Here is a 224,582-nt window from a genome sequence, read left to right on the forward strand (position 1 = left end):
CGCTGCGCCAGACGGTCGAAGCCGCCTGGCACATTGCTCGCCACACCGCTGCCGACCCGGCCGCCGGCCTGCCCGATGCCGACCAGCTGGCCACCGAATTCCCCGACCTGGACCTGCATCGCGCCTGGACCGTTTCCACCGAGGAAGCGGCCGAACTGGCGCTGCGCGCCGAGCGCGCCGCCCGCGAGGTCGATTCGCGCATCACCAATACCGACGGCGCCACCGTCGGCACGTACGAAGGCCAGTTCGTGATGGGCAACACGCGCGGCTTTCTGGGCGGCTATCCGTATTCGCGCCACAGCCTGTCCGTGGCGCCCATCGCGGGTCGCGGCAACGGCATGCAGCGCGACTACTGGTATTCGTCCGAACGCGATCCGGCCAAGCTGGCCTCGCCCGAGGCCATCGGCCGCTATGCCGCCGAACGCACGCTGTCGCGCCTGTCGGCCCGCCGCGTGCGCACCGGCAAGTTCCCGGTATTGTTCGAGGCGCCGCTGGCGCTGGGCCTGGTCGGCGCGCTGACGCAGGCCGTCAACGGCGGGGCGCTGTACCGCAAGGCGAGCTTCCTGGTCGATTCGCTGGGCAAGCCGCTCTTTCCCAAGCACATCAACCTGGTCGAGGATCCGCACATCCGCGGCGCCATGGGCAGCTCGCCGTTCGACGACGAAGGCGTGCGCACGCGCCGCCGCAACGTGGTCTCGGCCGGCGTGCTGGAAGGCTATTTCCTGTCGTCCTACACCGCGCGCAAGCTGGGCATGACCACCACCGGCAACGCCGGCGGTTCGCACAACCTGGTCTTCAGCTCCACGCAGACCCAGCGCGGCGACGATTTCGAAGCCATGCTGAAAAAGCTGGGCACCGGCTTTCTCGTCACCGAGCTGATCGGGCAGGGCGTCAACTACGTGACGGGCGATTACTCGCGCGGCGCTTTCGGCTATTGGGTCGAAAACGGCCAGATCCAGCACGCGGTTCAGGAAGTCACCATCGCCGGCAACCTGGCCGACATGTTCCAGCAGATCGTCGCGGTGGGCGCCGACACGATCTCGCGCGGCACCAAGACCACCGGTTCCATCCTCATCGAACAGATGGCCATTGCCGGCACCTGATCGCGCCCGCCGGCGGCGCGCCGTGCGCCGCCGGCCCCTGTTTTGCGCGCTTTGCAATCCCTTGCCTTTCCGGGATTTCCTCTAGCCGTTCCTGTGTTCGCCAGCGTGTAATATCCGGCGGGTATTGCTCGAAGTCCCGGGTGTTGCTGTATAGGAGCAAAGTGATGCAACGACGTTCATTCCTGAAGCGCGCCAGTCTGGGCGCCGTCGCCGGCGCTGCCGTCAGCTCGCCCGCGTTCGCCCAGGACATGCCCTCGATCAGCTGGCGCCTGTCCTCGGGCTTTCCCAGCGCGCTGGACCTGCGCGTCGGCGCGGCCGAGAGCTTCTGCAAGTTCGTCGCCGAATCCACCGCGGGCAAGTTCAACATCCGCCACTTCCCGGACGGCGAAGTTGTTGCTGCCGCCGACCTGATGGAAGCGGTCTCCACCAAAAAGGTGGAATGCGGCCACGTGTCCTCGCGCCGCTACCATGCCAAGAATCCCGCGTTCAGCTTCGATGCGGCCGTGCCGTTCGGCCTGAACGCGCGCCAGATGAACGCCTGGATGAGCGAGGGCGAGGGCCTGCGCCTGACGCGCGAACTCTTCAAGCCCGAAAAGATCATCAACTTTCCCCTGGGCAATACCGGCGCCCAGATGGGCGGCTGGTATATCAAGGAAATCAAGCGCGAAGGCGACCTGAAAGACCTGAAGATGCGGGTGGACGGCCTGGCGGGGGAGGTGCTGTCCCGGCTTGGCGTGGCGCCCCAGCAGGTTGAGCTCGCCGCCCTGGCGCAGGCCTTTGAAAAAGAGGGGCTGCAGGCGGTGGCCGGGGCAGGCGCCTACGAGGACGCCAAGCTCGGATTGAATAAAGTAGCTAAGTATTACTACGCACCCGGCTGGTGGGCGGGCGGCGAACAGCTCTCGCTCTACATCAACGACGAAGCCTGGAATCAGTTGCCCAAACATTATCAATCGGTGGTGCAGTCCGCGGCGCTGGCCGCGCACACTGCCGCGACGGCGCGTTATGACGCGCTCAATCCGCAGGCGCTGGCTCAACTGACGGCCAACGGCGCGCAAGTGCGGGCTTTTCCCCGGTCCATCATGGACGCCGCGTTCGAGGCCTCGCAACAGGTCTACAAGGACTTAAGCGCCAAAGACCCCAGATTCAAGGCATTGCACGATAGTTACATGGGCTTTCGCGACAGCGAGATGCCGTGGTTTCGCCTGACCGAGGGCGCGTTCGGCCAGTATCTGGGCGTGGCGTTGTCGGGCAGGAGTTAGGAGGGAAGCCGGTGCCGAATGGCATTCGGCGAGTTTCAGGGTTTGTGCTAGTAACCACACGTTTTTTACAAAAAAATGGGCGGTTTTGAGGCTTTTGTTGAACGGCATTCGAGTTTCGGCCTGATACAAAGGAGTAATATCCCGGGTCTTGACGCGCATACATGCGGCCTTTAGGCGGCATCGACGTCAATCCGGCAGGATTACATCAGCCCGGATTACCAATATTCCGAGACAGACTTTAAGGTGGTAACAACCATGCAATCCAAGACCAAAAAGCTGCTGGCCGCGCTGATCGCCGCCGGTATCGTCCCGGCCGCCCACGCAGCCGACATCAAGCTGGGCGTGGCTGAAGCCCTGTCCGGCGGCGCCGCCCAGTACGGCGTGTCGATCCGCAACGGTTTCCAGCTCGCGGCTGACCAAATCAACGCGGCCGGTGGCATCAACGGCAACAAGATCGTGCTGGTGATCGAAGACGAGCAAGGCAAGAAAGAAGAAGCCATCAACGTCTTCAAGAAGCTGATCTTCAAGGACAACGTCCTGATGGTCTTCGGTCCCACCCTGTCGAACTCCGCCCAGGCCGCCGACCCGGTCGCCCAGGCCGCCAAGACGGTCGTCTTCGGCACCTCCAACACCGCCGACGGCATCACCTCCATCGGCAACTACGTGTTCCGCAACTCGGTCACCGAAGCCGACGTGCTGCCCGCCACCATCTCCACCGTCAAGGCCAAGACTGGCCTGAAGAACGTGGCGGTGCTCTACGGCAACGACGACGTCTTCACCAAGAGCGGCTACGACAACTTCAAGAAGGCCCTGGAAGACCAGAAGATCCCGGTCACGACGACCGAAACGTTCGCCAAGGGCGACGTGGACTTCAAGGCCCAGCTCACCAAGATCAAGGGCACCAACCCCGACGCCATCGTGCTGTCCGCACTGCTGGCCGAAGGCGCCCCGATCATGGTCCAGGCCCGCCAGCTCGGCCTGAACGTGCCCGTCATCGGCGGCAACGGCATGAACTCGGTCAAGATTTTCGACCTGGCCCCCGGCGGCGCGTCGAACAATCTGTGGATCGGCAGCCCGTGGTCGATCGAAAACAAGTCCCCCGAGAACACCAAGTTCATCGACGCCTACAAGGCCAAGTTCACGAATGCCCCCGACCAGTTCGCGGCGCAGTCGTATGACGCCATGTACATCGTCGCCCAGGCCCTGAAGAACACCAAGCTCACCGGCGAACTGCCCAAGGATCGCGCTGCCCTGCGCGACGCCCTGCCGTCCGTGACCTGGACCGGCGCCACCGGCCCGTTCAAGTTCCGCCAGGCCAATGATCGCGCCGGCAAGCCGGCCGGTTACGACGCCGACCAGGCGCCGATCGTCAGCGTGACCAAGGACGGCAAGTACGTCATCGAGAAGTAAGCAGTACGCATCCCCGCGCGGGGGGATGCGCCTTGCGGATGGCCTCCCGGCCGTCTGCAAGGCGCTTTTTATCGCAGGGCCTCACCAAGTAGAAGGCTTCCCCGGAAGCACACCAGACCTCGCTGTGGGCACGGCGAGGCGGCCCTATCAGATTTGGAAAGTCCCATCATGTTCGAACAACAATTCGTCAATGCCTTGTCGCTGGGCTGTGTGTATGCACTGTTCGCGCTGGGCTTCACGCTGATCTTCGGCGTGCTCGGGGTGATCAACCTGGCGCATGGCGCCGTCTTCATGGTTGGCGCCTACGCAGCATTGGTCGTGGTCGAGCAATTCAGCCTGCCCTTGTGGGCCGCGCTGATGGTTGCGTTCTTCGTCGCCGGCTTCACCGGGGTCATCATCGACTACCTGGTGCTCAAGCCGCTGCGCAAGCGCAACGCACCCCACCTGATTCCCATGATCGCCACCATCGGTGTCGGCATCATCCTGAACAACGGCGCCCAAAGCATCTTTGGCGCCAGCAATCTGCGCTTCCCGCACGGCACCGTGCCCGAGGAAGTCATCGAAGTCGCCGGCCTGCACCTGACCGTCATCGAACTGGGGATCATCTTCCTGTCGTTCGCGCTGATGGCCGTGCTGATGTTCGTGATGCGCCGCACGCAGTTCGGCCGCGCGCTGCGCGCCATCGCCGAATCGCCCAAGGCCGCCTGGCTGCTGGGCATCAACGTCGAAAAGCTGTTCATCACCACCTCGTTCGCCGCGGCCGCCCTGGGCGGCGTGGCCGGCGTGCTGATCGGCCTGTACTCGAACGCGCTGTTCCCGCTGATGGGCCAGCCGATGCTGCACAAGGGCATCGCGGTCATCATCCTGGGCGGCATGGGCGACATCCGCGGCGCCATGCTGGGCGGTCTCTTCCTGGGCTTCGCCGAGGTGCTGTCCGTCGCTTACATCGGCTCCACCATGCGCGACGCGGTGGCTTTCGGCCTGCTGTTCCTGATCCTGCTGGTCCGCCCGCAAGGTCTGTTCGGCAAAGTGGTTCAACGCAAGGCTTAAGGTATGAGCGGATTCGAAAATTTCTGGGCCATCTACGGCAACCTGGTGCTGACGCTTGGCACCAATGCACTCTTGGCCCTCTCCATCTGGCTGACGCTGGCCTGCGGCATGCTTGCCATGGCCAACGCCGCCTTCATGGGCATCGGGGCCTACACGGCCGCGCTGCTCACCATGAATTACGATGCGCCCTTCGCAGTGGCACTGGCGGGCGGCATGGCCGCCCCGGCGCTGGTCGCGGCCCTGATCGGCCTGCCGACGCTGCGGTTGTCGGGGGTCTATCTGGCGATGGCCACGCTGGGCTTCGGTGAAGTGGTCCGCGTGACCATCCTGAACACCGAGTCCATCACCGGCGGCGCGCTGGGCCTGAACGGCATTCCCCAGCTCACGCAGTGGTGGCATGTGCTGCTGGCCGTGATCATCGTGCTGTTCGTGCTGTGGCGCGTGCGGGCCTCCAAGATCGGCCGTTCCTTCGACGCCATTCGGGGCGACGAGACCGCCGCCGGCATGATGGGCATCGACGTGCGCGCCAACAAGATGCTGGCCTTCGTGGCTGGCGCGGTGATCGCCGGTCTGGCTGGCGCGCTGAATGCGCACCTGACGTTCTTCATCGGTCCCAACGAATACGGCTTCGACCGCGGCGTCGAAATCCTGACGATGGCGATCCTGGGCGGCATCGGCGGCCTGGCCGGCCCCGTGCTGGGCAGCTTCATCATTACGACGCTGCCCGAATTGCTGCGCGGATTTGCGGATCTGCGCCTGATCGCGAATGGAGTGATCCTGGTGGTGATTGTGTTGTTCCTGCCGCAAGGCATCTGGGATCCGGCGCGCTTCAAGCGCTGGATGCGTCAAAGCCGCCAGGGAGGAAAGCGCCATGCTTGAGCTCTCCTCCGTCTCCAAGAGCTTTGGCGGCCTGCATGTGCTGCATGACGTCAGCCTGTCGGTGCCCGAAGGCGCCATCTTCGGCCTGATCGGCCCGAACGGCGCCGGCAAGACCACGGTGTTCAACCTGATCACCGGACTGCTCCCGCCGAGCGGCGGCTCCATCACCTTCCAGGGCGAGAGCGTGCTGCGCAAGAAGCCGCACAGCATCACCCGCATGGGCATCGCCCGCACGTTCCAGAACATCCGTCTCTTCAAGGAGATGACGCTGCTGGAAAACGTCGTCGTGGGCGCCTACCGCCACATGAACTACGGTTTCCCCAGCCTGCTGCTGGGCCTGCCGGGTTACCGCGAACACGAGCAGCGCGCCCGCGAACGCGCGCACGAGCTGCTGACTTGGATGCGCCTGGACCACAAGGCCAACGATCTGGCCGACAACCTGTCCTACGGCGAGCAGCGCCGCCTGGAGCTGGCGCGCGCGCTGGCCACCGAGCCCAAGCTGCTGCTCCTGGACGAGCCCGTCGCCGGCATGAACACCGGCGAACGCGCCGAACTGATGCGCGAGATCCTGGCCATTCGCGACCGCGGCTACACCATCCTCATGATCGAGCACGACATGCGCTTCGTCATGGGCCTGTGCGAACGCATCGCGGTGCTGAACTTCGGCAAGATCATCGCGTGCGGCGGTCCCGAGGACATCCGCAACAACGAACAGGTCATCGAGGCCTACCTGGGCCGCGAAGACGACGAAGACACCGAACAAGCGGAGGCCGCCCGATGAGTCGCCGGGCCGCTCCCAAGACGAATACCGCAGCGCGACGCGCGGAGGCTACACAATGAGCGCCATGCTGGAAGTCCGCGGGCTCGAGGTCAACTACGGCCACATCGAAGCCGTGCGCGGCATCGACCTGGACCTGAACGCCAACGAAATCACCGCCCTGGTCGGCGCCAACGGCGCCGGCAAGTCGACGACGCTGCTTGCGCTCTCGGGCCTGTTGCCCAAGGCGCGCGGCCGCATCCTCTTCGAGGGCGAAGACGTCACCAACCTTGCGCCGAACCAGCTGGTCGCGCGCGGCATCGTGCAGGTGCCCGAAGGCCGGGCCATCCTGACCACCATGACGGTGCTGGAAAACCTGGAACTCGGCGCCTATCGCCGCGGCCTGAAGAACGTCGCGTCCGATCTGGAATACGTGTTCAACCTGTTTCCGCGCCTGAAAGAGCGGATCAGCGGCATGGCCGGCAACCTGTCCGGCGGCGAGCAGCAGATGCTGGCCATCGGCCGCGCCCTGATGGCCAAGCCGCGTCTGCTGCTGCTGGACGAGCCCTCGATGGGCTTGGCGCCGATCGTCGTGCAGGAAATCTTCCGGTCGCTGCGCGCCATCAACGCCGACGGCCTCACGCTGTTCCTCGTCGAACAGAACGTGCGCCAGGCGCTCAAGATTGCCCAGCAAGGCTACGTGCTTGAAAACGGCGCCATGGCGCTGACGGGCACCGGCCGCGAACTGCTCGGCCACCCGCGCGTCTTGGAAGCCTACCTGGGCGCCTGACGGGCAGGGGGGGGGGGGCGGCATGCGTCCCCTGATGAATTTTGCGGCGGCCGTCCTGGGATGGCCGCTGCGAATCGCCTGAATTCTGTCCGCTTGCCCATTTTTTGAGCAGCCGTGTTAGAATTTCAGGCTTTCCCTCATTTTGACCTTTGCACGGGCGGATTCATAACGCTTAGGCGGGGGGCGATAAGGGCTGGAATTTGTACCTTAAGGGCTGCAACCCGAAGGGCTGCAAATTTTGGCCTAGTCTGGGAAAGAACACTGGCTGGATGTTCCGGCCAGAGCAAATTTTTTATTCTTAGGAACCATCATGAAGACCTTTGTGGCCAAGCCGCATGAAGTCCAACGTGACTGGTTTGTGATCGACGCCAAGGGCAAAGTCCTCGGTCGTGTGGCCAGCGAAGTCGCACGTCGTCTGCGTGGCAAGCACAAACCTGAATTCACGCCTCACGTTGATACCGGTGACTACATCGTCATCATCAACGCGTCCGATATCGTTGTTACCGGCGCCAAGGCGAAAGACAAGAAGTACTTCCGCCACACGACGTACCCGGGCGGTATCCGTGAAACGAACTTCGAGAAAATGCAAGAGCGTTTTCCCGGCCGTGCCATTCAGAAGGCCGTCAAGGGCATGCTGCCCAAGGGTCCTCTGGGCTACGCCATGATCAAGAAGCTGAAGGTCTATGCCGGTGCCGAGCACCCGCACACCGCCCAGCAGCCCAAGACGCTGGATATCTAAGGAAACGCCATGATCGGTAACTGGAATTACGGAACCGGCCGTCGCAAAACTTCGGTGGCTCGCGTTTTCATCAAGAAGGGCACTGGCAAGATCGTCGTCAACGGCAAGCCCGTCGACGAGTTCTTCGCTCGTGAAACCGGCCGCATGGTCGTGCGCCAGCCGCTGGAACTGACCGGCCACCTGGAATCGTTTGACATCAAGGTCAACGTGCACGGCGGCGGCGAAACCGGCCAAGCCGGCGCCATCCGTCACGGCATCACGCGTGCCCTGATCGATTACGACGCCACGCTGAAGCCCTCGCTGTCGCAAGCTGGCTTCGTGACCCGCGATGCCCGTGAAGTCGAACGTAAGAAGGTCGGCTTCCGCAAGGCGCGTCGTCGCAAGCAGTTCAGCAAGCGTTAATGCCCTGCAAAAAGCCCGCTTCGGCGGGCTTTTTGTTTTTGGGCCGGCAATGCAATGTCATCGCCGGCCCCGCGCGCGGAACTCCGCGCCACGCGTTCGGTCGGAAAATGGTTTGCAGTGGCAATTCCAGCACGCCTGCCGCATTACCCGTATTCCCGAGCGATACAATCGTTATTCGTTCTCCGAAGAGCATTCATCATGGCCCAAGCATCGAACACTCGCATCAAGGTTGGTATCGTCGGCGGCACCGGATACACCGGTGTCGAACTGCTGCGCTTGCTGTCGCAGCATCCCAACGTGGAATTGACTGCCATCACGTCCCGCAAGGAAGACGGCCTGCCCGTCGCCGACATGTACCCGAACCTGCGCGGCCGTGTGAAGCTTGCATTCTCGGCCCCGGAAAAGGCTTCGCTGACTGACTGCGACGTCGTCTTCTTCGCCACGCCCCACGGCGTGGCCATGGCGCAGGCGCAAGAGCTCATCGCCGCCGGCACCCGCGTCATCGACCTGGCCGCCGATTTCCGCCTGCAGGACATCCCCACGTTCGAACGCTGGTACAAGATTCCCCACACCTGCCCGGACATCCTGGCCGAGTCGCAATACGGCCTGGTCGAACTGAACCGCGAAGCCATCTCCAAGGCGCGCGTCATCGGCAACCCCGGCTGCTATCCCACCACGGTGCTGCTGGGCCTGGCGCCGCTGCTTGAAGGCGGCAAGGCGCTGGTCGATACGCAAACGCTGATCGCCGACTGCAAGTCGGGTGTGTCCGGCGCCGGCCGCAAGGCAGAGGTGGGCTCGCTGTTCTCGGAAGCGTCCGACAACTTCAAGGCCTACGGCGTGGCCGGCCATCGCCACCACCCCGAAATCACCGCCCAGCTGGAAAAGCTGGCCGGCGGCAAGGTGGGCCTGACGTTCGTGCCGCATCTGGTGCCGATGATCCGCGGCATGTTCTCCACTATTTACGCCCGCATCCAACCCGAGGCGCGCGACACCGACTTCCAAGCCCTGTTCGAAGCGCGCTACGCCGATGAACCGTTCGTGGACGTCATGCCTGCCGGCAGCCATCCCGAAACGCGCTCGGTGCGCGGGTCCAACAACCTGCGCATCGCGCTCAGCCGCCCGGGCAACGGCGACCTGCTGATCGTCATGGTGGTGCAGGACAATCTGGTCAAGGGCGCCGCCGGTCAGGCCGTGCAGAACATGAACCTCATGTTCGGCATCCCCGAAACGATGGGCCTGGACCAGGTCGCCATCCTGCCGTAACGCCAAGGCGGCCCGTTTGTCGGGCCGCCAATATTGCTCTTTATGCCCGCAGATCCCGCCGCCCGTTCCCCATCGCGAAGTCACGGCGCAGTCGTGCGCCTGTGCGCGATGCTGCTGCTGGGCGTGCTGGTGGGCGGGATCGCCGGGTTCTTTCACGCGCGCCAGCTCTATCGTCCGCAGGACGCCGTGGTCATCAGCGTCCAGCAGGCCGAGGCGCAGGACGAGGCCATGCGTCAGCAGGCCACGCAACTGCGCTACATTCGCGGCCAGCTCGATAAGGCCGATGGCGAACTCGTCATCGAGCGATCGGCCCGCCAAGAACTCGAAACCCAGCTTCACGCCGCCCAAGCCGAACTCGGCCGCGTGCGTGACCAGCTTGCCTTCTATGAACAGCTGCTGCCGCCCGGCCCTGAGGGCTCCGTGGACATTCGCAGCATGCAGATCGACCGCGAGGGCGGCGGCCTGCGGTACAAGGTCCTGCTGATGCGCAGTGGCCGCAATGGCGGTACGCCCTTTGCGGGCGCGCTGCGATTTCAAGCCACCGGCGTGCTCAAGGGCGAAACCGTCACGGTGGACCTGGCGCCCATGCAGCTCAAGGCCGAGACCGGCCCCGTCACGGCCACCGGAGAAAACCTGACCGCCGCGTCGCTCGCCCTGCAGTTCGACCAGTATCAGCGCAGTCAGGGCATCCTGGCCGTGCCTGACGGATTTGTCCCCGAAAGCGTGACTGTCAGCGTCCTCGAGGGGGAAACCGTCCGCGCTTCGCGCAGTGTCAAGCTTGAACTTTGAGTCTGGTCAAGCCCTGCGCTATAGTGACACCATACGAGCGGCGACGCCGCTCACTGAATTTTGGCCGTACCGGCCAGGAGTGAACCATGAATGCAGTGACCGAAACCGTCGACCTTCAGGCCCCCCCGCCTGTTCCCCTGGTGTTCACCGACTCGGCTGCCGCCAAAGTGAAAGACCTGTTGGCCGAAGAAGGCAACCCCGAACTGAAGCTGCGCGTTTTCGTGCAGGGCGGCGGCTGTTCCGGCTTCCAGTACGGTTTTACGTTTGATGAAGTCGTCAACGAAGACGACACCGTGCTGGACAAGGCCGGCGTGCAACTGCTCGTCGATCCGATGAGCTTCCAGTATCTGGTCGGCGCCGAGATCGACTACAAGGAAGACCTGGAAGGCGCGCAGTTCGTCATCCGCAATCCCAACGCCAGCACCACCTGCGGCTGCGGCTCCTCGTTCTCGGTGTAATCACCCAGGCAGTGACCTGTCCTGCCATAGGTTGACACCTACGGCACGGTATCCGTAGCAGGCTACGGACTGAACACCCGGTGAACTTCATCGGGTGTTTTGCATTGTAGGGACAGGTGCGGACGCTCGGTGTTGTAGATTTCGACGGACTGCTTGACCATGAGCCGGGCTTGGGCCAGATCGGCGGGCTTGTGGAGCAATAGCTCTCCCTTCAGGATGCCGTTGACCCGCTCAGCCAAGGCATTCTGGTAGCAGTCGTAGCCGTCAGTCATCGAGCAACGGATGCCGTGCCGCGCGTGCAGGCGCTGGTAGTACGTTGAGCAGTACTGGATGCCTCGATCCGAGTGGTGCACCAGCGGTTGGCTCGAGCGCCGCGAGCGCAACGCCATCTCCAGTGCGCGGCGCACCCCTTCGGTCTGCAGATTCTCTGCCACGTGGTAGCCCACGATCTTGCGCGAGTAGGCGTCGGTCACCAAGCTCAAGTAGGTGCACCGCTGGGCGGTCGGCAGGTAGGTGATGTCGGCTACCCAGACCTGCTCCGGGCCCGTCGGCACCACTTGGCCTTCGCCTGCCTTGAGCAGGTTCGGGTGGCGTCGGAAGCGGTGATGGCTATCTGTGGTCTTGTGATACGCCCGGCGCGGCCGCACCAGCATCCGGGCGCTGCGCAGGATGTCGAACAGCGCATCGCGCCCGGCCTTGATCCCCGCCTCGCGTAGCGGCTGGCCCAGCATGTGATGCAGCTTGCGCGTACCCAACTTCGGTTGGCGTACCCGCAGCGCGGTGACCATGGATACCACTTGGTATGCCTGCTGCTGGCGCTCGTGCTCTTTATGCCTGCTCTTGTAATACGCCTGGCGGCTATGGCCCATGTAACGGCAAGCCCTTGCCACGCTCAACCCTTGGACGAGCTTTTGCGTGAGGACTTGCCCAAAGGCTTTTTTACGACACGCACCCCGTAATCCTTCTCCAGCACGTTGACCACCGCCTCGAACAACTGTGCCTTCTCGCGGGCCTCCTTGAGCTGCACCTCCAGCTCCTTGATCCGCTGCTCGGGTGTGACCTCCTTGCCCTGACGATCCATATCCACTCCTCTGACCGTCGGCAGGCTCCAGCCGCTCCAGCCCGGGCGGCCATGTTTGCGCAGCCACACCAGCACTGTCGACCGGCCTTGGATTCCATAGCGACGCTGCGCCTCTTTGTACGTCAGCTCGCCTTTTTCCACCTGCTCGACCACCGACAGTTTAAAAGCCAGACTGTAGTCCCGCTGGGTTCGCTTGATCCTTGATTCCAATTGACTCTCCTTTTTTCTCTCAAAAAGGTGTCAACCAATTCCAGGACGGGTCACAGGCAAGATAAAAAGCCCTTCGGTTCGCCGAAGGGCTTTTTGCATGGGCGCGTGATGGATCGCGCTCAGGCCGGATATAGCGCCCCAAGAATCCTCGCGCCGCGCGCGCCCGTCACGCTGGGCAGGCCGGCCGGCTTGCCGGTCATGAACGCGTGCGCCAGCCAGGCGAAAGCCAGAGCCTCCACCTGTTGCGCAGGCACGCCAAGGGCGTCGGTCGCGCGGACGGGGCGTTGCAGGCAATACGCCAGTTCCTGCATCAGGCCGGCGTTGTGGGCGCCGCCGCCGCAGACAAAGACTTCTTGCGTGCCCGCGGCCGCCCGGTCGATGGCGTCCGCCACGGTTCTGGCCGTCAGCCGCTGCAGCGTGGCCTGAACGTCCTCCGGCGCGGGCGCGGCGCCGTCGAATTCCGCCAGGCGGGCGTCGAGCCATTGCATGTTGAAAAGGTCGCGGCCCGTGGATTTGGGCGGCGGCAGGCCGAACCACGGCTCGCTGCCGATGAGTTGTTCAAGCAAGGGCGCCAGCACCTGTCCCGAGGCCGCCCAGCGGCCCCCGGCGTCGTAAGGGCGGCCCAGGTGCCTTTGGCACCAACCGTCCAGCAGCACGTTGGCCGGGCCGGTATCAAAGCCGCGCGCCGGCTGTCCGGGCACGAGCAGCGTCACGTTGGCGATGCCGCCCAGGTTCAGCACGGCGCGCCCGTGGCTGGCGCCGAAGATGGCGGCGTGAAACGGCGGCACCAGCGGTGCGCCCTGGCCGCCAGCGGCAATGTCGCGCGAACGGAAGTCGGCCACGACGGCAATGCCCGTCAGTTCCGCCAGCAGGGCGGGGGCGTTCAGTTGCAGGGTGTACCCAAGGTCCGGGCGGTGACGCACGGTCTGGCCGTGGGCGCCGATGGCGCTGACGTCGCTGGCAGCCACGCCGGCATCCGCAAGCAATGCGGACACGGCTTGGGCATAGACGCGCGCCAACGCATTGGCCGCGAGCGCCGCGCGGGCAAGTTCGTCGCCGCCCGATTCGTTCAGCGCCAGCAGCTCGCGCCGCAGATTCTCTGGCATGGGGAGGCTGGCGTTGGCCAGCACCTGAGGCGCCTGGCCGTCGTCCAGGCGGGTCAGCACGCCGTCGACGCCGTCGACGCTGGTGCCGGACATCAGGCCAATGTAGAGCGTGCGGCGGTCCTGCTGGATGGGCTGGGTGGCATTCACGGGCGCCTCCAAAGAAAAAGGCGGCTGGGGCTTGATGCCCCGCCGCCGCACCCGCTGCGCGCGGGCCTGTTTTTTCGGACCTGCCTTAGCGGCTGGCCACGTTGGTCAGCGCGTCGGGCAGCGTCTGCTGGAATTGCGTCAGCAATTGAATCTGCTGCTTGTAGGGGCCAACCGCCTGGTTGAACGCGCGGACTTCCGCGGGTTCGAGGGCGCGGGCCACGGGCAGGTCCACCGACAACGGATCGATGGGCTGGTTGTCGACGCGGAATTCGTAGTGCAGGTGCGGACCGGTGGCCCAGCCGGTGGAACCGACGTAGCCCAGCAGTTGGCCCTGCGACACCTTCGAGCCCTTGGTGACGCCTTCGGCGATGCGGCTCTGGTGCGCGTACAGGGTCGAGTACTTGCCGTGGTGCTTGACGATGACCACGTTGCCGTAGCCGTTCTGCCAGCCCGAGAATTCAACCGTGCCGTCCGCGGTGGCGTGGATCGGCGTGCCCGACGGCGCCGCGTAGTCCACGCCCTTGTGTCCCGTCCAGGTCTTGTGGATGGGGTGCATGCGCATGCCGAAGGTCGAGCTGATGCGGCTGAACTTCAGGGCGGTGCGCAGGAAGGCGCCGCGCAGGCTGGTGCCGTCGAAGTCGTAATAGGAGCCGGTCTTTTCATCGGGGCTGAACCAGACGGCGTTGTAGGTCTTGCCGCCGTTGATGAATTCCAGGGCCAGCACGCGGCCGGCGCCAGCGTAGCGGCCGTCGTGCGAGCGCACTTCGTAGACCACGCGGAATTGATCGCCCTGGCGCAGGTCGCGCAGGAAGTCGATCTTGGCGCTGAGGATGTCGGCCATCTGCATGGTGACCGAGTCGGGAATGCCGGCCGAGTCCGTGGCGCCGAAGAGCGAGGACTTGATGGTGCCGACCGCGACGCGGGTCTGGCGTTCCGTGCTTTCGGTGACTTCCTCGGCCTTGTAGCCGTCGCCGGACGGGGCCACGTGCAGCATGCGCGTCACGACCTGGCCGTCGGTCTCGTTGCCGGGCGTGTGGATGTAGCGCAGCCACACCAGATTGCCCGCTTCGTCCGTGGCGGCTTGCACCGAGCGGCCCGGGTACAGCTTGTAGATGCTGCGGGCGCTGGCGTCGTGGGTCAGGAACGACTGGAGATTGGGGGCGTCGAGTTCCAGGCGCTGCAGCACCGCCGACAGCGTGTCGCCCGGACGGATCCGGGTTTCGCTGATGTAGGGGGCGGCGCTGGGCGTGCTGACTTCGACTTGCTCGGCGGTCAGCGGCAGAATGCTCTGGATGACGCGCGAGGGGGGGAGTTCGGTGCGGTCGGGTTGCTGCACCATGCCGAGAGCGGCGGCGCCTGCGAACAGACCAATTGCGGTGACGAGAAGCGTGCGGCGGAAAAGTCCCGAGCGATGGGGCTTGGGCTCAACGGGCGCAAATACGGCAGCGACTTTGCGCTTGAGGCCACTCGCCAGTTCGTGGAGGCCACGATTCATCGTGAAAATACCCTCTCAGGTGGCTTGAACTCGCAGGGTGCGGTACACGAACGGCCCTCGCGCGCACCGTTTCCGGGGCAAGGGCTGGCGCGGGGGCGCATCTTGTGAACAAGGGATGTAGAGCGAACGCAACTGCGTACATATGGCAGTTGCGTATGATTAGGCCGGTATCCTAGCTGATTCGGCTAGAATTTACGATAGTTTTCGTCACTTTTTACACCTTTTTGTCGGCTGAAGCCGCATTGGCCCCCCTGTCATGTCACCCACCGAAGCCCCCATCACACCTGAAGTCGAAGCCGATCTGCGTATAGCCAAGCGCGGCTGCGATGAGCTGCTGGTCGAAGCCGAATTCGCCCGCAAGCTGGCCAAGAGCCGCGCCACCGGCGTGCCGCTGCGCATCAAGCTTGGCCTGGATCCGACCGCACCGGACATCCACCTGGGCCACACGGTGGTGCTGAACAAGATGCGCCAGCTCCAGGACCTGGGGCACAACGTCATCTTCCTGATCGGCGACTTCACCTCCACCATCGGCGACCCCAGCGGCCGCAACAGCACCCGCCCGCCGCTCACGCGCGAACAGATCGAGGCCAACGCCAAGACCTATTACGCGCAGGCCAGCCTGGTGCTGGATCCGGCCCGCACCGAGATCCGCTACAACTCCGAATGGTGCGACCCGCTCGGCGCCCGCGGCATGATCCAGCTCGCGTCGCGTTACACGGTGGCGCGCATGATGGAGCGCGAAGACTTCACCAAGCGCTTCAAGGGCGGTATCCCGATCTCGGTCCATGAATTCCTGTATCCGCTGATGCAGGGTTACGACTCGGTCGCGCTGAAGTCAGATCTGGAGCTGGGGGGCACCGATCAGAAGTTCAACCTGCTGGTCGGGCGCGAACTGCAAAAAGAGTATGGACAGGAGCCGCAGTGCATCCTGACGATGCCGCTGCTGGTCGGGACGGACGGCGTAGAGAAGATGTCCAAGTCCAAGGGCAACTACATCGGTATTTCGGAGTCGCCCGATTCCATGTTCGGCAAGCTGATGTCGATCTCCGACACGCTGATGTGGCGCTACTTCGAACTGCTGTCCTTCCGCTCGCTGGAGGAGATCGCGGCGCTCAAGCAAGAGATCGATGGCGGGCGCAATCCGCGCGATGCCAAGGTGATGCTGGCGCAGGAAATCATCGCGCGCTTTCATTCCGCCAAGGCCGCCGACGATGCGCTGGCCTCGTTCGAGGCGCGTTTCCGCGACGGCGCGATTCCCGACGACATGCCCGAGGTCAATATCGGCGGCGCGCCGGTGGGCATTCTGAAGCTGTTGCGCGAAGCGGGCCTGGTCGCCTCCGGGTCGGAAGCGCAGCGCAACGTCGAGCAGGGCGGGGTGCGCGTCAACGGCGATCGCGTGGAAGACAAATCGTTGCAATTGCCGGCCGGGACTTACGTCGTTCAGGTGGGCAAGCGAAAGTTCGCCCGTGTTAACTTGAACCCGTAATTGCGAAGTTTTGATACGCTCAGGGTACAGACAGGGGCAGAGCGCCTTTGCGGCATTTACAGGAGCACGACATGGAACTTTCGAGTTTGTCATTTTCCGATCACGAGTCGATTCCCGAGCGCTACGCATTCGGCAAGATCGATGCGCAATCGCACGTCGCGCTGGCAGATAACTTCAACCCGCAGTTTTCCTGGGACGACGTCCCCGCGGGCACACAGTCGTTTGCACTGATCTGCCACGATCCGGATGTGCCCTCGCGCCCAGACGACGTCAACCAGGAAGGCCGCGAAGTGCCCGCCGACCTGGCCCGCGTGGATTTCTTCCACTGGGTGCTGGTGGACCTGCCGGCCGACCTGCGCGAGATCGACGAAGGCGCGTTCTCCAACGGCATCACGCCGCGCGGCAAGGGGGGCCCGCTGGCGCCCATGGACGCGCGCCAGGGCATCAACTCCTACTCGTCGTGGTTCGCCAATGACCACGACATGAGCGGCGAGTACTTCGGCTACGACGGTCCGTGCCCGCCCTGGAACGATGCCCTGGTGCATCGCTACATCTTCACCCTGTATGCGTTGGACGTGCCCAGCCTGAACCTGCAGGGCTCGTTCACCGGCGAAGACGCGCTGCGGGCGATCCAGAAGCACGTGCTGGCCAAGGCATCGCTGACCGGGACCTATACGCTGAACCCCCGGCTCGCGCCCAAGCAAATCGGGGCCACGTCGGCCTGACGCTCAGCCAGATGTACGCAGGGCCGCCCAGTGCGGCCCTTTTTCATGGCGGCAAGGCCGCGGTGCGGCCGGCCGCACCCTTGGCCGTGGCGTGAACACCCTTGCATGAAACTTTCTCAAGTCGGCATGAGTGCCGTTTCCGGCCGCGTGGGCAAGCCGTGGTTTTCGCGCCCGTGCGCCGGAATTTGGCGCGGTTCCGGTGGTTTTAAGCGCAAATGATCCCGCGCGACGGGGTAAACTACTCAGCATTCTCCGGGTTTACCCGCCCGACGCCGTTTTCTTATCTGCCGTTTCTTTTCCATTACCGCCTCAGGAAACCCCCGTCATGTTTGACCGCAACCTCACCTTGTCCAAGGCTGACCCGGACGTTTGGGCCGCCATCCAGAAGGAAGACCAGCGCCAAGAGCAGCACATCGAGCTGATCGCTTCGGAGAACTACGCCAGCCCCGCCGTCATGGAAGCGCAGGGCACGCAGCTCACGAACAAGTACGCCGAAGGCTACCCGGGCAAGCGCTACTACGGTGGTTGCGAATACGTGGACGTGGTCGAACAGCTGGCCATCGACCGCCTGAAGCAGATCTTTGGCGCCGAAGCCGCCAACGTGCAGCCCAACTCGGGTTCGCAGGCAAACCAGGGCGTGTACATGGCGGTCCTCAAGCCGGGCGACACCGTGCTGGGCATGAGCCTGGCCGAAGGCGGCCACCTGACGCACGGCGCGTCGGTCAACGCCTCGGGCAAGCTGTACAACTTCATCTCCTATGGCCTGGACGAAAACGAAGTCCTGAACTACGACCAGGTCGAGCAACTGGCCAAGGAACACAAGCCCAAGCTGATCGTGGCTGGCGCGTCGGCCTACGCCCTGCACATCGATTTCGAACGCATGGCCCGCATCGCCCGTGAAAACGGCGCGCTGTTCATGGTCGACATCGCCCACTACGCCGGCCTGGTTGCTGGCGGCGCCTACCCCAACCCGGTCCCGCACGCCGACTTCGTCACCTCGACCACGCACAAGTCGCTGCGCGGCCCGCGCGGCGGCGTCATCATGATGAAGGCCGAGCACGAGAAGATCATCAACTCGGCGATTTTCCCCGGCATCCAGGGCGGTCCGCTGATGCATGTCATCGCCGGCAAGGCCGTGGCCTTCAAGGAAGCGCTGGAACCCGGGTTCAAGGACTACGCGCAGCAAGTCGTCAAGAACGCCAAGGTGCTGGCCGACACGCTGGTCAAGCGTGGCCTGCGTATCGTCTCGGGCCGTACCGAGAGCCACGTCATGCTGGTGGACCTGCGTTCCAAGGGCATCACGGGCAAGGAAGCCGAAGCGGTGCTGGGCCAGGCCCACATCACGGTCAACAAGAACGCCATCCCGAACGATCCGGAAAAGCCCTTCGTGACCAGCGGCATCCGCCTGGGCACGCCGGCCATGACGACCCGCGGCTTCACCGAAGCCGATGCCGAGCTGACGGCCAACCTGATCGCCGACGTGCTGGACAACCCGCGCGACGAAGCCAACATCGCCGCCGTGCGCGCCAAGGTCAATGAACTGACCTCGCGCCTGCCGGTTTACGGCAAGAAGTAAGCGGGCGACCCGGGCGCGGCCACGCCGCGAACGGGAATCGGGCAAAGGGACGGTCTCGCAAGACGCCGTCCCTTGTTCTTTTTGGGCATGCAGTCGGCGTCCTGCCTGCAATCGGCCAGGTGGCCGCGGCAGGGCAGTCGTCCGAATTGACGCTTTGCATCATGCACGTCGTTACAATATGCTCAATTATTGCCACCAGCGCCTTTAGGGATCACACATGCGGTGTCCATTTTGCGGCAATGCCGAAACGCAGGTTGTCGACAGCCGGGTCTCCGAAGAGGGCGACGCCATCCGCCGTCGCCGCCGCTGCCTGTCCTGTGACAAGCGGTTCACCACCTACGAACGGGTGGAGCTTGCCATGCCGTCGATCGTCAAGCGCAATGGCAGCCGCAGCGAATACGATCCCGTCAAGCTGCGCGCAAGCCTGAGCCTTGCGCTGCGCAAACGTCCCGTCAGCACGGAGGACGTGGATGCCGCCGTCGCCCGGATCGAAGAGCAATTGCTGGCCAGCGGCCAGCGTGAGGTGCCGTCCGAACATATCGGCGAGCTCGTCATGAACGAGCTGCGCAAGCTGGATAAGGTGGCCTACGTGCGTTTCGCCTCGGTCTACAAAAGCTTCGAGGACATCGGTGAATTCGTCGAAGCCATCCGCGAGATGCAGGGCCCGCTGCTGCCGGGCAAGTTGCGCAAGGACTAGCCAGGCGCCTCGCGCATCAGGCTGGGCGTCAGCGGCTGGAATTTGCGCCACACGCGGCGCATGTGCTGCGCCGATCCAAATCCCGACTTCTCCGCCACGCGTTCCAGGTCCAGCCGGGTGTCGCGCAGCAGGTCGCGAGCCAGCGCCACGCGGATCTGATACAGGTAATCCATCGGCGTGCACCCCGCGTGCTCGCGAAACAGGCGCGTCAGGTGCCGCGCACTGGTGTGCGCCTGGTCCGCCAGCGACTGGGCCGACCAGGGGGCGGCGGGATCGAGGATGACGGCATCCTGCACCCGGTGCACGCCCGGATGCATATGGCTGCGATGATCCAGCCACGGCGACAGGGCCGAGTCCGAGCCTGCGCGGCGCTGGTAGACAACCATGTCGCGCGCCGCCTCGCTGGCCACGCGCGGGCCGCAATGGCGCGCCACCATGTGCAGCGCCAGATCGATCCCGGCCGTGATGCCCGCGCTGCTGACGAGGTTTCCGTCCTCGACGAAGATGCGGTTGTCCAGCAGGCGCGCGGTGGGATCGAGGGCGGCAAGCTCGTCCAGGCAGGTGTGGTGGGTGGTGCATTCGCGCTGCCGCGTCAGGCCCGCCGCGGCTGCAAACAGCGCGCCCGCGCAGACCGTCATCAAGGTGAAGCCGTCGGCCGGATGCCGGGCGGCCAGCCACGCCACGATGGCGCGCGCGTCCTCATCGTCCAGGCGCGTGTGCTTGCCCACCACGCCCGAGACGATGACCAGCGCGTTTGCCGGCAGCACGGCTGGCAGGGGCTGCAAGCGCGCCAGGTGCAGGCCGGGAATGCCGCTTTCGATGTCGCGGGAGGGGCTGCAGAAATGCTGGGTGAATGTGCCCGGGCACAGCTTGTTGGCCACACGGAAGGCCTCCGCCGGACCGGCGAGGTCCAGGAGGACGATGCCGCGCGGCACCACGAAGTACACCGGAACCATCTGCGCCTCCCGCTTGCGCGTTACACGGCCAGCGCGTCGGCGGCGCGGACGATGCGGGCAAAACGGCCTTGCAGCACCAGCTCGGTCCGGTCGCGGATCTCGGCCGGCGTGTAGGTCCTGCCCGACGGGCTTTGCATCGCGAAGGTCAGCGTGGCGTCAGTCGGAAAGACCACCTTGAAGCCGGCATCGCTGGCATGGCGCGACGTGGTTTCGCAGCATTGTTCGGTGCGGATACCAGCCACGATGATGCCTTCGATGCCGTGCTTGAGCAGCCAGTCGTGCAGCGTGGCGCCGGTTTCATCCTTCGCGTAGAGCGACGAATGGACCGTCTTGTGGAACACCGCAGTCGGAGCAATGCGCAGTTCCTTCAACGTCTTGACGTGTCCGGAGGCGAGCGAAAAGGGGTTCGCGGGATCATCGGACGGGCTGGTGTGAAACACCTGCAGCACTGGAATGTCCTGGGCCTGGGCGCCATCGATCAGGGCCTGAAGCTGCGAAATGAACGCCGGATACTCCGATTCGTCCCAAAACGGACGTTGGCGGAAAGAGTCTTGTACGTCGATAACGATAAGTGCCTGTTTCATTTCCGGGCCTCCTGGCCATCGATTCAAGGGGTGCGGCTGTATTTTTACTCCGAACCGGCTCGGCGGCGAGCGCGATCCGAGACTACGTACGGCCCAAAACGGACATCCGCTTCTTGGCGCGGCGACACGGGGGCAAAGACGGGCGGGACGGCGCCGGCGGACATACAATCGCCGGCATGGACATTTCCCGCGACTCCGACGACCTCTTCTGGATGCGACGCGCGCTGACGCTGGCGCAGACCGTCATGACGACCACCGCGCCCAACCCCCGGGTCGGTTGCGTCATCGTGCGTGACGGCCGCGTGCTGGGCGAGGGCGCGACGCAGCCGCCAGGCGGCCCGCATGCCGAAATCTGCGCGCTGCGCGACGCGCAGTCGCGTGGCGAGTCGGTGGCAGGTTCCACGTTGTTCGTCACGCTGGAGCCCTGCAGCCATTTCGGCCGCACGCCGCCTTGCGTGGATGCGGTGCTGGCCGCTCGGCCGGCGCGCGTGGTGGTCGCGATGGGCGATCCGAATCCGCTGGTGAATGGGCAGGGGCTGGCGCGCCTGCGCGACGCCGGCATCGCGGTGACGACGGGCGTATGCCGCGAAGAGGCGCTGGCTGTGAACGCCGGCTTCATCTCGCGCATGAGCCGCGGCCTGCCGTGGGTGTGGATGAAGATGGCGGCGTCGCTGGACGGCCGCAGCGCGCTGCATAACGGCATGTCGCAATGGATCACCGGCCCCGAGGCGCGCGCCGACGGGCACCGCTGGCGCGCGCGCAGTTGTGTCGTCCTGACGGGCATGGGCACAGTGCTCAAGGACGATCCCCAATTGAACGTGCGCGACGTCCAGACGCCGCGCCAGCCGCGCAAGGCCGTCGTGGACGGCCGTTTCGAGATCCCCGAAGCCGCGCGGTTGTTCGACGGCGCGCAAGTCATCGTGTTCACCGCGCGCGAGGACGCCGCAAAGGCCGCGCGCCTGGCGGACAAGAACGCGCGTGTCGTGTGCTTGCCCGGGACGGAACCGGGCCGCGTCGATCTGCCCGCGATGATGCGCTGGATGGCTGCCGAGCAGTTCAACGAGGTTCACGTCGAGGCCGGCGCGGGACTGAGCGGCGCGCTGGTTTCCGCTGGCTGCGTTGACGAACTGCTGCTGTATCTGGCGCCGGTGCTGCTGGGCGACGCGGCGGGCATGGTGCGCCTGCCAATGCTGGAACATCTGGACGCCGCGAGGCGTTATGAATTCACCGATGCCGTGCGCGTGGGTGCGGATCTATGCGTTCGCGCGCGTGTCGCCGGCACGTGGCGCCAATTGATGGAAAGCGTGGCGCTGCCCGCGCTGTCGTAGAAAAACCGCTGCTAGCACTCCGAGGGTTCGGCTGCCAATCCGCGTAGAGCCGCGCGCTGCCTGCGTCTCGGCGGCGCGGGGCTGCCGATGCGACGTGCCGTATTGCATGACCGGCATCGGCATGCGCGGCGTCAATCGTGTTTCGCGTGATTACGCGCACGCGCAATTCGCACAAAATGAATTGCCACGAGACGGTCACAGGCTTAGCATAAGACGCATGACTTGGCGCTACACGCTCACGGACAACCCGCACAGCCGCCGCGCGCCCTCGTCACCACGGATTCCCGTGCCGCGAATCGGCGCAGTACAACACCGACCGGCACGACACTGAACGAAGACGCAAAGCGCCGTTCAGCACGTTCGCTGCGATCGCATGGCGGACGCTTCGGGTTTATCCCCGGCTCATAAGAATCCATTGGATATCGCTCATTCCGTCATTTCATTGCCGAGCATTTCATGTGCGGCTGCGTCGGGCACGCTATATGCGGCTCTATGCTGAAAACGACTGAGCGAACTTGCTCACCAACGTTGCAATCCCTGACGGAACTTGTATCCGAGGGGTGCAGCCTAAACAGAAAGGGTCCGATCGTGCTTATGGTTGATGTGTGGCGAAAGCAACATAACGACCTGCCGAAAACGCCGACAGCGAAGTTGTTTAGTAATTCGCAGGCGCTGATGCACAATGGGCATGTAGGGACGTATTGAATTTTTCGCGTGTTGTAGGAGGTTTCCGTGCAAAACATCGTCGAAGGCTTCAAGTCGCAGTATGCAAGAGAGCAGGAATCGGAGCTCTCGCTCGAGGAGTATCTGAACCTCGCCAAGCGCGATCCCATGGCCTACGCCAGCCCCGCTGAGCGCATGTTGGCCGCGATCGGCGAACCTGAGATCGTGGATACGCGCAACGACCCACGTCTTTCCCGTTTGTTTTCCAACCGGACCATCCGACGCTATCCGGCGTTCCAGGAGTTCTACGGCATGGAGGACGTGATCGGACAGATCGTTGCGTTCTTCAAGCACGCCGCGCAGGGACTGGAGGAGCGCAAGCAAATCCTCTATCTGCTCGGGCCGGTGGGCGGCGGCAAGTCGTCCATCGCGGAACGGCTCAAGGCGTTGATGGAAAGTTTTCCGATCTACGCCCTGAAGGGATCGCCGGTCAACGAATCGCCGCTCGGGTTGTTTCATCCCGAACGGTTCGGCGACATGCTCGAAAAGGAATACGGCATTCCGAAGCGCTACCTGACCGGCATCATGTCGCCGTGGGCAGTCAAGCGCCTGAAGGAATTCGACGGCGACATCTCGAAGTTCCGCGTCGTGCGCCTGAACCCTTCGGTGCTGCGCCAGATCGCCATCGCCAAGACCGAGCCGGGCGACGAGAACAACCAGGACATTTCGTCGCTGGTGGGCAAGGTGGATATCCGCAAGCTCGATCGCCATTCGCAGGACGACCCCGACGCCTACAGTTACTCGGGCGGGTTGTGCCTGGCGAACCAGGGGCTGCTCGAGTTCGTGGAAATGTTCAAGGCGCCGATCAAGATGCTGCATCCGCTGTTGACGGCCACCCAGGAAGGCAACTTCAAGGGCACGGAAGGCTTCTCGGCCATCCCGTTCAACGGCACGATCCTGGCGCACTCGAACGAATCCGAGTGGCAGACCTTCCGCAACAACAAGCACAACGAGGCGTTCCTTGACCGTATCTACATCGTCAAGGTGCCTTACTGCCTGCAGGTTTCCGAAGAGGTCCGCATCTACGAGAAGCTGCTGCATCACAGCTCGCTGTCCGAAGCGCCGTGCGCGCCCGGAACGCTGGACATGATGGCGCAGTTCTCGGTGCTGACGCGCCTGAAGGAGCCCGAGAATTCCAGCATCTATTCCAAGCTGCGGGTCTACGACGGCGAAAGCCTGAAGGATGTCGATCCCAAGGCCAAGGCGCTGCAGGAGTACAAGGACTACGCGGGCACCGACGAAGGCATGACCGGGGTCTCAACGCGTTTCGCGTACAAGATCCTGTCCAGTGTCTTCAATTACGACCAGACCGAAGTGGCCGCCAATCCGGTGCATCTGATGTACGTGCTGGAGCAACGCATCGGCCGCGAAGACTATCCCGACGAGATCCGCCGGCGCTACCTGGAGTTCATCAAGGGCTTCCTCGCGCCGCGCTACGCGGAGTTCATCGGCAAGGAGATCCAGACCGCCTACCTGGAGTCCTACTCCGAGTACGGCCAGAACATTTTCGACCGCTACGTGACGTTTGCCGACTGCTGGATCCAGGACGAGGAATTCCGCGATCCCGAAACCGGCGAAAGCTTCGACCGCAGCGCGCTGAACGATGAGCTGGAAAAGATCGAGAAGCCGGCGGGCATTGCCAATCCGAAGGATTTCCGCAACGAGATCGTGAACTTCGTGCTGCGGGCGCGCGCCAACAACAGCGGCCGCAATCCGAACTGGACCAGCTATGAAAAGCTGCGCGAAGTGATCGAGAAGAAGATGTTCTCGAACACGGAAGACCTGCTGCCGGTGATTTCGTTCAACGCCAAGGCCTCGGCCGAGGACAAGTCGAAACATCAGAGCTTCGTCGACCGGATGGTGGAGAAGGGCTACACGGAAAAGCAGGTCAGGCTGCTGTGCGAGTGGTATCTCCGTGTGAGGAAGTCTTCCTGAGCGAGGTGAATCATGAATTCACTGATCGATCGCCGTCTTAACGGTCGCAACAAGAGCGCCGTTAACCGGGAGCGCTTTCTTCGGCGTTACAAGGATCAGATCCGCAAGGCGGTGCACGGGATGATCCGTGACCGCTCGATCCAGGATATGGATCAAGGCGGTGAGATCAACCTGCCCGCCCGCGATATCTCCGAGCCGACGTTCCGGCACGGCGCGGGCGGCGATCGCGAGATGGTGCATCCGGGCAATCGCGAATTCGCCAAGGGCGACACCTTTGACCGGCCGCAGGGCGGGCAGGGCGAAGGCGGATCCGAGCCGGGTGAAGGCGAGTCGGTGGACCAGTTCACCTTCAGCCTGTCGCGCGCCGAATTCCTGAACCTCTTTTTCGAGGATCTGGAATTGCCGCACCTGGCGCGCAACCAGCTTGGCGAGGTCAGCCAGAAGAAGTGGCAGCGCGCCGGCTACACCACCACGGGCTCGCCCAGCACGCTCAGCATCAGCCGCACGCTGAAGTCGTCGCTGGCGCGGCGCGTGTCGCTCGGCGTGAAGGCGCGCGCCGACCTTGAAGACGCGGAAAAGGCGTTGGAAGAGGCCAAGGCGGCGGGCGCGCCAGCGGCGCGCGTGCGCGAACTGGAACAGGACGTCGAGGACTGCCGTGAGCGACTGGCTCGCGTGCCGTTCCTGGACGACCTGGACCTGCGCTATCGCAATCGCGTGTCGGTCGCCATCCCCATGGCGCGCGCCGTCATGTTCTGCCTGATGGACGTGTCCGGCTCCATGGACGAGGGCAAGAAAGACCTCGCCAAGCGCTTCTTCACGTTGCTCTACCTCTTCCTGTCGCGCAAGTACGAACACGTCGACCTGGTTTTCATCCGCCATACCGACAACGCCGAGGAAGTCGACGAACATACCTTCTTCTACGACCCGAAGAGCGGCGGCACGATCGTGCTGTCGGCGCTGGAGCTGATGCGCGAGATCCTGGAAAAGCGCTATCCGCCAGCCGCATGGAACGTCTATGCGGCGCAGGCCAGCGACGGCGACTCGTTTGGCGCCGACGCGGGCAAGAGCGCGCGATTCCTGGCCGAGCATCTGCTGCCCTCGACGCGCTACTTCGCCTACATAGAAATTCCCGATTCGCAAGAGGCTCGCAAGAGCAGCCTGTGGGCCGAGTACGAACAGAAACTGGAACCCCATTTCGTCATGCGGCGCATCTGCGACCGCGGCGAGATCTTTCCTGTGTTCCACGACCTGTTCAAGAAGGAGACCGCATGAACGCCAACATGGGTGCTCTCGCGGAGCCGGGGTCGGGCGGTGCCGCCGTGCCGATCTCGCAGGGTTCCGAATGGACGTTCGAACTGATCCAGACCTATGACGACGCGATCTCGCAGATCGCCCGCGAATACGGTCTGGACACCTATCCGAACCAGATCGAGGTCATCACCTCGGAACAGATGCTGGATGCCTACGCATCGGCGGGCTTGCCCATTGGCTATCCCCACTGGTCCTACGGCAAGGAATTCATCCGCAACGAGCAGTTCTATCGCCGCGGCATGCAAGGGCTGGCGTACGAAATCGTCATCAATTCCAACCCCTGCATCTCCTATTTAATGGAAGAGAATTCCATGCCGATGCAGGCGCTCGTGATTGCGCACGCCTGCTACGGGCACAATTCCTTCTTCAAGGGCAACTACCTGTTCCGACAATGGACGGACGCCGATGGCGTGCTGGACTACCTGGTCTTCGCGCGCAAGTACGTGATGGACTGCGAAGACCGCTACGGCATCGACGCCGTGGAGTCGCTGCTGGACTCCTGCCATGCGCTGTCGCACCACGGGGTGGACCGCTACAAGCGGCCCACGCCGGTCTCGTACAAGGAAGAGGCGACCCGCCAGGCCGAGCGCGAAGAACATGCGCGCCTGCAATACAACGACCTGTGGCGCACGCTGCCGCGGATCGAGGCGGACAAGGACACCCGCGTTGCGGCCACCGTGTTTCCGCCCGAGCCCGAGGAAAACCTGCTGTACTTCATCGAGAAGTATTCGCCCAAGCTGGCGCCGTGGCAGAAGGAACTGGTGCGCATCGTGCGCAAGGTCGCGCAGTATTTCTATCCGCAGACCCAGACCAAAGTCATGAACGAAGGCTGGGCCACGTTCTGGCACTACACCATCCTGAACCGCCTGCATGACAAGGGGTTGGTGAACGATGGCTTCATGATGGAGTTCCTGCAAAGCCACACTAACGTCGTCAGCCAGCGCGGCTTTGACGAGCGCGGCTATGGCGGCATCAACCCCTATGCGCTGGGCTTTGCGATGATGTCGGACATCCGCCGCATCTGCGAAGCGCCCACGCCCGAGGACCGCCGGTGGTTCCCGGACATTGCGGGCGGGGACTGGCTGAAGACGCTCGACTTCGCCATGCGCAACTTCAAGGACGAATCCTTCATCTCGCAGTACCTGTCCCCGCGGCTGATCCGCGAGTTCCGCTTCTTCGCCATCTCGGACCATCAGGCCAACCCCAAGCTGGAAGTGGCCGCGATCCACGACGACGAGGGCTACCGCGACATTCGCCGCCTGCTTGCCGCGCAGCACAACCGCGACAACCAGGTGCCCGACATCCAGGTCATCCGCTTCAACCGCGACACCGACCGCTCGCTGGTGCTGCGCCACCTGAAAAGCCGCGGCCGGCCGCTGGCGGGCGAAGATGCCGAACAGGTCATGAAGCACCTGGCCCGCCTGTGGGGATTCCGCGTCCGGCTGGAAGAGACCGAACCGGACGGCACGATCAGCTCCTACCGGGAGCAGGACCCGCCGGCGTCGAAGTAAAGCCGCTGGCAGGGGAAGGGACGCGCGTAGTGCGTCCCTTTTTGTTTGGCCGCTTGCTGTGTAGCCGCGCATTCTGCTAGAATCGCGGATTCGCATTTTCAGCAGCGCCTTTTAGCCGCACCAAAAGGCCCCTGAAGATGCAGTAGGACAGGTGGCCGAGCGGTTGAAGGCGCACGCCTGGAAAGCGTGTATACGTCAAAAGCGTATCGGGGGTTCGAATCCCCCTCTGTCCGCCAGGATTCATACCAGCATTGCCCAACAATGCCCGGAAACCCGCACCAGCCTTAGCTGTGCGGGTTTTTTATTGCCCGGGCTTGCCCAGCAAGCACCACTAAAAGCAACCCCATAAATCGGATACTTTCGCGGGTAGCGCGGCATCAACAGGACAAAAATCGAAAAAATGCCCGTTTTGCATCGGCGAGAGATATCACCGCGCTCGCCCAAACTGAGAGACACCGCAATCCGCGCCGCGAAAGAGCGGGACAAGCCCTACCAGATGGCCGATAGCGGCGACCTGCATATTCTCCACGTTCATAGGCGTTTTTCGCCAGCATGGCCGCGATACCGTCGCGGCCATGGTCACCAGCCGCAAAGCGAGGTTTCCGCCTGCTGCGAGTATCAGACCAGACTAAGGAACGCGTGTAATGGAAGCGCGCTCCACGAACGAGCAGCACGCATAAGGGGCGTGAGGAACATTAAGTTTGGGGCCGTAGACTGTGCGTGTTCCCTTTATCAACGGAAGAGAGGACATTCCGTGGTGGGATGAAGGCGGGCATTCCAAGTGTTCACGGCTTGGCAAGTTTGCGGCAGTTGCACTTTACGGCATAGATATGTATCTGGTATCTGCCGTTCCCGACTTGCGCTCGTTGATTTACACCAGCTACAGTGCTGTTAAAGGGTGTGACTTAATGTCACAGCATGAGAGTTGTGAGATGGAGGAACCGTTGTGACTATCGAATATCGCGCGTTCGCTGATCTTGACTTGGCAGACCCCTTTTTCCAATCGTTGAAAGAGGACTACGCCGAATTCCCTATGTGGTTTGAAAGAAAAGCTCGGCAGGGAGAGTCCGCCTACGTTTTTCATTCTGATGAAGGAGTCCTTGACGGTTTTCTTTACTTGAAGGTTGAAGAAGACGCCATTGAGGATGTGCGTCCCCCTTTGGCCCCCGCACTGCGACTAAAAGTGGGAACGTTTAAGATTAACGCTCACGGTACAAAACTGGGTGAGCGATTCTTGAAGAAGATATTCGATCACGCCATTCATAGAAGTGTGGAAGAGATTTACGTGACGGTGTTCGATCATCACGAGGGACTACTGAGGCTGTTCGGCACCTACGGTTTCGAACGCATTGCATCGAAGTTGTCTAGCAACGGAGTGGAAGGTGTGTACCTCCGCCGGATGCGATCCGCATACGAGAATCCACTTAAGAGCTATCCACTCGTAAATCTTGTGGGAACTTCCCCGCATTTGCTGGCCCTCCGTCCTGAATGGCATACCCGATTGCTGCCTGACTCGATGTTGCGTAATGAAGACGCCCGAATTGTGCAGGATGTATCGCACACAAATAGCATCCATAAGGTTTACCTTGGTGCAATGCCTGGCATGGCAACTCTTAGGGCGGGTGATCCTCTTGTCATCTACCGGACGACCGACAACATGGGGCCGGCGGAGTATCGCTCGGTCGCCACGTCCATTTGCGTAATGGAAGAGTACCGGAATATCAATTCCTTCAGATCCCTGGAGGAATTCCTGGCGTACTGCAATCCATACAGCGTGTTCACAGAGGAAGAACTAGTGAACTTTTGGAGACAACGGAGGTATCCCCATGTGCTGCGCTTCTCCTACAATATCGCACTGAACAAGCGCCCGACACGCCAACGGCTCGCCGATGAAGTCGGCTTGAATCGAGCCGCTCGGTGGAGCTTGATACCAATTGACCCAGAACATCTGCTCCACATCGCAAACCTTGGTGAAATTGATGAAAGTCTTGTTGTCCATTAAACCCGAGTACGCGAACAAAATATTGAGTGGTGAGAAGAGGTTCGAGTTTCGCAAGTCGGTCTTCAAAGATCCTACAGTCCGAACTGTGGTCATTTACGCGACAATGCCAGTTGGAAAGGTCGTCGGCGAGTTCGACGTGGAGGCGGTGATAAGTGCATGCCCGGACGTTCTTTGGCGTAAAACTAAGGCCTTCTCGGGCATCACGCGAAAGTTCTTTGATCAGTACTTTTCGGGCCGAGAAATGGCTTATGCAATAAAGGTCAAGAAGGTCAGGAAGTATAGTGTTCCTCTTGACCTGAACTCGATCCTTCCTCATAGTCATCCACCACAATCCTTCTGCTATTTGTATTGATATAGCCGTGGCATGGATTGCCGCAACATTAGAGATCGGGTGGTGTTTTTCTGCCCGAAATCGCGGCTAGGTGGCGCAGTACGTTGTCGCCGGCGCGTGCGATGCTGTTCGGGCTCGCGCTGGCGGCCGCGGTTGCGATCGCGGTGAGGTCGTCGGTCCTGGCCAGGCGCTGCAGTCGCTTTCCCTAACGACGTACGGTCTTAGGGGTACGGCAGAAGGCGCTATGGCGAGTATTTTTATTGCAGAATCCCCTCATTCGAGCGGCTTTTATTAGAATACGCAGATGACCCCTCTGTCCGCCACGAATACCGGCAAGGCCTCACCGGCCAGCCAATAAAAGCCCCGATTTCCCAGAAATCGGGGCTTTTTGCATTTCCGGGAATCGTTACGGTACGCTCCTGCCATGACTTTTGACTCGCCGATTCGATCATCCGCGCCTCGCCTGGATCTCTACAGCCTGCAGGTCTTTGTGGCCGTGGTCGAAGAGGGCAGTATTGCGGCGGCCGCCACGCGTGAGCACATTGCGCCTTCGGCGCTGAGCAAGCGGTTGTCGGAGCTGGAGCGCATCCTGGATGTGGCGCTGATCACGCGGCACGCGCGAGGGGTGGAAGCGACGGGCGCTGGCCATGCGTTGGCGCGGCATGCGCGGGCGCTGCTGCATCAGGCGCGCGGCCTGACGGACGAGATCCGGGACTTTTCGTCGGGCGTGCGCGGGCACGTGCGCATTGCGGCCAACCTGTCGTCGATCACGCAGTTTCTGCCGGAAGATCTGCAGCGCTTTCTGGCTCTGCATCCCGGCGTGCAGATCGATCTTGAGGAAAACGTCAGTTCGGCGGTGACGCGCGCGGTGCAGGAGAACGTGAGCGATATCGGCATCTATACCCAGACCGACGACGACAGCGGGCTGCAGAGTTTTCCGTACCGGCGCGATGTGATGACGCTGGTAGTCAACCGGTCTCATCCGCTTGCTGCGCGCGAGCGCGTGGCGTTTGCCGACACGTTGGAATACGACCATGTCGGCATGCACCGGGGCAGCGCCGCGAACTACCTGTTCACGCGCGAGGCGGCGGCCATCAATCGGACGGTGCGGCTGCGGTTCCAGGTCACCTCGTACGATGCGCTGGTGTCGATGGTGCGCCGGGAGCTGGGCATCGGCATCGTGCCCGTGGAGGCGCTATCCCTCTTCGATTGCGGCGATCTTAGGATTATCCCTTTGACGGACGCGTGGGCGCGGCGCCAGCTCAAATTGTGCGTGCGCAGCAATGAACCCCTGTCCGGCGCAGCCCGGCTGCTGATGGAACACCTGCTGCAAGAGGCCGCCGCCTCCGGCAACTGAGGCAGGTCTTTCCGGATTCGGGCCCGGATGTTGCGCAGCAAAATCCAGACGTCCAACGCACGCGCCGGCGCGCGCAGCCATCGCGAATGGCGATGCCCCGCTGAAGATTCGCGATTTGTGCCGTGGCGGATGACCTCGGAAGATGACTCATCAAGCCCATGGACCGCCCGCCGCGCGGGCGCGAGGAGACAGAAGTGAGCCTTCCAAGCCGAGTGCAGATCGTGGAGGTGGGACTGCGGGACGGACTGCAAAGCGAGCCCGAGTTCGTGCCCACCGACACCAAGGCTGCCATCCTGAATGAATTGATCGCCGCCGGCGTGCGCCACATCGAGGCAACGTCGTTCGTGTCGCCCCGTGCCGTGCCGCAGATGCGCGACGCCGCGGAACTGCTGGCGCTGGCGGACAAGCAGCCTGGCGTGGTGTTGAGCGCGCTGGCGCCGAACCCGCGCGGCGTTGAACGCGCGCTGGCATCGCGTGCCGATGAGGTCGTGGTGTTCCTGTCGGCCAGCGAAAGCCACAACAGAAAGAACCTGAACCGGTCCGTGGAGCAATCGCTGCGCGACATCGAGGACGTGGCGGCGCTGTTAAAGGGTCATCCCATGCGGCGCAAGGGCGCCATCGCGGTGGCCTTCGGTTGTCCATTCGAAGGCGATATCGATATCGCCACGTTAAAGACCATCGTGGCCGAGTTTGCCCGACTGAATTTCGACGCCGTCACGCTGGGCGACACAACGGGCATGGCGACGCCGCGGCTGGTGCGCAAGACAGTCGACGCGCTGCGCGCGGCGTTTCCAGCCATGGACTTTTCCCTGCACTTTCACAACACGCGCGGCCTTGGGCTGGTGAATGTGGTCGAGGGGCTGCACGCGGGCATCACGTCCTTTGAATCGTCGCTGGGCGGCTTGGGCGGCTGCCCGTTCGCGCCGGGGGCGACGGGAAATGTCTGCACCGAAGATACGGTCAATCTGCTGCATGAGATGGACATCGAGACAGGCATTGACCTGGCGGCGCTGATCCAGGCGTCGCGGCATCTTGAACAGGTGATGAAGCGCCCGTTGTCCGGCCAGGTGATGAAGGCCGGGCCGCGTCTTGCCTTGCACGATTACGACGGCGCCGTGGCCGCCGTCGGCTGATTTCCGCAACCCTGGATTCACAAGAACCCATGCCTTTATCCGGATTCCGCATTCTGGACCTGACCCGCATCATCTCGGGCCCGTTCTGCACCTCACTTCTCGCCGACATGGGCGCAGAGGTCATCAAGATCGAGACGCCTGGCGAAGGCGACCCGGTGCGTGCCCAGGGCGTGATACGCGATGGCCTGAGCTGGTACTTCGCCAACTACAACCGCAACAAGAAATCCGTCACGCTCGACTTGTACAGCGAGGAAGGCAAGGCCGTGTTGCGGCGCCTGATCGCCGAATGCGATGTGATCGTCGAGAACTACCGCCCGGGCGTCATGCAGAAGATGGGCCTGGGCGACGAAGCGCTCAAGGCGCTCAAGCCCGACATCATTCATTGCAGCATCAACGGCTTTGGCACGACGGGGCCTTATCGCGACCGGCCGGCCTTCGATTTCATCGCGCAGGCGATGAGCGGGTTCATGAGCCTGAATGGCGCGGAAAGCCAGCCGCCCATGCGCGCGGGCCCGCCCATCAGCGATCTGGTGGCCGGCATGAATGGCGCGCTGGGCATCGTGGCGGCGCTGCTGCGCCGCGAGCGCACCGGCCAGGGCGACAGCGTCAGCGTGAGCCTTTTGGGCAGCATGATCGGCCTCTTGAGCTTTCAGGCGTCGAACTATTTTGCCGACGGCCGGCTGCCGGCGCGCACGGGCAACGATCACGGCATCGCGTCGCCCTATGGGCTGTTCGAGACGGCCGACGGGCAGGTCGCCATCGCGCCCAGCAACGACGTCGTTTATCACAAGCTGCTGGACGCGCTGGAGTTGGCCGAGCTGCGCGCCGACCCGCGCTTTGCGACGAACGCCGATCGCATGCGCAACCGTGGCGCGATCACCGAGGCCATCCAGACGCGCACGCGTCAGCACACCAGCGCCCACTGGATCGAACGGCTGAACCGGTTCGGCGTGCCATGCGGTCAGGTGCTCAACCTGCAGGAAGTGTTCGAGGACCCCCAAGTGCAGGACCAGCGCATGGCCATCGACGTGCCGCATGGCGACCATGGCGACGTCCGGATGCTGGGTTTCCCGATCAAGTTTGCGCAGGCTGAAGCCCGTCCCGTGCAACCGGCGCCCGCGCTGGGCGCCGATACCCGCGATGTGCTGCTGCAGTTCGGTTTTGCGCAGGACGACATTATTGGATTGCAGGAACGCGGCGTCATCTGAACGCGCCGCGGCAGGACCACCAAGGCGACACCGCCTGCCTATAAAGCAATAACGACGGAGACACATCACATGCTACGCAACCTTCTGCTTTCAGCTTGCGTGCTGGGCGTCGCGGCAGGCGCCCACGCCCAGGAGTCCTACCCGAATCAGCCCATCCGCATCATCGTGCCGTTCACGCCGGGCGGGGGCACGGACTTCCTGTCCCGCACGGTGGCCGCCAAGCTGGGCGAGACTACCAAATGGAACGTGGTGGCCGAGAACCGGCCGGGCGCTGGCGGCACCATCGGCATCGGCGCGGCCGCGCGCGCCAAGCCGGACGGCTACGAGATCGTCATGGGGCAGGTCGACAACCTGGCGGTTGCGCCTTCCATCTACAGCAAGCTTTCATACGACCCGGTCAAGGACTTTGCGCCGATCGGCATCGTGGGCGAAGCGCCGCTGGTCATCGTGGCCGGAAAATCCAGCCCCTACCAGACCTTGCAGGCGCTGATCGAAGCGGCCCGCAAGGCGCCCGGCGCAGTCAACTACGGGTCGCCCGGCGCCGGCACCATCACGCACCTGGCTGCCGAACTGCTTCAGCAGCGGGCGGACATCAAGCTCGTGCATGTGCCGTACAAGGGGTCGGGGCCAGCCATGGCCGACCTGCTGGGCGGACAGGTGCCGGTGATCTTCACGTCGATCCCGTCGGCAGCGCCGCAGCTCAAGGCCGGCAGCGCCGTCGCGCTGGCCGTGACCTCGCCGCAGCGCAGCCCGGTTCTGCCCGACGTGCCGACGGTGGCGGAGCTGGGTTATCCGAACTTCGACGTGCGAGTCTGGTATGGCTTGCTGGCGCCGGCCAAGACGCCCAAGCCCATCATCCAGACGCTGAACACGGAACTGAACAAGGTGCTGGCGTTGCCGGCGATGCAGGAAGCCTTGGCCGCTCAGGGCGCGCAGGCCATGCCCACGACGCCGGAGCAGTTCGCCGCGACCATCAAGCAGGACTACCAGAAGTGGAAGCCTGTGATCGAAGGCGCGAAGGTGAAGCTGGATTAAGCACGATCGGCGACACGTCCAGCACATACATCTGGCGTTCGCCTTCGTGCACGGAGTCGATGCAGACCTGCGTGCCGTCGCGGCTCCAGCGCGGATGCAGGTCGCAGCGGTTTTCCTTGGACAGGTTCGGGTCGGCATAGAAGCTTCCCAGCGCATGCCGGCCGCCCGTTTCCATGTCGTACAGGAACAGGATGCGCTCGTGCGTGGCGCTGTCCGGATAGGTGTCGCTGAGCAGCCAGCGTGTGTCGACCGGTGAAAACGTCATGTGGCCGTTCTCGGTCAACACGCCGTCGCCCACGACCTGCACGTGGCCGTCCGGGGCGTCTTCATACAGGTGGTAGTGGATGCTGCCGGCATGCGGGCCCCAGACGATGATCGAGGTGTCGTCGCGCCACAGCGGGTGCGAGATCTGGTACTCGGACTTCTCGTAGTCGAAGGTGCCCACCGCGTTCGGGTCGAAGTCGTCGGCCAGTTGCGGCAGCGGGTGGTCGGAGCATTCCAGGAGGCGCATGTCGCTGCCGTCCGCGTTCATGGTGATGAGGCGATGCAGGAAGCACGTTTCATCCGCGACGCGTTCGGTCCAGCGGTGCAGGAACAGGATGCGCGTGGACGAGGGATTGACCTCGATGTGGCTGACCCAGTGGATGGCCCGGTCCATCGACTCGCGCGGATGGAAGTTGCGCAGGTCGGCATAGCTGACCAGCAGGCGGTGAGCGCCGGTCTCCAGGTCCATCGCACGAATGCCGTCATCGGCAGGCGCGAGGGCGACGGGGCCGGGGGCATATTCGCTGTAGCCGATCGTCTGGTGGGTGATGTAGAGCCGGCGGTAGTCCACGCACAGCGCATAGCGGCTGTTGGGCGCGGCCACGTAGATCGGCAGGGGCAGCACGCGGGTCTGGCCGGTGGCGATGTCGTGGATGGCGCTACGAAAGCCGGGATAGACGCCGCTGTCGTCGGCACTGCGGCAGTTGTAGATCAGCTGCGGGCTGGGGGCGCCGTCCAGCCATTGCAGCTGGCAGCCCATCTGCCAGTTCCATGCGGCGGTCTCGCCCACCGCGTGATAGCGGTCGCCGTCTTGCAGGTCGAAGTAACCGACTTCTGCGCGCAATTCGGGCGTCAGGACGGCATCGGCGAAGGCGGTGCGGTTGGCAAGCAGATAGCGCCCGTCGCGGTGCCAGACGGTCTTGTTGTAGTAACCGAAGAAATGGTGGTGCGGCGCGTCGTTCAGACGGCGGCAGGCGATGGGCGTGGCAAACATGCGATTCATGGGTTCAACCCGCGGTGATGTGTTCGGTTTCGATGACCTTGTTCCAGCGGGCGCGCTCGCGTTCGACGAAGTCGCGAGCCGCTGCGGGCGAGTTGCCGACGGGGGTCATGCCCAGGCGTTCCAGGCCGCTGCGAAACGCGGGATCGGCATAGATCCGCTTCAGGTCGGCGCTGATCTTCTCGATCAGCGCATCGGGCACGTCCTTGCTGGCGGCCAGCGTGGTCCATGACGTGACGGTCAGGCCCGGCAGGCCGGCTTCGGCGGCGGTCGGCACGTCGGGCAGAGCGGGCGAGCGGCTAGCGCCCGTGATCGCAAGCGCCTTGAGCTTGTTGGCCTGGATGTAGCCGATGGTGGTGGGCACGTTCTCGAATAACAACTGGATCTGGCCGCCCAGCAGGTCGTTGGTGGCCGCCGAACTGCCGCGATACGGGATGTGCACGATGGGGGCCTGCGCGGACATCTTGTAGAGCTCGCCGACCATGTGCACGGACGATCCGACACCTGCCGATCCGAAATGCAGGGTGTCGGGCTGTGCCTTGGCCAGCGCGGTGAGCTCGGCCAGGCTGTTGGCCTGCAACGCCGGATTGGCGACCACGACGTGGGGCATCTCCGCCACGATGGTGATCAGCTTCAGGTCCTTGGCAGGCTGGTAGTTCAGCGCCTTGTACACGCCATAGGTCGCGTGCAGGCCAATGGAGCCGAGCAGCAGCGTATAGCCGTCCGGCCCGGAATCCGCCACGAACTTGCCGCCGATGTGGCCGCCGGCGCCTGGACGGTTCTCCACGACCACCGATTGCCCATACAGCTTGCCCAGGTGTTCGGCCAGCAGGCGGCCCTGGATATCGGAACTGCCGCCCGCCGTGAAGGGCACGATGATGCGCACGGGGCGGTCGGGATAGTTGGCCTGGGCCTGCGCGGTGAGCGGCAAGGCGGCACTTGCGAGCGTCAGGCACAGGGCCTGCAGAAGGCGGCGGCGATTCATGGTCATTTCCCCAAATAGTGGATGCGTGGCGGGCACATCTGACGGCGCCCTGGAAAAGCCAGTGTAGGAGCCGCCTGGTATTTGAAAAAATTCTTTTTTGCACATAGGCTATGCAGAATTGCCATACTCTGTGACGCCATGAGCCGACCGCTGAATTTCCGTCAGATCGAAGCCTTCCATGCGGTGATGCTGGCGGGCACCACCACCGGCGCGGCCCAGATGCTGCGCACCACCCAACCTTCCGTCAGCCGGCTGCTGGCGCAGACCCAGCAGGCCACCGGGCTGCGCCTGTTCGACATGGAGCGCGGGCGGCTGCGGCCCACGCGCGAGGCGAAGGATCTCTTCGATACGGTGCAGCGTCATTTCGTGGGTTTGGAACGAATCGAGGATCGGGTCGCGGCCATGCGCCGCAGCGGCAGCGGCGTGCTGCGGCTGGCGTGCACGCCAGCGCTGGGCCTGGGCATGTTGCCCGGCGCGGTGGAGGAATTCGCGCAGCGCTATCCGGATGTCCACATCAACATGCAGACCGTCGGCAGCCAATACTTGCGCGAAGGGCTGCTGCATGGAACCTACGACGTGGTCGTGACCACCGCGCCGCTGGAGGGGACGCAACTCGATTTGCGCACCCTGCACGAAAGCGCCGCCGTGTGTGTGATGCGGCCGGATCACCCGCTGGCCGCGCAGGCGAGCGTCGGCATCATGGATCTGCATGCGCGGCGGCTGCTGGTGCTCAATGCGGACGACGACGTGTACCTGCAGCTTCGCGGTGCGATGCAGGAACACCGGGTTCAGCCTGCGTCCGAAATCGAAACCACCTATTCATCGACGATCTGCGCGCTGGCCGCGGCGGGCAGCGGACTGGGCATCGTCAATCCGTACATTGCCGGCGTGTTTGCCGGCCAGTTGGCCATCCGGCCGTTCACGCCGCGCCTGCCGGTGCGCGTCAGCATGGCCTACCCGACGCAGACGGCGCCCTCGCTGGTGACGGAAGCGTTCGTGGAGATTCTGGCGGGCCGGTGCAGGGATTTGCCCCAACCGTAATCAAAACCGCCGGCTGGATGCCGGCGGTGGTCGGGTGACGGCTGCGCGTCAGGGCTTGGGCGTGTCGTACGACGTATCCAGCACGTCGTCTTCCGGCGTGATGACGCCGGGCTCGCCGGGTTCTGCAATGGCGCGTCCGCGCCGCGGCATACCGGCCACGACCTTGCTTTCATCGGGCATGGGCAGGGTTTCGGTGCCCTTGCGCGGGTCGGTGTGAGGCTTTTGTTCGTCAGCGGCCTTGGACGCGGCGTTCGGATCGGGAGAGGTTTTCAACATGGCGATTGCTCCGACTGCGCGCATGCCAGGATGGCGATGCGCCTGGACATGGACCTATCTTAGAACCGCCGCCGCGGGCAGGCTGCGTTCTGGATGTCACGATTGCAAGGGGCTGTTGCAGGACAACGGCCCCCAAAGTTGCCACACTGCATCCTTATAATCCTCACCTTCCCGCCGCCTTGCGCGCGCCGACACCCACACTTTCTTTTCCTCGCCTGCCTTGACCGAATCCGTCGAACGCTCCGTTCATGCTGAACTCGTTGCCGTGCTGGTGGCCGTCACCAACGGCGAGCCGCGCGTGCTGACCACGGACGATGCGCGCGCGTTGCCGGCGGGACCGTTCGAGCTGTCGCATCGTTCGCTGCAGGCCGGTTTGCGAGACTGGGTGGAAGCGCAGACGCACCATCCGCTGGGCTATGTCGAGCAGCTTTATACGTTCGCGGACGGCGACCGCTCCGATGAGTCGGGCGGGCGCGTCATCTCGGTCAGCTATCTGGGCCTGACGCGCGAGGCGGGCGAAACGGGCGTTGCGCAGGTCGGATGGCAGGACTGGTATCGCTATTTTCCGTGGGAGGACCGGCGCGCCGGCACTCCCGCGCTGGTGGATGAGGTGATCGTGCCGCGCCTGTCGGCCTGGTGCGAAGACAGTGCGGACGCCTCGGTCCGCGCGCGCCGCCATCAACGCGCAGCCATTACGTTCGGCCTGGACGGCGCCGCGTGGAACGAAGACATGGTGCTGCAACGCTACGAACTGCTGTTCGAAGCCGGGCTGGTGCCCGAGGCGGCGCGGCGCACCGGGGGCCAGGCCGCAGCGCCGGGGCAGCCGATGCGTCACGACCACCGGCGCATCCTGGCCACTGGCATCGCGCGCTTGCGCGCCAAGATCAAGTACCGTCCGGTGGTGTTCGAACTGATGCCGGACGAATTCACGCTGTTGCAGTTGCAGATGGCGGTCGAGGCGCTGGCGGGGCGGGGTCTGCACAAGCAGAACTTTCGCCGCTTCATCGAGCAGCAGGACTTGGTGGAAGAGACCGGCGCGATGGCGACCGGGACGGCCGGACGGCCCGCCAAGCTTTTCCGGTTCCGCCGGGATGTCCTGCTGGAGCGGGCCATTGCAGGCAGCAAGCTGCCCGTCTCGCGTGTCGTTTGACGCTTGACAAGGCTTATACTCATATTTAGCATAAGTGTTGCGCAAATCTCGCGCGCCTTTTTTTACGCTACAAATACTCAAAATGAGCATTAAAGCCGCAGTGCCCGCCGCCGCTGATCGCCTGCCCGTTCCGCCCTTGCCGGACGTCATGCTGGAGCCGCTTGTGCGCGCGGCGCTGCTGGAAGACCTGGGCCGCGCTGGCGACCTGACCACCGACGCCATCGTGCCGGCCGACGCCACCGCCCAAACGCGGCTGGTGGCGCGGCAGGAGGGCGTGCTGGCGGGGCTGGATCTGGCCCGACTGGCGTTCCGGCTGATGGATCCCAGTCTTGCGTTCACGGTGTCTCACCGCGACGGCACTGATCTGGCGCCGGGGATGGAGATCGCACGCATTCAGGGCAATGCCCGCGCGATGCTCAGCGCGGAGCGGGTCGCGCTAAATTTCCTGTGCCACCTGAGCGGCGTTGCGACCGCCACGGCGTCGATTGCGCGCGCGATTGCGGGTTACGGCGCGCGCGTCACGTGCACGCGCAAGACCATGCCGGGACTGCGGGCGGTGCAGAAGTACGCCGTGCGCGTGGGGGGCGGCAGCAATCACCGTCACGGGCTGGACGATGCGGTGCTGATCAAGGACAACCACATCGCGCTGGCCGGCAGCGTGGCGACGGCCGTCGAGCGCGCACGCGCCGGCGTCGGCCACATGGTCAAGATCGAACTGGAGGTCGACACGCTGGAGCAGCTTGAGGTCGCGCTGGCGCTGGGCGTGGACGTGGTGCTGCTGGACAACATGAGCCTGGACGACCTGCGCCGCGCCGTCGCCATGGCGCGGGGCCGCGCCATCACCGAGGCCTCGGGCCGCATCACGCCCGACACCGCGGCGGCCGTGGCCGCCACCGGCGTGGACCAGATCGCCGTGGGCTGGCTGACGCACAGCGCCAAGGTGCTCGACATCGGTCTGGACGCCTGAACTTTTATCGGCCCGCAAAATGAAACGCCTGCTGCTTTCGTCGCTCTCGCTGCTGACCCTGACCCTGACTGCCTGCGGCAATCCGCCGTCGGGCGAAGCGCCGGCAGACGCATCGTATCCATCGCATCCGATCACGATCGTCGTGACGTTTCCGCCGGGCGGCGGCACCGACCTGCTTGCGCGCCGCCTCGGCGCCAGCCTGCAGGAGTCGCTGGGGCAGCCGGTCGTGGTGGAAAACCGGCCGGGCGCAAGCGGCAATATTGGCGCGCGCATCGTCGCCGAAGCGCCGCCCGACGGCTACACGCTGCTGATGGTGAATAGTTCGTTTGCGATCAACCCCGGTGTCTACCGCAACCTGGGCTTCTCGCCGAAGCGGGATTTTGCGGCGGTCATCAACGTGGCCTTCGTGCCGTCGGTGTTCGTCGTGCCGGCCGCCTCGCCCCTGCGCAACCTGGACGACGTGATCGCTGCCGCCGTGCCGGACAAGCCGCTGCCCTTTGCCACATGCGGCAACGGCACGCCGCAACATCTGGCGGGCGAGCTGCTCTCTCGCAAGACGGGCGCGGTGATGCAGCAGGTGCCGTACAAGGGCTGCGGCCCGGCGCTCACGGACGTGACGGCGGGTCAGGTGGGCCTGGGGGTGGTGACGGCATCCAGCGCCGCGCCGCTCATTGCGGCCGGCAAGCTGCGCGCGCTGGCCGTGACGTCGCCGGCGCGTTCGCCGTTGATGCCCACGGTGCCGACCGTGGCCGAGCAGGGCGTGTCCGGCTACGCGCTGGATCAGTGGCATGGCCTCTTGACCCCGACGGCCACGCCGCCCGCAGTGGTCGACAAGCTGAATGCCGCGGTGGCGAAGATCGTGCGGCGGCCGGACGTGCAGGCCGCGCTGCGCGAGCAGGGTTTCACGCCTGCCAGCAGCACGCCGGAAGAATTCCAGCGAATGATCGGCGCGGATATCGACCGCTACACGGCGCTGACCGAGGCGATCGGGCTACGGGCGGATTGAGCTGCAACGACGGCCGCGTTGCTCAGGCGGCCGCCTTGGCGTGCTGCTCCAACTGTTCCTTCAGGCCCGGTTCCAGCTTGAGCTGGCGCGCCAGTTCGTCCAGGTAGGCACGCTCCATGAAGCTTTCTTCGTCCACGACGAGCAGGCTGGCCAGATACATCTCGGCCGCCATTTCGGGCGTCTTGGCCGACTGGGCGATCACGCTGGGATCCAGGGGGCGCGACAGTTCGGCCTCCAGCCAGCGGCGGTCCTGGGCGTCGGACGACAGCTTGGCCAGTTCCGTTTCCAGCAGGGATTTTTCCTCGGGGCCGATGTGGCCGTCGGCCTTGGCCGCGCCGATCATGGCGGTGAGGACCGCATTGCTGTGCTGTTCGGCTTCCGGGGCGGGCAGGCGGTCCAGCGTCTGGGGCGGCGCGGTGGGGGCGCCGGCCTGCTTGCGCTGCCAGTCGCCGTAGGCGCGATAGGCCAGCGCGCCCAGCGCGGCCATGCCGCCGTACATGGCGACCTTGCCGCCGATCTTGCGGGCCTTCTTGCTGCCCATCAAGAGGCCGAGGGCGCCTGCCCCCAGGGCGCCGCCGCCAAGGCCCGAAAGCAGGGACGAGCCCTTGCCGCCGGTGGCGTTCTGCACGCGGTTCGTGGTGTCGGAAAGCAGCCCTTGTCCGGACTGCAACAGTTGATCGAGTAATTGCCGGGCGCTCATGCGGCCTCCTGTGAATCTGACGGTCAGGGATATCGGACCATGGCCGCGGCAGGAAGTTCAGCTTTCCGTCAGGCGGCTCATCCGGCCCCGCAAGGGTTCAGCAAGTGCTAAAACCGTCTTGAAGCCGGCCATTCGGCAGTCCCCGGCAATCCCAACCAGGAGAATCGACCCATGAGCATCCGCGTGCGCCAGAATGCGCCCCAGTCCCTGCAGTTCACCGCGACGGCCGAAGGCCACGACCTGCCGCTGGACATGCCCAAGCCGCAGGGGGAGGGACCGGATCCGCATGATTACTTCGATACGGCGCTGGGCGGCTGCAAGGCGATGACCCTGATGGTCTACGCGCAGCGCAAGGGGCTGCCGCTGGAATCGGTGGGGGTGGAAGTGGTGCGCGATGCCAGCGAGGAACGGCGCGGCATCTATCGGCTGACCGCCAAGCTGACGCTGCACGGCGAGCTGTCCGATGCGCAGATCGACGAATTGCTGGCGGTGGCCGAGAAGTGCCCGATCCACAAGCTGATGACGGCGGTGGACGTGCAGGTGTCCACGCTGATCGTGCGGCCGGACTGAGAAACGCCGGAGCAGGCGGCGTGACCGCCTGCGCAAGGCGGGGCGCCGCGCCCCGCACAGGGAAGTCTTACTCTTCCATGCCCGGGACGATGGTCGAGAAACCGCCGTCCACGTGGGTGATCTCGCCGGTCACGCCGGCAGCCAGGTCCGACAGCATGAAGGCCGCGACATTGCCGACGTCTTCGATGGTGATATTGCGGCGCAGCGGAGCCTGGTTTTCGACGAACTTCAGGATGGCCGAGAAGTCCTTGATGCCGCTGGCGGCCAGGGTCTTGATCGGGCCGGCGGAGATGCCGTTGGCGCGGATGCCGCGCGGGCCTAGCGCCGAGGCCAGGTACCGCACGCTGGCTTCGAGCGACGCTTTGGCCAGGCCCATCGTGTTGTAGTTCGGGACCACGCGCTCGGCGCCCAGGTAGGTCAGCGTCAGCACCGAGCCGTTGCGGCCTTCCATCAGGGGCAGGGCGGCCTTGGCCATGGCGGCGAAGCTGTAGGCCGAGATGTCGTGGGCGATGCGAAAGCCTTCGCGCGACAGCCCATCCAGGAAATTGCCGGCGATGGCTTCGCGCGGCGCAAAGCCGATCGAATGGACCAGGCCGTCCAGGCCGTCCCAGTGCTGGGCCAGTTCAGCAAAGGCGCCGTCGATCTGGCTGTCTTCGGCCACGTCGCAGGGCAGCACGATGTTGCTGTTGAATTCGGCGGCAAACTCGCTCACGCGGTCCTTGAAGCGGTCGCCGACGTAAGTGAACGCCAGTTCGGCGCCTTGCTGATGACAGGCGCGCGCGATGCCGTAGGCGATGGAACGATTAGAAAGCACCCCGGTGACCAGGATGCGTTTGCCGGCAAGAAAGCCCATAGATGTGTCCTTTGATTTTTTCCCTTCTGGAGACCGCCTATTTTAGGGAATTTGGCGGACCAGCGGGCGAGCGGCGCGGCCCCCGTGCCGGGGCGCCGCGCCGTGCGTGGCGGCTGTCAGCCGCGCGCGTTCGTGCCGGGCACGCGCAGCTGCGTGCCGATCTTCAGGGCGCTGCCCTTGATGTTGTTGAGCGCGCGCAGCGCGTCGACGGTGGTTCCGTACTGTTTGGCCAGCGAGAACAGGGTGTCGCCCTGGCGAACCTTGTGGCTGCGCACGTTCGGGCGGGCGCTGGAGACGCGCACGGCGGGCGCCTGCGCGGCGCGGCCACGCGGCGCGGCGGCCTTGTTGTCTTGCGGAGCCGAGTCCAGCGCGCCCACCGGGGGCGCCAGAGACGCGATCTGCACGCCGCCCGTGCCGGGGTCGCCCGGCACCAGCAGCGCCTGGCCGTTAGCGGCCTTCTGGCGGCGGCTGATGTCGTTGGTTTCGCGCAGGGTGGCTTCGGACACGCCAAACCGCTTGGCGATGGACGCGTAGGATTCGCCGCGGCGCGAGTGGTAGACCTTCCAGGCGGACAGGTCGCCCTTGTAATTGGTGAGGTTCGCGTTGAAGATCTCGACGCGGTCGGCCGGCAGCAGCAGGGTGGGGCCGTGGTCGCCGCGGATGACCGGGCGGTTGAACGAGGGGTTCAGGGCCTTGAACTCGTCCAGCGGCATTTCAGCCAGCTTGGCGGCGATTTCCAGGTCGATGTCGCTGTTCTTTTGCACCGTCACGAAGTACGGCGTGTTACCGACGGGCGGCAGCGCCACCGCATAGCGCTGCGGATCGGCAATGATGTTCTTGATGGCCTGCAGCTTGGGCACATAGTTGCGGGTCTCGTCCGGCATGTTCAGCGACAGGTAGTCGGTGTTCTGGCCGGCGGCCTCGTTCTTGGCCATGGCGCGCTGCACCGAGCCTTCGCCCCAGTTGTACGAGGCCAGGGCGAGGTACCAGTCGCCCTGCATTTCAAACAGCTTTTCCAGGTAGTCCAGCGCCGCGTTGGTCGAGGCGATGGGATCGCGGCGCTCGTCGCGCCACCAGTCCTGCTTCAGGTTGAAGTGCTGGCCCGTGGCCGGCACGAACTGCCACAGGCCCGAGGCCTGCGCGCGCGACAGCGCGGTCGGGTTGTACGCGCTTTCCACGAAGGGCAGCAGCGCCAGCTCGGTCGGCAGGCCGCGGCGGTTGATCTCGTCAACGATGAAGTACAGGTATTTGCCGGCGCGCTCGGCCATGCGCTGCACCGCCTCGGGGTGGGACGCGTAGTAGTCGGTCCACTGCTTGGAGAGGTCGGTGTTCAGGTTGGGGATGGCGAAACCGCGGCGGATGCGGTCCCACGCGTCAGCCGGCGGGTTGGTCAGGTCGATCGTGCGGGAGGTGTCCCGGGCGATGTATCGGCCTTGGGAATTGGTGGTGAGGTTCTTGCTATCGGGGGCTTTGGTTCCTGCGCAACCGGCGAGGACTGCCAGCATGAGCGGCAGAAGGAGTCGGGATAGATTCATCAGGTGGTCACTTGAAATCGTTCTTCCATTCACGAAGGGAGGCAAAGACCTCTACCGGCGTAGTCTGGCTGCGTCCGGCCCAACTTGCTGCGGCCTGGACGACGTCGGGCTGCTGTGTGCGCAAGAACGGATTGGTCGCGCGTTCCTGACCGATGGTCGAAGGAAGCGTGGGGTGTCCTTCCGCGCGTAATTGCTGGGCCCGCAGATGCCACGTTTGCAGGTCGCGGTTGGCCGGTTCGACGGCCAATGCCCAGCGAAGGTTCGCTAGAGTGTACTCGTGTGCGCAAAAAACTTTTGTATCTGGCGGTAAAGCGGAAAATTTTTCCAAGGAATCAAACATTTGCGCGGGCGTGCCCTCGAAAAGCCGGCCACAGCCCCCCGCAAAAAGCGTGTCGCCACAGAAGAGCGCGTGGTCGACGCCGGCCGCGCGGCCCGCGTACGCGATGTGGCCCGCCGTATGGCCCGGAACGTCCAGCACCGACAGGTCCAGATCCAGTTCCGGCAGCGTCACGCGGTCGCCTTCGGCCAGCCGGACATCGCAGCGCGGCAGCTTTTCGCGTGCCGGGCCATATACGGTGATGCCCTCGATGCGGGACAATTCCAGCACGCCTCCCACATGGTCGCCGTGGTGGTGCGTGAGTAGAATGGCGCGCAGCTTCAAGCCTTGCTGATCCAGAAACCGCAAGACGGGCCCGGCTTCGCCGGGGTCCACGACCGCCACCTGGCCGTCGCGGACGATCGCCCAGATGTAGTTGTCGGAAAAGGCTGGCAAAGGCAAGACCGCGGCGTTGCGATCGCGGCCGCCTGCGGGGGCGGTCAAGGCTTGCATGGAACTCGAAGGAAAAAACGTGGCAGAAGAAACTCCGCCGATTGTAGAACTGGCCGAATGGTTCCAGACGCCGCCGGGCCAGTACGTGCTGGCCTGGGAGCGCGCCCAGTTCGACGCGGCCGTCGCGGATGTCTTCGGATATTACGCCTGGCAGGTCGGCCTTGCCGACCTGAACCTGTTGGGGGCCAACCGGATGCCGTTCAAGGGCTACGTGGGCACCGAGACCCCGGCGCCGGAAAGCCTGCCGGGCTGGCAGTCGCGCGTGGTCGTCGCGCAGCCGGAGGCCCTGCCGTTCGAATCCCAGAGCGTGGACCTCCTGATCCTGCCGCACACCTTTGAACTCACGCCCGAACCCCACAACGTGCTGCGCGAGGTCGAGCGCGTTCTCGTTCCCGAGGGCCGCGTCGTCATTTCGGGGTTCAACCCCTGGAGCATGTGGGGTGCCCGCACCCGCATGCCGGGCATGGAGCCCTGGCTGCCGCAGCCGCCGTCGTCGCAGGTATCGCTGGCGCGGCTCAAGGACTGGTTCAAGCTGCTGTCGCTGGAGGTCGATGAAAGCCAGTTCGGTTGCTACGCGCCGGCCTGCCGCAGCGAAAAATGGCTTGAGCGCTGGAGCTTCCTGGAGTCGGCCGGCGCCCGCTGGTGGAGCCTGGGCGGCGCGGTGTACATGGTCTCGGCGGTCAAGCGCGTGACCGGCATGCGTATCATCGGGCCTGCCTGGAAGACCAAACCCAAGCGCGCCCGCGCGGCCTCGGTGGTGGTCAACCGACAGGCGGACGATGGCTTCGACCCCTCCTGAGCCGCCGGGCCCGCCTCACATTGCAAGCACAAGGACACGCACGCAGCACCATGCAGGACAACAAAACGAACGACCAGAAAGTGGAAATGTGGACCGACGGCGCCTGCAAGGGCAATCCGGGGCCCGGCGGCTGGGGCGTGCTGATGCGCGCCGGCACGCACGAAAAGACGCTGCACGGCGGCGAGCTCCAGACCACAAACAACCGGATGGAACTGCTGGCGGTCATCGAAGGCCTGCGCGCGCTCAAGCGCCCCTGCGTCGTCACGATCCACACCGACTCGCAATATGTCATGAAGGGCATGACCGAGTGGCTGGCCAACTGGAAACGGCGCGGCTGGATCACCGCCGAGAAAAAGCCCGTCAAGAACGCCGAACTCTGGCAGGCGCTGGATGAACAGGTGCAGCGCCACACGGTGTCCTGGCGCTGGGTTCGCGGGCACGCGGGCGACCCCGGCAACGAGCGCGCCGACCAGCTGGCCAACATGGGCGTGGACGTCGCGCGCCGCGCGTGAAAGCGCCTGGCCTGGCCCGCGGGCGGCGTCGGGCGGGCACCATCATAACGGGCACTCAACAAATCGGCCCTAAGGTGGCCCAGCGTCCCGCGCGGCATCCGGATATACCCTCGAATTCGCCGTCCAGGGCAGATTAGTTCTTTCATCGCGCTTCAGGATTGTTCCAGTATGTAAATCCGGGTGCTAAAGTGCCAACCCTTCCTCCAGTTCCTGCGGCGACGTCCGAGTGGGGCATGCCCGGTCCGCGCCGCAACACCGCCACTTTCGCGCATGAAAAAAGCTGTACTGCTGGCCGCCGTCGCGGCAGGGTTGGCCGCGGGGGCCGCGCTCGGCGTATTTGTGCCGCGCTGGCTGGCGCCGGCCGCAACCCCTGCCCAGGCTTCCGCCAAACCTCAATCCGCTTCCGCCGCGCCGGCCCGTGTCGCCGTGGCCGCCGTCCAGGAAGTGCCTTTTGCGCGCGGTCTGTCGGCCGTGGGCAGCCTGCGCTCCGATGAGTCCGTCGTCCTGCGCCCCGAAGTGGCCGGACGCATCCAAGCCATTGATTTCAAGGAAGGCCAGCCCGTCAAGCAGGGCCAGCTTCTCATCCGCCTGGACGACTCCGTGCCGCGCGCTGAATTGGCGCAGGCGCGCGCCAACCTGACGCTCGCGCAAAGCCATTACCGCCGCGCTGTCGAACTGCAGGGCAAGGGCTTCGTCAGCCAGCAGGCGCGCGACGAGTCGGCCAGCACGCTGAAGGTGCAGGAAGCCGCCGTGGCGCTGGCGCAGGCCCGCCTGGACAAGATGACCATTACCGCGCCCTTTGCCGGCATCGTCGGACTGCGCAGCGTGTCCGTGGGCGATTACGTCAACCAGGGACAGGACCTGGCGCCCCTTGAGGCCATCGATCCGCTCAAGGTGGATTTCCGCGTGCCCGAGATGTACCTGAGCAAGGTGCGCGTCGGACAGCAACTGACGATGCGACTGGATGCGCTGCCCGGCCAGGAGCGCCGCGGACTGGTCTACGCGGTCAGCCCGCTGGTCGACGCGGGCGGCCGGTCCATCCTGCTGCGCGCCACGGTTGCCAACCAGGACGGCGTGCTGCGCCCCGGCATGTTCGCCCGGGTGCAACTGCTCTTTAACGAGGACAAAGCGCTGGTCGCGCCCGAGGCCGCGCTATCGCCGTCGGGCGAAACGCAGTACGTTTACCGGGTCGAGAACGGCGTGGCGCATCGGCGCGAAGTGACCATCGGCGAACGCCGCGAGGGCCGCGTCGAGATCCTGACCGGCGTCGCCCTGAACGACATGCTGGTGGTCTCGGGCCTGCAGCGCGTGACGGATGGCGCGCGCGTGACCATCGTGGGCAACGGCCCATAGCCGGCCCTTCACCTTTTCAGCGATAGCGCCATGCGTATCTCGGAAACCTGTATCAAGCGCCCGGTGTTCGCGTCGGTCCTGTCGCTAATCATCGTGCTGATCGGCCTGATCTCGTATTCTCGCCTGACGGTGCGCGAGTACCCGAAGATCGACGAGCCGATCGTGTCGGTGGACACAACGTACAAGGGCGCCTCGCCGGAGGTGATCGAGTCGCAGGTGACCAAGCCGCTGGAAGACCAGCTGGCCGGCATCGAAGGGGTCAACGTGATGACCTCGCGCAGCCGCTCCGAGCGCAGCCTCATCAACATCAAGTTCAACCTCTCGCGCGACCCCGACGCGGCGGCGGCCGAAGTGCGCGACAAGGTCTCGCGCGCGCGGCGTTTCCTGCCCGACGAGATCGACGAGCCGATCATTGGCAAGGTCGAGGCCGATTCCCAGCCCATCATCTACATCGCCGTGGAGTCGGGATCGTTCTCGGCGATCCAGACTTCCGACTACATCAACCGCTACATCAAGACCCGCCTGTCGGTGCTGCCCGGCGCGGCCGAAGTGCGCGTCTTTGGCGAGCGCCTGCCGTCCATGCGCATCTACGTCGACCGCGACAAGCTGGCGGCGTACGGATTGACGGTGCAGGACGTGGAAGCCGCGCTGCGCAGCCAGAACGTGGAAATTCCGGCGGGCCGGATCGAGTCGCGGGCACGGGAATTCTCGGTGGTGTCGGCCACCGACCTGCAGACGCCCGCCCAGTTCGAGGACGTGATCGTCGCCAACGTGAAGGGCTATCCGGTGCGAATGCGCGACGTCGCCAAGGTCGAGATCGCGGCCGCCAACGACCGGATCCTGTCCCGCTTCAACGGCAAGCCGGCCATCAACATCGGCATCACGCGCCAATCCACCGCCAATCCCCTGGAGCTTTCCAAGGCCGCCCGCCAGGAGGTCGAGCGGCTGAACGAGACCCTGCCGGCCGGCATGAAGCTGAACATCGCGTACGACTCGTCGGTGTTCATCGAGCGCTCCATCGATTCCGTGTTCCACACCATCATCGAGGCCATCGTGCTGGTGGTGCTGGTGATCTTCTTCTTCCTGCGCAACCTGCGCGCCAGCATCATTCCCATCGTCACCATCCCGGTGTCGCTGGTGGGCGCCTGCGCGCTGATGTATCTGTTCGGCTTTTCGATCAACACGCTGACGCTGCTTGCCATGGTGCTGGCGATCGGGCTGGTGGTGGACGACGCCATCGTGGTCCTGGAGAACATCTACCGGCACATCGAGGACGGCATGCCGCGCAAGGAAGCCGCGCTGCGCGGCTCCAGGGAGATCGGCTTCGCGGTGGTCGCCATGACCATGACGCTGGTCACCGTGTATGCGCCGCTGGCGTTCGCCACCGGGCGCACCGGGCGGCTGTTCATCGAGTTCGCGCTGGCGCTGGCGGGCGCGGTGCTGGTGTCGGGCTTCGTGGCGCTGACCCTCACGCCCATGATGTGTTCGGTGCTGCTGCGCCACCAGACCCGCCACAACCGCTGGTACAACCTGATCGAAGGCTGGCTGAACGGCCTGAGCAACGGCTATCGCCGCATGCTGGGCGCCTCGCTGCGGCATCGCTGGATCGTCGTGGTGATCGGGTTGGCCGTGGCGGCAGGCAGCGGCGTGCTGTTCAAGGTGGTCAAGAGCGAACTGGCGCCGGTCGAGGACCGCGGCGTGGTCTTTGGCCTTGTCAGCTCGCCCGAAGGCGCCACGCTGAATTACACCCTGGACAGCATGCTGGGCATTGAAAAGTTCTATGCCGACATCCCGGAAGCCAGCGGCAGCCAGGTCACGGTGGGCTTTCCCACGGTCACGGACGGCACCGCGATCCTGCGCCTGAAGCCCTGGGAAGAACGCGAGCGCAAGCAGCAGGCCATCACCCAGCAGTTGCAGCCGCAGTTCGCCTCGCTGCCGGGCGTGCGCGCCTTCCCGACCAATCCGCCGTCGCTGGGCCAGTCGGCCCGATCCAAACCGGTGGAATTCATCATCATGAGCCAGGCCTCGTACCAGGAGCTGTCGCGGCTGACCGAGATCTTCCTGGCCGAGCTGCGCAAGTATCCGGGCCTGCTGAACCTGGACACCGACCTGCGCCTGAACACGCCGGAGCTGCGCGTTCGCGTGGACCGCGACAAGATGGCCGACGTGGGCGCCAACGTGGACGTGGTGGGCCGCACGCTCGAATCGATGCTGGGCGGCCGCCAGGTCACCCGCTACAAGGACGAAGGAGAGCAGTACGACGTGATCGTGCAGGTGACGCCGCGCGACCGCGCCAATCCCACCGACATCTCGGGCATCTATGTGCGGGCGCGCGACGGCAGCATGGTCCAGCTGGACAACCTGCTGGGCGTGCACGAAGGCGTGTCGCCGCAGTCGCTGAACCACTTCAACCGCCTGCGGGCAGTGAAGATAGACGCGGCGGTGGCGCCCGGCTATGCGCTGGGCGAGGTGCTGGACCACATGCATCAGGTGGCGCGAGAGGTCCTGCCCAACACGATCATCACGGACCTGGACGGCCAGTCGCGCGAATTCCGCGATTCGTCGGGCAGCATCTATCTGGTCTTCGCGATGGCGCTGGCCTTCATCTACCTGGTGCTCGCCGCGCAGTTCGAAAGCTGGCGCAACCCGTTCATCATCATGCTGTCGGTGCCGCTGTCCATGACGGGCGCCTTGCTTGCCCTGTGGCTGACGGGCGGCACGCTGTCCATCTACAGCCAGATCGGGCTCATCACGCTGGTCGGCCTGATCACCAAGCACGGCATCCTGATCGTGGAGTTCACGAACCAGCTGCGCGACGAGGGCAGGGAGCTGTTCGAGGCCGTGGTTGAAGCCAGCGTGCTGCGGCTGCGCCCCATTCTGATGACGACCGGCGCCATGGTGCTGGGCACCGTGCCCCTGGCGCTGTCCACGGGCGCGGGGGCCGAATCGCGCCAGCAGATCGGCTGGGTTCTGGTGGGCGGGCTGTTGCTGGGTACACTACTGACCTTGTTCGTCGTGCCGGTGGCCTACACGCTGATTGCCACCGCACGCAAGAAGCCAGGCACCGCCGGCAGCCAGGCGCATTCCGCGCCCACGCCGCCCGCCTCGCAGCCCCAAGCGTCGGAATAGTTATGCGCCAGATCATCTTTGACACGGAAACCACCGGATTGGACCCTGCACAGGGTCATCGCATCGTCGAAATCGGCTGCGTGGAAATCGTCAACCGCACGCCTACCGGCAACAACCTGCACATCTACCTGAACCCGGACCGCGACAGCGATCCCGAGGCGCTGGCGGTGCACGGGCTGACCACCGAGTTCCTGTCGGACAAGCCGCGCTTTGCCGAAGTCGCGGACGAATTCGTCAAGTTCATCCAGGGCGCCGAACTGATCGCGCACAACGCCGCGTTCGACGTGAAGTTCTTCAACGCCGAACTCGCAAAGATCGGCCACGGTCCCATCACCGAATTCTGCGAGACCGTCACCGACTCGCTGCTGCACGCCCGGTCGCTGTTCCCGGGCAAGCGCAATTCGCTGGATGCGCTGTGCGACCGCTTCGGTATCTCGAACGCGCACCGCACGCTGCACGGCGCATTGCTGGACTCGCAGCTTCTGGCTGAAGTCTGGCTGGCGATGACGCGTGGCCAGGATGCGCTGCTCATCGATGTGGACGATAGCGCCGGCGTCAGCGGCGGCGGCATGGTGCTTGCCCGGTTCGACGCCTCGGGTCTGCCGGTCATCACGGCCAGCGCCGAAGAACTTGCCGAACACGAGGCTTACCTTGCCGCACTGGACAAGAGCGTGGGTGGCGAGTGCGTGTGGCGCAAGGTCGATGCGCCCATCGCGGCAGCCGCATAAGAAGTTATCAAAGGCGACTTGCGCACGTTTAAAAATTCGTGCTATTATTTCGCCTCTTTCGGGGTGGTTAGCTCAGTGGTAGAGCACTGCCTTCACACGGCAGGGGTCACTGGTTCGAACCCAGTACTACCCACCAAAGACCTTCCAAGGCGCTCAAGCCTTTGAGGTGCCCCAAAAGACAATGGCCAGTTCGCAGCAGGTTTTTCGCAATGCCGGTCTTGTTCTTCGGGCAGCAAGCAAAAAGCCAACCTTCATCGGTTGGCTTTTTTGTTTTTGATTCATTACTCTTTCTCTGATCTGGCGCAACCCGGCGGTACTGCGGTTGCGCCAAGCCTGTTCCACGCCTGTCTATCATCAATAAATCGGCGATTGACTGCCAAGCAAACAGGAGAAGGCCATGAGTCCGCACACCAATACCATGCTCATCATCATTTGCACGGGCGTGGCGCTCATGTTGATCGGCTTCGGGTTTCGTGACCGCAATCTTGGCATGACCCTGATGGGCCTTGGCCTGGTCACCGCCATCGGCGCGATCATCTACAAGGCCTACATCACCTTTTCTTGACCCCGCCGCCGGCGGCTTCAGTTTTTTTGCGCCTGCTGCCGGGCCACGCGCGCAAGCAGCGTGTCCAGCTGGTTTGCAAACGCCTTGCGGTCGGACTGGCTGAAGGACGACGGGCCGCCCGTGTCCACGCCGCTGGCGCGCAGTTCCTCCATCATGTCCCGCAGCGCCAGCCGTTCGCGGATCGTCTCCGTCGAATAGCGTTCGCCGCGAGGATTGATCGCCATGGCGCCTTTCTCAAGCACCTGCGCGGCCAGCGGAATGTCGCCGGTGATGACGAGATCGCCCGTTTCCGCCCGCTCCACGATGTGCGCGTCAGCCACGTCAAAGCCGCGCGGCACCTGCACGGCACGGATCAGCGGCGATGGCGGGGTGTAGAGCGCCTGGTTGGCCACCAGCGTCAGCGGCATCTGCCAGCGCTGCGCGGCGCGAAAGAGGATGTCCTTGATGACGGCCGGACAGGCGTCCGCGTCGACCCAGATGTGCATCGCGCTTACGCGCCCAGCGCTTTCTCAAGCGCCTCGGCCACGAGGTCATTGGTCGACACGCCGCGTTCGGCGGCGGCGGCGCGCAGCTTGTCGGCCTGCGCTTGCGACAGTTTCAGGGGGAAGGGGACCAGGCCGGCGGCCTGATCCAGCTTGCGCTGTTCGCGGCGGTCGGGCATCTGGGAAGCGGCGCCGAAGCGGTCCGGCGTGGCCGATTGCTTGAGTTGGCCGGCCAGCTTCAGGGCCTGGTTCTTTTGGAGGTCGAATTTGTTCATCGGATTTCCTGATAGGGAGCGCCATCATAGACGCAACCCGGCTCAGCGCGGTTTGGCGTGCTCCAGTTGGGCGATGCCTTCCTCGGCGCCGTCGTGCAGCGGCACGCTCAGGCCAAGCCGGGCGGTGGCCGCAGACACCTGCGAGCCCTGTGCCGAACCGGCCGCCAGCAGGTCCTGCCCGGCCTGGTAGACGGCGCGCACCACGACAAGCGCTTCGTCGCGCGTGAGGTCGGTGGTGGTCAGCATCAGCGCCGCCACCCCCACCGTCGGAATGCGCTGTGTCTGATTGGGGTAGGTGCCGGCCGCGATGTCCAGCGGCATCAGCACGCTGTCCCCGGACGTGAGGGTCTTGATGGCGTCCGGGTCCAGCGGCAGCAGCTTGAGCTGCGCCGGAATCAGCGCATCGCGCAGCGGAGTGGCCGGCACGCCGATCACCTGGGCCGCGGCGTCGACCGTGCCAGCATGCAGGAGCGGCAGGGCGGCGACGAAAGGCGAGTCGGACACCTTGTAATCGCGGCCCGCCTGCAGGCCATGCGCCGCCAGCACGGTTTGCAGCGTCTCGCGCACGGCCGATCCTTCCGGCCCCAGCGCGATCGTCTTGCCCTTGAGATCCCGCACGCCGCGCAGCGCGGGGTCGTCACGCACGACGATATGGACCAGTTCCGGGTACAGGCTGCCCAGGGCACGCAGACCGGGGAAGGGGCCTTGCCCCGCGAAGGGACCCGCGCCTTCATAGGCCAGCCGCGCCGTGTCGGCCTGAGCCAGGCCGACGACGGCGTCGCCGCTGCGCAGGAGCGCAATGTTGTCGGCCCCGCCGCCGGTGATGAGTGGCGACACCCGGATCTGGCGTTTTCGGGCGACGTCGCTCAGGGCGCGCGCAAACGCCAGGTACTCGCCGCGGTCCGGGCCGCCAGCCAGTGGGTAACCCTGCTGCAGCCGGGACAGGCGGCCGTTGATGCGCGCCACCGAGCGTTCCAGCTCCTGCTGCACGACGTGCTGGGCCGTGCTGGAGGCGCTGTAGGTCACCGAATGCGTGATCTGGTCCAGCGTGTCCAGCAACTGGCGCGTGACCGGGGGCGGCGCGCCGGTGTCCAGCGACGGCGCTTCGGCCGCCTTGAAGCCGGCCGGCGTCACCAGCTTCCACGTGCCGCCTTCTTCGCGGTAGATGGCGCTGGCATGGGCGATGATGCGATCGCCGGCCTTGTTGCCGCCGGACTTCACGCCGCTGATGCTGCGCGGGCCCGCGCCCAGCAGCGTCACCAGCGACGCCGCGCCGGGCTGGTCCCATGCGCCCAGTGAAATGTCGCGGGTCAGTTCCAGGTCGACGTCGTAATACACGACGCGGCGGGTTTCGCCGGCCGGGGCGGTGCTGTCCGTGGCCGAGCCCATCCGTTTGAGATTGGCGATGCGAAACAGGTCCTTTCCATAGGTGGCTTCAAGGCTGCGAGTGACGTCGGCGCGCAAGGCGTCAGCATCGGGTGCGCGGCCGCAGGCGGCCAGCATCGCGCACAGCAACACCATCAAAATTTTCTTGAACATGGCTACATCCCTCCCACGAATGGCAAGGAGATCAGCGAGCTCAGGACGATCACGTTCAGGATGTCCACCAGGAAAGCCCCGGTGACGGGGACCACGATGAACGCTTCCGGCGCCGGGCCATGACGGCGCGTGAGGGCCTGCATGTTGGCGATGGCGGTGGCCGTGGCGCCCATCGCGAAGCCGCAGAAGGCGGCGGACATGATCGCCGCCTCGTAGTCACGCTTGAGCAGCCGGAACACCACCCAGGCGGCGTAGAGCGCGCACACCAGCGTCTGCACCGCCAGCATCAACGCCAGCGGGCCGGCCAGCCGCGCGACGCTGGACAGGTCCAGCGTCATCATCGTCATGCCCAGGAACAGCGACAGCGAGATCGTGCCGATGATCTCGGTGGCCCGGTCGTCCAACCGGATGCCGACCAGCGGACCCGCGTTGCGGATGAGCACGCCGGTGGCCAGGCACCACAGGAAGTTGGGCAGGCTGACGGGCGCGTCTTCCACCAGCGCCGCCAGGACGCCGCCGACCACCAGGCAGACGAACGCCGCGGTCATGGACAGGATGAACGTCCCGGCCGTCGGCGGCTGGTTATCTTCGTTCAGGTCGGCGGGCTGGTCGCCTTGAGCCGCGGTATGGTCAAGGCTGCCCGACACCTTGTGGCGGCGCATGATCCATTCCGCCACGGGTCCGCCCACGACGCCGCCCAGCACCAGGCCCAGCGTCGCTGCAGTCATGGCCAGCGGCATGACGTCCTGGATGTTGTTGAAGTCGGCAAAGCGTGTCGCGTAGGCCGCGCCGGTGCCGTGTCCGCCCACGAGCGTGATCGTGCCGCCCAGCAGTCCCATGAGCGGGTGCATGTCCAGCAGCCAGGCCATGCCCAGGCCGACGGCATTCTGCAAGACGAGAAAGGGGATCAGCGCCAGCAGGAAGGCAATGAGGCGGGGGCCGCCCCGGGCCAGCAGCTTCAGGTTGGCGGTGAGCCCGATGCAGCCAAAGAACAGGAGCAGCAGCGTGGGCTTGATGCTGGTTTCCAGTGAAACGGCGACGCCGCCCCAGGTGGACAGCAGGTAGGCCAGCACGGCGAACAGCAGCCCGCCCACGATGGGGTCCGGAATGCTGTAGCGCGCCAGGACGCCGATGCGCGTGGTCATGACGCGTCCGATGACGAGCACGAGGCAGCAGGCGAGAAGGGATTGGACGGGCGAAAGGGAGATCATATGAACCTTCGCGCCCCGCCGGGGCGCAGCAAGCCAGACTGTTCAAACCGATTTCAAGCCGTAATCAAACCGCGTTTTCAGACCGTTTTGCCGCCGCATCGTTTGCGGACTGCGGACCTATCTTACGTCCGGCAAAGCGTGGCTGTACACGTTTTGAAAGACGGCTCGATCAGGCGCGTGCGGGGGTTGAGGCCGGGAAGGGAAAGGCGCGCGACATGTAACTGGCGCCTGCGCCATAGCCGGCGAGTTTCTCGGCCAGGCCGGGAGGCTGCGGGGCAAGCGGCGCATACCCATGCCGCAGCCAGTAGCCGGCCGCCGACGCCAGGGACACCAGGCTGGCGCGCGTCAGGCCGTTGTCCACGGCGCGCGCGGCGGCGGCGCCCACCAGCGCCTGGCCCACGCCCAAGCCCTGCGCTGCTGGCACGACCGCGCAGTCATGCAGGAACCAGTGATCGGCCCGCGGCGGCAGCGCGGAAAGCGGCACATCCAGGGCGGGCGGCAGGCCCGCGTCCCACGGATAGGAAATCAGATAGCCCAACACTGCGGCGGAGTTGCTTGGCGCATCCGGCTGGGCAACCCAGCAATAGTGCGGCGCAAGCGCGAGGCGGTTCAGGAAAAAGCCGGCGCTCTCCAGCAGGAACTGCGGATAGGCGAGGGCCTGGGCCTGGAGGATGGCGTCCACATCGCTGGCCAGCATGGGACGGACTTGATATTGCATGACGTGTCTAAGCCTGAAAACTGCCCGCCATTGTAACGATCGGGGGCACGCCGGCATTTCATGAAAATTCGACGAGCCCCTGCGCATACTGCACCGCATCGTGCCCCGCATTCCGTCCAATCAAAGTCTCATGCACATCCAGTTCCGGTCCGACCCCCCAGCGCCGCAGGTGTTGGGTAAGCCTCTGCCCCTGCGTTCCGTGTGGCCGCCGCAGACGGCCGACGTGCCGTATGACACCCGTGTTACCTGCGTCATTCCGTGCCTGAACGAGTGCGAGAACCTGCGCGTGCTGCTGCCGCTCTTGCGCAACCGGCTGTCGGCCTTGTGCACGAGCTGGGAAATCATCGTGGCCGACGACGGCAGCACCGACGGCACCGAAGCGCTGATGTCGGAATGGACCGAGCACGAGGGCTTTCGCCATGTGCAGCTGTCGCGCAATTTTGGCAAGGAAGCCGCGCTGAGCGCGGGCCTGGAGGCCTCCACCGGCAACGTGGTGATCTGCCTGGACGCCGACCTGCAGCATCCGCCCGCGTTGATCGAGCTGATGCTCGCGCGCTGGTCTGCCGGCGCTGAAATGGTGTACGCCGTGCGGCGCGACCGCGCCGACGAATCCTGGCTCAAGCGCTCGGGCGCGCGCTGGTTCTATCAGTTGCTCAGCAATGCGCGCGGCGTGCAGGTGCCGGCGCACGCCGGCGACTTCCGGCTGATGGACCGCAGCGTGGTCGACGCGCTGATTGCGCTGCCCGAGCGCACCCGTTTCATGAAAGGTCTGTATGCCTGGGTCGGGTTCAAGGGCGAGGCCCTGCCGTACACGCCCGACGAGCGCATGCACGGCACCAGCACCTACAGCGGTCTGCGCCTGTTCCGTCTGGCGCTGGACGGATTGACTGCCTTTACGACTTGGCCGCTGCGCATGGTCAGCCTGGTGGGCGTGGCGTTTGCCGTCCTGGCGCTGGCCTATGCGGGATTCCTGGTGGTGGACTACCTGATGTCCGGCAACGCCGTATCCGGGTGGACGACCATCGTGACGGCAGTGCTGTTCTTTGCGGGCGTCAACCTGATCTCGCTGGGCGTCGTGGGCGAATATGTCGCCCGCATCTTCGACGAAGTGAAGGGCCGTCCGCTATTTGTCGTGCGACGCACCCGAGGCGGTCCCGCCGGCAAGGCGCAGGGCTGATGATGGCCAACCTTGAGAAGCCGGCGCGCTCCGAATGGACCCCGCCGGCAGGATGGCTGCTGCTGGCCGCGGGAATCTGGCTGGCCTGGTTGGCGTGGATGCGGCCGCTGACGCTGCCTGACGAAGGGCGTTACGCCGGCGTCGCCTGGGACATGCTGCGCAGCGGCTCGCACGCCGTCCCGCTGCTGGACGGCATGCCGTACTTTCACAAGCCGCCGCTGTATTACTGGCTGACCGAACTGTCGTTTTCCGTGTTCGGCGTGCATCCGTGGGCGGCGCGCTTGCCGTCGTGGCTGGCCGCGTGGAGCGCGGCCGCCGGGTTGTACGTATTCGTGCTCCGGCATCGCGACGCGGCGGCCGCCTCGTTGACGGTGCTGGTCCTTTGCACCGTGCCGTTCTTCTACGGCGGCGCGCAGTTTGCCAACCTGGACATGCTGGTCGCCGGTCTCATCACGCTGTGCGTGCTGGCTGCCGCGGAAACCGTGTTGCGCGTCGAGCGTGGCGAACGGTGGCGCGCGATGTCCGTGGCGGCTGGCGCGCTGGCCGCGCTGGCAGTCCTGGCCAAGGGGCTGATCGGCTTGGTGCTGCCCGGCGCCATCCTGTTGCTGTGGCTGGTCTGGGAGCGGCGCTGGCGCGGGCTTAGGGCGCTGGTCTGGCCGCCGGCGCTGCTGGTGTTCCTGGCGGTGGCGGCGCCGTGGTTCGTGCTGATGCAGGTGCGGTTTCCGGGCTTTTACGACTACTTCTTCGTCTACCAGCATTTCCAGCGCTTCGCGGCCGCCGGTTTCAACAATGCCCAGCCGTTCTGGTTCTACCTGCCCGTGCTGGCCGGATTGAGCCTGCCGTGGTCGCTATGGGGCGGCGGCATCCTGCGCCGCGCGTTCTGGACCGCGGGGCCGGCGCGCAGCCTGCGGCGCCTGGCCGCGGTGTGGTTCGCCGTGGTGGTGGTGTTCTTTTCGTTGCCGCATTCCAAGCTGATTGGCTATGTGCTGCCTGCGCTGGCGCCGCTCGCGTTTCTGCTGGCGGAGGTCATCCTGGCAGCGTGGCGCAGCGAAAACGGTTTGACGACGCCGCGGCTGGTGCGCATCAGCGCCGCGGTCGCCGCCGGGATCTGTGTCATCGCCGTGGGCATCGCCGCATTCAATGCGAAGGGCAGCGCCGCGCCGCTCGCCCAGGTCGTGCGGCAGGAAGCGCGGCCGGACGATACCTTCGTGTCGCTGCACGCCTATCCCTTCGACCTGGCGCTTTACGCGCGCGCCCCGCGACCCACCTGGGTCGTGGACGACTGGCTCAATCCCGAGGTGCCGGTGCGCGACAACTGGCGCAAGGAGCTGTACGACGCCGCGAAGTTCGATCCGGTCACCGGCAAACAGGTGCTGATCAGCGCCGAGCAGTTCAACGCCACGCTATGCGCGGCGCCGGACGGGGCGCGGTTCTGGGTGTGGGGCGGTCATGGCGATGGCGCCATCTACCTGCCGCTGCAAGGGCTGGCGCCCGTCGTGACGAGCGCCCGGCATGCGATGTGGCGCGTGGACGCGGGCGCGGCGCTCAGGCAGCGGGTTTGTGCCGGAACGCCCACAGCCGGCTAGCGATGAAGGTGCCGAACGCCAGGCCGATGAGGATCAGCGCCAGCAACGTGTCGTAAGGGACGTCGGTGGCGTGCAGCAACCAGGCATAGGCAGATTCGTTGATCGCAAAGCCGATCGCTGAAATAAAAAAGAAACGACGGGCCGCTACGGTCCAGGGTATGAGCGAATGTCGAAACGTGAGCCGGTAATGGCCGCTGAAGGACACCACGAAGGCGCTCAGCCAGCCGATCAGGTTGGCCGCCAGCGGCGGTGCGCCGAACGCTTCGACGCAGCCCACGGCAACGGCCCAATGCGTTGCGGCGGCAGCGCAGCCGACGGCGACGAAAAGACTGATCTGCCGGATGAGGGTGCGCATGGGGAATGTGTCGAAGAGCTGAATGGAGAGACGTTGATGAGCAAGCGCGTCGTGGTGTGCGGTGATGATTTTGGCATGAATGCGGACGTCGATGAGGGCATGATTGCGCTGGCCGGCATACGGCGGGTCAGCGCGGTCAGCTGCCTCTCGTTGGGCCCCACGTTCGCCGCCAATGCGCCCAGGCTGGCGGCGCAGGATGTGGACATCGGCCTGCATCTGAACTTCTCGGAAACGCTGGGCGCGGATGCCGAACCGCTGCCTTCGCTCGGCGCGTTGATCCTGAAGGCCTATGCGGGCCGGCTCGATGCCTCCTGGATCGATGCGCGGCTTGATGAACAGTTCGACGCTTTCGAAGCCGCGTTCGGCCGCGCGCCGGACTATGTCGACGGGCATCAGCACGTGCATCAATTGCCCGGCATCCGCAAGCGCGTCCTGGCGCGGCTCGCGCAGCGTTACGGGACGCAAAGGCCCTGGTTGCGCCAGACGGCGCCCGGCATGCAATGCGGCATTCCGCTGAAGGAATCGTTCAAGGCGCATGTGATCGGCGCGTTGGGCGCGTCGGCGCTGGCGCGCGAGGCCCGTTCAAGCGGCTTGCGGACCAACCGGCGCCTGTTGGGCGTGTATGCGTTCGACGGCGGTCAGCGCCGCTACGCGCAGCTCTTGCAGACCTGGCTGTTCAATGCGCGCGAGGGCGACCTCGTCATGTGCCATCCGGCGTTGGGATTTGCTAGAAGCAACGAGCAGGACAGCGCGATGGCGCGCCAGCGCCGTGCCGAATTCGACGTGCTGGCCAGCCCCAAGCTGGGTGACTGGCTGGACGCCAACGGCGTGCGCATCACGCGCCTGGCGTTGACACGCGCCGATCACGAATTGCCGGTAGTGGGGCGCGCTATCCCCGCGTGAGGCTTTCCAGCAGCCATGCGCCCGCCCGGCCCAGCGCGCGCCGGGTCGACCAGACCGCGTCGACGTGGATCCGGCGCGGCCATCCCGGCACCTTCAGTTCCACGAGCTGATCGCCGCCAAAACGCTGGATCATCCAGCGCGGCAGTTCGGTCCAGCCGAATCCCAGGCTGGCCATTTCCAGCAGCATCAGGTAGCCGGGCGCCGACCACGTCGCATGTGCGGGCGTGGCGTCCTTGTCATCCAGCTCGTACGTGCTCAGGCGCAGTTCGCGTTCGGTCTTCAGGTGGTCGGACGTGATCGACGGCAGGCTGGCCAGCGGATGCGAGCGTCCCACGCACAGGACGATTTCCGAGCCTTCGGCCAGGCACGCATGCGCCACGTCCGGCGGGTAGGTGTCCTGCGCGGCCATCAGTCCGAGGTGGGCTCGGCCTTGCTGCACCAGTGCCACCACGTCCTCGTATTCCGCGATCAGGCATTCGAAGCGCAGGGCCGGGTAGCGCTTGTCGATCTGGCTCAGCATGGTTTCGAACGTGCGCGACTGGAAGGTGTCGGACAGCACGACCGTAAGCCGGGGTTCCAGGCCTTCGGACAACTGGCTGGCGCTGCGGTTCAGCCGGTCGTTGGCGGCCAGCACCTGCATGGCCTGTCCCAGCAGCACCTTGCCCGCGGCGGTCAGCGCGGGCTGGCGCTGGCTGCGATCGAACAGCGTGACGTTCAGATCCACCTCCAGGTTGGCGATGGTTTCGCTGATCGTGGATTGGCTTTTGCCCAGCTTGCGGGCCGCGGCCGAGAAAGAGCCTTCGGCGGCTACCTGGGCGAAGGCGGCCAGGGATTCAAGGGAATGACGCATGGCGGTGACGGGTCGGAGTATCGGATTTTCCGATGGATATGATCTTTATCGTAACGGAATAGGCGTGGAAAATGCCGTCACTCCGAAGCAAACCGACCGCAGGTGGGTCATGACGCAAGCCAAGAAAACCCTCAAAGAAAGATTCCTCCACGCCTTCCTGTTCGAAATCATCGCCATCGGGCTGTGTGCCCCCGTGGCGGCCTGGGCCATGGGCAAATCCCTGTTTGAAATGGGCGTGCTGACCGCGGTGATCGCCTGGATCGCGCTGGTGTGGAACATGATCTACAACGCGGGCTTTGACCGCATCGAGAACCGTTTTGGCTGGACGCGCACTTTTCGGGTGCGCGTGGCGCATGCGTTCGGCTTTGAGTTCGGCCTGATCCTCATCGTGATCCCGCTGGCGGCCTGGTGGCTCAGCATCAGCCTGTGGGAGGCCTTCGTGCTGGATATCGCGCTGGTGCTGTTTTATCTGCCCTATGCCTTCTTCTACAACCTGGCCTACGACCGCGCGCGTCCCCGCGTGATCGCCTGGCTGTCGCGCCGCGGCGCTGCCGCCGCCGGGGCATAAAGGCTCAACCCTTCTTGCGCTGGTAGGCCTGGCGGGCGTCCTGCATGAAGGTCTTGACGGCGGTTTCGTACTGCGTGCCGCTGCGGAAGGCGCCCGAATGCGAGGCGCCTTCAATCTTGACCAGCCGCTTCAAGTCCGGCGCCACGTTGCGGGCGGCCGCAAAGAGCTCGTCGCTCATGGTGTGCGGCACCACGCGGTCCGCGGTGCCGTGCATGAACAGCATCGGCGTGTGCAGTTGGGCCAGCTTGTCCACCGAGGCAAACGGCTGCGTGACCAGCAGGCTGGCGCCGGGCACGTTGCCCCAGCGCAGGGTGGCCAGCATCGCGCCGATGCTGGTGAAGCTGGATTCCACGATCAGGCCGGCAAAGTCCGGCTGCTCGGGACGCGAGGCCAGGTCGATGGCGATTGCGCCGCCCAGGCTGTGCCCGTACACGAAGCGGCGCGCCGGATCGGGCTGCAGCCGCGCCAGTTCCTTCAGGCCCGCCATGGCGTCCTGCAGCGCGCTTTCCTCGGACGGCAGGCGTGGCGTGGAGGCGCCAAAGCCGCGATAGTCGATCGCCAGCATGGAATATCCCATCCGGCTCCAGCCGTCGATACGGAACGCGCTGCCGTTCAGGTTCCAGCGCGCGCCATGCAGATACAGGACGGTGGGGGCGCCCGGCTTGGGGCTTTCCAGATACCAGGCACGCACCTTGTCGCCGTTTTCCAGCGTCAGGTCGTACACCTGCGTCCCGGCGGCGGGGTCCCGCCACCACGATTGCGGCTCGGATTGCGGCGAAAAAATGGTCTGGCGTTGCCAGGAATCCAGTTGCGTGCAACCGACCACGCCGGCGGCGGTGAGCACGGCGGCGGCAAACAGTCGGCGGGCGGAGAAGCGGGGCAAGGCGGGCATGAAGGGTCTGACCCGGCAAGTCGGGTTGGGTTCCGGCATCAGCATACTCCGGCGCGGCCGGCCCGGCGCCGTCACGGGGTGCCGGGATGCACCTCGCGCGTCAACGCCAGCCAAGCCTGCGCGGCGTAGGACAGGTAGCCGCCGCGGCGCCACACCAGCACCATTTCCCAGTCCGTCCCCGTATCGCGCAAGGGCGCGCGCGCCACGCCTGCGTGCAGCGCCACGTCTGCCGTGATGCGCGGCAGGAAGGCGACGCCCAGCCCCGCGGCCACCAGCGCCACGATGAAATCGATCTGGCCGCTGCGCGCGGCGATGGCCGGCACGAAGCCCGCCCGCTGACACGCGTCGTGGATGATGCGATTCAAGGCAAAGCCGCTCTCGAACAGGATGAAGGGCGAGTCGCGCAGGTCGTGCAGCCCCACGGACGCCGCGTGCGCCTTCGGGTGGTCGGCGGGCATCAGGGCGACCAGCGGTTCACGTGCCACCGGCTGCCATTCGAAATGGTCGGGCACGGGCTTGAGCGACCCGGCCAGTTCGATTTCGCCGGCCATCACCATCTCTTCGAGGCGGCGGCTGCCATGTTCCACCAGACTGATCTCGATGCGGGGATAGCGGCTGCGAAAGCGCGCGAACATCGGCGCGAACAAAGAACTGCTGCCCAGCGGCGGCAGGCCCAGGCGCAGCACGCCGCGCTTCAAGCCCTTCAGATCGTCCAGCTCGGCCCGCAGGTCGTCGCGTTCGGCCAACATGGCGATGGCGCGCCGGTACACGATCTCGCCGGCCGCCGTCAGCCTTAACGGCTGCGCCTGCCGGTCCAGAAGCGGCATGCCCAGTTCATCTTCGAGTTGACGCACGGCCTTGCTGACCGTCGGTTGGGTGGCATGGACGACCTTCGCCGCCTGGGAAAAACCGCCTTGCCGGACGACTTCGACCAAGGCGCGCAGCGTACGCAGTTCCATGGCTATGCCTGATTGGAATAGAAGGGATTCATCGAATTCATTTTATCTATGCCTGCCGCAGGCGTACAACGGAACCTTGCCGCCGGATTTCGTCTCATGACCCGCTTTCGCCCTTCCATCCTTTTGCGCAGCGCGCTGCGCCGCAGCCGTCTGCTCCAGATCGCGTTGATCGTTCTTTTTTCCCTGGCGGGGCAGGCGGTGGCGCAGGCCTCGGGCCTGCCGGTGCCCGGCGGCGTCATCGGAATGGCGCTGGTGCTCCTGCTGCTGGCGACGCGCCGGCTGCGCGTGCGCAATGTGCAGCGCGGCGCAAGCTGGCTGCTGGGCGAAATGCTGCTCTTCTTCGTGCCGGCGGTCATGTCGCTGCTGGACCACCGTGAATTCCTGGGGCTGCTGGGCGTCAAGCTGCTGGCGGTCATCCTGCTGGGCACGGCGCTCGTCATGGCAGGCACGGCGCTGACCATCGATCTTTGCTACCGCTGGATGAACCGCCATGCGGCCTGAATTCAACCTGCTTTTCTGGCCAGCCGCGACGGTCGCCGCCTACGTCTGCGCGCGTCTGTTCTACCGCCGCTATGCCTACTGGTGGACGTCCACGCTGGTCGTAGCGCCCGCGCTCCTGCTGACGCTGGCCATCCTGCTGCATACCGGCTATCGCGAATACATGTCCGGCTCGCACTGGCTGATGGCCATGCTGGGCCCGGTCATCGTGGCGTTCGCCTTGCCGCTGTATCAGCAGCGCGCGCTGATCCGGCGCTACTGGCCGGTGCTGGCCGCCGGGGTGGCGGTGGGCAGCGGCATCGCGGGCGCCAGCGCATGGCTGCTGGGCAGCCTGCTGGACTTGCCGCCGGACCTGCGGCTCAGCCTGCTGCCGCGTTCGGTCGCCACGCCGTTTGCCGTGGCGGTGTCGTCCCACGTGGGCGGCGTGCCCGACCTGACGGCCGTTTTCGTCATCGTGACGGGCGTGTTTGGCGCGGCCATCGGCCAGCTCATGTGCCGGTGGCTGCCGCTGCGCTCGGCATTGGCGCGCGGCGCGTTATTCGGCATGGGGGCGCACGGGGCGGGCACGGCCAAGGCCCGCGAGTTGGCCGCCGAAGAGGGCGCAGTCGCGGGCCTGGTGATGGTGATGGCGGGCCTGTTCAACGTGCTGGTCACGCCGGCCGTGGTGGTGGGGCTGCTGGCCTGAACGGCGGGTCAGTGGAGCAGTTCCAGCGCGACGGGATATAGCGAGGCAACCAGCAGCAGGGCCATGCCCACATTGAAGGCGCGGATGGCGGCGGGCCGGTGCAGCACGCGGCGCAGGGCCGTGCCGAAGGTCACCCAGATGCCGATGCTGGGCAGGTTGACGACGCCGCACACCAGCGTCGCGATCACCAGGTTGGCGAAGAAGCCGTTCTGCGGCGTGTAGGTTGCCACCACCCCCACCGCCATCACCCAGGCCTTGGGATTGACCCACTGAAAGGCGGCGGCCTGCAGGAACGTGAACGGCTTGCCGCGCGCCTCGCCCTCGTCCAGCGGGCCGGAGTTGGCGATCTTCCACGCCAGGTACAGCAGATAGGCCGCGCCGGCGTACTTCAGGACGGTATAGAGGGCGGGCGTCTGCTGAAAGACCGAACCCAGGCCGACGCCCACCAGAAAGATCATCAGCGTGAAGCCCAGGTTCACGCCCAGCAGATGCGGCACGCTGCGCCGGAACCCGAAGTTCAGCCCCGACGATGCCAGCATGACGTTATTGGGGCCGGGCGTGATCGAGCTGACCAGCGCAAACAACGCCAGCGGGCCCAGCAGGGAAAGCGAGGCCAGCGGGACGTCGGCCCAATTGGCAGGAAGCAGGTTCATTTCGGGGTCCTCACGATGGCGCGGCGTCCGCCGGCAATAACGGCGATCACGGCGGCGGCAAACACGAACGTCGTCGCCTCCACGGTTTCGCCAAACAGCAAAGCAGCGGCCACGACGGTAAGGAAGGGTTGCAGCAATTGCACTTGTCCGACCCGGGCAATTCCGCCGGCGGCCAGGCCGCGGTACCAGGCGAAAAATCCCAGGAACATCGAGCCGAAGGCCAGGTAGGCGCAGGCAGCGATGACGTCCGAGCTGGGCCAGTGGGGCTGCTGCGCGGCCATCCAGCCGACCGGCAGGGCCACCACGGGTGCGCTGATGGCAAGCGCCCAACATATTGTGCGCCAACCGCCCAGCGTGCGCGAGGCGCGCGCGCCCTCGGCGTAGCCCATGCCGCCCAGCACCACGGCCACCAGCAGCCACAGGTAGCCGGCGGTCAGCGTGCCTTCGCCCTGGCGCAGCGCATAAGCGGTAACCAGCGCGGCGCCCGCGACGGCCCAGCCCCAGAAGGCGGCGGAAGGCCTTTCACCGCTGCGCAGCGCGGCAAAGGCGGCGGTGGACAGCGGCAGCAGGCCGTTGAAGACCGCGCCTTGCGACGAAGGCACCGTCTGCATCGCGATCGACGAGGCCAGCGGCCAGCCCACGACGATGCCCAGCGCCGCCAGGATCACGCCCGGCCATTCCGCGCGATTGGGCCGGCGGCTGCGGGTTAGCCACAGCAGGGCCACGGCGGGCAGCGCGGCGATGAGCGCGCGGCCCAGTCCCACCAGCAGCGGCGCCAGTTCGGCCACCGCCACGCGGGTCATGGGCAGCGTCAGCGAAAACACCAGCACGCCCAGGAAACCGTAGCCGTATCCCTCCCACAGGGATGACGAGGCGGCGGAAGCGGCCGAAGGCGACGGCAAGAGCGCGGGACGGGTCATGACAGCACCAAAAAGTCTCAATGGCCGCGCCTGCGGTTGCAGGCTTTCGGCATTGCTGTCACTCTACGCACAGCCATCAGTACAGTACCGGTACACAATGGCGTGTCACTTTAATCACTGGCCTGGTCAAATCTCCATGACAGTTGCTCCGTCCTCTCCTTCCATGCCCTGGCAGCCCGTGCGCCAGGCCGATGCCACCCTGGTGGCGCAACTGGCCGATGGCCTGGCCCGCCGCATCGACGAGCAAGGCTTGCGGCCCGGCACGCGCCTGCCGTCCATCCGCAAGATGGCCGAACAGTCGGGCGTCAGCCGCTTCACCGTGGTCGAGGCCTACGACCGCCTCGTGGCCCGCGGGCTGGTGCAATCGCGCCGGGGCGCGGGGTTTTTCGTGAAGGCGCGCAGCGGCCCGCTGACGGCGGTGGCCGCCGCCGCACCCAACACGCTCGCGCCGCCCGCGCGGGTGGATATCGCCTGGCTGTTGCGCAGCATGTTCCGGGAATCCAACGCGCCGGGCATGCCGGGCGGGGCGGGCCTCCTGCCGGCCGACTGGCTGGATCCCGACATGGTGGCTGGCGCCGTGCGCGCGGTGGGCCGTTCAGTGCGCGCCAACCTCGTCAGCTACGGCAGCCCCCAGGGTTTTGCGCCCCTGCGCCAGCAGATCGCCGCGGTGCTGCAGAACGAGGGCGTGCCGGCCCATCCCGAGCTCAACCTGCTCACGACCAACGGCGTCACCCACGGGCTGGATCTCATCGCGCGCCATCTGGTCAAGCCGGGCGATACCGTCCTGGTCGAGGACCCGGCCTGGTTCGTGATCTTCGGCCGCCTTGCCGCCTTTGGCGCCCGCCTGATCGGCGTGCCGCGCGGCCCCGACGGCCCGGACCTCGACCTGCTTGAGCAACTGGCCGCGCAGCACAAGCCCAAGCTTTTCATCATCAACGGATCGGTTCACAACCCCACCGGCCACACGCTGTCCGCCGGCGCCGCCTATGGCATCCTGCGCATCGCCGAACGCCACGATTTCATGGTCGTCGAAGACGACACCTACGGCGAGCTGCATCCCGGCGGCGCCATCAAGCTCGCGGCCCTGGATCGGCTGAACCGCGTCATCTTCGTGGGGGGATACTCCAAGATGCTGGCGGCCAGCCTGCGCGTGGGCTATGTGGCGGCCAATGCCGAACTGCTGCAGAAGCTGGCCGACCTGAAGATGCTGGCGGGTCTGACTTCACCCGAACTGGGCGAGCGCGTCGTGCACCGCGTCCTCATGGAAGGGCAGTACCGGCGCCATATCGAACGCGTGCGACAGCGGGTCGACGACGCGCGCCAGCGCTGCATGAAGGGCTTGCTGAAACTGGGCCTGACCATCCCGCACGAGGCGCACGCTGGCATGTTCGTCTGGGCCGATTGCGGCCGGGATTCCGAGGTGCTGGCGCGCGAGGCCGCAGACCGCGGCATGCTGCTCGCGCCGGGGACGCTGTTCTCGCCGACGCAGGCGCCGTCGACCATGCTGCGCTTTTCGGTTTCGATTGCCGACCACCGGGGCATCTGGGCCGAACTGGAAAAACTGTTCGCGCAAAACGGGTCCTACAATCAATAATTCCGAGCCAGATCGCCCAGTCACCGAAGGAACCGTCATGTCCGCACCCATCAAGCCCCTTACCCAGAACTTTGCCGTCGCCCCGCAACTGGGCCCCGACGACATGGCCGACGTGGCCGCCGCCGGGTACAAGAGCGTCATCATCAACCGCCCCGATTTTGAAGGCGGTCCGGACCAGCCCACCGCCGCCGACGTGTCGCGCGCCGCGCAGCAAGCCGGCCTGCAGATCGAATATCAGCCCGTCGTGGGCAGCGCCATGACGGCCGCCGACGTCGCCCGCTTTGCGGAACTGCTGCGCACCCTGCCGGGCCCGGTCCTGGCATACTGCCGCACCGGCACCCGCTGCACCAACCTGTTCGCGGCTGCCCAGCAGTTGGGATAAACCCCGCCTTGACCCTCGTCAAGGCCGCCGGTTCGGCTGATGTCGGCCCGGCGGCTTTCCGGTAGCATAAAGATTCCTCCAACACAGGAGCAGGCAAGATGTTCAAGAAGATCCTGATTCCCACCGACGGTTCCCCGCTCTCGGCGCAAGCCGCCAACGCCGGTATCTGCTTCGCGCGCGAAGTCGGCGCCGAAGTCGTCGCCCTCTACGTGACGCAGCCCTTCGCGGCCACCATCGGTTTTGACGGCATGGCCGCGGCCTACGCCATCACCGACGAAGACTACGAAAAGGCCTCCGCCGAGCAAGCCGACAAGTACCTCAAGCAGATCAGCGACCGTGCCGATACCGCTGGCGTCAAGGTCGAAGCGCGCGCCGTGTCCAACTTCAACGTGGCTGACGGCATCGTTCAGGCCGCCACCGACGCCGGCTGCGATCTGATCTTCATCGGCAGCCACGGCCGCAGCGGCCTGTCGCGCCTGCTGCTGGGCAGCGTTACCGCCAAGGTGCTCTCGCTGGCCACCACTGCCGTGCTGGTCTATCGCGTCAAGGAAGACAAGAAGTAATTGCGCGCCAACTTGGTGCGCATAGCGCGCCACCGCATGCGCCAAGGCCCCTCTGTCAGAGGGGCTTTTTCATGCCTGGCGCATACGCTTATACGTTGGTATGGCGGGGCCAAACTCATGGACCCGCCAAACTCGTGTCAGCGGGCCGATTCAGGCTTGTATCTTGCCGCACGGCGCGTAATATTTACGCATCTTCATCCAACCGTAGGAAGAGGCCATGACCCGCAAGACGCGCATCGAGCTTTATCGCAATATCGGCATCAGCGCCCATATTGACGCAGGCAAAACGACGACCACCGAGCGCATCCTCTTCTACACCGGCATCACCCACAAGATCGGCGAGGTCCATGACGGCGCGGCGGTGATGGACTGGATGGAGCAGGAGCAGGAACGCGGCATCACCATCACGTCGGCCGCCACCACCGCCTTCTGGAAGGGCATGGCGGGCAACTATCCCGAGCACCGCATCAACATCATCGACACGCCGGGCCACGTCGACTTCACCATCGAGGTCGAACGCTCCATGCGCGTGCTGGACGGCGCCGTCATGGTCTATGACGCCGTGGGCGGCGTGCAGCCGCAGTCCGAGACCGTCTGGCGCCAGGCCAACAAATACAAGGTGCCGCGGCTGGCCTTCGTCAACAAGATGGATCGCGTCGGCGCAGACTTCCTGCGCGTGCAGCGCCAGATCGCCGAGCGCCTGAAGGGCGATGCCGTGCCCATCCAGTTGCCGGTGGGCGCCGAAGACCACTTCGAGGGCGTGATCGATTTGGTCAAGATGAAGGCCATCATCTGGGACGACGCCAGCCAGGGCGTGAAGTTCCAGTACGTGGACATCCCCGCGGCGATGCAGGACCAGGCGCAGGAATGGCACGAGAAGATGGTCGAAAAGGCCGCCGAAGCCAACGAAACCCTGCTCGAAAAATACCTGTCCGGCGAACCGCTGACCGAAGCGGAAATCAAGGAAGGCCTGCGCGCCCGCACGATCGCCAACGAGATCGTGCCGATGCTGTGCGGCAGCGCCTTCAAGAACAAGGGCGTGCAGGCGATGCTGGATGCGGTCATCGACTACATGCCCTCGCCGGTGGATGTGCCCGCCATCAAGGGCCATGACCAGCGCGACCATGAAATCGAGCGTCATCCGACCGACAACGAGCCGTTCTCCGCGCTTGCCTTCAAGATCATGACCGATCCCTTCGTCGGGCAGCTCGTGTTCTTCCGCGTGTATTCGGGCGTGGTGAAGTCGGGCGACTCGGTCTACAACCCCATCAAGGAAAAGAAAGAGCGCCTGGGCCGCATCCTGCAGATGCACGCCAACGAACGGCGCGAGATCACCGAAGTCTATGCGGGCGACATCGCCGCGGCGGTCGGCATCAAGGACGTCACCACCGGCGACACGCTGACCGATCCGTCGCACATCATCATCCTCGAACGCATGGTGTTCCCCGAACCCGTCATTTCGCAGGCCGTGGAACCCAAGACCAAGGCCGACCAGGAAAAGATGGGCATCGCGCTGGGCCGCCTGGCGCAGGAAGATCCGTCGTTCCGCGTGCGCACCGACGAGGAATCCGGGCAGACCATCATTTCCGGCATGGGCGAGCTGCACCTGGAAATCCTGGTCGATCGCATGAAGCGCGAATTCAACGTGGAAGCCACGGTGGGCAAGCCGCAGGTGGCGTACCGCGAAACCATCCGCAAGACCTGCAACGAGGTCGAAGGCAAGTTCGTCAAGCAGTCGGGGGGCCGCGGCCAGTACGGCCACGTCGTGCTCAAGCTCGAGCCGCAAGAGGCGGGCAAGGGCTACGAGTTCGTCGACGCGATCAAGGGCGGCGTGGTGCCGCGCGAGTTCATCCCGGCGGTCGACAAGGGCATTCGCGAGGCCCTTAACGCCGGCGTGCTGGCCGGGTATCCGGTTGTGGACGTGAAGGTGACGCTGTTCTTCGGGTCGTACCACGACGTCGACTCGAACGAAAACGCGTTCAAGATGGCCGGCTCGATGGCGTTCAAGGAAGGCATGCGGCGCGCCGATCCCGTGCTGCTGGAACCCATGATGCAGGTCGAGGTCGAGACGCCCGAAGACTTCACCGGCAACGTCATGGGCGATCTGTCGTCGCGGCGCGGCATGGTGCAGGGCATGGAAGACATCGCGGGCGGCGGCGGCAAGGTCGTGCGCGCCGAGGTGCCCCTGGCCGAGATGTTTGGCTACTCCACGTCGCTGCGCTCGCTGACACAGGGCCGCGCGACGTACACGATGGAGTTCAAGCACTACGCCGAAGCGCCCCGCCAGGTGGCGCAGGAAGTCATGGCGGCCCAAGGCGCGGGCCGCTGACCGTCATGCCGTGACCTCAGGCGGCGGCTGCGGCCGCCTGAGGGCGCAGCCGCGACGAGGCCAGCTTCACGCCCAGCAGGATCATGGCAAAGCCGTAGGCATGAAAGAGCTGCGGCGCCTCGCCCAGCAGTGGCCAGGCCAGCAGCGCTGCGTAGACCGGCACCAGGAACATCGACAGGCCCGCGGTTGCGGGCCCGGCCACGCTGATGAGCCGGCCATAGACGTAATAGGCGCCCAGGCTCGGCACCACCGCCAGGAACAGCAGCACCGCCGCCAGGCGCGGATCCGTCCACGCAGGCGCCATGCCGGCTGCCGCTTCAATGCCGGCAAAGGGCGTCAACGCCAGCGCGCCGCCCAGCATCATCGTCGCGAGCCGCGCGCTGTCGGGCACCACGGGCAGGGTCAGGCGCTTTTGCAGCACCGTGTAAAACGCCCAGCCGGTGGCGGCCAGCAACACCCACAAGTCTCCTTGTCCGAACGCCAGCCGCGCCAGCGCGTGGGCGTCGCCGCGCGTCAGCACCACCAGCACGCCGGCCAACGCCAGCGCCAGGCCGGCCGCGCGGGGCGCTGACAGCGGCTTGCGCCAGATCACCGCTTCCAGCAGCGTCACCAGCAGCGGGCTGCACGAAAAGATCAGCGCAATGTTGGTGGCGCTGGTGGTCTGTGCACCGATGTACTGCGGCGCCACCGCCACGCCCATGCCCAGCACGGCCAGCGGCAACAGCGCCGGCAGGCCGCGCCACAAGGCCTGGCGATGGGCGCGCAAGGCGGGGGCGGCAAACGGCAACAGGATCAGCAGCGCAATCAGCCAGCGGCCGAAGGCGAGAAAGACGGGGGGAAGGTTGGCGTCGTGCGCCCAGCGGGCCGCAACCATGTTTGAGGCGAAGAGCGCGGGGGCGACGAAAAGCATGACGGCGCCGGATAGGCCGAGACCGGATTTCGCGGGTGCTGCTGCGTGGGGCATGATTTCCAGCCGCGCGGATCGGCGCGCGGGCTTGCTGCGTGAAAACTGCCGGCGCACCTGCCGGGTTGTGCCGCAGCGTGAGCGCCGAATCGGGACGCGCGGGATAGGTGCGCGCCTTGAGGAAAGTCTACGGCGTCATGCGCAAAATAGGTTTCTTGATTCACGCCGGTTTGCGACGCTTTGAAGAATCTAATTTCTGTAAAATCCGCTGCGATAGGGATTCTTCCTTCAATAGTCCGTCAACCATGCCCACATTGCCCAAACTCGATGACACCGACCGCAAGATCCTGCGCGCCCTGCGCGCGGATGGCCGGCTGACGAACCTGAAGCTGGCCGAAACGGTCGGCCTGTCGCCCACGCCCTGCTGGAACCGCGTCAAGGCGCTCGAAGAGGCGGGGGTAATCGAAGGTTATGCGGCCTTGCTGAACCAGAAGGCGCTGGGGCTGCCGGACACGGTAATGATCGAAGTCACGCTTGAGCACCACGACGACGACACGCTGGCGCGCTTTGGCGAGGAAATCAGCCGCCTGCCCGAAGTGGTCGAGGCGTTTCTGGTCACGGGCGAATACGACTACCTGATCAAGGTTGCCGTGGCGGGCACGGAAGGCTACGAGGAATTCCTGCGCAAGCGCCTGTACAAGCTGCGCGGCGTGCGGCACAGCCGTTCCACGTTTGTGCTGCGGCGCCTGAAGCACACGCCGTCGGTCGAGCCCTGACCGCGCGGATCAACCGCCGATGAATTCCTGGATGGCGCCATTGAAGGCGCGGGGGTTGCCCAGGTTCATGCCGTGCGAAGAGCCCACGATGTCGATGCGGCGGGATTGCGGCAGCCATTGCGCCAGCGCATCGAGCACCGCGGGATAGGGCGCCGGGCTCAGTGCGCCGCCGATCAGCAGCACCGGCATCGTCACGCCGCCGATCTGCTCGGGCGTCAGGGTATCCGGCCGTTCGTCCACCTGACCGAAGAGCGTGCCCACGTTGTCCCGCACCATCTCCTTGAACCACGGCACCATGCGCTGCCAGGTGTTGGGGCCGGTCACCGTGTCCACGAACAGCGCCAACCCTTCCTCGATGTCGCCTTGCCGGATCAGCGTCAGGGCGCGTTGGCGAAAGCCCCCACGTTCGTCGACGCACCCGGGCAACTGCAGGCCAGGATCCGCCAGCGTAAGACTGCGCAGCGATTGCGGCTGACGCAGGGCGGCTTCCAGGGCGACACGCCCGCCGCGAGAGTGGCCCACCAGATGGGCCGGGCCGCCTGCCACCGTGTCGATGAATTCCAGCACGTCGCTGGCGTGCTGCTCGACCGAAAAGCCGCCGCCCTCGCCGTCCCAGGTCTCGGGCCAATAGCGGCGCAGGCACACGGCCAGCACCCGGAACGAACGCCCCAGCGGCGCCATCTGCGACTTCCAGTAGCGGCTGTCGGACAGGGAGCCGTGTACCAGCACCAGCGGCGTGCCGCTGCCGTACTCGGTGTAGGACATGGCATAACCGCCGATGGGCGCGGTCTGCAAAGGCAAAACGGGTTCGGAACGCATGGGGATCGGGACGTGTAGCCAGGTCCGCATTCTAGCCCGGCATCGGCGCACGGCCGCCGGGCCGGACGCTGATACACTCGTCTGCGCCCCGCCGGCGCCGTCCGCGCGCGGGCCAGTTTTCTTGAACGGAGTTTTCAACGATGTCGCCAGAATCCATCGCCGCCTTGCCGGAATCCGCTCAGCGCGTTGCGCGTCTGCTCGTGGAATTGGGGCATGACAAACCCGTGGTGGTGCTGCCCCAGACGGGCAAGACCTCGGCCGAGGCGGCCGCGGGGCTGGGCTGCGAAGTCGCCCAGATCGCCAAGTCCATCATCTTCCGCCGCGCCACCGACAACGCGCCGGTGCTCGTCATCGCCAGCGGCGCCAACCGTGTGGACGAAGCCAAGGTCGCGGCGCAGGTCGGCGAACTGGCCAAGGCCGATGCGCGCTTCGTGCGCGACATGACAGGTTATGCCATCGGCGGCGTCTGCCCCATCGGCCACGCCGTCAAGCCGGTCATGCTGCTGGACGCGGACCTCTTCAAGTACGAAAGCCTGTGGGCCGCCGCCGGCCATCCGCATACCGTGTTCAACCTGACGCCGGCCCAGCTGGCGGACATGACGGGCGCGCCCGTCGCGGACGTGGCGCAGCGCGCCTGAGCTTGCCCGTGCCGGGCTGCGCGGTTCAGCCCGGGTGCGCCTGCAACCCGTCGATCAGCACCTGCCGGCGGCCTTTCGAGCACGCCTCCACGCGCGCCTGCACGCCATAGACGGCAGCCAGCGCGTCGGGCGTGATGACGTCGGCCGGGCTGCCTGCGGCGTGCAGCCGCCCTTCATGGATCATCACGGCCTGGTCCGCATGCTGAAGCGCCACGTTCAGGTCGTGCAGCACGATGAGGCTGATCAGGCCATGCTCGCGCGTTTCCTGCTGCAGCAGGCGCATGACGTGGAATTGGTAGTTCAGATCCAGGGCCGATAGCGGCTCGTCCAGCAGCAGCACGCGCGGGTGGCGGATCAGCGCCTGCGCCAGCCCCACCAATTGCTTTTGTCCGCCAGACAGCGCGTCCAGATAGTGAAGGGCCAGATGCGCGATGCCCAACCGCGCCAGCAGCTGGTCGATGGCTTGGAGGTCCACGGGGCGCGCCGCCGCGCCGCTGGCGCGGGCCGCGACCAGCACGGACTCGAATACGCGCAGGTGTACGGCTGCGGGCAGGCTTTGAGGCAGGTACACGACGTGGCGGGCACGCTCGGCGTGGTCAAGGCGCGTAAGATCCAGCCCGTCGAGCGCCGCGCCGCCCGCGCGGGGCCGCACCAAGCCGGCCAGCGCCTTGAGCAACGTGGACTTGCCGCTGCCGTTCGGGCCCAGCAACGCCGTCACTTCGCCCGCGGCAAGCGCGGGGATCGTCAGGTCGTGCAGCACGTCTTCGCGCCCGTAACCGGCCGAAAGCGCCTGGACCGCCAGGCCGGCGGGGTGTGGAGCGGGAGCGGGCCTTGTCATGGCAATTGCCTGCGCAGCACGACGGAAACGAAAAAGGGAATGCCCACCAGCGCGGTCACGATGCCCACGGGCACCACCACGCCCGGCATGAGATTCTTGGATGCGATCGACGCCAGCGACAGAATCACCGCGCCCACCAGGGCGCTGCCCGGCAGATAGAAGCGGTGGTCTTCGCCGAAGAGCCGGCGCGCGATGTGCGGCGCCACGAGTCCGATGAACCCGATCGTCCCGACAAAGGCGACCGCCAGCGCGGACAGCAGGCTCACGCGCGCCAACGCCGCAACGCGCACGCGGCGCACATCCACGCCAAAGCTGGCGGCGCGGTCCTCGCCCAGCCGCAGCGCGGTCAGCTTCCAGGATTGCCGCATGGCCAGCGGCAAGGCCACCGCGAACGCCAGCGCCAGCACGCCCACGGTCGTCCAGCTGGAACGCGCCAGGCTGCCCATCGTCCAGAACACCAGGTTCTGCAAGGCTTCGGCGCTGGCGGTGAATTGCACTAGCGACACCAGCGCATTGAAGGTGAACACCATCGCGATGCCGAACAGCACGACGCCCGATGTATTCATGCCGCCCCAGCGGCCCACGGCATCCAGCAGCAGCGCCGCCAGCAGGGCAAATAGAAAGGCGTTGGCGGCAATCAGCCAGCCGGCGGGAACGCCCGGCAGACCGAACTGGAGCACGATCGCCAGCGAGGCGCCAAAGGCCGCCGCCGACGACACGCCCAGGGTGAACGGGCTGGCGAGAGGATTGTTCAGGATGGTCTGCATCTCGGCGCCCGCCAGGCCGAGCGCCATGCCCACCAGCGCGGCCATCAGGGCCGACGGCAGGCGGATGTCCCAGACGATCACGCGATAGGTCGGATCAGCATCGGCGGGCGCGGCAAGCGTCTGCCAGAGCGCGCGCCAGGGCAGGCCGGACGGGCCCACGGTGAAGTCGATCAGCAGCGCAAACAGAATCGCCGCCAGCAGCAGGGCAATCAGCCCCGCCCGGCGGCGAAGAATCTGGCGGTAAGCGCCTGCCGCGCTGGCGGCGTGCGGCATTACTGCAGCAATTGCAGCCGGCTCTTGGCCGTGGTGGCGGCCGGCGTGGTGGGGTAGTCGCGCACGATGCGTTGCAAGGTGGCCTTGGCGCCCGCGCGGTTGTTCAGTTCGATCTGGCTGCCCGCGATGATCAGCAGGGCATCCGGCGCGCGGGCGTTGTCCGGCGACTTTTGCACCATGGCGTTCAACTGCTCGATGGTGCCCTTGAAGTCCTTGAGCGCATAGCGGCTGCTGCCCTGATAGAACTGGGCGCTGGGCGCGAGCTGGCTGTTGGGGTAGAGCGCGGTGAAGGCGGCCAGCGATTCGGCGGCTTCCTTGTATTGGCCCTTGCGGAACAGGTCCATCGCGCCGTCATAGGCGGTCTGTTCCTGGGGATCGCCGGCAGAGGCGCCCGGGGGATTTGCGCTACCTGGCGCGCCGCCGCCGGGCTTGGCGCTCGGTTGCTGGCGCGACACCAGCTCGAGCTGATCGCGCAGCTGGGCAATTTCCTGCTGCAGGGATTGAATCTGGTCGGCCAATTGCAGCTTGGCGCGCTGGCTTTGCTCGTTCTGCTGCTGCACCTGCTGGCGCAAATCCAGGATGGCCTTGCGGGCTTCATCGTCGGAAAAAGCGTGAGCGGGGGCCGTGAGGGCGGCTAGCGCCAGGCCAGTGGCCACAATCAGGGGACGCAGGGACAGAACTTGATCGCGCATGAATATTCCCGGGGATAAAAACAAACGTCGGGACGGCCGGCTGGCCGTCCCGACGCGAGGTAGGGCTCCAGACTAAGCGAAAAGCTTAACGCAGATAATTGATATCGGCGCGGCGGTTTTCGGCAAAGTCGGCTTCAGTCGTACCCGTCGAGCGCGGCTTTTCCTTGCCGAAGCTGATGGTTTCGATCTGGTTGTCGCTGACGCCCAGCAGGGTCATCATGCGACGCACGGCGTCGGCACGACGCTGGCCGAGGGCCAGGTTGTACTCAGCACCGCCGCGTTCGTCGGTGTTGCCTTCGATCTTGATCTTTTGCTGTTGGTGCGAGGCCAGGTACTTGGCATGGGTTTCGACCAGGCCACGGTATTGGTCCGACACGGTGTAGCTGTCGAAATCAAAGTACACCGAGCGCTGTTGCGCCAGGATGCTTTGGGGGTTGAAAGGATCAAGGATTTGGCCAGAGGCCGAAGATCCTTGGCCAGCGCCTCCACCCTGACCCGCTTTATCGTCGAGAGGGACGGAGCTGCAAGCTGCCAGGGCGGCAGCCAGAGCGGCGATGGTTAGGCTTTTGGCAATGCGCGACTTCATGATAGTTCCTTTGCAAAGAGAGTCACACGTGTTATCGGGTAAATGGGCCCCAAGTCGGTTCACGTATTTCCCCGTTCAGTACCGAAAGCGTCTGTCGTACGCGTCCATCGCTCGAGACACCTGCAAGCACGCTACGGCCATTCTGGATGGCTGCGTAGAGCACTTGCATGCCGTTTGGCGCAAAGCTGGGCGACTGATCGTCACGACCATCAGTCAGCAAGGCTTCGGCGCCAGTGGACAGGTTCAAGGATGCGATTCGAAACGCGCCGTCTCGTCTTGCAACGTACAGCAGCGTCGATCCGTCGGGGGAAATTCGGGGTGATATGTTGTAACCACCATTAAACGTGAGACGGCGGGCTTCGCCGCCTGTCGAGCCGGTCTGATAGATTTGCGGCCCGCCGCTGCGGTCACTCGTAAAGATAATGGAAGCACCGTCAGGCGTAAAGCTCGGCTCGGTGTCAATCCCGGGAGAACGCGTAACTCGGGTCGGATTCGAGCCATCGGCCGCATTAACGACGTAAATTTGCGACAAACCGTCACGCGTCAGAGCGACCGCGAGCTTGCTGCCGTCAGGCGACCAACCGGGGGCGCTGTTGTTGCCCTTGAAGTTGGCGACCGGTGCACGCGCGCTGGTGGCCAGGGTGTGCACATAGACGACGGGCTTGCCGGACTCGAAGCTCACGTAAGCAAGCTTGCTGCCATCGGGCGACCAGGACGGCGAAATGATCGGCTCGCGCGAGCGCAGAGCGACCTGGGGATTCTGGCCGTCGGCGTCAGCCACCTGCAGTTCGTAGGTGGAACCCTTCTTCAGCACGTACGCGATACGCGTCGAGAACACGCCGCGAACGCCGGTGATCTTTTCGTAGATGCGATCGGCGATCTGGTGGGCCACGCGGCGCAGTTCCTGCTCGGTGCCCGAGAAGGCCACGCCGTCCAGCTGCGACTTCTTGACCGTGTCGGCCAGGCGGTAGCGCACGTCGTAGCGGCCATCGGCGCCCCGCGTGATGCTGCCGTAGGCGATGAAGTCCGCACCCTTGCCGCGCCAGTCGTCGTGGGCGATCGGGGAATCCACGTTCAGGCCGGAGCCCGCGGCGTTGATCAGGCGGAACTGGCCGGTGCGGGTCAGGTCGGCGCGAATGACTTCGGCCAGTGCTCGGCCGTGGGTGTCATCGACCGCGAAGTCGGCGATGGCCACGGGGTATTGCGTGGCGCCGGTGCCGGAGATGTCGACACGCAGCTGCGCGTGGGCGGGCTTCATGGCCATCAGGCAGGCAAGCGCCACCATCAGCAATCCGATTCCATACGCTCTCCAGAGCGCGAGAGTGGGTACTCGTCGACTATAAGCGGGAGTCATGTTCGTCAATCTCCTGTCAGTCATACATTCTGTAGACAACGTCAATAATGGGTTCGTAGCGGCCCGTCGAGGGCTTCGGGAACGGGTTGCAACGGCGGATGCCGGTTTCGACCGCACGGTCGAAGCCCGGGTTGCCAGAAGAACTGGTCAACGTGACGCCATTCACCTTCCCGTCAGAACCTAACTGTACCCGGTATTGCGCGGTCGGATTTCCCGAGCCGCTGCGGGGCGGAGGCGGATACGCCACCCCGGGCTGCACGCAGGCCCGGACCTTGGCGCCATAGCCGCTGTCGCGTCCGCCGCCCGCCTGGTTGCGGTCGGCGGTGCCGCCCGGAATGCCGGCGGCGCCCAGGGCGTCGTTGCGGAACGCGTCCTTCAACGCCTTGTCGGCGGCGGCCTTCTTGGCAGCGGCGGCCTTCTCGGCGGCAGCCTTTTCCGCAGCCGCCTTCTCGGCCGCAGCCTTCTCGGCAGCGGCTTTCTCGGCGGCAGCCTTTTCAGCTGCTGCCTTCTTGGCGGCTTCTTCCTTGGCCTTCTTCTCGGCGGCGGCCTTTTCGGCGGCGGCCTTCTCGGCAGCCGCCTTTTCAGCAGCAGCCTTTTCGGCGGCAGCCTTCTCCGCCGCGGCCTTCTGGGCGGCAGCCTTCTCGGCGGCGGCCTTTTCAGCGGCGGCCTTCTCGGCGGCCTGGCGTTCCTGCTCCAGGCGCTTCTTTTCCTTCAGCTCCGCCTGCTTACGCTCTTCTTCCAGGCGCGCCTTTTCCTTGGCGGCCTCGGCGGCTTCGCGGGCCTTCTCTTCCTGCTCGCGCTTTTTCTTCGCCTCCTGGATGGCGATCTCGGGATCGACTTCCTCGGTCTTGGCCTGGACTTGCGGTTGGGGCTCTGGCGGCGGCGGAGGAGGCGGGGGCGGAGGCGGCGGCTCCGGCGTCTTTTCAGGCTCCGGCTCGGGCTGCGGCTTGGGTTGGGGTTTGGGCGGTTCGGGCTGCGGCGTGGGCGGCGGCGAGACGGGCGAATTGCCGTCTGCCCAGAGTTCCACCTGGACGGGGCCAGGGTTCTCGGTATGCCAGTTCACGCCAAAGATCAGGGCAACCAGCAGCAGCAGGTGCACCGCCACAGCCAGAATCAGCGAATTCCGGTTGTCGTTGTTGGGCGGGGTGGCCGGCGGGCCGCTGCGGTGTCGAATTATGGGTGGCGTCATGTGCGGTGCATGCCGGCCGGGCCGGCGGATGGCGGCGCGTTAGCGTTTCTTGGCGGGTGCGGGCTGTTGGGCGCCTGCGGCGGACTGGTCCACCAGCAGACCCAGGCGGGTAATGCCGTTGGTGCGCAGCTCGTCCATGACCTTCACAACCGTCTCGTAGGGCACCTTGCCGTCGGCGGCGATGACCACCGGCGTTTCCGCGGTAATGCGCGAACGCACTTGCGCCACCAGTTCGGTGCGCGCGATGTCCTGCATGGTGGCGCCGGCTTCGCGCATGCGCAGCGCGATCTTGCCGTCTTCCGAAATCTGGACTTCCAGCGGCTTGACGGGCACGTCGGAGGCGGCGCCCACCGACGGCAGTTGGATCAGCCCGGGCGTAATGAGGGGCGCGGTCACCATGAAGATGACCAGCAGCACCAGCATCACGTCGATGTACGGCACCACGTTGATGTCGGCCTTCATGCGGCGGCCGGACCTGCCGCGCGAGCTTACCGAGGGCATTAGCGCACCTGCCGTTGCAGAATGTTCAGGAATTCATCGACGAAGCTGTCAAAGCGGATCGAGATGCGGTCGATGTCATTCGTGAAACGGTTGTAGGCAACCACGGCAGGAATGGCGGCGAACAGGCCGATGGCGGTGGCGATCAGCGCCTCGGCAATGCCGGGAGCCACCGAGGCCAGCGTGGCCTGCTGCATGTTCGACAGGCCGATGAAGGCGTGCATGATGCCCCAGACCGTGCCCAGGAGACCGATGTACGGGGACACCGAACCGGCGGAGGCCAGGAAGTTCAGGTGCGATTCCAGCGCGTCCATTTCGCGCTGGTAGGCAGCGCGCATGGCGCGGCGCGGGCCGTCCAGCACTGCCGTGGCGTCGCCGCTGGCATTGCCGCGGCGGGCCTTCAGGAATTCGGTCATGCCGGCATCGAAGATGCGGGCGAGGGCGCCTTGCTCGTCGCGGCGCGAGGCCACGGCCTGCTGCAGCATCGACAGGTCGCCGCCCGACCAGAAGTCGTCTTCGAAGCGGCGCGTCTGGTCATGGGCCCGCTTGATGGCCATGCGCTTGGCGAAGATGTAGGTCCAGGACATGATCGAGATGCCCAACAGCATCAGCATGATCAGCTGGACCGGCACGCTGGCGTGCGAAATCAGCGAAAGCAACGACATGTCGTTGGTGACTTGCATGGTTATTCCTGAATGAATTCCAGTTTTGCGCGAATGTCGGCCGGCAATTTTGCCGGCCGCATGTGAACGGCATCGACGCAACAGACTTGGATGTTGCCTTCGGCAAGCAGTTCCCCGTTGCGCTCCGCGCGCTGCGCGAAGTGTATCGAAGCGCGGCCCAGTTTGGTGACTCGGCTGCGTATGGTAAGCAAATCGTCCAGTCTGGCCGGTTTGCGGTAGGACATGTCCAGGGCGCGGACAACGAACAGCCGTTGCTCGCTGGCAGCCAACCCGGATTGGTTGACGCCCAGATCGCGCAGCCATTCGGTGCGGGCCCGCTCCAGGAATTTCAAGTAGTTAGCGTAGAAAACCACCCCGCCGGCATCCGTGTCTTCGTAGTAGACGCGGACTTGCAGGGTGGATTCGGCGGACTTCTGATCGGTCACGATACTCAGGAAATGATGGTGCGGGTCGGGACGCGGTAAGTCCGTAGCAGCTACAGGGTTAAAGCGTGTCGAGCTTCGTCAGCACCGCTTCCAGCGCGGACTCTACCGGAATCTTGGCCGCTTCGGTTTCCCGACGGGCCTGCAATTCCACCACACCGTCGTTCAGGCCGCGTTCTCCAACTGTTACACGCAGCGGCGCACCGATCAGTTCCCACTCGGCAAACATGACGCCGGGGCGGGCATCGCGGTCGTCCAGCATGACGTCCACGCCGCGCGCGAGCAAGGATTCATAGAGCTTTTGCGCGGTGTCACGCACCGTTTCACTTTTGCCCCAGCCCACGGGGCAGATGACCACTTCGAAGGGGGCGAGCGCGCGGGGCCAGATGATGCCGCGGGCGTCATGGTTCTGCTCGATGGCGGCGCCCACGATGCGGGTCACGCCGATGCCGTAGCAGCCCATTTCCAGGACGGCCGGCTTGCCGGTTTCGTCCAGGAAGGTGGCCTTCAGGGCTTCGGAGTACTTCTTGCCCAGATAGAAGACATGGCCCACTTCGATGCCGCGCTGGATCGACAGCGTGCCCTTGCCATCCGGCGAGGGGTCGCCCGCCACGACGTTGCGCAGGTCGGCCACCAGTTTCGGCTCGGGCAGATCGCGGCCCCAGTTCACGCCCTGGATGTGGAAGTCTTCGCGGTTGGCGCCGCAGACGAAATCGGCCATGTTGGCGACGGTGCGGTCGGCAATCACGTGGACCGGCTTGGCCGTCTTGACCGGGCCCAGGTAGCCGGGCTTGCAGCCGAAGTACTCGACGATTTCGGCTTCGGTGGCGAACCGGAAGCCTGCCAGGCCCGGCAGCTTGCCCGCCTTGATCTCGTTCAGTTCGTGGTCGCCGCGCAGGAGCAGCAGCCAGATGTCGACCTTGCCTTTTTCGCCATCGGTGGCCAGAACGATCGACTTGATCGTGCGCTCTAGGGGAATGCCCAGCAGCTTGGCCACGTCCTCGCACTTGGCCGCGCCGGGCGTGGCGACGTCCGCCATCGCCTGGGCGGCGGCGGCACGGGTGGCATACAGGCTGGGCGCTTCCGCCAGTTCGATGTTGGCCGCGTAGTCCGATTCCGCGTTGTAGACCAGCAGGTCTTCGCCTGTGTCTGCGATCACCTGGAATTCATGGCTGCGCGTGCCGCCGATGGAGCCCGTGTCGGCCGCCACCGCGCGGAACTCCAGGCCCAGGCGGCCAAAGATGCGCATGTAGGCGGCAAACATGGTGTCGTAGCTGCGCTGGGCGCCGGCTTCGTCGCGGTCGAAGGAGTAGGCGTCCTTCATCGTGAATTCGCGGCCGCGCATCAGGCCGAAGCGCGGACGGCGCTCGTCCCGGAACTTGGTCTGAATGTGATAGAAGTTCAGCGGCAGCTGGCGGTAGCTGTGGATTTCATTGCGGGCGATGTCCGTGATGACTTCCTCGGACGTCGGCTGCAGCACGAAATCGCGCTGGTGGCGGTCCTTGATGCGCAGCAGTTCCGCGCCGTATTGCTCCCAGCGGCCGGATTCCTGCCAGAGCTCGGCCGGCTGCACCACGGGCATCAGCAACTCGATGGCGCCCGCCGCGTTCATTTCTTCGCGGATGATCGCCTCGACCTTGCGGATGACCTTCAGGCCCAGCGGCATGTAGGTGTAGATGCCGCCCGCGAGCTTGCGGATCATCCCGGCGCGGGTCATCAGCTGGTGGCTGGCAACTTCCGCTTCGGAAGGGGCTTCTTTGAGGGTGTTGATGTGGTAGTTGGATGCGCGCATGTTTAAAGGTGGCAGCAGATACGTATAATCGACCGTAATTGTATTGAATTCGGTGGGGGTGGCCCATGCTTGACCGCGAAGGCTACCGCCCCAATGTCGGCATCATTCTCGTCAACACTAGAAACGAGGTCTTTTGGGGCAAGCGTATCAGGGAACATGCATGGCAGTTCCCTCAGGGCGGCATCAAGTATGGCGAAAGCCCGGTGCAGGCCATGTATCGCGAACTCCATGAAGAGGTGGGCCTGAAGCCCGAGCATGTCCGTATTTTGGGGCGTACACGCGATTGGTTACGTTATAACGTGCCCGATCACTTTGTCCGGCGTGAGTGGCGCGGCCACTATAAAGGACAAAAACAGATTTGGTTCTTGTTGCGCCTGGTGGGACGTGACAGTGATGTGTGCTTGCGCGCGACGCAGCATCCGGAATTCGACGCCTGGCGCTGGAGCCAGTACTGGGTTCCGCTGGATGCCGTCATCGAGTTCAAGCGAGACGTCTATACCCAGGCGTTGAACGAGTTGTCGGCTATCCTCTTTCGGCGCCATCACGAAACCCGCTACCTGCGCCAGCGTGTGCATGGTCAGCGGGCAGCAGAGAATTTGCCCGAAGGAACGGACGGTCATGCGCATATTGTTGGTTGAAGACGAACGGGACATGGCGTCCTGGCTGATGCGCGCGCTCGCCCAAAGCGGGTTCGTACCCGATCACGCGGCGGATGCGCGCACGGCCGAAGCCTTCATGGCGGGCACGGAATACGATGCCATCGTCATGGACTTGCGCCTGCCCGACAAGCATGGGCTCGTCGTCCTGCGCGAAATGCGCAACCGCGACGACCGCACCCCCGTCCTCCTGCTGACCGCGCAAGGCGCGCTGCAGGATCGCGTCCGCGGCCTGAATCTGGGCGCGGACGACTTCCTGACCAAGCCCTTCGCACTGGAAGAACTGGAAGCCCGCCTGACGGCGCTCGTGCGCCGCAGCCGTGGCCGCCAGCACCCGCGCCTGCAGTGCGGTTCGCTGTCCTACGACAGCGAAAGCCGTGCCTTCACGCTGGACGGATCGCTGCTGTTCCTGACCCCGCGTGAACACGCCGCCCTGGCGGCGCTCCTGACGCGCAGCGGCTACCCGGTGGACAAGTCGCAGTTGTTCGGCAAGGTCTTCACCCACGACAGCGAAGCCAATCCGGACGCCATCGAAGTCGTGCTGCACCGTCTGCGCAAGAAGCTGGCCGGCAGCGACGTGCGCATCGTGACCGTGCGCGGGCTGGGCTACATGCTGGAAAGCGTGGCCAGCGAGTCCGCGGAACCCTAAGTGAGCCTGCGGATTCCCGGTTTGCCGCGCGTCGGCATCCGCGCGCTTCTCATCATCCTGCTCTTGCCCGGCGTGGTGGTGCTGCTGGTCATCGACAGCCTGAACGACTACCGCACCCTTTCCGAAATCACCAACGAGGCCTACGACAGCGCCTTGGTGGAGCCGGCGCGGGTGCTTGAAAGCAGCCTTGAATTCACGCCCGACGGCAACCTGCAGGTGGCCACGCCGCTGTATGCGCAGGTCATGCTCGAATCCCGGGCGGGTCTGCGCAAGTATTTCCGCATCGAGGAAATCGATCCTCCATTGCCCGACGGGTCGCCCGTGCCCCAGACGCAGGGCAAGACGCTGCTCGGCATGCCTGAAATGCCGCGTCCGCCGTCCTGGCCCCGCTCGAACGGCCAACCCATCTTCTACGACGGCGTGTATCGCAACGACCCCGTGCGGGTCGTGTCCGTCGTGCGCGATCTCTATTACCAGGGCCAGCACCGCCAGGTGCTGGTGGTCGTGGCCGAAAGCACTGGCAAGCGCATCGAGGCCGAGAACAGCGCGCGGCGCCAGGAGATCCTGCGCGATTCGCGGATGCTGGCCTTGGTCGTGCTGCTGGTGTGGTGGGGCGTGTCCTGGGCATTGAAGCCGCTGCGACGGCTGCAGTCCGACATCCGCAGCCGCCGCCCCGACGATCTGACGCCGCTGGACGCCTCGCGCGTGCCCAGTGAGGTCGCTCCACTGGTGGAGGCCGTCAATCACCACATCGCCCGTTACCGGCGGGTGCTGGACGAGCAATCCAGCTTCCTTGCCGACGCCTCGCACCAGTTGCGCACGCCGCTTGCCATCATGCTGACGCAGGCCCAATACACGCTGCGCGAGCGCGACCCGGCACGCGTGCGCGAAGGGCTGCGCGCCATCGTCGACCAGTTGGGCCGCACGCGCCGGCTGACCGAGCAATTGCTGTCGCTGGCGCACGCCAACCAGGCCGGCCAGACCCCGCGCCAGTTGCTCGACATGAACGCCGTGTCGCGCGAAGTCGTGTTGCAGTACCTGCCGCTCGCGCACGAAAAACAGCAGGACCTGGGTTGGGTGCAGGCCGATGCCGAAGACGGCCAGGACACGCCGGTGCCGGTGTCGGGCAACGAAGCCGAACTGCACGAAGCGCTGTCCAACCTTGTGCACAACGCCATCCATTACGCCCCGGCGGGCGCGCGCATCACGGTATCCGTGTGCCGCGCCGACAACCGCGTCGAGGTTGCCGTGTCCGACAACGGCCCCGGCCTGGATCCGGTCATGCGCACGCGCGCCTTCACGCGATTCGAGCGCGTGGGCACCGACAAGCCGATGACTTCCTCCGGTTCCGGCTTGGGATTGGGCATTGCGCGCGCCTACGCACGCCGCAACGAGGGCGATATCGAACTGCGCGACGGCGAGCCCAACGACCAGGGCGGCGTTGGCCTTGCGTCGGTGCTGTGGCTGCCGCTGGCGCCCACCGTATCGCAGTATCCGAGACCCGCAGAGGTCCAGCTCAAGGGCGATCAATAGCGCCCGTTTCTTCACTGTCCGCTACTTTCTTGCGCCTGGCGCGCCTGCCGATCAGGGATAACCCCCGGATTCAGGAAGGCGACAGCGCATAGAAAGCGGATTAGCAGCTTCCTTCCGTAATCTGCGATCCGGCCTGTCGTCAGGGGCCGGGCGCTGTCCGCTTCGAGCAGCGCATGAAAGGCCGGCGCTGCCGGCACAAGGAAGGAGGACGGAAGTGAAAAAGACAATCAACAGAAAGGACTATTACGGCGGTGCGCTGATGGTCCTGATCGGTCTGGCTGCGATCTACGGCGGCACGGACTATCACATCGGCTCGCTCAGCCACATGGGTCCGGGATTCTTTCCCGCGGCGCTGGGCGGCCTGCTGGCGCTCACCGGCCTGCTGATCGCGATGTCGGCGCGCTCGGCCGAACCTTCGGCTCCCGCGCCCGCTGAAGGCCATCCCACCGGCATGCCGGACATCCGCGGCAGTGTCTGCATCCTGCTCGGCATCCTGGCCTTCCTGCTGCTCGGCCATTACGGCGGCCTGTTGCCCGCCACATTCGCCATCGTCTTCATCTCCGCGCTGGGCGACCGCACCAACACGATCAAGCAGGCCGTCCTGCTGTCGATCGCCATGTCCGCGATCGCGGTCGTCGTTTTCTGGTGGGCGCTGCAACTGCAGCTTCCGCTGTTCCGTTGGGGTTGAAGCGCCATGATTTCTCAAGCTTTGGTAGACCTTTGGTACGGCTTCGGCGTCGCGTTCCAATGGCACAACCTGATGTGGTCGTTCTTCGGCGTGCTGGTGGGCAACCTCATCGGCGTGCTGCCCGGCATGGGCGCGCTGTCCGCGATCTCGATCCTCTTGCCGCTCACCTACGTCATGCAGCCCGTGCCCGCAATCCTGATGCTGGCCGGCATTTTCTATGGCTCGCAATACGGCGGCGCCATCGGCGCGATCCTGCTCAACCTGCCTTCGCATCCGCCGCACGCGGTTACCTGCCTGGACGGTTATCCACTGACCAAACAGGGCAAGGGCGGGACAGCGCTCGGCATCACGATGATCTGCTCGTTCTTCGCGGCGTCGGTCGGCATCATCGTCATGATCTTTGCCTCGCCGCTGCTGGTTGAAGTCGCGTTCAAGTTCGGCCCGACCGAGATCTTCTCGATCATGCTGCTGGGCCTCTTGGCAGGCGCCACCATGTCGCGCGGCTCGCCGCTCAAGGGCGTGGCGATGACGCTGTTCGGCCTGATGTGCGGCGTGGTGGGCACCGACGTGAACACGGGCACCATCCGGTTTTCGTTCGGCTTGCTCGACCTGTCCGACGGCCTGGAACTGGTCGCGATCTCGATGGGTCTGTTCGGCGTTGCCGACTTCCTGATGAGCGTGAACCGCATGACCATCATCGGCAGCGGCGCCAAGCTGCGCCTGCGCGACATGCGGCCCAGCAAGCAGGAACTGAAGACCGCCTTCTGGCCCATGGTGCGCGGCACGGCCGTCGGCACGCTGTTCGGCGCCATGCCCGGCACCGGCCCGACGATCACCACGTTTGTCGCCTACGCGCTCGAGCGCAAGATCTCCAAGACGCCCGAGAAATTCGGCACCGGCATGATCGCCGGCGTGGCTTCGCCGGAAGCGTCGTCGCACTCGAAGACGCAGGTCGACTTCATCCCGACGATGAGCCTGGGCATTCCCGGCGACGCGGTGATGGCGCTGATTCTGGGCGCGCTGCTGATTCAGGGCATCCAGCCCGGCCCGCAGCTCATCACGGAGCATCCGGACATCTTCTGGGGCCTGATCGCCAGCTTCTGGGTGGGCAACGTGCTGCTCATGGTGCTGAACGTGCCGCTCATCGGCGTGTGGGTCAAGTTGCTGCAGGTGCCTTACCGCTACCTCTTCCCGTCGGCGCTGTTCTTCATCGCAGTGGGCGTGTACAGCACGCAGAACAGTCTCTTCCAGATCTGGGAAGTGCTGGCGTTCGGCGTGATTGGCGCGGTGCTCATGACGCTGGAATTCTCGGTCGCGCCCATCCTGCTGGGCTTCGTGCTCGGCCCCATGGTCGAAGAGAACTTCCGCCGCGCGCTGCTGCTCTCGCGCGGTGACCTGGCTGTGTTCGTCGAACGTCCGATCAGCGCATGGTTCATCGGCGCGAGCGCGTTGCTGATCACGCTGCAGGTCTGGGCCTTCCTGCGCCGCAACAAGCACAAGAACAAGCCCGAAGTGCCGCAGACGGCCTGATCCCCGGCCCTGGCATTCGGCACACGCGGCCCGGCTTAGGCCGGGCCGTTCTACTTGTGCAGGCCCGGCTCACGCCGGGCCGTTTTACTTGTGCAGGCTCGGCTTGCGCCCGGGCCGTTTGATTTGTGCGGCGGCATCCCTCATGCTTGGGGTTTTCATCGCCTGCCCGCTGCCACCATGCACATTCTCTTTGCTTGTCCCCATCACGATCCCGACGCCTGGGTGCCTCGCCTCGAGGCCGCGATGCCCGGCTGCCGTATTTCGGTCTGGAACCCGGACGGTCCGCCCTCCGGCGCCGAAGTCGCGTTGGTCTGGCGTCCGCCCGTCCAGCTCTTCCAGCACGAAACCGGTTTGAAGACGCTCTTCAATCTGGGCGCGGGCGTCGATGCCTTGTTGAAGATGCCCGAGATTCCCGATCACGTGCGCATCGTTCGCCTCGAAGACGCCGGCATGGCGGTGCAGATGGCCGAATACGCGCTGTATGCATTGCTGCGCGTCTCGCGCGATTTCGAAGCCTTCGACCAGGCGCAGGCACGGCAGCATTGGGACACCCGCGAAGGCACCCGGCAAGCCGACTGGCCCGTGGGGGTTCTGGGGCTGGGACAGGTCGGCGCGCGCGTGGCGCAGACGCTGGCCGAGTTCGGCTACCCCGTCGCGGGCTGGTCGCGGTCGCCGCGCCAGATTCCCGGTGTCGAATCCTTCGCAGGCGAAGCCGCCTTGCCCGAATTCCTTGGCCGCACGCGCTTTCTGGTCAATGTGCTGCCGCTCACGCCCGACACGCAGGGCATCCTGAATCGCGAGACCCTGTCGCGGCTGCTGCCCGGCGCGCATCTGGTCAACGTCGGACGCGGCGAGCATCTGGTCGAGGACGATCTGGTGCAGATGCTTGAAGAGGGCGAGATCGCGGGCGCCACGCTCGATGTCTTTCACACCGAGCCGCTGCCCAAGGATCACCCGTTCTGGCACGACCCGCGGGTCCACGTCACGCCCCATATCGCGGCGCGCACGCTGCGCGACGAAAGCATCGCGCAGATCGCGGGCAAGGTCGCGCAACTGAAGCGCGGCGAAGCCATCACCGGCGTGGTCGAGCGCTCGCGCGGCTACTGAGGCGCGGGAGACGCGGCTTTATCCAGACGCTCGTACATCGAGGGCAGGCGCTGCGACAGAAAATCCAGCAGCGTTCGCACGGCGGGCATCATGCCCCGCCGTGACGGATAGATGCAGTGCACGATGCCCTCGGGCGACTGCCATTGCGGCAGCACCGGCACTAGCTGCCCGCGGCGCAGTTCCTCCTGCGTGGCAATCGACGGCAGCAGGGCAATGCCGCGTCCGCGCACGGCCGCTTCCGTCAGCACGATGAAATCGTTGCATGACAGTTGCGGCTTCAGTTCGATGTGCACCTCTTCGCCCTTGTCGTTGCGCAGGGGCCAGCGCACTTCATTTTGCGGATCGCTGAAGCTCAGCGTGACGTGAGACGCCAGATCCTGCGGCGTGTCGGGCGCGCCGTGGCGTTGCAGATAGCCGGGGCTGGCCACCAGCGTGCCGCGCGCCGTGCCCAGATGCCGCACGACCAGTTCCGCGTCCGTGTCCAGCTTCGTGCGGACCCGCAGCGCCAGATCCACGCCCTCGCGGATCAGGTCCACGCGCCGGTTGGTGACCAGCAATTGCACCGAGATCGCCGGCCACGCATCCAGGAATTCCGGCAGCAGCGGCGCCAGCACGTCCTGCGCGATCGACACCGGGCAACTCACGATGACCGGACCCGTGGGCTCAGCCTGCAACTGCCGCATGGCGTCGTCCGCAGCCCGAGCCGAGGCGGCCATCTCGCGGCAGTAATGCAGATAGCGTTCGCCGGCGGACGTCAGACGCAGCCGGCGGGTGGTGCGCTGCAAGAGACGCACGCCCAGGCTTTCTTCCAGGTGTGAGATTCGGCGGGAGAGACGGGATTTCGGGATGTCCAGCGCGCGTGCCGCCGCGCTGAAGCCTCCTTGCTCGACGACTTGCGAAAAGTAGTAGAGGTCATTGAGATCTTGCATGATTGTTCTATGTTTGGAACGAACAGTTCATCATACCCGTATTTATGTATTCAATCGGTCCATCTACAGTGACGCCATGCACAACGGATCTGCCAACGCCGCCCAAGCGGCAAGGCCCCGCCCGATCATCCTGACGGGTGCGGCGCTGACAGATCCAGCCCCCCGCCCGGGGGAACCCACTGGAGATACTGCAATGAAGACCCTGATCATCCTTTCCTCGATTCTCGGCGAACGTTCCAACAGCAAGCAATTGGCCGATCACCTGATTGCCCGCGTCAAGGCTGCCAACCCGGCCTCGGCCATCAAGGTCCGCGACATCGGCGCGCAACCCATTCCTTACTTCGATGGCAACACCGCCGGCGCCCTGTTCACGCCCGCCGAGTCCCGTACCGTCGAGCAGCAGCGGCTGGTCGAGCTGAGCGACTCGCTCATTGCTGAACTGATGGACGCCGATCGCATCGTGTTCGCCGTGCCCGTGTACAACTTCAACCTGCCGGCGCAATTCAAGTCCTATCTGGACCACCTGGCGCGCGCCGGGGTCACGTTCCGTTATACGCCGGAAGGCGTGCCCGAGGGGCTCGTCAAGGGTAAGCAGGTGGTCGTGCTGACCGCGCGTGGCGGCAAGGCCGAGGGCACGCCCTCGGACACGATGACGCCTTACCTGCGCCAGATGCTCGCCTTCCTGGGCATGACCGATGTGACCTTCATTGCCGCCGAAGGCATGGCCATGGGCGAAGTGGCCGCGCTGGAAGGGCTGGCCCTGGCCAAGCAACGCATCGATGCGCTGCTGCCGGCCGCCGGCCAAGCCTCGCTTGCCGCCTGACCGCGCGCACCGGGCATAAAAAAGGCGAGCTGCGAGGCTCGCCCTTTTCGTAGGCGCGAAAAACCAGATCTTTAGTCGCGCAGCCGCTTGATGAGGCTGGACGTGTCCCAGCGGCCGCCGCCCAGCTTCTGGACGTCGCCGTAGAACTGGTCCACCAGCGCGGTCAAGGGCAGGCGCGCGCCGTTGTTGCGCGCCTCGGCCAGCACCAGGCCAAGGTCCTTGCGCATCCAGTCCACCGCAAAGCCGAAGTCGAACTTGTCGTCGACCATGGTCCCGCCGCGGTTCTCCATCTGCCAGCTCTGCGCCGCGCCCTTGCTGATCACGTCCAGCACCTGCTTCATGTCCAGGTCCGCCGCCTGGCCGAACGCGATGGCCTCCGACAGGCCCTGCACGATGCCGGCGATGCAGATCTGGTTGACCATCTTGGCAAGTTGGCCGGCGCCCGGGGGGCCCACCAGCGTGACCGCGCGGCCAAAGCACTGGGCCACCGGCTTGACCGCGTCGAACACCGCCTGCTCGCCGCCGCACATGACCGTCAGCACGCCGTTGACGGCGCCCGCCTGGCCGCCCGACACGGGGGCGTCGATGAAGTTCAGGCCCAGTTCCTTGGCGTGCGCATGGAGTTCACGCGCCACGTCGGCGGAAGCGGTCGTATGGTCGACGAACACGGCGCCGGGCGCCATGCCCGCAAACGCGCCGTCCGGGCCCAGCACGACGCTGCGCAGGTCGTCATCGTTGCCCACGCAGGCAAAGACGATCTGTGCGCCGGCAACGGCTTCGCGCGGCGTGGCGGCGCTGTGGCCGCCAAACTCGGCAACCCAGGCCTGCGCCTTGGCGGGCGTGCGGTTGTAGACGGTGACGTCGTGCCCGGCGCGGGCCAGGTGACCGGCCATGGGCAAGCCCATCACGCCCAATCCGAGGAAAGCGACTTTCTGGGCTACGGCTGCGTCGTAGCTCTTGGTACCGATCGTTGCCATGCAGTGGACTCCGCTGAATAAGGGTAGGTCTGTTTCAGGACACTAACCTTAACGCAATCAAAAGCCGGCGGCGAGTCCATCTCGGCGGCTGTCGCTGGCGCTGACGTAGCCATCGACGGCCGGATCGCCCAGCCGCCAGATGAACTGGCCCGATCCAAAGTCCATGTAGGGATCTTCCATGCCCTGCAGCACATGGCCGCGCTCGCGCAGCCCCTGGACAACAGCGGGCGAGACCGTCGCCTCCAGGTCCACCTCAAGGCCGCGGTTCCACTTCCAGCGCGGCGCGTCGCACGCGGCCTGCGGCTGCTGGCCGTAGTCCAGCATGCGCACCAGCGCCTGCATCTGGCCCTGCGGCTGCATGTTGCCGCCCATGACGCCAAAGCTCATCACCGGGGCGCCGTCACGCATCAGGAAACCCGGAATGATCGTGTGAAACGGCCGCTTCCCGCCCGCGACCACATTCGCATGATCGGGATCGGTGCTGAAGCCGTACCCGCGGTTCTGCAGGCTGACGCCGGTGCCTGGCGCCACGACGCCAGATCCAAACCCCATGTAGTTCGACTGAATGAAGCTGACCATCATCCCGTTGCGGTCGGCGGCGGTCAGGTAGACCGTGCCGCCTTGCGGCGCGTGGCCGGTGGCGAAGGTTTGCGCCGACCGCGGATCGATCAGGCGCGCGCGTTCGGCCAGGTAGTCCGCGCGCAGCATTTGCTCGGGCGCGACCTGCATGTGGCGTGCATCGGCCACGTGCGCATAGACGTCGGCAAAGGCGAGCTTCATCGCCTCGATCAGCAAGTGCTGCGTCTCGGGATGATCGATCGGGCGCGCGGCCAGATCGAAATTCTGCAGGATCCCCAGCGCGATCAGCGCGGCGATGCCTTGGCCATTGGGCGGAATCTGGTGCAGCGTATGGCCGCGGTATGACTGGCTGATCGGGGTCACCCATTCGGGCGCGAATTCGCGCAGATCCTTTAGCGTCAGGGCTGCATCGTGCGCCTGCGCGTGCGCCACCAGCTTGTGGGCGGTCTCGCCTTCGTAGAAATCGCGTCCGCTGGTCGCGGCGATGCGCTTGAGCGTGGCTGCCGCGCCTTGCAGCACGAAGTGTTCGCCAATGTGCGGCGCGCGCCCGCGCGGCAGGAAATGATCGGCAAAGCCCGGCTGCGGCTGCAGCACGTCGGCTTGCGCGGCCCACTTCTGGTGCACCATGGGCGTGATCGCGAAACCGCGTTCGGCGTATTCGATGGCGGGTGCCAGGATATCGGCGAAAGACAGGCGGCCCAGCTTCTCATGCAACGCACCCCAGCCGGCCACGCAGCCCGGCACGGTCACGCTGTCCCAGCCGCGCGCGGGGATCGCGCCTTGATGCTTGCGCCGGAAGTAGTCCACGTTCCAGGCCGCCGGCGCTGGTCCGGAAGCGTTCAGGCCATGCAGCTTCGCCCCATCCCAGACGATCGCAAAGCAGTCCGAGCCCAGCCCGTTGCTGACCGGCTCGGTCAATGCCAGGGTAGAGGCCGCGGCGATGGCCGCGTCCACCGCATTGCCGCCTTGCGCCAGGATCCGCAACCCTGCTTGAGCGGCCAAGGGGTGGGACGTGGCGACGACATTGCGGGCGAAGACAGGCGTGCGGGTGGTCGTGTAGGGATTCTTCCAGTCGAAATTCATGTCCGAATCATCGCGTGGGGTAAACCCGTAGCTTAACGTAGATGAATCCGTCTCTGTACGATTGGTTGCTTGGCGTAAGTATTTGTAGCCTTCATTGCGGCGAGCGCCCAAAGAAAAACCCCCGGGACAAGCCCGGGGGTTTTGAAGGCTGGGGCGCCGCATCAAGGGCGGCGCGCTGTGCCTTATTCCTCTTCGACGAAGGTCTCTTCGCGCTTCTTGCGGATGGCCGGCAGGGCCACCAGGATCACCAGGAACACGGCGACGGCCAGCAGGGTAGCGGACAGCGGACGCGTCACGAAGGTGGAGAAGTCGCCGCGCGACAGCAGCAGGGCACGGCGGAAGTTCTCTTCCATCATGGGGCCCAGCACCAGGCCCAGCAGCAGCGGGGCGCCTTCGCACTTCAGCTTCGACCACACATACCCGATGATGCCGAACATGGCTGTGGTGAAGATGTCGAACGGGTTGTAGTTAAGCGAGTACACACCGATCGTGCAGAACACCAGAATCGCCGGGAACAGAATGCGGTAGGGCACCTTCAGCAGCTTGACCCACAGGCCGATCAGCGGCAGGTTCAGCACCACCAGCATCAGGTTGCCGATCCACATCGAGGCGATCAGGCCCCAGAACAGCTCCGGGTGGCTCGACATGACTTGCGGGCCGGGCTGGATGTTGTGGATGGTCATGGCGCCCACCATCAGCGCCATCACGGCGTTGCCGGGGATACCAAGCGTCAGCAGCGGGATGAACGAAGTCTGGGCTGCGGCGTTGTTCGCCGATTCCGGGCCCGCCAGGCCGGCCGGGTGGCCCTTGCCGAAGCGTTCCGGATTCTTCGAGATCTTCTTTTCCAGCGTGTACGACGCGAACGACGACAGCACCGCACCACCGCCCGGCAGGATGCCCAGGGCCGAACCCAGCGCCGTGCCGCGCAGCACAGCCGGGGCGGCTTCCTTGAATTCCTGCTTGTTCGGATACAGCGTGCCGATCTTGTCGGTGATGTCGACGCGGTTTTCCTTCTGCTCGAGGTTGGTCATGATTTCGGCAAAGCCGAACACGCCCATGGCCACGATGGCGAAGTCGATGCCGTCCTGCAGTTCCGGCACGCCGAAGTCGAAGCGGGCAACGCCCGAGTTGACGTCGGTGCCGACCATGCCGAGCAGCAGGCCCAGGATGATCATCGCGATGGCCTTGGGCAGCGAACCCGAAGCCAGCACCACGGCGCCGACCAGGCCCAGGCACATCAGCGAGAAGTACTCGGCGGGGCCGAACTTGAACGCGACTTCAGCCAGCGGGGGCGCAAAGGCAGCCAGCAGCAGCGTGGCAACGCAACCGGCAAAGAACGAGCCCAGTGCGGCAATTGCCAGCGCAGCGCCCGCCCGGCCGTTACGGGCCATCTGGTGACCGTCCAGCACGGTCACCACCGCAGACGTTTCCCCTGGCAGCGCCACAAGAATTGCCGTCGTGGATCCGCCGTACTGGGCGCCGTAGTAAATACCCGCCAGCATGATCAGGCCGGCCACCGGGGGCAGCACGTACGTGATCGGCAGCAGCATGGCGATGGTCGGGACGGGGCCGATGCCCGGAAGCACGCCGATCAGCGTACCCAGGATGCAGCCCAGCAGTGCGTACAGGAGGTTCTCGGGCGTGAACGCCACCGAGAAACCCAACATCAGGTTGTCAAACAATTCCATGACCGGTTGCTCCTCAGTTCATGCCCAGAAACGACGGCCACAGCGGGAAAATCAGCCCCAGCCCCTTGATGAATGCCAGGTAGGTGAACACCACCAGGAAGATGCCGTTGGCCACGGCGACCTTCAGGTTGAATTCATGGCTGGCAAGGCTGCTGACGACCACCAGCACGAACACCGAGATGTAGACGCCCAGAAGTTTGAGGATCAGGCCATATAGAACGACCGAGCCCACCACCAGGAAGACGATGCGCCAGTCGAACTTGTCGACATGCGTTTCATGGGCTTTCTTGGACAGCGAGCCAAGCAGCACGATGGCGCCGAGCAGTGCGAGAACAATGCCCAGCCAGAAAGGAAAGTATCCGGGTCCCATTCGGGCAGCAGTACCCATTTGGTAGCTGCTGGCCTGCCAGGCGAATCCCAGCCCAAGGGCGATGAACATCACCCCCGACCAGAAGTCCTGTCGATTGCGTAGCTGCATGATTGGTTGGCTCCTGTTTACAGCATGTAGATAAAAGAGGTTTGTAGCCGGATGGGACACCCGCCGAAAGGCGAGTGACAGGCACAAAAAAGGCACTTCGGGGTGCCATGAATTATTCTGAAAGCGACGACGTGGTTTCTTGAAAGGCCGAATGGTAATGGACGCCTGCCACGCTGCAAACCCTGTAAGGTCGGTGAAAGCCTGGGGTTTTCCCTAGAATTGGGGAACTCCCGAACCCCGTTTGTAACGCGGTCGAAAGTTTGAGGGCTTTTTGAAAGCTAAGTGAAAGTTTATAGAAAGAATCGCGAAAGCCGGATCGGCCGGATGCGGCAATTTCGGGGGATGGGACTTTTCATGGCAGGCAAGAGCCGGTAACCTGCGCGCGCCAAAACCCAACCGTATTTCCTACTGAATATTGCCGGGTTTCTCACCTTGCGTGAAGAGGCCCGGTCCATCCCCGGATGGTTTACGATAGCGCCCATGCTGCAAGATCTAGACCAACTCGCCGCCCGAATCGGGCAACTGGTGCAACGCACCCGCCAACTCCACGCCGAGCGTGACGCGTTGCGTCTACGCGTGAACGAATTCGAAGCCGAGCAGCGCGTGCTCAAGCAGCGCGCCGCTGACCGCGAAGCCGAAGTCGTCACGCTGCAAAGCAAACTTCAAGATAACGACGGCGCCGTCTCGGCCATGCTTGAAGAAGCCAAGCGGGCGGAAGCCGCGCTGCGCGAACAACTCGCGCGCGAGACGGCCGAGCGCCACGCGCTCGAGTCGCGGTTCGCCGCACGCGAAAGCGAATTGCAGGGCAGCCTGCAATCGCGCGACACAGAACTACAGCGCTTGCGCGTGGCCGCCGCGTCGGCCCGCGAGCGCATCGACGCCGTCCTGGCCCGTTTGCCGGGTGCGCCGTCCGGAGAGCAACACTAATGGAACGTGTAGACGTATCGATCCTCGGCCGCGAGTACTCACTTGCGTGCTCCGCCGAAGAAAAGCCCACGTTGCTGGCCGCCGTGCGCCATGTCGATCAGCTCATGCTGCGCATCCAGGGCACGGGCAAGGTTTCCAGCAATGAACGCATCGCCGTGATGGCCGCATTGCAGGTCGCTGGCGAGTTGCTTGCAATGAAAGCGCCCGATGGTCCGCTGGGCGGTTTGGCGGTCGGCGACTTCAAGCGTAGAATTGAGGACATGAACGCAGTACTCGATGACGCCTTGTCGGGTCAGGAAAAACTGCTCTAACGTTCATAAGCAGCATTCAAGAATTTTCAGTTTGTCCCTGCCGTGTTCGTGACTAGGCCATACATTCTCTGAACCTATGTCTTTTTGGCATATTGGTTGCGGGAGTGCAGAGCTGGAGTGATTGTCTCTTGCAGACGAACCCGATGCTCTTCGGAACGCGACCACCTTGAACCTCAGGGTTCGAGATGCCGGCCTTGACGGCACAGGCGGGGCATCTATCCCAGCGGGCCTGCCATTAGCGCAGGTCCGCGTCGGGTGCCTCTCGGCAAATCCCCTTCGTCCTCCCTCCTAGGACCAGTCCATGTTCAAACACCCCGTTTTTTCGCTCACCAAGCTTGGTGCGGCGTGCGCAGCCGTGGCCGCCATCGCTGTGGCTCAACCCGTTTTCGCGCAGACGCAGGCGCCTGCCGCAACGGCCGAAGCCGAGCCCGCTGCAAACCGCTCGCCCGAACTGACCTTGCAAGCCATGGCGTCTTCCGAGGTCAAGCAGGACACGGTCCGCATTGCGCTGTCCGCCGAAGTTGAAGCGCCGGACCAGCCGGCCGCCGGCCAGAAGCTCACCGCCGCGCTCGAAGACGCTGTCAAGCGTGCGCGCGACACGAAGGACGTGGAAGTGCGCACCAGCAGCTTCAACGTCTGGCCCAACATGAACAACAAGGGAAAGATCGCCTCGTGGCGCGGCCAGGGCGAAATCGTGCTGGAGTCCAAGGACTTCGCGGCCGCCGCCGCGCTGGCTTCCAAGCTGTCCGACAAGACCGCCATTTCCAACATCAGCTTCTCGCTGTCACCGGCCGCCCGTGAAGCCGAAGAGCGCAAGCTGCTGAAAGAAGCCGCGCAGGCCTTCAAGGATCGCGCACTGGCCGCGGCCAATGCCTTCGGCTTTTCCGGCTACCGCCTGTCCAAGATCGAGCTTGGCGGTTCCGGCGGCCCCGTGCCGGTTCAACGCATGGTCGGCGCGGCAATGGCAAAGGGCGGTTCGTTCAGCAGCGCCGACGTCAGCGTTCCCCTTGAAGCAGGGAACGTGACGGTCAGCGTCGCGGTCAACGGGACGATCGTTTTGCAGTAAGACTGAACATGATGGCGCCCAGGGCGACCATCGGCAGGGACAGCCACTGTCCCATGCTCAATCCACCCGCAAGCAGACCCAGGAAGTTGTCCGGCTCGCGCGTGAATTCCACCAGGAAGCGGAACGTTCCATAGCCCATCAGGAACAATCCGCTGACCTGTCCCAGCGGCCGCGGCTTGCTCGAAAACCACCACAGCAGCGCAAACAGCACGATGCCTTCCAGGCCCAGCTCATAGAGCTGCGACGGATGGCGCGGCAGTCCGTCGCCGCTGTCGGGGAACACCATCGCCCACGGCACGTCGGTGGGACGGCCCCACAGTTCGCCATTGATGAAATTGCCCAGCCGGCCAAAGCCCAGTCCCAGCGGAATCAGCGGCGCAATGAAATCGCTGATCGCAAAGAACGGCAGGCCCTTCTTGCGCGCGAACAGCAGCATCACCAGGATCACGCCGATCAGGCCGCCGTGGAAAGACATGCCGCCTTGCCACAGATACAGCACTTCAAGCGGATGCGACAGGTAATAGCCCGGCTTGTAGAACAGCACGTATCCCAGCCTGCCCCCCAGCACCACGCCCAGCACGCTATAGAAGATCAGGTCTTCCAGGTCCCGCACGTTCAGGGACGTGGTGTGCCCGCTCTTGATGCGGTGGCGGCCCAGCAAATACACGAGCGCGAAGCCCGCCAGGTACATCAGCCCATACCAATGAATGGCTAGCGGCCCGATCTGCAGGGCGATGGGGTCGATTTTTGGATATTCCAGCATGTTCTGCCCGACACAATAAAGTTGAATGATAATAACCGGCGAGCACTGAAGATTCGCATGCCAAGCGAGCCAGCTTCCCCGGGTGCGTTCGCCATGTCCGCGCCCCGACGGCCGACAGGAGACACTGACCATGCCGCACAACGAACGTTCCCGCCATATCACCCAAGGCGTCGCGCGCGCGCCCAATCGCGCCATGTACTACGCGCTGGGCTACAAAGAGGCCGATTTCGAAAACCCCATGATCGGCGTGGCCAACGGCCATTCGACGATCACGCCCTGTAATAGCGGCTTGCAGCGGTTGGCCGACGCCGCCATCGACGCGATCCGCGCCTCGCGCGCCAATCCCCAGGTGTTCGGCACGCCCACCATTTCCGATGGCATGTCCATGGGCACCGAAGGCATGAAGTACTCGCTGGTGTCGCGCGAGGTCATCGCCGACTGCATCGAAACCGCCGCGCAGGGCCAATGGATGGACGGCGTCGTCGTCATCGGCGGATGCGACAAGAACATGCCTGGCGGCATGATCGCCCTGGCGCGCACCAACGTGCCCGGCATCTATGTCTACGGTGGAACCATCAAGCCCGGCCGCTACAAGGGCAACGACCTCACCATCGTGTCCGTGTTCGAGGCCGTCGGCGAATACACCATGGGCCGCATGCCCGAAGAGGACTTCAAGCAGATCGAGAAATGCGCGATTCCCGGCTCGGGCTCTTGCGGCGGCATGTACACCGCCAATACGATGAGCTCAGCATTCGAAGCCATGGGCATGAGTCTGCCGTATTCCAGCACGATGGCCAACGAAGACGAGGAAAAGGTCACTTCGGCCGCCGAGTCCGCGCGTGTGCTCGTCGACGCGGTCAAGCGCAACCTGCGCCCGCGCGACATCATCACCCGCGAATCCATCGAGAACGCCGTGTCCGTCATCATGGCCACGGGCGGCTCCACCAATGCGGTGCTGCATTTCCTGGCCATCGCGCACGCGGCCGAAGTGCCGTGGACCATCGACGACTTTGAACGCATCCGCCGGCGCGTGCCCGTGCTGTGCGACCTGAAGCCGTCCGGCAAGTACGTGGCCACCGACTTGCATCGCGCCGGCGGCATTCCGCAAGTCATGAAGCTCCTGCTCAATGCCGGGCTGCTGCATGGCGAATGCATCACTATCACCGGCAAGACCATCGCGGAAACGCTCGCGGACGTGCCTGACGCGCCCCGCGCGGACCAGGATGTCATCATGCCCATCGACCGCGCGCTCTATCCGCAGGGCCACCTCGCCATTCTGAAGGGAAATCTCTCGCCCGAAGGGTGCGTCGCCAAGATCACCGGCCTGAAGAACCCCGTCATCACGGGCCCCGCACGCGTGTTCGACTCGGAGGACGATGCCATGACGGCCATCATGGCCCAGCAGATCCGCGACGGCGACGTCGTCGTGATCCGCTACGAAGGCCCGAAGGGCGGCCCGGGCATGCGCGAAATGCTCGCGCCCACCTCGGCGCTCGTGGGACAAGGGCTGGGCGAAACCGTCGGGCTCATCACCGACGGACGTTTTTCCGGCGGTACCTGGGGCATGGTCGTGGGACACGTCGCACCAGAGGCGTATGTGGGCGGTCCCATCGCGCTGATCCAGGAAGGCGATTCGGTTACCATCGATGCCCACAAGCTGCTGCTGCAGCTCAACATCAGCGACGAAGAAATGGCGGCTCGTCGTCAGGCCTGGGTCCAGCCCAAGCCGCGTTATACACGCGGTGTGCTTGCCAAGTTCGGCAAGCTCGCCAGCACCGCCAGCCGTGGGGCAGTAACCGATGCTTTTGAAGATTAGTCTGTCGTTGGCCGCGGCCGGCGTCCTGAACGCTGGCGCGGCGCATGCGCAAACCACTGGCCTGGACCTGGCCAAGAGCAAGGCCTGCATGGCCTGTCATCAGGTGGAAGCCAAGCGGGTCGGGCCGCCCTTGATGAGCGTGGCGCAGCGATACGCGGGGCAGGGCGACGCCATGGTCGATTACCTGGCGGGCAAGATCCGTAGCGGTGGTCGCGGCGCCTGGGGCGCGGTGCCCATGCCCGCTCAGACTCATGTATCGCCCGAAGACGCCCGCGCCTTGTCCGAATGGATCTTGTCGCTGGCGCCGGCAAAGCAGTAGTCTTATTTTCATGCCCCGGTATCGAGCCGGGGGCGCGGGCCGCACGCAGCGGCCGCCTAATGCAAAGGAATCGTCATGGCAGAACAACCATCACCGGGCAATGAAGTCGCCGTTCTTGGCGGCGGTTGCTTCTGGTGCGTCGAAGCAGTGTTTGCCGACCTGCGCGGAGTCAAAAGCGTGTTGCCGGGCTACAGCGGCGGACACGTCGACAATCCCAGCTACGAACAGGTCTGCGGCAAGGACACCGGCCACATCGAAGTCGCCCGCATCGAGTTCGATCCCGCCGAACTCTCGTACAGCGATCTGCTGCGCGTCTTTTTCGCCACCCACGATCCCACCACGCCGGGGCGCCAGGGCAACGACATTGGCCCGCAGTACGAATCGGCCATCTTCTGGCAAAACGAATCGCAGCGTGAGCAGGCCGAGGCCATCATCGCCGAGGTCGAGGCGCAAAAAATCTACGATGCGCCCATCGTCACCAAGCTGCTGGCGCCGGCGCATTTCTGGCAGGCCGAGGACTATCACAGCAATTATTTCGCCTTGCATCCCGAGCAAGGCTATTGCCAGTTCGTGATCGCACCCAAGGTCGCCAAGTTCCGCAAGCAATTCCAGGATCGCCTGAAGCGCTAAGCGGCGGCAATCACTTCGCCTGACCGAAGGCCCTGTACGGCAGACACGCGTTGCGCCGACCGCTGCGGGGCCTTTTTTCATGCGGGGTCTTTCCCTGCGCGGTGCTTTTCTTGATGCGGCGCGGGTCAGCTCGACGCGCGCTCAAAGAAAAACCCCGCCACTCAGCGGGGTTTGAACAGGCTATGTCGACGCACGCCAGGCGCCTGTCTTCAAGCGTTATTCCACGGTCTTCAAAACACCGCGGCGCATCTGGTCCAGCTCGATCGATTCGAACAGGGCCTTGAAGTTGCCCTCGCCAAAGCCGTCATTGCCCTTGCGCTGAATGATCTCGAAAAAGATCGGGCCGATCTGGTTTTCGGTAAAGATCTGCAGCAGCAGTCCGCCACCCGGCGCGCCGTCCAGCAAGATGCGATTCTTCTGCAGGCGCGCCACGTCCTCGCCGTGGTTCGGCAGGCGCCGATCCAGCAGTTCGTAGTAGGTCTCCGGCGTGTCCAGGAACACGACGCCGGTCTTGCGCAGCGCTTCCACCGTGGCATAAATGTCATCGGTTGCCATGGCGATGTGCTGAATGCCCTCGCCGCGGTACAGATCCAGGTACTCCTGAATCTGGCCCTTCTCGTCGGTGCCTTCCTCGTTGATGGGGATGCGGATATTGCCGCAAGGCGAGGTCATCGCCTTGGACTTCACACCCGTCACCTTGCCCTCGATGTCGAAGTACCGGACTTCCCGGAAGTTGAACAGGCGCTCGTAGAACTCCGACCACTCGGCCATGCGGCCCTTGTGCACGTTGTGCGTCAGGTGGTCCACCAACGTCAGACCCGCGCCGCGCCAGTTGACGTCGGTCTGCGCGTTGGCCGGATCCAGCGGAATGAAGTCCACGTCATAGATGCTGATGTCGCCAATGCCGCCGTGGCCTTCCTTGCCGGCCCAGCGGTCCACCAGATAGATCAGCGAATCGCCGATGCCCTTGATCGCGGGGATGTTCAGTTCCATCGGGCCGCTATGGGAGTCGAAACCCCAGGCACCAAGTTCCAGCGCGCGCTTGTAGGCGGCATTGGCGTCCTGCACGCGAAAGCCAATCGCACAGATCGAAGGGCCATGCAGACGGGCAAAGCGCTGGGCAAAGGAATCGGGCTCGGCGTTGATCAGGAAATTCACGCCGCCTTGACGGTACAGGGTCACGTCCTTGTGGCGATGCTTGGCAATGGCCTTGAATCCCAGCAGTTCAAACACCTTGCGCAGCGCGGCGGGGTCCGGCGCGGCATATTCAATGAACTCGAACCCGGCGGTGCCCATCGGGTTGTCCCAGGGTTGGAAAGCGCTGCTCATAAGTCTGCTCCCTTGCATGTTTTAAGTGGACGACTTGTTCTTCAAGTCTAGACGCAGATTGTAGGTAGGAAGGGTGGGCAGACAATTGCAAACATGGCGCAAAAGCACGTGGTTTCGGCAATAATATTGCCCAATATTGTGATCAAGGGGTTGAAAATGTCTGCAATTGAGCTTGATAGGACAGATCTAAGGATTCTTGCCGAGCTGCAGCGGGACGGGCGCCTCAGCAACCAGGAACTGGCGGACCGCGTCTCCCTGTCACCCAGCCCCTGCTTGCGCCGGGTGCGGCGCCTGGAAGAGCAGGGCTTCATCAAGAAATACGTGGCGCTCATCGACGCGGCCAAAGTCGGGCTGGGGCTGCTCGCTTACGTAAATATCCGCCTGAACAAGCACAGCGGCTCCAGTCACGCGCCCATGAGCGACTTCGCGCGCGACGTCCAGCTGTGGCCGGAGGTCGTCGAGTGCTACGCCATGTCAGGTGACATGGACTACCTGATGCGCATCCAGGTCGCCGACCTGGCGCATTTCTCCCGTTTCGCCATGGACACGCTCATGCGCCACCCTGCCGTCGTGGACATGCGCTCCTTCTTCGCCCTGCAGCAGATCAAGGAAACGACGGAACTTCGTATATAGATAGCGCGGCGCGGTGCGCCTGCCGGCCCGGGCCGTTGAAGCGGCGGGATGTTGCATGCCAGTCGGTTGGCACCACTCGCTCCGGTCTTGCCCAGCCTAGACGGGCGGGTTGTGATCGCACTGGCTCGCAACTGCTTATATATAGAGGGGCCTGGAGTCACTTCCCTATATATAGGGGAGCGAAGGAGCGCCGCCCCGCAGGCTGATCGCGGTGCGTCCCCTAAAAGAATCATATTTCTGCAAAATGGGTGTCATGCTGGCTACACACGCAGAATTTCTGTGCTATAGTCTCGCTCCTTCGCTGCTCACGCAGTTCCGAACAGCGAAGCCAAGCAAGTGCAACAGGTCAGCCCAAGGGCAGATCTGCCGCAAAAGCAGCTGGAAACGGCGCCAAGCGGTTATTGCAAAGATCGACGCAAATCAGGCAGAAGCCAGTTGCAAGATCTGCAAAAATTGTGCTATAGTCTTGGGCTTGGCTGGTGATGACGAATCAGGGTTTACCCCGAAACTGAATTTCAGCCACCTGTGCGGTAACCGGCCTTCGGGTTTCCGAAGCTGCTTGCAAAGCAAGCGGGGTTGCAAGATAGGGTGCAAATCAGGCAGAAGCCGGTTGCACAATCTGCAAAAGCTGTGTTATAGTAGAGGGCTTGGCGGTTGCCGAAAAATTAGGGTTTACCCTGACGTTTCGATAGTCGCTAAGCGCTGAGAAATCAGCGCCGCGATTTGAAGTTTTAGCAGTGCCGCTCTTTAACAATTAAACAACCGATAAGTGTGGGCGCTTGATGCGAGTGCAGCGATTAGGTTTCGGCCTTATCGCAAGCACAAGAAATCAAGTGCTCACTAGAAGTGAAGTACCTTAGACGTCAAGTTTAAGAACATACCTCACTTCCTTTGAGTAGCGACGTATGACCTGGTTTGGATTTATTCAGACCAAGAATACGAAACAAATACAGAGATTAAACTGAAGAGTTTGATCCTGGCTCAGATTGAACGCTAGCGGGATGCCTTACACATGCAAGTCGAACGGCAGCACGGACTTCGGTCTGGTGGCGAGTGGCGAACGGGTGAGTAATGTATCGGAACGTGCCTAGTAGCGGGGGATAACTACGCGAAAGCGTAGCTAATACCGCATACGCCCTACGGGGGAAAGCAGGGGATCGCAAGACCTTGCACTATTAGAGCGGCCGATATCGGATTAGCTAGTTGGTGGGGTAACGGCTCACCAAGGCGACGATCCGTAGCTGGTTTGAGAGGACGACCAGCCACACTGGGACTGAGACACGGCCCAGACTCCTACGGGAGGCAGCAGTGGGGAATTTTGGACAATGGGGGAAACCCTGATCCAGCCATCCCGCGTGTGCGATGAAGGCCTTCGGGTTGTAAAGCACTTTTGGCAGGAAAGAAACGTTCCGGGTTAATACCCCGGGAAACTGACGGTACCTGCAGAATAAGCACCGGCTAACTACGTGCCAGCAGCCGCGGTAATACGTAGGGTGCAAGCGTTAATCGGAATTACTGGGCGTAAAGCGTGCGCAGGCGGTTCGGAAAGAAAGATGTGAAATCCCAGAGCTTAACTTTGGAACTGCATTTTTAACTACCGAGCTAGAGTGTGTCAGAGGGAGGTGGAATTCCGCGTGTAGCAGTGAAATGCGTAGATATGCGGAGGAACACCGATGGCGAAGGCAGCCTCCTGGGATAACACTGACGCTCATGCACGAAAGCGTGGGGAGCAAACAGGATTAGATACCCTGGTAGTCCACGCCCTAAACGATGTCAACTAGCTGTTGGGGCCTTCGGGCCTTGGTAGCGCAGCTAACGCGTGAAGTTGACCGCCTGGGGAGTACGGTCGCAAGATTAAAACTCAAAGGAATTGACGGGGACCCGCACAAGCGGTGGATGATGTGGATTAATTCGATGCAACGCGAAAAACCTTACCTACCCTTGACATGTCTGGAATGCCGAAGAGATTTGGCAGTGCTCGCAAGAGAACCGGAACACAGGTGCTGCATGGCTGTCGTCAGCTCGTGTCGTGAGATGTTGGGTTAAGTCCCGCAACGAGCGCAACCCTTGTCATTAGTTGCTACGAAAGGGCACTCTAATGAGACTGCCGGTGACAAACCGGAGGAAGGTGGGGATGACGTCAAGTCCTCATGGCCCTTATGGGTAGGGCTTCACACGTCATACAATGGTCGGGACAGAGGGTCGCCAACCCGCGAGGGGGAGCCAATCCCAGAAACCCGATCGTAGTCCGGATCGCAGTCTGCAACTCGACTGCGTGAAGTCGGAATCGCTAGTAATCGCGGATCAGCATGTCGCGGTGAATACGTTCCCGGGTCTTGTACACACCGCCCGTCACACCATGGGAGTGGGTTTTACCAGAAGTAGTTAGCCTAACCGCAAGGAGGGCGATTACCACGGTAGGATTCATGACTGGGGTGAAGTCGTAACAAGGTAGCCGTATCGGAAGGTGCGGCTGGATCACCTCCTTTCAGAGCTTACGTGCTCGTGTTAAGCGTCCACTCTTATCGGTTGTTTGTTGTAGCTGGCGTCTAGGTTTGGCGCAGCGTAGAAACTAACTGATAGCGCTGCTTGCAGCGCTATCAGTTGGGTTTTACCCAACAGCTATATTTGTTCTTTAACAATCTGGAAGAAGCACAACGAAAATGTGTTCATCAAGTAATCAGCGTTGCTGATGAAGATGGGCACGGGTTGTGATTGCATTATTTTTTGTTCCAAGTTCTCAAGACTGGGGTGATAAGCCTCAGACTGCTTTGAAACTTATGAACGGCACAAACGCTAATACTCAGGTCCTATAGCCTACAGCGTTATAGGATCAAGCGACTAAGTGCATATGGTGGATGCCTTGGCGATCACAGGCGATGAAGGACGTAGTAGCCTGCGAAAAGCTGCGGGGAGCTGGCAAACAAGCTTTGATCCGCAGATATCCGAATGGGGAAACCCACTGCAGCAATGCAGTATCCCTAGCTGAATACATAGGCTAGTGGAAGCGAACCGGGTGAACTGAAACATCTCAGTAGCTCGAGGAAAAGAAATCAACCGAGATTCCGAAAGTAGTGGCGAGCGAAATCGGATGAGCCTTTACGTTTTAGCACGCAGGATAGTCGAACGGAATGGAAAGTCCGGCCGTAGCAGGTGATAGCCCTGTAGACGAAATTCTGTGTGTGGAACTAAGCGTAAGACAAGTAGGGCGGGACACGTGAAATCCTGTTTGAAGATGGGGGGACCATCCTCCAAGGCTAAATACTCGTGATCGACCGATAGTGAACCAGTACCGTGAGGGAAAGGCGAAAAGAACCCCGGAAGGGGAGTGAAATAGATCCTGAAACCGTATGCATACAAACAGTAGGAGCCTCCTTGTGGGGTGACTGCGTACCTTTTGTATAATGGGTCAGCGACTTACATTCAGTGGCAAGGTTAACCGAATAGGGAAGCCGTAGCGAAAGCGAGTCCGAATAGGGCGATTCAGTCGCTGGGTGTAGACCCGAAACCAGATGATCTATCCATGGCCAGGTTGAAGGCACGGTAACACGTGCTGGAGGACCGAACCCACTAATGTTGAAAAATTAGGGGATGAGCTGTGGATAGGGGTGAAAGGCTAAACAAATCTGGAAATAGCTGGTTCTCTCCGAAAACTATTTAGGTAGTGCCTCAAGTATTACTGCGGGGGGTAGAGCACTGTTATAGCTAGGGGGTCATGGCGACTTACCAAACTATGGCAAACTCCGAATACCCGCAAGTACAGCTTGGGAGACAGAGCACCGGGTGCTAACGTCCGGACTCAAGAGGGAAACAACCCAGACCGCCAGCTAAGGTCCCGAATTATCGCTAAGTGGGAAACGAAGTGGGAAGGCATAGACAGTCAGGAGGTTGGCTTAGAAGCAGCCATCCTTTAAAGAAAGCGTAATAGCTCACTGATCGAGTCGTCCTGCGCGGAAGATGTAACGGGGCTAAGCGATAAACCGAAGCTGCGGGTGTGCACTTTTAGTGCACGCGGTAGGAGAGCGTTCTGTAAGCCTGCGAAGGTGGCTTGTAAAGGCTGCTGGAGGTATCAGAAGTGCGAATGCTGACATGAGTAGCGATAAAGGGGGTGAAAAGCCCCCTCGCCGTAAGTCCAAGGTTTCCTGCGCAACGTTCATCGGCGCAGGGTGAGTCGGCCCCTAAGGCGAGGCAGAGATGCGTAGCTGATGGGAAGCTGGTTAATATTCCAGCACCGTCGTACAGTGCGATGGGGGGACGGATCGCGGAAAATCATCAGGGTGTTGGATGTCCCTGTTGCTGCATCGAAGATGGCGCTTAGGCAAATCCGGGCGCGTAAATCAAGGGTGTGGCACGAGCGAGCATTGCTTGCGAAGTGATCGGAAGTGGTTCCAAGAAAAGCCTCTAAGCTTCAGCTGTACGAGACCGTACCGCAAACCGACACAGGTGGACGGGATGAATATTCCAAGGCGCTTGAGAGAACTCAGGAGAAGGAACTCGGCAAATTGATACCGTAACTTCGGGAGAAGGTATACCCCGGTAGTGTGAAGCGCCTGCGCGCTTAGCATGATGGGGTCGCAGAGAATCGGTGGCTGCGACTGTTTATTAAAAACACAGCACTCTGCAAAGACGAAAGTCGACGTATAGGGTGTGACGCCTGCCCGGTGCCGGAAGGTTAAGTGATGGGGTGCAAGCTCTTGATCGAAGCCCCGGTAAACGGCGGCCGTAACTATAACGGTCCTAAGGTAGCGAAATTCCTTGTCGGGTAAGTTCCGACCTGCACGAATGGCGTAACGATGGCCACACTGTCTCCTCCTGAGACTCAGCGAAGTTGAAGTGTTTGTGATGATGCAATCTACCCGCGGCTAGACGGAAAGACCCCATGAACCTTTACTGTAGCTTTGCATTGGACTGTGAACCGGCCTGTGTAGGATAGGTGGGAGGCTTTGAAGCGTGGTCGCTAGATCACGTGGAGCCATCCTTGAAATACCACCCTGGTTTTTTTGCGGTTCTAACCTTGGTCCGTTATCCGGATCGGGGACAGTGCATGGTGGGCAGTTTGACTGGGGCGGTCTCCTCCCAAAGTGTAACGGAGGAGTTCGAAGGTACGCTAGGTACGGTCGGAAATCGTGCTGATAGTGCAATGGCATAAGCGTGCTTGACTGTGAGACTGACAAGTCGAACAGGTGCGAAAGCAGGACATAGTGATCCGGTGGTTCTGAATGGAAGGGCCATCGCTCAACGGATAAAAGGTACTCTGGGGATAACAGGCTGATACCGCCCAAGAGTTCATATCGACGGCGGTGTTTGGCACCTCGATGTCGGCTCATCTCATCCTGGGGCTGTAGCCGGTCCCAAGGGTATGGCTGTTCGCCATTTAAAGAGGTACGTGAGCTGGGTTTAAAACGTCGTGAGACAGTTTGGTCCCTATCTGCCGTGGGCGTTGGATACTTGACGGAGCCTGCTCCTAGTACGAGAGGACCGGAGTGGACGTACCTCTGGTGTACCGGTTGTCATGCCAATGGCATTGCCGGGTAGCTAAGTACGGAAGAGATAACCGCTGAAGGCATCTAAGCGGGAAACTCGTCTGAAGATTAGGTATCCCGGGGACTTGATCCCCCTGAAGGGTCGTTCGAGACCAGGACGTTGATAGGTCGGGTGTGGAAGCGCAGTAATGCGTTAAGCTAACCGATACTAATTGCCCGTGAGGCTTGATCCTATAACACTGATGGTTATTGACCTGGTGATATAGCGTTCCAAGTGTCGTTCAATACAAAATACTGGCTGCACCGTCAGCAGCCAGCCAACACAATTACACCCCACCGTGCGCCGATCATCGAGCCCCAGGCTCTGATCGCCACGCGTTGCGCTTCTTCCAAGATTGGAGCTGTTGCCTACCCCGCAACTGCTCAACCAGTTACGCCTGACGACCATAGCAAGGTGGTCCCACTCCTTCCCATCCCGAACAGGACAGTGAAACGCCTTTGCGCCGATGATAGTGGACGGACGTCTGTGAAAGTAGGTCATCGTCAGGCTTTTATTGCGCAAACCCCCACAGGTAAGCCTGTGGGGGTTTGTTTTTAGTGAGAACCTATGTTCCATGCAGCCGAAGGAGATTCTCCAGCTCGGCGGCGATGCAGGACAGAGTGCAAATTAGGCAGAAGCCGGTTGCAATCGCTGCAAAAATGGTGATATAGTTACGGGCTTGGCTGCTACCGAAAAATCAGGGTTTATCCTGACATTTCGATAGCTGCTAGGGCAGGACGAAAGTCCTGGCGAGACCTGAAGAGGTCGCCGCAAGTAAGTGACGCAATTGCGTAAAGCGCAAAAAGCGAAGCTGACTTGACAAGCGATAAAAACTTCTTCATAATCTCGCTTCTCTGCTGCAACGACAGCGACGACGCAAGCGCGAAGTTAGCCGAAGTTGGGGGCAGAAACCAGTAGTACAGAATTTAGCAGTACCGCTCTTTAACAACTAAACAACCGATAAGTGTGGGCGCTTGATGCGAGTGCAGCGATTGGGTTTCGGCCTTATCGCAAGCACAAGAAATCAAGTGCTCACTAGAAGTGAAGTACCTTAGACGTCAAGTTTAAGAACATACCTCACTTCCTTTGAGTAGCGACGTATGACCTGGTTTGGATTTATTCAGACCAAGAATACGAAACAAATACAGAGATTAAACTGAAGAGTTTGATCCTGGCTCAGATTGAACGCTAGCGGGATGCCTTACACATGCAAGTCGAACGGCAGCACGGACTTCGGTCTGGTGGCGAGTGGCGAACGGGTGAGTAATGTATCGGAACGTGCCTAGTAGCGGGGGATAACTACGCGAAAGCGTAGCTAATACCGCATACGCCCTACGGGGGAAAGCAGGGGATCGCAAGACCTTGCACTATTAGAGCGGCCGATATCGGATTAGCTAGTTGGTGGGGTAACGGCTCACCAAGGCGACGATCCGTAGCTGGTTTGAGAGGACGACCAGCCACACTGGGACTGAGACACGGCCCAGACTCCTACGGGAGGCAGCAGTGGGGAATTTTGGACAATGGGGGAAACCCTGATCCAGCCATCCCGCGTGTGCGATGAAGGCCTTCGGGTTGTAAAGCACTTTTGGCAGGAAAGAAACGTTCCGGGTTAATACCCCGGGAAACTGACGGTACCTGCAGAATAAGCACCGGCTAACTACGTGCCAGCAGCCGCGGTAATACGTAGGGTGCAAGCGTTAATCGGAATTACTGGGCGTAAAGCGTGCGCAGGCGGTTCGGAAAGAAAGATGTGAAATCCCAGAGCTTAACTTTGGAACTGCATTTTTAACTACCGAGCTAGAGTGTGTCAGAGGGAGGTGGAATTCCGCGTGTAGCAGTGAAATGCGTAGATATGCGGAGGAACACCGATGGCGAAGGCAGCCTCCTGGGATAACACTGACGCTCATGCACGAAAGCGTGGGGAGCAAACAGGATTAGATACCCTGGTAGTCCACGCCCTAAACGATGTCAACTAGCTGTTGGGGCCTTCGGGCCTTGGTAGCGCAGCTAACGCGTGAAGTTGACCGCCTGGGGAGTACGGTCGCAAGATTAAAACTCAAAGGAATTGACGGGGACCCGCACAAGCGGTGGATGATGTGGATTAATTCGATGCAACGCGAAAAACCTTACCTACCCTTGACATGTCTGGAATGCCGAAGAGATTTGGCAGTGCTCGCAAGAGAACCGGAACACAGGTGCTGCATGGCTGTCGTCAGCTCGTGTCGTGAGATGTTGGGTTAAGTCCCGCAACGAGCGCAACCCTTGTCATTAGTTGCTACGAAAGGGCACTCTAATGAGACTGCCGGTGACAAACCGGAGGAAGGTGGGGATGACGTCAAGTCCTCATGGCCCTTATGGGTAGGGCTTCACACGTCATACAATGGTCGGGACAGAGGGTCGCCAACCCGCGAGGGGGAGCCAATCCCAGAAACCCGATCGTAGTCCGGATCGCAGTCTGCAACTCGACTGCGTGAAGTCGGAATCGCTAGTAATCGCGGATCAGCATGTCGCGGTGAATACGTTCCCGGGTCTTGTACACACCGCCCGTCACACCATGGGAGTGGGTTTTACCAGAAGTAGTTAGCCTAACCGCAAGGAGGGCGATTACCACGGTAGGATTCATGACTGGGGTGAAGTCGTAACAAGGTAGCCGTATCGGAAGGTGCGGCTGGATCACCTCCTTTCAGAGCTTACGTGCTCGTGTTAAGCGTCCACTCTTATCGGTTGTTTGATATAGCTGGGATCAGTTGTAGGCTTGGGTCGAGGGAATCTTCCCTAGGTCTTCAGCTTCCTGACTACTGATCCGAGAAGGTTTTGGGTCTGTAGCTCAGTCGGTTAGAGCACCGTCTTGATAAGGCGGGGGTCGTTGGTTCGAATCCAACCAGACCCACCAGGTATTTCGCGGCAAGCGAAATATGGGGGTGTAGCTCAGCTGGGAGAGCGCCTGCTTTGCAAGCAGGATGTCATCGGTTCGATCCCGTTCACCTCCACCATTGATTCTCATTGATCGCCGGTGGCGATGTAGAGGCCAACTCATAGTGTCGTCAGTCACGACGTTATGAGTTGGGTTTTACCCAACAGCTATATTTGTTCTTTAACAATCTGGAAGAAGCACAACGAAAATGTGTTCATCAAGTAATCGGCATTGCTGATGAAGATGGGCACGGGTTGTGATTGCATTATTTTTGTTCCAAGTTCTCAAGACTGGGGTGATAAGCCTCAGACTGCTTTGAAACTTATGAACGGCACAAACGCTAATACTCAGGTCCTATAGCCTACAGCGTTATAGGATCAAGCGACTAAGTGCATATGGTGGATGCCTTGGCGATCACAGGCGATGAAGGACGTAGTAGCCTGCGAAAAGCTGCGGGGAGCTGGCAAACAAGCTTTGATCCGCAGATATCCGAATGGGGAAACCCACTGCAGCAATGCAGTATCCCTAGCTGAATACATAGGCTAGTGGAAGCGAACCGGGTGAACTGAAACATCTCAGTAGCTCGAGGAAAAGAAATCAACCGAGATTCCGAAAGTAGTGGCGAGCGAAATCGGATGAGCCTTTACGTTTTAGCACGCAGGATAGTCGAACGGAATGGAAAGTCCGGCCGTAGCAGGTGATAGCCCTGTAGACGAAATTCTGTGTGTGGAACTAAGCGTAAGACAAGTAGGGCGGGACACGTGAAATCCTGTTTGAAGATGGGGGGACCATCCTCCAAGGCTAAATACTCGTGATCGACCGATAGTGAACCAGTACCGTGAGGGAAAGGCGAAAAGAACCCCGGAAGGGGAGTGAAATAGATCCTGAAACCGTATGCATACAAACAGTAGGAGCCTCCTTGTGGGGTGACTGCGTACCTTTTGTATAATGGGTCAGCGACTTACATTCAGTGGCAAGGTTAACCGAATAGGGAAGCCGTAGCGAAAGCGAGTCCGAATAGGGCGATTCAGTCGCTGGGTGTAGACCCGAAACCAGATGATCTATCCATGGCCAGGTTGAAGGCACGGTAACACGTGCTGGAGGACCGAACCCACTAATGTTGAAAAATTAGGGGATGAGCTGTGGATAGGGGTGAAAGGCTAAACAAATCTGGAAATAGCTGGTTCTCTCCGAAAACTATTTAGGTAGTGCCTCAAGTATTACTGCGGGGGGTAGAGCACTGTTATAGCTAGGGGGTCATGGCGACTTACCAAACTATGGCAAACTCCGAATACCCGCAAGTACAGCTTGGGAGACAGAGCACCGGGTGCTAACGTCCGGACTCAAGAGGGAAACAACCCAGACCGCCAGCTAAGGTCCCGAATTATCGCTAAGTGGGAAACGAAGTGGGAAGGCATAGACAGTCAGGAGGTTGGCTTAGAAGCAGCCATCCTTTAAAGAAAGCGTAATAGCTCACTGATCGAGTCGTCCTGCGCGGAAGATGTAACGGGGCTAAGCGATAAACCGAAGCTGCGGGTGTGCACTTTTAGTGCACGCGGTAGGAGAGCGTTCTGTAAGCCTGCGAAGGTGGCTTGTAAAGGCTGCTGGAGGTATCAGAAGTGCGAATGCTGACATGAGTAGCGATAAAGGGGGTGAAAAGCCCCCTCGCCGTAAGTCCAAGGTTTCCTGCGCAACGTTCATCGGCGCAGGGTGAGTCGGCCCCTAAGGCGAGGCAGAGATGCGTAGCTGATGGGAAGCTGGTTAATATTCCAGCACCGTCGTACAGTGCGATGGGGGGACGGATCGCGGAAAATCATCAGGGTGTTGGATGTCCCTGTTGCTGCATCGAAGATGGCGCTTAGGCAAATCCGGGCGCGTAAATCAAGGGTGTGGCACGAGCGAGCATTGCTTGCGAAGTGATCGGAAGTGGTTCCAAGAAAAGCCTCTAAGCTTCAGCTGTACGAGACCGTACCGCAAACCGACACAGGTGGACGGGATGAATATTCCAAGGCGCTTGAGAGAACTCAGGAGAAGGAACTCGGCAAATTGATACCGTAACTTCGGGAGAAGGTATACCCCGGTAGTGTGAAGCGCCTGCGCGCTTAGCATGATGGGGTCGCAGAGAATCGGTGGCTGCGACTGTTTATTAAAAACACAGCACTCTGCAAAGACGAAAGTCGACGTATAGGGTGTGACGCCTGCCCGGTGCCGGAAGGTTAAGTGATGGGGTGCAAGCTCTTGATCGAAGCCCCGGTAAACGGCGGCCGTAACTATAACGGTCCTAAGGTAGCGAAATTCCTTGTCGGGTAAGTTCCGACCTGCACGAATGGCGTAACGATGGCCACACTGTCTCCTCCTGAGACTCAGCGAAGTTGAAGTGTTTGTGATGATGCAATCTACCCGCGGCTAGACGGAAAGACCCCATGAACCTTTACTGTAGCTTTGCATTGGACTGTGAACCGGCCTGTGTAGGATAGGTGGGAGGCTTTGAAGCGTGGTCGCTAGATCACGTGGAGCCATCCTTGAAATACCACCCTGGTTTTTTTGCGGTTCTAACCTTGGTCCGTTATCCGGATCGGGGACAGTGCATGGTGGGCAGTTTGACTGGGGCGGTCTCCTCCCAAAGTGTAACGGAGGAGTTCGAAGGTACGCTAGGTACGGTCGGAAATCGTGCTGATAGTGCAATGGCATAAGCGTGCTTGACTGTGAGACTGACAAGTCGAACAGGTGCGAAAGCAGGACATAGTGATCCGGTGGTTCTGAATGGAAGGGCCATCGCTCAACGGATAAAAGGTACTCTGGGGATAACAGGCTGATACCGCCCAAGAGTTCATATCGACGGCGGTGTTTGGCACCTCGATGTCGGCTCATCTCATCCTGGGGCTGTAGCCGGTCCCAAGGGTATGGCTGTTCGCCATTTAAAGAGGTACGTGAGCTGGGTTTAAAACGTCGTGAGACAGTTTGGTCCCTATCTGCCGTGGGCGTTGGATACTTGACGGAGCCTGCTCCTAGTACGAGAGGACCGGAGTGGACGTACCTCTGGTGTACCGGTTGTCATGCCAATGGCATTGCCGGGTAGCTAAGTACGGAAGAGATAACCGCTGAAGGCATCTAAGCGGGAAACTCGTCTGAAGATTAGGTATCCCGGGGACTTGATCCCCCTGAAGGGTCGTTCGAGACCAGGACGTTGATAGGTCGGGTGTGGAAGCGCAGTAATGCGTTAAGCTAACCGATACTAATTGCCCGTGAGGCTTGATCCTATAACACTGATGGTTATTGACCTGGTGATATAGCGTTCCAAGTGTCGTTCAATACAAAATACTGGCTGCACCGTCAGCAGCCAGCCAACACAATTACACCCCACCGTGCGCTGATCATCGAGCCCCAGGCTCTGATCGCCACGCGTTACGCTTCTTCCAAGATTGGAGCTGTTGCCTAACCCGCAGCTGCTCAACCAGTTACGCCTGACGACCATAGCAAGGTGGTCCCACTCCTTCCCATCCCGAACAGGACAGTGAAACGCCTTTGCGCCGATGATAGTGGACGGACGTCTGTGAAAGTAGGTCATCGTCAGGCTTTTATTGCTCAAAACCCCGCAGGTATCCCCTGCGGGGTTTTGTCTTTAGTGAGAGCCCTGCCGGTTGCGGCAAGAGGTTGGTTGCGGCGAGAGCTGCAAACCTGTAGTACAAGCGGGCGTCAGGTTCGCGTTGCAGTACCCCAGATTCGAACGGTTGACCTTGTGTCAACTGCTCAAGCAGTTACGCTTGACGACCATAGCAAGGTGGCCCCACTCCTTCCCATCCCGAACAGGACAGTGAAACGCCTTTGCGCCGATGATAGTGGACGGACGTCTGTGAAAGTAGGTCATCGTCAAGCTCTTATCCTCAAAGCCCCACCGGTATCCGGTGGGGCTTTGTCTTTGGCACTCCAGTTGGCCTGCGAGCCGCGCCAATGTTGGATGTGCACAAATAACAACGGCCGTGGGTGGGGTGGCTTTGTGCGGTAAGATTGTTCGAGTCAATTCGTTGGAGCGTTATCGTGAGTGAACCCCAGACCCCCGTGCCCGGTACGACGTTGGACCTTCGCACGTTGACCCACGTGGCCTATGGCTTGTATGCCTTGGGCTTTCTGACGAGTGGATTTCTGGGCATCGCCACGATTGCGGCTGTGGTGCTCATGTATCTCAAGCGATCGGACGCCGCAGGCACCGTGTACGCCGCTCATTTTGACTGGCTTCTGCGCACGTTCTGGTGGGCGTTGCTGTGGCTGGCCATCAGCGGGATCGCGACCCTCATCTTCATTGGATGGATTGGCGTGGCCGCAACCATCGTGTGGGTGCTCTATCGCCTGATTCGTGGCTGGCTGTCGTTGCTGGAAGGTGGCGCGCCCACGTCTTACGCGTGAGTACTGGTAGTACCCCTGGAAAGGCCGGCAGCGATGCCGGCCTTTTTTCATGGCATGAACGTGTGGGGAGATGCCCACCAGCCGCCCAACTTCAGGGCGCGATCACCGGCAAGGCTGTGGATACGTCGTTGAGATGCCGTTGAGGTGTCGTTGTCGTGGGTGCGTCGAGCTTCGATGTGACGCAGTATCAAAGTAAGCGCCTGCCGAACACACCCTTGACGGTTCTGCTTATGCAGCAGGTAGCCACCGATGCGGCAGCAGCTCAGCGATCTGGCTGTTTTTCTGCGTGGGCAGGCGCGTGAGCACGTCCTTCATATAGGCATACGGGTCGTGCCCATTGAGCCGTGCCGACTGGATCAGGCTCATGATGGCGGCTGCGCGCTGGCCCCCGCGCAGCGAGCCCGCGAACAGCCAGTTCGAACGCCCGATCGCCCAGGGGCGGATCTGGTTCTCCACCCAATTGTTGTCGATCGGCGCATCGCCGTCGTCAAGGTAGCGTGTCAGCGCCTCCCAGCGCTTGAGGCTGTAGTCGATGGCGCGCGCGGTGCCGGAGCCTTCCGGCACGCGCTGGCGTTGCGCGATCAGCCACCGACGCAACGTTTCTGTGATCGGCTTGGCCCGCTCCAGCCGTATCAGGAGGCGCTCTTCGGCAGGCAACTCGGCTACGTCCCGCTCTACGCCGTATAGCGCGCCGAACAACTCCAACGCCTCTGCGGCGATCTGGCTCTGGTTGTTGACGTGCAAGTCATGGAACTTGCGCCGGGCGTGCGCCATGCAGCCCAGTTCCGTGATGCCAGCCGCGAACCCGGCCTTGTAGCCCGCATAATCGTCGGTCACCAGCTTGCCGCGCCAGTCTTCCAGGAACGTGCGGCAGTGCTCGCCAGCCCGGCTGGGCGCGAAGTCGTAGAGCACTGCACGCAGGCTGTCGTAAGCGGTCGGTGTGTATGCCCACAAGTAGGCCCGATGTGTCTTGCCCGCGCCCGGCTTGAGCATCTGCACCGGCGTTTCGTCGGCATGCAGCACAGATTTGCCCAGCACTTCGGCCTTGAGCGCATCGACCAGCGGCTGCAACCGCAGCCCGCACACGCCGACCCACTCGCCCAGCGTCGAGCGCGGCAGCGCCAGGCCGGCGCGTGCAAAGATGCCTTCCTGGCGGTATAGCGGCAGGTGGTCGGCGAACTTGGCCACCAGCACCTGCGCCAGAAGGCCCGCTGTCGGGATGCCCTTGTCGATGACCTGCGCGGGGACCGGCGCCTGCGTGAGCGTCTCGCAGTGCTCGCACACCCACTTGCCGCGGATGTGACGTTCGACCGTAAAGACGCCCGGCAGATAGTCCAGCTTCTCACTGACGTCCTCGCCGATGCGCTTCAAGCCGCAGCCGCAGCGGCACGTCGTGGACGCCGGTTCGTGGTGGATGTCGGTGCGCGGCAACTCGGCCGGCAGCCGCATGCGACGCGGCGCTTGCGACGGCGCAGGCTTAGTGGCGATCGCTTCGCGCAGCGCGTTCACTTCCTCTTCGATGGCCGCCATGTCGGCATCCATCGTCTCTTCCAGAAGGCTTGCCTGCGCCGGGTTCAATTGCTCGCTGCGCTTGCCGTAGCGCCAGCGCTTGTACAGCGCCAGCTCCTGCATGAGCTGGTCGATGTGCGTCTGTTTGAAGTGCAGTACGCGATCCCGCTCGGCAACCACCGCATCGTGCGTCGCTATCTGGGCGTCACGCGCGGCCACCTCGCCCATCAGGCGTTCGGCCAACGCGCGCAGTTGCTGCGCGTCGAGGTGGTCCAGGGATGCGGTACTCATGGCCGCCAGTATGCCGCAGGGCTCCCCGCGGCGGTATTGGCGTCTTGCCGGATTGTCCGGCGCTACAACACCGAGATCGCACCTGCCGCGCCCACATGCTGCCAGGGCAGGCCCAGCACCAGGGCCTGCCACTGCTCACTGTCGACCGCGATGTGGGGGCCACGCAGCGCATCGGCCCACACGAACTTGCCGCGGTTCAGCCGGCGCGCGGCCAGCCACACGCCGATCCCGTCATGCACCAGCACCTTCATGCGGTTGGCGCGCCGGTTTGCGAAGCAATAGGCGTGGTGCGGGCGGGCTGAACCGAACACGGCTACCACCCGGGACAACGCCGTCTCGGTACCGGCGCGCATGTCCAGCGGCTCGGTGGCCAGCCAGATCGCATCGACACGGATCACCGCAGCCACTCGCGTAACCAGGCCACGCACGCGCCGGCCTCACTCACTGGCCATTGCACCGTCGCTTGCGCGGGACCGCGCGACAACCGGATCTCGATGTGACGGCCTGCCGAGGGCAGCGCTGGCAATGCGACCGGCACGAACGCCGGCGCTACAGGTGGCTGCCGTTCAGCCTGACGAATCCACTTATGTACCAGGTTCGCGTTCACGCCGTGCGACAGCGCCACGCCGGCAATGGAGGTACCTGGCTGACTGCACTGGGCCACGATCTGCGCCTTCAGCGCCTTCGGATAAGACCGGCGCTTAGGCACCGGTGCTAATTCTGTCTTCGACATGGTGTCCACCTAAAAGTGGTGGACACTATCGGGGACAACTTCGGCGTTCAATATGGGTTTGCCGGGCGCTTACGTATCAAAGCATGCCATGCGGGATAGCTGCGGGCACCGGCGTGACACGATGGCGGGCGGTGCGCCCGCGCGGCCTGGCCTCGCGGTCGACGAGGGCGTCGTGTAGCGCGTTCAGGGGCGCCTCGTGTGTCTGTCGACGTGCGGCATGAGTGCAGTTGCTGACGCGGGTAAGGAAGCGCGGCGTGTAGGCATGCAGCGGCACGTCAGACCAGGCGAACTGGCTTTTCAATCGAGCGGGAATGTCCACGAACGTGGCGATGAGGCACTGCGAGGGGGGCTTGCTTGGTGGCGTCGAGCTCGCCCGGCCTGAAGCCAGGGCGTCGCGACAATCCAAAGGCAGGGACGTACGCCGTACGCCCTTTGCCTGCTTACTTCAGATGTGCGTTGACCAGTTTGGTCAGTTCGAACATCGTGACCTGATCCTTGCCGAAGATCGGGCGCAGCTTGGCATCGGCGTTGATGTTGCGCTTGTTGCTGGCATCTTGCAGGTTGTGCTTCTTGATGTATTCCCAGATCTTCTTGGTGACCTCGGTACGCGGCACGGCTTCCGAGCCGATGACAGCGGCCAATTCGGCGCTGGGGGTCAGCGGCTTCATGAATGCAGCGTTCGGCTTGCGCGCGGTCGCGGGTTTGGAGGTTGTGGCCATAATGCGGCGCTCCTTCTCTGGCTGTTGGAAAAATTGTCCTGCGGCCGGAGCATAACGTGTCTCTCCAGTAAAGACAAAGGCATTTATCCTCTGTAGCAACTAAAATGCACCGACCGTCCCCTCTATCACGTCATTCTGTAACGTCCTATGTACGCACGTTCTCCGTTGGAATCGATTCGGCTTTTTCATGACGAATTGACGGCGCTTCGGCGCGATTTGCATGCTCATCCGGAACTGGGTTTTGAAGAAGTCCGCACGTCGGGCATCGTCGCCGGTGCGCTGGAAGCGTTGGGCATCGAGGTCCACCGCGGGATCGGCAAGACCGGTGTGGTGGGCGTGATCCGTGGCAAACGGTGCGACAGCGGCCGCATGATCGGATTGCGCGCCGACATGGACGCGTTGCCCATGACCGAGGACAACACGTTCGGGCACAAGTCGACCAAGCCGGGACTCATGCACGGCTGCGGTCACGACGGCCATACGGCGGTGTTGATCGGCGCGGCCAAGTACCTGGCGCAGACGCGCAATTTCGATGGCACGGCCGTGTTGATCTTTCAACCAGCGGAAGAAGGGCGCGGCGGGGCACGCGCCATGCTCGAGGACGGCCTGTTTGACACCTTTCCGTGCGATGCAATCTACGCCTTGCACAACTGGCCGGGCCTGAAACCGGGCACCATCGGCATCAATCCGGGTCCGATGATGGCGGCTGCCGATCGCTTCGAGATCCTGATCACAGGTCGAGGCGGACACGGGGCGCATCCTTATCAGACGATCGATCCGGTGACCATCGCGGGTCAGATCATCACGGCGTTGCAGACGATCGTGTCGCGCAACGTGAACCCGCTGGATTCGGCGGTGCTGTCGATCGGTTCGGTGCAGGCCGGCCACCCCGGCGCGATGAGCGTGATTCCGCGCGAGGCGCGGATGGTGGGCACGGTGCGGACATTCCGCAAGTCGGTCCAGGAAATGGTCGAGACGCGCATGCGGGAGCTGGTGAGCGCAATTGCCGGTGCGTTCGGCGGCACCGCCGAAGTGGTGTACGAGCGAATTTATCCCGCGACATTGAACACGCCTCAGCACGCCAATTTGGTGGCCGACATCGCAACCGAGATGATCGGCAAGGAAAACGTGGTGCGCGATTTGGTACCCTCGATGGGTTCCGAAGACTTTTCGTTCATGTTGCAGGCCAAGCCGGGCGCCTATTTCCGCCTTGGCCAGGGCGGGGCCGATTCCGGCTGCTTGCTGCACAACCCGCATTTCGATTTCAACGATGCCGTCATTCCCCTGGGCAGCGCGATGTTCTGCGCACTGGCCGAACGGGGCATGCCGCTGGCAGATTAAGAAGCCTTCCATGTCTACTCAAAGCACGACTCAACTCACCATCACCCGTCCCGACGACTGGCATCTGCATTTGCGCGACGGCGCGGCGCTTGAAGCCGTGGTTGCCGATACGGCGCGCCAGTTTGCCCGCGCCATCATCATGCCTAACCTGAAGCCCCCGGTTACGACGACGGAGCAGGCGTTGGCCTATCGCGGCCGCATTCTGGAAGCGCTTGCGAAGACGGGCGTCAACCCGGATTCGTTCACGCCCCTGATGACGCTTTACCTGACTGACAACACGCCGGCCGAAGAGATCGTGCGCGCGCATGCTTCGGGCCACGTCTATGCGGTCAAGCTGTATCCCGCGGGCGCCACGACCAACTCGGATGCGGGCGTGACCGATTTGCTGGGCAAGTGCGCCAAGGCGCTGGAGGCCTTGCAGAAGTGTGGGATGCCGTTGCTCGTGCATGGAGAAGTGACGGACCCGTCGATTGACGTCTTTGACCGCGAGGCCATTTTTGTCGAGCGCGTGATGAAGCCGTTGCGGCACGCGTTTCCGGCATTGAAGGTGGTGTTCGAGCACATCACGACGAAGGAAGGCGCCGAGTACGTGCGCGATGCGGAAGGTCCGATTGCCGCGACGATCACGCCGCAGCATATGCTTTACAACCGCAATGCGATCTTCCAGGGCGGTGTGCGGCCTCATTGGTATTGCCTGCCGATTCTCAAGCGCGAGACGCACCGCCTTGCGTTGGTCGAGGCAGCAACCAGCGGCAGTCCGCGCTTTTTCCTGGGAACGGATAGTGCGCCGCACGCGCGTGGTCTGAAGGAACATGCCTGCGGCTGCGCGGGTTGCTACACCGCGCTGCATGCAATGGAGCTGTATGCCACCGCGTTCGAGGCGGCAGGCAAGCTCGACAAGCTGGAAGGGTTTGCCAGCTTCCACGGCCCGGATTTCTATGGTCTGCCTCGCAACACCGGCACGTTGACGCTGTCGCGTGAAACTTACCAGGTGCCTCAGGAACTGGCGTTCGGCAATACGACGCTCGTCCCGCTTGCCGCCGGCGAAGCGCTGGAGTGGCGCGCCCACGTTTGAGGGCCTTGCGGCTGGAGCCGGCGTGAAAAGGGGTGAGCGGCTTTGCCGTTCACCCCTTTTTTTGGGCCGCCGAGCGGCCCATCTATATATAGCAGTGCTGTCAGAGTGTGCCGTCGCGCCGCGCTTCGAGCAGTTCCCAGCGTGCGAATTTCTCTTCGAGTTCGGCTTCCAGTTTGGCCAGTTCGCCGTTGATGCGGTCGACCTCGTCCGGCGCGTCGCGATAGAGACTCCCGTCTGCCAGCTTGCCCGCCAGTTCCGCCTGCTTGGCCTCGAGCGCGGCGATCGCGTCAGGCAGGCCTTCGAGTTCGCGCAGGTCCCAGGCGTTGATCTTGCCCGCCTTCGCAGGCTTGGGGCGCGCGGCCTTCGCACGAGCGGCATTGTCGTCGGCGGACTTGGCAGTCTTGTCGGCGTCGGTCTGCGGCGTGGCGGGCGCGGGGCGCTGTGAAACCCACTCGTCGTAACCGCCCACGTAATCGCGCCAGTGGCCGTCGCCTTCGTAGGCGATGGTCTGGGTCACCACGTTGTTGAGGAAGGCGCGGTCATGGCTGACCAGCAGCACGGTGCCGGCATATTCCTGCAGCAGTTCTTCCAGCAGTTCCAGCGTTTCGATGTCCAGGTCGTTGGTGGGCTCGTCCAGCACCAGCACGTTCGCGGGGCGCGCAAAGAGCCGCGCCAGCAACAGGCGCGCGCGTTCGCCGCCCGACAGGCTGCGCACGGGCGAGCCAGCGCGTGCCGGCGAAAACAGGAAATCGCCGAGATAGGTCATCACGTGCTTGCGCACCCCGCCGATCTCGACCCATTCGCTACCCGGACTGATGATGTCGACGAGCGAGGCGTTTTCGTCCAGCTGCGCGCGCATCTGATCGAAGTAGGCGACTGCGACGTTGGTGCCCAGGCGGGTCGCGCCGGAGTCGGGTTGCAGTTCGCCCAGAATGAGTTTGAGCAAAGTGGTCTTGCCTGCGCCATTGGGTCCGATGATGCCAATGCGGTCGCCGCGCAGCAGGGTTGTGGAATAGTCGTCGACCACGATCTTGTCGCCGAACCGCTTGCTGACGTGCTCGAGTTCCGCCACGAGCTTGCCGGACCGTTGGCCTTCGGCCAGCGCCAGCGATACGTTGCCAACGCGCTCGCGGCGTTCGGCGCGCTGCACACGTAGGCTTTCCAGGCGGCGCACTCGGCCTTCATTGCGCGTGCGGCGCGCCTCCACGCCCTTGCGGATCCAGACTTCTTCCTGTGCCAGCAGTTTGTCGAAACGCGCCTGCTCCAGCCGCTCGGACTCCAGCCACTGCGCCTTGCGCTCCTGCCATTGCGAGAAATTGCCGGGAAAGCTCAAGAGACGGCCGCGGTCGAGTTCGACAATGCGGGTGGTGACGGCATCCAGGAAGCGGCGGTCGTGGGTGATGATGACCGCGGCGCCTTTCCAGGCGCGCAGCATGTCTTCGAGCCAGGCAATGCCTTCGAAGTCCAGATGGTTGGTGGGTTCGTCGAGCAGCAGCAGATCCGGTTCGTCGATCAAGGCGCGGGCGAGGGCGACGCGCTTGCGGGTGCCGCCGGACAATCCCGCGATCTGCACATCGGCGGGCAGGCCCAGCTTCTCGATGACGGCGCGCGCGCGCGAGGGGCGCTGCCAGTCTTCGTGGTCGCCGTCCGTGTTGCACACGACGTCGAACACCGTGGCATTGTCGTCGAGCTCGGGCTCTTGTTCGACGGTGGCCACGCGCAGGCTGGAGCTGCGGGCGATGGCGCCGTCGTCTGGCTGCGTGCGGCCGTCGAGCAGCCTGAGGAGCGAGGACTTCCCTGCGCCATTGCGGCCGATGAGGCCGATGCGTTCGCCGGACTGGATCGCGAAGTCGGCATGGTCGAGCAGCGGATGGTGCCCATACGCGAGCTGGACGTCGGTCAGGGTGATGAGAGTTTCGAGGGCCATGTGGTTGTTGGTGTCTGCGGCAGCTAAGCGGATCAGCGCGTATTGTCGCAGGAACGCGAGGCCCCGGTCTTGCTGCCGCCGGGCGCCCCGGGGGACAGAGCGGGCGCCTGTAATAGAATACGTGCTGCAAGACGGGTTGGACGATCGCGGTGGGTGCGAGCTCATCGAGGAAGGTCCGGACTCCACAGGGCAGGGTAACGGCTAACGGCCGTCCGGTCGCGCTTTCGTGCACGGCTGAGGAATAGGACCACAGAGACGAGACTGCGGCGCGGGCGCGCTTTGCGCGCACTGATACGGCCATCTCCGTATTGCGCCGACCGGCAACGGGCGGCGGCATCGCAGGGTGAAACGCGGCAACCTCTATCCGGAGCAACATCAAATAGGCATGCGTGCGGCCTCACGGCCGTGACGGGCGGCTCCGTCCGAGCATGCGGGTAGATGGCTACAGCGGCTCAGCAATGATCCGCGCAGAGGAATGATCGTCCGCCAGGGCAACCTGGCGTACAGAATCCGGCCTATAGACCCGTCTTGCATTGAATTCTTCCGGCGCGCGCGGATCTGGACGAGGCCGCGCGGCCGTCTGGCGTCCCACGCGCCAGTTTATTTTCACTTCCAGGGTCGCCTGTCCGGCGGGAAGCCTCGCCAACTCGAAGGATCGACCGGGCGGCAGACGGTAACTTGACCCCATTAGCCGCTACTTCTGAAGTAGGACTTTTAGAGTATGTCGCAACCTCCTGATTTATTGGGAGGTTTTTCTTTTTGCGTATTTACAAGTTGATCTAAGTCCTTGTTGTGATTGAAAAAATTGCAACCACGCGCTTGACCGCCCCTGTGCCCATACCGTAGAGTGGGAAATAGTAGGAAATTGTGCAATTAAGTGGGGTAAAAGTGGTGTTTCAGGGAAGCAGCGCGCTCACGCTGGATGCCAAGGGACGGATCTCGATTCCGACCCGGCATCGTGACGCGCTCGTGTCGCAGGCCGAAGGCCGGCTGACCCTGACCCGCCACCCCGACGGCTGCCTGCTGGTGTACCCGCGGCCCGAGTGGGAAAAGAAGCGCGAGCAGATCGCGGCTTTTCCCATGACGGCCCGCGCGCTGCAGCGGCTGTTGCTGGGCAACGCTCAGGACGTGGAACTGGACGGCTCCGGCCGGGTCCTGATCGCTCCTGAACTGCGCAACGCTTCCGGTATGACGCGCGATGTGATGCTGCTCGGTCTGGGCTCTCACTTCGAGCTGTGGGACGCCGCTACCCTGGCCAGCCGCGAGGCTGAAGACTTGGCCAAGGGTATGCCGGACGTGTTGAACCAGTTTTCGTTCTGAAAGAGTTATGGAATTCGAACATCGGCCCGTCCTCCTGGCGCCGACGGTGGACGCGCTTTTGCTGCCCGGTTTCGGCGGCAAGGGCGCGGCACGGTCGCAGCCGCAGGGTGGGCAGGATGTGGCTACGCGAATCGAAAGTGGCGTCTTTGTCGACGGCACGTTCGGACGGGGTGGCCACAGCCGAGAATTGCTTGGCCGGCTGGGCAAGCAAGCCCGGCTGATCGTGTTTGACAAGGACCCGCAGGCCATCGCGGTTGCCAACGCCCTGGCGGCCGAGGATGCGCGGGTCACGGTAGTGCATGGGGGCTTTGCCACCATGGCTGAAGAATTGGAGCAGCGCGGCATCGGCAAGGTCGATGGCGTGATGCTGGATCTGGGCGTCTCGTCGCCTCAGATCGATGATGCCGAGCGCGGCTTCTCGTTCATGCGAGACGGCCCGCTCGATATGCGGATGGACACCACTCGTGGTCCCACGGTGGCGGATTGGCTGGCGCAAGCCAGTGTGGATGAGATGCGGGAGGTCATAGCGGATTATGGCGAAGAACGGTTTGCTTTTCAGGTTGCAAAGGCGATTGCTGCTCGCCGCGCAACAAGGCCGCTGCGCACCACGCTCGAGCTTGCCGAGTGCGTCGCCAGCGCCGTCCGCACGCGCGAAAAGGGGCAACATCCGGCCACACGCACCTTTCAAGCTTTACGGATTTACATCAATCGGGAACTCGAAGAGCTCGCGCGCACCCTCGCGTCAGCTTTAGACCTGCTTGCCCCAGGGGGGAGGTTGGCGGTGATCAGCTTTCATTCGCTTGAAGACCGCATGGTCAAGCAGTGCATCGCGGCGGCGGCTCGTCCGGCTGCGGCGCATGCACGCCTGCCCCTGCGCGAAAGCGAAATGCCCCAGCCTGTCGTTCGTTCCCTTGGCAAGGTCGTGGCCGAAGACGATGAAGTCTCGTCCAACGCCCGTGCCCGTTCGGCCATCCTGCGCGTGGCCGAGCGCACCGAAACACCGCTGCCCCCCGAGGGCGGCTTTGCATTTGTGAAGATCGGCTCGCTGCCCGGCAGCGAACTCGCCCCGCCGCCCCGTCGCGGCGGCAAGGGAGGGCGCCGCTGATGGGTCGCGTCAACCTGATCGTTGCGGCTTTGCTGATGCTGTCGGCCATTTCCCTGGTCACCAGCCGGTATCAGTCGCGCCAGCTCTTCGTGGAGTTGGGGCGCGATCAGGCGCATGCGCGCGACCTCGAAACCAATTGGCGGCGCCTGCAGCTAGAGCGCGCCGAGCTGGCCCGCAATGCGCGGGTCGACGCCATTGCGCGTGACGGCCTGAAGATGATTCCCATCGTGCCGGATCGCACCCTCTATATGAATCAGGCGCCCGTGCCCGCGGCCGCCGGAGGCTCGCAATGAAGCGCGTGCCCTTCTTCGACAACCCCGTGCTGCGCGGGCAGCTGCCCACGTGGCGCGCCCGCCTGGTCCTGATCCTGCTGTTTGGCGGGTTCACCGTGCTGGCCGGCCGTGCGCTGTTCCTGCAGGGGTTGTCGACGGAGTTCCTGCAGCAGCAGGGCGAGCGCCGCTACGAGCGCACACTGACATTGGCCGCCACGCGCGGCAAGATCATGGACCGCAACGGCGCGGTGCTGGCATCCAGCGTGCCCGCGCGCGCCATCTGGGCCATTCCCGAAGACGCAAAGCAGGCCACGCCCGCGCAGGTCGACGCGCTGGCCAAGCTGCTGGAGACGCCTGTCGGCGACCTGCGCCGCCGCTTTGTCGACGAGGACAAGAACTTCGTGTACCTGAAGCGCCAGGTCTCGATGGACGTGGCCGACAAGATCAAGCAGCTGGGCATGCCCGGCGTGCACCAGCAGCCCGAAACGCGCCGCTACTACCCGGATGGCGATGTGATGGCCCACGTGGTGGGTTTCAACAGCGTCGAAGATCAGGGCCAGGAAGGCGTCGAGCTGACGTTCAATCAGCAACTGTCGGGCCGCCCGGGAAGCCGCCGCGTCATCAAGGACCGGCTGGGACGCGTCATCGAAGACGTGCAGGCCGTCACGTTGCCGGTGGACGGCCGCGACCTGCGCCTGTCCATCGACACGCGCCTGCAGTATCTGGTGTTCAAGGAACTGAAGGACGCTGTGGACAAGCACCGCGCAAAGGGTGCGACGGCCGTGGTCGTTGACGTGCATACGGGCGAGATCCTGGCGCTGGCCAACGTGCCGACCTTTGATCCGAACAATCGCGAAACCTTCCACGGCGCCAACCTGCGCAACCAGGCGATCACGGATACGTTCGAGCCGGGCTCCATCATGAAGCCGTTCACCGCCGCGCTGGCGCTGGACCTGGGGCGCATCAGCACGTCGACGCAATTCGAGACGGGCAACGGCCGGTTCACGTATCAGGGCAGCACGATCAGCGACGTCAGCCGCAACGGCACGCTGGACGTGGCGGGCGTGCTGCGCAAGTCCAGCAACATCGGCATGACGATGATCTCCGAGAAGCTCGAGTCCCGCGAAATGTGGGACCGCTTCACCGAATTGGGCCTGGGTCAGGCGCCTCAGGTGGGCTTTCCCGGCGCCGCGCCGGGCCGTCTGCGTCCGTGGGAACGCTGGCGCCTGATCGAAAAGGCCACCATGGCCTATGGCTACGGCCTGTCCGTGTCGCTGTTGCAGGTGGCCCGCGCCTATACCGTTTTTGCCCGCAACGGCGACATGGTGTCGCTGACCCTGGTCAAGCGCGACAGCGATCCGACGAGCGTGAAGATCTACTCGCCGAAGACGACGGCGCTGGTGCGCGCCATGCTTGAGGCGGCCACGGGCCCCGACGGCACGAAAGCCGCACAGGTGCAGGGTTACCGCGTGGCCGGCAAGAGCGGCACCGCGCGCAAGATCGTGGACGGTAAGTACAGCACGCAACGTTACCGCAGCTCGTACGTGGGTTTTGCCCCGGTGTCGGATCCCAAGATCGTGGTGGCCGTGTCCATCGACGAACCGACAATCGGCGGCTATTACGGCGGCGCCATTGCCGCGCCCGTGTTCTCCCATATCGTGGGGGGGAGCCTGAGGTTGATGGGGGTGCGGCCAGACGCACCGTTTGAATCCACGATTGTTGCTGGTATCAAGGAGCCAGGCAGATGAGCGCCAACGGCTTCCACTCTTCCCCTGTCGCCACGGTTGCCGAGACCGTGGCGTGGTTGCATGAGCGCGTGTCGCTGACCGCGCATCTGAAGCTGGACTCGCGCGACATCGAGCCCGGCGACGTGTTCGTCGCCTGCCCGGGCCTTTCCAGCGACGGCCGTCTCTATATAGACAAGGCGTTGGCGCTGGGCGCCAGCGCGGTGCTGTTTGAAGCGCCGGCCACCGATGCCGTGCAGGCCGCGTCGGCCGGCACGCCCATGCTTGCCGTGACGGGCCTGCGCGCGTTGCTGGGCGAACTGGGCGACACCTGGTATGGACGTCCGTCGGCCGCGCTGGCGGTGGTTGCCGTGACGGGCACCAACGGCAAGACCTCTTCGGTGCAATGGATTGCGCATGCCCTGAGCCGCAACGAAAAGGCGTGCGGCACGATCGGCACGCTGGGCGCCGTGCTGCCCGATGGGCAGACGCTGGGCGGCAGCCTGACGACGCCCGACGTGCTGACGGTGCATCGCACGCTGGCCGCGATGCGCGACGCCGGCGCGAAAGCCGTGGCCATGGAGGCCTCGTCGATCGGCATCGAACAAGGCCGGATGGACGGCGTGCGCGTTGCGCTGGCCGCCTTCACGAATCTGACGCGCGACCATCTGGACTATCACGTCACGATGGAGCGTTACGAAGCGGCCAAGGCGCGCCTTTTCAGCTGGCCCGGTCTGACTGCGGCAGTGATCAACGCCGACGATGAGGCGGGACGGCGGATGCTCGCCGCCTTGCCGGAAGGCGTGTCGCCGATGGGCTACAGCCTGAGCGACGATCCCGCAATCCCCGCCGCGATGCGTGCCCGCGATCTGCAGGCGACGTCGCAGGGCCAGATCTTCACGCTGGTGTCGCCGCACGGCGAGGCGCAGATCGTGACGCGGCTGCTGGGGGCGCATAACGTTTCGAACCTGCTGCTGGTGGCGGGCGTGCTGTACAAGCTGGGCCTGCCGTTCGCGCAGATTGCGCGCGAGCTGGCCGCGACGGACCCGGTCGATGGCCGTCTGCAGACCGTGGAGCCCGCTGTCAGCCTGCCGGCGCATGCGGCCCGCGGTCCGCTGGTGGTGGTGGATTACGCTCACACGCCCGACGCGCTCTCGCGCGCGCTGCTGGCGTTGCGCGCCGTCGCCACGGCGCGTTCCGGGCGCCTGGTGTGCCTGTTCGGTTGCGGTGGCGAGCGCGATCCGGGCAAGCGCCCCGTCATGGGCGCGATCGCCGCGGAGCTGGCGGATCACGTCGTTGTCTCCAGCGACAATCCGCGCACCGAGTCGCCCGAGGCAATCGTTCAGCAAATCCTGGCCGGCATTCCCGAAGCGGTGCGAGCCGACGTGGAAGTCGACCGCGCGCGCGCCATCCTGCAGACGATCTGGGCGGCTTCGCCTGAAGATGTGGTGCTGCTGGCGGGCAAGGGACACGAAACCTACCAGGACATCGGCGGTGAAAAGCTGCCGTTCGACGACCGCGAGTGGGCGCGCGTGGCGCTGCTGTTGCAGCAGACGCCGGGCGTGTCCACGGACACTCGCCGCATTGGCGAAGGCGAACTCTTTGTCGCGCTGGTTGGTGAGAACTTCGACGCACACGACTATCTGGACCAGGCCGCCTCGCGCGGCGCCTGCGCGGCGCTCGTTGCGCATCAGGTCGCCGATGCCGGGCTGACGCAGCTGGTCGTGGGCGATACGCGCGTTGCGCTGACGCGCATTGGCGCCGCCTGGCGCTCGCGTTTTTCGCTGCCCGTGGTGGCGGTGGCCGGCAGCAATGGCAAAACGACCACCAAGGAAATGATCTCTGCGATGCTCGCCGAATGGCAGGGCGAAGCGGGGCGCCTGGCCACGGCCGGCAACCTGAACAACGATATCGGCGTGCCGCTGACGTTGCTGCGCCTGCGCCGCGAGCATCGCGCCGCCGTGTTCGAACTGGGCATGAACCATCCGGGCGAGATCGCGCAGCTGGCCGCCATTGCCGCGCCGACCGTGGCACTGGTCACCAATGCGCAGCGCGAACATCAGGAATTCATGCACACCGTCGAGGCGGTTGCGCACGAGAACGGCGCCGCGATCACCGCGCTGCCGGCGGATGGAGTCGCGGTGTATCCCGGAGACGAACCCTACTCGGCCATCTGGGACGCGCTGGCCGCGCCGCGCCGCGTACTGCGGTTCGGGCTGCAGCCGGGATTGGATGTCTATGCCGAGCAGATCATCGCGGAAGTGGACGCCACGCGCTGCCGTGTCGTGACCCCGGTCGGCGTTGCCGATCTGACGCTGCCGGTGGCGGGGCTGCACAACCTGCGCAACGCGCTGGCGGCCATCGCCAGCGCGATCGCCGCGGGTGCGCCGCTGGAGACCGCAGTGCGGGCGCTGGCGGGATTCAGCCCTGTGGCCGGCCGCATGCAGCACAAGCGAATGAGTGACGGAACGCTGCTCATCGATGACACCTACAATGCCAACCCCGATTCGGTTCGCGCAGCCATCGATGTACTTGCGCGCATTGCCGGCACGCGCGTCCTGGTGCTGGGCGACATGGGCGAAGTCGGGGACAACGGCCCCGCCATGCACGTCGAGGTGGGCAATTACGCGCGCGAGCAGGGGCTCGACGCATTCATCACGCTAGGCGAAGCCAGCCGGGCGGCCGCCGCCGCATTCGGCCCTGGCGCGCACGCCTGCGCATCGGTAGACGAAGTCGTTGCCGCCTTGCGCGGCTTGCGCCCGTCCTGCGTATTGGTAAAAGGATCGCGCTTTATGCGCATGGAGCGGGTAGTGACGGCTTTTTCTTTGAATGAAGGTTCGGCAGCCTCGGGGCAGGGAGAGCAGCATGCTGCTTGAGATCGCCCGTCTGCTTTCTGACGATGTGCGCGCGCTGGGGGTGTTTGAATACATCACCCTGCGCGCCGTGCTGGCGTGCGCGACGGCGCTGGTGATCGGTCTGGTGGCCGGCCCGCGCGTGATCCGCAAGCTGACCGAAATGAAGATCGGCCAGGCCGTGCGCACCTACGGTCCCGAATCGCATCTGGTCAAGACCGGCACACCCACGATGGGCGGTGTCCTGATCCTGATTTCCATCGCCATCAGCACCTTGCTGTGGGCGGACTGGACGAACCGCTTCGTGTGGGTCGTTCTGCTCGTGACCTTCGGGTTTGGCTGGATCGGCTGGCGCGACGACTACCGCAAGGTGGTCTATCGCGATCCCGAAGGGATGCCGGCGCGGCAAAAATTCTTCTGGCAAGCCACCATCGGCATGGTGGCTGCGGTGTATCTGGCCTTCGCGGTGTCCGCGCCCGCCAACACGGAACTGTGGCCCCTTTTCAAGGCATGGGTGGGCAGCGGCTTCACGATGTCCCTGCCGACGCGCGCCGACCTGATCGTGCCGTTCTTCAAGACGGTGAGCTATCCGCTGGGCGTGCTTGGTTTCGTGGCGCTGACCTGGGCCGTGATCGTCGGCACCAGCAATGCCGTGAACCTTACCGATGGCCTGGATGGCCTGGCGATCATGCCGACCGTGATGGTCGGCAGCGCGCTGGGCATCTTCGCGTACGTGGTCGGCCGCGTCGACTATTCGAAGTACTTGCTGTTTCCGTACATCCCCGGCGCATCGGAACTGATGGTGCTGTGCGCGGCGATCGGGGGTGCGGGGCTCGCATTTTTATGGTTCAACGCGTATCCGGCGCAGGTGTTCATGGGCGACGTCGGCGCGCTGGCGCTGGGCGGCGCGTTGGGCACGATTGCAGTCATCGTGCGCCAGGAGATCGTGCTGTTCATCATGGGTGGCGTGTTCGTGGTCGAGACTCTTTCGGTGATGATCCAGGTGACATGGTTCAAGTACACGAAGCGACGTTATGGAACAGGTCGACGCATTTTCCGCATGGCCCCGTTGCATCATCACTTTGAAGTGGGCGGCTGGAAGGAAACCCAGGTGGTCGTGCGTTTCTGGATCATCAGCATGATGCTGGTGCTGATTGGCCTCTCCACGCTGAAGTTGCGATGAACATGATGGAAACCTCCCGCGTAGATGCGCCGCTCGTTCTGATCCTTGGATTGGGCGAGACGGGTGTCGCCGCCGCTCGCTGGTGCGCCCGACAGGGCGCCCGCCTGCGCGTGGCCGACACGCGCGCGGAACCGGGAGGTCTTGCCGCGCTGCGCGAGTCGCTGGCGCAAAACGAAGTGGAATACCGCCTGGGTTGCGACGCGTCGTTCGCAACCGATCTGCTGGACGGCGTGTCGCAGGTAGTGCTGAGCCCTGGCCTGGCGCCTGCCCAGGCGCCGGCCGCCGACCTGCTGCGCGAGGCCGAGGCCCGCGGCATCGAAGTCGTCGGTGAAATCGAACTCTTCGCCCGCGCGCTGGCGGATCTGGCCACGGCCCGCGAATACCGTCCGCGGCTGCTGGCCGTGACGGGTACCAACGGCAAGACCACCGTTACCGCGCTGACCCGGCAACTGGTCGAAGCCAGCGGCCTGACGGTGGTGGCCGCCGGCAACATCAGCCCCGCGGCGCTGGCCGCGCTGATGGACGCACTGGACACGGACACGCTGCCGCAGGTTTGGGTGCTGGAACTGTCCAGCTTCCAGCTCGAAACCACGCGCACGCTGATGGCCGATGCGGCCGTCGTGCTGAACGTGACCCAGGATCACCTTGATTGGCACGGCGGCATGCAGGCGTACGCCCAGGCCAAGGCGCGCTTGTTGAAGATGGCGCGCGTGGCCATCGTCAACCGCGACGACCCGCTTACCGTGGAGATGGTGTCCGCGCTGAACGCCATGCACGTGCGCAGCTTCGGCCGCGATGTGCCGGAACTGGTCGGCGACATGGGCCTGGAACTGGGGCAGGGCGTGGCATGGCTGACGGCCTGCGAACCCAACGATTTCGACGAACCGGCGCCGCCCACGCGGCGCAAGAAGGATGCGCCCGAACCCGTGCGCGCCAAGGGCCGCATGAGCCGCCTGATGCCCGTGGACGCCTTGCGCATCCGGGGCATCCACAACGCGTTGAACGCGCTGGCCGCCTTGCAGCTTGCCCGCTGCCTGGACCTTGGCTGGGGCGCCATGCTGCGCGCGTTGCGCGACTATGCGGGCGAGCCGCATCGCGCCGCCTTCGTGCGCACGATCGGCGGCGTGGATTACATCAATGACAGCAAGGGCACCAACGTGGGCGCCACCGTGGCCGCGCTGGAAGGCCTGGGTCAGCCTGTGGTGCTGATCGCCGGCGGCCAGGGCAAGGGGCAGGATTTCTCGCCGCTGATTCCTGGGGTGTCGCGTCATGCGCGCGCGGTGATGCTGATCGGCCTGGACGGCCCCGAGATCGGACGTGTGCTGGAGCCGACCGGTGTCAAGTGCATCACCGTCGAAACGCTGCGCGACGCCGTGCGCGGCGCGGCCGAACTGGCTCAGCCCGGCGACGCGGTGCTGCTGTCGCCGGCCTGCGCCAGCCTGGACATGTTCCGCAATTACCCGCATCGCGGGCAGGTGTTCGTGGAAGAGGTCGAAGACCTGGCCCGCGACCGTGGGGAGGTGGCATGATCCGCAACGCCGCTTCCCGGGCGAATTCCATGGCGCGCGACGCCGAGGGCGCACAATGAGCCTGATCGCCGACCTCACCGCCAGCGTCAACGCCGTACGGCCCGGCCGTACCCGCATGCGCAACTTCGACATGCCGCTCGTGATCGCGGCTTCGACGTTGCTGCTGCTCGGGCTGCTGATGGTGTATTCGGCGTCGATCGCGCTGGCCGACGGCCCGCGCTATGCGTCCTATGGCCGCTACTACTTCGTGATTCGCCACGGCCTGTTCGTGAGCGCGGGGCTGGTCGGCGCCGCCGTGGTGCTGTCGATCCCCATCCGCGTCTGGCAGCGCCTGGCCGTGCCGCTTTTCGTGGTGACGATGGTGCTGCTGGTGGCCGTGCTGATCCCGGGGATCGGCCGCGAGGTCAACGGCGCGCACCGCTGGATTCCGCTGGGTCCGCTGAACTTCCAGCCGTCCGAACTGATGAAACTTGCAGCCTTGCTGTACGCGGCGGATTACACCGTGCGCAAGCAGGAGCACATGCAGGCCTTTGCCCGGGGCTTCCTGCCGATGGCGTTTGCGCTGGCCGGCGTGGGCATGCTGCTGCTGCTCGAGCCCGACCTGGGCGCCTTCATGGTGATCGTGGCCATTGCCATCGGCATCCTCTTCCTGGGCGGCATCAACGGCAAGTATTTCAGCAGCCTGCTCGCCGTGCTGGTGGGCACGTTCCTGATGCTGATCTGGCTGTCGCCCTGGCGCCGCGCGCGTCTGTTTGCGTACCTGGATCCCTGGAACGAAGACAACGCATACGGCAGCGCCTATCAGTTGTCGCATTCGCTGATTGCGCTGGGCCGCGGTGAATGGCTTGGCGTGGGCCTGGGCGCCAGCGTCGAAAAGCTGCACTACCTGCCCGAAGCGCACACCGACTTCCTGATGGCCGTGGTGGGCGAGGAGCTGGGATTTGCTGGCGTGATGCTGGTGATCACGCTGTTTGCCATCATCGTCTACCGCGGTTTCGACATCGGCCGGCAGGCCATCGCCATGGAGCGCACGTTTGCCGGGCTGGTTGCGCACGGCGTGGCCATGTGGTTTGGCGTGCAATCGTTCATCAACATGGGCGTGTGCCTGGGCCTGCTGCCCACCAAGGGTCTGACGTTGCCGCTGATGAGCTACGGTGGTTCGGGCGTGGTGATGAACCTGTGCGCGCTGGCCATGCTGATCCGGGTCGACGTGGAAAATCGCATCATGATGCGCGGAGGACGGGTATGACCGCCGCGCGCACCATCCTCATCATGGCCGGCGGCACCGGCGGCCACATCATGCCCGGTCTGGCCGTGGCCGACGTGCTGCGCGAACGCGGCTGGCGCGTGCTGTGGCTGGGCAATCCCGAAAAGATGGAAGGCCGTCTCGTGCCGCCGCGCGGCATCGAACTGGTGCCGCTGCGTTTCCAGGGCGTGCGCGGCAAGGGCGCGTCCGCGCTGCTCAAGCTGCCGTTCCTGTTGCTGCGCGCATTTGCGCAGGCGTGGTCGCGGCTGTCCGACGTGCGTCCCGACGTGGTGCTGGGCATGGGCGGCTACGTGGCGTTCCCGGGCGGCGTGATCGCTGCGCTGCGCGGCACGCCGCTGGTCGTGCACGAACAGAATGCCGTCGCGGGCACCGCGAACAAATGCCTGGCCAAGATGTCGCGCCGCGTGTTGAGCGGTTTTCCCGGTGTGCTGCCCAAGGGTGAAGCCATGGGCAACCCGGTGCGTGCCGACCTGTGCGCCTTGCCCGATCCCGCCGAACGCTATGCCGGCCGCACCGGCCCGCTGCGCGTGCTGGTGGTGGGCGGCAGCCTGGGAGCGCAAGCCTTGAACACCACCGTGCCGCAGGCGCTTGCGCGTCTGCCGCTCGAGCGCCGGCCGACGATCGTCCATCAGGCCGGCGAACAACATTTGCCGGCGCTTCAGCAGGCCTACGCCCAAGCGGGTGTTCAGGCCGACTGCCGCGCCTTCATCGACGACATGGCGGGCGCCATGGCCGACGCCGACCTGCTGATCTGCCGCGCGGGCGCCATGACGGTGTCCGAAGTGGCGGCTGCCGGCGTTGCGGCGCTGTTCGTGCCGTTCCCCCACGCGATCGATGACCACCAGACTGCCAACGCGCGCTTCCTGAGCGACGCGCAGGCCGCGTGGCTGCAGCCGCAGACCGCCATGACGCCCGAGTGGCTGGCGGACTGGCTGAGCCAGCGCACCCGACAAGAACTCGAGGCTGTCGCCGTCCGGGCCCGCGCGCATGCGCGTCCCGACGCGGCCGCCCATATCGCCGACGTCTGTGAACAAGCAGCGGGGCGTTCATCATGAAACACAGAATTCAACATATCCATTTTGTAGGCATCGGCGGTTCTGGCATGAGCGGCATCGCCGAAGTGCTGCTGAACCTGGGCTACGACATCAGCGGATCCGACCTGAACGAGTCGGCGGTGACGCGCCGCCTGGCCGGCCTGGGCGTGAAGATCGCGATCGGCCATGCCGCCAGCAACGTCACGGGCGCCAGCGCCATCGTCACGTCCACTGCGGTGGCGGGCGACAACCCCGAAGTGATCGCGGCGCGCGCCGCGCGCATCCCGGTGGTGCCGCGCGCCATCATGCTGGCCGAGCTGATGCGCCTGAAGCGCGGCATCGCCGTGGCGGGCACGCACGGCAAGACCACCACAACCAGCCTGGTCGCCAGCGTGCTGGCGGCGGGCGACCTGGATCCCACGTTCGTGATCGGCGGCCGGCTGAATTCGGCGGGCGCCAATGCACGGCTGGGGCAGGGCGACTACATCGTGGTCGAGGCCGACGAATCGGACGCCTCGTTCCTGAACCTGTTGCCGGTGATGGCCATCGTGACCAATATCGATGCCGATCACATGGACACGTACGGCCACGACGTGGCGCGCCTGAAGAGCGCCTTCATCGAATTCACGCAGCGCCTGCCGTTCTACGGCAGCGCCGTGCTGTGCTCGGACGACGCCAACGTGCGCGAGATCATGCCGTTTGTGTCGCGTCCCATCACGACCTACGGCCTGAACGAGGACGCCCAGGTGCGCGCCTATGAAGTGCAGGCTGACGGCACGCGCATGCGCTTTAACGTGCAACGCACCCATCGCGACACGCTGCTGCCGCCGCTGAATGTGGAACTGAACCTGCCCGGCCTGCACAACGTGCGCAATGCGCTGGCCGCGATCGCCGTGGCGACCGAGCTGGGCGTATCCGACGCGGCCATCTGCGAGGCGCTGGGTTCGTTCAAGGGCGTGGGACGCCGCTTCACGCAGACGGGTGAATTCGCGGTGCCCGCCAACCACGGGGGCGGCACCTTCACGGTGATCGACGACTACGGTCACCATCCCGTCGAGATGTCCGCGACGCTGGCCGCGGCGCGGGGCGCCTGGCCCGACCGCCGCATCGTGCTGGCCTTCCAGCCGCACCGCTACACGCGGACGCGCGATTGCTTCGAGGATTTCGTGCGCGTGCTGGGCACGGCCGACGCGGTGTTGCTGACCGAGGTCTACGCCGCGGGCGAGCCGCCGCTGGTCGCGGCCGACGGACGCGCCCTGTCGCGTGCGCTGCGCGTGGCGGGCAAGGTCGAGCCGGTGTTCGTTGAAGATGTGGCCGATCTGCCGCAGGCGGTCGTGGATTTTGTGCGCGATGGCGACGTCGTCATCGTGATGGGGGCGGGTTCGATCAGCAAGGTCCCCGCCCAGGTGGGAGAGCTGGCATGAGCAAGCAATTCGGCAAGGTAGGTGTGTTGTACGGCGGCCGGTCCGCCGAGCGCGAAGTCTCGCTCATGTCGGGCAAGGGCGTGCAGGAAGCCCTGCGCAGCGCCGGCGTGGACGCGCACCTGTTCGACACCGGCGAGCGCAGCCTAGCCGAGCTGGCGGCCGAAGGCTTTGACCGCGTGTTCATCGCATTGCACGGCCGCTACGGCGAAGACGGCACGCTTCAGGGCGCGCTGGAACTGCTGGGCATCCCCTATACCGGCAGCGGCCCGATGGCATCGGCGCTGGCCATGGACAAGACCATGACCAAGCGCATCTGGCTGCAGCATGGCCTGCCCACGCCCGACTTTGAAGTGCTCGACGCCGATACCGATCTGCGCCTGGTTCCGGACCGCCTGCAGTTGCCGCTGATCATCAAGCCGCCGCACGAGGGCTCGACCGTGGGCATCACCAAGGTCGTCGGTTACTCGGACATGAAAGAAGCCTACGCCGCGGCCGCGCGCTACGACAGCGAGGTCCTGGCCGAACAGTTCATCACCGGACGCGAACTGACCGTGGCGATCGTCGGGTCCGGCAAGGCCGCGCGCGCGCTGCCGGTGATCGAGATCGCCGCGCCCGGCGGCAACTACGACTACGAACACAAGTACTTCTCCGACGACACGCAGTACTTCTGCCCGGCCGCCTTGCCCGCGGACGTGGCTGAAGACGTCGCGCGGATTGCCGTAAAGGCCTATCAGGCGCTGGGCTGTGAAGGCTGGGGCCGCGCGGATTTCATCCTCGACGGCGACAACCGCCCCTGGCTGCTTGAAATGAATACTTCGCCCGGCATGACCGGCCACTCCCTGGTGCCCATGGCCGCGAAGGCCGTGGGGATCAGCTATGCAGAATTGTGCGTGGCCATCCTGTCCGAGGCTTCGTGCAAGGTGCACGGCCACGCCCGCAACGCTTGACCTGGATATTCCGTGTGGAACGACGCTCGTACTACCAACCTGATCGCCAATACGCTAGCCGTGCTGGCGGTTGCCGCCATGCTCATCGCGGGCGTGGTGTGGGTGGCGCAGCGTCCGTACTTCACGTTGACGGCTATCGAGCTGGAATCGATGCCGGACACCGATCTGCACTATGTGTCGACGGGCGCGGTGCGTTCGGCGATCGCTGGGCGCGTGAAGGGCAATTTCTTCACGGTGGACCTGGACGACGCGCGCGAGATCTTCGAATCGGTGCCGTGGGTCCGGCATGCCACCGTGCGGCGGATCTGGCCCAACGTGCTGCGTGTGCGCATCGAAGAGCAGCAGCCGCTGGCGCTGTGGAACGAAAACCAGATGATCAACACCTGGGGCGAGGCGTTCACGGCCAACACGGGCGAGGTGGACGACGACACGGTGCTGCCGCAGTTCTCCGGGCCGGATGGCACGGAAGCGCTTGTGGTGCAGCGCTACGCCGAGCTGGCGCGCTGGTTCGCGCCGCTGGACATGCATGTGGAACAGTTGGAACTGAGCCCGCGCTATGCCTGGCGTGTGGTGTTGTCCAACGGCATGCTGCTGGATCTGGGCCGCGATCCGGGCGCCGACGCGCCGGACCCGCATGGCCTGCCCGGCGCCTTGCCGTTCGCGGCTCGTATTCAACGCTTTGTGCAGGCGTGGCCCACCGTGGCGGGGCGCCTGGAAGGGCGCACCGTCACGCAGGCCGACCTGCGCTATCCGAATGGTTTCGCCCTGGCGCTGGCCCCGTTGCCCGCGTCGGAAACCAAATCCAAATCCACACCGAAACCTCCCAAGAAACGCTAACGCCATGACCCGTGACATCAAGGACCTTATCGTCGCCCTCGATATCGGCACCAGCAAGGTGGTGGCTGTGGTGGCTGAAATCCTGCCTGAAGGCCGCTTCGAGGTGCTAGGCCTGGGCCAGCACGAATCGCGCGGCATGCGTAAGGGCGTGGTCGTCAACATCGAGACCACTGTGAATTCCATTCAGCGCGCGCTTGAAGAAGCCGAGCTGATGGCAGATTGCAAGATTCGAGACGTCTACACCGGCATCGCCGGCAGCCATATCCGCAGCTTCAATTCCAGCGGCATGGTCGCCGTCAAGGACAAGGAAGTCACCGCCACCGACGTCGCCCGCGTCATCGAGACCGCCAAGGCGGTGAACATCCCGACAGACCAGCAGGTGCTGCACGTGCTGACGCAGGAGTTCATCGTCGACGGCCAGGAAGACATCCGCGAGCCCATTGGCATGAGCGGTCTGCGCCTGGAAGTGCGCGTGCACATCGTGACCGGCGCGGTCAGCGCCGCGCAGAACATCGTCAAGTGCGTGCGCCGCTGCGGCCTCGAGGTGCAGGATCTGATCCTGCAACCGCTCGCTTCCAGTCTGGCCGTCCTGACGGCGGACGAAAAGGAGCTGGGCGTCGTCCTCGTCGATATCGGCGGCGGCACGACCGACGTCGCCATCTTCACCGGCGGCGCGATCCGCCATACCGCCGTGCTGCCGATCGCCGGCGATCAGATCACCAACGACATTGCGGCGATGCTGCGCACGCCCACGCCCGATGCCGAAGAAATCAAGCTGCGCTATGGCGTCGCCAAGCAGGTGCTGGCCAGCCCGGACGAGTCCGTGGAAGTGCCGGGCCTGGGCGACCGCGGCCCGCGCCAGGTCAAGCGCCAGGCGCTGGGCGCGGTGATCGAGCCGCGCGTGGAAGAACTGTTCACCCTGGTGCAGCAAGTGGTGCGCGATTCCGGCTACGAGGACCTGCTGGCTTCCGGCGTGGTCCTGACCGGCGGATCCGCGCAGCTGCCCGGCATGATCGAACTGGCCGAGGACGTGTTCCTCAAGCCGGTTCGCGTGGCGGTGCCCGAGTACGAAGGCAGCCTTGCCGACGTGATGCGCAATCCGCGCTTCTCGACGGTGATGGGGCTGCTGCAGGAAGCGCGCATGCAGCGTGTGCGTGGCCGCAAGGTGGCCGCGCAGACGGGCAATTTCAAGAGTCTGCTTGCGCGCATGAAGGAGTGGTTCATGAATTAAAGGGTGCAGGTTGGGGCCTGCTCCTTGGTGCGAACCGCGGCTGTCTAGCGGGGAGCGCCAGAAAGAGGAGGCGTCTCAAACCCGTGGCGGGCCTATGTAGCCGGCGTCGGCTTTGAGGCGATTCACAAAAGATAGGTTGTCGGGGAATTTTTGTGATTTGCAAATTCGGACTTGTGAGGGAGTCATCATGATGAACTTTGAGATGCTTGAGAACAACACCAAAGGGACCGTAATCAAGGTCGTTGGTGTGGGCGGTGCGGGCGGCAATGCCGTCGCGCACATGATTCGCAGCGGTGTGCACGGGGTGGATTTCATCTGCGCCAACACCGATGCGCAAGCGCTGGCGGCAACCAATGCGCCGGTGCAGATTCGTCTGGGCCGTACCGGCCTGGGCGCGGGCGCCAAGCCCGAGCAGGGACGCGCGTCGGCGGAAACCGCGCGTGAGGAAATCCGTGCCGCGCTGAACGGCGCGCACATGGTCTTCATCACCGCAGGCATGGGCGGCGGCACCGGTACCGGTGCAGGTCCGGTCGTGGCCGAAGTGGCGAAGGAACTGGGCATCCTGACCGTTGGCGTGGTCACGAAGCCTTTCTCCTTTGAAGGCAACAAGCGCCTGAAGATGGCCGAGGACGGTATTTCGGAACTGGCCAAGCACGTGCATTCGCTCATCGTGGTGCTCAACGAGAACCTCTATGAACTGATGGACGAGGACGCGACGCAGGAAGACTGCTTCCGTTCGGCCGACGACATCCTGCACAACGCGTGCGCGGGTATCGCCGAAATCATCAACGTCGAAGGCAACGTCAACGTCGACTTCGAAGACGTGAAGACGATCATGGGCGAGCAGGGTCAGGCCATGATGGGCACGGCGTCGGCATCGGGCGCGGACCGCGCACGTGTGGCCGCCGAGCACGCCATTGCTTGCCCGCTGCTGGAAGGCGTGGATCTGAACGGCGCGCGTGGCGTGCTGGTCAACATCACCGCCAGCCGCTCGCTGAAGATGCGCGAAACGCGCGAAATCATGGAAACGATCCGCAGCTACGCTTCGGACGACGCAACCGTGATCTTCGGCACCGCCTACGACGAGTCCATGGGCGAAAACCTGCGCGTGACGGTGGTTGCAACCGGCTTGGGCCGTGCGCAAGCCCGTCCGCAACTGGTGCAGAACACCGCTGAAGTGCTGCGCACCGGCACCGACAACATGCCCATGGGCACGATGCCGGCCGGTCAAGGTGGTGATTACCGCAATCTGGACATGCCGTCGGTCATGCGCAATCCGCGCAGCCAGGCGTCGGCCCAGGTGCGCGCGTTGGAAAGCTCGGGAATGGATCATTTCGACATCCCGGCCTTCCTGCGTAAGCAGGCGGACTGAACCTAGAGCCGGTCAACGGCTCTAACTGCACTCCCTCATCTCCGGTTCGCCCGTCCCCACAGGCGAACCGGAGGCAGAGCGGTCCGTGTTTCCCTTGCACGATAAATAAGGGACGGAGGTATACATCGGTCTGCGCGCCCAGTTTGGATGGCGGCACGGATCGGACAGCGTTACAATACTTCGGTTACGCCGGCAATACGTACTTATCTTGCCGGCTTCCGGGTTCAAAATTCCAAGTCTCATGTTCCGACAGCGCAGCATTCAGAATCTCGTCCGCACGACAGGCGTCGGCGTCCACTCCGGACGGCGGGTGGAGCTCACCCTGCGTCCGGCACAGCCCAACACCGGCATCGTCTTTCACCGTGTGGATCTGCCGCAGGTCGTCGACCTGCCCGCGCAAGCCACGGGCGTGGGCGATACCCGCATGGCTTCCGTGCTGCAGCAGGGCAATGTCCGCGTGTCGACGGTGGAACATCTCATGTCGGCGCTGGCCGGCTTGGGCATCGACAACCTGCACGTCGACCTCACTGCCGAAGAAGTCCCCATCATGGACGGCAGCGCGGCGACGTTTGTGTATTTGCTGCGCTCGGCGGGCATCGTCGAGCAGAACGCGCCCAAGCAATTCATCCGCGTCCTGAAGCCGGTAGAAGTGCGCGAAGGTGAAGGCCGCAACGAGAAGTGGGCGCGCCTGGAACCCCATGAGGGATACGCGCTGGCCTTCTCGATCGACTTCCGCCATCCCGCCATCGACTCGACGGCGAACTTTGCGGAAATCGACTTCGCCACGCACTCGTACGTGCGTGAGATCGCGCGGGCGCGCACCTTTGGTTTCGTGAATGAAGTCGAGGCCTTGCGGTCGATGGGCCTGGCCCGCGGCGGCAGCCTGGACAACGCCATCGTCATGGACGAGTACCGCGTGTTGAACAGCGACGGACTGCGTTACGACGATGAATTCGTCAAGCACAAGATCCTGGACGCCATCGGCGACCTGTATCTGCTTGGCAAGCCGCTGGTGGCGCGCTATGTGGCGTGCAAGTCGGGCCACGGCCTGAATAACCAGCTGGCCCGCGCGCTGCTCGAGCAGCGCGACGCCTGGGAAATCGTCACGTACGAATCGCAGGCAGAAGCGCCGCAGGCGTTTCGCCACGAATGGAAGCTGGCCTGACGCCAGCTTGCCCTTGAACCCGCGCCCGGGGGCCTGACCCCGACTCCGCGCGGGTTTCTGTTTGGATTCCTGCTTAAGGACGGCACTGGCCGTCATCCCCTGGCGCGATAGTCGCAAACCGGTAGCAGACCATGTGGCCATTGGTCTGAAAAGTTGGTTTCGTGACGTTTCCAGCCCTGCCAGTTGCCGGACAAAGCCGGTCGGCTCAGCTACTCTTGTGGTGCTTCAAGAGCTTGGCGACGGCGTCGGCCAGAGGACCCGGCCGCAGATTGCCGTGTAGCGTTTCGAACGCGCCCAGGGCCTTGTCGCCCAGGGGTTGCGCCTCTTTGGGAGGGCGCGGCTGACGGGAGCCAGGCTTGGGCAAACCCGCTTGTACCTTGATGGCAATTTCGTTAAGGTTCCAGCCTTGATCGGCCAGCGACCGCGCAATGCGCGGCGCCAATTGACGCATCTTGGCCGCGTGCGCGGCCGTGGGCACCACCAGGTGCAGGCACAGGTTTTCCAGCTTGGCGACCTGGCACACGGCACCCAGCGGAGCGGGCAACACCGCCGCCACCGCATACTGAATTTGCAGATGCTTGCGGGCAGTCGCCAACACTCCGGCGCCCCGCATGTCATGACCCAGCCATCCCAGGGCGGTATTTTCTACGCGCCGGCTGGAACTGGAACGTTGACGGTATGAAGCGGGTCTATTCATGCCGGCTTTAAAAGAATTAGGAAGCAAACCTTGAAGATCGTGATTATGCACGCCCGCGAAGGGCAGGACGGGCATTTCACCCTGGGCGGCGCGCGACTGGCGTTGTTTCTGGGGGGCGCCTTGATTACCGCGGCCATTTTTGGCGCCGCGCTTCAACGATACATCACTCCCATCCTTCCCGCCGTGCACACGATGGGTTGGCCGTTGTCGGAACAGCCCGGGCGCGACGCCGATTTCCTGCGTGAAAACATGAACTTGCTGGCCTCTAAAGTTGGCGCGCTGCAGGCCAAGCTGGTCAGCATCGACGGCTTGGGCCAGCGCGTGGCCAAGGTGGCGGGCGTGGCCTACACCGACCCGGAACTGGCCCAGCAGCTTGCGTCGGCCGCGCCCGAAGCGCCGGCCCACCCGGAGGCCACGCAGGTCATGGACGATCTGTTCACCGACCATCCGCCGCCCACCGCGGCGTCGGCCGAGGCGCTGGGCCGGCAGCTTGACGAGATCCAGGCGCGGCTCTCGCAGCAAACCGACAACCTGAAGCTGCTGGACGCCGCGCTCACCAAGCGCTCGGCGGATCAGGCGCGCATGCCGACCGCCATGCCCATCACCGATTACCCTTATCTGACCTCCTCGTATGGCTGGCGCCGCAACCCGGTGACGGGCCGGTCGGCCATGCACGAAGGGCTGGACTTCGCCGCGCCCTCGGGCACGCCGATCCTGGCCGCCTCGGGGGGCGTGGTCCTTGAGGCCAAATGGGCGCCCGGCTTTGGCAACATGGTCGAGATCGATCACGGCGACGGCCTGATCACCCGCTACGCGCATGCGTCTTCGCTGCTGGTCAAGCAGGGAGATCTGGTCGAACGCGGCCAGCAGGTCGCGCGTGTGGGAAGCTCCGGGCGTTCCACGGGTCCGCATCTGCATTTCGAGGTCCGCCTTGCCGGACAGCCGCTGGATCCGCGCCTGTTCCTCGGTCCCCAGCAACAGCCCGCGCCGCCCGCCGTCGCGCAAGCCGCCGCGCCGTGAACCCGCGGCGGGTTGGCCGGTCAAACCGGCCAACAGTGATACCCTGGTCATAGGTTCAGGCTATTACGCTTCAGGTGCGTTAAACTGGATCGTTTCCCGGCGGACTCCCGCTCAACCAATAACATCAAGTCACGGGTGATGCCACGCACGCTTTGGCGGTGCGGCATGGCTTGTGCGGCCGACAATACGCATGGTTTCTCTGCTCAAAAAACTCATAGGTAGCCGCAACGATCGGCTGCTTAAGCAGTATCGCAAGCTGGTAACCCAGATCAATGGGCTCGAACCCAAGATCGCCGCGCTCTCCGACGCGGAACTGGCGGCCAAGACCGACGAATTCCGTTCCCGCCACGCTCAGGGCACGTCCCTGGACGATCTGCTTCCCGAAGCTTTCGCCGTGGTGCGCGAATCGGGCAAGCGGGTCTTCGGCATGCGGCACTTCGACGTGCAGATGCTGGGCGGTATCGCCCTGCACAACGGCAAGATTGCCGAAATGCGCACGGGCGAAGGCAAGACGCTCATGGCGACGCTGCCCGTCTACCTGAACGCGATCGCCGGCAAGGGCGTGCACGTGGTCACGGTGAACGACTACCTGGCCCGCCGCGACGCCGAATGGATGGGCCGGTTGTACCGCTTCCTGGGCATGTCCACGGGCGTGGTCGTGCCGCAGCAGCCGAACGAAGAAAAGAAGGCCGCCTACGCCGCCGACATCACGTACGGCACCAATAACGAATTTGGCTTCGATTACCTGCGCGACAACATGGAATTCCGTGTTGAGGACCGCCGCCAGCGCGCGCTGTTCTACGCGATCGTCGACGAAGTGGACTCGATCCTGATCGACGAGGCCCGCACGCCGCTGATCATCTCGGGTCAGGCCGAAGACCACACCGAACTCTACGTCCGCATGAACGCGGTGCCGCCGCTGCTCAAGCGCATGGCGCACGAGCCCAAGCCGCAGGAGCCGGAACCCGAAGGCGATTACTGGGTCGACGAAAAGAGCCAGCAGGTCTACCTGTCGGAAGCCGGCCACGAACACGCCGAAGGCATTCTTGCCCGCCTGGGCATCCTGCCCGAAGGCGAATCGCTGTACGACCCGCGTCACATCGCGCTGATGCACCACCTGATGGTGGCGTTGCGCGCCAACACCCTGTTCTTCCGCGACCAGCAGTACGTCGTGCAGGACGGCGAAGTGGTGATCGTGGACGAATTCACCGGCCGCCTGATGGTGGGCCGCCGCTGGTCCGATGGCCTGCACCAGGCCGTCGAGGCCAAGGAAGGCGTGAAGATCCAGCACGAGAACCAGACGCTGGCGTCGATCACGTTCCAGAACTACTTCCGCATGTACGAAAAGCTGTCCGGCATGACCGGCACGGCCGACACGGAAGCGTACGAATTCCAGGAAATCTACGGGCTTGAAACGGTCATCATCCCGACCAACAAGCCCATGGTCCGCAAGGACCAGAACGACCAGGTCTTCAAGACCGACGGCGAAAAGTACAACGCCATCCTCGAAGACATCCGTGACTGCCACGAGCGCGGCCAGCCCGTGCTGGTCGGCACGACCAGCATCGAGAACTCCGAGCTGCTGTCCGGCCTTCTGAAAAAAGCCAAGCTGCCGCACGAGGTCCTGAACGCCAAGCAGCACGCCCGCGAAGCCGAGATCGTGGCCGAAGCCGGCAAGCCGGGCCACATCACCATCGCTACCAACATGGCCGGCCGCGGCACCGACATCGTGCTGGGCGGCAGCGTCGACAAGCAGGTCGACCTGATCCGCGCCGACGAATCGCTGTCCGAAGCCGAAAAGACCGCGCGCATCGACAAGATCCGCGCGGAATGGAAGCCGCTGAACGAGCAGGTCAAGGCGGCAGGCGGCCTGCGCATCATCGGCACCGAGCGCCATGAATCGCGCCGTATCGACAACCAGTTGCGCGGCCGCGCCGGCCGCCAGGGCGATCCGGGCTCGTCCCGTTTCTACCTGTCGCTGGAAGATTCGCTGATGCGCATCTTCGCGGGCGACCGCGTGCGCGCCATCATGGAACGCCTGAAGTTGCCCGAGGGCGAGCCCATCGAGGCCGGCATGGTCACGCGCTCGATCGAGACCGCGCAGCGCAAGGTGGAAGGCCGCAACTTCGACATCCGCAAGCAATTGCTGGAATACGACGACGTCGCCAACGACCAGCGCAAGGTGCTGTACTCGCAGCGCAACGACGTGCTGGAAGCCGCCAGCGTCGGCGCCACCGTGCACAACCTGCGCGACGCCGCGGTGACCGACTTGTTCAACACGTACGTGCCGCCGGAATCGGTGGAAGAGCAATGGGACATCCCCGCGCTGCAAAATGCGCTTGAAGGCGACTGGCACCTGCATCTGCCGCTGACGGAGATGCTGGAAAAGGAACCCAACCTGAACGACGAGGAACTGCGCGAACGCGTGGTGGCCGCGGCTCGCGATGCGTACCAGGCCAAGGTCGACCAGGTGGGCGAAGAATCGTGGTCGCAGTTCGAGCGTTCGATCATGCTGCAGGCGATCGACACGCACTGGCGCGAGCACCTGTCCGCGCTGGACTACCTGCGCCAGGGCATTCACCTGCGCGGCTACGCGCAGAAGAATCCCAAGCAGGAATACAAGCGCGAAGCCTTCGAACTGTTCTCGGGCATGCTGGACCGCGTGCGCGACGATGTGGTCAAGGTGCTGATGACGGTGCGCGTGCAGTCGTCCGAGCAGGTCGAGCAGGCCGAAGCCGAAGCGGCGCAACCGCACGTGCAGAACGTGCAGTACCACCACTCGGACTACGACGAGGCGCTGGCGTCCGACGCGCAGGAATCGGGCGCTCAGCCCGCGCGCAACGCCATGCCCAAGGTCGGCCGAAACGATCCGTGCCCGTGCGGCAGCGGCAAGAAGTACAAGCAGTGCCACGGTAAGCTGGTCTGATAAAAGGGGTTAGCCTTCATGCTGCATTCCGTCGGCCGCACTGAATTCGACCACGCCGTCGTCATGGTGCGCGACCGGCTGGATGCGCTGGCGCCCCATTACGAACGGCAGGGCTTTCATCTCAGCGACAAGGCCGTGCACAACCTGGGGTCGTGCAACCGCCTGATCGTGCTGGAAGGCACGTACGTCGAACTGCTGGGATGGCCGCCCGGCGCGCCGCCCGCGCGCAAGGAAATCGCCGATTCGCCCTTCGGGCTGGAAGCGCTGGTGTTTCGCACCTATGACGCCGAGGCCACCTATACGCGGTTGCGTGAGGCCGGCTTTGCCGTCAACCCCGTGCAGGAGCTGACCCGTCCGGCCATGCTGGACGGCCAGGAGGTTCAGGCTCGATTCCATACCGTGCGCTTTGCCGAGCAGCCCTTGCCCGGCATCCGCATGTATTTCTGCCGTCACCTGACGCCCGAGTGCGTCTGGGCGCCGGCATTGATGGCGCATCCCAACGGGGCCCGCAGCCTGCATCGTATCGACGCACGCGCGGCGGACGCCCGAGGCGTGGCCGAGCGCCTGGCGCTGGTGGCCGGGGTGACGGCCGAAGCCGCCACCGGCGGTTGGGACGTGCCGCTGGCGAACCTGCGCATTCATGTCCAGCAGGACGATGCCGCGCAGTCGCCGGTCTTGTCCACCCTGACCCTCGAAAACCGCGACGGGGCGCATTACACCCTGGATACGGGCTTGTAAGCTACCCGCGTGCGCCTGCCCGTCGATCGGCCCGCCGCTTTCCGGCGGGCTTTTTCATGCCTGTCGTTTCCCTGGCGTCCGCGCAGTGAGACGGAGCTGGCCTTGCGCGCTTGGGGCAAACCCGGGTTGCCGCATAAAGTGTATGCACTTTAGTATGCACTTCATCCCGATTGGAAATTTGCCCACGCGATCCGGTATGACGCTCTCCCAACCCTCGACGCGACCCATTGCCCGCGCCGCCCGCACGTCGGCCGGACAGGCCGAACTGTATGGCGCCGTCAAGGCGATGGCGGTGCGTTTCGAGTTCAAGCCGGGCGAACGCATCAACGAGGTTGAACTGGCGCGCCGCCTGAACGTCAGCCGCACGCCGCTGCGCGAAGTGCTGAACCAGCTGATGGTCGAGGGGTTCCTGACGCGGTCGGTCAACCGCGGGTTCATCGCGCGGCTGCTGGATGCCAAGCAGATTCACAGCCTTTACGAATATCGCGCGGTGCTGGAAGCCGGCATCGTGCGGGCCGCGTGCGAACGCGCCACCGACGAAGAGCTGGCCAGCCTGCGCGCCTTCGTCGAGCGTTCGCGCGACGAACCCGAAGACAGCGATGCCGCCAGACTGCTGGAACTGGATGAAGCCTTTCATCTGGCGCTGGCGCGCTACTCGCGCAACGAGGAATTCGTGCGCGCGCTGGAAAGCGTCAATGCGCGCATTCATTTCGTGCGCTGGATCGACATGCAGCAGGGCCGCCGCAGCCACACGCAGGGCGAGCACCTGCGGATCGTGGATGCGCTGGAGCGGCGCGATCTCGACGCCTTGCCCGCCCTCATCAGCGCGCACATCGGCCGGCGGCTGGACCAGATCACCGACGTCATACGCACGGGTTTTTCTACCATTTACATGCGGGACCAGGCCGAACCCGCCAAGGCAGTGCCGGCCAACACCACAACAGCAGGGGAAAACTGATGAATAAAACGATCAAGCGGACGCTGGCGGCGGTATGCACGCTGGCCGCGGCAGGGGGCGCTTTTGTCGCCGCGCCGGTGATGGCCGAGGAACGGCCGCTGATACTCGTCGTGCCGTATCCGCCCGGTGGCAGCACCGACATCCTGGCGCGGATCCTGCAGCCGCGCCTGTCGCAGCAGATGGGCGGCCGCGCGGTGGTCGTCGAAAACCGTCCGGGCGCAGCCAGCCAGATCGCCACCGCATTCGTGGCGCGGGCCGAGCCGGACGGCAACACGCTGCTGGTCAGCTTTGACAATCACGGCATCAATCCGGCCGTGAAGCCCAAGCTGCCCTATGACACGTTCAAGGATTTTGTCGCCATCGGGCAGACGGTGCGCTTTCCGCTCGTGATCGGGGCAAACCCGAGCGTGCCCGGGGACAACCTGAAGGAATTCCTGGCGGCGGCCGCCAAGCAGCCGCCCAACAAGTTCAACTACGCCTCCACGGGCGTCGGTTCGCTGAACCACCTGGCGCCGGAAGAACTCAAGCGCCTGTCCAAGGTCGAGCTGTTGCACGTGCCGTACGGCGGCGGCGGACCGGCCATCCAGGCCGTGGTCGGCGGCCAGGCCAACATGACGTGGCTGAGCTTTGCGGCGCTGCGTGGCCAGATCCAGGGCGGCAAGATCAAGCCGCTGGCGGTCGCTGGTGAAAAGCGCCTGCCCGAACTGCCCAACGTGCCGACCGTGGCCGAGTCGGGCTTTCCCGGCTTTGTCGCCTATTCGTGGAGCGGCATGTTCGCGCCGAAGGGCACGCCGCCGGCAACCGTCAAGAAGCTGACGGCCGACTTCCAGGCGGTGCTGGCCGATCCCGAGATCAAGAAGAAGATCACGGAAGCGGGCTTTGAGATCGTGGCCTCCGATGGCCCGGCGCTGGATGCGTACGTAAAGTCGGAATACGACCGCTGGAGCGCCTTCATCAAGAGCAGCAACATCAATCTGGATAACTGAACGGCGTCGGTCCGGCGCGGCGGCAAGGCCGCCGCTGCGGGCCGGCTCCCGAATTACGTGGAGATGACATGGAACACATGAACGGCGCCGAAGCGATGGTGCGGATGCTGCAACACAACGGCGTCAAACACATTTTCGGCCTGTGCGGCGACACCACGCTGCCGCTGTATGACGCGCTGTACCGCCTGGATCACGGCATGCAGCACATCCTGACGCGCGATGAGCGCAGCGCCGGCTACATGGCGGATGCCTATGCCCGCGTGACGGGCAAGGTCGGCGTGTGCGAAGGCCCCAGCGGCGGCGGCGCGACCTATCTGCTGCCGGGCCTGGTCGAAGCCAACGAATCGTCGATTCCCGTGCTGGGCATCACGTCGGACGTGGCTGTCGGCTCGCGCGGCAAGTACCCGCTGACCGAATTGGACCAGGAGGCGCTGTACCGCCCTCTGACCAAGTGGAACCGCACGATCGATCGCGCGGACCAGATTCCGGGCATGGTGCGCGCGGCCTTCCGCGCCATGACGACCGGCAAGCCCGGCTCGGCGCATCTGTGCTTTCCCTATGACGTGATGAAGCAGCAGGTCGACGCGTCCGATGTCTGGGCGCAGCCCGAGCACGGCAGCTTCCCGGCCATGCGGTTTGCGCCGGACCCCGCCGACGTGGCCCGCGCGGCGCAGCGGCTGGTGGCCGCGCGTTCGCCGGTCATCATCTGCGGTGGCGGCGTGGTCATCGCCGGCGCCAGCGGCGCGCTGCAAGAATTGGCCGAGTCCCTCAAGGCCGCGGTCTGCGTGACGGTGAGCGGGCAGGGCAGCCTGGCCGACACCCATCCGCTGAACGCGGGAGTGGTGGGCTCGAACGGCGGCGTGATGGCGACGCGTGATGTGGTGGCTGCCGCCGACGTGGTGCTCTTCGTGGGCTGCCGCGCGGGGTCGACCTCGACCGAGCACTGGCGCTTCCCGAATCGCGATGTGCCGATCCTGCACATCGACATCGACCCGATGGTGATCGGCGCCAACTACCTGACCGAGGTCGGCCTGGTGGGCGACGCCAAGCTGGCGCTCGAGGCGCTGTCCGCCGAAGTGCAGGCGCGCATCAAGCACCGGCCCTCCGATGCGGCCGACGGCGCCGTGCTGGCCGGCCGCGCCAAGGCTGCGCGCCGCGCGCAGCTTGAACCGCTGGCCGCCAGCCTGGATGCGCCGATCCTGCCCGAGCGCGTGGTGCAGTCGCTGAACCGCCTGCTGCCCGACGACGCGGTGGTGTGCGCGGATCCCGGCACGCCGTGCCCGTATTTTTCGGCGTACTACGATGTCTCGCGCCCCGGCCGCCACTTCATCACCAACCGCGCTCACGGCGCGCTGGGCTTTTCGATGTCGGCGGCGCTGGGCGCCTGGGTCGGCCGTCCGCAGTCCAAGTGCGTGTCGGTGATGGGCGACGGCAGCTTCGGCTTCACGGTTGGCGAGCTGGAAACCATCGTGCGTCACAAGGCGCCGCTCTTGATGGTGGTGTTCTCGAACTCGGTCTATGGCTGGATCAAGGCCAGCCAGAAGGCCGGTTACGACAAGCGCTACTACAGCGTGGACTTCAACCGCACCGACCATGCGCGCATTGCCGAAGCCTACGGCGTGAAGGCGTGGCGCGTCGAGGATCCGTCCAAGCTGGACGCGGCGATCAAGGCCGCCATGGAACACGACGGCCCCGCGTTGATCGACGTGGTGACGCAGCCGCTGCAAGACGCCGCGGCGCCCGTGAGCCAATGGATGGGCTGATGCGCTAGCCGCATTCGCTGCATTGCCGATGGGGCCCTTCGCGGGGCCCCATTTTTCTTGGCCGGCCGGATTAGAAAAAAATTCCACGCCGGCGGACGCGCTCCTATACTGGACCGCTTCGGAGCGGCGGGCCGCGGGCGCCCGGCGCCGTCAACGTGACAGCAGAGGGGGCGGGCATGGACCTGGGGATCAGCGGCAGAAAGGCACTGGTGTTTGGCGGCAGCCGCGGCATGGGGCGCGCCTGCGCCTTGCAGCTTGCGCGCGAGGGTGTGGCGGTGACCATCGCGGCGCGCAATCCGAAGACGCTGGAGGAAGCCGCCGCCGAGATATCGCATGAAACCGGCACCGGCGTGGGTTGGGTGTCTGCCGACCTGACGCTCCCGCAGGGGCGCGACGCGGCAATCGCCGCCTGTCCGCATCCCGACATCCTGATCAACAACGCCGACGGCCCGCTGCCGGGCGACTTCCGGGACTGGTCGCACGACGACTGGATTGCCGCGCTGGACGCCATGATGCTGGGACCGATCGACATGATCCGCCGCGTGGTGGACGGCATGGTGGAGCGGCGCTTTGGCCGGATCGTCAATATCGTGTCGCGCAGCGTGAAGGCGCCGCACGCCGAGCTGGGCCTGTCCAATGGCGCGCGCTCGGGCCTGATCGGCTTCGTGGGCGGCCTGGCGCGCCAGACCGTGCGCCACAACGTCACGATCAACAACCTCTTGCCCGGCGCCTTTGCCACCGATGCGCAGATCCGGCACATCCAGGGCATGGTGGAGCAGGGCGGCAAGACGTTCGAACAACTGTGGGACGAGCGGGCGCGCAGCAATCCCGCCGGCCGGTACGGCCAGCCCGAGGAACTGGGCGCGCTGTGCGCCTATGTCTGCTCGGCCCACGCCGGCTACATGACGGCGCAGAATCTGCTGATCGACGGGGGCGGTTACCCCGGGACCTACTGATGGCATCGAAAACATCCATGGATCAGACGGACCTCAAGATACTCGCGCTGCTGCAGAAGGACGCCACCTGTTCGGTCGCCGAAGTGGCCGAGCAAGTGAACCTTTCCGTGACGCCGTGCTGGCGCCGCATCCAGAAGCTGAAGGATGACGGCGTCATCGCGCGCAACGCCATCCTGCTGGACCCGCGTGCGCTGGGTTTGAACCTGACGGTGTTCGTGTCCATCCGCACCAGCCAGCACAACGAGAAGTGGACGCAAAGCCTGATCAACGCGGTGATGGCGTTGCCCAACGTCGTCGAGTTTCACCGCATGGCGGGCGACGTCGACTATCTGCTGAAGGTGGTGGTCGAGGACATGGCGGCCTATGACCGCTTCTACCGCCGGCTGATCGGGGCAGTGGACCTGCTGGACGTCAGCGCCAGCTTCTCGATGGAAGTCATCAAAAGCACCACGGAATTGCCCCTGAACGCGGTGTAGGCGCGCGGCGCGCAAATTTTTTTCTGCCGCCCGCGCCGCCGCGGATGCAAATTTCTTTCTGCGTGTTGCGCGGGCCCAATCTGGCAATGCTTTTGCGTGAGGGGCGGCGTAGGATATCGCTCACTCCAGTCTTGGAGTGATTTGGGATATCAGAGGACCCTATGTCGTTGGCAGTGCCCGCCGGCTGCGCCGGATTGCAGAAAACGCGGCAAGCAGCATCGGTGGATGACCTGCTGGCCGGCTGGAACGGCGTCGACGACCTGTGGGTGTTTGCCTACGGTTCCCTGATATGGCACCCCGGCTTTGCCTGGCGCGAACGGCGCTTGGCCACGGTGCGGGGCTATCATCGCTCGCTCTGCCTGTGGTCGCATGACCACCGCGGATCGCCGGACAATCCGGGGCTGGTGTTCGGCCTGGACCGTGGCGGCTGTTGCCGGGGCGTCGCGTTTCAGATCGCGGCCAGCGACGTGCCGCAGGTCTTTCAGGCCTTATGGCGGCGCGAGATGGTCACGGGCGCCTACAGCCCGCGCTGGCTGACCTGCCACACCGACGATGCGCCCGTGCGCGGACTGGTGTTCCTGTTGAACCGCGCCTGCCGCGAGTACGCAGCCGATCTGTGCGACGACCGCCTGCTGGCGTCCGTGCGCAATGCGGTCGGGCATTCCGGGCCTTGTCTGGACTACGTGGTGGAAACGGCGCGTGCGTTGCGCGCGCACGGCATCGACGACTGGCGCCTGGGAGACCTGGTGCGCAAGTTGGGCCACGCGTTCTGAAGCGGTCAGAATTGCCAGCGGCCGAACACGAACAGCACATTGCCAGCGCCGCTTGAGCCCGGGATGTACGTGGCGTAAAGCATGGCGTCCTTGTACCCCGCGCTGACCAGCGGCAGGATGCCGGGAAATGGCACGTAGCTCATGATGTCGTGGCGCGCGGTGAGGAACACCGTGTAGCCCGCGCCGAGCCGGAAGTTGTCGCTGACCTGGCCGATTTTCAGAAAGCCGTAGCCGGCAATGGGCTGCACCTTCGAATGCGAGTCCAGAAACGCCATCGCGTACAGTCCCTGCCAATCCCCGTCCTCATCGTAGATGCTGCGCCCGTAGCCGCCGCCCCAGGCCAGTTCACGGAAGCTGTCGATCTTTTCGGCGCTGTACTTGGCGCGGTTGTGCCAGGCGTAGCCGCTGACATACAGGTCATTGCCGCCTTCGGTCCAGATCTGGTCGATGCGGTTGCACGCGGACTTGGCCCATGAGGGCATGTCTTCGCAAGCGTGGGCGGTAACGGTGAAGACGGACAACAGCAGGCAGAACAGCGCGGCTCGGAGTCTGGTGGTCATGGCGGCCCCAGGGAAAAGATGACAGTTCCGTTACTGTAACGGAGGGCGTGTCGTCTTCCCTGTCAGGGGGCTGTCATCCCCGCGTATTCGGGTGTATTGCCGCCGATCCGGCGGCGTGTCGTGGCGGGGGCGCTACAACAGAAAGATGGTGGCCAGGCCCAGGAAAATGAAGAAACCCAGCGAATCGGTGGCGAAGGTGAGCAGCACCGACGAGCCCATCGCCGGGTCCTTGCCAAATCGTGCGCGCACCATGGGCACCAGCACGCCGACCGACGCGCCGACCAGCATGTTGCAGATCATGGCGGCCATCATCACCAGCGCGATGGACACGGAGTGCGAGATCACCCACGCGAACAGGGCGGCCACCACGCTGCCGCACAGTCCCACCAGCAGCGTCACGAAGAGCTCGCGCTTGACGAGCTGCCACAGGTTGCGGCCCGTGATGCGGCCCATGGCCAGCGCCCGGATGATGAGCGTCATGGTCTGGTTGCCGGAGTTGCCGCCGATGCCCGCCACGATCGACATCAGGAAGGCCAGGATGACGATCTGGCTGACCGTGCCTTCGAACTGCGATGCCACGAACGACGCCGTGGCGGCGGTACAGAGATTGAAGAGCAGCCACGGCGCACGGTTGCGCAGCGCGGTGGTGACGGGGGCGAAGATGTCTTCTTCTTGCAGACCGGCGCGCGACAGCGCCTGCTCTTGCGAGTCTTCGCGCATCACGTCCACCACGTCGGCGATGGTGACGCGGCCGATCAGCCGGCCCTGGTCGTCCATCACGGGGGCGGACACCAGGTCATAACGTTCGAAGGCGCCGGCCGCGTCGGCGTCGGAATCCAGCGGGTTCAGCGTCAGGAAGTCGGAATTCATGACTGCCCGCACTTCGGTTTCGGGCTCGCTGACCAACAGGCGCGACAGCGGCAGGATGCCCTGCAGCTTGTCCTGGCGGTCAACGACGAAGATCTGGTCGGTGTGGTCGGGCAGTTCGTGCAGCCGGCGCAGGTAGCGCAGCACGACCTCGAGCGTGACGTCCTCGCGCACGCGCACCATCTCGAAATCCATGATGGCGCCGACGCTGTCTTCCGGATAGCCCATGGCTTCCAGGAGCTGCGCGCGTTCTTCCTCGGTCAGGCCCTTTTGCACTTCCGCCACCACGTCGGGCGGCAGGTCGGGCGCCAGGTCGGCGAGCTCGTCCGCGTCCATGCTTTCGGTCGCGGCGACGAGGTCCTGGCGATCCATCGCCTCGATCAGCGATTCGCGGACCCAGTCTTCGACTTCGAGCAGGACGTCCGCGTCGTGCTCAGGGCTGACCAGCTTCCAGATCGCCTGGCGCTCGTCCTTGGGTAGCGATTCGAGGATGAAGGCGATGTCGGCGGGGTGCAGGCCGTCGACAAGCGTTTTCAACTCGGCTTCGTGCTGGCGGTGCACCAGGTCTTCGACCAGGGGCGCCTTGGCGTCGCCTTCTTCCTGGCGGTGAACCAGTTCTTCGACGAGGTGCTGGCGCCGCAAGCGCTCCTGGACTTCCGCGAGGGCGGTCTGGGCGTCTTCCGGGTCGAGGCGGCGGGGCGTCGCGGGCGGTTTCTGCGCGGCGGCGGACTGCGTCATGCGTTACGGCTCAAAGTGTGGGGAGAGGGCGGCTGCGCCGCGCTTCGTCGGTGGCGACGTAGGTCAGCGTGGCCTCGGTGACCTTGACGACTTCGGCGTCCAGGCGCTGGCGTTCCGCGTAGACCTCGACAGATACCGTGATGGACGTGGTGCCGGTCTTGACGATGGCGGCGTAGAAGCTGAGCAGGTCGCCCACGAACACGGGCTCTTTGAACTGGAAGGCATTGACCGCCACGGTGGCCACGCGGCCGGCGGCACGCCGGGCGGCAGGGATGGACCCTGCGATGTCTACCTGGGACATGATCCAGCCGCCAAAAACGTCCCCGTGGATGTTCGCGTCGGCCGGCATCGGCATGACGCGCAACACCGCGTCGCGATGGGCTGGCAGAGTCGTAAACGGGGTTTTGGTGCTGGAGGTCATGCGGCCGACTCCAATGCTAGAGAACCAGCCGATTATGCAGGAAAAACGCGACGGCGGCGTGCGCGTTGACGCCCGCCGCCGTCGCCTTGCGTGGTCATCAGGTCGCCAGCTTGACGATCCCGTAGCCGCCAGCCAACAACCAGACGTAAAGGATGAAGCCCAGGGCCATGACACGAGGGCCGGCCTTGCGGATCTGGGCGAAGCGGGTTTCGATGCCCAGCGCGGTCATGGCCATGGTCAGCGCGAAGACGTCGAGCCGGCGGATGGCGGCGACGATATCCGCGGGAATGATGTTCAGGGAATTGACGATGGCCAGCGCCAGGAAGCCCACGGCGAACCAGGGGATGGGCAGCTTTTGCCCCTTGCCCTGGCCGCCGCCCGCGTGCGAGGCGGCGCTGCGCAGGTACATGCCCAGGATCAGCAGCACGGGCACGAGCAGCGCCACGCGGGTCATCTTGACGATGGTGGCGACTTCGGTCGTGGCGGGGTCGATGTTGCTGGCCGCGCCAACCACCTGCGCCACCTCGTGGACGGTGCCGCCAATATAGATGCCGAGCGCCTGGGTATCGAAGTTCAGCCAGCCCGCGTGATAGAAGACCGGGTAGAGGAACATCGACAGCGTGCCAAACAGCACCACGGTCGCCACGGCCACCGCGCTCTTGTGGGGGGCGGCGCGCAGCGTCGGTTCGAAGGCCAGCACCGCGGCCGCGCCGCAGATGGCGCTGCCGGCGGCGGTCAGCATGGCCGTGTCGCGATCCAGGCCCAGGAGCCGTTGGCCGACCACGGTGCCGATCAGCAGCGTGCCCACCACCACGGCCACCGAGACCGCCAGCCCCGGCATGCCCACGGCGGCAATCTGCTGGATGCTGATGTTCAGGCCGTAGAAGGCAACCGCAATGCGCAGCAGGCGGCGCGCCGTGAAGTTCACACCCACGCCCCAGTCGGCGGGCATGGTGCCGCGCAGGAAGTTGCCGTAAAGCATGCCGACGACGATGCCCACGACCAGCGGCGAGAAGCCTAGTTGGCGGATGAAGGGAAGATCGGCCAGTTGCATCACTGCGCCGGCCATCAAGCCCACGAACAACACGCCATTGAGCTTGTCGCGCCAGGGCGTGGCCGCGGCAGCGGGCGCTGCCGGGGCGGCGGCGGGGGTGGAGGGAAGCGGAACGGCGGTGGTGGTGGAGGTATTCATTACTGGCCCTTTGGGCATAACTACATAACTAGACGAAATATTAGATCCGGCCGTATTATTTGAAAAATCTTCAATCTAAATATTGAATATCAGAAAATCTGATATCAGTTCGCTCATGACGCCGGATCAATTGCTCACGTTCGCCGCGGTCGCCGATACCGGCAATATCAGCCGCACCGCCCAGGCGCTGCATTTGTCGCAGCCGGCGGTCTCGGGCCAGCTGCGCGCCTTGCAGGAGTGGTTTGGCGAGCCCCTGTACCGCCGTAGCGGCCACGGCATCGCGCTGACAGACGCCGGCGAACGCCTTGCCGAGCAGGCGCGTCAGCTGAGGCAGGTGTACCGGCAGGCGCAGGCCGTGCGGGAATCGTGGCGCGGACTGGAAACCGGCGCGCTGCGGCTGGGCGCCAGCACCACGCCGGCCAGCTATCTGCTGCCCCGTCTGGTTGCGGACTTTCGCCACGACTTTCCCGCCGTGAGCCTGCACCTGTCCGATGGCAACACGCGCGAGATCGTCGAGCGCCTGCCCGCGCTGGATCTGGCGTTCATAGAAGGGGATGTTCCCGCCGGATTGCCTGCCGATACCGCGGTGCATGCGTGGCGCCAGGACGAGGTCGTGGCGATCGTGCGGGCCGATCATGCGCTGGCGCACAAGGGCGCCGTGACGCTACGGGATCTGGCGGCCTCGCCGCTTGTGATGCGTGAACCGGGTTCCGGCGTGCGCCGGCTGGTGGAACGGGCCTTCAGCGATGGCGGGCTGGCCCCGTCTGTCGGCCTTGAGCTGGCCGGGGTGGAAGGCGTGAAGCAGGCCGTGCGGGCAGGGTTGGGCGTGGGTTTCGTGTCGGTGATGTCGATGCGGCACGAAGACGGCGCACTGGCGGCGCTGCGGCTGTTGCCCAAACCGCTCACGCGGACGCTGAGCATCCTGGTGCCGCACGCCGATGCCGCCGCCCGCGCCGCCGAGCGCTTCCTGGCGATGTGCCTGGCGGTCGGCGGGCAGGAGGGCTAGGCCGGAATCAGGCCTTGGCTAGCCGCTTGAGCGCGAGCTGCACCCAGTACGTGCCGCCCAGCGGCAGCAGATCGTCGTTGAAGTCATAGCTGCCGTTGTGCAACATGCAGGGGCCCAGGCCGTGGCCGCTGTCGCGGTGCTCGCCGGTGCCGTTGCCGATCCAGACGTAGCAGCCCGGCAGTTCCTGCAGCATGAACGCGAAGTCCTCGGCGCCCATGGTCGGCTGCACATTCGCGTTGACGTTGGCGTCGCCGACGATGTCGCGGAGCACGTCGGCGCAGAACGCCGCTTCCTCGGGGTGGTTGATGGTGGGCGGATAGTTGCGCTGGAAGGTGAATTCGACCTCGCAGTCCATCGCCGCACTGGTGTGGCGCGCGATTTCTTCCATACGGCGTTCGATCAGGTCCAGCACGTCCAGCGTGAAGGTGCGCACCGTGCCGCGCAATTCGGCATGGTTGGGCACCACGTTGTCGGCGCTGCCCGCATGGATCTGCGTGATGCTGAGCACGGCTGCGTCCAGCGGATTGCGGTTGCGCGTGACGATGGTCTGCAGCGATTGCGCCATCTGCACCGCCGCCATGACCGGGTCGATGCCCAGGTGCGGCATGCCCGCGTGCGTGCCCTTGCCCTTGATGACGATCGAGAATTCGTTGCTGGAGGCCATGATGGGGCCGGGCGTCAGGCCGAACTGGCCGGACTTCATGCCGGGCCAGTTGTGCATGCCGAACACCGCTTCCATCGGGAAGCGCGTGAACAGGCCGTCGTCGATCATGCGCTTGGCGCCGCCACCGCCTTCTTCGGCGGGCTGGAAGATCACATAGACCGTGCCCGCGAAATCGCGGTGCTCGGCCAGGTATTGCGACGCGGCCAGCAGCATGGCGGTGTGGCCGTCGTGGCCGCACGCGTGCATCTTGCCGTCGTTCTTGCTGGCGTGCGCAAACGTGTTGGCTTCCTGCATGGGCAGCGCGTCCATGTCGGCACGCAGGCCCACCGCGCGATCGCCGGGCTGGTTGCCGCGGATGATGCCCACGACGCCGGTGCCGCCCAATCCGCGATGGATTTCGATGCCCCATTCCTCGAGCTTGGCCGCCACCACATCGGCGGTGCGGAACTCTTCGAAGGCCAGTTCGGGATGCGCGTGGATGTCGCGTCGGATCTTGGAAATATCCTGGTGCCAGGCAACGATGGGTTCAAGGAGTTTCATGAGCGAACTCGGGGGAAATAGGGGGAACGGACAAAGGGTATCATCATTCAAAAATCAATTTAATGGAGACAAATACCATGACGCGTCCGTGGCTTGCTCAGTATCCCCAAGGCGTTCCTGCGGAGATCTCCACCGAGGAATATTCCTCGCTGACCGACTTGCTGGACCGGGCCTGCAAGCGGTACGCGACGCGCATCGCTTGCACGGCGATGGGCAGCGACATCACCTATGCGCAGCTGGACGGGCACGCGCGCGCGTTCGCGGCCTGGCTGCAAGGGTTGAATCTTGAAAAGGGCGCGCGGGTCGCGCTGATGATGCCCAACGTGCCGGCCTATCTGGTGTGCATGCTGGGATCGCTGCGCGCGGGCATGACGCTGGTGAACGTCAATCCGCTCTACACCGCCGATGAATTGCAGCGCCAGTTGCTGGACAGCGGCGCGTCCGTCATCGTCATCCTGGAAAACTTTGCGCATACCCTGCAGCAGGTTGCCGATCGCGGCGAACTTAAGCACATCGTCGTGACGGGGCCCGGCGATCTGCTTGGCGGCCTGAAGGCGCCGCTGGTCAACCTGGCCGCGCGCTACATCAAGAAGATCGTGCCGCCGTGGAAAATCGACGGCGCGCTGGCGCTGCCCAAGCTGCTGCACGAGGGTGCGCACCTGCCTTTCAATCCGCCGGCCATCTCGATGGACGACGTGGCGGTGCTGCAATACACGGGCGGCACCACCGGCGTGCCCAAGGGCGCCATGCTGTCGCACCGCAACCTGGTGGCCAACGTGCTGCAGACCGAGGCGGTCGCGCAGCCGGTCGTGCACGACATGGCGGACCAGCAGCTCACCATCATCAGCGCGCTGCCGCTCTATCACGTGTTCGCCATGACGGTGTGCGGTCTTTATGCCTTGCACGCGGGCATGCGCAACGTGCTCATCATCAATCCGCGCGACCAGCCTTCGCTCATCAATGCGTGGCGCAAGACGCCGGTGAATGTGTTTCCCGGCGTCAATACGCTGTTCAACGCGCTGGCGCACAACGAGGACTTTGCGCGCCTGGATTTCTCGGGCCTGCGGCTGACGCTGGGCGGCGGGATGGCCGTGCAGCAGCAGGTGGCCGAACGCTGGCTGAAGATCACGGGCCGGCCGCTGATCGAGGGCTACGGCCTGTCCGAGACGTCGCCGGTGGCGACGGTCAATCCCACCAATGCCACCGCGTATTCGGGTTCCATCGGGCTGCCGCTGCCGTCGACGGACGTCGCGATCCTGGACGATGCCGGCAACGAGGTGCCGCTCGGAGAACGTGGCGAGGTCGGGATTCGCGGGCCGCAGGTCATGCTGGGGTACTGGCGCAAGCCCGACGAGACGCGCAATTCGATGACGGCCGATGGGTTCTTTCGGACCGGCGACATCGGCATCATGGACGAGCAGGGCTACACCCGCATCGTGGACCGCAAGAAGGACATGATCGCGGTGTCCGGCTTCAAGGTCTATCCGAACGAGGTCGAGGCCGCGGTCGCGCAGCATCCGGGCGTGCTGGAATGCGCGGCGATCGGCGTGCCGGACGAGCACTCCGGCGAGGCGGTCAAGGTGTTTGTCGTGAAGAAAGACCCGTCGCTGACCGAAGCCCAGGTGCAGCAATGGTGCAAGGACAAGCTGACGGGCTACAAGCGGCCGCGCTTCGTTGAATTCCGCGACGAGCTGCCCAAGAGCAACGTGGGCAAGATCCTGCGCCGCGAACTGCGGCCTAATGCGCAGGCCGCAGCGCCCGCGAAGACGTCCGCCTAGCGGGCGCCTCAGCCTTGCTTGTTCAGGTGAGGCGCAATCATTTCGTGCAGCGCGCGTTCGATGGCGGGATTGCCCGCCACGACGCGCCCGCCGATCGGCCAGGGATCCTGCTTGTGCATGTCGGTGCACACGCCGCCCGCCTCGCGCAGGATCAGCGTGCCCGCGGCCACGTCCCAGGGCGCCAGGCCCATTTCCCAATAGCCGTCGTACCGGCCGCAGGCAGTCCAGGCCAAATCGAGCGCGGCGGCGCCCATGCGGCGCACGCCGCGCGCGCGGTTGATGGCGTCGTGCAGCATCGGCATGTATTGCGCGGCGAACGAAAAATCGCGGAACGGAAAGCCCGTGGCCAGCACGGCGTCTTCGATCGTCTGCGTGCGCGAACACGAGATGCGGCGGCCGTTGAGCCACGCGCCCACGCCGTACACGCCCGTGAAGAGCTCTTCGCGGCTGGGGTCGTAGACCACGCCGATGACCGGCGTGTCTTCGGCCAGCGTTTCGTTGGCGGACATCGAGGTGCCGGCATGCGCGATCAGGGCGATCGAGACGGCGTAATGCGGGATGTCGTGCAGGAAGTTGGTGGTGCCGTCGAGCGGGTCGATGTACCAGGTGGCCACGCCTTGGGCCTTGCCGCCCGTTTCCTCGGCGACGATGCCGAACTTGGGGGTGCGGGCCCTCAATTCCTGGATGATCGCGGCCTCCGCCTCGCGGTCCGCCTGGGACACGAGGTCGTTGCGGGCCTTGCGATCGATCACGAGATCGGCGCGGTGGTGCGCGTAGGATTGCAGGATGGCTGCGCCAGCATGAGCTGCCGTGACGGCCGCGTCGATCGCGGCGCACAGGTCGATGGGCGATGCCAGCGATTGGGGCTGATCGTAGGTATCCATTGGTCCAGTGTAAGCCCACCAATGCGGCAAACCTGTAGCAAACGGACTAATCCTTTCGCCGCGTGGTGCGCATCCAACGCGAACGGCCATGTGGCCGGATAATTCGCGCTTCATCATGTTTGTATCTTTGGGCTGAATGTCTGTGACTTATGTTCCGCTGGTCCCCGCAACGGGGGATGTCGACGCCGACGGCAGGCTGGTAAGCGCCGTTTATGGGGACGTCTACCACTCCCCATCCGGGGCGATGGGCCAGGCCGAGCATGTTTTCCTGCGGGGCAACGGACTGCCGGAGCGCTGGCGGGGGCGCGCGGCGTTCACCGTCTGCGAGACGGGATTCGGGCTGGGGCTGAACTTCCTGGCGCTGTGGAAGGCCTGGCGCGATGACGCGCAACGGCCTGCGGCGCTGCATGTCGTCTCGATGGAAGCTCACCCCTTTTCGGGGGACGACATGGCCGCCTTGCTGGCGCGCCATGCGCCCGAGCCGCTGGCCAGCATGGCGCGCGCGCTGGCCGCGCAATGGCCGGCGCTGCTGCCGGGGTTGCACCGGCTGGAATTCGAGAACGGCGCCGTCACGCTGACACTGGGCTTTGGCGACGCGCAGGCGCTGGCCCCCCGGCTGGGCGCGCGGGTGGACGCATTTTTCCTGGATGGCTTTGCACCCGATCGCAATCCGCAGATGTGGGCGACACCGCTGCTGCGCGCCCTGGCCGATCTGGCGGCGCCAGACGCCACGGTCGCCACCTGGGCGTGCACGGGCGAACTGCGCCGCAATCTGGCCGACGCCGGCTTTGACGTGCGGCGCGCGCCCGGTTACGGGGGCAAATGGCATATGACAGTGGGGCAGGTCCGCCAGGCGGGAACTGCCGCGCAGCCCGCGGCGGTCTCGTCCGGACAGCATGCCGTGATCGTGGGCGCCGGCCTGGCTGGCGCGGGGATCGCCCACGCGCTGGCGCTGCGCGGGTGGCGCGTCACCGTGTTGGACGCGGGGCGCGCGCTGGGCGCGCCGGCCCATGCCGGCCACTTGGCCGCTGCGCTCACGCCGGTGGTGGCGCGCGACGACAATGCGCGGGCGCGGCTGTCGCGGGCGGGCAGCGAAAGGGCGCTGGCGCGCTGGCAGGGGCTGCCGGGGGGCGCGGCGCCCCAGATCTGCGGCACCGTCCAGGTCGAGCGCGACGCCGGCCGGTCGGCGGCGCTGGCGGGCACCCTGGAAGCGCTGGCCTTTCCGGCGGACTGGGTGCGCCAGGTGACGCGGGAAGAGGCTGGCGCATTGGCCGGACTGCCCGTGGCGCGCGGCGGCGTGTTCTTTTCACAAGGCATGCTGGTGCAGCCCGGGCTGCTGATCGAGGCGCTGCTGGCCGCGGCCGGCGCGGCGGTGATTGCGGGGCGGGCCGACCGCGTGTCGCCGGCGGGGCAGGGGTGGCGGGTGCTGGACGCCTCGGGGACGGAACTGGCCCGGGCGGACACCGTGATCCTGGCCAATGCCGCGGGTTCACGCGAGGTCCTGGCGGCCAGCGGCTTGCTGGACCCGCTGCCCCGCGTCGCCCAGATGCACGCGCTGGCCGGCGAGGTGACGCTGATCCCCGCGGCGGCCCTGGACGGCGGCCCGCGCTGCATCGTCGGCGGCGAAGGCTATCTTCTGCCGGATATTGGCGTGGGCTGCGTGGTCGGCAGCACCTATGTCCATGGCGCCGCTGAGGCCTCGGTGGGCGCTGAAGGGCAGCGTGTCACATTGGGCAAGGCGGCGGGACTTCTTGCCGGCCACTTCCCGGCATTTGACGTGCTGGTTCCGGGCAATCTTCCCGGCTGGGCCGGGTGGCGCGCCGTCCTGCCGGGCCGTCTGCCGGCCGTCGGCGAGCTGCCCCACGCACCGGGTCTGTGGCTGGCCGCCGGCTACGCGTCGCGCGGATTGTCGTGGTCGGCGCTGATGGGGGACCTGATTGCGGCGCGTCTGATGGGCGAACCGCTGCCGCTGGAGACCGATCTGGTCCAGCTTGTTTCACCACGATGAAAAAAAATTAATGCGCCCGGGGCGGCACGCCCGGCTGGCGTAGAATTGTAAGAATTGCCGGAATTTGGCGCCAATAGGCCGCATTTGACCTTTCGGGCCGGCAATTCGGCGACTCGGCGGCATCTGCGCGCCTGACGCAGGCCAAGGGCTTTATGCCCCTTTTTTGGATGAAATAACCGTCCAAAAGAGGGATCGAGTTTATTTCAAAGCTCAAATCCGTCAAAATAGCGTCTTTTGATGGTTTTTGGCTTAAGCCGGGGGATGCTCTGTGCCGCCCAAGTTCGACTTTGCCCATACTACCCAGCTCGATAATGCCGAGCTGCTGACGTCCCGCCCCAGTCGCATCGATTTCGACGCGGGCGATGGGTTGCATCTGGTAGTCGAGGCGCATGCGCCTGGAGTTTTTCGCCTGCGCTGCGGCGAGGCGAACCACTTCAATGATGACAAGCCGGGCGCGCGTGCGCGCGCCGTGGCCGAAATGCTGCTCGCGCGCCAGGAGGCGGTGGGCGAAGCGACCATCGCGCCTCGCGATGGCGGGGACGGCTGGCGGATCACCCAGGGCGACGTGGCCCTGGAGATCCAGGCCAATCCTGTTCGCATCGCCCTGTACCGCAACGAAGACCGCGTCTTCGAATCCGAGGTTTCCGCGCATACGCCCGCATTCGGGCACAACGCGCTGGACCAGGCCGACGATGCCGTCTGGACGGCCGGTTTCACGTTGGCCGCCGACGAGCGGATCTACGGTCTGGGCGAAACCCCGGGGGACCTGAACCGCCGCGAGGAATCGGTGGTTTCCGACGATCCGGAGCATCGCGCGCTGCCGCTGGCCTGGAGTCCTCGAGGCTGGGGCGTCTATGCCAATACGATGCGCCGCGTGGAACATTCGGTGGGCGTCCCGCCGGCGGACTCGGCCTATGTGCTGACCGTCGATGACGCGGTGCTGGACTTGTTCCTGTTCGCCGGCGAACCCGCCGAAATCCTGAATCAATACACCGCGCTGACCGGCCGCGCCGGCCAGCCCGTCCTGTGGGCCATGGGCGCGTGGCTGCAGCAGGCCGCGGGCGAAATGCCCACGCAGACGGTTGCCCTGGTGGCGCGCATGCGCGAAAACCAGATTCCGGTGGATGCCGTGACGTTGGCCCAGCCAATCGCGTGGGGCTTCCAGGCGGACAAGACGGTTTTTGAATGGGATGCCCAACGCTTTCCCGACGCCAAGCAGATGCTGGCGCTCTTTCACAAACACAACGTGCATGTGGCGGCCTCCGGCTTTCCGGGCGTCATCAAGACCAGTCCGCTCTATGAAGAGCTGGAAGATCGCGGCTGGCTGCTGACCAAGGACGACGGCGCTGCCCAGGTGTTCGACGGCAACGCGGCGACATCCGGTCAGCCCTACGGCCTGCTCGACCTGACCTATCGCGACATCTATAACCTGTGGGTCGAGCGCCACCGCCAATTGGTGGAAGACGGTCTGGATGCGCCCGCCTGCGACGCGCAGATTGCCATCCCCGATGGCGTGACCGCCCGCAACGGCGAGACAGGCCCGGCCCTGCGCACGATGTATCCCCTGCTGGTGCGCCGCGCGCTGTTCGACGCGGTGGCCGGATTGAAGGTGCCGCCCGAAGGCGTCGTGCCCAGCGCGGACCTCTTCCCGGCGGCCCAGCGCCTGCCGTGGCAGGTGGGTCCGCAGGTCGACAACACCTGGGAAGGCCTGCGGCACACGCTGCGCACGTCCCTGTCAATCGGTTCCAGCGGCGTGCCCGTCCAGGTGCACAACATTGGTTCGGCCGCGCGCGACCGCGCCGGCATGACGCCCGAGCTTTACCTGCGCTGGCTGACCGCCGGCGTGTTCTCGGCCAATTTCTCCTTCCAGGGCGTGGAAGGGCTGATGCCCTGGGATTTCGGCGACGAAACCCTGTCCCACGCCAAGACCTGGATGCAGTGGCGCTACCGCCTGGTGCCCTATGTGCTGGGCGCCATCGAGGACTCGGCCCGCACCGGTCTGCCGGTGCAACGCTCCATGGCGCTGTCGTTCCCGAACGATCCGCACGCCCACGAATGGGATCTGCAATACCTGCTGGGTCCGGCCCTGCTGGTGGCGCCGGTCACCGAACCGGGCAATCAGGTGCGCGTGTACCTGCCCAAGGGCGAGGCGTGGTGGGATCTGAACACCGGCCATCGCTACGAGGGCGGCACCACCTGGACCATCGATTGCGAGCTTGGCCAGTTTCCGGTGTTTGGCCGCGAAGGTCACATGCTCTGTCTCGGTCCCGCCGCGCAGCATACGGGCGAGTTCAACTCGGCCCGCATCCTGGACGAGGTCTGGATGTTCGGCATGCCGGTGCATAACCCCGTCGTCATGCGCAACAAGATCCGCGTGATGCAGATGCAGGGTTCTAGCTACATCAAGGGGCTGGAAGGGCTGCGGATCTCGCCGTCCGAAGGCCTGGAAGTGAAGCGCCGCGGCGCGGAAGTCCGCATCTCGCGCGCACGCTGAACCCGGGTCGGCCGAAAGTCGGCCGCCGAAAAGAAAGGGCAGTCAGGAAGGCTTTCCTTCCCGGCTGCCCTTTGTGTCTTTGCCGGATCGCCATTGTCGAGGCGTTTGCGCGGCTTTACAGAGGCCCCGCGGCGCCGGGCCGGCAGTTGATATTACTTGTAGTTATTAAAAATGGAAAAAACGGTCGTTCTCTTTAGAAGAGAAAAGATACAAAATCGCTTGCCATGATTCACATCGAGAACCTATCCAAGACCTACGCCACGCCGCATGGGGAATTCCAGGCGCTGCGAGGCATCAACCTGCACATCGAGCAGGGTGAGGTCTTTGGCATCATCGGTCCCAGCGGGGCCGGTAAAAGCACGCTGGTCCAGTGCATCAACCTGCTGGAACGTCCCAACCAGGGCAACATCTCCATCGGCGGGCAGGCGCTGACCGGCCTGACCGAAGCGCAACTGCGTGAACAGCGCCGCCGCATCGGCATGGTGTTCCAGGGATTCAACCTGCTGTCGCGGCGCACGGTGTACGGCAACGTCGCCCTCCCGCTGGAAATCGCGGGCGTGTCCAAAGCTGAAATTCCGGCGCGCGTGGAGCGTCTGCTGGCGCTGGTCGGGCTGGAACACCTGCGCGACCGTTATCCCAGCCAGATCAGTGGCGGCCAGAAGCAGCGCGTCGGCATCGCCCGCGCGCTGGCCAACAACCCGGACGTGCTGCTGAGCGACGAAGCCACGTCGGCGCTGGACCCCGAAACCACGCACAACATCCTGGCGCTGCTGCGGGACATCAACCGCAAGACCGGCGTGACCGTGGTCATGATCACGCACCAGATGGAAGTCGTGCGCGAGGTCTGCGATCGCGTGGCCGTGCTGTCGCAGGGCGAGGTCGTCGAAATCGGCAGCACCCGCGAGGTCTTTGCCCAACCCCGCCATGAAGTGACCCGCAACATGGTGTCGGCCGCCACCGCCTCGGAACTGACCGACGCCACGCTGGCCGCCGTCAAGGACCGCATCCAGGCGCTGGCCGCCGCCAAACCCGGCCAGACCGTGCGCCTGTTGCGCCTGTCGCTGACCGGCACCGATGCATCGGGTGCCTTCCTGTCTGACCTGACCCGGCAATTCGGCCTGGACGTCGGCCTGGTGCAGGCGCGCGTCGAAGACATCCAGGGCGTGGCCGTGGGCACGATGTTTGTGCTGGCCCAAGGCACGCCCGCCGCGCTCAAGGACGGGATTGCCGCCTTGAACGCCCGTGACATTACCGTTGAAGAAATAGCTCATGAGTCCGCAACTGATCGACCTGCTTATTACGTCGCTGCTTGACACCCTGCTGATGGTGGGCGTGGCCAGCGCCATCGCGGTGATCATCGGCATTCCGCTTGGCGTCACGCTGACGGTGACCGCGCGCGGCAACATGCTTGAAAACCAGCCCGTGAACCACGTGCTGGGCGCCATCATCAACGCGACCCGTTCGGTGCCGTTCGTGATCCTGATGGTCGCGATCATCCCGTTCACGCGATTGGTGGCGCAGACGTCCATCGGCACCACCGCCGCCATCGTGCCTTTGTCGGTGGCCGCCATTCCCTTCATGGCGCGCATCGCGGAAAACGCCATGCGCGAGGTCGATCCGGGCCTCATCACCGCGGCGCGCGCCATGGGCGCATCGCCGATGCAGATCATCATGAAGGTGCTGCTGCCCGAAGCTCTGCCGGGCCTCATCGCCGCCACCATCGTCACCGTGGTCAGCCTGATCGGTTATTCGGCCATGGCCGGCGCCATCGGCGGCGGCGGGCTGGGCGACCTGGCGATCCGCTATGGCTACCAGCGCTTCCAGTCCGACGTCATGGCCGCGGTCGTGATCGTGCTGATCGTTCTGGTCCAAGCCATCCAGAGCCTGGGCGACCGCTTCGTGCGCCGCATGTCGCATCGCTGATCTTCTTCGTTTTTTCCTACTTCCGTCATATCGGGATATCGCAACATGAGCATCAAGGTTTTGAAGTCGCTGGCCGCGTTCGCTTTGGGCGCCGCCGTATTCGCCCAGCCCGCGCTGGCTCAGGACAAGCCGCTGAAGGTCGGCGTCACCGCCGGTCCGCACGCCCAGATCTTTGATGTGGTCAAGGCCGAAGCCGCCAAGCAGGGCCTGAACCTGCAGGTCATCGAGTTCTCGGACTACGTGCAGCCGAACGTGGCGCTGGCCGCCGGCGACCTGGACCTGAACAGCTACCAGCACCAGCCCTACCTGGACAACGCCAACGCGGACCGCGGCTACAAGCTGGTCAGCATCGCCAAGACCGTGATCTTCCCGATCGGCATCTACAGCAAGAAGATCAAGTCGCTGTCCGAACTGAAGGAAGGCGCCCGCATCGCGCTGCCAAACGACCCGACCAACGGCGGCCGCGCGCTGCTGCTGCTGCAGGCCAATGGCTTGATCAAGCTGCGTCCGGAAGCGGGCCTGAAGGCCACGCCGATCGACGTGGTCGAGAATCCCAAGAAGCTGCGCTTCATCGAACTGGACGCCGCCCAACTGCCGCGCTCGCTGGATGACACCGACGCTTCGGCCGTGAACACCAACTTCGCGCTGGAAGCCGGACTGAACCCGACCAAGGACGCCATCGCCCAGGAATCGCCCGACTCGCCGTACGCCAACGTGCTGGTCGTGCGTGAAAAGGACAAGGACCGTCCCGAGTTCGCCAAGCTGGTCTCCATCTATCACAGCCCGGCAGTGAAGCAGTTCATCGAAACCAAGTTCAAGGGCGCGGTGGTGGCTGCCTGGTAATCCAGCGCGCCGCACGACCCGCAAACGGCCGCCGCGAGCGGCCGTTTGCTTGCCTGGCTTCGCTGGCAGGATGGCACGCTGTCATTTTTTGACAAGCCCTTCGAAATCCGCCATAATTTCGGGCTTCGGTCGGGTTGTTAGCTCAGTCGGTAGAGCAGCGGACTTTTAATCCGTTGGTCGCGAGTTCGAGTCTCGCACAACCCACCATCAAAACTTTGCAGTATCAAGAACTTACGCCGCTTCTACAAGCGGCGTTTTTTCTTGGCGTTCTGACTTTGACCAAAATTCGACCGTGGCCGAATGGTGCGCGAGGTGAGACGGGGCCAGGTGAGCATATCGCTGCACCATGTCCAGTGTCTCCCAACCGCCGAGGTCCTTCAGCACCATGAGCGGCGTGCCAGCCTGTACATGCCAGCTGGCCCAGGTGTGCCGTAGGTCGTGAAAGTGAAAGTCGTCAATGCCAACTTCTGCGCAAGCGCGGCGAAGACAGCGCGCATCGACCTGACCAATCTTGCGGACGAGGCCGTCGCGCGACGGCCTCTCGAAGACGTACTTCTTCGCCTTGGGAATCCGACGCTGCAGGACTGCAAGAGCATCCGCGTTGAGCGGCACAGAACGTGCGTAACCGGATTTCGCCTCTTCTGCGATGACCCAGGCATTGGAGCGCGGCATGTCGACGTTGCTTGGCTTGAGCGAGAGCAGTTCGTCCTCGCGCATACCGGTGGCTACTGCGACCAAGCTCACGTCCCGCATCCATTCGAGCGTCATGGCGCTAATCAAGCGGCCGATAACGTCCTTTGGTTCCCAGCGCACTCGATTATCGGGCTCGACGAACTCGGCGAACTTGGGACACTTGTCGATCCAATCCCACTCCTCGCATAGCTTGAGCATTCGGCGCATCGTTGCAAGATAACGATTCTTCGTAGCTGCGCTGACTGGAGTGGGTTTCCGATGACGGTGCGTCGTGTGAGTGGGCAGCTTGTCCGCGATCTCGTCGAATTTTAAAGAGCGAATGGCGCGTCCAGAGAACTGCGTGCGCCAGTAGGCAATGTGCCGGACCTTGCTGTCGTAGTCTCGCAGGCCGTCCCAAAGTCGAAGGCACCGTACAGCGGCTTCTTCATACAAGCGGTCGGGTTGCTCACCGAGCTTGGCTTGGCGCCACAAATCAGCCTTCAACTTGTCGTGATATTCCTGCGCGGCTTGCCTGTCCGATGTTCCAGAAGAGCATCTAACTCGCGGGAGGCCTGGGACGCGGATATCAACTTGCCAGATACCTGAGGTTTCATCTTTGCGGATGGGCATGGTGCTTCTCCCAAGACCCGCAGCGATAGCTGGGTGACATTGTTCTTCTTTTCCGAGAATGCAGCAAGGCGCGAAGGCCAGATCCGCCAGGCGCCACGCGCCCTAAGCTGAAATCCAAGTTCCTTGCGATAGCTGAAGATTGTGCTGTAGGAAACATTGAGGCGTTCAGCGGCTTCATGCAGCGTGAGCGCCTTTTCATCCGTGGTCTGCACGGAAAGTGCATTGAGCATCGTGAACACCTCTAAATTGGATGCATACCCGAGGGGTCGACTCATCCGCCCGCGCCTGTCGGAAGCAGTTCATGCAGAACCATGGCGGCAATGGTGGCACCTCACGGGGAGCATCTAGGCGGTTTTGGGGGGCAATTCGGGCACTGGGTCACCGATCGCGGCATTCCACGACCACCAGCCTCCGGCACCGAATGTTTCGTCATAGTGCGCAGCCTTCTCTTTTTTGCGCGACAAGTAATCCGTGCCGGACATGCCCCAAACTTCAAGGGGGATCGGCTCAGGCAGGTCGCGCAGCCAAAAGTCGGGAAAGACCGCGTCTTCGCCTGCGTCGAATCGCAGGGGCTTTTCAAATCGGCGCTTCTCCGCAACGAGCTTCTCAGCGATCAGAACTTCATACCCCGAATCGACCGGGATGCAGTCACGCGTGATCTGCATGAGCGCGATGTCCACGACCTGCGCTCGCATGTTGCCCGCCGAGGATTTCGGCGGATCTGTTTGCGCAACCGCGATGATTGGGTTTCCAGCGCGCCAAGCGTCAATCTCGCGGCCGAAGCGGCGCTCGAGCGCTGCCCAGATGCCTTCGTCCAAGGCCATGAAAGGTATGCCGTGAAACCCGGCGATAGGCAGTACTTCACTGCCGTCCATTCCTTCCTGATGCTGGGCGAGCGGCGCAACAATGACCAGGCGGCGGCGCTGTGTGATCGCTTCGAGACTCTTAGCCTTGTTGTGTCCCGCCTGCTGCCCCGAGCCGGGCTGCGTGGCAATCACGAGGTTTTGCGACAGTCGAGCGCGGCCTGCATAGGTCGATGTCGCGATACGCATCAGGTGGTGGTGAACCACGCCGAGGTTGCGCTTGCCTTCCATGCCGGGAGTCCACGTATTCAGGCCGGCTTGCGTCCAGAGGAAATGAAGCAGGCCGAGCAGTGTCATGCTTGCTTGGCCGGACCGGGGTCGAGGGGTGGCGACCTTCGTCTCGGCCAGTCCGGCATTGTTGCTTTCATCAGGCGCGACAGCCGCGCGCTGTTGCAGCCCAACCTTGAGCTTGATCTTCACTGCGCCGTCATCCAGCTCCTGCACGACACCGCGGCGATAGGAGCCAAGGCCGGACATGCTGGGATCGACGCCGTAGTAGATACAGTCTTCGCTATGCTCGGCGCCCGTCTCTGGAAAGCGGGCGAGATGGAACCTGTCGGAATTGGCCCTGCTGTGAATTGAGAGGCGCTTTTCACCGGCACCGGGGCACGTGCAGCGCACGTCCGCCTTTCCATGAGCCATCAGCAGGACTCGCTTCCAACCCTCCTTGTATTCGTCCAGCGTTTGAAACTCAGGGGAGTAAGGGCGTTTGTTGGGACCGAGCGTTATTTCCACCGGGTAAACCTTGCGGTCCATCATTTGCCTCCCAAGGTGGCACAAAGCGTTGTGCTCACGAATTGCTGTTTTGCGCAGACGTCTTTGACATCGGAATAGATGAGGTAGAGCGCGTAGCCCGCCGCGAAGATCAACGCGGCGATCGTCCAGACGAAAAATTGCTTCATCAAGATTTCATGTGCGAGATGGCGGATGAGGGGGGCACATGCAGACGCGAGCGCGTCGCCAGAATGCAGAGGCCGACGTAAGGTCGGGTCGTCCTCCCTCCTGCAAGTGATGGCAGCGTGTTTAGGCGCTAAACAGCAGAAGGCGTATCGGCCTTGCTGCGACTTTGGAGCGTACACATCCGAATCGGAGCGCTCAGCCGGAGGCGTTTAGCTGCTAAACACCTCTCAGTCGATTACTGAACGCCGATTCGGATGCCGCCAGCGAGATACCACGACGCTGGCGGATTCCTGCCGACTTGCACGGCGCAGGCCAGTTGTTCTCCCGGCCGGGTGTTCGCCCCGCCGTTACTCGCCACGGAGGGCATAGACATTCTGCTTAGGCGCTCGCGCCCTTCACTCGAAGGGCTGGTGGGAAGGCGGGATCGTTGATCCCTTCCTGCCTCATCTCGAGATCTAGGTGGTCTTCCAGGCTCTGCGCCTGAACAGATTTTTTCAACCACATGCTTGCCGCACCTGGCCGGACTTCACGGGCCTCTACGGGACCCCTAGATTTTTGCTGCTTCTTTTCGTCCCCGGGGCTTTCCGTGTTCGCAGCCAACTCCCCTTCTGCGGCGCCCTCTCGGGCGGCGCAGGACGTTACTTCTGTGCGTATTGTTAAAGAGCGGCAACCCATATTTGGGTGTGTGCGAACATGATAACCCGTAAATAAACGTTGTCAACCCAAATATGGGTTTACTAAGGCAGCCGTGTTCTAGCCGAGTTAGGGGCGAACAAAAGGACATTGTTTTCGTATTTGGTAACAAAAGGCCTAAATTTCGGCCGCAAGCTGCCGTTTGTACCTATATCCAACCAGTAGACAGTGGCACCCGTCGTGGTTTCGATCCGCCATTGCGGGAATCTATGCGCGTCGCTTGGGGGATTCCCCCTTTTTTGCAAGCGTTTGACGCTCAGCCTCTGAATAACGTTCTATATCGTTCAAAATCAGCTGCTGGAATGCAGGATTGAGGGTGCGGAAGCACTCCAACAAAGTTTGCTCTTCCTTTGAGAGGGGCAGGGTTCCTGCCACGGGCTCGGTCATTAACGACGGCAGATGTGCCGGATCCAGGTCCTCGACAAACAATTGCCAAAGGTCCAAACCAAAAGCCCGTGCGATTTCCGCAACGCTTTCCACTCCTGCGCTTCCCTGCGCGCGACGAACACGGTCAACCGTCGACCGCGTCAGGCGGCCGTTCGTTTTCTTCTCAAGCGCGGCATTAGATAGACCAGCCGTACGCATGAGCTGATCGACGTTCGTGCCGACGAGTTCTGTAGCTTTTTTTGCCATACGGAACTATGCCGCGCCGGCGTGCATATATGTGGGTTGAAATAACCCAAATACGGGTTAGAATCGCTTGCATGAGCGAACTTCAATTTTTTGACCGGGTGTTATCCCGCCTCCGCGCCGTCCCGTACAACGAACTCGGCGTAGTCGCCGACGCGACGCACGTGTCGCTGAGCAATCTCCGTAAGATCCGCTACGGCGAGGTGAAGAATCCAGGAGTCCAGACGGTTCAGGCCCTGGCTGACTACTTCGCTGCCATAGACGTCCCCCGCGACCGATCCAATCAAACTTCCGCTGTTCCCGCTAAAAAACCGTAGGGACGGCCGATGATCTTCGGTGTTTAGCAGCTAAACACGGAGTCTCGCGTTGGCTGCTGTGCATCCGTACCTCACAAGGACAGAGGAATGGCAAACATGAGAACTGTTGTAATCGCACAGAACAAAGGTGGTGTCGGCAAGACCGCTGATGCCATCCACATTGCGTTTCACGCCGCCGAACGGGGGCTCAAGACACTCGTAGTGGACCTGGACACCGGGAACCTCTCCAAGACCATGCGTCAGCACCGCTTGGAGGTACCGGCGAGCGCACTGTTTCTCGATGAGATGCCGGTCGTTCGCGACGCCCCAGGCCCTATTGCCCTGCTGCACGCAGATCGGCTTCTGGCCAACGTCATCTACATGCCCCTCGAGCGAGCACTTCGAAATTTCCAGGTAAACCTGCGCGAATTTGAAACGCGGGGCTTTGATCTCTGCGTGATCGACACGCCCGCCAGCATCGGCATCGCCACCATTACTGCACTGCGCACCGCGGATGCGGTGATCAGTCCAGTCGAGATGGAGGACTACAGCATCGAGGGCATCAAAGACATGATGCGCGTGATCGTCGGGGCCAAGCAGCACAACCCGAAGCTGCACTTCCTGGGTATTGTGCCGAACCGGGTTGACCGCCGTAACCCGCGTCAGGTCAAACATCTTGCCGAGGTACAAGCTGCGCACGGCAAACTTCTGGCCCCAGTTGTGGTGGGTCTGCGCACTAGCGTCGCAGAGGCACTGGCTGCGGGCGAACCCGTCTGGAAGAGCAGGAAGACAACGGCACGGGCAGCAGGCGCGGAGATGCGCGCCCTCGGCAATCACGTCCTGCAAACGATGGGAGTGGCGAAATGAGTTTAGCCGCTAAACACGGTGATGCCGGCGGCCTGGACTTGGCCGGCCTGGGCGATTTGGCGTCGCTGCTAGACGGCGCGCCGCCCCAGGCGCGCGAACCCGGCTCCTATGACATTAGTCTCATCCACGAAGATGAAAAGAACTCCCGCGGCAAAAACAATCCGGGATACAGCGTGGAGAGCATCGCAGAGCTAGCTGCGTCGTTCAAACGCCAAGAGCGCAAGGGTAAGCGTGCCATCAAGTCTCCTTTGTCGTTGCGACCGCATCCAACAATTCCCGGACATTTCATTATCAATCACGGTCACCGCCGATTCCGTGCAGCGAAGGTCGCTGAGATGACTTCGGTGCCGGGGTTCGAAGATCCGGATTTCGATGACTTCGATCAGGTCGTGGAGAACGTGCAGCGCGAGAACCTAACCGCGCGGGAAATTGCGGACTTTATCGGCGGCAAGCTGTCAGCTGGTTGGTCCCGGGCCGACTTAGCGCGTCAGCTCGGTAAATCGAAAGCCTGGGTAAGCCATCATGCAGGTCTACTCACGCTGCCCGAACCCGTCGCCGAAGCGGTTGCGGCGGGGAAGGTGACTGATGTGACGCTCGCCAATGAACTGGCCGTCGCGCACCGTGAGCAACCGGAGGCCGTCGCAGATCTGTTGAGCGCGAATGAGGCCAAGCCTACGCGGTCGGCGGTGAAGGCGATTCGGAAAGCCGGAGGTGCGAAGCGAGCGTCGTCAGACGCACTGGCGGAGGAGACGCCACAGTCATCACGTGATGAGACGACAGCCCGCGCCGTAGTGGCGGAATGTTCGACCCATGTGTTCCATGCAAAAGAACCAAGCACCCCACCCGAAAATGGCGAACTACCGCCCACGGTTGGCCCGGAAGTCCAACGAAGCATGGATCGCCTCGAGCAGCATCGACGGGAAGGCGCAAACCCGGTGCTTCAAAAGAAAGGGACTGATGCCCTGGCACGCCTCATCAACATCGCACAGCGTGATACTGGCCAAAGCAAACGGGTGGCGGACTTTCTGCTTTCGTGGTGGAACGCGACCAGGTGCGGTGGCTTCGACCTGACCGATATCTGGAGCGTGGACGCTGAGATAGCCGATGACATGCTCGTCGTGATTGGCCTGATCCGCCAAACACGCGCGTATCCCGATACCCTGGGGACCGAGGTACATGCGCAGTTCAAGGCCCTGGTTGCGCTTTGGCGTCCGGCACTGTGCGACGCCTGATGTATCGTTTAGCCGCTAAACACCGAAAGAGGAGCCATCCGATGGAAAAGTCTTTGGCCAAAATTAATTCCCAGATCCGCTGAGGTATGTCGGGCCGATAACGACCGAGGCTGTGTGAAAACTCGTGATGGACTTGTTTTCGAGGGTGTTCAAACCCTTCCCTCAACTCCGATCGTCGATCCTGAGTTGATCTGAGAGGCCAACTTCCGACATGACCCTCAGCACGGTGAGTTTTCACACAACCTCGACCCAGAGCGGTCGGTCTGCCTCCCACCTCTCGGCGCAGATTCTCTGGCATCCAAAGCGAATTCGATTCGCCCAGCTGCAACTGCGCATAGTGACATCGCGTAAACGGCGCGTGCGTCAACTGCCTAAAGTTTTGCCTAGTTCCAAGCGTAATGTCGCGGGTAGTTTTGAGACGAGCTAGGTTTTGATTTGCACGCAGAGTTGAACCACCTTTACGTTTGATTTGCATGTAAGTCCGAACAACCTCGTGAACACCATCCTGCTCGGTACGCGTGTGGGACACAGGAGTGATCGACGTGGGTCTTCTCAGCATTACTCGCCGTTGGCATTTGCGCGATCATGGCTCTTTACGAGAGATTGCCAAGCGACTTGGCATATCGCGCACCTCGGTGAGACGCTATCTGCACTCGTCGTGGCTCAAGGTCGAGGCTAACCGCACACGCAAGCAGCGACGCTCGCTTTTGGAGCCGCACCAGGATTCTTGCTCTCTAGGCTATACGGGCTCTTACGACCGAGTCGCTGCTTTCGCGTTCGTCACTAGCCCAGAACTCAGGGCGGCGTTGCCGAATGTGCCGACGGCCCCAGAGGCAGGGATGCCCAGACTTTCGGCCGTGGCGTGGTTCGGATCGCCGGCGCCCAATGACATGCCGACTGCCATGGTGGATAAGATTAAGCAAGCCATCGCTCGGGAATTCGCCAAACCCCGTCCGGATTGCGGAAAATCCTGAAGTTCTGAACGATCGTTAGACAAAGGGAGAATGAGAATTGCGGGGCTCACATGGCTACCTGCGAGTGCCTTTTGCCCGGGGCCTCATTAACAGGTATTCCATGGTGATCGATGCTTGGGTGCCATTTTGAATCCCCTGTAGCAGTCATGGACAAACTCACTCAGGCTTTCGCATTTGAACGGCGCATCAAGGCTTTGTTCGATCCAATGAGTATTCTTCCGACATTGCCAGAGCCGATTGGAACCGCCGGCAAGCGCCTAATTCCCTAAGGCTTGATATCCGTTCCATCTACTGACTGAAAATCGCTCCGCCATCTTCAGGCTGCACTGTCCCTGGGCCGCTTGTGCAAGGACTTCGCCCACCGCAGGCGCAATCTGAAAGCCTCCCCCCGAAAACCCGAAGGCGTGCAGCAGCCTCGGCACCTTGGCGCTGAAGCCGATGACGGGATTCTTGTCGGGGAAATAGCCTTCTATTCCCGACCAGCAGCGGATGATGTTGGCGCGGGCGAGGGCGGGCAGAATGGCCGGGCCGGTGCGGCCGAGATCGGCCAGGGCCGCGGGACCTGGGCGGCTGCGATCGCCGGGCAAGGCATGGCCATAACCGCCTCCCATGACGACATTGCCGCGCGCCACCTGCCTGGCGTAGAAGCCTCCACCTTCGACGCCCAGCGACACGCCGATCTGCGGTGTGAGCGGTTCGGTGACGAGCAGGGTGGGGTACTTGACCTGCAAGGGCAGGACGTCGCCAAACCAGCCGGCCACGACAGCGCCCCATGCGCCGGCGGCGTTGATCACCGTGGCGGCGCGAATGCGGCGCCCGTCCGTGGCCGTCAGCAGGAAGTCGCTTGCCATGGTGTCGACGTGGGCGATGGCGCAGTGCTCAAGCAGTTGGGCGCCCGCGCGCGCCGCGGCGTGGGCGAAGGCGGGCGCGACCAGGCGAGGATTGGCCTGGCCGTCTTCGGGGCAAAGTGAGCCGCCGACGATGTCGGGCGCCAGCGCGGGAAAGCGCCGGCGCAGGGCGGCGCGGTCCAGAATCTCCAGGCCCAGGTCAAGGTCGCGCACCTTGTCGCGATAGGCGACGAGTTTGTCCAGGTCCGCTTGCGATCGGGCAAGTTTCAGATAACCGGTGCGCACGTATTCGGCGTCGGTACCGATCAGCGCCGGTAGCCGTGCCCAGATGCCGTGGGCGCGCTGGGCGAGGTGTAGCTGTTCAAGGTTGCGGCCCTGGCGGCGCACGCCGCCGAAGTTGACGCCGCTGGCGCGCGCGCCGCACAAGTCGCGTTCGATCAGCAGGGTGGAGACGCCAGCGCGCTGTAGCGCCAAGGCGGCGCTGGCGCCGACCAGGCCCGCGCCGATGATGGCGACGTCGGTATGCAGCAGTGTCATGACGGGTTCTTGTCAAAGCTTGCGAACGGCAGGGGTTTGACGGGCGCCTGTCCTCGCAGGCGGCCGACGGCCGCCAGGGGGATTTTCCGGCAGTCGGCCAGCAATTCGGCGGCGCCGCTCTGGCACAGGCGGCCCTGGCACAAGCCCATTCCGATGCGCGTCAGGGCTTTCAGGCGGTTGAGGTCATCGATGGCATATTGCGCGGCGGCGGCGCGCAGCGCTCCCGCCCGCACTTCCTCGCAGCGGCAGACGATGACGCTGTCGTCGCAGCCGGAGCCTGCGGCCGGCAGCGGGAACGCACGGTCCAGACCATGCCGAAAGCGCGTCAGCGCGGCCTGCCGGCGCGCCAGCCAACGCAGGCGCTTGGGGTCGACGCGGATGCCGCTGTCGGCCAGCATGGCAAGCGCGCTGCGTTCGCCGGCCAGTTCGGCCAGTGCGGCGCCGCCGATGCCCGCGCCGTCGCCCGCCAGGTAGACGCCGGCGATCGAGCTGCGGCCGTCGGCGTCGCGTCGCGGCAGCCAGGCGCGCTGGGCGGCGTGGAAATCGAAATCGCAGTCGAGCAGGTCGGCCAGTTGGGTTTCGGCGCGCAGGCCGTGGCCGACTGCCAGCGCGTCACAGGCAATGTGGCGTTCGGCGTCGACGATGCGCGCGCGCGCGCTTTCGATGCGGGTCTCGCCCCGGGCCGAGATAAGGCTTGCCGAATGGTGCACGGGTACGCCGTGCGCGCGCAGCCATCCCAGGTAATACAAGCCCTTGGCCAGCGTGCCCACCTGATTCAGCAGCGCGGGCAGGGCGCGTGCCTGGCCAGCCAGCGGCGCGCTATCGAGCACGGCCTGCACCTGGCCCCCGGCACGCGCGTATTGATAGGCGACGAGATACAGCAAGGGCCCGGTGCCCGCGAAGACGATGCGCGGCCCCAGCAGGCAATGCTGGCCCTTCAGCGCAATTTGGGCGCCGCCCAGCGAAAAGACGCCAGGCAGGGTCCAGCCGGGAAAGGGCAGAACGCGGTCGGTGGCGCCGGTGGCTATCAGCAGTTGGGAGTAGGGCAGTTCATCCAAGTCGCCGTCTTGCGTAACGAGATCTAGGTGGCCGGGCGCGGTGTTCCACACGGCGGTGTTTGCGCGGTAGTCGGCCTGCTGGCGCAATTGGGCGCCTGCCTCGTGGATGCGGGCCGCGCGCTGATGTTCGAAGCCGTACCGCTGGCGTGCGGTGCCGCGCGGGACGGGGCTTTGGCGATAGATCTGGCCGCCGGGCAGCGCGGCCTCGTCGATGACGACGGGCCGCACTCCGTGGCGCAGCAGCGTTTGTGCGGCGCGCACGCCGGCGGGTCCTGCGCCCACCACCACCACGCTCGGCGGCGCATCGGACATGGGAGGCATGTTCATGGGCACGCTCCGGGCAGGGCGTCGAGCAGTTCCATGCCATCTTCGGCCAAGGTGGAGCAGGCGCGCAGGCGCTGGCCGTCGATGCGCTGTACCCAGCAGTCCTGGCAAGCGCCCATCAGGCAGAAACCCGCGCGCGGCGCGCCCGTGCCCAGTGTGGTTCGCAGCCGGTCGCCGGCCAGCAGCAGCGCCGTCAGCACGGTGTCGCCGTGCTGGGCGGCTATCGGCTGGCCGTTCCAGGTCAGGTGCAGGGCGGAACCGGCCTGCGGCGCGGCACGGCGCAGCAGCGGTGTCATGCGCGCGGCTCCGGGGCGCATGCCCTGTCAGCGTGCATCTGCGACAGCGTGCGGTCGGGCAGGATGATGTCGGCGTCGTACACCAGATCCAGAATCGCGGGCAGTTGGTGCTCACGGGCGTGGGCCAGCGCGGCGTCATAGGCCGGCGCAAATTCCTCGGTGGTTGTGACGCGGTGGCCGAAGGCGCCATAGCTTTGCGCGAGCTGGGCGAAGTCGGGATTGACCAGGGTCGTGGCCAATGCGCGGCCAGGATAGGCCCGCTCCTGATGCAGCCGGATGGTGCCGTAAAGCCCGTTGTTGAACACCAGGATGACGATGCCCAGCCGATGCTGCACGGCGGTGGCGACTTCCTGCATGGTCATCTGGAAGCATCCGTCGCCGGCAAAGCAGATGACCGGGGCGTCGCGGTCATGCAGCTTGGCCGCGATGGCCGCCGGCAGGCCGTAGCCCATGGCGCCCACGGCCGGCGCAAGCTGGCTGGCAAGGCCCTTGAAGGCGATGTGCCGGTGCGCATAGAGCGCGTAGTTGCCCGCGCCCACGGTGACGCAGGCGCGCGCGGGCAGGGAAGCCGCGACATGGCCGGCGGCCGCATTCAGGTCGAGCGGGCCGGGGGTCGGCAGCAGCACGGGCGCCGAACCCGCGGCGTGCGCGCCGCTGCGCGCTGGCCGCCAGCCCGGCGTGGGCGCGAGAGCCGCCGCGGCCTGGGCAAAGCCAGCCACGCTGGCAACGATGCCGAGCGCCGGCGTGCAAAGCCGCCCGATCTCGTTGGCGTCGGCGTGGATGTGCACCAAGGTCTGCCGCGGCGTGGGCGAGGCGAGCCATTCGTAATTGATGGTGGTCGGTTCGCACAGGCGCGTGCCCAGCGCGATGACGAGGTCGCTGTCCGTGACGACGCGCTTCTGGTGCGCGGGCATGCTGGCGCTGACCTGCCCGACGAAGTTCGGATGGTTGTTGTCGAACAGCTCCAGCCGTCTCCAGGCGGTGGCGACCGGCAGGTCAAAGCGCAGGGCAAAGTCGCGTACCGCCCCGCGCGCCGCATCGGACCAGCGCGAACCTCCCAGCAGCAGCAACGGCCGGGCGGCGGACTCGATCATCCGCTGCAGGCGCTGCATATCGTTGGGCGTGGGGCAGGCCTGCGGTGTCGCGGGCGGCGCGGCCAGCGGCGCTCGGGTCAGGCGGGCCAGCATGTCCTCGGGCAGCGCCAGCACCACGGGGCCGGGACGTCCGCTGGTGGCGGTGGTCCAGGCGCGCGCCAGATATTCCGGGATGCGGTCGGCGCGCTCGATCTGCGCCACCCATTTCGCCAGCGGCGCGTACATGGCGCGGTAGTCCACTTCCTGGAAGCACTGGCGGTCGGCGGTGTCGCCGCCGACCTGGCCGATGAAGAGGATCATGGGCGTGGAGTCTTCGCGGGCGGTGTGCACGCCGATGGCCGCGTTGGTGGCGCCGGGGCCGCGCGATACAAAGCAGATGCCGGGCTGGCCGGTCAGCTTGCCGTGTGCCTCGGCCATATAGGCCGCACCGCCTTCCTGGCGGCAGACGATAGATTCGATTGCATCGCGCCGCGCGTACAGGGCGTCGATGCAGGGCAGGAAGCTCTCGCCGGGCACCATGAAGACGCGCCGCACGCCAAAGGCCTGCAACTGTGCGATGAGGGCCTCGCCGCCGCTGCGGGGCTCGGCTGATTCGGGACGGGTCATGCGCCTTCCTGTTCAAGGGCGCGCGCCACACGCTCGGGTCCATAGTCGCGCTCCGCGGCGGCGCGGCTCACCTTGCCGCCAACGACGTCGCGGCGGATATCGGCAAGGTCGCGCTCCGCGGGAATCCCGTAGCCGCCTCCGCCGGGCGTCTCCAGGCGGACCGTGAAGCCCGCCGGCAGAGGGTGGCCCGAAATCTTGTTGGGCAGCCGCTGCTCGTCGGCGCGGCCCGGGTTCTGGATGAGGCGCGAGGTGCCGCCCGTCAGGCCGCCATCGAGGCCGGCTGCGCCGAACAGCGCCGCGTCGCAGCGGATGGTGCAGGCCAGTTGATCGTGCAGCGAGCGGATCTGGCGCGCAATGCCCATGCCGCCCCGGTATTTGCCCGCGCCGCCCGTATCGTTCACCAGGGCGTACTCGTCGACCAGTAGGGGGTATTCGATTTCCAGCGCCTCGGCGGGCAGGTTGGACGTATTGGTGACGTTGACCTGGATACCGTCCATGCCGTCGCCCCGGGCGCGCCCGCCCGCGCCGCCGCCCAGCGTTTCAAGATAAACGAAGGTGCCTTTGCCGTCGCGCATCGGGCCGGAGAACAGCATGGAGGGCATCACGTCGTTGGACGAAGCCATGCCGCGGCCGGGCGGCAGCAGTTGGCCCAGGGCGCCAATCACGGTGCCCGCCACGCGCTGCGCGGTGGTCACGCGCGCGCCCACGGCGGCGGGAAACACCGGATTGGTGATCGTGCCCTCGGGCGCACTGATGGTGATGGGTTGGAAAAGCCCGTTATTCGGCATCAGCTCGGGATCGAGCATGGCCTTGACCGCGAAATACACGCTGGCGTTCAGCGCGCTGGCCGGCAAGTTGAAGGCGCCGCGCGCCTGCTTGCCGGTGCCCGTGAAGTCCACGTGCAGTTGGCCGTCGCGCGCCTGCACGTTGGCCTGGATCACCACCGGGTCGCCGCCCATGCCGTCATCGTCCATGCGTTCGGTGAACGAAACGCTGCCTGTCGGAAGCTGGGCGATGCGGTTGCGCAGCCGCCGTTCGGTGTAGCGCAGGATGCCGTCGATGGCGGATAGCACGGTGTCCAGCCCCGATTGGCCGACCAGCTCCAGCATCAGGCGCGCGCCCTTGTCGTTGGTCGCGATCTGGGCGCGGATGTCGTGCATGCGGTTGTCCGGCTCGCGCGTGTTGTGCGCGATCATCTCCAGCAAGTCCAGGTCCAGCTCGCCCTGCCGCACGATGCGCATCGCGGGCAGGCGGATGCCTTCCTCCCATACCGTCTTGAGGTGGTGCGAGGTCGAGCCCGGCACGGCGCCGCCTACGTCGGTGTGGTGGCCAATATTGGCGGCGAAAAAGCGCAACACGCCGTCGAAGAAGATGGGCGATACGACGGTAATGTCCGGCGCGTGGGTGCCCCCGGCCAGGTAGGCGTCGTTGCACAGAAAAGCGTCGCCGGGACGGATGCCGGCCGCGCCGTAGCGGCGCAGCACGGCGTCGATGCCGCCCGACAGCGAGCCCAGGTGCACCGGCACGTGGGCAGCCTGCGCCACCAGCCGGCCGGCGGCGTCGAACAGCGCCACGGAGCAGTCCTTGCGCTCCTTGATGTTGCTGGAAAACGAGGAGCGGATCAGCGTGTTGCCCATTTCTTCGGTGATGGACAGCAGGCGGTTGCTGAAGACCTCCATTTCGATGGGATCGAACGCGTCGGTGTCGGCGGCGGCAGTCGGTGCAGTGGTCATGTCGGGTTGCCTTAGGGGTTGAGGTTGACGACGAGGTTGCCGTAGTCGTCCACGCGCGCTTGCTGGTCCGGCAGGATCACGGTGGTTGAACTCATCTCCTCGATGACGGCGGGGCCGTCGATGGGGACGCCTGCCGGAAGCAGGGCGCGGCGATAGATGGGCGTGTCGGTCCATCCGGCGCCTTCGAAGTACACGGCCCGGCGCTCCTTGATCGCGCCCGCGAGGCTGGCGCCGCCAGGCACGCGCGCGATCGGCGCGCGCGGCACCAGACCCACTGCCCGCACGCGGCAGTTGACGATCTCGACCGCGCGGCCGGTCGCGTCGTAGCCGTACTCGCGGATATGGGCCGCGCTGAAAGCCGCCACGAAGTCGGTGAGCGGCATCAGGCGCATGCCGTCCAGCGGCACGGGGATCTCGAAATTCTGGCCCTGGTAGCGCGCGTCGATGACCGCCGATAGGCGCTGGGCGGAATCGTCCACGCCTTCGCCCGTCAGCCACGCGCGGGCTTTGCCGCCCAGCGCGTCCAGCGCCTGCTGCACCGCCAGCCAGCCCTGTTCGTTCGCATTGGCCATCAGCGTCTGGACGAAGTCCATGGATATGTCCGACAGCAGGATGCCGCGCGCGCACATGGTGCCGGGCTCCTGCGGAATCAGTAGCGTGCCGATGCCGCAGTCGCGCGCCAGCTCGGCCGCGTGCAGGCCGCCCGCGCCGCCGAAGGCGCACAGCGCGAACTTGCGGATGTCATGGCCGCGTTCGGTCGAAACCGCGCGCACGGCCCGGGCCATGTTCGAGTTGGCGATTCGCAGGATGCCGTAGGCCGCTTCTTCGATGCTGATGCCCAACGGGTCGGCCACTTGTTCCTGAAGCGCGGCGCGTGCGCGCTCCGCATGCACAGCCATGCGGCCTTCAAGCAGCGCCACGGGATTCAGGCGGCCCAGCACGACGTGCGCGTCCGTCAGGGTGACGGTCGTGCCGCCCCGGTTGTAGGCGATCGGGCCGGGCACCGCGCCGGCGCTTTGCGGGCCCACCTTCAACGCGCCGGCGTCGTCGATGCGCGCGATGCTGCCGCCGCCCGCGCCAATGACGTGTACGTCGACCATAAGGGTCTTGACGGGATAATCCGCCACCAGGCGGCTGGAAGTGAACAGCGGCTGCAGCTCGGCCACCAGCGACACGTCCGTGCTGGTGCCGCCGACGTCGAAGGTGATCAGGTTGTGAAAGCCGGCGGCCTGCCCGAGCTCGGCCGCGCCGATGACGCCGGCAGCGGGCCCGGACACGCAGGTTCGCACCGGCGCGGTCAGCACCGACTCCACCGACATCAGGCCCCCGTTGGAATGCACGGTCGTGGGAGGCACGCGCACCCCCATGGCCTGCACCGAGTCGACCAGGTTGCGCATGTATGACGCCATGCGCGGGCCCACGTAGGCGTTCAGGGCCGTGGTCGACATGCGCTCATACTCGCGGAACTCTGGCAGTATTTCGCTGGAAACGCTGAGGTAGGCATCGGGAAGATATTCGGCCAGGATTTCGCGCGTGCGGCGCTCGTGGGCGTCGTTGCGATAGCTGTGCATAAAGCAGATGGCCACCGCTTCGACCCGCGCGTCGGCCAGTTGGCGCGCGACCGCGACGACTTCGTCCTCGTTCAGCGCCTGCAGCACGGAGCCGTCCGCCGCCATGCGTTCGCCGATCTCGAAGCGCCATTCGCGCGGCGCCAGCGGCGCCGGCTTGATGACGTTGTAGTCGTACAGATGCGGGCGGGTTTGGCGGCCGATCTCCAGCACGTCGCGAAAGCCGCGCGTGGTGACCAGGGCGCAGCGCGAACCGCGGCGCTCGATCACCATATTGGTGGCCACCGTTGTGCCGTGGCCCACGTGGACCAGTTCGTCGCCGGCGATCCCGTGCTCGCGCATCAGATGGGCGAGACCGCTCTGGATGGCCTCGGACGGGTCGTGCGGCGTCGAAGGCACCTTGAAGTAGGATAACGCGCCGCTGTGTTCGGCCAGTAGGGTGAAATCAGTGAAGGTGCCGCCCACGTCGAATCCGACGCGGAAACGGCGCTCGCCGGTGGGGGATGCGGAGTGGGTCAACGCGGGTCTCCAGGAAGCCGGCGCGGACATGCGCCGAAGCTAGGGTGACCAGAATCTTATCGACCGCGGATCATTCGATCTAATCAAAGATTTGCATTGATCTTCATCATTTGTGTGAATAACGACAGGCTCAATAGGCGTGCGATTCAGCCCCCTGCGCGGGGTCGAACATCATGCCCTGCGCCTTGCACACCTTGAGGATCTCCTCGCGGAGCCAGCGATGCGACGGCAGGTTGTCCGAGCGCTCGTGCCAGATCAGATTGACCGTGCGGGGGATCAGCGGGAAGGGCGGCTCGATGGCCTCTAGCTGGTGGCTGTGCGGGCTGTTGCGCACGGCGTTGGCCGGCACCACGCAGATAAGGTCGGTCTCGGCCAGCAGGCGCGGGGCCAGCGCGAACTGGTTGATCGTCAGCACGGCGTTGCGCTTGTAGCCGTGGGCGGCCAGCTCGTGATCGATCAGGGCCGCCGTGCCCAGCAGGCTCACCACCAGATGGCGCGCGCACAGGAAATCGTCCAGCGTGAAGCGCGGCAGGGACAGCAGCGGATGGCCTTTGCGCATCGCGCAGACGTAGGTCAGGGTTTCAAGCGGCAGGGTGCGCAGCGACGAACCGAAGTTCGAATACACGCCCGCTGCCATATCGACTTCCCCCTTTTCCAGCAGCGAGGTGGTGTTGTCCAGCGAATAGGGGTGCAGGTGGATGCGGATATTCGGCGCCACCTCCTGTTGTTCGACAAACAGCGGCCGGATGACCTGGTCGGCCACGTAGTCGGACATGGCCAGACGGAAGACGGCTTCCGATCGGGCGGGGTCGAACTCATTGCGCTCCAGGGTCTCGGCGATACGGGCAAGCGCGTCGCGGATGGGCGGCCAGAGCAATTCGGCGCGCTGGGTGGGCAGGACCCCACCCTGGACCTTGATGAACAGTGGATCCTTCAGCGTCAGCCGTAGCCGGTTGATGGCGTTGCTGACCGCCGGCTGCGTCATGTGCAGGGTGTGCGACGCGCGCGTGACGTTACGCTCGGTCATCACGGCGTCGAATATGCGAAGCAGGTTCAAGTCGATGGCGTCAAGCACGCTTACCCTAAGTCGTTATCAAAAACGTTGATGATGTTTTATTTTAATTGTTGATTGGTCATATAACATGCGACCGCTTAACCTTGCCCGGGTTACTGCGCAGTTCCTCCGCAACTTGGGTAATCAATTCATGATAAAGAACCTGAAGTTTCTGGCCGCCGCTTGTGTGGCCGCCTTCGCAGCCTCATCTGCCGCAGCCGCGGACAACTATCCCAGCAAGCCGATCACGATCGTCCTGCCTTATGCCACGGGCGGATCGGCCGACATGCTGGCGCGCTTCGCGGCCCAGGCGGTGCAGAGCGAATTGGGGCAGCCCGTCATCGTCGAGGCCAAGCCGGGCGCCGGCGGCGTCCTGGGAACCGAGCACGTCGCCCGCGCGGAGCCCGACGGCTACACGTTGGCCCTGACCGCGAGCGGCACGATGGCGGTCAACCCGTACGTCTACAAGCTGCGCTACAAGCCCTTGGAGGACTTCAAGCAGATCACGGTGCTGGTGGACCTGCCTTTCGTCGTGGTGACGAATAACGAGTTTCCCGCCAAGACGCTGAAGGAATTCATCGATTACGGGCGCCGCAATCCCAATAAGATCACTTTCGGCAATGCCGGTCTCGGGACCCAGCAACACTTGACGCAGCTTATGTTTGCACGCTCCGCCGGTATTGAGATCAACATCGTGCCGTACAAGGGAAGCAGCCCGGCGATGAACGATCTGCTGGGTGGCCATATTGACGCCGTGCTGGACAATACCGGCGTGCAGACACCCTTCATCAAGGCGGGCAAGGTGCGGCCGCTGTTCGTCACCAACCCCGAACGCGTGGCGGCGTTGCCCGATGTGCCGACGGCTCCAGAGGCCGGCATGCCCGGCTTTTCGGCCGTCGCGTGGTTTGGTTTAGCGGCGCCCAAGGGCACGCCGGACGCCATTGTGGACAAGATTCAGCAAGCTATCGCTCGCGAATTCGCCAAACCCGAGATGAAGCAACGCCTCCTGGAGCTGGCCATGATCCCGCGCGTATCGACGCCCGCCGACACCACGGCCCGCGTCAAGACGGACCTTGAGGCCTTTGGCAAGGTCGCCAAAGAGGTTGATTTAAAGCAGATGTGATTTGGTCCATAGGACTGCACGGTGCGAGGAGCCGTTCATGGCCATGGTCAGCCTCTAGTGGAGGCCCGGTTGCGACCTAAAGCGGAAGTAGCTCGCGGTGGAAAGCGGACGTTCAGAAACGCTGTAGATGACCGCCGACAGTTGGTCGGCAAAGCCGGTCGATTGGACGTCCGTGTCGATCAACCTGTTAGACGCCACTTTCCTCTTGCTCTGTGTCGTTATTTCTCTGGGCCACGACGGGGGGACTAGGGAAAACGACTCTGCCAACAGTCGACAAAAGAGCGGCACGACATGCAGCCGCATATTCGGCGTCCTCGTGCGCAAGCAAGTACTGAACGGGCAGAAAGAGGTCAGCGGTTGAAACAAGCGCCGTCGATGACGTTGAGGCGGCTGAGTGGCATTTCTCCGTGAACGGGTCAGATCGGGAACTGGGTTCTTGAAGTCGGAATCCATTTCCGAATAGGACCGGCTTTGCAGGTTCTGAAACCTCCTCCCGCTGTAGGTCTTCATGAATATTCATTGAGAGCTGACGGAGCTTGTCGATGTTTATCGCTTTGCTGTCCTTTCCCTCTGCCTCGCCAATAAGACGACCTTCGGCGGACTCAAAAACCACATCGAATTCAGAATCGGACTGTTTGAATTGGCACGCATTGAAGCCGAGAATGGTTAGGGCGTAGATGATCGCGGCCTCCAGCGGTTTGCCCTTTTCATATAGAAGACCGCGCGGCATAACGGCACCAGAAATCGCCTCGGCGACCTGTTCCTTTTTTCTTTGCGCTGCCTCGACTTGGCGCTCTGCTTCAAGGAGTTGAACGCGTAGCGCTGTCTCCGGTGCGAGCGTGTACTGTGAGGTAGCGGCCCACGGCGGCTCCGGTGTTACCTCCGAAGAGGATCGGAGGGCTTTGTCGAGGGCAACCACGGCAGAAAGGAATGCGCCTGCAAACTGAGTAGCGGCAGACGTCCAGACCTCACTGTTGCCTTTTTTTTTCGTGAAGTTCGGCGGACTGAAATCCATGTCGGGGAGCAACAATAGCGTCCCGGCGGAAGACTTGCTCCGATAGAGTACGCCCACGGTTTTGTCTCCTGCACGAGTCTGAACGCATGCTGGAACATCGGATGCGTTCAGGACAACCCTGTAGCCAGATCTTTCGCCGAACTCGGTCCAGTATGGGGCCAATAATTCAGCCCCCTTCGACGTGAGCTTCATCGAACTCCCAGTTGCTGCTAACGGCTCCAAGCCCATCGGGAGCGTGTCGTAGTTAGTGAGGAGTTCAACGTGACGGGTTGTCTTCTGATTTCGACCGGTACCTGAGTAGGAGCGCCTACCCGTATCTACGTAGGCTTCGTACAAAGAAGGCAGAAAGACAATTACGGTCTTTCCCGTCTCCATAGCCTGTTTAATTTCGCGACGCCAGTGTTCACAACACTCTTTCGCCTCGAACGACGAGCTGTCATTGAAGCACGGCTTGCCTTGGTACGTTTCGTGGTAGTTGTGAAGAAACTCCGAGATTTCTGGTCTGAAGAGAAATATGTCCCAGTCCAGTAGCGATGCCTTTGACCGAAACGTAGCATAGGTTGGCTCGGATGACGCGAGCTCCAGACCGACAGTGAGGATTTTTCTTGCAGCCATATGACACCGTTAACATATGCAGATAACGATATTTTGGCATGCCCGCCGAGCGTCCGCTTATGGCCGAGGCTGTGTGAAAACTCGTGATGGACTTGTTTTCGAGGGTGTTCAAACCCTTCCCTCAACTCCGATCGTCGATCCTGAGTTGATCTGAGAGGCCAACTTCCGACATGACCCTCAGCACGGTGAGTTTTCACACAACCTCGGCCGAAAGCAGACAGGTGCACCGCGCGCAGTCCAGCCAGTCAGTGGAAGCCCTGGGGCAGACCGCCCCGACGGAGACAATCAAGAGTCAAATTGGTAAGCGCGGGGAACACACTTGGACCGTTGTGCCACGTGTTTAGCCGCTAAACCATCAAGACCAAAGACATTCATCGAACCCGTGGATATGTGGATGATCGCTGCGCGACCACTCGGCTCGCTGCGCTCGGCCCATGGACAACCGCTGATGGACAAACGGTGGACAGGCTCCGCCTGACCACGCGCTTGACCACAGGGTGTGCCCACCGGCTTCCCGAGTTTCACCCACATACCCACCGGCCCCCATCTGCCAATCATTAGATGCAGAGCCTCAAAACAGCAGTGCTGATGCTGCAGCATGGGCGTTCTGAAGGCGGGCTAACTCTTCGTCCGCTCCGGGCTGTAGCCGATCGCGTTCATGGCCTAGCTGATCGTTTGCGGCGTGTAGTCGTCCCACGGTGAGTTGGCCACGTCAAGCCGACCCTGGACGTTCGAAATCGTCCATTGCGCGCCACCAGTGACGTCGCCCAGCTCATCCCAAGACAATGGCACTGATACGCCCAACCATCAAACTTGACCTCGTAAAGCCAATCATCTCCGTGCCTGGGAACGCCGTCGACCAAGGTAGCCAACTGAGGCTTTAGGGAAGGCGGCAGATCTGCCTCGAGGCCTGGAAGTTTTGATGCAGCGGACGCCGCTCCGGAGCGGCCGGTCGCATGGGCATTGCCCTTTCGAGGTCGGGTTGCCATGGTTCAGTTCCGCCGGTCACGAACCGATGTGAAGATGAGTAGCCAAGGAGGCCGTTCCACGGCGCCGCTGCCAGACATACGCACGAGGGCCCAGCGGCCCTGCAGGAGCGCGCCATGGAGGCGGAATCTCAGATGGCCGGCCTCGTATCCGCCTGCATCGCCCGCCAAGTTCCACTCTCCGGCGTCCCACACAGATACCGGCTCCCCGCTGAGCGGGGATACCGCAGTACGTCCTCTACGCTTCCGTCCGACCGAGGGAACTGCCGGCTGCTCCATCGCGATGCGTCTCGCCTTCGGGTCATCCGGCATCCCGTTGATTACCGTCCAGCGCCTCATCGCATCATCGAACTCCAACAGGAGATCGAACCGTTCCTGTTGGTTCAGGGACCGATAGACGATGAATTTTCGGCCGTTGTCCACGGTCCTGCCCCACCACGATAGCTAGGAGCGCTTGGCGCCGGTCTGGCCCTTCAGATGCTCTCGCACCGCTGTTGCTGAGACGCCGACGGCCTGCACAGCCTTTCGCAACTGTTCGTCACTCACGTCCAACTCGTTGGTCCAGTAATGAAGCTCGTGGGCCTCGTTCACGTTGATACGCGACCGGTCTTGCGCACCGCGATTTTTCAGATCGTCCGACATGAAATCCTCCTTCTCGTGTTGGACCCATGCTCGCAGCAACCAGCGTGCCTACGGTGCGGCACGTCGGCATCGTTTAGCTGCTAAACACCCTGGGGATGATCTGCGCGACCGCGTGGCTGGTGTTTAGCCGCTAAACGCGCCGCGGATCTCTGCCAAAACGAAAGCGCCCCATTCGGGGCGCTGGTTTGTGGGCCGGTTAAGCGGCCGGTAGGCGGAAGCCCGGTCGCCTCTCGGCGACGGAGACTGCAAACGGACTGGTGGATCGTTTGGCACCTCGCTGTGCCACCTCTCTCTTCCAGCCTTCCTCCCAGGCATTCACTCGCTCGATCCATTCGCGGGGAGATTCCCCGGTGTGACCTGGCATAGCGTCCGCCTTCAGATACGGGCAACTTAAGAGACTCAGACCCTTGCGGGCCGCCTCCGCGCCTTCCTTCTGGATCTCGATGAGCATGGCCTCGCTCTCCAAAAGTGGTGGGGGTCCAGTATGCCAATGAAACGGCGTTCGAATCAATGGTGCCGCTGTACGGGGCGGGATAGTCTTAGCGCGGCCCCATACCCTTGCGAAGCTTCTTCGGGTCTTCCAGGAGCTCGCGGACCATCTGTTCTTGCTCCGCCACACAGGGCTCGGCGGAGAGGATCTCAAACCACTCATCGTACACCGGCCCCAGCACCCCGGACGGCCGTTTGAATCCACCGGACAATTGCTTGGTGCGCAATATGAACGAGCGGTACCGCTTGACCTCCTGCAGGAGGGCCAGAAGATCGGCATCACTGATCTTTCCGTCCGGACCGCGATGGCGATCTTGGATGGCGCGCAGCTGGGCGATGCGAAGCGGAGGCTTGAACGGCATGATGCTGAACCACTGTATGGACATACAGTATAAACAAGCCTAGAATCCGCGCCATAGCGCCCTATTTCCCAGGGGCAACACTGGGCCACGGCCATGAGCGATCCCGAAGATTGGCGGCGTATGGATGACTACTACTGGGCAGGACCGCGTGGGTGGACCATTTGCCGCGTTTGGGTCGACGGCCGTTATCAGCACGAGCTATGGCACAGCCGAGGGGACTCGGGGCGGCTGGTCGGCATGCGCGCATCGTTTGAAGCCGCGCTCGCCCTGTTTGACCACCAGCCGCGGTCTTGACCATCAGATTGGTTCAATGGCGTCCGGCAGCTGATACTTCGAGTTGCCGACTTCCTGCCGAACGGGATGCCAGGTGAAGGCGTCCTCGGGTACACCTTCGTGGAGCAGATCGCGGGCTTCGGCGGCCGAGATTGCTGGATCGGCCCAGCGCTGCGCGATCGCGGGCGGCAATGCCACCGGACGCCTCGCGTGGATGTCCACCATTCCACCCTTCGTATCGTTGGTCACGATCGCAAAGCCATGAGCGGCATCGAGCGGCGCGCCGGGCGACCAGGCCGTCAACGCGGCGAAGTAGAGCGGGCCATCACCGTGAATATAGTGGGGTTGCTTCGCGCCGTCCGCGAGCATCGGCCACTCGTACCAGCCGTCTGCAGGCACCAGGATGCGGCCAGCTCCGATGAGAAAGCGCCAGGGCCATCCGTTCTTCAGAATGGTCTCCAGCTTTGCGTTACTCATGAAGTGTTTGGAGTCTGGACGCTTGTAACCCCAGGGCAGTCTGCCCATGGCCTCGGTGCCTTCAGCCAGGCGATGCAAAGTGAGCGGGCGCGTGCCCGGAGGTATGTTGAAGCGCGGCCCCGTCGGGTCCGCGAAGATCTGGCTCTGGTTGGTAAAGATCAGCTCAACGTAGTCCCGCGGACCTGATTTCTGAACAATACGACCGCACATCGACCACCTCTGTGAATGCAGATGTCTGGCCAGTATAGGCGCGCGCGGGGTGTGCGGCAGGAGGTCAACACTGGAGGAGAGAGGGCGGTCTTGCGTCTTTGGCGATTGTGACACGCTGTTCTCGCCGTCAAGTGCTGCGCAACGCCGACGGTGCCGGCGCCGCTTGCGGCCAGGGGCCGGCGGGCCACTTGACCGCTCCGCTGCAGCGTATCCCAGGATCGCCGGGCAATCCCGCCCGGCACTGGAGATCCAGCAATGCAGTATTCCATCGCGTTCAACACCATCGATCACGCCGCCGGCGCGCTCTTCGTGCAGGATTCCGCTGGCGAGGTGCGCCTTGCGGCGCCAAAGGAGATCCTCGCCGCGGCACGCGAGGTCGTCCTGCAGGAGATCCAGCGCGGCCAGCTCATGGATTCGCCCAAGCTCGTGCGCGAGTTCCTGCAGCTGCGGTTGAACCCGAGTCTTGAGCACGAAGTGTTCGGCATCCTGTACCTGAACCCGCGCGCGGAACTGATCGCATATGAAGAACCGTTCCGGGGGACGTTGAGCACCACTCCTGTATATCCGCGCGAGATCGTCAAAGCTGCGCTGGCGCATAACGCGGCGAGCGTGATCTTGGCGCACAACCATCCGAGCGGTCACGCAGAGCCGAGCGCGGCCGACATCAGCATGACGCGTCAGCTCAAGGATGCACTCGCATTGGTCGGCACCACCGTACTCGATCACTTGGTTGTGGCCGGCAGCAGGATCGTCTCGTTCGCAGAGAAGGGCATCATGCCCTGACCTGCGGCGCCGGGCCTGGCGCTGGTGTCAGGCCTTGGGCGCATCTTTGCCCTGCGCGCACCGGGCGCAAGGGGCTTTCGCGGCATATAGCCGCTCGCTGCGCTCGCTTTATATTCCACGTCCCCTTGCCCCCGGCGCTTGTTCCGCAGGGCGCCAGTGCTCCCGTCCCGCCACCCGGCCGGGCCCTACTTCTGAGGAGCACGAAATGACCCAAGCCACTCTTTCCGTCGCACGCCTGGTTCCCGATGGCGAACGCATGAACTTTCTTCCCAAGGCGTTCGGAAGTCGCCTGATGCTGCGCGGAGAGATCAGCGTCTACAACTGGTTGGATCGCCTGTCGCAGGAATACAGCGGCGGCTTCTGGCACTACTACGAGATCCCGAACGGCTTCTACATGGCCCCCGCCGACTACGAGACGCTTCACATCGTCTGGCCGATGAACTGGTGCGACCGGACGATGTCGGCAGACGCCGCCGGCATCGTGGCCACGCTGTACGCCCTCTGCGAACTGTGCAGCCAATACCGTAGCGATGACCTGGCAGAGAAGTACCACGCCCTGCGCGACTTCGCCGGCGAACAGGCCGAGGCGAACGCCATCTTCGCGGCGATCGATTAACGCCATCCCGGCCCGCTTCGGCGGGCCTTTCTTCTTCTGGCCGCCATCAGGCCATCGTGGCTCAGTCCCTGCTAAGTGACGCTGCAGAGGAACGGCTGCGCTTTGAAGGTGGACCGTGGAAAGCCATACGGGGTGGCGGGTCTGCTTTCCCGGTCAGGGTGCCACGTCGTTCTCGCGTTCAAGTGCGGCGCGGCCCGGGCTACGCCCGAGCCGCTGGCGGCCGCTGGCCGTCTTCGACACTTGAGCGCTGCGCTGCGCCGTGCCTCTCAAGTTCCGGGCATTCCCGCCCTGGCAACCGGAGAGAGTACATGGCCAAAACCTCAAATGCACAACAACGCCGTTTCCTGAACAACGCGGACGCCCACCAGAAGGAAATCGTCAGCCTCATTCGGCAGGTCGCGCACACGCGTGGGATCGACCGCGTGTGGAGCGACTGGGTGGAGATCTGCGCGATCGCATTGGCCCGTGCCGATCTCGCGCAGCGCGAGGCGCGCGAGCAGCGCTACCAGCAGGTAATCGCTCAGTACGAGCGGGCCGAGCTGGACTTGCTGGTGCAAGCGTTCTCGCACCTGGTCATGGCCTACGAGGTCCGGGTTCAAGCAGCAGACTTTGGCGACGTGCTGGGCAGCACGTTCATGATGCTGGACATGGGCAACGCCGGCACCGGCCAGTTCTTCACGCCGTACGAGGTGTCGCGCCTGATGGGCAACATGATTATGGGCAACGGCCAGGATCTCATCGACAAGACGGGGGCACAGGGGTTCGTGCGCGTACTGGAACCAGCCTGCGGCGCTGGCGGCATGTTGATCGCGGCTGCGCACGCAATGCATGATGCGCAGCTGAACTATCAGCAGTGCATGCACGCCACTGCAATCGACATCGATCAGCGCTGCGTGCATATGACGTTCATCCAGCTGGCGCTCTTGCACGTGCCGGCCGTGGTGATTCATGGCAACGGCCTTACGGGTGAGTGCCGAGAGCAATGGTTTACGCCCGCACACATCCTGGGCGGCTGGGGCGCGCGTCTTCGCCGTCGCGAAGCGGGGGAGGGCGCTCGAGCGCTCCTGCAGGCGCCGGCGGCCGTGCCAGATCACCATGTCGACCAGGTTGCGGCCGACAGTTCATCGGCCGAGATCGATGCGCCGCTGCAGGCCATTCCGAAGGCCATCCGCCAAGCCGCTGCCGCTGGCCAGATGTCGCTCTTCTAGCGAGGTTGCAATGGCCCCTCACGGGGCTTGGCGCGCCGGCGACGCGCCATCTTCGGCATATGGAGAACCGCAAGCACTGCACGGAGCATACAGTCGCATCCCACTCACACACGGACGCTAGGGCCGCTGCGCGCGGCTTTGTAGCCGCGGCCCCATCTTCAAGGGCTTTCGCGGCATAAACCGCTCACTGCGTTCGCTATTTATTCCACGTCCCTTGACCGCGCTTTCGTGGGCTGCGCCCGCCTGCCCCGTGCAGTGCAATGCAGATCGGCTGACATTGCTGCACGCAAGGAGCCAACCATGAGTCGTGTTGTCCTGGGCGATTGCCTGTCCGTTCTCCCCACCTTGCCTGATCGCTGCGTCGATCTGGTCCTGACCGATCCGCCATACCTCGTCAACTACGTGGACCGCTCAGGCCGGAGCATCGCCAACGATCGTACCGACGAATGGCTGGCGCCGGCGTTCGCACAGATGTTCCGCGTCCTTCGCGATGACGCCTTCTGCATTTCGTTCTACGGCTGGAACCGCGTGGACCGATTCTTTGCCGCCTGGCGCGCCGCCGGCTTTCGCGTCGTCGGCCACCTGGTCTTTGCGAAGCAATATCAATCCAAAGCGCGATTTCTCGCGTATCAGCACGAGTCGGCCTACTTGCTGGCCAAGGGGCAGCCGGCGCTCCCGGCCGAGCCCTTGCCAGACGTCATGCGTTGGAAGTACAGCGGCAACCGCCACCATCCGACGCAAAAGCCCGTCGAATGCCTGGCGCCGCTGATCGAATCTTTCAGCCGCCCGCGGGACATTGTGCTGGATCCGTTCGCCGGCTCGGGTTCGACGTGCGTGGCCGCCCGCCAGGTCGGCCGGCGCTTCTACGGCATCGAAATGGATCCGAAGTACCACGCAGCCGCAACGCAGCGCTTGCAGCTCGCCCGCCAAGAGAGGATCGCAGCATGAGCCGGGACGACGCAATTACGGGTGGCCTGGTCGCATTCTTGCAGGGCTACGGAAAACACGACTTGGACGGCCTGGCGGCGATCGCCAGATACAGCGCCTGGCCGGCGCTGGCCGCCCGCGAGAACGAGCGGCGCATGGCGCGAATTATCGAATCACTGCCGCTCGATGAAGTGCAAGCGATTGCCCGGTCGGAAATCGACCTCAATGAATTGGCCCGCCGAGTGCTGGCCGCGCTGGACCCGGAGTGAGCCCAGGGGCCATGGTAGAACTTTCCATGGCGGCTCGCGCCGCCATTGCGGACATCGCGCGCCGCGTTTTGAACCTGGAGACGCTGGATTGCCGAGGACGCGCCCAGCTCGTCTATCACGAACTGTTCGTAGGCCAGTTGCGCGAGGCGCTGGAGGCCGCGTACTTGGCCGGCATGGTGGACCACTATCGCCGAAAATGAGAAAAGCGGCGCCGGCCTGCCGGCCGGCGCTGCACTTCACATTAGTCCGAGCACACGCGTCATATTGGCGGCAATCTGGCTGCGAATGGCAGCGCGCGCTTCGGCGGCGGTGGCGAAAAAAGTGCCGGGCGGGCCTACACCTTCCCACGGCCCCCGCTGCCCGTATCGGATGCTGGCCACAATCCCGGCGCCGTCGTCGGTCGGCGTCATCGAGTACGCAGCCCTGACCCCATTTACCACCATGGTGCCCTCCATTGTTCCTCCTGTTGTCAGCCTATTCGCGGTTTTTTTTCACGAGTTAAGAATGCCACTGCGCTAGTGTTGCGCTACTAGGAAAAACACGCATCCGCCGTGTCACAGCTCGTGCTAGATTGCGGGCCTTCGTGACCCACGCACCGTTCCGACATGGATGAGCCAAAAAAGAGACGCCGTACCAAAAAGCAGGCGCCAGAGTTGCATTGCTCGTTCTGCGATAAGTCCCAATATGAGGTGCGAAAGCTCGTTGCCCGAGGTGACAACGATCAGGTCACGATCTGCGACGAGTGCATTGAAATGTGCATTGGGATCATCAACGATGAGTCGTTGGTAGAGCTCAAAGATCGTCCGAAAGCGCTGTTCGACTACATCGTTCGACAGCATGAAGTCATCGGCCAGGCGACGGATCGGGCAAATAAGGCCATGGATCTGCTGAACATCTCGCCTTCGACAGATTCGCAGCGCTGAAACGCACAAGGCCAGACCGGTCAGGACGTCGGCGCGGGCCGTTTTCGGACGGAGTGTTCACCCCTGGGCGTGCCCCTACGCCTTCGGCTGCGGGTCGGGCTCTCGCGCTTCGCGTTGAGCCTGGCCAACCCCGCCAGTCTCACCCCCGGTGGGGCTTCCAGCCGTCCCTCCCTTCGGTCGGCTCACGCCTTCGCGCCTGCCGGCGCTGCGCGCTATCGCTTGCGGGCCGCCTTGCGGCCAGCTTGACCCGCGCTGCGCGCGGGTAGGGGCGCTCGGCGCGCGCCTGGCTTTGGTGTCGCCGCCCTGTCTCTCGCAATGCATCCATTCCCGCGAGCCCCGTCCTAAAACGCCGACCGTACCACTGCGCTCCTCCCTCCAAGGGTCCGGTGCTCACCCGTTCGGTGCTCGCCTTTGGCTGCGCTCCGCGTGCGGCCTCTGCTCCGGCCCTTTCCAGTCGTCACTACGTGGCCACGGACGGCACGGACAGGCCTCACAGGAACGGATGCGAATAACGCGGAGGGAAAGACCATGAACAACCAAATCCAACAAACCTACGCTCGGACGACTTCTTCAGGATCGGCTGGCGAACAGGACACGACTGATATGCCTATCGTGATTTACACGGTGCTGGGTGGCGCTGAATGCGCCTTGACTAAAGCGGCCCTGGCGCAGCGCGGCCTTCAGTACGCCGAGCGCAGCGCGATGGACTATGCGCCCGCCCTGGCTCGTAAAGGCTTTGATTTCGCGCCCGTCGTGACCGCCGCGATTGAAAACGAGTTGCTCGCCTGGACCGGCCATCGCCCCGACCTCATCGAACTGTTGGCCGACCTGATGGATACCGGCGTGGTCGACGCGGACGGTTTGCGCGACAGGGAAACGGCCGACGAAGCCGTGTTGACCCGGTTTCAAGTGGTGCTGGAACTGCGCGACCACCAAGCGAACGCCCAAGAATTCTTTGCCGAACATGGCGACCAGCCGCTGTATCGCGGGCGCGACCTGCTGAACTGGCTTGGCTACTAAGTAAAAGGCCCCTGTCGGCGGCAACCGACAAGGGCCATCACCCGCAACCTCGGACTAGGAGATTCGTGATGAACCACGACTTTATCAGATTGGCGAACGACATGCGCCGCGCCCACTTGCTGGGCCTGGGCTTTCGCATTCCCGCGATGACCATGCGCCAGCTTACCGCCCTCATCGCCGCGCTCGACGCGCCCGAATTCCCCGCGCAACTGCACTGATTTGATATCGACCCGGAGCATTTTGATGAAACTCGATTCCAACGAACTCGCCGCCGTCCACGCCGCCGCAACGCGCACAGAAATCCCGCATTCGCAACTGCGCCTGAGTGAGGCGTATCAGGCCCGTGGCCTGGAAGACCGGAAGCAGGACGCCGAGATTCTGGAACTGAAAGCCACCATCCTGGCGATGGGCGGATTGCTGCAAAACCTCGTTGTGGTCGCAGCGCCGGACGGTTCCTATGAAGTGTGCGCGGGCGGACGGCGCTGGACGGCCCTGGGCCTGCTGATCGCGGACGGCGTTTTTCCCGCCGACTGCCCGGTCCCTTGCCTTGTCATTCCGGCCGCTCACGCGCACCACGCCAGCCTGATCGAAAACATCGGGCGCAAGGCGATGCACCCGGCAGATGTGTACGCGGGATATGCGCGCTTGCGTGCCGAAAACTGGACGGTTGCGGCCATCGCCGCCGCGCATGGCGCGTCCGAATCGGCGGTCAAGAAGCTGCTGGCGCTGGGCAGCGTGTCGCCCACGCTCATGCAGTTGTTCCGCGACGGCAAAATCAAGATGGACGAAATGCAGGCGCTGGCATCCGTCTCTGACCATGCTCGCCAGGAGGCGGCATGGAAGGCATCGGCGGGCCAATACTGGAACCGCGATGACCACATTCGCCAGTTGCTGGCCGAAACCGAAATGCGCGGCGATTCGCCCGTGGCGCGGTACGTGACCGTCGCCGCATACGAGAAGGCGGGCGGCGAGGTTCGCCGCGACCTTTTCGAAAACGACGCCTATCTGACCGACCCGGAGAAGGTGCGCAGCATGGCCGATGCCAAGATGCAGCGATCCAAGCTGTTCAAGGCGGTGCAGGCAGAAGGCTGGTTGTGGGTGGAATGCCGCGTGTCTTTCGAGTACGCCGACAAAAAGTCTTTCGGCGAGATTCAGCGCGTCCTTCAGGAGCCCAGCAAGGCCCAGGCCAAGCAGATCGACGGACTGCAAAAGAAGACGGAAGCGGCGCGGACAAAGCTGGCTGAATTGCAAGAGGCCGAAGGCCAGGACGCGGCCGACCTGGACAAGGTTCGCGGCCTGATTCGCGGCTATGAAGGGCAGCTTCGTGAAATCCGGGCCGAGCTTTACGACTACCCGGCCGACCTGAAAGCCCTGTGCGGAGCGATTGTGCACCTGGACTACCATGGCGACTTGACCGTCACGCGCGGTTTGATTCGCCAGGACGAGCGCGACGCCGTGGCGCAGGCCACGCGCAGCAACGACGCAGAGGGCCAGACGGTGACGGGCGTGGACTTGCCCCCGGTAAAGACGCGCCCGGTGCATTCCGAAGCCCTGACAAATCGTCTGCAAGCCCAAAGAGTGATTGCCTTGCAATACGAAGTCATGATGCGCCCGCAATTGGCTCTGTGCCTGCTGGTGGAGCAGATGCTGGGCGATATGGACTGGAACCGGCGCAGCGCCAGCGGCGATACGTTCGATTTCTCGGCACGGTCGGCCCAACATGAATTGGCGAACACGGACCCCGATATCAAGGACTGCGCGGCCTGGACCGCCGTGCAGGAAATGATTGGGTCGGTCACGAAGGACGTGCCGGAAGATGAAAGCGCCGTCCTGCCCTGGCTCCTGAACCAGTCCCAGGCCGATGTTCTCGACATGCTGGCCGTGCTGACGAGTCTGACGATCTACCGCCGCCGCAGCAATGCGCACGGCGCGGAAACCAAGCACCTAGACCGTTTATCGGGCCTTGTTGATCTCGACATGAGCAAGTGGTGGAAGCCGACCGCGCAGTCCTACCTTGCCCATGTGTCCAAGGACCGAATCGCGGCAGTGGTCACAGATGCAGTCGATGCCGAGCAGGCGAAGCCGCTGCTTGCGATGAAGAAGGCGCAGGCCGCCGCAGCAGCGGAGCAATTGCTGGAAGGGAAGGGCTGGGTGCCTGAACTGATGCGCGTCCAACCCCTTCAGGCCGCAATGGCCGTGGAACACCCGATGGGAGAAATGGAGGACTAAAGAGCATGTGCGCCGGGGTCGCTGCGCGGTCCCTGGCTGAGGAGGCGAGCCGACGGACATTGCGGTCCCTCGGTCGCCCGCACCGGGAAACCTTCGGAATATTCCCTTGATGGAATATTCCGTGCAGGCTATAATCTTTAAAACAGCTTAGGCGGGGAATCGATGGTTTGGGAAGTTGAGTTCACGGATGAGTTCGAAGACTGGTGGAACAGCTTGTCGGTCAGCGAACAGGAATCGGTGGCCGCCACGGTCGGCCTGCTGGAGGAACGGGGCACGTCGTTGGGCTTTCCACATTCGAGTGGAATTAACGGCTCCAGGCACGAACACATGCGCGAGCTTAGAACTCAGGCGGGTGGGCATCCCTTGCGTACCCTGTACGCCTTTGACCCCAGGAGGACCGCCATTTTGCTGATCGGCGGCGACAAAACGGGGAATGACCGCTGGTATGAAGAGTTCGTGCCGCGAGCGGACAAGCTTTACGACGATCATTTGGAACAATTGCGAAAGGAAGGGCAGATCAATGGCTAAGAAATTTGCAGCACTCCGGGCGGCCATGTCGCCGGAATCTCAGCTTCGCGCCAAAGCCGCTACGGAAGAGATGCTTCGGGACATGCCGCTACAGGAATTGCGTCAGGCCCGTGGTCTGTCGCAAAAGGTCCTGGCCGAGATCTTGCACGTGCAACAGCCGTCCATCGCCAAGATGGAAAAGCGGACGGACATGTACATTTCGACGCTGCGCAGCCACATCGAGGCCATGGGTGGCCAACTGGATGTGGTTGCCCGGTTCCCGGACGGTGCAGTGCGGATCAGCAACTTTTCCGACCTGTCGGGCAAGGTGGCGGGAGCAGACCTAGGGGAAGCTAGGTCGTGACAATGCACTGCCCGCCGCATCCCGGCGAGATTCTCCGGGAGGATGTCATTGCCCCCCTGGGGCTGTCCGTCACCGAAGCGGCTGACCGGCTGGCCATGTCCAGGGTCGCGCTGTCTCGGGTGCTCAACTGCAAGGCTGGGATCAGTCCCGACCTCGCGGTCCGGCTGGAACGGGCCGGGGCAAGTACTGCCCAGGCGTGGATTGCGATGCAGGCCAACTATGACCTTTGGCAAGCACTTCAGCATGAGCAGCCGCCAGTCCGGCCTTTGGCCTCCGTGGCTGACGTTCACTAACCACCGCGACACCCGCCAAAGCAAGAGGGCCGCCCTAGGGGCGGCCCTTTTGCTTTGGATGAACGGCGTCTTGGATTGGGGCGTCCAGTCCCACCGGCTGCGCCGGCGGGGCCGTCCTTCGGACTTCGTGAGCGTCCCCCGGACGCCCACAGGTGCCCTTAAGGCCCCCGCCGCCAGGGCGGCGGCGGGTCCCTTAAAGCCACCACACACTACGCACCCTCCGGGTGCGGTTATCTCTTTGATTTTTTGGGGCTTTCCTCGCGCAGAATTGTTTTCTTTTGTCCTACAACAAACCGCGCTAAAGCGCCAGAGGCCACGCGGGCAGCGGGTTTGCCCGGAATGCAGCCGTATACATTCCGCCGATTCTTGACATTCTCGTCGTCGGGCGCTGGGTGATGAGACAACTATGAGACAGGTGTCAGACACGTGTGAGACAACTATGGGACATGTGTGAGACATCTATGAGACACACATGAGACCACAGTGGGACAACAGTGAGACAAAGTACGCCCCAGGCGACAATCGCAACATGAAATCGACTTGTGCTGTGTCATTTCTTGCGCTTGACCGTGGTTCAGGGCCGCTGCCAGTCGGCCGATTGTCCGAACCTAGTCGCGCGAGGAAACGTGACATTTCGGGCAGGCGGTCATGCCTGTGGTGTCGGATCTGTCCTAAGGGCAGTTTCCGACCGGGAACCGCGAGCGGCCCTTGTCGACTGGCCGATGACGACCCGTTGCAGCCCTTTGGGTCGGCGCCGTCTAACGGCAGCTTTCAAGGGGTTAGTGGTCAGTCCCAGCGGAGTGGCTGCTTGGACATGTCATTGCGCATCCCCTCGAAAGGTGAATGATCTTGGAGAACAAGTGCAGACTGAAAACGAGGCGAAGCGGCACCGCGACGGTCGGAAGGCGACGTCCGGCTCGCTTCCTCAGGCCGCGTCAGGGTGAGGACGGTGCGACACTGAGCAGGTGCGCCCTCATGTCGGAGGAGGTGCTCGGCGGGGAACCGAGGCGCACGGTCAAACGGGGTAACGTTCGCATTGTGTCTCCGATGTTCGGGTATGTGGTCCCTGTGGGACCAGGCTCCACCCAAAAAGCGGACGGCGCTCCTGGGTATTGACCTGCGGAAAGGCCGGCCTCTGCAGCGCTGAAGCGGCGGCTCGCTCGGGGCCGGCCGCCGCGGTCGGGGCTGCAGTCAGCTCTGCTCCCCGTCGCGCATCTCGTGCAGCCTGTAGCGCATTTCGCAGTCGAGATAGTCTTCGGTGTGGATCAGCACTTGATCGGACGCCAGAAGCACCACGCCGTATTGCGGCTGCTCATGTACACCGATGATCTGGCTCTCGTCGCCGTGCAGATCGAGCGCGACCTGATGGTTAGTGCCACGCAGCGTCGAGTAGCCGATGCCTCGAAAGACACCGCAGATCGGGCGGTGGATGTGGCCGAAAAACACCTGCTGGATACGTGCTTCGAAGCCGGCGATGGCGGCCATGAACGGCCCGGTGTCACGCAGCGAGAGGAAGTCCATGCTGCGGATGCCGATCGGGAAGAATGGATGGTGCATGAACAGCAGCACCGGCTTGGCCGTCCCCTCCAGTTGCTCGCGCAACCAGGCTGCGCGACGCTCGCAGAAAACGCCCCAGTGCACGCCCGGCTCGTTGGTGTCGAGGAACACCGCCAGGTGATCGCCGAAGTCCACCGCATACTGCACAAAACCCTCGGGGTCGCGCCCGACGTGCGGGAAGTACTTCTGGAAGATTTGGCGATGATCATGGTTGCCCAGGATCGGGAACACCGGCATGGTGAGCGGCGCCAGGCATTCGCGCAAGTGTTCATACGCGCCGGTGTGGCCGTAATGGGTCAGGTCGCCGGTGATGGTCACGGCCTGGGCGTCGGGCTGGTGAGCCAGAATGTGAGCTACCGCCTGCTGCAGCCGCTGCTTGGGATTGGTGCCATACAGATCGCCAGCGTCGGCGATCAGGTGGGTGTCGGTGAGATGGATGAATTTCATCGCGGCGCTCAGTTCAGCAGCTTCTGCACATCGCGCGTCATGGCGTCCAGCGCGGCGTCGGGCTTGGTGGACTTGTCGAACACGGTCTGCAGATGATCATTGATCACGTCAGTGATCTTCAGGCCGTTTTCGCCCGGGAACGCATACCAGCCGGTCAGCCACGGCAGCTGGCGAACGGCAGTGTATTGGTTCGGATTGGCGTCGTAATAGCCCTTGAGCTTGGCGGGGTCGTCAATCGGCAGGGTGTTGGCGGGGAAATAGCCGGTGCCCTTGGTCATGATGGTGGCCCCTTCGGGGCCGGTGGCGAACTTGATGTATTCCCAGGCAGCCTTCTGGTGCGCCGGGTCTTTAGCAAACATCATGGCCACGTTGCCACCGGCCGGCACGCGAGCGTTATCCCCATAGGTCGGGAAGAACCCCGTCACCATCTTGAACTTGCCGCCGATCTGCTTCTCGATGGTCGACAAGCGTGACGTGGACGATGACAGCACAGCGAGCTTGCCGGTCACAAACAGCTGGGCGGCGTCCTTGTATTTTAAGTTCTGCATGGTGCCGTGCTCGACCATGCGGCCCATCTGCTCGATCGACTCGCGGCCGGTCTGGTCATCGAAGGCCACCTTGGCTTCGCTCGCGTCGAGCATGCTGCCGCCCTTCGAGAACACCATGGCCTGCCAGAGCCAGTTGCCGGTGATTTCCCAGTCGTAGTGCAGGCCATTGGTGCCGGCGTTGGCGGCGCGCGACTTGTCGGCGGCGGCGAGGATGTCGTCCCAGGTTTTGGGCAGCGCGTCGGCCTTCACGCCGGCGCGCTCCAGCAGGTCCATGTTGTAGTAGACGATCGGGGTCGAGAGCGAGAAGCCGATACCCACCTGCTTGCCATTGACTTGGCCGAGCGACATCAGCGCAGGGCTATACCCGCTCTTATCCCAATCCTTCTCGGCCTGGATGAAGGGCGTGAGATCGACCGCGATGTTGCGGTCGACGAACACGCGTTGGCGGTTCAGGCCCTGGTACGACACGTCGGCCAGTTGGCGCGTGACGGCATGCCGCAGCGCCTGTTGCGCGGCGGCCTCGTATTCGGGCGTGGGCGCGCGGAACTTCACGGTGTAGTCGGGAAACTTCTCCGTGAAGCGCTTGGCGATTTCCTCGTGCACCGTGTTGAACATGTCGGGATAGGGGTAGTCGACGATCAGTTCTATCTTGGCGGCCTGGGCGGCATTGCCGATCAGGGCGACGCCGGCCAGCAGGCCGAACAGCAGTTTGAATTGCATGGAGGTTCCTTTAACCTTTGACACCGGTGAGGGTAACGCCCTCGATGAAGCGCTTCTGCGCCGACAGAAAGAACAAGAGCAAGGGCAGGGTGATGATCACCGTGCCTGCCATTAGGGGGCCGAAATCCGTGCCGGCTTCCTCGTTCTTGAAGAACATGGTGCCCAGCGGCGGGGTGGCCAGATCGGTGGTGTTGATTACCAGCAGCGGCCAGAAGTAGTCGTTCCAATGCCACACCACGGAGAAAATCGAGAAGGCGATGAGCGCGGGCATAGCCGCAGGCATCATCACGCGCCACACCAATTCGAACTCGCCCATGCCGTCCAGCCGCGCAGCATGGATCAGGTCGTCGGGTACGCCTATAAAGAACTGGCGCATCAGGAAGATGCCGAAGGCTGAGGCGATGAACGGCAGAATTAACGCTGCGGTGGTGTCGAGCAGGCCGGCGTGATAAAGCAGGATGTAGAGCGGGATCGCGGTGGCCTGGAATGGAATCATCAGCGATAGCAGCACCAGACCCCAGGCCAGGCGCTTTCCACGGAATTTGAGCTTGGCAAAGCAATAGGCGGCCGGCAGCGACACGATGATCTGCAGGATCAGGATCCCGCCGCACACCACGATGCCGTTCCACAGATAGCGCAGCAGTGGCACCTGGGTCAGCGCGCGGGTGTAGTTGTCGACCGCGGCCCACTGCCGCGGCAACAGGTGGAAGCCGTCGCGGAAGATCTCGTCGGCCGGTTTCAGCGATGTCGACAGCATCCAGACGAAGGGCAGCAGATAGACCGCGGCGCCGGCCAGTAGCAGTGTGTGACGCAGCACGCGCCAGGGCAGCCCGGGTTGCATGGGATTTTTCATCAGTGGAGTGTCCGTTTTTCCATGCTGGCCTGCTGCACCAGCGTGAGCACGAAGATGCAGCCGACGAACACCACCACCATGGCCGCCGCATAGCCCATGCGGAAGAAACCGAAGCCCTCGGCGTAGATGGTGTGCAGCAGCACCTCCGTGGATTTGTTGGGGCCGCCCTGGGTCAGCGCGTGTACCGTATCGAACACCTGCAGCGAACGGATACCGCACACCGTGACAACGAACAGCATGGTTGGGCCGAGCATCGGCAGAGTGAGCCGCAGCAGGCGGTCGAGCGGATGGCGCATGCCGTCGAGCAGGCTGGCGTGGCGCAGTTCGGCCGGGATGCTTTTCAGACCGGCCAGGAACATCACCAGCGCCAGGCCCGACATCTGCCAGATGCCGATGGCCGCCAGCGCCGGCAGGGCCAGGTCGTAGTCTTTGAGCCAGTTGCGCGGCTCGGCGCCGAACCAGCCCAGCACGTGGTTGAGAAAGCCCACCGAGGGGTGCATCAGGAACTGCCACACCACCGCCATCGCGATCAGTGTCGAGGCCACCGGCATGAAGAACGCGGTGCGGTAGAAGCCGCGCCAGGAATCATGCGACTCGATTAGGAGCGCCACGGCCAGGCCGATTGCGATCGAGCCAAGCGACACCACCATGAGGTAGTACACGGTGTTGGCGAAGCTCTTGCGGAACGTGGTGTCGTTCCACAGATCGGCGTAATTGCCCAGGCCGATCCAGTTCCAGCTGGCCGCGCCGAACTGCCAGTCGGTGAGCGACATGAGCGCTACCACCACCAGCGGCAGCACCAGCAGCAGCAGGGTCAACACCAGGCTTGGCCCGAGTAGCAGCGTTAGTTGCAAAGGCTTGATGCGCATCCCGGCTCCTAGGCGGCCAGCGACAGCGCGCGCTGGCCGTCAGCGAGACTGTGGCCGTCGGCATCGAACGCATGCCAGGCCGTCAGTGGCACGTACACGCGCAGCACCTCGCCGGTGTGGATGCGGTTGCTGGCGGGCAGCACCACGACGACCTTCTCCGCCCCTGCAGTCTGCAGCGTAACCATGCAGTCGGCCCCGGTGAATTCCACCAACTGCACCGTGCCGCTTACCACCAGGGCATCGCGCATGGGCGCGAGCGTGGCGGCGTGTGGACGGAATGCCATTCGGGTGCTGCGCGTGGGGAAGTGTGGCTCGATGGCCTGTTCCTGCAGCGCAGCGCGGCCGGCGCCGTCGTGGCCCACGGTCAGGAAGTTGATGCGCGGCGCGCCCACGAATGCGGCGACGTCTGCGTGTTGAGGCGCGTGGTAGATCTCCTGCGGCGTGCCCAACTGCAGAATGTGGCCACCCTTCATCACCGCCACGCGATCCGACATGGACATGGCCTCGTGCTGATCGTGCGTGACATAGACGAAGGTCACGCCGAGCTGGTCGTGCAACTGGCGGATTTCGCTGCGTAGCGACTGGCGCAGGTTCGCATCGAGATTGGAGAGTGGTTCGTCGAACAGGAATAGCGAGGGTCGGCGCACCATCGCGCGTGCCAACGCCACGCGCTGGCGCTGGCCGCCAGAGAGCTGGGCTGGCTTACGTGTCCATAGATGGTCGATGCCCAGGATACCGGCCACCTGGCGGCCCTGGTCCTGCGCGTCGCGCACACGGCGGCGCGTACCGGGGATGAGCCAGCGCGCACCGGGCAGGCGCTGGGCGAAGTTGAGTGAGCGCATATAGAGCGGGGTGCAGATGTTGTCGCCCACGCTCATGTGTGGATAGAGCGCGTACGACTGGAACACCATGGCGCAGTCGCGTTCGCTGGGCGACTGCGCCAGGATGTCGGTGTCGCCCTTGCGCAGGGTGCCGCTGTCGGGCATCTCCAGTCCGGCCAGCAGCTTGAGCAGCGTGGACTTGCCACAGCCCGAGGCGCCCAGCAGGGTCAGGAACTCGCCATCGTGGATGGTGAGCGAGAGACGGTCGAGCACTGTCGTGCTGCCATAGGACTTGCTGATCTGGTCAAGGACGAGGTCAGTCATCTTCTGTCTCCAGGACGCGGGTGGGGTGCGACGCGATCCAGTGCTTCAGGTCGCCGGCATGGTCATAGGTGAATACGGCGGGGGCAAGGTCACCGGGCCGGGCATGGTAGCCACCGCGATGGGCGGCGAAATCCACGCGGGCGGCCTGTGCGCAGCGCGCGTCGACCTGCGAGTCCCCCACGAACAGGGCCCGTCCGGAGGGATGGCCGACACGTTCGAGTGTGGCCAGCAGCGGCGCGCCATCGGGCTTGGGCGGCAGACCGTCGTCGAGACAATGGACGTGGCTGAAGTGCGCGCGCCATTCGTGGTGCGCCAGCAGGGTCAGGGTGGAGGCGCGGTCGCGGTTGGTGCACACGGCCAGCGTATGGCCGGCCGCCCGCAGGCCGGCCAGCAGTGCGCCGGTGCCGGCGTAGGGCGTGGCCGTCACCAGCGTGTGATCGAGATAGTGGCGCGACATTGCCGCGAACAGCGCGGGACGCGCCCCGTCTTCAGGGCCGGCCAGTTGCGCGGCGGCGCGTTTGAACATTGGGCCGACGCCCTGGCTCAACGCCAGACGCAGCGCGGTCGGATCGAGACTGGGGGCCGAGGCCGGGGCCACGGCGCGCACGGCCGCCAGCAGGCTGGGCCAAGTATCGAGCAGCGTGCCGTCGAGATCAAAAACGATCGCTGGATAGGGGGTGAAAGTTGTCATGTCCGCTACTTTATTGATCGAATGTGACGCAGATATGAACAAATTCGTTTATAAAAGATCAATATCGATCATTTCATTTTTTAAGGCTCCAGAAATCTCTGTGTGATAGGGTGGCGGCCCCGGCCCGATAACGATCAAATATGCTCAAAGCCGAACGTCAGCAGCGCATCCTCGCGCGTATGCAAGAAACCAACGCCGTGACCGTGCGCGATCTGGCGCAGGCCTTTTCGACCTCGCCCATCACCATCCGGCGCGATCTGCTCGAACTGGGCGACAAAGGCATGCTGGCACGGACCCATGGCGGCGCGGTGGCCTTGCACGAGGTGCTGGCCGAGGGCAATGCGCGCTATGAGATGTACAGCTATGCCGAGCGGCACAATCAGCAGTCGGCCGAGAAGGCCGCGATCGCGGAGTGCGCGGCGCAGTACATCTCCGATGGCGACAGCATCCTGATCAACGCCGGCACCACTGCGCACGCGCTGGCTCAGGCTCTGCGCGGCCACCAGGATCTACACGTCATCACCAACGGGCTTTCCGTGGCCGCGGCGGCCGGGCAGAGCCGAATGGCGTATGTGTATGTGCTGGCTGGCCGGCTCGACACTCGCAAACAGGCCACTATCGAGCGCGCCGACAACGACACGCTGTCGGGCATCCAGATCCGGGAGGCGTTTCTCGGGGTGCACGCGGTGTCCGCCGCCGGCATATTCATGCGCGACAGCGAGGACGGCGCCATGAACCGCGCCTTCATCGCGGCGGCGAGCCGTACCACCGTGATGGCCGACCACACCAAGCTCAACGCGCATGCCAGTTTCCGCGTGGCCGCCTGGCAGCAGGGGCAGCGCCTGATTACCGATCCGGCGGCCGACCTGGAGGTCGTGGCCGCGATCCGCGCCCAGGGCGTGGAAGTGGTGATCAGCGCCTAGGCGGGTAGGGGCGCGGACCCGGTCGAGCTCTCAATGGCGAGTTAAAGCGGACATTCAAAAGGGCAAGTTATACGACCGCTTCTGGCCGGTCGCCGCCCTCCGACGTGCGGCGGGCGACTTCCGAGCCAAAGCAATCATTGCGCTTAGATGCCCAGCTCTAACCCTAGCCGCGGATACCAAGCCATCCGTTCATCCCCACGTAAATGCCTACGGCGATGATCAGTAGGCTGGAGAGATAAGGTGCCCGCTGGGCCACCGCGCTGAACCATGGCGCGCGCTTATTGACCTGACGCACGCTGAGTGCCGCGACGGCTCCAACCGTCACCAGAGTGATGGCCAGCCCGATCGAGAAGCACAGCACCAGCACGGCGCCTAGCGTGAACTCCTTCAACTGAAGACACAACAAGAGAACGGTAATCGCCGCCGGGCACGGAATCAGCCCGCCGGTCAGGCCGAACAAGGCGATCTGCCAGTTGGTCACGTTCCGGTTCGTGAACCGCCGGCGGATGTCGTTGGCATGCGCCAACTGGTGCGCATCCTGGTATCCCTCGCCAGCCACATCCAGCCCTCGCAGTTCTTCATGTAGGTGGTCATGCTGGCGCTCATCCGGTTCCATGAAAGCGACGTCATAGCTGTGAACGTGCCGGCCGTGGCTCAGGGCCAGGCGCGCCATGAACTCGTGTGGTTCGGGAATTTCCTCGAGGGACTCCAGGTAGCCGTCCTTTTGAGCGAAATGGAATTCATGGCGCGTCCCGTCGACCCTTTCGGTCGTCACAGAAAAGTCCTGCGCCCGCCAGTTCCCGCCCCGCACGCTGCTCAGCCTCCAGCGTGGCGGAATGCCGTCCTCGAAGATCTCCAGCGCGACCAGGCCGTGCCCGGTATCGATTTCGTGCCGCTCCGCGCCATGGAAATGGCCCTCATGCCCATGGCCGTGGTCGTGGTGATGATGCCCATGTCCCGCGCCATGCTGCTCGCGCCAGGTGCGCCAGAACATCCATGCCGCGATCAGCACGATGATGACCCCAGACGCCAGCTGGAAATATGGCTCCAGTTCCTCCGCCGCGACCCCGCGCCACAGATACATGCCGCCCAGGCCGATCCCCCACACGATCAGGGTGTGCGAAATGGTCGCGGTGATGCCCAGCAGCACCGCTTGCCACACCGATCCTCGGATCGCGACGATGAACGCCGCCATCATCGTCTTGGAATGGCCGGGCTCTAGCCCGTGCAGCGCGCCCAGCAGAATGGCGCTTGGAATAAACAGCCAGGCGTGCGACGCACCCTGGGCGATCAGATCGGAAAACGACAACATGGATAGTGTTCTTAGAGGTACTTGGTGATTTCTTTGAACTCGTCGATGGCGCGTTGCCTGTCCTCGTCCAGTTCGCCTACCGCATCCTGCAGGCAGTGATCGATATGGTCTTGAATGAGGATCTTCTTGGCCTGGGAGATGGCACGCTCGACGGCATGCAACTGCTGGGCCAGCTCAAGGCAGGGACGGTGTTCTTCCATCATCGATAGAATGCTGCGCAAATGCCCTTCCGCCCGCTTGAGACGTTTGGCCACGGCGTCGTGATGATGGTGAGGGTCGGGTTGGTTCATGTGACGATCATATCCCCCCCGGGGGGATACGAGGCAAGAAGCCACGCTGTCATTCGGGGCAACCAAAAATTCTGTTGTAGCGATCTCTACATGATTGCAGAGATCGCAACGTCTTCTTATTCTGCTCCTCATGGACACCCCGCACGCATCCTCCTGGCTTCTGCTGATCGTCAGCCTGCCCACCGGCGGCGCCACGACGCGCATGCGCATCTGGCGCAGGCTCAAGGCCCTAGGCTGCGCCGCCTTGCGCGACGGCGCCTATCTGCTGCCTGCGCACGCCGAGCAGGCATCCCAGCTGGCCGATCTGGCCGCCGAAACAAACGAGGAAGGCGGCCAGGCCTGGCTGCTGCGGGTCCGGCCCCAGGACAACGAGGAGTCCGCCTCGTTCCAGGCCCTGTTCGACCGCTCGGCCGAGTACGACGCCTGGTTGGCGGAACTGGCCCAGGCGCGCCAGACGCTGGCCGCTTTGAACGCGGCGGAACTCAACCGCCTGTTGCGCCGATACGAACGGAGCTACCAGGCGCTGCGCCGGACCGACTTCTTCCCGGCTGAAACCTCGCTGCGCGCACAGGCGCAGCAGCGCGATTTCGCCAATGCCATCGAATCCCTCCTGTCGCCCGGCGAACCCCATGCGGCCCAGGGAGGCATCGCGCGCCGAGATCCCATGCATTACCGGGGACGCCTCTGGGCGACCCGGCGCCATATCTGGGTAGACCGGGTCGCCTGCGCATGGCTGATCCAGCGCTTCATTGACCCGTCCGCGCGCTTTCTATGGCTGGAGACCCCGGCGGAGTGCCCCGCCGATGCTCTGGGCTTCGATTTCGACGGCGCCACCTTCACGCACGTGGCCGACAGGGTGTCGTTCGAGGTCCTGCTCGCCAGCTTCGGCCTGGACGAAAACCGTGGCCTCGTGCGCCTCGGCGCAATGGTGCATGTGCTGGACGTAGGCGGCGCCGCGGCGCCGGAGGCTGCCGGGTTCGAGGCCATGCTGGCCGGCGCGCGCAAACGCCTGCCCGATGACGACGCATTGCTGGCCGAAGTCGGCGCTGTGCTGGACTCCCTGTACGCCCACTTCTCCAGTGGGCGTAAGGCCTAATCTCTTTTCCGTTCAAGTGAGCAACCATGAGCTCCACTCAAGAATCCGCCAGCGATAGCGCGGAGCCACTCGTCTCGCGACCCGCCTATACCCTTTGGCAACTCGTCTGGTATTTCACCCGGCTGGGGATGCTGGGCTTCGGTGGCCCGGTTGCCCTGGCCGGCTATATGCATCGCGATCTGGTGGACAGGCGAAGCTGGATTACCGACGGCGACTATAAGGAAGGCTTGGCGCTCGCCCAACTCGCGCCTGGCCCTCTGGCCGCGCAGCTCGCGATCTACCTCGGTTACGTGCATTACCGTATCCTCGGCGCCACGCTCGTGGGAATCGCTTTCGTGCTGCCGTCGTTCTTCATGGTCGTGGCTCTGGGATGGGCATACGTGCGTTTCGGCGGCCTGACCTGGATGCAAGCGGTGTTCTACGGCGTGAGTGCCGCCGTGATCGGCATCATTGCTATCAGCGGCTACAAGCTCACTACCAAGAGCGTGGGCAAGGACAAACTGTTGTGGGCCATCTATCTGGCGCTGGCCATCGTCACTGTCATCACCGAATCTGAAATCGCCTGGCTGTTTCTCGCGGCCGGCTTGCTTGTCTGGTTTTGGCGCGCGCCACCCAAGTGGCTAAAGTCCGGACATCTGTCGGTCGCCGCAGCGGTTTCGGTGCCAGCCGGGGCTACGCTGAGCACGCTGGACTGGCCACTGCTCTGGCAGATCGGCGTGTTCTTCGCCAAGGCAGGGGCTTTCGTCTTCGGCTCAGGGCTGGCCATCGTGCCATTCTTATATGGCGGCGTGGTCACCGACTTCCAGTGGCTCAGCGACAAGCAGTTCGTCGATGCTGTAGCGGTAGCCATGATCACGCCCGGCCCCGTGGTCATCACCGTGGGCTTCATCGGATATTTGGTCGCCGGGTTCCCTGGGGCCTGTGTGGCGGCCTTGGCCACTTTTTTGCCTTGTTATCTGTTCACCATCATTCCAGCGCCGTACTTCAAGAAGTACGGAAAGCTGCCCGGTATTCTCGCGTTCGTTGATGGCGTGACGGCCGCGGCGATCGGCGCCATCGCGGGCGCGGTCATCGTTATCGCCCGACGCACGCTCGTCGATGTGCCGACATTGATGTTGGCAATAGCGGCAGTGCTGTTGCTGTTGCGATTCAAGAAACTGTCCGAGCCGATGATCGTTGCTGGCGCGGCGTTGATTGGCTTGGCGGTTTATCCACTGGTGCACTAAGTCCTTTTTTCAGGAGCCCATCATGCAATGGATCACTCGTGAACGGCCTAAGATCGACCGCATCGCCTGCCCGTGGCTAATCGCCCGTTTTATCGACGAAACGCCAGAATTTCTCTACGTGCCGGCAGGCGACGTTCTACGCATTGCCAGGGAAGCCGCCGCGATTCCCTACGACATCCCAGGCGTGGAACTATCGCATGTCGGAGAACGATGCAGCTTCGACGCTTTTCTCGATAAGTACCAGTTGGCAGATAACCCGGCGTTGCAGCAACTGGCCGGAATTGTGCGCGGCGCCGACACTTCGCGCCTAGACCTGACCCCCCAGTCAGGCGGACTGTACGCGCTGTCGCTGGGCTTGTCGCACCTTTACACCGACGACCACGTCATGCTCGGCCATGGCATGGTCATGTACGACGCCCTGTACGCATGGTGTCAGTGGTGCCAAGGAGAAACGCATCAATGGCCGCCGGCGATGCCGACGGCATAAGGCGCGATCCCAGGCTGAGCATCAACACCTTTGGGAGGCGCTCATGCAAAGCATATCTGTTCCCGAACTTGCGCTCTGGCGCAATGCCGAATTTCCCCATACGTTGATAGATGTGCGTCGCAAGCTCAGGCGCAAGGAGGATGGCGTGGCGATTGCCAATGGACAATGGCTCGATCCCGCTTTGTGGCTGGAATGGAAAGACTCCGTATCAGCCACGCAGCCCGTCATCATCTATTGCGCCCACGGTCATGAGCTAAGCCAGGGGCTGGCTGCCACCCTCCGTGCAATGGGCATCGACGCTAGGTACTTGCTCGGAGGCATAGAGGCCTGGCGTTCTGCTGGTCAGAGTGTGGAATTAGTTAAATCTCACGAGCAACCCGCTAGCAAAACATGATCATCTTCTCACTCGGCATTGTCTAGGAGACTCCGGGGAACGTAATGACAGCTATTGGCCGCCATCGGCCGGTCGACAAGGACGGCTAGCCGCCAGAAGCGGTCGCCTACCTGATATATATTCGAGACTTCTAACCAAGTTTGCAAGGTAAGACGTGGAAATCGATATTACCTCTGTTGACGTCCGGCTATTTACACCCGACGACGATATTTCGACTCTCACTTCGTTACTGCACCGAGCATATGCCCAACTCGGTGAAATGGGATGGCAGTTCAAAGCTGTAGATCAGTCCGACGATGTCACGCGGCAGCGCTTGGATGCTGGGGAGTGTTATGTGGCGGTTGCGGGCGGCAACTTGGTGGGGACCGTACTCTACGTTCCTCCGCCACGGACCAGAGGGACACCATGGCTCGATCGGCCCGATGTCGCTAGTCTTCATCAGCTGGGGGTGGACCCCGCTCTACAAGGGTCGGGGCTCGGGACCAGACTGATGAAATACGCCGAAGCTCGGGCGGCAAACTGTGGTGCCAGTGAAATCGCTTTAGATACCGCCGAACCCGCAACGCATTTGCAAGATTGGTACATCTCACGCGGCTACCGGCCGATTGAATTTGCGCAATGGGCACACACTAATTATCGCAGCATCATTATGAGCAAGCCATTGGGCGAATCCGCCTAGACTTTTAGTGCGCGCAATGGACGCGCTGAACGCACGCCGGATGGGGAGAGAACCTTCCCCACTTGGCGACGGTGGGGCGGGAGTGATCGTGCGCCTTTTGCGGCTTCAGGTCGAAAATTGCCTGTCTTCGACGACCACTCCGGGCCAAGAGTGGCCGGCTGCGGGTTTACGCAATAACACTTTTGAGTGTTTATCGCACTTCGTGAGCGGTCGTTCGGGCGATCAGACGGCGAGAAACCTGCGGCCGATTATATTTCTCGCTTTCACTACGCAACGTGATCGCTTGTCCGCAAGAATATAGGCGGCGCTCTTAGCTGGATGCTAGTCGCACCAGGAAACGTGACACTTCGGGCAGCCGGTCATGCCGGTGGCGTCTGTAATTTCCAGAGTGACGTCCTCCTCGCAGCGATAGCAATAGCCTTCCGGCGGTAAAAAGGTGAGGCCTTTGGCTTGGCGGAGCAGTATTTGTGCTCGCTCGGCAGTGCACGCCCGCGCTGCTTCGTCCGGTCGGGTTATCTCGAACAAGTGCATGACCTGGTGCCGCAATTGCAGAAGTGCTTGCAACTGGATCTGCTCCTGCTCAGGTTCACCCAGAGCCAACGATCCGCTGCTCGGATGCCGTTCTAGCTCGACCTGCAAGCGGCCGTACTCTGCATGAGTAATGTCATCGACGCGCAGCAGCACCGCGCCGCATTCCACTGGGTACGGATCCTCGGCCCAGTTCGTGTAGGAGGACTCGCGGACGTGCAGCAGCTGGTCGAAGGTTTCTAAGGCGTCCCTCTCGACTAAATGGATCACGCCCTGGGCCCCCGCCAGCCCGGTACTTTTAATGTGGACAAAGCTTCCCTTGACGGTTAGCGTGAAGAACGGTGTTTGAATAGATTGCATTGTTAATCCTATTTGGTGTGGTGTTCCATCGTGGCAGGCGCTTTGTATGGACGCCAAGGGCGGGTAGCTTCCAATCCGATGTCCAAGGCCGCAGTCTTTTCCTCGAGCCGATCTACGACGCCGGCCAACTCGCTGGCGTCGTTCGTGTAGATCTCCGTATGGTGACGTGCGCGTGAAATAGCCACGTAATAGACGTCACGCTGCGTGGTCCGGCTAAAGCTCTCCGCGTTGATGAGTGCGCGGTCGCATGTGAGGCCCTGGGCGCTATGGCTGGTCGTGGCATATGCGCGATCCAGGTGTAGGGGGCCGGTGGCAGCATCCAGCGTGAGCCTCCGGCCGTTGCCGCCAATGGTGACGGTGGTGGGGGTTACCGCCAGCACCTCGAATCGGCCACCGTTGACAAGGTCAAGCTTGGCGTTGTTCCGTGTCACTCGCACCCAGTCGCCTGCAGACAATTCCGCCTGGACTGGCTCGTATACGGAAAGCTTGGCGGCGCGTGCAGGATTGAACTGCGTGCGCTCTCCTGTGATGACATGTTCGACAACCAGATCATTTGGCTTTCCTGGCGCTACGCCGATGACGCGGTACATCTCGGTCTGGCGTAGGTTGCCCGTCTTGTAGTCGCGTTCCGGTTGGAGGATGTCGCCGGCGACGTAGTACTTCGCCACCCGTCGCTCCGCCTGGGTCGTGTCGCGACGGGTGAGCAGATTGAAGTCGAATCCACGGCCAGACAGGCCCAGCGCCTGGTGCGTTGCCTCGTTCAGTGCATTGCGCGAATCGTTCGTGCCTGTGACGATCAGCGTTTCACGCCTTTCATCCCCGTCGAGCGTGGCGTACTTGGAGGCGATGGCGTCATAGCGGGTGCCGTCGTCATCGATGGAATGGACCGCTTTGAGCTTTCCGTCCAACACGGCGAGGGATGCGGACGCCTTGCCAGCCGCGGCGAGTTCCACCGCCGCCTTCAGTTCTGGCGATTTCTGGCGGATGATGTCCCCCATGAGCGAAGTCTCCATGCCGGCCGCCTGCAGCTGGTGAAACGGTCGGCCCGCTTCAATCGCTTTGGTCTGGCCGGTGTCGCCGAGCATGACCACACGAGCACCGTCGGCCTCGGCCATCTTCATGAGGCGCTCCATGATTCGGGCGGGAACCACGCCGGCTTCGTCGATGACGAGGACCGTCTTCGCGTCCAACTTGAAGCGGTCCTTCTGGCGCGCTTCAAGCACGGAGGCCACTGTACGTGCCTCCATGTTCAGCTCTCGCAGCGCCTCGATCTGCTTGCCGTAAGACGCCACCGCCTGGACGCGATAGCCGGCCGCTTCTGCCGCCTCCTTGACCTGCGCCAGCATGTGCGACTTGCCGGTGCCGGCCAATCCCTGCACGCCGACAAAGCGATGCGGCGTGCTTAGTATCAGGCCGGCCGCCGCGAGCTGCCCAGGCTTGAGCTTTTTGTCAGCCAACGCAGCCTGCGCCGCGTCCACCTGCAGGATCGGGGCGACGGCGTCACGGCCTTCGCGCTCAATCTGCAAAATGCGCTTTTCACGCTCACGCGCGGATTGCGTGGTGTAGCGGGCGCCCGTGGGGACATATTCGCCTCGGGCAATAGACTTGCGGACCTGTTCTTCCGCCTGCCTCTTGGTAGTGCCGCCTTGAACCAACGCGTCAACCATCTCGGAACGATACATTGCGGGCGCATCACGGTCCTTGGCGTGGCGATACTGCAGCGTGCCAAGGATTAGGTGACCCCTATCTAACGATCGTTTGACGGCACCTTTGAGGTCTGCCAGGTTGACGCCCGTGCCGTGGGATCGGCGCAGCGCTGTCTTCAGCAATGCCTTGCCATCCATGACTGACTCGCGCTCCGTGTGGTGTTTGATTGCCCACTTCAAGCATTCGTCGGCCGTCAAGGATTGAGCCTGCGGCGTGCGCTCGGCCGCCTTGCCGGTCGGTGTGTTCGACGGCTCGAATGACACGCCGAGATCCCTGGCCTGCCGCTCCCAGTCGCGCTGCAACTCCTCGCGAGTGAGCTCCGGCGCTTTGTTGTTGCGCGTCTTGAGCGCGATCGTCTGTTTGAGTTTGGGACTTGCGGTAAGACGAGTTGCACCCACCGAAGCCAGTTCGGCATTGATGTCTTGAGAACGCTTCGAATAGGCTTCGATCTGTTCTCGAGAGACGTGCGCAAGTTCAAAGCTCTTGCCCTCATATCGAATGGCGTGCCCGGCGCGTTCCAGCTCGGCGACGAGCTCTGCCGAATAGACTGACTGCACCAGCGAAACGAGCCGGTAGATCTCATCGTTCGAGATCGCGGTCCAGGACCCGTCCGCGCGCTGGGTAATATTCAGAACTAGCGCGTGAGTGTGAAGTTGGGGGTCCGAGTACGCACCGTCCGTCGGGCGGGCAGTCTCGTGGCGAAACTTGGCGATCGCGGCGTTCCCACTGCGCTCCATGGTGGTGACGCCCTTTTCCGTTTGGCGTGCCCGCACCAGCTCCTGCTCAATGAATGCCAGCGCCTTGGTGACCGCCGCGTCATGTGCGGCTACAACAGAAGGGTCCTTGCCGACCAGCGCTTGGATACTGACGCTCTTTGGAGGGGAGAACGTCATGTCAAGCGCGGCCCTGGCTTTGGCATCAAGCCGAACCGATTGAGACAGTGCAACTTCAGATCCGAAGTCACCGCGGAGCGCCCGCAGGAACTCGTCCTGTTGGATGCTGCCAGTGAGGCCAAGGGCCTCTGCAGCTTTTCCCTGCCACTGCGCCGCAGTACCGTCGCGGCTGTAGTAGTCATCCTTCTGGTCTGCGTAGTAGTGCGACGCCTTGTTGGCGGCGCTCCGGTGGATGGTCTTGAGCGAAATCATCGGATGTTCCATGCGAGCGGCCGCCGGCGCTGCCGGCGACCTGGTGTGATGCGCTTACGCCGCGAGAGTCGGATCCTCGGGTAGGTCGACTTGCGACCAGGGTTGAGGGCCGCTGGCAGACGAATTGGTCATACTTTGAGCGCCGCTGCGCCTCGCTTCGACAAAGGGCGCATTGCGAATAGCGAAGGTTGCCGGCTGGAGCTCGAACTTCGAGATCGGCCGGTTGCCCGCGAAGGCAACCCAGCCGGTGAGTTCAGGCAGCGTTTGTACCTGCGCGGCGGTAACGACGCGTTCTGTCGAGCGGACCATGCGTTCGCTCGTGTTCGGCGTCTTTCCAGGGTTTCGGCTATCGGTGTATTCCGGCCGCGCGACCTCATGCTCACCGAGCGACTTGGACATGACTTCTGCTGTTTCAAAGTCCGTCTTGGAGCCGCCGAGCACGACCAGCGAGCGGAAACTTGCGCGTAGCGTCTGGGACATCTTCTCTCCGAAAATGTCGTCCATTTGGGATACCGATTGAAGGCCAGCAAGCGCGCGGCCACCGTTCTTGCGCCCCTTCGTCAAGAAGTCCTCCAAGCTGGCCATCTTCTCCATCGACCCCAGTTCATCGATGACCAGCCACCACCGGCGCGCCTGATCTTCTGGCAGCGAAAGCAGTGCCGAGCAGAAAACGTCAACGAATGCGGAGATGAGAGGCTTCATCGCCTCCTTCATGTCCTCGCGCCACGTGATGTAGAGACTGCCGGTGCCGTGCTCCATCCAGTCACGAATGCTGAACTGTCCAGCAGGCATCGTGACGTGTTCTGCCAGATACTTGGAAAGCACGAAGCGTGCGCTCGTCAGGGCTTTGTTGGCCTCAGATGAGCCGGCAAACAGGGACTCGGCAAGCGTGCCGGAAAGGAAGGCCCGAAGGTCTTTGTCGGAGGCGATCGTGGTCCAACGAAAGAGCTCTTCGATGGACGGGTTTCCTAGTTCGTTCAGCTTGCGGGCAGCCTCACGAAGCAGGAGTCGAGCATAGCCGTTCCACTCTTCCGCGTTAGCGTCTTTGCCCAGCGGAACAATAGACAGCGCTAATCGCTTCCAGTCGTACTCCGCACGCACCTCATTGAAGAATGACCAACCCTCGGTCCGCTGATCATAGGGATTGAGCAGGACGTCGCTCTCCCGCCCGAATTTGCTGTAGAGATCGCCGTTCGGATCGACCACGACAATTCGGTCGCCACGCCGCAGGGCGGAATAGACCAGGTTGCGCAATAGCACCGACTTGCCGCTGCCCGTTGCTCCGTTCAGCAGGATGTGAAGATTCTCGATGCCCGTGGGCATCGGGACGCCGGCCACATCGATCTGCTGGCGGCCGTTTTCGGCGCAAAGCTTCTTCAGCTTCTTGACAGGGACCGCCTCGGTACCGCGAATGTGCTTCTTGTACCCGGCGCCGTCGAAGCCGTCTTTGGTTGAGTACTTCTTGAGCGTGAGCGAAAGTGCGAGTGCCAGGATGAGGGCGATGATGGGCGCGGCGATTAGGGAGGGGTAGTCTGGCGTGGAGACTACCCAGTGTGATAGCACCGTCCAGGTGATGTGGGAGAAGGGGAGGCCGGATAGCACCTTGGCTGTAAAAAGCCAAGCGCAAAGAGGAAGAACTAGAAGGGCGAACTTGATAATTCGCCGGCGTATGTCGGGTGCCATGAAAGTCCTTTCGGAATAGGAATAAGGCGCCTAGGGCGCCATTGAAATAGCGCCCGCAGGGGCTACCGATAAAGCGCGAGCGCCACAAGGGCGCCGCCGATGCCGCTGCCGATGAGCGCGCAGACCGCGCACAGGAGACCAGCTCGCCACGCGGCCGTCGGCAGAGCCCGGGTTGCGACGCGAGTCGCGATTCGGGCTTCGGACGTCGACTTAGCGAGGGTGCGGCTTGCCTCAAGAAGCGAGCGGGCGGCCTGGCCGCCCGCATTGACCGCAGCCTCCATGCCTGCTTGGCGCACAGTGGAGGGCAGCGCTTGCATTGCCTGGGCGATCCCCTCCTGCCGTGCTGTCAGCTGCTCCATCTGCCCTACCAGTTGAGCGCTTTCCTGCAGCATGTCGCGATACAGAAGCTCCATCCTGCTTCGGGGGATGGGGGACGAGGCGGCTGCGCTTTCGGGCTGAATGGCGGTCACAGAGTCCCCTACAGGAAGAGTGCGCCAAACGCCTTGTCCAGCTGCCGATCGACCGGACGCGCAAGCGACTGCAGGGCATGCATGTCGCTGAGGTGACTGACGAGCTTCGCATCGTCACGATCAGCCTGACGCAGCTCCTGGCGGTAGTCGCGCGGGTCGGCGAGAATTTCCTTGATCGTGGTGCGCTTGTTGGCCAGCAGATCGAACACCTCGTTTTCAAAAATCGCCGCTTCCGGATTGGCCTGGAAGTCGCCGGACTTGCGGGCGTAGCCGAAGATAGCTGCGAACTCCTCACGGACATCGGAATCGACCCGATTGAAGAGCACTCGCACGCGGTCGGCCGGCACGCCCATCTCCGAGAGGGCCTGGATCGTTTTGATCGTCTCGCGTTGCGCTTTACCCGAACTGACCACGGGCAGGACGTAGTAATCGATCTCGAGATGCGCCTGGTCGTACTTCACCAGCTCGGCCAGAAAGTCCTCGATGTTGGAGGCGCCGACGTCGACGATGGCGGCTTCTGCCATCAGCAACTTGCGAAAGAGGCGGCCAAATTGCCCGCCGCGCATCTGTTCGACATCCAGCCCAAGATCGGCTGCGCTTTCGTTCGTCGACTCAACGGCGATGATTTCGGCGTCCGGGATGCGGGGCGCCAGCAGGTGGCTCGTCGTGACGGTTTTGCCGACCGAGCCGGAATAATTGACGGTTGCGATTTTCATGGGTGATGCCTATTTTCTTCGGCCGATTTCGGCCAGTTCGTTGAGGTCAATGTGATCTGAGGCTAGGCGAAGCCGAACCAAGTCGGCCTTGCTTTGAATGCCGCCAGGAGCGGGGGTATC

208 protein-coding genes, 5 tRNA genes, 7 rRNA genes, 2 other RNA genes and 1 pseudogene (2 of these 223 cut by a window edge) are annotated in these 224,582 nt (G+C 63.8%); 135 read left to right on the forward strand and 88 right to left on the reverse strand.

Going from position 1 to position 224,582, the window contains the following annotated elements:
• The 12 genes from pmbA to erpA all read left to right on the forward strand — a co-directional run.
• Positions 1–1,103: the 3' portion of a metalloprotease PmbA gene (pmbA, locus tag LN047_RS03060; protein WP_056327831.1), read on the forward strand. It extends 262 nt beyond the left edge of the window; only the last 1,103 of its 1,365 coding nucleotides appear in the window; the start codon falls outside the window, past its left edge; its stop codon occupies positions 1,101–1,103.
• Between the two features lie 164 nt (positions 1,104–1,267).
• Complete coding sequence (locus LN047_RS03065; RefSeq protein ID WP_334168240.1) at positions 1,268–2,362, forward strand: twin-arginine translocation signal domain-containing protein; 1,095 nt, start codon at positions 1,268–1,270, stop codon at positions 2,360–2,362.
• Positions 2,363–2,617: 255 nt separating this feature from the next.
• Positions 2,618–3,772 carry an ABC transporter substrate-binding protein gene (locus LN047_RS03070; protein WP_056327833.1) on the forward strand — a complete coding sequence of 385 codons (1,155 nt, stop codon included), beginning with the start codon at positions 2,618–2,620 and terminating at the stop codon, positions 3,770–3,772.
• A 168-nt stretch (positions 3,773–3,940) separates the two neighbouring features.
• On the forward strand, positions 3,941–4,822 hold the full coding sequence (locus LN047_RS03075; RefSeq protein WP_056327834.1) for a branched-chain amino acid ABC transporter permease: 882 nt from the start codon (positions 3,941–3,943) through the stop codon (positions 4,820–4,822).
• Positions 4,823–4,825: 3 nt separating this feature from the next.
• Positions 4,826–5,701 (forward strand): branched-chain amino acid ABC transporter permease, encoded by an 876-nt coding sequence (locus LN047_RS03080; protein WP_056327835.1) that lies wholly within the window; start codon positions 4,826–4,828, stop codon positions 5,699–5,701.
• Positions 5,694–6,482: an ABC transporter ATP-binding protein gene (locus LN047_RS03085; protein ID WP_056327836.1), complete on the forward strand. Its 789-nt coding sequence runs from the start codon at positions 5,694–5,696 to the stop codon at positions 6,480–6,482. Before LN047_RS03080 ends, LN047_RS03085 begins: the two co-directional genes overlap by 8 nt.
• Before the next feature lie 55 nt (positions 6,483–6,537).
• Entirely contained in the window at positions 6,538–7,248 is a 711-nt protein-coding gene (locus tag LN047_RS03090) for an ABC transporter ATP-binding protein (protein WP_056327837.1), read from the forward strand.
• A 310-nt stretch (positions 7,249–7,558) separates the two neighbouring features.
• On the forward strand, positions 7,559–7,987 hold the full coding sequence (gene rplM / locus LN047_RS03095) for a 50S ribosomal protein L13 (RefSeq protein WP_008163100.1): 429 nt from the start codon (positions 7,559–7,561) through the stop codon (positions 7,985–7,987).
• A 9-nt stretch (positions 7,988–7,996) separates the two neighbouring features.
• Positions 7,997–8,389 carry a 30S ribosomal protein S9 gene (gene rpsI / locus LN047_RS03100; RefSeq protein WP_008163098.1) on the forward strand — a complete coding sequence of 131 codons (393 nt, stop codon included), beginning with the start codon at positions 7,997–7,999 and terminating at the stop codon, positions 8,387–8,389.
• Positions 8,390–8,587: 198 nt separating this feature from the next.
• Complete coding sequence (gene argC, locus LN047_RS03105) at positions 8,588–9,652, forward strand: N-acetyl-gamma-glutamyl-phosphate reductase (RefSeq protein ID WP_056327838.1); 1,065 nt, start codon at positions 8,588–8,590, stop codon at positions 9,650–9,652.
• A 42-nt stretch (positions 9,653–9,694) separates the two neighbouring features.
• A complete protein-coding gene (locus LN047_RS03110; protein ID WP_056327839.1) occupies positions 9,695–10,441 on the forward strand; it encodes a DUF6776 family protein in 747 nt (248 codons plus the stop codon).
• Between the two features lie 86 nt (positions 10,442–10,527).
• The gene (erpA, locus tag LN047_RS03115) at positions 10,528–10,899 is read left to right on the forward strand and encodes an iron-sulfur cluster insertion protein ErpA (protein ID WP_056327840.1); all 372 of its coding nucleotides are present in this window, start codon (positions 10,528–10,530) and stop codon (positions 10,897–10,899) included.
• Positions 10,900–10,961: 62 nt separating this feature from the next.
• Here erpA and LN047_RS03120 read toward each other — a convergent pair.
• The 3 genes from LN047_RS03120 to LN047_RS03130 all read right to left on the reverse strand — a co-directional run bounded on the left by LN047_RS03120 (position 10,962) and on the right by LN047_RS03130 (position 14,938).
• Positions 10,962–12,190, reverse strand: a protein-coding gene (locus LN047_RS03120) for an IS3 family transposase (RefSeq protein WP_373981143.1) whose coding sequence is annotated in 2 segments (ribosomal slippage) — positions 10,962–11,840 and positions 11,843–12,190 — 1,227 coding nt in all. Because the reading frame shifts where the segments join, the coding sequence is not laid out codon by codon here.
• Positions 12,191–12,309: 119 nt separating this feature from the next.
• Complete coding sequence (locus tag LN047_RS03125; protein WP_373982099.1) at positions 12,310–13,389, reverse strand: anhydro-N-acetylmuramic acid kinase; 1,080 nt, start codon at positions 13,387–13,389, stop codon at positions 12,310–12,312.
• Between the two features lie 139 nt (positions 13,390–13,528).
• Entirely contained in the window at positions 13,529–14,938 is a 1,410-nt protein-coding gene (locus LN047_RS03130; protein WP_262761633.1) for a peptidoglycan DD-metalloendopeptidase family protein, read from the reverse strand.
• 256 nt (positions 14,939–15,194) lie between these two features.
• On the opposite strand from LN047_RS03130, the gene tyrS reads away from it, so the two are divergent.
• The 4 genes from tyrS (at position 15,195) to nrdR (ending at position 19,422) form a co-directional block, all read left to right on the forward strand.
• On the forward strand, positions 15,195–16,424 hold the full coding sequence (gene tyrS / locus LN047_RS03135) for a tyrosine--tRNA ligase (RefSeq protein WP_152383345.1): 1,230 nt from the start codon (positions 15,195–15,197) through the stop codon (positions 16,422–16,424).
• A 71-nt stretch (positions 16,425–16,495) separates the two neighbouring features.
• Positions 16,496–17,149: a YbhB/YbcL family Raf kinase inhibitor-like protein gene (locus tag LN047_RS03140; protein ID WP_056327843.1), complete on the forward strand. Its 654-nt coding sequence runs from the start codon at positions 16,496–16,498 to the stop codon at positions 17,147–17,149.
• 325 nt (positions 17,150–17,474) lie between these two features.
• Entirely contained in the window at positions 17,475–18,725 is a 1,251-nt protein-coding gene (glyA, locus tag LN047_RS03145; protein ID WP_056327844.1) for a serine hydroxymethyltransferase, read from the forward strand.
• Positions 18,726–18,942: 217 nt separating this feature from the next.
• Complete coding sequence (gene nrdR, locus LN047_RS03150; protein WP_056327845.1) at positions 18,943–19,422, forward strand: transcriptional regulator NrdR; 480 nt, start codon at positions 18,943–18,945, stop codon at positions 19,420–19,422.
• On the opposite strand, the gene LN047_RS03155 is transcribed toward nrdR, so the two are convergent.
• Together LN047_RS03155 and LN047_RS03160 are read right to left on the reverse strand one after the other, a co-directional pair.
• Complete coding sequence (locus LN047_RS03155; protein ID WP_373981144.1) at positions 19,419–20,378, reverse strand: GlxA family transcriptional regulator; 960 nt, start codon at positions 20,376–20,378, stop codon at positions 19,419–19,421. The genes nrdR and LN047_RS03155 overlap by 4 nt on opposite strands.
• A 20-nt stretch (positions 20,379–20,398) precedes the next feature.
• Positions 20,399–20,962 carry a cysteine hydrolase family protein gene (locus LN047_RS03160; protein ID WP_180100352.1) on the reverse strand — a complete coding sequence of 188 codons (564 nt, stop codon included), beginning with the start codon at positions 20,960–20,962 and terminating at the stop codon, positions 20,399–20,401.
• A 212-nt stretch (positions 20,963–21,174) separates the two neighbouring features.
• On the opposite strand from LN047_RS03160, the gene ribD reads away from it, so the two are divergent.
• From ribD to LN047_RS03215, 11 genes are all read left to right on the forward strand, one after another.
• Complete coding sequence (gene ribD, locus LN047_RS03165; protein ID WP_373982100.1) at positions 21,175–22,290, forward strand: bifunctional diaminohydroxyphosphoribosylaminopyrimidine deaminase/5-amino-6-(5-phosphoribosylamino)uracil reductase RibD; 1,116 nt, start codon at positions 21,175–21,177, stop codon at positions 22,288–22,290.
• A gap of 741 nt (positions 22,291–23,031) precedes the next feature.
• On the forward strand, positions 23,032–24,948 hold the full coding sequence (locus LN047_RS03170) for a PrkA family serine protein kinase (RefSeq protein ID WP_370458365.1): 1,917 nt from the start codon (positions 23,032–23,034) through the stop codon (positions 24,946–24,948).
• A gap of 12 nt (positions 24,949–24,960) precedes the next feature.
• Entirely contained in the window at positions 24,961–26,220 is a 1,260-nt protein-coding gene (locus tag LN047_RS03175; RefSeq protein ID WP_063951964.1) for a YeaH/YhbH family protein, read from the forward strand.
• A complete protein-coding gene (locus LN047_RS03180; RefSeq protein ID WP_196589446.1) occupies positions 26,217–27,770 on the forward strand; it encodes a SpoVR family protein in 1,554 nt (517 codons plus the stop codon). Before LN047_RS03175 ends, LN047_RS03180 begins: the two co-directional genes overlap by 4 nt.
• A 145-nt stretch (positions 27,771–27,915) precedes the next feature.
• A tRNA-Ser gene (locus tag LN047_RS03185) sits at positions 27,916–28,006 on the forward strand.
• Between the two features lie 710 nt (positions 28,007–28,716).
• Complete coding sequence (locus LN047_RS03190) at positions 28,717–29,772, forward strand: N-acetyltransferase (protein ID WP_373981145.1); 1,056 nt, start codon at positions 28,717–28,719, stop codon at positions 29,770–29,772.
• Entirely contained in the window at positions 29,750–30,124 is a 375-nt protein-coding gene (locus LN047_RS03195) for an ASCH domain-containing protein (RefSeq protein ID WP_373981146.1), read from the forward strand. Before LN047_RS03190 ends, LN047_RS03195 begins: the two co-directional genes overlap by 23 nt.
• A gap of 403 nt (positions 30,125–30,527) precedes the next feature.
• Positions 30,528–31,460, forward strand: coding sequence for a LysR substrate-binding domain-containing protein (locus tag LN047_RS03200; RefSeq protein ID WP_373981147.1), 933 nt, complete (start codon positions 30,528–30,530; stop codon positions 31,458–31,460).
• Between the two features lie 194 nt (positions 31,461–31,654).
• Positions 31,655–32,593, forward strand: coding sequence for a hydroxymethylglutaryl-CoA lyase (locus LN047_RS03205; RefSeq protein WP_346530031.1), 939 nt, complete (start codon positions 31,655–31,657; stop codon positions 32,591–32,593).
• A 29-nt stretch (positions 32,594–32,622) separates the two neighbouring features.
• Complete coding sequence (locus LN047_RS03210; RefSeq protein ID WP_373981148.1) at positions 32,623–33,801, forward strand: CaiB/BaiF CoA transferase family protein; 1,179 nt, start codon at positions 32,623–32,625, stop codon at positions 33,799–33,801.
• Positions 33,802–33,870: 69 nt separating this feature from the next.
• Positions 33,871–34,836 carry a tripartite tricarboxylate transporter substrate binding protein gene (locus LN047_RS03215; protein ID WP_152383351.1) on the forward strand — a complete coding sequence of 322 codons (966 nt, stop codon included), beginning with the start codon at positions 33,871–33,873 and terminating at the stop codon, positions 34,834–34,836.
• Here the strand turns inward: LN047_RS03215 and LN047_RS03220 are convergent.
• Entirely contained in the window at positions 34,775–36,103 is a 1,329-nt protein-coding gene (locus tag LN047_RS03220) for a hypothetical protein (RefSeq protein ID WP_373981149.1), read from the reverse strand. The genes LN047_RS03215 and LN047_RS03220 overlap by 62 nt on opposite strands.
• Positions 36,104–36,107: 4 nt before the next feature.
• Positions 36,108–37,085: a Bug family tripartite tricarboxylate transporter substrate binding protein gene (locus LN047_RS03225; protein WP_373981150.1), complete on the reverse strand. Its 978-nt coding sequence runs from the start codon at positions 37,083–37,085 to the stop codon at positions 36,108–36,110.
• A 138-nt stretch (positions 37,086–37,223) separates the two neighbouring features.
• Between LN047_RS03225 and LN047_RS03230 the strand changes: the two genes are divergently transcribed.
• Positions 37,224–38,126, forward strand: coding sequence for a LysR substrate-binding domain-containing protein (locus LN047_RS03230; protein WP_056327864.1), 903 nt, complete (start codon positions 37,224–37,226; stop codon positions 38,124–38,126).
• Positions 38,127–38,174: 48 nt separating this feature from the next.
• On the opposite strand, the gene LN047_RS03235 is transcribed toward LN047_RS03230, so the two are convergent.
• Positions 38,175–38,402 (reverse strand): hypothetical protein, encoded by a 228-nt coding sequence (locus tag LN047_RS03235; protein WP_056327865.1) that lies wholly within the window; start codon positions 38,400–38,402, stop codon positions 38,175–38,177.
• Positions 38,403–38,622: 220 nt separating this feature from the next.
• On the opposite strand from LN047_RS03235, the gene LN047_RS03240 reads away from it, so the two are divergent.
• From LN047_RS03240 to LN047_RS03250, 3 genes are all read left to right on the forward strand, one after another.
• Complete coding sequence (locus LN047_RS03240) at positions 38,623–39,552, forward strand: hypothetical protein (protein ID WP_142051260.1); 930 nt, start codon at positions 38,623–38,625, stop codon at positions 39,550–39,552.
• An 82-nt stretch (positions 39,553–39,634) separates the two neighbouring features.
• The gene (nadC, locus tag LN047_RS03245; RefSeq protein WP_373981151.1) at positions 39,635–40,519 is read left to right on the forward strand and encodes a carboxylating nicotinate-nucleotide diphosphorylase; all 885 of its coding nucleotides are present in this window, start codon (positions 39,635–39,637) and stop codon (positions 40,517–40,519) included.
• 19 nt (positions 40,520–40,538) lie between these two features.
• Positions 40,539–41,525: a tripartite tricarboxylate transporter substrate binding protein gene (locus tag LN047_RS03250; RefSeq protein WP_373981152.1), complete on the forward strand. Its 987-nt coding sequence runs from the start codon at positions 40,539–40,541 to the stop codon at positions 41,523–41,525.
• Between the two features lie 22 nt (positions 41,526–41,547).
• On the opposite strand, the gene LN047_RS03255 is transcribed toward LN047_RS03250, so the two are convergent.
• Complete coding sequence (locus tag LN047_RS03255; protein WP_056327869.1) at positions 41,548–42,225, reverse strand: tellurite resistance TerB family protein; 678 nt, start codon at positions 42,223–42,225, stop codon at positions 41,548–41,550.
• A gap of 171 nt (positions 42,226–42,396) precedes the next feature.
• Here LN047_RS03255 and LN047_RS03260 point away from each other — a divergent pair, with 171 nt between their 5' ends.
• Positions 42,397–42,795 carry an OsmC family protein gene (locus tag LN047_RS03260; protein ID WP_056327870.1) on the forward strand — a complete coding sequence of 133 codons (399 nt, stop codon included), beginning with the start codon at positions 42,397–42,399 and terminating at the stop codon, positions 42,793–42,795.
• Between the two features lie 67 nt (positions 42,796–42,862).
• Here the strand turns inward: LN047_RS03260 and fabI are convergent, their stop codons facing one another.
• From fabI to gloB, 3 genes are all read right to left on the reverse strand, one after another.
• Positions 42,863–43,648 carry an enoyl-ACP reductase FabI gene (fabI, locus tag LN047_RS03265; RefSeq protein WP_062838515.1) on the reverse strand — a complete coding sequence of 262 codons (786 nt, stop codon included), beginning with the start codon at positions 43,646–43,648 and terminating at the stop codon, positions 42,863–42,865.
• A 116-nt stretch (positions 43,649–43,764) separates the two neighbouring features.
• Positions 43,765–45,183, reverse strand: a complete 1,419-nt coding sequence (locus LN047_RS03270) for a transglycosylase SLT domain-containing protein (RefSeq protein WP_152383359.1) — start codon at positions 45,181–45,183, stop codon at positions 43,765–43,767.
• 7 nt (positions 45,184–45,190) lie between these two features.
• Entirely contained in the window at positions 45,191–46,012 is an 822-nt protein-coding gene (gene gloB / locus LN047_RS03275) for a hydroxyacylglutathione hydrolase (protein WP_271264164.1), read from the reverse strand.
• A gap of 19 nt (positions 46,013–46,031) precedes the next feature.
• On the opposite strand from gloB, the gene LN047_RS03280 reads away from it, so the two are divergent.
• The 6 genes from LN047_RS03280 (at position 46,032) to LN047_RS03305 (ending at position 52,669) form a co-directional block, all read left to right on the forward strand.
• Positions 46,032–46,811: a class I SAM-dependent methyltransferase gene (locus LN047_RS03280; protein ID WP_056327932.1), complete on the forward strand. Its 780-nt coding sequence runs from the start codon at positions 46,032–46,034 to the stop codon at positions 46,809–46,811.
• A gap of 50 nt (positions 46,812–46,861) precedes the next feature.
• Positions 46,862–47,323, forward strand: a complete 462-nt coding sequence (rnhA, locus tag LN047_RS03285) for a ribonuclease HI (RefSeq protein ID WP_056327874.1) — start codon at positions 46,862–46,864, stop codon at positions 47,321–47,323.
• Between the two features lie 270 nt (positions 47,324–47,593).
• On the forward strand, positions 47,594–48,676 hold the full coding sequence (locus LN047_RS03290) for an efflux RND transporter periplasmic adaptor subunit (protein WP_373981153.1): 1,083 nt from the start codon (positions 47,594–47,596) through the stop codon (positions 48,674–48,676).
• Positions 48,677–48,706: 30 nt separating this feature from the next.
• Positions 48,707–51,805, forward strand: coding sequence for an efflux RND transporter permease subunit (locus tag LN047_RS03295; RefSeq protein ID WP_280002975.1), 3,099 nt, complete (start codon positions 48,707–48,709; stop codon positions 51,803–51,805).
• A gap of 2 nt (positions 51,806–51,807) precedes the next feature.
• Positions 51,808–52,533 carry a DNA polymerase III subunit epsilon gene (gene dnaQ, locus LN047_RS03300; protein ID WP_373981154.1) on the forward strand — a complete coding sequence of 242 codons (726 nt, stop codon included), beginning with the start codon at positions 51,808–51,810 and terminating at the stop codon, positions 52,531–52,533.
• 61 nt (positions 52,534–52,594) lie between these two features.
• Positions 52,595–52,669: transfer RNA gene (locus tag LN047_RS03305), tRNA-Val, on the forward strand.
• Here LN047_RS03305 and LN047_RS03310 read toward each other — a convergent pair.
• Positions 52,640–52,864, reverse strand: coding sequence for a hypothetical protein (locus LN047_RS03310; protein WP_373981155.1), 225 nt, complete (start codon positions 52,862–52,864; stop codon positions 52,640–52,642). The two genes, LN047_RS03305 and LN047_RS03310, sit on opposite strands and share 30 nt — an antisense overlap.
• A 66-nt stretch (positions 52,865–52,930) precedes the next feature.
• Here LN047_RS03310 and LN047_RS03315 point away from each other — a divergent pair, with 66 nt between their 5' ends.
• Positions 52,931–53,098, forward strand: coding sequence for a hypothetical protein (locus tag LN047_RS03315; RefSeq protein WP_167427935.1), 168 nt, complete (start codon positions 52,931–52,933; stop codon positions 53,096–53,098).
• Between the two features lie 17 nt (positions 53,099–53,115).
• Here LN047_RS03315 and LN047_RS03320 read toward each other — a convergent pair whose 3' ends face one another.
• The 5 genes from LN047_RS03320 to LN047_RS03340 all read right to left on the reverse strand — a co-directional run bounded on the left by LN047_RS03320 (position 53,116) and on the right by LN047_RS03340 (position 57,302).
• Positions 53,116–53,583 carry a YaiI/YqxD family protein gene (locus LN047_RS03320; RefSeq protein ID WP_373981156.1) on the reverse strand — a complete coding sequence of 156 codons (468 nt, stop codon included), beginning with the start codon at positions 53,581–53,583 and terminating at the stop codon, positions 53,116–53,118.
• 5 nt (positions 53,584–53,588) lie between these two features.
• Complete coding sequence (locus tag LN047_RS03325) at positions 53,589–53,855, reverse strand: hypothetical protein (RefSeq protein WP_056327879.1); 267 nt, start codon at positions 53,853–53,855, stop codon at positions 53,589–53,591.
• A gap of 42 nt (positions 53,856–53,897) precedes the next feature.
• Entirely contained in the window at positions 53,898–55,394 is a 1,497-nt protein-coding gene (locus LN047_RS03330; RefSeq protein ID WP_373981157.1) for a TAXI family TRAP transporter solute-binding subunit, read from the reverse strand.
• A 2-nt stretch (positions 55,395–55,396) separates the two neighbouring features.
• Positions 55,397–56,605 (reverse strand): sodium/glutamate symporter, encoded by a 1,209-nt coding sequence (gltS, locus tag LN047_RS03335; RefSeq protein WP_280003843.1) that lies wholly within the window; start codon positions 56,603–56,605, stop codon positions 55,397–55,399.
• 169 nt (positions 56,606–56,774) lie between these two features.
• Entirely contained in the window at positions 56,775–57,302 is a 528-nt protein-coding gene (locus LN047_RS03340) for a GNAT family N-acetyltransferase (RefSeq protein WP_373982101.1), read from the reverse strand.
• Positions 57,303–57,453: 151 nt separating this feature from the next.
• Between LN047_RS03340 and LN047_RS03345 the strand changes: the two genes are divergently transcribed.
• Both LN047_RS03345 and LN047_RS03350 read left to right on the forward strand, forming a co-directional pair.
• The gene (locus LN047_RS03345; RefSeq protein WP_056327883.1) at positions 57,454–58,500 is read left to right on the forward strand and encodes a glycosyltransferase family 2 protein; all 1,047 of its coding nucleotides are present in this window, start codon (positions 57,454–57,456) and stop codon (positions 58,498–58,500) included.
• 2 nt (positions 58,501–58,502) lie between these two features.
• A complete protein-coding gene (locus LN047_RS03350) occupies positions 58,503–60,086 on the forward strand; it encodes an ArnT family glycosyltransferase (protein WP_373982102.1) in 1,584 nt (527 codons plus the stop codon).
• Here the strand turns inward: LN047_RS03350 and LN047_RS03355 are convergent.
• The gene (locus LN047_RS03355; RefSeq protein WP_373981158.1) at positions 60,046–60,441 is read right to left on the reverse strand and encodes a GtrA family protein; all 396 of its coding nucleotides are present in this window, start codon (positions 60,439–60,441) and stop codon (positions 60,046–60,048) included. The two genes, LN047_RS03350 and LN047_RS03355, sit on opposite strands and share 41 nt — an antisense overlap.
• 36 nt (positions 60,442–60,477) lie before the next feature.
• Here LN047_RS03355 and LN047_RS03360 point away from each other — a divergent pair, with 36 nt between their 5' ends.
• Positions 60,478–61,344, forward strand: coding sequence for a ChbG/HpnK family deacetylase (locus LN047_RS03360; protein ID WP_373981159.1), 867 nt, complete (start codon positions 60,478–60,480; stop codon positions 61,342–61,344).
• Here LN047_RS03360 and LN047_RS03365 read toward each other — a convergent pair.
• Positions 61,331–62,194: a LysR family transcriptional regulator gene (locus tag LN047_RS03365; RefSeq protein WP_373981160.1), complete on the reverse strand. Its 864-nt coding sequence runs from the start codon at positions 62,192–62,194 to the stop codon at positions 61,331–61,333. The two genes, LN047_RS03360 and LN047_RS03365, sit on opposite strands and share 14 nt — an antisense overlap.
• Positions 62,195–62,303: 109 nt before the next feature.
• On the opposite strand from LN047_RS03365, the gene LN047_RS03370 reads away from it, so the two are divergent.
• On the forward strand, positions 62,304–62,762 hold the full coding sequence (locus tag LN047_RS03370; RefSeq protein WP_142055844.1) for a multidrug/biocide efflux PACE transporter: 459 nt from the start codon (positions 62,304–62,306) through the stop codon (positions 62,760–62,762).
• A 4-nt stretch (positions 62,763–62,766) separates the two neighbouring features.
• Here the strand turns inward: LN047_RS03370 and LN047_RS03375 are convergent, their stop codons facing one another.
• Together LN047_RS03375 and LN047_RS03380 are read right to left on the reverse strand one after the other, a co-directional pair.
• Complete coding sequence (locus tag LN047_RS03375; protein WP_334168070.1) at positions 62,767–63,654, reverse strand: alpha/beta fold hydrolase; 888 nt, start codon at positions 63,652–63,654, stop codon at positions 62,767–62,769.
• 71 nt (positions 63,655–63,725) lie between these two features.
• Positions 63,726–64,613: a LysR family transcriptional regulator gene (locus tag LN047_RS03380; RefSeq protein WP_373981161.1), complete on the reverse strand. Its 888-nt coding sequence runs from the start codon at positions 64,611–64,613 to the stop codon at positions 63,726–63,728.
• Between the two features lie 96 nt (positions 64,614–64,709).
• On the opposite strand from LN047_RS03380, the gene LN047_RS03385 reads away from it, so the two are divergent.
• Both LN047_RS03385 and LN047_RS03390 read left to right on the forward strand, forming a co-directional pair.
• The gene (locus LN047_RS03385; protein ID WP_373981162.1) at positions 64,710–65,114 is read left to right on the forward strand and encodes a CidA/LrgA family protein; all 405 of its coding nucleotides are present in this window, start codon (positions 64,710–64,712) and stop codon (positions 65,112–65,114) included.
• Positions 65,104–65,796 (forward strand): LrgB family protein, encoded by a 693-nt coding sequence (locus LN047_RS03390; RefSeq protein ID WP_056327889.1) that lies wholly within the window; start codon positions 65,104–65,106, stop codon positions 65,794–65,796. Before LN047_RS03385 ends, LN047_RS03390 begins: the two co-directional genes overlap by 11 nt.
• Positions 65,797–65,804: 8 nt before the next feature.
• Here the strand turns inward: LN047_RS03390 and LN047_RS03395 are convergent, their stop codons facing one another.
• Together LN047_RS03395 and LN047_RS03400 are read right to left on the reverse strand one after the other, a co-directional pair.
• Positions 65,805–66,449, reverse strand: a complete 645-nt coding sequence (locus LN047_RS03395; protein WP_373981163.1) for a LysE family translocator — start codon at positions 66,447–66,449, stop codon at positions 65,805–65,807.
• Positions 66,446–67,369, reverse strand: a complete 924-nt coding sequence (locus tag LN047_RS03400; protein WP_152383372.1) for a DMT family transporter — start codon at positions 67,367–67,369, stop codon at positions 66,446–66,448. The genes LN047_RS03395 and LN047_RS03400 overlap by 4 nt, the downstream gene beginning before the upstream one ends.
• 178 nt (positions 67,370–67,547) lie before the next feature.
• Here LN047_RS03400 and LN047_RS03405 point away from each other — a divergent pair, with 178 nt between their 5' ends.
• The 4 genes from LN047_RS03405 (at position 67,548) to fusA (ending at position 72,237) form a co-directional block, all read left to right on the forward strand.
• Positions 67,548–68,963, forward strand: coding sequence for a PLP-dependent aminotransferase family protein (locus tag LN047_RS03405; protein WP_373982103.1), 1,416 nt, complete (start codon positions 67,548–67,550; stop codon positions 68,961–68,963).
• Positions 68,964–69,000: 37 nt separating this feature from the next.
• On the forward strand, positions 69,001–69,345 hold the full coding sequence (locus tag LN047_RS03410; protein ID WP_056327893.1) for a TIGR01244 family sulfur transferase: 345 nt from the start codon (positions 69,001–69,003) through the stop codon (positions 69,343–69,345).
• 98 nt (positions 69,346–69,443) lie between these two features.
• Entirely contained in the window at positions 69,444–69,908 is a 465-nt protein-coding gene (locus tag LN047_RS03415; RefSeq protein WP_056327894.1) for a universal stress protein, read from the forward strand.
• A gap of 217 nt (positions 69,909–70,125) precedes the next feature.
• A complete protein-coding gene (gene fusA / locus LN047_RS03420) occupies positions 70,126–72,237 on the forward strand; it encodes an elongation factor G (protein ID WP_056327895.1) in 2,112 nt (703 codons plus the stop codon).
• A gap of 16 nt (positions 72,238–72,253) precedes the next feature.
• Here fusA and LN047_RS03425 read toward each other — a convergent pair whose 3' ends face one another.
• Positions 72,254–73,147 (reverse strand): DMT family transporter, encoded by an 894-nt coding sequence (locus tag LN047_RS03425; protein ID WP_373981164.1) that lies wholly within the window; start codon positions 73,145–73,147, stop codon positions 72,254–72,256.
• Positions 73,148–73,446: 299 nt separating this feature from the next.
• Here LN047_RS03425 and LN047_RS03430 point away from each other — a divergent pair, with 299 nt between their 5' ends.
• The gene (locus tag LN047_RS03430; RefSeq protein WP_056327897.1) at positions 73,447–73,917 is read left to right on the forward strand and encodes an Lrp/AsnC family transcriptional regulator; all 471 of its coding nucleotides are present in this window, start codon (positions 73,447–73,449) and stop codon (positions 73,915–73,917) included.
• Between the two features lie 9 nt (positions 73,918–73,926).
• Here the strand turns inward: LN047_RS03430 and LN047_RS03435 are convergent, their stop codons facing one another.
• Entirely contained in the window at positions 73,927–74,736 is an 810-nt protein-coding gene (locus tag LN047_RS03435; protein ID WP_142051233.1) for an alpha/beta fold hydrolase, read from the reverse strand.
• A gap of 140 nt (positions 74,737–74,876) precedes the next feature.
• On the opposite strand from LN047_RS03435, the gene LN047_RS03440 reads away from it, so the two are divergent.
• Entirely contained in the window at positions 74,877–75,374 is a 498-nt protein-coding gene (locus tag LN047_RS03440; RefSeq protein ID WP_373981165.1) for a YbaK/EbsC family protein, read from the forward strand.
• Positions 75,375–75,399: 25 nt separating this feature from the next.
• On the opposite strand, the gene LN047_RS03445 is transcribed toward LN047_RS03440, so the two are convergent.
• The 10 genes from LN047_RS03445 to LN047_RS03490 all read right to left on the reverse strand — a co-directional run bounded on the left by LN047_RS03445 (position 75,400) and on the right by LN047_RS03490 (position 84,468).
• The gene (locus tag LN047_RS03445) at positions 75,400–76,212 is read right to left on the reverse strand and encodes an ABC transporter ATP-binding protein (protein ID WP_175211644.1); all 813 of its coding nucleotides are present in this window, start codon (positions 76,210–76,212) and stop codon (positions 75,400–75,402) included.
• The gene (locus LN047_RS03450; RefSeq protein ID WP_373981166.1) at positions 76,209–77,252 is read right to left on the reverse strand and encodes a FecCD family ABC transporter permease; all 1,044 of its coding nucleotides are present in this window, start codon (positions 77,250–77,252) and stop codon (positions 76,209–76,211) included. Before LN047_RS03450 ends, LN047_RS03445 begins: the two co-directional genes overlap by 4 nt.
• Positions 77,252–77,944 (reverse strand): tol-pal system protein YbgF, encoded by a 693-nt coding sequence (gene ybgF, locus LN047_RS03455; RefSeq protein WP_280003833.1) that lies wholly within the window; start codon positions 77,942–77,944, stop codon positions 77,252–77,254. The genes LN047_RS03450 and ybgF overlap by 1 nt, the downstream gene beginning before the upstream one ends.
• A gap of 85 nt (positions 77,945–78,029) precedes the next feature.
• Positions 78,030–78,530 (reverse strand): peptidoglycan-associated lipoprotein Pal, encoded by a 501-nt coding sequence (gene pal / locus LN047_RS03460; protein ID WP_056564223.1) that lies wholly within the window; start codon positions 78,528–78,530, stop codon positions 78,030–78,032.
• Positions 78,531–78,561: 31 nt separating this feature from the next.
• Positions 78,562–79,884: a Tol-Pal system beta propeller repeat protein TolB gene (gene tolB, locus LN047_RS03465; RefSeq protein WP_056327904.1), complete on the reverse strand. Its 1,323-nt coding sequence runs from the start codon at positions 79,882–79,884 to the stop codon at positions 78,562–78,564.
• 16 nt (positions 79,885–79,900) lie between these two features.
• Entirely contained in the window at positions 79,901–81,073 is a 1,173-nt protein-coding gene (gene tolA / locus LN047_RS03470) for a cell envelope integrity protein TolA (protein WP_108005790.1), read from the reverse strand.
• A gap of 39 nt (positions 81,074–81,112) precedes the next feature.
• Positions 81,113–81,574, reverse strand: coding sequence for a protein TolR (tolR, locus tag LN047_RS03475; protein WP_056327906.1), 462 nt, complete (start codon positions 81,572–81,574; stop codon positions 81,113–81,115).
• Entirely contained in the window at positions 81,574–82,254 is a 681-nt protein-coding gene (tolQ, locus tag LN047_RS03480; RefSeq protein ID WP_056327907.1) for a protein TolQ, read from the reverse strand. Before tolQ ends, tolR begins: the two co-directional genes overlap by 1 nt.
• Positions 82,255–82,256: 2 nt before the next feature.
• Positions 82,257–82,679 (reverse strand): tol-pal system-associated acyl-CoA thioesterase, encoded by a 423-nt coding sequence (ybgC, locus tag LN047_RS03485; RefSeq protein WP_373981167.1) that lies wholly within the window; start codon positions 82,677–82,679, stop codon positions 82,257–82,259.
• A gap of 58 nt (positions 82,680–82,737) precedes the next feature.
• A complete protein-coding gene (locus tag LN047_RS03490) occupies positions 82,738–84,468 on the reverse strand; it encodes a proline--tRNA ligase (protein WP_373981168.1) in 1,731 nt (576 codons plus the stop codon).
• Between the two features lie 65 nt (positions 84,469–84,533).
• On the opposite strand from LN047_RS03490, the gene LN047_RS03495 reads away from it, so the two are divergent.
• From LN047_RS03495 to LN047_RS03520, 6 genes are all read left to right on the forward strand, one after another.
• The gene (locus LN047_RS03495; protein WP_056327909.1) at positions 84,534–85,106 is read left to right on the forward strand and encodes an RNA pyrophosphohydrolase; all 573 of its coding nucleotides are present in this window, start codon (positions 84,534–84,536) and stop codon (positions 85,104–85,106) included.
• Positions 85,087–85,773, forward strand: a complete 687-nt coding sequence (locus LN047_RS03500) for a response regulator (RefSeq protein ID WP_056327910.1) — start codon at positions 85,087–85,089, stop codon at positions 85,771–85,773. Before LN047_RS03495 ends, LN047_RS03500 begins: the two co-directional genes overlap by 20 nt.
• A complete protein-coding gene (locus LN047_RS03505) occupies positions 85,774–87,306 on the forward strand; it encodes a sensor histidine kinase (RefSeq protein WP_226848077.1) in 1,533 nt (510 codons plus the stop codon).
• Positions 87,307–87,565: 259 nt separating this feature from the next.
• The gene (locus LN047_RS03510; RefSeq protein ID WP_056327938.1) at positions 87,566–87,994 is read left to right on the forward strand and encodes a tripartite tricarboxylate transporter TctB family protein; all 429 of its coding nucleotides are present in this window, start codon (positions 87,566–87,568) and stop codon (positions 87,992–87,994) included.
• Between the two features lie 6 nt (positions 87,995–88,000).
• Positions 88,001–89,524, forward strand: coding sequence for a tripartite tricarboxylate transporter permease (locus LN047_RS03515; RefSeq protein ID WP_056327911.1), 1,524 nt, complete (start codon positions 88,001–88,003; stop codon positions 89,522–89,524).
• Between the two features lie 177 nt (positions 89,525–89,701).
• On the forward strand, positions 89,702–90,631 hold the full coding sequence (locus LN047_RS03520) for a glyoxylate/hydroxypyruvate reductase A (protein WP_056327912.1): 930 nt from the start codon (positions 89,702–89,704) through the stop codon (positions 90,629–90,631).
• Here LN047_RS03520 and LN047_RS03525 read toward each other — a convergent pair.
• Complete coding sequence (locus LN047_RS03525; RefSeq protein WP_056327913.1) at positions 90,625–91,560, reverse strand: LysR family transcriptional regulator; 936 nt, start codon at positions 91,558–91,560, stop codon at positions 90,625–90,627. The two genes, LN047_RS03520 and LN047_RS03525, sit on opposite strands and share 7 nt — an antisense overlap.
• Before the next feature lie 193 nt (positions 91,561–91,753).
• On the opposite strand from LN047_RS03525, the gene LN047_RS03530 reads away from it, so the two are divergent.
• Positions 91,754–92,383, forward strand: coding sequence for an FMN-dependent NADH-azoreductase (locus LN047_RS03530; protein WP_373981169.1), 630 nt, complete (start codon positions 91,754–91,756; stop codon positions 92,381–92,383).
• 71 nt (positions 92,384–92,454) lie between these two features.
• On the opposite strand, the gene LN047_RS03535 is transcribed toward LN047_RS03530, so the two are convergent.
• The 4 genes from LN047_RS03535 to LN047_RS03550 form a co-directional block, all read right to left on the reverse strand.
• Positions 92,455–93,360, reverse strand: coding sequence for an NAD(P)-dependent oxidoreductase (locus LN047_RS03535; protein WP_062840955.1), 906 nt, complete (start codon positions 93,358–93,360; stop codon positions 92,455–92,457).
• 57 nt (positions 93,361–93,417) lie between these two features.
• Positions 93,418–95,022: a gamma-glutamyltransferase family protein gene (locus tag LN047_RS03540; protein WP_128829945.1), complete on the reverse strand. Its 1,605-nt coding sequence runs from the start codon at positions 95,020–95,022 to the stop codon at positions 93,418–93,420.
• A 182-nt stretch (positions 95,023–95,204) separates the two neighbouring features.
• On the reverse strand, positions 95,205–96,710 hold the full coding sequence (locus tag LN047_RS03545; RefSeq protein ID WP_373981170.1) for a tripartite tricarboxylate transporter permease: 1,506 nt from the start codon (positions 96,708–96,710) through the stop codon (positions 95,205–95,207).
• A gap of 13 nt (positions 96,711–96,723) precedes the next feature.
• Positions 96,724–97,188, reverse strand: coding sequence for a tripartite tricarboxylate transporter TctB family protein (locus tag LN047_RS03550; RefSeq protein WP_175186395.1), 465 nt, complete (start codon positions 97,186–97,188; stop codon positions 96,724–96,726).
• A gap of 480 nt (positions 97,189–97,668) precedes the next feature.
• Here LN047_RS03550 and LN047_RS03555 point away from each other — a divergent pair, with 480 nt between their 5' ends.
• The 4 genes from LN047_RS03555 (at position 97,669) to LN047_RS03570 (ending at position 99,492) form a co-directional block, all read left to right on the forward strand.
• The gene (locus LN047_RS03555; RefSeq protein ID WP_056327919.1) at positions 97,669–98,115 is read left to right on the forward strand and encodes a hypothetical protein; all 447 of its coding nucleotides are present in this window, start codon (positions 97,669–97,671) and stop codon (positions 98,113–98,115) included.
• Positions 98,115–98,426, forward strand: a complete 312-nt coding sequence (locus LN047_RS03560) for a cell division protein ZapA (RefSeq protein WP_056327920.1) — start codon at positions 98,115–98,117, stop codon at positions 98,424–98,426. Before LN047_RS03555 ends, LN047_RS03560 begins: the two co-directional genes overlap by 1 nt.
• 31 nt (positions 98,427–98,457) lie before the next feature.
• Positions 98,458–98,643, forward strand: a non-coding RNA gene (ssrS, locus tag LN047_RS03565) — 6S RNA.
• An 84-nt stretch (positions 98,644–98,727) separates the two neighbouring features.
• Entirely contained in the window at positions 98,728–99,492 is a 765-nt protein-coding gene (locus tag LN047_RS03570; protein WP_271264180.1) for an SIMPL domain-containing protein, read from the forward strand.
• Here LN047_RS03570 and lgt read toward each other — a convergent pair.
• Complete coding sequence (gene lgt, locus LN047_RS03575; protein ID WP_056327922.1) at positions 99,467–100,255, reverse strand: prolipoprotein diacylglyceryl transferase; 789 nt, start codon at positions 100,253–100,255, stop codon at positions 99,467–99,469. The genes LN047_RS03570 and lgt overlap by 26 nt on opposite strands.
• Positions 100,256–100,385: 130 nt before the next feature.
• Between lgt and ilvD the strand changes: the two genes are divergently transcribed.
• From ilvD to msrA, 3 genes are all read left to right on the forward strand, one after another.
• The gene (gene ilvD, locus LN047_RS03580) at positions 100,386–102,071 is read left to right on the forward strand and encodes a dihydroxy-acid dehydratase (RefSeq protein ID WP_152383384.1); all 1,686 of its coding nucleotides are present in this window, start codon (positions 100,386–100,388) and stop codon (positions 102,069–102,071) included.
• Positions 102,055–102,390 (forward strand): c-type cytochrome, encoded by a 336-nt coding sequence (locus LN047_RS03585; protein ID WP_373981171.1) that lies wholly within the window; start codon positions 102,055–102,057, stop codon positions 102,388–102,390. Before ilvD ends, LN047_RS03585 begins: the two co-directional genes overlap by 17 nt.
• Before the next feature lie 75 nt (positions 102,391–102,465).
• Positions 102,466–103,020, forward strand: a complete 555-nt coding sequence (gene msrA / locus LN047_RS03590) for a peptide-methionine (S)-S-oxide reductase MsrA (RefSeq protein ID WP_271264182.1) — start codon at positions 102,466–102,468, stop codon at positions 103,018–103,020.
• Between the two features lie 216 nt (positions 103,021–103,236).
• Here msrA and hppD read toward each other — a convergent pair whose 3' ends face one another.
• Positions 103,237–104,349, reverse strand: a complete 1,113-nt coding sequence (hppD, locus tag LN047_RS03595) for a 4-hydroxyphenylpyruvate dioxygenase (RefSeq protein WP_062840947.1) — start codon at positions 104,347–104,349, stop codon at positions 103,237–103,239.
• Positions 104,350–104,505: 156 nt separating this feature from the next.
• On the opposite strand from hppD, the gene LN047_RS03600 reads away from it, so the two are divergent.
• The 11 genes from LN047_RS03600 (at position 104,506) to LN047_RS03650 (ending at position 117,823) form a co-directional block, all read left to right on the forward strand.
• Positions 104,506–104,982, forward strand: coding sequence for an Lrp/AsnC family transcriptional regulator (locus tag LN047_RS03600; protein ID WP_056327939.1), 477 nt, complete (start codon positions 104,506–104,508; stop codon positions 104,980–104,982).
• A 958-nt stretch (positions 104,983–105,940) separates the two neighbouring features.
• Positions 105,941–107,471, forward strand: a 16S ribosomal RNA gene (locus tag LN047_RS03605).
• A 342-nt stretch (positions 107,472–107,813) separates the two neighbouring features.
• A 23S ribosomal RNA gene (locus tag LN047_RS03610) occupies positions 107,814–110,698 on the forward strand.
• Between the two features lie 203 nt (positions 110,699–110,901).
• A 5S ribosomal RNA gene (gene rrf / locus LN047_RS03615) occupies positions 110,902–111,014 on the forward strand.
• Between the two features lie 644 nt (positions 111,015–111,658).
• Positions 111,659–113,189: ribosomal RNA gene (locus tag LN047_RS03620) — 16S ribosomal RNA — on the forward strand.
• A gap of 132 nt (positions 113,190–113,321) precedes the next feature.
• Positions 113,322–113,398 (forward strand) — tRNA-Ile (locus LN047_RS03625).
• Between the two features lie 24 nt (positions 113,399–113,422).
• Positions 113,423–113,498 (forward strand) — tRNA-Ala (locus LN047_RS03630).
• Between the two features lie 296 nt (positions 113,499–113,794).
• A 23S ribosomal RNA gene (locus LN047_RS03635) occupies positions 113,795–116,679 on the forward strand.
• A 203-nt stretch (positions 116,680–116,882) separates the two neighbouring features.
• Positions 116,883–116,995 (forward strand): 5S ribosomal RNA (gene rrf / locus LN047_RS03640).
• Positions 116,996–117,182: 187 nt separating this feature from the next.
• Positions 117,183–117,295: ribosomal RNA gene (rrf, locus tag LN047_RS03645) — 5S ribosomal RNA — on the forward strand.
• The 16S, 23S and 5S rRNA genes sit together here with 2 tRNA genes alongside, the layout of an rRNA operon.
• 162 nt (positions 117,296–117,457) lie before the next feature.
• On the forward strand, positions 117,458–117,823 hold the full coding sequence (locus LN047_RS03650; protein ID WP_056320734.1) for a hypothetical protein: 366 nt from the start codon (positions 117,458–117,460) through the stop codon (positions 117,821–117,823).
• 228 nt (positions 117,824–118,051) lie between these two features.
• On the opposite strand, the gene LN047_RS03655 is transcribed toward LN047_RS03650, so the two are convergent.
• The 4 genes from LN047_RS03655 to LN047_RS03670 form a co-directional block, all read right to left on the reverse strand.
• Positions 118,052–119,623, reverse strand: a complete 1,572-nt coding sequence (locus LN047_RS03655) for an IS66 family transposase (protein ID WP_373979928.1) — start codon at positions 119,621–119,623, stop codon at positions 118,052–118,054.
• A gap of 62 nt (positions 119,624–119,685) precedes the next feature.
• Positions 119,686–120,030 (reverse strand): IS66 family insertion sequence element accessory protein TnpB, encoded by a 345-nt coding sequence (gene tnpB, locus LN047_RS03660; protein ID WP_373979927.1) that lies wholly within the window; start codon positions 120,028–120,030, stop codon positions 119,686–119,688.
• A complete protein-coding gene (locus LN047_RS03665) occupies positions 120,018–120,356 on the reverse strand; it encodes a transposase (protein ID WP_254608341.1) in 339 nt (112 codons plus the stop codon). The genes tnpB and LN047_RS03665 overlap by 13 nt, the downstream gene beginning before the upstream one ends.
• Positions 120,357–120,796: 440 nt before the next feature.
• Positions 120,797–121,075: an SWIB/MDM2 domain-containing protein gene (locus LN047_RS03670; RefSeq protein ID WP_006217453.1), complete on the reverse strand. Its 279-nt coding sequence runs from the start codon at positions 121,073–121,075 to the stop codon at positions 120,797–120,799.
• A 147-nt stretch (positions 121,076–121,222) separates the two neighbouring features.
• Here LN047_RS03670 and LN047_RS03675 point away from each other — a divergent pair, with 147 nt between their 5' ends.
• Both LN047_RS03675 and pyrC read left to right on the forward strand, forming a co-directional pair.
• Positions 121,223–122,416: a M20 aminoacylase family protein gene (locus LN047_RS03675; protein WP_056569330.1), complete on the forward strand. Its 1,194-nt coding sequence runs from the start codon at positions 121,223–121,225 to the stop codon at positions 122,414–122,416.
• Entirely contained in the window at positions 122,412–123,491 is a 1,080-nt protein-coding gene (gene pyrC / locus LN047_RS03680; protein WP_373982104.1) for a dihydroorotase, read from the forward strand. Before LN047_RS03675 ends, pyrC begins: the two co-directional genes overlap by 5 nt.
• A gap of 100 nt (positions 123,492–123,591) precedes the next feature.
• Here the strand turns inward: pyrC and LN047_RS03685 are convergent, their stop codons facing one another.
• Positions 123,592–125,418, reverse strand: a complete 1,827-nt coding sequence (locus tag LN047_RS03685) for an ATP-binding cassette domain-containing protein (RefSeq protein WP_373981172.1) — start codon at positions 125,416–125,418, stop codon at positions 123,592–123,594.
• A gap of 128 nt (positions 125,419–125,546) precedes the next feature.
• Here LN047_RS03685 and rnpB point away from each other — a divergent pair.
• The 16 genes from rnpB (at position 125,547) to lpxC (ending at position 144,680) form a co-directional block, all read left to right on the forward strand.
• An RNA gene (gene rnpB, locus LN047_RS03690) (RNase P RNA component class A) lies at positions 125,547–125,952 on the forward strand.
• 357 nt (positions 125,953–126,309) lie between these two features.
• Positions 126,310–126,738: a division/cell wall cluster transcriptional repressor MraZ gene (gene mraZ, locus LN047_RS03695; protein WP_063954559.1), complete on the forward strand. Its 429-nt coding sequence runs from the start codon at positions 126,310–126,312 to the stop codon at positions 126,736–126,738.
• Between the two features lie 7 nt (positions 126,739–126,745).
• Positions 126,746–127,843, forward strand: coding sequence for a 16S rRNA (cytosine(1402)-N(4))-methyltransferase RsmH (gene rsmH / locus LN047_RS03700; protein ID WP_373981173.1), 1,098 nt, complete (start codon positions 126,746–126,748; stop codon positions 127,841–127,843).
• Positions 127,843–128,136, forward strand: a complete 294-nt coding sequence (gene ftsL / locus LN047_RS03705; protein WP_056320744.1) for a cell division protein FtsL — start codon at positions 127,843–127,845, stop codon at positions 128,134–128,136. The genes rsmH and ftsL overlap by 1 nt, the downstream gene beginning before the upstream one ends.
• Complete coding sequence (locus LN047_RS03710; RefSeq protein ID WP_062841640.1) at positions 128,133–129,863, forward strand: penicillin-binding protein 2; 1,731 nt, start codon at positions 128,133–128,135, stop codon at positions 129,861–129,863. The genes ftsL and LN047_RS03710 overlap by 4 nt, the downstream gene beginning before the upstream one ends.
• Complete coding sequence (murF, locus tag LN047_RS03715; RefSeq protein ID WP_373981174.1) at positions 129,860–132,715, forward strand: bifunctional UDP-N-acetylmuramoyl-L-alanyl-D-glutamate--2,6-diaminopimelate ligase MurE/UDP-N-acetylmuramoyl-tripeptide--D-alanyl-D-alanine ligase MurF; 2,856 nt, start codon at positions 129,860–129,862, stop codon at positions 132,713–132,715. Before LN047_RS03710 ends, murF begins: the two co-directional genes overlap by 4 nt.
• Positions 132,705–133,874, forward strand: coding sequence for a phospho-N-acetylmuramoyl-pentapeptide-transferase (mraY, locus tag LN047_RS03720; protein ID WP_056320752.1), 1,170 nt, complete (start codon positions 132,705–132,707; stop codon positions 133,872–133,874). The genes murF and mraY overlap by 11 nt, the downstream gene beginning before the upstream one ends.
• Positions 133,871–135,403, forward strand: coding sequence for a UDP-N-acetylmuramoyl-L-alanine--D-glutamate ligase (murD, locus tag LN047_RS03725; protein WP_373981175.1), 1,533 nt, complete (start codon positions 133,871–133,873; stop codon positions 135,401–135,403). The genes mraY and murD overlap by 4 nt, the downstream gene beginning before the upstream one ends.
• Positions 135,404–135,458: 55 nt before the next feature.
• On the forward strand, positions 135,459–136,652 hold the full coding sequence (gene ftsW, locus LN047_RS03730) for a putative lipid II flippase FtsW (RefSeq protein ID WP_056320760.1): 1,194 nt from the start codon (positions 135,459–135,461) through the stop codon (positions 136,650–136,652).
• Complete coding sequence (gene murG, locus LN047_RS03735) at positions 136,649–137,725, forward strand: undecaprenyldiphospho-muramoylpentapeptide beta-N-acetylglucosaminyltransferase (protein WP_062841643.1); 1,077 nt, start codon at positions 136,649–136,651, stop codon at positions 137,723–137,725. The genes ftsW and murG overlap by 4 nt, the downstream gene beginning before the upstream one ends.
• Positions 137,722–139,128, forward strand: a complete 1,407-nt coding sequence (gene murC, locus LN047_RS03740; RefSeq protein WP_056320766.1) for a UDP-N-acetylmuramate--L-alanine ligase — start codon at positions 137,722–137,724, stop codon at positions 139,126–139,128. The genes murG and murC overlap by 4 nt, the downstream gene beginning before the upstream one ends.
• Positions 139,125–140,075, forward strand: coding sequence for a D-alanine--D-alanine ligase (locus LN047_RS03745; protein WP_062841645.1), 951 nt, complete (start codon positions 139,125–139,127; stop codon positions 140,073–140,075). The genes murC and LN047_RS03745 overlap by 4 nt, the downstream gene beginning before the upstream one ends.
• Positions 140,076–140,087: 12 nt before the next feature.
• Positions 140,088–140,912: a cell division protein FtsQ/DivIB gene (locus tag LN047_RS03750; protein WP_056320771.1), complete on the forward strand. Its 825-nt coding sequence runs from the start codon at positions 140,088–140,090 to the stop codon at positions 140,910–140,912.
• A gap of 4 nt (positions 140,913–140,916) precedes the next feature.
• Positions 140,917–142,143: a cell division protein FtsA gene (gene ftsA, locus LN047_RS03755; RefSeq protein WP_006217473.1), complete on the forward strand. Its 1,227-nt coding sequence runs from the start codon at positions 140,917–140,919 to the stop codon at positions 142,141–142,143.
• Positions 142,144–142,330: 187 nt separating this feature from the next.
• Entirely contained in the window at positions 142,331–143,515 is a 1,185-nt protein-coding gene (ftsZ, locus tag LN047_RS03760; RefSeq protein WP_056320774.1) for a cell division protein FtsZ, read from the forward strand.
• Between the two features lie 241 nt (positions 143,516–143,756).
• Positions 143,757–144,680: a UDP-3-O-acyl-N-acetylglucosamine deacetylase gene (lpxC, locus tag LN047_RS03765; protein WP_056320776.1), complete on the forward strand. Its 924-nt coding sequence runs from the start codon at positions 143,757–143,759 to the stop codon at positions 144,678–144,680.
• Positions 144,681–144,885: 205 nt separating this feature from the next.
• Here lpxC and LN047_RS03770 read toward each other — a convergent pair whose 3' ends face one another.
• Entirely contained in the window at positions 144,886–145,293 is a 408-nt protein-coding gene (locus LN047_RS03770; protein WP_081101088.1) for a DciA family protein, read from the reverse strand.
• A 129-nt stretch (positions 145,294–145,422) separates the two neighbouring features.
• Between LN047_RS03770 and LN047_RS03775 the strand changes: the two genes are divergently transcribed.
• The 9 genes from LN047_RS03775 to LN047_RS03815 all read left to right on the forward strand — a co-directional run bounded on the left by LN047_RS03775 (position 145,423) and on the right by LN047_RS03815 (position 155,973).
• Positions 145,423–146,397, forward strand: coding sequence for a M23 family metallopeptidase (locus LN047_RS03775; protein WP_056322654.1), 975 nt, complete (start codon positions 145,423–145,425; stop codon positions 146,395–146,397).
• Between the two features lie 190 nt (positions 146,398–146,587).
• Positions 146,588–149,323, forward strand: coding sequence for a preprotein translocase subunit SecA (gene secA, locus LN047_RS03780; protein WP_175157269.1), 2,736 nt, complete (start codon positions 146,588–146,590; stop codon positions 149,321–149,323).
• Positions 149,324–149,341: 18 nt separating this feature from the next.
• The gene (locus LN047_RS03785) at positions 149,342–150,061 is read left to right on the forward strand and encodes a VOC family protein (protein ID WP_062841648.1); all 720 of its coding nucleotides are present in this window, start codon (positions 149,342–149,344) and stop codon (positions 150,059–150,061) included.
• Between the two features lie 196 nt (positions 150,062–150,257).
• Positions 150,258–151,019 (forward strand): GntR family transcriptional regulator, encoded by a 762-nt coding sequence (locus LN047_RS03790; RefSeq protein ID WP_062841649.1) that lies wholly within the window; start codon positions 150,258–150,260, stop codon positions 151,017–151,019.
• Positions 151,019–152,005: a tripartite tricarboxylate transporter substrate binding protein gene (locus LN047_RS03795; protein WP_217618977.1), complete on the forward strand. Its 987-nt coding sequence runs from the start codon at positions 151,019–151,021 to the stop codon at positions 152,003–152,005. The genes LN047_RS03790 and LN047_RS03795 overlap by 1 nt, the downstream gene beginning before the upstream one ends.
• A gap of 68 nt (positions 152,006–152,073) precedes the next feature.
• Positions 152,074–153,768, forward strand: a complete 1,695-nt coding sequence (locus LN047_RS03800; protein WP_056320792.1) for a thiamine pyrophosphate-binding protein — start codon at positions 152,074–152,076, stop codon at positions 153,766–153,768.
• Positions 153,769–153,944: 176 nt separating this feature from the next.
• The gene (locus tag LN047_RS03805; protein WP_373981176.1) at positions 153,945–154,724 is read left to right on the forward strand and encodes an SDR family oxidoreductase; all 780 of its coding nucleotides are present in this window, start codon (positions 153,945–153,947) and stop codon (positions 154,722–154,724) included.
• Positions 154,725–154,741: 17 nt separating this feature from the next.
• On the forward strand, positions 154,742–155,200 hold the full coding sequence (locus tag LN047_RS03810; protein WP_056320797.1) for an Lrp/AsnC family transcriptional regulator: 459 nt from the start codon (positions 154,742–154,744) through the stop codon (positions 155,198–155,200).
• 161 nt (positions 155,201–155,361) lie between these two features.
• On the forward strand, positions 155,362–155,973 hold the full coding sequence (locus LN047_RS03815) for a gamma-glutamylcyclotransferase (protein WP_056320800.1): 612 nt from the start codon (positions 155,362–155,364) through the stop codon (positions 155,971–155,973).
• A 5-nt stretch (positions 155,974–155,978) separates the two neighbouring features.
• Here the strand turns inward: LN047_RS03815 and pagP are convergent, their stop codons facing one another.
• The 4 genes from pagP to LN047_RS03835 form a co-directional block, all read right to left on the reverse strand.
• Positions 155,979–156,533: a lipid IV(A) palmitoyltransferase PagP gene (gene pagP / locus LN047_RS03820; protein WP_152383395.1), complete on the reverse strand. Its 555-nt coding sequence runs from the start codon at positions 156,531–156,533 to the stop codon at positions 155,979–155,981.
• A gap of 132 nt (positions 156,534–156,665) precedes the next feature.
• Positions 156,666–158,138 carry a magnesium transporter gene (gene mgtE, locus LN047_RS03825; protein ID WP_062841653.1) on the reverse strand — a complete coding sequence of 491 codons (1,473 nt, stop codon included), beginning with the start codon at positions 158,136–158,138 and terminating at the stop codon, positions 156,666–156,668.
• 10 nt (positions 158,139–158,148) lie between these two features.
• Positions 158,149–158,559 carry an acyl-CoA thioesterase gene (locus tag LN047_RS03830; RefSeq protein WP_056320808.1) on the reverse strand — a complete coding sequence of 137 codons (411 nt, stop codon included), beginning with the start codon at positions 158,557–158,559 and terminating at the stop codon, positions 158,149–158,151.
• Positions 158,560–158,656: 97 nt separating this feature from the next.
• Positions 158,657–159,751: a YeiH family protein gene (locus tag LN047_RS03835; RefSeq protein WP_373981177.1), complete on the reverse strand. Its 1,095-nt coding sequence runs from the start codon at positions 159,749–159,751 to the stop codon at positions 158,657–158,659.
• Between the two features lie 115 nt (positions 159,752–159,866).
• Between LN047_RS03835 and LN047_RS03840 the strand changes: the two genes are divergently transcribed.
• On the forward strand, positions 159,867–160,757 hold the full coding sequence (locus LN047_RS03840; RefSeq protein WP_373981178.1) for a LysR family transcriptional regulator: 891 nt from the start codon (positions 159,867–159,869) through the stop codon (positions 160,755–160,757).
• Between the two features lie 7 nt (positions 160,758–160,764).
• Here the strand turns inward: LN047_RS03840 and LN047_RS03845 are convergent, their stop codons facing one another.
• Positions 160,765–161,961, reverse strand: coding sequence for a M20 aminoacylase family protein (locus LN047_RS03845; protein WP_175236540.1), 1,197 nt, complete (start codon positions 161,959–161,961; stop codon positions 160,765–160,767).
• 77 nt (positions 161,962–162,038) lie between these two features.
• Here LN047_RS03845 and LN047_RS03850 point away from each other — a divergent pair, with 77 nt between their 5' ends.
• Positions 162,039–163,739 (forward strand): AMP-binding protein, encoded by a 1,701-nt coding sequence (locus LN047_RS03850; RefSeq protein WP_373981179.1) that lies wholly within the window; start codon positions 162,039–162,041, stop codon positions 163,737–163,739.
• 8 nt (positions 163,740–163,747) lie between these two features.
• Here LN047_RS03850 and LN047_RS03855 read toward each other — a convergent pair whose 3' ends face one another.
• Positions 163,748–164,623 (reverse strand): inositol monophosphatase family protein, encoded by an 876-nt coding sequence (locus LN047_RS03855; protein ID WP_280002945.1) that lies wholly within the window; start codon positions 164,621–164,623, stop codon positions 163,748–163,750.
• Positions 164,624–164,759: 136 nt separating this feature from the next.
• Between LN047_RS03855 and mnmC the strand changes: the two genes are divergently transcribed.
• The 6 genes from mnmC to LN047_RS03885 all read left to right on the forward strand — a co-directional run bounded on the left by mnmC (position 164,760) and on the right by LN047_RS03885 (position 172,098).
• Positions 164,760–166,631 carry an FAD-dependent 5-carboxymethylaminomethyl-2-thiouridine(34) oxidoreductase MnmC gene (mnmC, locus tag LN047_RS03860; protein ID WP_373981180.1) on the forward strand — a complete coding sequence of 624 codons (1,872 nt, stop codon included), beginning with the start codon at positions 164,760–164,762 and terminating at the stop codon, positions 166,629–166,631.
• Between the two features lie 268 nt (positions 166,632–166,899).
• On the forward strand, positions 166,900–169,125 hold the full coding sequence (locus tag LN047_RS03865; RefSeq protein WP_373981181.1) for a TIM-barrel domain-containing protein: 2,226 nt from the start codon (positions 166,900–166,902) through the stop codon (positions 169,123–169,125).
• A gap of 224 nt (positions 169,126–169,349) precedes the next feature.
• Positions 169,350–170,438, forward strand: a complete 1,089-nt coding sequence (locus LN047_RS03870) for a methionine ABC transporter ATP-binding protein (protein WP_279213199.1) — start codon at positions 169,350–169,352, stop codon at positions 170,436–170,438.
• Positions 170,395–171,048, forward strand: coding sequence for a methionine ABC transporter permease (locus tag LN047_RS03875; protein ID WP_062841659.1), 654 nt, complete (start codon positions 170,395–170,397; stop codon positions 171,046–171,048). The genes LN047_RS03870 and LN047_RS03875 overlap by 44 nt, the downstream gene beginning before the upstream one ends.
• Before the next feature lie 45 nt (positions 171,049–171,093).
• Complete coding sequence (locus LN047_RS03880) at positions 171,094–171,891, forward strand: MetQ/NlpA family ABC transporter substrate-binding protein (RefSeq protein WP_056320831.1); 798 nt, start codon at positions 171,094–171,096, stop codon at positions 171,889–171,891.
• A gap of 131 nt (positions 171,892–172,022) precedes the next feature.
• Positions 172,023–172,098, forward strand: a tRNA-Lys gene (locus LN047_RS03885).
• Between the two features lie 24 nt (positions 172,099–172,122).
• Here the strand turns inward: LN047_RS03885 and LN047_RS03890 are convergent.
• The 5 genes from LN047_RS03890 to LN047_RS03910 form a co-directional block, all read right to left on the reverse strand.
• Positions 172,123–173,067, reverse strand: coding sequence for a site-specific integrase (locus LN047_RS03890; protein WP_227741349.1), 945 nt, complete (start codon positions 173,065–173,067; stop codon positions 172,123–172,125).
• Positions 173,064–173,423, reverse strand: a complete 360-nt coding sequence (locus LN047_RS03895) for a hypothetical protein (RefSeq protein ID WP_227741350.1) — start codon at positions 173,421–173,423, stop codon at positions 173,064–173,066. Before LN047_RS03895 ends, LN047_RS03890 begins: the two co-directional genes overlap by 4 nt.
• Positions 173,424–173,537: 114 nt before the next feature.
• On the reverse strand, positions 173,538–174,815 hold the full coding sequence (locus tag LN047_RS03900) for a DUF1173 family protein (RefSeq protein ID WP_152383403.1): 1,278 nt from the start codon (positions 174,813–174,815) through the stop codon (positions 173,538–173,540).
• Positions 174,812–174,958 carry a hypothetical protein gene (locus tag LN047_RS03905; RefSeq protein WP_175157260.1) on the reverse strand — a complete coding sequence of 49 codons (147 nt, stop codon included), beginning with the start codon at positions 174,956–174,958 and terminating at the stop codon, positions 174,812–174,814. The genes LN047_RS03900 and LN047_RS03905 overlap by 4 nt, the downstream gene beginning before the upstream one ends.
• 898 nt (positions 174,959–175,856) lie before the next feature.
• The gene (locus LN047_RS03910; RefSeq protein ID WP_152383404.1) at positions 175,857–176,282 is read right to left on the reverse strand and encodes a hypothetical protein; all 426 of its coding nucleotides are present in this window, start codon (positions 176,280–176,282) and stop codon (positions 175,857–175,859) included.
• Positions 176,283–176,353: 71 nt separating this feature from the next.
• On the opposite strand from LN047_RS03910, the gene LN047_RS03915 reads away from it, so the two are divergent.
• The 4 genes and pseudogenes from LN047_RS03915 to LN047_RS03930 form a co-directional block, all read left to right on the forward strand.
• The gene (locus tag LN047_RS03915; RefSeq protein WP_152383405.1) at positions 176,354–176,596 is read left to right on the forward strand and encodes a hypothetical protein; all 243 of its coding nucleotides are present in this window, start codon (positions 176,354–176,356) and stop codon (positions 176,594–176,596) included.
• A 96-nt stretch (positions 176,597–176,692) separates the two neighbouring features.
• Positions 176,693–177,442: a ParA family protein gene (locus LN047_RS03920; RefSeq protein WP_152383406.1), complete on the forward strand. Its 750-nt coding sequence runs from the start codon at positions 176,693–176,695 to the stop codon at positions 177,440–177,442.
• Positions 177,439–178,674: a ParB/RepB/Spo0J family partition protein gene (locus LN047_RS03925; RefSeq protein ID WP_152383407.1), complete on the forward strand. Its 1,236-nt coding sequence runs from the start codon at positions 177,439–177,441 to the stop codon at positions 178,672–178,674. Before LN047_RS03920 ends, LN047_RS03925 begins: the two co-directional genes overlap by 4 nt.
• A 533-nt stretch (positions 178,675–179,207) precedes the next feature.
• A pseudogene (locus LN047_RS03930) lies at positions 179,208–179,450 on the forward strand (helix-turn-helix domain-containing protein); the annotation flags it as partial.
• A 455-nt stretch (positions 179,451–179,905) separates the two neighbouring features.
• Here LN047_RS03930 and LN047_RS03935 read toward each other — a convergent pair.
• From LN047_RS03935 to LN047_RS03965, 7 genes are all read right to left on the reverse strand, one after another.
• A complete protein-coding gene (locus LN047_RS03935; protein ID WP_373981182.1) occupies positions 179,906–181,033 on the reverse strand; it encodes an NAD(P)/FAD-dependent oxidoreductase in 1,128 nt (375 codons plus the stop codon).
• The gene (locus LN047_RS03940) at positions 181,030–182,412 is read right to left on the reverse strand and encodes an FAD-dependent oxidoreductase (RefSeq protein ID WP_370881525.1); all 1,383 of its coding nucleotides are present in this window, start codon (positions 182,410–182,412) and stop codon (positions 181,030–181,032) included. Before LN047_RS03940 ends, LN047_RS03935 begins: the two co-directional genes overlap by 4 nt.
• Before the next feature lie 2 nt (positions 182,413–182,414).
• Positions 182,415–182,711: a (2Fe-2S)-binding protein gene (locus LN047_RS03945; RefSeq protein ID WP_082401429.1), complete on the reverse strand. Its 297-nt coding sequence runs from the start codon at positions 182,709–182,711 to the stop codon at positions 182,415–182,417.
• Positions 182,708–184,411: a thiamine pyrophosphate-dependent enzyme gene (locus tag LN047_RS03950; RefSeq protein ID WP_054481931.1), complete on the reverse strand. Its 1,704-nt coding sequence runs from the start codon at positions 184,409–184,411 to the stop codon at positions 182,708–182,710. The genes LN047_RS03945 and LN047_RS03950 overlap by 4 nt, the downstream gene beginning before the upstream one ends.
• On the reverse strand, positions 184,408–186,144 hold the full coding sequence (locus LN047_RS03955) for a hydantoinase B/oxoprolinase family protein (RefSeq protein ID WP_054481932.1): 1,737 nt from the start codon (positions 186,142–186,144) through the stop codon (positions 184,408–184,410). The genes LN047_RS03950 and LN047_RS03955 overlap by 4 nt, the downstream gene beginning before the upstream one ends.
• Before the next feature lie 11 nt (positions 186,145–186,155).
• On the reverse strand, positions 186,156–188,231 hold the full coding sequence (locus LN047_RS03960; protein WP_152383409.1) for a hydantoinase/oxoprolinase family protein: 2,076 nt from the start codon (positions 188,229–188,231) through the stop codon (positions 186,156–186,158).
• A gap of 130 nt (positions 188,232–188,361) precedes the next feature.
• Complete coding sequence (locus LN047_RS03965) at positions 188,362–189,306, reverse strand: LysR family transcriptional regulator (RefSeq protein WP_054481934.1); 945 nt, start codon at positions 189,304–189,306, stop codon at positions 188,362–188,364.
• 67 nt (positions 189,307–189,373) lie between these two features.
• On the opposite strand from LN047_RS03965, the gene LN047_RS03970 reads away from it, so the two are divergent.
• Positions 189,374–190,408, forward strand: coding sequence for a tripartite tricarboxylate transporter substrate binding protein (locus LN047_RS03970; protein WP_227741353.1), 1,035 nt, complete (start codon positions 189,374–189,376; stop codon positions 190,406–190,408).
• Positions 190,409–190,595: 187 nt separating this feature from the next.
• Here the strand turns inward: LN047_RS03970 and LN047_RS03975 are convergent, their stop codons facing one another.
• The 6 genes from LN047_RS03975 to LN047_RS04000 form a co-directional block, all read right to left on the reverse strand.
• Entirely contained in the window at positions 190,596–192,038 is a 1,443-nt protein-coding gene (locus LN047_RS03975) for a hypothetical protein (RefSeq protein WP_152383410.1), read from the reverse strand.
• Between the two features lie 992 nt (positions 192,039–193,030).
• Positions 193,031–193,363, reverse strand: a complete 333-nt coding sequence (locus LN047_RS03980; RefSeq protein WP_373982105.1) for a DNA polymerase ligase N-terminal domain-containing protein — start codon at positions 193,361–193,363, stop codon at positions 193,031–193,033.
• A gap of 105 nt (positions 193,364–193,468) precedes the next feature.
• Positions 193,469–193,666 carry a DUF3606 domain-containing protein gene (locus LN047_RS03985; protein WP_152383412.1) on the reverse strand — a complete coding sequence of 66 codons (198 nt, stop codon included), beginning with the start codon at positions 193,664–193,666 and terminating at the stop codon, positions 193,469–193,471.
• Positions 193,667–193,862: 196 nt separating this feature from the next.
• Positions 193,863–194,117 carry a CrpP-related protein gene (locus tag LN047_RS03990; RefSeq protein WP_175157257.1) on the reverse strand — a complete coding sequence of 85 codons (255 nt, stop codon included), beginning with the start codon at positions 194,115–194,117 and terminating at the stop codon, positions 193,863–193,865.
• An 88-nt stretch (positions 194,118–194,205) separates the two neighbouring features.
• Complete coding sequence (locus tag LN047_RS03995) at positions 194,206–194,517, reverse strand: hypothetical protein (protein ID WP_152383413.1); 312 nt, start codon at positions 194,515–194,517, stop codon at positions 194,206–194,208.
• A gap of 297 nt (positions 194,518–194,814) precedes the next feature.
• Positions 194,815–195,477 carry an SOS response-associated peptidase gene (locus LN047_RS04000; protein WP_175157256.1) on the reverse strand — a complete coding sequence of 221 codons (663 nt, stop codon included), beginning with the start codon at positions 195,475–195,477 and terminating at the stop codon, positions 194,815–194,817.
• Between the two features lie 255 nt (positions 195,478–195,732).
• Here LN047_RS04000 and radC point away from each other — a divergent pair, with 255 nt between their 5' ends.
• The 6 genes from radC to LN047_RS04030 all read left to right on the forward strand — a co-directional run bounded on the left by radC (position 195,733) and on the right by LN047_RS04030 (position 199,480).
• A complete protein-coding gene (gene radC / locus LN047_RS04005) occupies positions 195,733–196,260 on the forward strand; it encodes a DNA repair protein RadC (RefSeq protein WP_152383416.1) in 528 nt (175 codons plus the stop codon).
• 205 nt (positions 196,261–196,465) lie between these two features.
• A complete protein-coding gene (locus tag LN047_RS04010; RefSeq protein WP_152383417.1) occupies positions 196,466–196,876 on the forward strand; it encodes an antirestriction protein in 411 nt (136 codons plus the stop codon).
• 308 nt (positions 196,877–197,184) lie between these two features.
• Positions 197,185–198,084, forward strand: a complete 900-nt coding sequence (locus LN047_RS04015; protein WP_175157255.1) for an N-6 DNA methylase — start codon at positions 197,185–197,187, stop codon at positions 198,082–198,084.
• A gap of 300 nt (positions 198,085–198,384) precedes the next feature.
• Positions 198,385–199,032: a DNA methyltransferase gene (locus LN047_RS04020; RefSeq protein ID WP_152383419.1), complete on the forward strand. Its 648-nt coding sequence runs from the start codon at positions 198,385–198,387 to the stop codon at positions 199,030–199,032.
• A complete protein-coding gene (locus LN047_RS04025) occupies positions 199,029–199,280 on the forward strand; it encodes a hypothetical protein (protein ID WP_152383420.1) in 252 nt (83 codons plus the stop codon). The genes LN047_RS04020 and LN047_RS04025 overlap by 4 nt, the downstream gene beginning before the upstream one ends.
• A gap of 11 nt (positions 199,281–199,291) precedes the next feature.
• Entirely contained in the window at positions 199,292–199,480 is a 189-nt protein-coding gene (locus tag LN047_RS04030; RefSeq protein WP_152383421.1) for a hypothetical protein, read from the forward strand.
• A gap of 36 nt (positions 199,481–199,516) precedes the next feature.
• Here LN047_RS04030 and LN047_RS04035 read toward each other — a convergent pair whose 3' ends face one another.
• The gene (locus LN047_RS04035; protein ID WP_175157254.1) at positions 199,517–199,735 is read right to left on the reverse strand and encodes a hypothetical protein; all 219 of its coding nucleotides are present in this window, start codon (positions 199,733–199,735) and stop codon (positions 199,517–199,519) included.
• 150 nt (positions 199,736–199,885) lie between these two features.
• Between LN047_RS04035 and LN047_RS04040 the strand changes: the two genes are divergently transcribed.
• The 7 genes from LN047_RS04040 (at position 199,886) to LN047_RS04070 (ending at position 204,616) form a co-directional block, all read left to right on the forward strand.
• Positions 199,886–200,203, forward strand: a complete 318-nt coding sequence (locus tag LN047_RS04040; RefSeq protein WP_152383423.1) for a ClpX C4-type zinc finger protein — start codon at positions 199,886–199,888, stop codon at positions 200,201–200,203.
• A gap of 528 nt (positions 200,204–200,731) precedes the next feature.
• Positions 200,732–201,223, forward strand: a complete 492-nt coding sequence (locus LN047_RS04045) for a hypothetical protein (RefSeq protein WP_152383424.1) — start codon at positions 200,732–200,734, stop codon at positions 201,221–201,223.
• 68 nt (positions 201,224–201,291) lie between these two features.
• On the forward strand, positions 201,292–201,441 hold the full coding sequence (locus tag LN047_RS04050) for a hypothetical protein (RefSeq protein ID WP_175157253.1): 150 nt from the start codon (positions 201,292–201,294) through the stop codon (positions 201,439–201,441).
• A 25-nt stretch (positions 201,442–201,466) separates the two neighbouring features.
• Positions 201,467–203,452, forward strand: a complete 1,986-nt coding sequence (locus LN047_RS04055; RefSeq protein WP_152383425.1) for a ParB N-terminal domain-containing protein — start codon at positions 201,467–201,469, stop codon at positions 203,450–203,452.
• Between the two features lie 162 nt (positions 203,453–203,614).
• The gene (locus LN047_RS04060; RefSeq protein ID WP_152383426.1) at positions 203,615–203,980 is read left to right on the forward strand and encodes a type II toxin-antitoxin system RelE/ParE family toxin; all 366 of its coding nucleotides are present in this window, start codon (positions 203,615–203,617) and stop codon (positions 203,978–203,980) included.
• Positions 203,973–204,323, forward strand: a complete 351-nt coding sequence (locus LN047_RS04065; protein ID WP_152383427.1) for an XRE family transcriptional regulator — start codon at positions 203,973–203,975, stop codon at positions 204,321–204,323. Before LN047_RS04060 ends, LN047_RS04065 begins: the two co-directional genes overlap by 8 nt.
• A gap of 2 nt (positions 204,324–204,325) precedes the next feature.
• Positions 204,326–204,616, forward strand: a complete 291-nt coding sequence (locus tag LN047_RS04070) for a HigA family addiction module antitoxin (protein ID WP_152385420.1) — start codon at positions 204,326–204,328, stop codon at positions 204,614–204,616.
• A 1,191-nt stretch (positions 204,617–205,807) separates the two neighbouring features.
• On the opposite strand, the gene LN047_RS04075 is transcribed toward LN047_RS04070, so the two are convergent.
• From LN047_RS04075 to LN047_RS04100, 6 genes are read right to left on the reverse strand one after another with little or no spacing between them, the layout of a single operon-like run.
• Positions 205,808–206,620 carry a phosphodiesterase gene (locus LN047_RS04075; RefSeq protein ID WP_035199189.1) on the reverse strand — a complete coding sequence of 271 codons (813 nt, stop codon included), beginning with the start codon at positions 206,618–206,620 and terminating at the stop codon, positions 205,808–205,810.
• Between the two features lie 8 nt (positions 206,621–206,628).
• Positions 206,629–207,888 (reverse strand): ABC transporter substrate-binding protein, encoded by a 1,260-nt coding sequence (locus LN047_RS04080; RefSeq protein WP_026382205.1) that lies wholly within the window; start codon positions 207,886–207,888, stop codon positions 206,629–206,631.
• A gap of 10 nt (positions 207,889–207,898) precedes the next feature.
• Entirely contained in the window at positions 207,899–208,741 is an 843-nt protein-coding gene (locus LN047_RS04085) for a carbohydrate ABC transporter permease (protein WP_026382206.1), read from the reverse strand.
• Positions 208,741–209,610, reverse strand: coding sequence for a carbohydrate ABC transporter permease (locus LN047_RS04090; protein ID WP_026382207.1), 870 nt, complete (start codon positions 209,608–209,610; stop codon positions 208,741–208,743). The genes LN047_RS04085 and LN047_RS04090 overlap by 1 nt, the downstream gene beginning before the upstream one ends.
• Positions 209,611–209,618: 8 nt before the next feature.
• A complete protein-coding gene (locus LN047_RS04095; protein WP_026382208.1) occupies positions 209,619–210,755 on the reverse strand; it encodes an ABC transporter ATP-binding protein in 1,137 nt (378 codons plus the stop codon).
• Positions 210,748–211,446: an HAD family hydrolase gene (locus tag LN047_RS04100; RefSeq protein ID WP_051428994.1), complete on the reverse strand. Its 699-nt coding sequence runs from the start codon at positions 211,444–211,446 to the stop codon at positions 210,748–210,750. The genes LN047_RS04095 and LN047_RS04100 overlap by 8 nt, the downstream gene beginning before the upstream one ends.
• Before the next feature lie 140 nt (positions 211,447–211,586).
• Here LN047_RS04100 and LN047_RS04105 point away from each other — a divergent pair, with 140 nt between their 5' ends.
• Positions 211,587–212,369, forward strand: coding sequence for a DeoR/GlpR family DNA-binding transcription regulator (locus LN047_RS04105; protein ID WP_026382209.1), 783 nt, complete (start codon positions 211,587–211,589; stop codon positions 212,367–212,369).
• Positions 212,370–212,532: 163 nt separating this feature from the next.
• Here the strand turns inward: LN047_RS04105 and LN047_RS04110 are convergent, their stop codons facing one another.
• Both LN047_RS04110 and LN047_RS04115 read right to left on the reverse strand, forming a co-directional pair.
• Positions 212,533–213,681, reverse strand: coding sequence for a nickel/cobalt efflux transporter (locus tag LN047_RS04110; protein ID WP_152383433.1), 1,149 nt, complete (start codon positions 213,679–213,681; stop codon positions 212,533–212,535).
• Positions 213,682–213,692: 11 nt separating this feature from the next.
• Entirely contained in the window at positions 213,693–213,971 is a 279-nt protein-coding gene (locus LN047_RS04115; protein WP_152383434.1) for a metal-sensing transcriptional repressor, read from the reverse strand.
• Between the two features lie 130 nt (positions 213,972–214,101).
• Here LN047_RS04115 and LN047_RS04120 point away from each other — a divergent pair, with 130 nt between their 5' ends.
• The 5 genes from LN047_RS04120 (at position 214,102) to LN047_RS04140 (ending at position 217,853) form a co-directional block, all read left to right on the forward strand.
• On the forward strand, positions 214,102–215,067 hold the full coding sequence (locus tag LN047_RS04120; RefSeq protein ID WP_152383435.1) for a chromate resistance protein ChrB domain-containing protein: 966 nt from the start codon (positions 214,102–214,104) through the stop codon (positions 215,065–215,067).
• A gap of 26 nt (positions 215,068–215,093) precedes the next feature.
• A complete protein-coding gene (locus tag LN047_RS04125; protein WP_152383436.1) occupies positions 215,094–216,293 on the forward strand; it encodes a chromate transporter in 1,200 nt (399 codons plus the stop codon).
• A gap of 22 nt (positions 216,294–216,315) precedes the next feature.
• Entirely contained in the window at positions 216,316–216,780 is a 465-nt protein-coding gene (locus LN047_RS04130; protein ID WP_043210744.1) for a chromate resistance protein ChrB domain-containing protein, read from the forward strand.
• A gap of 43 nt (positions 216,781–216,823) precedes the next feature.
• Positions 216,824–217,174, forward strand: coding sequence for a rhodanese-like domain-containing protein (locus tag LN047_RS04135; RefSeq protein ID WP_152383437.1), 351 nt, complete (start codon positions 216,824–216,826; stop codon positions 217,172–217,174).
• A gap of 259 nt (positions 217,175–217,433) precedes the next feature.
• Positions 217,434–217,853 (forward strand): GNAT family N-acetyltransferase, encoded by a 420-nt coding sequence (locus tag LN047_RS04140; RefSeq protein WP_227741372.1) that lies wholly within the window; start codon positions 217,434–217,436, stop codon positions 217,851–217,853.
• Between the two features lie 321 nt (positions 217,854–218,174).
• Here LN047_RS04140 and LN047_RS04145 read toward each other — a convergent pair whose 3' ends face one another.
• From LN047_RS04145 to LN047_RS04170, 6 genes are all read right to left on the reverse strand, one after another.
• Complete coding sequence (locus LN047_RS04145; protein ID WP_152383438.1) at positions 218,175–218,741, reverse strand: hypothetical protein; 567 nt, start codon at positions 218,739–218,741, stop codon at positions 218,175–218,177.
• Positions 218,742–218,749: 8 nt separating this feature from the next.
• A complete protein-coding gene (mobF, locus tag LN047_RS04150; RefSeq protein ID WP_152383439.1) occupies positions 218,750–221,593 on the reverse strand; it encodes a MobF family relaxase in 2,844 nt (947 codons plus the stop codon).
• 54 nt (positions 221,594–221,647) lie between these two features.
• A complete protein-coding gene (locus LN047_RS04155; RefSeq protein ID WP_152383440.1) occupies positions 221,648–223,276 on the reverse strand; it encodes a type IV secretion system DNA-binding domain-containing protein in 1,629 nt (542 codons plus the stop codon).
• Between the two features lie 62 nt (positions 223,277–223,338).
• Positions 223,339–223,689, reverse strand: coding sequence for a hypothetical protein (locus LN047_RS04160; protein ID WP_152383441.1), 351 nt, complete (start codon positions 223,687–223,689; stop codon positions 223,339–223,341).
• Positions 223,690–223,754: 65 nt separating this feature from the next.
• Positions 223,755–224,462 carry a StbB family protein gene (gene stbB / locus LN047_RS04165; RefSeq protein WP_152383442.1) on the reverse strand — a complete coding sequence of 236 codons (708 nt, stop codon included), beginning with the start codon at positions 224,460–224,462 and terminating at the stop codon, positions 223,755–223,757.
• 9 nt (positions 224,463–224,471) lie between these two features.
• On the reverse strand, positions 224,472–224,582 hold the end of the coding sequence (locus LN047_RS04170) for a hypothetical protein (protein ID WP_175157251.1). It continues 318 nt past the right edge of the window; only the last 111 of its 429 coding nucleotides appear in the window; its start codon lies off the right edge, out of view — the gene reads right to left on this strand; the stop codon is at positions 224,472–224,474.

The organism is Achromobacter sp. JD417 (genome assembly GCF_041879325.1).
In the GTDB taxonomy this organism is placed as follows: domain Bacteria; phylum Pseudomonadota; class Gammaproteobacteria; order Burkholderiales; family Burkholderiaceae_B; genus Achromobacter; species Achromobacter mucicolens.

What these genes read in the sequence shown, in the direction of transcription:
- LN047_RS03410 (WP_056327893.1), top strand. Translation starts at nt 69,001, where the DNA reads ATGTCCGCACCCATCAAGCCCCTTACCCAGAACTTTGCCGTCGCCCCG.
- LN047_RS03775 (WP_056322654.1), top strand. Translation starts at nt 145,423, where the DNA reads ATGCACGCCCGCGAAGGGCAGGACGGGCATTTCACCCTGGGCGGCGCG.
- LN047_RS03445 (WP_175211644.1), bottom strand. Translation starts at nt 76,212, where the DNA reads ATGACAAGGCCCGCTCCCGCTCCACACCCCGCCGGCCTGGCGGTCCAG.
- mgtE (WP_062841653.1), bottom strand. Translation starts at nt 158,138, where the DNA reads ATGACGCAGTCCGCCGCCGCGCAGAAACCGCCCGCGACGCCCCGCCGC.
- LN047_RS03195 (WP_373981146.1), top strand. Translation starts at nt 29,750, where the DNA reads ATGAAAGTCTTGTTGTCCATTAAACCCGAGTACGCGAACAAAATATTG.
- LN047_RS03160 (WP_180100352.1), bottom strand. Translation starts at nt 20,962, where the DNA reads ATGAAACAGGCACTTATCGTTATCGACGTACAAGACTCTTTCCGCCAA.
- LN047_RS03180 (WP_196589446.1), top strand. Translation starts at nt 26,217, where the DNA reads ATGAACGCCAACATGGGTGCTCTCGCGGAGCCGGGGTCGGGCGGTGCC.
- stbB (WP_152383442.1), bottom strand. Translation starts at nt 224,462, where the DNA reads ATGAAAATCGCAACCGTCAATTATTCCGGCTCGGTCGGCAAAACCGTC.
- LN047_RS03225 (WP_373981150.1), bottom strand. Translation starts at nt 37,085, where the DNA reads ATGAATCGCCGCCGCCTTCTGCAGGCCCTGTGCCTGACGCTCGCAAGT.
- LN047_RS04085 (WP_026382206.1), bottom strand. Translation starts at nt 208,741, where the DNA reads ATGAAAAATCCCATGCAACCCGGGCTGCCCTGGCGCGTGCTGCGTCAC.
- LN047_RS03155 (WP_373981144.1), bottom strand. Translation starts at nt 20,378, where the DNA reads ATGGTTCCGGTGTACTTCGTGGTGCCGCGCGGCATCGTCCTCCTGGAC.
- ftsA (WP_006217473.1), top strand. Translation starts at nt 140,917, where the DNA reads ATGACCCGTGACATCAAGGACCTTATCGTCGCCCTCGATATCGGCACC.
- LN047_RS03500 (WP_056327910.1), top strand. Translation starts at nt 85,087, where the DNA reads ATGCGCATATTGTTGGTTGAAGACGAACGGGACATGGCGTCCTGGCTG.
- LN047_RS03770 (WP_081101088.1), bottom strand. Translation starts at nt 145,293, where the DNA reads ATGCGGGGCGCCGGAGTGTTGGCGACTGCCCGCAAGCATCTGCAAATT.
- LN047_RS04130 (WP_043210744.1), top strand. Translation starts at nt 216,316, where the DNA reads ATGCAATGGATCACTCGTGAACGGCCTAAGATCGACCGCATCGCCTGC.
- LN047_RS03560 (WP_056327920.1), top strand. Translation starts at nt 98,115, where the DNA reads ATGGAACGTGTAGACGTATCGATCCTCGGCCGCGAGTACTCACTTGCG.
- tyrS (WP_152383345.1), top strand. Translation starts at nt 15,195, where the DNA reads ATGTCACCCACCGAAGCCCCCATCACACCTGAAGTCGAAGCCGATCTG.
- LN047_RS03550 (WP_175186395.1), bottom strand. Translation starts at nt 97,188, where the DNA reads ATGCAGCTACGCAATCGACAGGACTTCTGGTCGGGGGTGATGTTCATC.
- LN047_RS03910 (WP_152383404.1), bottom strand. Translation starts at nt 176,282, where the DNA reads ATGGCAAAAAAAGCTACAGAACTCGTCGGCACGAACGTCGATCAGCTC.
- LN047_RS04135 (WP_152383437.1), top strand. Translation starts at nt 216,824, where the DNA reads ATGCAAAGCATATCTGTTCCCGAACTTGCGCTCTGGCGCAATGCCGAA.
- LN047_RS03875 (WP_062841659.1), top strand. Translation starts at nt 170,395, where the DNA reads ATGAGTCCGCAACTGATCGACCTGCTTATTACGTCGCTGCTTGACACC.
- LN047_RS03495 (WP_056327909.1), top strand. Translation starts at nt 84,534, where the DNA reads ATGCTTGACCGCGAAGGCTACCGCCCCAATGTCGGCATCATTCTCGTC.
- pal (WP_056564223.1), bottom strand. Translation starts at nt 78,530, where the DNA reads ATGAAGTCGCGCATTGCCAAAAGCCTAACCATCGCCGCTCTGGCTGCC.
- radC (WP_152383416.1), top strand. Translation starts at nt 195,733, where the DNA reads ATGCAGTATTCCATCGCGTTCAACACCATCGATCACGCCGCCGGCGCG.
- LN047_RS03520 (WP_056327912.1), top strand. Translation starts at nt 89,702, where the DNA reads ATGCACATTCTCTTTGCTTGTCCCCATCACGATCCCGACGCCTGGGTG.
- tolR (WP_056327906.1), bottom strand. Translation starts at nt 81,574, where the DNA reads ATGCCCTCGGTAAGCTCGCGCGGCAGGTCCGGCCGCCGCATGAAGGCC.
- LN047_RS03570 (WP_271264180.1), top strand. Translation starts at nt 98,728, where the DNA reads ATGTTCAAACACCCCGTTTTTTCGCTCACCAAGCTTGGTGCGGCGTGC.
- LN047_RS03795 (WP_217618977.1), top strand. Translation starts at nt 151,019, where the DNA reads ATGAATAAAACGATCAAGCGGACGCTGGCGGCGGTATGCACGCTGGCC.
- LN047_RS03990 (WP_175157257.1), bottom strand. Translation starts at nt 194,117, where the DNA reads ATGCTCATCGAGATCCAGAAGGAAGGCGCGGAGGCGGCCCGCAAGGGT.
- LN047_RS04160 (WP_152383441.1), bottom strand. Translation starts at nt 223,689, where the DNA reads ATGGAGCTTCTGTATCGCGACATGCTGCAGGAAAGCGCTCAACTGGTA.
- LN047_RS04140 (WP_227741372.1), top strand. Translation starts at nt 217,434, where the DNA reads ATGGGATGGCAGTTCAAAGCTGTAGATCAGTCCGACGATGTCACGCGG.
- LN047_RS03655 (WP_373979928.1), bottom strand. Translation starts at nt 119,623, where the DNA reads ATGAGTACCGCATCCCTGGACCACCTCGACGCGCAGCAACTGCGCGCG.
- ftsW (WP_056320760.1), top strand. Translation starts at nt 135,459, where the DNA reads ATGAGCCTGATCGCCGACCTCACCGCCAGCGTCAACGCCGTACGGCCC.
- LN047_RS03340 (WP_373982101.1), bottom strand. Translation starts at nt 57,302, where the DNA reads ATGCTGGCCAGCGATGTGGACGCCATCCTCCAGGCCCAGGCCCTCGCC.
- LN047_RS03270 (WP_152383359.1), bottom strand. Translation starts at nt 45,183, where the DNA reads ATGAATCTATCCCGACTCCTTCTGCCGCTCATGCTGGCAGTCCTCGCC.
- LN047_RS04095 (WP_026382208.1), bottom strand. Translation starts at nt 210,755, where the DNA reads ATGACTGACCTCGTCCTTGACCAGATCAGCAAGTCCTATGGCAGCACG.
- LN047_RS03250 (WP_373981152.1), top strand. Translation starts at nt 40,539, where the DNA reads ATGAAACGCCTGCTGCTTTCGTCGCTCTCGCTGCTGACCCTGACCCTG.
- LN047_RS03440 (WP_373981165.1), top strand. Translation starts at nt 74,877, where the DNA reads ATGTCGCCAGAATCCATCGCCGCCTTGCCGGAATCCGCTCAGCGCGTT.
- LN047_RS03450 (WP_373981166.1), bottom strand. Translation starts at nt 77,252, where the DNA reads ATGCCGCACGCCGCCAGCGCGGCAGGCGCTTACCGCCAGATTCTTCGC.
- LN047_RS03360 (WP_373981159.1), top strand. Translation starts at nt 60,478, where the DNA reads ATGAGCAAGCGCGTCGTGGTGTGCGGTGATGATTTTGGCATGAATGCG.
- LN047_RS04060 (WP_152383426.1), top strand. Translation starts at nt 203,615, where the DNA reads ATGGTTTGGGAAGTTGAGTTCACGGATGAGTTCGAAGACTGGTGGAAC.
- LN047_RS04050 (WP_175157253.1), top strand. Translation starts at nt 201,292, where the DNA reads ATGAACCACGACTTTATCAGATTGGCGAACGACATGCGCCGCGCCCAC.
- murD (WP_373981175.1), top strand. Translation starts at nt 133,871, where the DNA reads ATGAACATGATGGAAACCTCCCGCGTAGATGCGCCGCTCGTTCTGATC.
- LN047_RS03130 (WP_262761633.1), bottom strand. Translation starts at nt 14,938, where the DNA reads ATGAATCGTGGCCTCCACGAACTGGCGAGTGGCCTCAAGCGCAAAGTC.
- LN047_RS04120 (WP_152383435.1), top strand. Translation starts at nt 214,102, where the DNA reads ATGGACACCCCGCACGCATCCTCCTGGCTTCTGCTGATCGTCAGCCTG.
- fusA (WP_056327895.1), top strand. Translation starts at nt 70,126, where the DNA reads ATGACCCGCAAGACGCGCATCGAGCTTTATCGCAATATCGGCATCAGC.
- LN047_RS03995 (WP_152383413.1), bottom strand. Translation starts at nt 194,517, where the DNA reads ATGCCGTTCAAGCCTCCGCTTCGCATCGCCCAGCTGCGCGCCATCCAA.
- LN047_RS04020 (WP_152383419.1), top strand. Translation starts at nt 198,385, where the DNA reads ATGAGTCGTGTTGTCCTGGGCGATTGCCTGTCCGTTCTCCCCACCTTG.
- LN047_RS04030 (WP_152383421.1), top strand. Translation starts at nt 199,292, where the DNA reads ATGGTAGAACTTTCCATGGCGGCTCGCGCCGCCATTGCGGACATCGCG.
- tolB (WP_056327904.1), bottom strand. Translation starts at nt 79,884, where the DNA reads ATGACTCCCGCTTATAGTCGACGAGTACCCACTCTCGCGCTCTGGAGA.
- LN047_RS03090 (WP_056327837.1), top strand. Translation starts at nt 6,538, where the DNA reads ATGAGCGCCATGCTGGAAGTCCGCGGGCTCGAGGTCAACTACGGCCAC.
- LN047_RS04155 (WP_152383440.1), bottom strand. Translation starts at nt 223,276, where the DNA reads ATGGCACCCGACATACGCCGGCGAATTATCAAGTTCGCCCTTCTAGTT.
- LN047_RS03955 (WP_054481932.1), bottom strand. Translation starts at nt 186,144, where the DNA reads ATGACCACTGCACCGACTGCCGCCGCCGACACCGACGCGTTCGATCCC.
- pagP (WP_152383395.1), bottom strand. Translation starts at nt 156,533, where the DNA reads ATGACCACCAGACTCCGAGCCGCGCTGTTCTGCCTGCTGTTGTCCGTC.
- LN047_RS03880 (WP_056320831.1), top strand. Translation starts at nt 171,094, where the DNA reads ATGAGCATCAAGGTTTTGAAGTCGCTGGCCGCGTTCGCTTTGGGCGCC.
- LN047_RS03140 (WP_056327843.1), top strand. Translation starts at nt 16,496, where the DNA reads ATGGAACTTTCGAGTTTGTCATTTTCCGATCACGAGTCGATTCCCGAG.
- LN047_RS03085 (WP_056327836.1), top strand. Translation starts at nt 5,694, where the DNA reads ATGCTTGAGCTCTCCTCCGTCTCCAAGAGCTTTGGCGGCCTGCATGTG.
- LN047_RS03670 (WP_006217453.1), bottom strand. Translation starts at nt 121,075, where the DNA reads ATGGCCACAACCTCCAAACCCGCGACCGCGCGCAAGCCGAACGCTGCA.
- LN047_RS03830 (WP_056320808.1), bottom strand. Translation starts at nt 158,559, where the DNA reads ATGACCTCCAGCACCAAAACCCCGTTTACGACTCTGCCAGCCCATCGC.
- LN047_RS03490 (WP_373981168.1), bottom strand. Translation starts at nt 84,468, where the DNA reads ATGCGCGCATCCAACTACCACATCAACACCCTCAAAGAAGCCCCTTCC.
- ybgF (WP_280003833.1), bottom strand. Translation starts at nt 77,944, where the DNA reads ATGCGCGATCAAGTTCTGTCCCTGCGTCCCCTGATTGTGGCCACTGGC.
- LN047_RS04100 (WP_051428994.1), bottom strand. Translation starts at nt 211,446, where the DNA reads ATGACAACTTTCACCCCCTATCCAGCGATCGTTTTTGATCTCGACGGC.
- mraY (WP_056320752.1), top strand. Translation starts at nt 132,705, where the DNA reads ATGCTGCTTGAGATCGCCCGTCTGCTTTCTGACGATGTGCGCGCGCTG.
- LN047_RS03665 (WP_254608341.1), bottom strand. Translation starts at nt 120,356, where the DNA reads ATGTCGAAGACAGAATTAGCACCGGTGCCTAAGCGCCGGTCTTATCCG.
- LN047_RS04070 (WP_152385420.1), top strand. Translation starts at nt 204,326, where the DNA reads ATGCACTGCCCGCCGCATCCCGGCGAGATTCTCCGGGAGGATGTCATT.
- ilvD (WP_152383384.1), top strand. Translation starts at nt 100,386, where the DNA reads ATGCCGCACAACGAACGTTCCCGCCATATCACCCAAGGCGTCGCGCGC.
- LN047_RS03350 (WP_373982102.1), top strand. Translation starts at nt 58,503, where the DNA reads ATGGCCAACCTTGAGAAGCCGGCGCGCTCCGAATGGACCCCGCCGGCA.
- LN047_RS03260 (WP_056327870.1), top strand. Translation starts at nt 42,397, where the DNA reads ATGAGCATCCGCGTGCGCCAGAATGCGCCCCAGTCCCTGCAGTTCACC.
- LN047_RS04000 (WP_175157256.1), bottom strand. Translation starts at nt 195,477, where the DNA reads ATGTGCGGTCGTATTGTTCAGAAATCAGGTCCGCGGGACTACGTTGAG.
- LN047_RS03320 (WP_373981156.1), bottom strand. Translation starts at nt 53,583, where the DNA reads ATGCACATCTGGGTCGACGCGGACGCCTGTCCGGCCGTCATCAAGGAC.
- erpA (WP_056327840.1), top strand. Translation starts at nt 10,528, where the DNA reads ATGAATGCAGTGACCGAAACCGTCGACCTTCAGGCCCCCCCGCCTGTT.
- LN047_RS03235 (WP_056327865.1), bottom strand. Translation starts at nt 38,402, where the DNA reads ATGTTGAAAACCTCTCCCGATCCGAACGCCGCGTCCAAGGCCGCTGAC.
- LN047_RS03290 (WP_373981153.1), top strand. Translation starts at nt 47,594, where the DNA reads ATGAAAAAAGCTGTACTGCTGGCCGCCGTCGCGGCAGGGTTGGCCGCG.
- LN047_RS03940 (WP_370881525.1), bottom strand. Translation starts at nt 182,412, where the DNA reads ATGCCTCCCATGTCCGATGCGCCGCCGAGCGTGGTGGTGGTGGGCGCA.
- LN047_RS03905 (WP_175157260.1), bottom strand. Translation starts at nt 174,958, where the DNA reads ATGAAGCAATTTTTCGTCTGGACGATCGCCGCGTTGATCTTCGCGGCG.
- LN047_RS04055 (WP_152383425.1), top strand. Translation starts at nt 201,467, where the DNA reads ATGAAACTCGATTCCAACGAACTCGCCGCCGTCCACGCCGCCGCAACG.
- LN047_RS03370 (WP_142055844.1), top strand. Translation starts at nt 62,304, where the DNA reads ATGACGCAAGCCAAGAAAACCCTCAAAGAAAGATTCCTCCACGCCTTC.
- LN047_RS03380 (WP_373981161.1), bottom strand. Translation starts at nt 64,613, where the DNA reads ATGGAACTGCGTACGCTGCGCGCCTTGGTCGAAGTCGTCCGGCAAGGC.
- LN047_RS03585 (WP_373981171.1), top strand. Translation starts at nt 102,055, where the DNA reads ATGCTTTTGAAGATTAGTCTGTCGTTGGCCGCGGCCGGCGTCCTGAAC.
- LN047_RS03920 (WP_152383406.1), top strand. Translation starts at nt 176,693, where the DNA reads ATGAGAACTGTTGTAATCGCACAGAACAAAGGTGGTGTCGGCAAGACC.
- LN047_RS04110 (WP_152383433.1), bottom strand. Translation starts at nt 213,681, where the DNA reads ATGTTGTCGTTTTCCGATCTGATCGCCCAGGGTGCGTCGCACGCCTGG.
- LN047_RS03510 (WP_056327938.1), top strand. Translation starts at nt 87,566, where the DNA reads ATGGTCCTGATCGGTCTGGCTGCGATCTACGGCGGCACGGACTATCAC.
- LN047_RS04035 (WP_175157254.1), bottom strand. Translation starts at nt 199,735, where the DNA reads ATGGAGGGCACCATGGTGGTAAATGGGGTCAGGGCTGCGTACTCGATG.
- LN047_RS04045 (WP_152383424.1), top strand. Translation starts at nt 200,732, where the DNA reads ATGAACAACCAAATCCAACAAACCTACGCTCGGACGACTTCTTCAGGA.
- LN047_RS03435 (WP_142051233.1), bottom strand. Translation starts at nt 74,736, where the DNA reads ATGCGTTCCGAACCCGTTTTGCCTTTGCAGACCGCGCCCATCGGCGGT.
- LN047_RS03845 (WP_175236540.1), bottom strand. Translation starts at nt 161,961, where the DNA reads ATGAAACTCCTTGAACCCATCGTTGCCTGGCACCAGGATATTTCCAAG.
- LN047_RS03970 (WP_227741353.1), top strand. Translation starts at nt 189,374, where the DNA reads ATGCGACCGCTTAACCTTGCCCGGGTTACTGCGCAGTTCCTCCGCAAC.
- LN047_RS03385 (WP_373981162.1), top strand. Translation starts at nt 64,710, where the DNA reads ATGACCCGCTTTCGCCCTTCCATCCTTTTGCGCAGCGCGCTGCGCCGC.
- rsmH (WP_373981173.1), top strand. Translation starts at nt 126,746, where the DNA reads ATGGAATTCGAACATCGGCCCGTCCTCCTGGCGCCGACGGTGGACGCG.
- LN047_RS03200 (WP_373981147.1), top strand. Translation starts at nt 30,528, where the DNA reads ATGACTTTTGACTCGCCGATTCGATCATCCGCGCCTCGCCTGGATCTC.
- LN047_RS04015 (WP_175157255.1), top strand. Translation starts at nt 197,185, where the DNA reads ATGGCCAAAACCTCAAATGCACAACAACGCCGTTTCCTGAACAACGCG.
- LN047_RS04125 (WP_152383436.1), top strand. Translation starts at nt 215,094, where the DNA reads ATGAGCTCCACTCAAGAATCCGCCAGCGATAGCGCGGAGCCACTCGTC.
- murF (WP_373981174.1), top strand. Translation starts at nt 129,860, where the DNA reads ATGAGCGCCAACGGCTTCCACTCTTCCCCTGTCGCCACGGTTGCCGAG.
- LN047_RS04065 (WP_152383427.1), top strand. Translation starts at nt 203,973, where the DNA reads ATGGCTAAGAAATTTGCAGCACTCCGGGCGGCCATGTCGCCGGAATCT.
- LN047_RS03515 (WP_056327911.1), top strand. Translation starts at nt 88,001, where the DNA reads ATGATTTCTCAAGCTTTGGTAGACCTTTGGTACGGCTTCGGCGTCGCG.
- LN047_RS03935 (WP_373981182.1), bottom strand. Translation starts at nt 181,033, where the DNA reads ATGACACTGCTGCATACCGACGTCGCCATCATCGGCGCGGGCCTGGTC.
- tolA (WP_108005790.1), bottom strand. Translation starts at nt 81,073, where the DNA reads ATGACGCCACCCATAATTCGACACCGCAGCGGCCCGCCGGCCACCCCG.
- LN047_RS03600 (WP_056327939.1), top strand. Translation starts at nt 104,506, where the DNA reads ATGTCTGCAATTGAGCTTGATAGGACAGATCTAAGGATTCTTGCCGAG.
- LN047_RS03810 (WP_056320797.1), top strand. Translation starts at nt 154,742, where the DNA reads ATGGATCAGACGGACCTCAAGATACTCGCGCTGCTGCAGAAGGACGCC.
- LN047_RS03375 (WP_334168070.1), bottom strand. Translation starts at nt 63,654, where the DNA reads ATGCCCGCCTTGCCCCGCTTCTCCGCCCGCCGACTGTTTGCCGCCGCC.
- LN047_RS04075 (WP_035199189.1), bottom strand. Translation starts at nt 206,620, where the DNA reads ATGAAATTCATCCATCTCACCGACACCCACCTGATCGCCGACGCTGGC.
- LN047_RS04090 (WP_026382207.1), bottom strand. Translation starts at nt 209,610, where the DNA reads ATGCGCATCAAGCCTTTGCAACTAACGCTGCTACTCGGGCCAAGCCTG.
- LN047_RS03220 (WP_373981149.1), bottom strand. Translation starts at nt 36,103, where the DNA reads ATGAATCGCATGTTTGCCACGCCCATCGCCTGCCGCCGTCTGAACGAC.
- LN047_RS03390 (WP_056327889.1), top strand. Translation starts at nt 65,104, where the DNA reads ATGCGGCCTGAATTCAACCTGCTTTTCTGGCCAGCCGCGACGGTCGCC.
- mnmC (WP_373981180.1), top strand. Translation starts at nt 164,760, where the DNA reads ATGTCTGTGACTTATGTTCCGCTGGTCCCCGCAACGGGGGATGTCGAC.
- LN047_RS03400 (WP_152383372.1), bottom strand. Translation starts at nt 67,369, where the DNA reads ATGACCCGTCCCGCGCTCTTGCCGTCGCCTTCGGCCGCTTCCGCCGCC.
- LN047_RS03555 (WP_056327919.1), top strand. Translation starts at nt 97,669, where the DNA reads ATGCTGCAAGATCTAGACCAACTCGCCGCCCGAATCGGGCAACTGGTG.
- fabI (WP_062838515.1), bottom strand. Translation starts at nt 43,648, where the DNA reads ATGGGCTTTCTTGCCGGCAAACGCATCCTGGTCACCGGGGTGCTTTCT.
- ftsL (WP_056320744.1), top strand. Translation starts at nt 127,843, where the DNA reads ATGGGTCGCGTCAACCTGATCGTTGCGGCTTTGCTGATGCTGTCGGCC.
- gltS (WP_280003843.1), bottom strand. Translation starts at nt 56,605, where the DNA reads ATGATCTCCCTTTCGCCCGTCCAATCCCTTCTCGCCTGCTGCCTCGTG.
- murG (WP_062841643.1), top strand. Translation starts at nt 136,649, where the DNA reads ATGACCGCCGCGCGCACCATCCTCATCATGGCCGGCGGCACCGGCGGC.
- LN047_RS03975 (WP_152383410.1), bottom strand. Translation starts at nt 192,038, where the DNA reads ATGGCTGCAAGAAAAATCCTCACTGTCGGTCTGGAGCTCGCGTCATCC.
- LN047_RS03255 (WP_056327869.1), bottom strand. Translation starts at nt 42,225, where the DNA reads ATGAGCGCCCGGCAATTACTCGATCAACTGTTGCAGTCCGGACAAGGG.
- rnhA (WP_056327874.1), top strand. Translation starts at nt 46,862, where the DNA reads ATGCAGGACAACAAAACGAACGACCAGAAAGTGGAAATGTGGACCGAC.
- LN047_RS03855 (WP_280002945.1), bottom strand. Translation starts at nt 164,623, where the DNA reads ATGGATACCTACGATCAGCCCCAATCGCTGGCATCGCCCATCGACCTG.
- LN047_RS03525 (WP_056327913.1), bottom strand. Translation starts at nt 91,560, where the DNA reads ATGCAAGATCTCAATGACCTCTACTACTTTTCGCAAGTCGTCGAGCAA.
- LN047_RS03110 (WP_056327839.1), top strand. Translation starts at nt 9,695, where the DNA reads ATGCCCGCAGATCCCGCCGCCCGTTCCCCATCGCGAAGTCACGGCGCA.
- LN047_RS03835 (WP_373981177.1), bottom strand. Translation starts at nt 159,751, where the DNA reads ATGAATACCTCCACCACCACCGCCGTTCCGCTTCCCTCCACCCCCGCC.
- LN047_RS03395 (WP_373981163.1), bottom strand. Translation starts at nt 66,449, where the DNA reads ATGAACCTGCTTCCTGCCAATTGGGCCGACGTCCCGCTGGCCTCGCTT.
- glyA (WP_056327844.1), top strand. Translation starts at nt 17,475, where the DNA reads ATGTTTGACCGCAACCTCACCTTGTCCAAGGCTGACCCGGACGTTTGG.
- LN047_RS03850 (WP_373981179.1), top strand. Translation starts at nt 162,039, where the DNA reads ATGACGCGTCCGTGGCTTGCTCAGTATCCCCAAGGCGTTCCTGCGGAG.
- LN047_RS03430 (WP_056327897.1), top strand. Translation starts at nt 73,447, where the DNA reads ATGCCCACATTGCCCAAACTCGATGACACCGACCGCAAGATCCTGCGC.
- LN047_RS03945 (WP_082401429.1), bottom strand. Translation starts at nt 182,711, where the DNA reads ATGACACCGCTGCTGCGCCGTGCCGCGCCGCAGGCCGGTTCCGCCCTG.
- lpxC (WP_056320776.1), top strand. Translation starts at nt 143,757, where the DNA reads ATGTTCCGACAGCGCAGCATTCAGAATCTCGTCCGCACGACAGGCGTC.
- LN047_RS03675 (WP_056569330.1), top strand. Translation starts at nt 121,223, where the DNA reads ATGTACGCACGTTCTCCGTTGGAATCGATTCGGCTTTTTCATGACGAA.
- LN047_RS03125 (WP_373982099.1), bottom strand. Translation starts at nt 13,389, where the DNA reads ATGTCCGGCACCAGCGTCGACGGCGTCGACGGCGTGCTGACCCGCCTG.
- LN047_RS04040 (WP_152383423.1), top strand. Translation starts at nt 199,886, where the DNA reads ATGGATGAGCCAAAAAAGAGACGCCGTACCAAAAAGCAGGCGCCAGAG.
- LN047_RS04080 (WP_026382205.1), bottom strand. Translation starts at nt 207,888, where the DNA reads ATGCAATTCAAACTGCTGTTCGGCCTGCTGGCCGGCGTCGCCCTGATC.
- ribD (WP_373982100.1), top strand. Translation starts at nt 21,175, where the DNA reads ATGCGACGCGCGCTGACGCTGGCGCAGACCGTCATGACGACCACCGCG.
- LN047_RS03315 (WP_167427935.1), top strand. Translation starts at nt 52,931, where the DNA reads ATGAGTCCGCACACCAATACCATGCTCATCATCATTTGCACGGGCGTG.
- LN047_RS03530 (WP_373981169.1), top strand. Translation starts at nt 91,754, where the DNA reads ATGAAGACCCTGATCATCCTTTCCTCGATTCTCGGCGAACGTTCCAAC.
- LN047_RS03900 (WP_152383403.1), bottom strand. Translation starts at nt 174,815, where the DNA reads ATGATGGACCGCAAGGTTTACCCGGTGGAAATAACGCTCGGTCCCAAC.
- LN047_RS03210 (WP_373981148.1), top strand. Translation starts at nt 32,623, where the DNA reads ATGCCTTTATCCGGATTCCGCATTCTGGACCTGACCCGCATCATCTCG.
- LN047_RS03325 (WP_056327879.1), bottom strand. Translation starts at nt 53,855, where the DNA reads ATGAACAAATTCGACCTCCAAAAGAACCAGGCCCTGAAGCTGGCCGGC.
- LN047_RS03895 (WP_227741350.1), bottom strand. Translation starts at nt 173,423, where the DNA reads ATGCTCAATGCACTTTCCGTGCAGACCACGGATGAAAAGGCGCTCACG.
- rplM (WP_008163100.1), top strand. Translation starts at nt 7,559, where the DNA reads ATGAAGACCTTTGTGGCCAAGCCGCATGAAGTCCAACGTGACTGGTTT.
- LN047_RS04010 (WP_152383417.1), top strand. Translation starts at nt 196,466, where the DNA reads ATGACCCAAGCCACTCTTTCCGTCGCACGCCTGGTTCCCGATGGCGAA.
- LN047_RS03075 (WP_056327834.1), top strand. Translation starts at nt 3,941, where the DNA reads ATGTTCGAACAACAATTCGTCAATGCCTTGTCGCTGGGCTGTGTGTAT.
- LN047_RS03215 (WP_152383351.1), top strand. Translation starts at nt 33,871, where the DNA reads ATGCTACGCAACCTTCTGCTTTCAGCTTGCGTGCTGGGCGTCGCGGCA.
- LN047_RS03415 (WP_056327894.1), top strand. Translation starts at nt 69,444, where the DNA reads ATGTTCAAGAAGATCCTGATTCCCACCGACGGTTCCCCGCTCTCGGCG.
- rpsI (WP_008163098.1), top strand. Translation starts at nt 7,997, where the DNA reads ATGATCGGTAACTGGAATTACGGAACCGGCCGTCGCAAAACTTCGGTG.
- hppD (WP_062840947.1), bottom strand. Translation starts at nt 104,349, where the DNA reads ATGAGCAGCGCTTTCCAACCCTGGGACAACCCGATGGGCACCGCCGGG.
- LN047_RS03070 (WP_056327833.1), top strand. Translation starts at nt 2,618, where the DNA reads ATGCAATCCAAGACCAAAAAGCTGCTGGCCGCGCTGATCGCCGCCGGT.
- LN047_RS04105 (WP_026382209.1), top strand. Translation starts at nt 211,587, where the DNA reads ATGCTCAAAGCCGAACGTCAGCAGCGCATCCTCGCGCGTATGCAAGAA.
- LN047_RS03345 (WP_056327883.1), top strand. Translation starts at nt 57,454, where the DNA reads ATGCACATCCAGTTCCGGTCCGACCCCCCAGCGCCGCAGGTGTTGGGT.
- LN047_RS03425 (WP_373981164.1), bottom strand. Translation starts at nt 73,147, where the DNA reads ATGCTTTTCGTCGCCCCCGCGCTCTTCGCCTCAAACATGGTTGCGGCC.
- LN047_RS03175 (WP_063951964.1), top strand. Translation starts at nt 24,961, where the DNA reads ATGAATTCACTGATCGATCGCCGTCTTAACGGTCGCAACAAGAGCGCC.
- LN047_RS03065 (WP_334168240.1), top strand. Translation starts at nt 1,268, where the DNA reads ATGCAACGACGTTCATTCCTGAAGCGCGCCAGTCTGGGCGCCGTCGCC.
- LN047_RS03805 (WP_373981176.1), top strand. Translation starts at nt 153,945, where the DNA reads ATGGACCTGGGGATCAGCGGCAGAAAGGCACTGGTGTTTGGCGGCAGC.
- msrA (WP_271264182.1), top strand. Translation starts at nt 102,466, where the DNA reads ATGGCAGAACAACCATCACCGGGCAATGAAGTCGCCGTTCTTGGCGGC.
- LN047_RS03790 (WP_062841649.1), top strand. Translation starts at nt 150,258, where the DNA reads ATGACGCTCTCCCAACCCTCGACGCGACCCATTGCCCGCGCCGCCCGC.
- LN047_RS03785 (WP_062841648.1), top strand. Translation starts at nt 149,342, where the DNA reads ATGCTGCATTCCGTCGGCCGCACTGAATTCGACCACGCCGTCGTCATG.
- nadC (WP_373981151.1), top strand. Translation starts at nt 39,635, where the DNA reads ATGAGCATTAAAGCCGCAGTGCCCGCCGCCGCTGATCGCCTGCCCGTT.
- nrdR (WP_056327845.1), top strand. Translation starts at nt 18,943, where the DNA reads ATGCGGTGTCCATTTTGCGGCAATGCCGAAACGCAGGTTGTCGACAGC.
- LN047_RS03230 (WP_056327864.1), top strand. Translation starts at nt 37,224, where the DNA reads ATGAGCCGACCGCTGAATTTCCGTCAGATCGAAGCCTTCCATGCGGTG.
- murC (WP_056320766.1), top strand. Translation starts at nt 137,722, where the DNA reads ATGAAACACAGAATTCAACATATCCATTTTGTAGGCATCGGCGGTTCT.
- LN047_RS04025 (WP_152383420.1), top strand. Translation starts at nt 199,029, where the DNA reads ATGAGCCGGGACGACGCAATTACGGGTGGCCTGGTCGCATTCTTGCAG.
- LN047_RS03870 (WP_279213199.1), top strand. Translation starts at nt 169,350, where the DNA reads ATGATTCACATCGAGAACCTATCCAAGACCTACGCCACGCCGCATGGG.
- gloB (WP_271264164.1), bottom strand. Translation starts at nt 46,012, where the DNA reads ATGCAAGCCTTGACCGCCCCCGCAGGCGGCCGCGATCGCAACGCCGCG.
- LN047_RS03980 (WP_373982105.1), bottom strand. Translation starts at nt 193,363, where the DNA reads ATGAGGCGCTGGACGGTAATCAACGGGATGCCGGATGACCCGAAGGCG.
- LN047_RS03295 (WP_280002975.1), top strand. Translation starts at nt 48,707, where the DNA reads ATGCGTATCTCGGAAACCTGTATCAAGCGCCCGGTGTTCGCGTCGGTC.
- dnaQ (WP_373981154.1), top strand. Translation starts at nt 51,808, where the DNA reads ATGCGCCAGATCATCTTTGACACGGAAACCACCGGATTGGACCCTGCA.
- LN047_RS03745 (WP_062841645.1), top strand. Translation starts at nt 139,125, where the DNA reads ATGAGCAAGCAATTCGGCAAGGTAGGTGTGTTGTACGGCGGCCGGTCC.
- LN047_RS03815 (WP_056320800.1), top strand. Translation starts at nt 155,362, where the DNA reads ATGTCGTTGGCAGTGCCCGCCGGCTGCGCCGGATTGCAGAAAACGCGG.
- argC (WP_056327838.1), top strand. Translation starts at nt 8,588, where the DNA reads ATGGCCCAAGCATCGAACACTCGCATCAAGGTTGGTATCGTCGGCGGC.
- LN047_RS03355 (WP_373981158.1), bottom strand. Translation starts at nt 60,441, where the DNA reads ATGCGCACCCTCATCCGGCAGATCAGTCTTTTCGTCGCCGTCGGCTGC.
- LN047_RS03985 (WP_152383412.1), bottom strand. Translation starts at nt 193,666, where the DNA reads ATGTCGGACGATCTGAAAAATCGCGGTGCGCAAGACCGGTCGCGTATC.
- LN047_RS03840 (WP_373981178.1), top strand. Translation starts at nt 159,867, where the DNA reads ATGACGCCGGATCAATTGCTCACGTTCGCCGCGGTCGCCGATACCGGC.
- LN047_RS03080 (WP_056327835.1), top strand. Translation starts at nt 4,826, where the DNA reads ATGAGCGGATTCGAAAATTTCTGGGCCATCTACGGCAACCTGGTGCTG.
- mobF (WP_152383439.1), bottom strand. Translation starts at nt 221,593, where the DNA reads ATGATTTCGCTCAAGACCATCCACCGGAGCGCCGCCAACAAGGCGTCG.
- tolQ (WP_056327907.1), bottom strand. Translation starts at nt 82,254, where the DNA reads ATGCAAGTCACCAACGACATGTCGTTGCTTTCGCTGATTTCGCACGCC.
- LN047_RS03685 (WP_373981172.1), bottom strand. Translation starts at nt 125,418, where the DNA reads ATGGCCCTCGAAACTCTCATCACCCTGACCGACGTCCAGCTCGCGTAT.
- LN047_RS03535 (WP_062840955.1), bottom strand. Translation starts at nt 93,360, where the DNA reads ATGGCAACGATCGGTACCAAGAGCTACGACGCAGCCGTAGCCCAGAAA.
- LN047_RS03710 (WP_062841640.1), top strand. Translation starts at nt 128,133, where the DNA reads ATGAAGCGCGTGCCCTTCTTCGACAACCCCGTGCTGCGCGGGCAGCTG.
- secA (WP_175157269.1), top strand. Translation starts at nt 146,588, where the DNA reads ATGGTTTCTCTGCTCAAAAAACTCATAGGTAGCCGCAACGATCGGCTG.
- LN047_RS03330 (WP_373981157.1), bottom strand. Translation starts at nt 55,394, where the DNA reads ATGTTCAAGAAAATTTTGATGGTGTTGCTGTGCGCGATGCTGGCCGCC.
- LN047_RS04115 (WP_152383434.1), bottom strand. Translation starts at nt 213,971, where the DNA reads ATGAACCAACCCGACCCTCACCATCATCACGACGCCGTGGCCAAACGT.
- LN047_RS03540 (WP_128829945.1), bottom strand. Translation starts at nt 95,022, where the DNA reads ATGAATTTCGACTGGAAGAATCCCTACACGACCACCCGCACGCCTGTC.
- lgt (WP_056327922.1), bottom strand. Translation starts at nt 100,255, where the DNA reads ATGCTGGAATATCCAAAAATCGACCCCATCGCCCTGCAGATCGGGCCG.
- LN047_RS04145 (WP_152383438.1), bottom strand. Translation starts at nt 218,741, where the DNA reads ATGCAATCTATTCAAACACCGTTCTTCACGCTAACCGTCAAGGGAAGC.
- LN047_RS03950 (WP_054481931.1), bottom strand. Translation starts at nt 184,411, where the DNA reads ATGACCCGTCCCGAATCAGCCGAGCCCCGCAGCGGCGGCGAGGCCCTC.
- LN047_RS03915 (WP_152383405.1), top strand. Translation starts at nt 176,354, where the DNA reads ATGAGCGAACTTCAATTTTTTGACCGGGTGTTATCCCGCCTCCGCGCC.
- LN047_RS03925 (WP_152383407.1), top strand. Translation starts at nt 177,439, where the DNA reads ATGAGTTTAGCCGCTAAACACGGTGATGCCGGCGGCCTGGACTTGGCC.
- LN047_RS03800 (WP_056320792.1), top strand. Translation starts at nt 152,074, where the DNA reads ATGGAACACATGAACGGCGCCGAAGCGATGGTGCGGATGCTGCAACAC.
- ftsZ (WP_056320774.1), top strand. Translation starts at nt 142,331, where the DNA reads ATGATGAACTTTGAGATGCTTGAGAACAACACCAAAGGGACCGTAATC.
- LN047_RS03365 (WP_373981160.1), bottom strand. Translation starts at nt 62,194, where the DNA reads ATGCGTCATTCCCTTGAATCCCTGGCCGCCTTCGCCCAGGTAGCCGCC.
- LN047_RS03545 (WP_373981170.1), bottom strand. Translation starts at nt 96,710, where the DNA reads ATGGAATTGTTTGACAACCTGATGTTGGGTTTCTCGGTGGCGTTCACG.